The sequence below is a fragment of the Streptosporangium sp. NPDC006007 genome, assembly GCF_040614315.1.
GTDB lineage: Bacteria > Actinomycetota > Actinomycetes > Streptosporangiales > Streptosporangiaceae > Streptosporangium.
In genome coordinates this window covers 1-229,325 of the sequence record NZ_JBEXUG010000007.1, presented here as the reverse complement: position 1 = coordinate 229,325, position 229,325 = coordinate 1, and the positions used below count along the sequence as shown (strand labels likewise).

General features: G+C 69.8%; 205 protein-coding genes, 4 pseudogenes, 1 CRISPR repeat array and 1 riboswitch. Of the genes and pseudogenes, 101 read left to right on the top strand and 108 right to left on the bottom strand.

What is annotated here, in order from left to right:
- Positions 1–85 precede the first annotated feature (85 nt).
- Both ABZ194_RS08825 and ABZ194_RS08820 read right to left on the bottom strand, forming a co-directional pair.
- The gene (locus tag ABZ194_RS08825; protein WP_355593910.1) at positions 86–628 is read right to left on the bottom strand and encodes a hypothetical protein; all 543 of its coding nucleotides are present in this window, start codon (positions 626–628) and stop codon (positions 86–88) included.
- Positions 625–1,032, bottom strand: a complete 408-nt coding sequence (locus tag ABZ194_RS08820; protein WP_355593908.1) for a hypothetical protein — start codon at positions 1,030–1,032, stop codon at positions 625–627. Before ABZ194_RS08820 ends, ABZ194_RS08825 begins: the two co-directional genes overlap by 4 nt.
- Positions 1,033–1,261: 229 nt before the next feature.
- On the opposite strand from ABZ194_RS08820, the gene ABZ194_RS08815 reads away from it, so the two are divergent.
- From ABZ194_RS08815 to ABZ194_RS08795, 5 genes are all read left to right on the top strand, one after another.
- On the top strand, positions 1,262–1,450 hold the full coding sequence (locus ABZ194_RS08815) for a hypothetical protein (RefSeq protein WP_355593906.1): 189 nt from the start codon (positions 1,262–1,264) through the stop codon (positions 1,448–1,450).
- 389 nt (positions 1,451–1,839) lie between these two features.
- On the top strand, positions 1,840–2,088 hold the full coding sequence (locus ABZ194_RS08810) for a GntR family transcriptional regulator (protein ID WP_355593904.1): 249 nt from the start codon (positions 1,840–1,842) through the stop codon (positions 2,086–2,088).
- Positions 2,089–2,241: 153 nt separating this feature from the next.
- Positions 2,242–3,084, top strand: a complete 843-nt coding sequence (locus ABZ194_RS08805; protein ID WP_355593903.1) for a helix-turn-helix transcriptional regulator — start codon at positions 2,242–2,244, stop codon at positions 3,082–3,084.
- A complete protein-coding gene (locus tag ABZ194_RS08800) occupies positions 3,077–3,280 on the top strand; it encodes a DUF397 domain-containing protein (RefSeq protein ID WP_355593901.1) in 204 nt (67 codons plus the stop codon). The genes ABZ194_RS08805 and ABZ194_RS08800 overlap by 8 nt, the downstream gene beginning before the upstream one ends.
- Positions 3,281–3,426: 146 nt before the next feature.
- On the top strand, positions 3,427–3,630 hold the full coding sequence (locus ABZ194_RS08795; RefSeq protein WP_355593899.1) for a DUF397 domain-containing protein: 204 nt from the start codon (positions 3,427–3,429) through the stop codon (positions 3,628–3,630).
- Between the two features lie 292 nt (positions 3,631–3,922).
- On the opposite strand, the gene ABZ194_RS08790 is transcribed toward ABZ194_RS08795, so the two are convergent.
- From ABZ194_RS08790 to ABZ194_RS08780, 3 genes are all read right to left on the bottom strand, one after another.
- Positions 3,923–5,005 (bottom strand): methyltransferase, encoded by a 1,083-nt coding sequence (locus ABZ194_RS08790; protein ID WP_355593897.1) that lies wholly within the window; start codon positions 5,003–5,005, stop codon positions 3,923–3,925.
- Positions 5,002–6,003, bottom strand: a complete 1,002-nt coding sequence (locus tag ABZ194_RS08785; protein WP_355593895.1) for an ABC transporter substrate-binding protein — start codon at positions 6,001–6,003, stop codon at positions 5,002–5,004. Before ABZ194_RS08785 ends, ABZ194_RS08790 begins: the two co-directional genes overlap by 4 nt.
- A 73-nt stretch (positions 6,004–6,076) precedes the next feature.
- A complete protein-coding gene (locus ABZ194_RS08780) occupies positions 6,077–6,445 on the bottom strand; it encodes a hypothetical protein (RefSeq protein ID WP_355593893.1) in 369 nt (122 codons plus the stop codon).
- Between the two features lie 170 nt (positions 6,446–6,615).
- Here ABZ194_RS08780 and ABZ194_RS08775 point away from each other — a divergent pair.
- A pseudogene (locus ABZ194_RS08775) lies at positions 6,616–6,834 on the top strand (helix-turn-helix transcriptional regulator); the annotation flags it as partial.
- A 123-nt stretch (positions 6,835–6,957) separates the two neighbouring features.
- Positions 6,958–7,974, top strand: coding sequence for a hypothetical protein (locus ABZ194_RS08770; protein ID WP_355593935.1), 1,017 nt, complete (start codon positions 6,958–6,960; stop codon positions 7,972–7,974).
- A 64-nt stretch (positions 7,975–8,038) separates the two neighbouring features.
- Here the strand turns inward: ABZ194_RS08770 and ABZ194_RS08765 are convergent, their stop codons facing one another.
- From ABZ194_RS08765 to ABZ194_RS08755, 3 genes are all read right to left on the bottom strand, one after another.
- Positions 8,039–8,467 carry a PIN domain-containing protein gene (locus ABZ194_RS08765; protein WP_355593891.1) on the bottom strand — a complete coding sequence of 143 codons (429 nt, stop codon included), beginning with the start codon at positions 8,465–8,467 and terminating at the stop codon, positions 8,039–8,041.
- Positions 8,464–8,703 (bottom strand): hypothetical protein, encoded by a 240-nt coding sequence (locus ABZ194_RS08760; RefSeq protein ID WP_355593889.1) that lies wholly within the window; start codon positions 8,701–8,703, stop codon positions 8,464–8,466. Before ABZ194_RS08760 ends, ABZ194_RS08765 begins: the two co-directional genes overlap by 4 nt.
- A gap of 170 nt (positions 8,704–8,873) precedes the next feature.
- Positions 8,874–9,845 (bottom strand): SAM-dependent methyltransferase, encoded by a 972-nt coding sequence (locus ABZ194_RS08755; protein ID WP_355593887.1) that lies wholly within the window; start codon positions 9,843–9,845, stop codon positions 8,874–8,876.
- 263 nt (positions 9,846–10,108) lie between these two features.
- On the opposite strand from ABZ194_RS08755, the gene ABZ194_RS08750 reads away from it, so the two are divergent.
- From ABZ194_RS08750 to ABZ194_RS08720, 7 genes are all read left to right on the top strand, one after another.
- On the top strand, positions 10,109–10,999 hold the full coding sequence (locus ABZ194_RS08750) for a DUF2520 domain-containing protein (protein ID WP_355593885.1): 891 nt from the start codon (positions 10,109–10,111) through the stop codon (positions 10,997–10,999).
- Positions 10,990–11,844, top strand: coding sequence for a pantoate--beta-alanine ligase (gene panC / locus ABZ194_RS08745; RefSeq protein ID WP_355593883.1), 855 nt, complete (start codon positions 10,990–10,992; stop codon positions 11,842–11,844). The genes ABZ194_RS08750 and panC overlap by 10 nt, the downstream gene beginning before the upstream one ends.
- Before the next feature lie 81 nt (positions 11,845–11,925).
- On the top strand, positions 11,926–12,354 hold the full coding sequence (gene panD, locus ABZ194_RS08740) for an aspartate 1-decarboxylase (protein WP_355593881.1): 429 nt from the start codon (positions 11,926–11,928) through the stop codon (positions 12,352–12,354).
- 355 nt (positions 12,355–12,709) lie between these two features.
- The gene (locus tag ABZ194_RS08735; protein ID WP_355593879.1) at positions 12,710–15,241 is read left to right on the top strand and encodes an L-aspartate oxidase; all 2,532 of its coding nucleotides are present in this window, start codon (positions 12,710–12,712) and stop codon (positions 15,239–15,241) included.
- Positions 15,241–16,023 carry a type III pantothenate kinase gene (locus tag ABZ194_RS08730; RefSeq protein ID WP_355593877.1) on the top strand — a complete coding sequence of 261 codons (783 nt, stop codon included), beginning with the start codon at positions 15,241–15,243 and terminating at the stop codon, positions 16,021–16,023. The genes ABZ194_RS08735 and ABZ194_RS08730 overlap by 1 nt, the downstream gene beginning before the upstream one ends.
- A 23-nt stretch (positions 16,024–16,046) precedes the next feature.
- Entirely contained in the window at positions 16,047–17,549 is a 1,503-nt protein-coding gene (lysX, locus tag ABZ194_RS08725) for a bifunctional lysylphosphatidylglycerol synthetase/lysine--tRNA ligase LysX (protein WP_355593874.1), read from the top strand.
- A 781-nt stretch (positions 17,550–18,330) separates the two neighbouring features.
- Positions 18,331–18,531, top strand: a complete 201-nt coding sequence (locus tag ABZ194_RS08720) for a LuxR C-terminal-related transcriptional regulator (RefSeq protein ID WP_031157992.1) — start codon at positions 18,331–18,333, stop codon at positions 18,529–18,531.
- Between the two features lie 249 nt (positions 18,532–18,780).
- Here ABZ194_RS08720 and ABZ194_RS08715 read toward each other — a convergent pair whose 3' ends face one another.
- Positions 18,781–19,821, bottom strand: a complete 1,041-nt coding sequence (locus ABZ194_RS08715) for an NlpC/P60 family protein (protein ID WP_355593931.1) — start codon at positions 19,819–19,821, stop codon at positions 18,781–18,783.
- Positions 19,822–19,835: 14 nt separating this feature from the next.
- A riboswitch (cyclic di-AMP (ydaO/yuaA leader) is annotated at positions 19,836–19,986 on the bottom strand.
- A 473-nt stretch (positions 19,987–20,459) separates the two neighbouring features.
- Between ABZ194_RS08715 and ABZ194_RS08710 the strand changes: the two genes are divergently transcribed.
- The 6 genes from ABZ194_RS08710 to ABZ194_RS08685 all read left to right on the top strand — a co-directional run bounded on the left by ABZ194_RS08710 (position 20,460) and on the right by ABZ194_RS08685 (position 28,192).
- Positions 20,460–20,975: an amino-acid N-acetyltransferase gene (locus tag ABZ194_RS08710; RefSeq protein WP_355593929.1), complete on the top strand. Its 516-nt coding sequence runs from the start codon at positions 20,460–20,462 to the stop codon at positions 20,973–20,975.
- Positions 20,976–21,214: 239 nt separating this feature from the next.
- Entirely contained in the window at positions 21,215–22,321 is a 1,107-nt protein-coding gene (locus ABZ194_RS08705) for an RDD family protein (protein ID WP_355593872.1), read from the top strand.
- A 435-nt stretch (positions 22,322–22,756) separates the two neighbouring features.
- Complete coding sequence (locus ABZ194_RS08700) at positions 22,757–22,933, top strand: hypothetical protein (protein ID WP_355593870.1); 177 nt, start codon at positions 22,757–22,759, stop codon at positions 22,931–22,933.
- A 768-nt stretch (positions 22,934–23,701) separates the two neighbouring features.
- A complete protein-coding gene (locus ABZ194_RS08695) occupies positions 23,702–24,034 on the top strand; it encodes an Lsr2 family protein (RefSeq protein WP_355593868.1) in 333 nt (110 codons plus the stop codon).
- A 265-nt stretch (positions 24,035–24,299) separates the two neighbouring features.
- Entirely contained in the window at positions 24,300–26,807 is a 2,508-nt protein-coding gene (locus tag ABZ194_RS08690) for an ATP-dependent Clp protease ATP-binding subunit (protein WP_355593866.1), read from the top strand.
- A gap of 434 nt (positions 26,808–27,241) precedes the next feature.
- Positions 27,242–28,192: a TIM barrel protein gene (locus ABZ194_RS08685; RefSeq protein ID WP_355593864.1), complete on the top strand. Its 951-nt coding sequence runs from the start codon at positions 27,242–27,244 to the stop codon at positions 28,190–28,192.
- A gap of 132 nt (positions 28,193–28,324) precedes the next feature.
- Here the strand turns inward: ABZ194_RS08685 and ABZ194_RS08680 are convergent, their stop codons facing one another.
- On the bottom strand, positions 28,325–29,200 hold the full coding sequence (locus ABZ194_RS08680; RefSeq protein ID WP_355593862.1) for an A/G-specific adenine glycosylase: 876 nt from the start codon (positions 29,198–29,200) through the stop codon (positions 28,325–28,327).
- 123 nt (positions 29,201–29,323) lie between these two features.
- On the opposite strand from ABZ194_RS08680, the gene ABZ194_RS08675 reads away from it, so the two are divergent.
- A complete protein-coding gene (locus tag ABZ194_RS08675; RefSeq protein ID WP_355593860.1) occupies positions 29,324–30,031 on the top strand; it encodes a hypothetical protein in 708 nt (235 codons plus the stop codon).
- 24 nt (positions 30,032–30,055) lie between these two features.
- Here ABZ194_RS08675 and disA read toward each other — a convergent pair whose 3' ends face one another.
- The 5 genes from disA to ABZ194_RS08650 all read right to left on the bottom strand — a co-directional run bounded on the left by disA (position 30,056) and on the right by ABZ194_RS08650 (position 34,294).
- The gene (disA, locus tag ABZ194_RS08670) at positions 30,056–31,156 is read right to left on the bottom strand and encodes a DNA integrity scanning diadenylate cyclase DisA (RefSeq protein WP_355593858.1); all 1,101 of its coding nucleotides are present in this window, start codon (positions 31,154–31,156) and stop codon (positions 30,056–30,058) included.
- 79 nt (positions 31,157–31,235) lie between these two features.
- The gene (gene radA, locus ABZ194_RS08665) at positions 31,236–32,636 is read right to left on the bottom strand and encodes a DNA repair protein RadA (RefSeq protein WP_355593856.1); all 1,401 of its coding nucleotides are present in this window, start codon (positions 32,634–32,636) and stop codon (positions 31,236–31,238) included.
- Between the two features lie 151 nt (positions 32,637–32,787).
- Entirely contained in the window at positions 32,788–33,102 is a 315-nt protein-coding gene (gene trxA, locus ABZ194_RS08660; RefSeq protein ID WP_355593854.1) for a thioredoxin, read from the bottom strand.
- Positions 33,099–33,479 (bottom strand): MerR family transcriptional regulator, encoded by a 381-nt coding sequence (locus tag ABZ194_RS08655; RefSeq protein WP_355593852.1) that lies wholly within the window; start codon positions 33,477–33,479, stop codon positions 33,099–33,101. Before ABZ194_RS08655 ends, trxA begins: the two co-directional genes overlap by 4 nt.
- A gap of 116 nt (positions 33,480–33,595) precedes the next feature.
- The gene (locus tag ABZ194_RS08650; protein ID WP_355593850.1) at positions 33,596–34,294 is read right to left on the bottom strand and encodes a class I SAM-dependent methyltransferase; all 699 of its coding nucleotides are present in this window, start codon (positions 34,292–34,294) and stop codon (positions 33,596–33,598) included.
- 218 nt (positions 34,295–34,512) lie between these two features.
- Here ABZ194_RS08650 and ABZ194_RS08645 point away from each other — a divergent pair, with 218 nt between their 5' ends.
- The 6 genes from ABZ194_RS08645 to ABZ194_RS08620 all read left to right on the top strand — a co-directional run bounded on the left by ABZ194_RS08645 (position 34,513) and on the right by ABZ194_RS08620 (position 40,646).
- Positions 34,513–35,325 carry a sugar phosphate isomerase/epimerase gene (locus ABZ194_RS08645; protein ID WP_355593848.1) on the top strand — a complete coding sequence of 271 codons (813 nt, stop codon included), beginning with the start codon at positions 34,513–34,515 and terminating at the stop codon, positions 35,323–35,325.
- Positions 35,322–35,957 (top strand): TetR family transcriptional regulator, encoded by a 636-nt coding sequence (locus tag ABZ194_RS08640; RefSeq protein WP_355593846.1) that lies wholly within the window; start codon positions 35,322–35,324, stop codon positions 35,955–35,957. The genes ABZ194_RS08645 and ABZ194_RS08640 overlap by 4 nt, the downstream gene beginning before the upstream one ends.
- A gap of 190 nt (positions 35,958–36,147) precedes the next feature.
- Positions 36,148–38,310, top strand: a complete 2,163-nt coding sequence (locus tag ABZ194_RS08635; protein WP_355593844.1) for a (Fe-S)-binding protein — start codon at positions 36,148–36,150, stop codon at positions 38,308–38,310.
- Between the two features lie 168 nt (positions 38,311–38,478).
- Positions 38,479–39,273: a hypothetical protein gene (locus ABZ194_RS08630; RefSeq protein ID WP_355593842.1), complete on the top strand. Its 795-nt coding sequence runs from the start codon at positions 38,479–38,481 to the stop codon at positions 39,271–39,273.
- Positions 39,270–40,346: a glycosyltransferase gene (locus ABZ194_RS08625; protein WP_355593840.1), complete on the top strand. Its 1,077-nt coding sequence runs from the start codon at positions 39,270–39,272 to the stop codon at positions 40,344–40,346. The genes ABZ194_RS08630 and ABZ194_RS08625 overlap by 4 nt, the downstream gene beginning before the upstream one ends.
- Positions 40,347–40,364: 18 nt before the next feature.
- Positions 40,365–40,646, top strand: a complete 282-nt coding sequence (locus ABZ194_RS08620; RefSeq protein WP_355593838.1) for a metal-sensitive transcriptional regulator — start codon at positions 40,365–40,367, stop codon at positions 40,644–40,646.
- Positions 40,647–40,734: 88 nt separating this feature from the next.
- On the opposite strand, the gene ABZ194_RS08615 is transcribed toward ABZ194_RS08620, so the two are convergent.
- The 3 genes from ABZ194_RS08615 to ABZ194_RS08605 form a co-directional block, all read right to left on the bottom strand.
- Positions 40,735–40,923 carry a hypothetical protein gene (locus tag ABZ194_RS08615; RefSeq protein ID WP_184756678.1) on the bottom strand — a complete coding sequence of 63 codons (189 nt, stop codon included), beginning with the start codon at positions 40,921–40,923 and terminating at the stop codon, positions 40,735–40,737.
- 205 nt (positions 40,924–41,128) lie between these two features.
- Positions 41,129–42,472, bottom strand: a complete 1,344-nt coding sequence (locus tag ABZ194_RS08610; protein ID WP_355593835.1) for a hypothetical protein — start codon at positions 42,470–42,472, stop codon at positions 41,129–41,131.
- A gap of 61 nt (positions 42,473–42,533) precedes the next feature.
- Positions 42,534–43,076 carry a gamma carbonic anhydrase family protein gene (locus ABZ194_RS08605; protein WP_355593833.1) on the bottom strand — a complete coding sequence of 181 codons (543 nt, stop codon included), beginning with the start codon at positions 43,074–43,076 and terminating at the stop codon, positions 42,534–42,536.
- Positions 43,077–43,215: 139 nt separating this feature from the next.
- Between ABZ194_RS08605 and ABZ194_RS08600 the strand changes: the two genes are divergently transcribed.
- On the top strand, positions 43,216–44,319 hold the full coding sequence (locus ABZ194_RS08600) for a DivIVA domain-containing protein (RefSeq protein ID WP_355593831.1): 1,104 nt from the start codon (positions 43,216–43,218) through the stop codon (positions 44,317–44,319).
- Positions 44,320–44,541: 222 nt separating this feature from the next.
- Here ABZ194_RS08600 and ABZ194_RS08595 read toward each other — a convergent pair whose 3' ends face one another.
- The 5 genes from ABZ194_RS08595 to ABZ194_RS08575 all read right to left on the bottom strand — a co-directional run bounded on the left by ABZ194_RS08595 (position 44,542) and on the right by ABZ194_RS08575 (position 48,052).
- Positions 44,542–44,760, bottom strand: coding sequence for a hypothetical protein (locus tag ABZ194_RS08595; RefSeq protein ID WP_355593829.1), 219 nt, complete (start codon positions 44,758–44,760; stop codon positions 44,542–44,544).
- Between the two features lie 122 nt (positions 44,761–44,882).
- Entirely contained in the window at positions 44,883–45,635 is a 753-nt protein-coding gene (locus tag ABZ194_RS08590; RefSeq protein WP_355593826.1) for a GntR family transcriptional regulator, read from the bottom strand.
- Positions 45,636–45,785: 150 nt separating this feature from the next.
- Positions 45,786–46,328, bottom strand: coding sequence for a VanZ family protein (locus ABZ194_RS08585; RefSeq protein ID WP_355593824.1), 543 nt, complete (start codon positions 46,326–46,328; stop codon positions 45,786–45,788).
- Positions 46,329–46,531: 203 nt separating this feature from the next.
- Positions 46,532–47,230 carry a dienelactone hydrolase family protein gene (locus tag ABZ194_RS08580; protein ID WP_355593822.1) on the bottom strand — a complete coding sequence of 233 codons (699 nt, stop codon included), beginning with the start codon at positions 47,228–47,230 and terminating at the stop codon, positions 46,532–46,534.
- A gap of 63 nt (positions 47,231–47,293) precedes the next feature.
- Positions 47,294–48,052 carry an IclR family transcriptional regulator gene (locus ABZ194_RS08575; RefSeq protein ID WP_355593820.1) on the bottom strand — a complete coding sequence of 253 codons (759 nt, stop codon included), beginning with the start codon at positions 48,050–48,052 and terminating at the stop codon, positions 47,294–47,296.
- A 73-nt stretch (positions 48,053–48,125) separates the two neighbouring features.
- On the opposite strand from ABZ194_RS08575, the gene ABZ194_RS08570 reads away from it, so the two are divergent.
- The 9 genes from ABZ194_RS08570 to kynU all read left to right on the top strand — a co-directional run bounded on the left by ABZ194_RS08570 (position 48,126) and on the right by kynU (position 56,565).
- Entirely contained in the window at positions 48,126–49,580 is a 1,455-nt protein-coding gene (locus ABZ194_RS08570; RefSeq protein WP_355593818.1) for a 2-hydroxymuconic semialdehyde dehydrogenase, read from the top strand.
- Complete coding sequence (locus tag ABZ194_RS08565) at positions 49,573–50,370, top strand: fumarylacetoacetate hydrolase family protein (RefSeq protein WP_355593816.1); 798 nt, start codon at positions 49,573–49,575, stop codon at positions 50,368–50,370. Before ABZ194_RS08570 ends, ABZ194_RS08565 begins: the two co-directional genes overlap by 8 nt.
- A gap of 126 nt (positions 50,371–50,496) precedes the next feature.
- The gene (locus ABZ194_RS08560) at positions 50,497–51,402 is read left to right on the top strand and encodes an acetaldehyde dehydrogenase (acetylating) (RefSeq protein ID WP_355593927.1); all 906 of its coding nucleotides are present in this window, start codon (positions 50,497–50,499) and stop codon (positions 51,400–51,402) included.
- A complete protein-coding gene (dmpG, locus tag ABZ194_RS08555; RefSeq protein WP_355593813.1) occupies positions 51,399–52,412 on the top strand; it encodes a 4-hydroxy-2-oxovalerate aldolase in 1,014 nt (337 codons plus the stop codon). Before ABZ194_RS08560 ends, dmpG begins: the two co-directional genes overlap by 4 nt.
- Entirely contained in the window at positions 52,409–53,317 is a 909-nt protein-coding gene (locus tag ABZ194_RS08550) for a fumarylacetoacetate hydrolase family protein (RefSeq protein WP_355593811.1), read from the top strand. The genes dmpG and ABZ194_RS08550 overlap by 4 nt, the downstream gene beginning before the upstream one ends.
- Entirely contained in the window at positions 53,314–53,736 is a 423-nt protein-coding gene (locus ABZ194_RS08545) for a RidA family protein (protein WP_355593809.1), read from the top strand. The genes ABZ194_RS08550 and ABZ194_RS08545 overlap by 4 nt, the downstream gene beginning before the upstream one ends.
- Positions 53,733–54,248, top strand: coding sequence for a 3-hydroxyanthranilate 3,4-dioxygenase (locus ABZ194_RS08540; protein ID WP_355593807.1), 516 nt, complete (start codon positions 53,733–53,735; stop codon positions 54,246–54,248). Before ABZ194_RS08545 ends, ABZ194_RS08540 begins: the two co-directional genes overlap by 4 nt.
- Positions 54,249–54,251: 3 nt before the next feature.
- Positions 54,252–55,223, top strand: coding sequence for an amidohydrolase family protein (locus tag ABZ194_RS08535; RefSeq protein ID WP_355593805.1), 972 nt, complete (start codon positions 54,252–54,254; stop codon positions 55,221–55,223).
- A gap of 124 nt (positions 55,224–55,347) precedes the next feature.
- Entirely contained in the window at positions 55,348–56,565 is a 1,218-nt protein-coding gene (kynU, locus tag ABZ194_RS08530; protein WP_355593803.1) for a kynureninase, read from the top strand.
- A 64-nt stretch (positions 56,566–56,629) separates the two neighbouring features.
- On the opposite strand, the gene ABZ194_RS08525 is transcribed toward kynU, so the two are convergent.
- The 5 genes from ABZ194_RS08525 to ABZ194_RS08505 form a co-directional block, all read right to left on the bottom strand.
- Positions 56,630–57,121: a hypothetical protein gene (locus ABZ194_RS08525; RefSeq protein WP_355593801.1), complete on the bottom strand. Its 492-nt coding sequence runs from the start codon at positions 57,119–57,121 to the stop codon at positions 56,630–56,632.
- Positions 57,122–57,541: 420 nt separating this feature from the next.
- Positions 57,542–57,955 carry an MmcQ/YjbR family DNA-binding protein gene (locus ABZ194_RS08520; protein WP_355593799.1) on the bottom strand — a complete coding sequence of 138 codons (414 nt, stop codon included), beginning with the start codon at positions 57,953–57,955 and terminating at the stop codon, positions 57,542–57,544.
- Complete coding sequence (locus ABZ194_RS08515; protein WP_355593925.1) at positions 57,897–59,009, bottom strand: DUF2293 domain-containing protein; 1,113 nt, start codon at positions 59,007–59,009, stop codon at positions 57,897–57,899. Before ABZ194_RS08515 ends, ABZ194_RS08520 begins: the two co-directional genes overlap by 59 nt.
- A gap of 146 nt (positions 59,010–59,155) precedes the next feature.
- A complete protein-coding gene (locus tag ABZ194_RS08510) occupies positions 59,156–59,476 on the bottom strand; it encodes a 4a-hydroxytetrahydrobiopterin dehydratase (RefSeq protein ID WP_355593797.1) in 321 nt (106 codons plus the stop codon).
- Between the two features lie 10 nt (positions 59,477–59,486).
- Complete coding sequence (locus ABZ194_RS08505; protein ID WP_355593795.1) at positions 59,487–60,698, bottom strand: hypothetical protein; 1,212 nt, start codon at positions 60,696–60,698, stop codon at positions 59,487–59,489.
- A gap of 296 nt (positions 60,699–60,994) precedes the next feature.
- Between ABZ194_RS08505 and ABZ194_RS08500 the strand changes: the two genes are divergently transcribed.
- The 3 genes from ABZ194_RS08500 to ABZ194_RS08490 all read left to right on the top strand — a co-directional run bounded on the left by ABZ194_RS08500 (position 60,995) and on the right by ABZ194_RS08490 (position 62,108).
- Complete coding sequence (locus tag ABZ194_RS08500; protein ID WP_355593793.1) at positions 60,995–61,222, top strand: hypothetical protein; 228 nt, start codon at positions 60,995–60,997, stop codon at positions 61,220–61,222.
- Positions 61,219–61,647, top strand: coding sequence for a hypothetical protein (locus ABZ194_RS08495; RefSeq protein WP_355593791.1), 429 nt, complete (start codon positions 61,219–61,221; stop codon positions 61,645–61,647). Before ABZ194_RS08500 ends, ABZ194_RS08495 begins: the two co-directional genes overlap by 4 nt.
- Positions 61,648–61,799: 152 nt before the next feature.
- Positions 61,800–62,108 carry a hypothetical protein gene (locus tag ABZ194_RS08490; RefSeq protein WP_355593789.1) on the top strand — a complete coding sequence of 103 codons (309 nt, stop codon included), beginning with the start codon at positions 61,800–61,802 and terminating at the stop codon, positions 62,106–62,108.
- Positions 62,109–62,275: 167 nt separating this feature from the next.
- Here the strand turns inward: ABZ194_RS08490 and ABZ194_RS08485 are convergent, their stop codons facing one another.
- Entirely contained in the window at positions 62,276–62,692 is a 417-nt protein-coding gene (locus ABZ194_RS08485; protein WP_355593788.1) for a PIN domain-containing protein, read from the bottom strand.
- Positions 62,689–62,895, bottom strand: coding sequence for a hypothetical protein (locus ABZ194_RS08480; RefSeq protein WP_355593786.1), 207 nt, complete (start codon positions 62,893–62,895; stop codon positions 62,689–62,691). The genes ABZ194_RS08485 and ABZ194_RS08480 overlap by 4 nt, the downstream gene beginning before the upstream one ends.
- A gap of 20 nt (positions 62,896–62,915) precedes the next feature.
- On the opposite strand from ABZ194_RS08480, the gene ABZ194_RS08475 reads away from it, so the two are divergent.
- Entirely contained in the window at positions 62,916–63,191 is a 276-nt protein-coding gene (locus tag ABZ194_RS08475; RefSeq protein WP_355593784.1) for a hypothetical protein, read from the top strand.
- Here ABZ194_RS08475 and ABZ194_RS08470 read toward each other — a convergent pair.
- The 6 genes from ABZ194_RS08470 to ABZ194_RS08445 all read right to left on the bottom strand — a co-directional run bounded on the left by ABZ194_RS08470 (position 63,188) and on the right by ABZ194_RS08445 (position 66,046).
- Complete coding sequence (locus ABZ194_RS08470) at positions 63,188–63,742, bottom strand: PIN domain-containing protein (RefSeq protein ID WP_355593782.1); 555 nt, start codon at positions 63,740–63,742, stop codon at positions 63,188–63,190. The two genes, ABZ194_RS08475 and ABZ194_RS08470, sit on opposite strands and share 4 nt — an antisense overlap.
- Before the next feature lie 2 nt (positions 63,743–63,744).
- Positions 63,745–64,200, bottom strand: coding sequence for a helix-turn-helix domain-containing protein (locus ABZ194_RS08465; protein WP_355593781.1), 456 nt, complete (start codon positions 64,198–64,200; stop codon positions 63,745–63,747).
- Between the two features lie 356 nt (positions 64,201–64,556).
- Positions 64,557–64,973, bottom strand: coding sequence for a PIN domain-containing protein (locus ABZ194_RS08460; protein WP_355593779.1), 417 nt, complete (start codon positions 64,971–64,973; stop codon positions 64,557–64,559).
- Entirely contained in the window at positions 64,949–65,260 is a 312-nt protein-coding gene (locus ABZ194_RS08455) for a hypothetical protein (RefSeq protein ID WP_355593777.1), read from the bottom strand. The genes ABZ194_RS08460 and ABZ194_RS08455 overlap by 25 nt, the downstream gene beginning before the upstream one ends.
- A gap of 211 nt (positions 65,261–65,471) precedes the next feature.
- A complete protein-coding gene (locus ABZ194_RS08450; protein WP_355593775.1) occupies positions 65,472–65,846 on the bottom strand; it encodes a type II toxin-antitoxin system death-on-curing family toxin in 375 nt (124 codons plus the stop codon).
- Positions 65,843–66,046 carry an Arc family DNA-binding protein gene (locus tag ABZ194_RS08445; RefSeq protein WP_355593772.1) on the bottom strand — a complete coding sequence of 68 codons (204 nt, stop codon included), beginning with the start codon at positions 66,044–66,046 and terminating at the stop codon, positions 65,843–65,845. The genes ABZ194_RS08450 and ABZ194_RS08445 overlap by 4 nt, the downstream gene beginning before the upstream one ends.
- Before the next feature lie 506 nt (positions 66,047–66,552).
- Here ABZ194_RS08445 and ABZ194_RS08440 point away from each other — a divergent pair.
- Positions 66,553–67,062 (top strand): type II toxin-antitoxin system PemK/MazF family toxin, encoded by a 510-nt coding sequence (locus ABZ194_RS08440; RefSeq protein WP_355593770.1) that lies wholly within the window; start codon positions 66,553–66,555, stop codon positions 67,060–67,062.
- Between the two features lie 732 nt (positions 67,063–67,794).
- Here ABZ194_RS08440 and ABZ194_RS08435 read toward each other — a convergent pair.
- A complete protein-coding gene (locus tag ABZ194_RS08435) occupies positions 67,795–68,280 on the bottom strand; it encodes a hypothetical protein (RefSeq protein WP_355593768.1) in 486 nt (161 codons plus the stop codon).
- Between the two features lie 222 nt (positions 68,281–68,502).
- Between ABZ194_RS08435 and ABZ194_RS08430 the strand changes: the two genes are divergently transcribed.
- The 5 genes from ABZ194_RS08430 to ABZ194_RS08410 all read left to right on the top strand — a co-directional run bounded on the left by ABZ194_RS08430 (position 68,503) and on the right by ABZ194_RS08410 (position 71,931).
- Entirely contained in the window at positions 68,503–68,715 is a 213-nt protein-coding gene (locus ABZ194_RS08430; RefSeq protein ID WP_355593766.1) for a hypothetical protein, read from the top strand.
- 79 nt (positions 68,716–68,794) lie between these two features.
- Positions 68,795–69,478, top strand: a complete 684-nt coding sequence (locus ABZ194_RS08425; protein ID WP_355593764.1) for a GntR family transcriptional regulator — start codon at positions 68,795–68,797, stop codon at positions 69,476–69,478.
- 528 nt (positions 69,479–70,006) lie between these two features.
- Positions 70,007–70,294: a hypothetical protein gene (locus ABZ194_RS08420; protein WP_355593762.1), complete on the top strand. Its 288-nt coding sequence runs from the start codon at positions 70,007–70,009 to the stop codon at positions 70,292–70,294.
- Positions 70,291–70,635, top strand: coding sequence for a hypothetical protein (locus ABZ194_RS08415; protein ID WP_355593760.1), 345 nt, complete (start codon positions 70,291–70,293; stop codon positions 70,633–70,635). The genes ABZ194_RS08420 and ABZ194_RS08415 overlap by 4 nt, the downstream gene beginning before the upstream one ends.
- Before the next feature lie 141 nt (positions 70,636–70,776).
- Positions 70,777–71,931, top strand: a complete 1,155-nt coding sequence (locus tag ABZ194_RS08410; RefSeq protein WP_355593758.1) for an ABC transporter substrate-binding protein — start codon at positions 70,777–70,779, stop codon at positions 71,929–71,931.
- Positions 71,932–72,119: 188 nt separating this feature from the next.
- On the opposite strand, the gene ABZ194_RS08405 is transcribed toward ABZ194_RS08410, so the two are convergent.
- Positions 72,120–74,072, bottom strand: a complete 1,953-nt coding sequence (locus ABZ194_RS08405; protein WP_355593756.1) for an excinuclease ABC subunit UvrA — start codon at positions 74,070–74,072, stop codon at positions 72,120–72,122.
- A 10-nt stretch (positions 74,073–74,082) separates the two neighbouring features.
- On the opposite strand from ABZ194_RS08405, the gene ABZ194_RS08400 reads away from it, so the two are divergent.
- Positions 74,083–74,373: a hypothetical protein gene (locus ABZ194_RS08400; protein ID WP_355593754.1), complete on the top strand. Its 291-nt coding sequence runs from the start codon at positions 74,083–74,085 to the stop codon at positions 74,371–74,373.
- Positions 74,374–74,433: 60 nt separating this feature from the next.
- Here the strand turns inward: ABZ194_RS08400 and ABZ194_RS08395 are convergent, their stop codons facing one another.
- The 4 genes from ABZ194_RS08395 to ABZ194_RS08380 all read right to left on the bottom strand — a co-directional run bounded on the left by ABZ194_RS08395 (position 74,434) and on the right by ABZ194_RS08380 (position 77,784).
- On the bottom strand, positions 74,434–75,276 hold the full coding sequence (locus tag ABZ194_RS08395) for an ABC transporter permease (RefSeq protein ID WP_355593752.1): 843 nt from the start codon (positions 75,274–75,276) through the stop codon (positions 74,434–74,436).
- On the bottom strand, positions 75,273–76,286 hold the full coding sequence (locus ABZ194_RS08390; RefSeq protein ID WP_355593750.1) for an ATP-binding cassette domain-containing protein: 1,014 nt from the start codon (positions 76,284–76,286) through the stop codon (positions 75,273–75,275). Before ABZ194_RS08390 ends, ABZ194_RS08395 begins: the two co-directional genes overlap by 4 nt.
- A 327-nt stretch (positions 76,287–76,613) precedes the next feature.
- Positions 76,614–77,549 (bottom strand): CorA family divalent cation transporter, encoded by a 936-nt coding sequence (locus tag ABZ194_RS08385; protein ID WP_355593748.1) that lies wholly within the window; start codon positions 77,547–77,549, stop codon positions 76,614–76,616.
- A 37-nt stretch (positions 77,550–77,586) separates the two neighbouring features.
- Positions 77,587–77,784, bottom strand: a complete 198-nt coding sequence (locus ABZ194_RS08380) for a hypothetical protein (RefSeq protein ID WP_355593746.1) — start codon at positions 77,782–77,784, stop codon at positions 77,587–77,589.
- A gap of 992 nt (positions 77,785–78,776) precedes the next feature.
- Between ABZ194_RS08380 and ABZ194_RS08375 the strand changes: the two genes are divergently transcribed.
- Positions 78,777–79,544 carry a TetR/AcrR family transcriptional regulator gene (locus ABZ194_RS08375; RefSeq protein ID WP_355593744.1) on the top strand — a complete coding sequence of 256 codons (768 nt, stop codon included), beginning with the start codon at positions 78,777–78,779 and terminating at the stop codon, positions 79,542–79,544.
- Between the two features lie 41 nt (positions 79,545–79,585).
- Here the strand turns inward: ABZ194_RS08375 and ABZ194_RS08370 are convergent, their stop codons facing one another.
- Complete coding sequence (locus ABZ194_RS08370) at positions 79,586–79,792, bottom strand: ferredoxin (protein WP_355593742.1); 207 nt, start codon at positions 79,790–79,792, stop codon at positions 79,586–79,588.
- 60 nt (positions 79,793–79,852) lie between these two features.
- Positions 79,853–81,052: a cytochrome P450 gene (locus tag ABZ194_RS08365; protein WP_355593923.1), complete on the bottom strand. Its 1,200-nt coding sequence runs from the start codon at positions 81,050–81,052 to the stop codon at positions 79,853–79,855.
- Positions 81,053–81,156: 104 nt separating this feature from the next.
- Between ABZ194_RS08365 and ABZ194_RS08360 the strand changes: the two genes are divergently transcribed.
- Entirely contained in the window at positions 81,157–81,780 is a 624-nt protein-coding gene (locus ABZ194_RS08360; protein ID WP_355593740.1) for a helix-turn-helix domain-containing protein, read from the top strand.
- 110 nt (positions 81,781–81,890) lie between these two features.
- On the opposite strand, the gene ABZ194_RS08355 is transcribed toward ABZ194_RS08360, so the two are convergent.
- Positions 81,891–82,706 carry an SAM-dependent methyltransferase gene (locus tag ABZ194_RS08355; protein WP_355593738.1) on the bottom strand — a complete coding sequence of 272 codons (816 nt, stop codon included), beginning with the start codon at positions 82,704–82,706 and terminating at the stop codon, positions 81,891–81,893.
- 289 nt (positions 82,707–82,995) lie between these two features.
- On the opposite strand from ABZ194_RS08355, the gene ABZ194_RS08350 reads away from it, so the two are divergent.
- A complete protein-coding gene (locus ABZ194_RS08350) occupies positions 82,996–83,820 on the top strand; it encodes a helix-turn-helix transcriptional regulator (RefSeq protein ID WP_355593920.1) in 825 nt (274 codons plus the stop codon).
- Positions 83,821–83,841: 21 nt separating this feature from the next.
- On the opposite strand, the gene ABZ194_RS08345 is transcribed toward ABZ194_RS08350, so the two are convergent.
- The 3 genes from ABZ194_RS08345 to ABZ194_RS08335 form a co-directional block, all read right to left on the bottom strand.
- The gene (locus ABZ194_RS08345) at positions 83,842–85,128 is read right to left on the bottom strand and encodes an ArsB/NhaD family transporter (protein WP_355593736.1); all 1,287 of its coding nucleotides are present in this window, start codon (positions 85,126–85,128) and stop codon (positions 83,842–83,844) included.
- 272 nt (positions 85,129–85,400) lie between these two features.
- Complete coding sequence (locus ABZ194_RS08340) at positions 85,401–85,859, bottom strand: CBS domain-containing protein (protein WP_355593734.1); 459 nt, start codon at positions 85,857–85,859, stop codon at positions 85,401–85,403.
- Positions 85,860–85,996: 137 nt separating this feature from the next.
- A complete protein-coding gene (locus ABZ194_RS08335) occupies positions 85,997–86,269 on the bottom strand; it encodes a hypothetical protein (protein ID WP_355593732.1) in 273 nt (90 codons plus the stop codon).
- Positions 86,270–86,589: 320 nt separating this feature from the next.
- Here ABZ194_RS08335 and ABZ194_RS08330 point away from each other — a divergent pair, with 320 nt between their 5' ends.
- The 4 genes and pseudogenes from ABZ194_RS08330 to ABZ194_RS08315 form a co-directional block, all read left to right on the top strand.
- A complete protein-coding gene (locus ABZ194_RS08330) occupies positions 86,590–87,696 on the top strand; it encodes a histidine kinase (RefSeq protein ID WP_355593730.1) in 1,107 nt (368 codons plus the stop codon).
- Positions 87,697–87,701: 5 nt separating this feature from the next.
- Complete coding sequence (locus tag ABZ194_RS08325) at positions 87,702–88,358, top strand: response regulator transcription factor (protein WP_355593728.1); 657 nt, start codon at positions 87,702–87,704, stop codon at positions 88,356–88,358.
- A gap of 922 nt (positions 88,359–89,280) precedes the next feature.
- The gene (locus ABZ194_RS08320; protein ID WP_355593726.1) at positions 89,281–91,152 is read left to right on the top strand and encodes a SulP family inorganic anion transporter; all 1,872 of its coding nucleotides are present in this window, start codon (positions 89,281–89,283) and stop codon (positions 91,150–91,152) included.
- A gap of 180 nt (positions 91,153–91,332) precedes the next feature.
- A pseudogene (locus tag ABZ194_RS08315) lies at positions 91,333–91,458 on the top strand (daunorubicin/doxorubicin resistance ABC transporter ATP-binding protein DrrA); the annotation flags it as partial.
- A 68-nt stretch (positions 91,459–91,526) separates the two neighbouring features.
- Here the strand turns inward: ABZ194_RS08315 and ABZ194_RS08310 are convergent.
- Both ABZ194_RS08310 and ABZ194_RS08305 read right to left on the bottom strand, forming a co-directional pair.
- A complete protein-coding gene (locus ABZ194_RS08310; protein ID WP_355593724.1) occupies positions 91,527–91,742 on the bottom strand; it encodes a DUF397 domain-containing protein in 216 nt (71 codons plus the stop codon).
- Entirely contained in the window at positions 91,729–92,214 is a 486-nt protein-coding gene (locus ABZ194_RS08305) for a Scr1 family TA system antitoxin-like transcriptional regulator (RefSeq protein WP_355593722.1), read from the bottom strand. Before ABZ194_RS08305 ends, ABZ194_RS08310 begins: the two co-directional genes overlap by 14 nt.
- Positions 92,215–92,321: 107 nt before the next feature.
- Between ABZ194_RS08305 and ABZ194_RS08300 the strand changes: the two genes are divergently transcribed.
- A complete protein-coding gene (locus ABZ194_RS08300) occupies positions 92,322–92,510 on the top strand; it encodes a hypothetical protein (protein ID WP_355593720.1) in 189 nt (62 codons plus the stop codon).
- A gap of 112 nt (positions 92,511–92,622) precedes the next feature.
- On the opposite strand, the gene ABZ194_RS08295 is transcribed toward ABZ194_RS08300, so the two are convergent.
- Positions 92,623–93,441, bottom strand: a complete 819-nt coding sequence (locus tag ABZ194_RS08295; protein ID WP_355593718.1) for an SAM-dependent methyltransferase — start codon at positions 93,439–93,441, stop codon at positions 92,623–92,625.
- 959 nt (positions 93,442–94,400) lie between these two features.
- Between ABZ194_RS08295 and ABZ194_RS08290 the strand changes: the two genes are divergently transcribed.
- On the top strand, positions 94,401–97,793 hold the full coding sequence (locus tag ABZ194_RS08290) for a M28 family peptidase (RefSeq protein WP_355593716.1): 3,393 nt from the start codon (positions 94,401–94,403) through the stop codon (positions 97,791–97,793).
- Between the two features lie 166 nt (positions 97,794–97,959).
- On the opposite strand, the gene ABZ194_RS08285 is transcribed toward ABZ194_RS08290, so the two are convergent.
- Complete coding sequence (locus tag ABZ194_RS08285) at positions 97,960–100,776, bottom strand: AAA family ATPase (RefSeq protein ID WP_355593714.1); 2,817 nt, start codon at positions 100,774–100,776, stop codon at positions 97,960–97,962.
- A 304-nt stretch (positions 100,777–101,080) separates the two neighbouring features.
- Positions 101,081–102,304 carry an MFS transporter gene (locus ABZ194_RS08280; protein ID WP_355593712.1) on the bottom strand — a complete coding sequence of 408 codons (1,224 nt, stop codon included), beginning with the start codon at positions 102,302–102,304 and terminating at the stop codon, positions 101,081–101,083.
- A gap of 101 nt (positions 102,305–102,405) precedes the next feature.
- On the opposite strand from ABZ194_RS08280, the gene ABZ194_RS08275 reads away from it, so the two are divergent.
- The 15 genes from ABZ194_RS08275 to ABZ194_RS08205 all read left to right on the top strand — a co-directional run bounded on the left by ABZ194_RS08275 (position 102,406) and on the right by ABZ194_RS08205 (position 122,837).
- Positions 102,406–103,194, top strand: a complete 789-nt coding sequence (locus tag ABZ194_RS08275) for a DUF6202 family protein (protein WP_355593710.1) — start codon at positions 102,406–102,408, stop codon at positions 103,192–103,194.
- Between the two features lie 105 nt (positions 103,195–103,299).
- Positions 103,300–104,436, top strand: coding sequence for a DUF6421 family protein (locus tag ABZ194_RS08270; protein WP_355593708.1), 1,137 nt, complete (start codon positions 103,300–103,302; stop codon positions 104,434–104,436).
- A gap of 16 nt (positions 104,437–104,452) precedes the next feature.
- The gene (locus tag ABZ194_RS08265) at positions 104,453–105,340 is read left to right on the top strand and encodes a PhzF family phenazine biosynthesis protein (RefSeq protein ID WP_355593706.1); all 888 of its coding nucleotides are present in this window, start codon (positions 104,453–104,455) and stop codon (positions 105,338–105,340) included.
- 27 nt (positions 105,341–105,367) lie between these two features.
- Positions 105,368–106,369, top strand: a complete 1,002-nt coding sequence (locus ABZ194_RS08260; RefSeq protein WP_355593704.1) for a proline racemase family protein — start codon at positions 105,368–105,370, stop codon at positions 106,367–106,369.
- 31 nt (positions 106,370–106,400) lie between these two features.
- On the top strand, positions 106,401–107,270 hold the full coding sequence (locus tag ABZ194_RS08255; RefSeq protein ID WP_355593702.1) for an aspartyl/asparaginyl beta-hydroxylase domain-containing protein: 870 nt from the start codon (positions 106,401–106,403) through the stop codon (positions 107,268–107,270).
- A gap of 4 nt (positions 107,271–107,274) precedes the next feature.
- Positions 107,275–109,044, top strand: coding sequence for a condensation domain-containing protein (locus ABZ194_RS08250; RefSeq protein WP_355593700.1), 1,770 nt, complete (start codon positions 107,275–107,277; stop codon positions 109,042–109,044).
- Between the two features lie 7 nt (positions 109,045–109,051).
- A complete protein-coding gene (locus ABZ194_RS08245; protein WP_355593698.1) occupies positions 109,052–110,947 on the top strand; it encodes a hypothetical protein in 1,896 nt (631 codons plus the stop codon).
- A 10-nt stretch (positions 110,948–110,957) separates the two neighbouring features.
- On the top strand, positions 110,958–112,511 hold the full coding sequence (locus ABZ194_RS08240) for an amino acid adenylation domain-containing protein (RefSeq protein ID WP_355593696.1): 1,554 nt from the start codon (positions 110,958–110,960) through the stop codon (positions 112,509–112,511).
- A 295-nt stretch (positions 112,512–112,806) separates the two neighbouring features.
- Positions 112,807–114,495, top strand: coding sequence for an ABC transporter substrate-binding protein (locus ABZ194_RS08235; RefSeq protein WP_355593694.1), 1,689 nt, complete (start codon positions 112,807–112,809; stop codon positions 114,493–114,495).
- A gap of 64 nt (positions 114,496–114,559) precedes the next feature.
- Positions 114,560–115,504 (top strand): ABC transporter permease, encoded by a 945-nt coding sequence (locus ABZ194_RS08230; RefSeq protein WP_355593692.1) that lies wholly within the window; start codon positions 114,560–114,562, stop codon positions 115,502–115,504.
- 64 nt (positions 115,505–115,568) lie between these two features.
- Positions 115,569–116,549 carry an ABC transporter permease gene (locus tag ABZ194_RS08225; protein ID WP_355593690.1) on the top strand — a complete coding sequence of 327 codons (981 nt, stop codon included), beginning with the start codon at positions 115,569–115,571 and terminating at the stop codon, positions 116,547–116,549.
- A 23-nt stretch (positions 116,550–116,572) separates the two neighbouring features.
- The gene (locus tag ABZ194_RS08220) at positions 116,573–117,607 is read left to right on the top strand and encodes an ABC transporter ATP-binding protein (RefSeq protein WP_355593688.1); all 1,035 of its coding nucleotides are present in this window, start codon (positions 116,573–116,575) and stop codon (positions 117,605–117,607) included.
- Positions 117,604–118,572 (top strand): ABC transporter ATP-binding protein, encoded by a 969-nt coding sequence (locus ABZ194_RS08215; RefSeq protein ID WP_355593686.1) that lies wholly within the window; start codon positions 117,604–117,606, stop codon positions 118,570–118,572. The genes ABZ194_RS08220 and ABZ194_RS08215 overlap by 4 nt, the downstream gene beginning before the upstream one ends.
- Positions 118,573–118,961: 389 nt before the next feature.
- Positions 118,962–121,223: a Xaa-Pro dipeptidyl-peptidase gene (locus ABZ194_RS08210; RefSeq protein WP_355593684.1), complete on the top strand. Its 2,262-nt coding sequence runs from the start codon at positions 118,962–118,964 to the stop codon at positions 121,221–121,223.
- A 219-nt stretch (positions 121,224–121,442) separates the two neighbouring features.
- Positions 121,443–122,837 (top strand): helix-turn-helix transcriptional regulator, encoded by a 1,395-nt coding sequence (locus tag ABZ194_RS08205; RefSeq protein WP_355593682.1) that lies wholly within the window; start codon positions 121,443–121,445, stop codon positions 122,835–122,837.
- A gap of 170 nt (positions 122,838–123,007) precedes the next feature.
- On the opposite strand, the gene ABZ194_RS08200 is transcribed toward ABZ194_RS08205, so the two are convergent.
- The 8 genes from ABZ194_RS08200 to ABZ194_RS08165 form a co-directional block, all read right to left on the bottom strand.
- On the bottom strand, positions 123,008–126,394 hold the full coding sequence (locus tag ABZ194_RS08200; protein WP_355593680.1) for a DUF87 domain-containing protein: 3,387 nt from the start codon (positions 126,392–126,394) through the stop codon (positions 123,008–123,010).
- The gene (locus ABZ194_RS08195; RefSeq protein ID WP_355593678.1) at positions 126,391–127,365 is read right to left on the bottom strand and encodes a hypothetical protein; all 975 of its coding nucleotides are present in this window, start codon (positions 127,363–127,365) and stop codon (positions 126,391–126,393) included. The genes ABZ194_RS08200 and ABZ194_RS08195 overlap by 4 nt, the downstream gene beginning before the upstream one ends.
- A gap of 3 nt (positions 127,366–127,368) precedes the next feature.
- A complete protein-coding gene (locus tag ABZ194_RS08190) occupies positions 127,369–128,403 on the bottom strand; it encodes a DUF559 domain-containing protein (protein WP_355593676.1) in 1,035 nt (344 codons plus the stop codon).
- Positions 128,404–128,732: 329 nt separating this feature from the next.
- A complete protein-coding gene (locus ABZ194_RS08185) occupies positions 128,733–131,075 on the bottom strand; it encodes a hypothetical protein (protein WP_355593674.1) in 2,343 nt (780 codons plus the stop codon).
- A 16-nt stretch (positions 131,076–131,091) separates the two neighbouring features.
- Positions 131,092–131,907, bottom strand: a complete 816-nt coding sequence (locus ABZ194_RS08180) for an alpha/beta fold hydrolase (protein WP_355593672.1) — start codon at positions 131,905–131,907, stop codon at positions 131,092–131,094.
- Between the two features lies 1 nt (position 131,908).
- The gene (locus ABZ194_RS08175; RefSeq protein WP_355593670.1) at positions 131,909–132,613 is read right to left on the bottom strand and encodes a hypothetical protein; all 705 of its coding nucleotides are present in this window, start codon (positions 132,611–132,613) and stop codon (positions 131,909–131,911) included.
- Positions 132,614–133,027: 414 nt separating this feature from the next.
- Positions 133,028–134,353, bottom strand: a complete 1,326-nt coding sequence (locus ABZ194_RS08170; protein ID WP_355593668.1) for a hypothetical protein — start codon at positions 134,351–134,353, stop codon at positions 133,028–133,030.
- Entirely contained in the window at positions 134,350–134,601 is a 252-nt protein-coding gene (locus tag ABZ194_RS08165; RefSeq protein WP_355593666.1) for a hypothetical protein, read from the bottom strand. The genes ABZ194_RS08170 and ABZ194_RS08165 overlap by 4 nt, the downstream gene beginning before the upstream one ends.
- Before the next feature lie 1,235 nt (positions 134,602–135,836).
- Between ABZ194_RS08165 and ABZ194_RS08160 the strand changes: the two genes are divergently transcribed.
- The 5 genes from ABZ194_RS08160 to cutA all read left to right on the top strand — a co-directional run bounded on the left by ABZ194_RS08160 (position 135,837) and on the right by cutA (position 150,076).
- A complete protein-coding gene (locus tag ABZ194_RS08160; protein ID WP_355593664.1) occupies positions 135,837–136,745 on the top strand; it encodes a sterol desaturase family protein in 909 nt (302 codons plus the stop codon).
- A gap of 92 nt (positions 136,746–136,837) precedes the next feature.
- Positions 136,838–146,257, top strand: coding sequence for an amino acid adenylation domain-containing protein (locus ABZ194_RS08155; protein WP_355593662.1), 9,420 nt, complete (start codon positions 136,838–136,840; stop codon positions 146,255–146,257).
- A complete protein-coding gene (locus tag ABZ194_RS08150) occupies positions 146,247–147,929 on the top strand; it encodes an NAD(P)/FAD-dependent oxidoreductase (RefSeq protein WP_355593660.1) in 1,683 nt (560 codons plus the stop codon). Before ABZ194_RS08155 ends, ABZ194_RS08150 begins: the two co-directional genes overlap by 11 nt.
- The gene (locus tag ABZ194_RS08145; protein ID WP_355593658.1) at positions 147,926–149,683 is read left to right on the top strand and encodes an NAD(P)/FAD-dependent oxidoreductase; all 1,758 of its coding nucleotides are present in this window, start codon (positions 147,926–147,928) and stop codon (positions 149,681–149,683) included. The genes ABZ194_RS08150 and ABZ194_RS08145 overlap by 4 nt, the downstream gene beginning before the upstream one ends.
- 174 nt (positions 149,684–149,857) lie before the next feature.
- Positions 149,858–150,076, top strand: coding sequence for a divalent cation tolerance protein CutA (gene cutA, locus ABZ194_RS08140; RefSeq protein ID WP_355593656.1), 219 nt, complete (start codon positions 149,858–149,860; stop codon positions 150,074–150,076).
- A gap of 58 nt (positions 150,077–150,134) precedes the next feature.
- Here cutA and ABZ194_RS08135 read toward each other — a convergent pair whose 3' ends face one another.
- Entirely contained in the window at positions 150,135–150,941 is an 807-nt protein-coding gene (locus ABZ194_RS08135; RefSeq protein ID WP_355593918.1) for an SAM-dependent methyltransferase, read from the bottom strand.
- 586 nt (positions 150,942–151,527) lie between these two features.
- On the opposite strand from ABZ194_RS08135, the gene ABZ194_RS08130 reads away from it, so the two are divergent.
- Complete coding sequence (locus tag ABZ194_RS08130; protein WP_355593654.1) at positions 151,528–152,574, top strand: CapA family protein; 1,047 nt, start codon at positions 151,528–151,530, stop codon at positions 152,572–152,574.
- Here ABZ194_RS08130 and ABZ194_RS08125 read toward each other — a convergent pair.
- The 8 genes from ABZ194_RS08125 to egtA form a co-directional block, all read right to left on the bottom strand.
- The gene (locus tag ABZ194_RS08125; protein WP_355593652.1) at positions 152,549–153,007 is read right to left on the bottom strand and encodes an HIT family protein; all 459 of its coding nucleotides are present in this window, start codon (positions 153,005–153,007) and stop codon (positions 152,549–152,551) included. The two genes, ABZ194_RS08130 and ABZ194_RS08125, sit on opposite strands and share 26 nt — an antisense overlap.
- Positions 153,008–153,219: 212 nt before the next feature.
- Complete coding sequence (locus ABZ194_RS08120; protein WP_355593650.1) at positions 153,220–154,095, bottom strand: SRPBCC domain-containing protein; 876 nt, start codon at positions 154,093–154,095, stop codon at positions 153,220–153,222.
- Positions 154,088–154,645, bottom strand: coding sequence for a helix-turn-helix domain-containing protein (locus tag ABZ194_RS08115; protein ID WP_355593648.1), 558 nt, complete (start codon positions 154,643–154,645; stop codon positions 154,088–154,090). Before ABZ194_RS08115 ends, ABZ194_RS08120 begins: the two co-directional genes overlap by 8 nt.
- Positions 154,646–154,787: 142 nt before the next feature.
- Complete coding sequence (gene egtE, locus ABZ194_RS08110; protein WP_355593646.1) at positions 154,788–156,047, bottom strand: ergothioneine biosynthesis PLP-dependent enzyme EgtE; 1,260 nt, start codon at positions 156,045–156,047, stop codon at positions 154,788–154,790.
- A gap of 200 nt (positions 156,048–156,247) precedes the next feature.
- Positions 156,248–157,228, bottom strand: coding sequence for an L-histidine N(alpha)-methyltransferase (egtD, locus tag ABZ194_RS08105; protein WP_355593644.1), 981 nt, complete (start codon positions 157,226–157,228; stop codon positions 156,248–156,250).
- A 197-nt stretch (positions 157,229–157,425) separates the two neighbouring features.
- Positions 157,426–158,145 carry an ergothioneine biosynthesis protein EgtC gene (gene egtC / locus ABZ194_RS08100; RefSeq protein ID WP_355593642.1) on the bottom strand — a complete coding sequence of 240 codons (720 nt, stop codon included), beginning with the start codon at positions 158,143–158,145 and terminating at the stop codon, positions 157,426–157,428.
- On the bottom strand, positions 158,146–159,486 hold the full coding sequence (egtB, locus tag ABZ194_RS08095; protein WP_355593640.1) for an ergothioneine biosynthesis protein EgtB: 1,341 nt from the start codon (positions 159,484–159,486) through the stop codon (positions 158,146–158,148).
- Positions 159,483–160,721 carry an ergothioneine biosynthesis glutamate--cysteine ligase EgtA gene (egtA, locus tag ABZ194_RS08090; protein ID WP_355593638.1) on the bottom strand — a complete coding sequence of 413 codons (1,239 nt, stop codon included), beginning with the start codon at positions 160,719–160,721 and terminating at the stop codon, positions 159,483–159,485. Before egtA ends, egtB begins: the two co-directional genes overlap by 4 nt.
- 191 nt (positions 160,722–160,912) lie before the next feature.
- Between egtA and ABZ194_RS08085 the strand changes: the two genes are divergently transcribed.
- Positions 160,913–161,197, top strand: coding sequence for a zf-HC2 domain-containing protein (locus tag ABZ194_RS08085; protein WP_355593636.1), 285 nt, complete (start codon positions 160,913–160,915; stop codon positions 161,195–161,197).
- Here the strand turns inward: ABZ194_RS08085 and ABZ194_RS08080 are convergent.
- The 4 genes from ABZ194_RS08080 to ABZ194_RS08065 form a co-directional block, all read right to left on the bottom strand.
- Positions 161,162–161,401: a zf-HC2 domain-containing protein gene (locus ABZ194_RS08080; protein WP_355593634.1), complete on the bottom strand. Its 240-nt coding sequence runs from the start codon at positions 161,399–161,401 to the stop codon at positions 161,162–161,164. The two genes, ABZ194_RS08085 and ABZ194_RS08080, sit on opposite strands and share 36 nt — an antisense overlap.
- Positions 161,402–161,442: 41 nt before the next feature.
- Positions 161,443–162,096 carry a sigma-70 family RNA polymerase sigma factor gene (locus tag ABZ194_RS08075; protein ID WP_355593632.1) on the bottom strand — a complete coding sequence of 218 codons (654 nt, stop codon included), beginning with the start codon at positions 162,094–162,096 and terminating at the stop codon, positions 161,443–161,445.
- Positions 162,097–162,631: 535 nt separating this feature from the next.
- Entirely contained in the window at positions 162,632–163,261 is a 630-nt protein-coding gene (locus ABZ194_RS08070) for a TetR/AcrR family transcriptional regulator (protein WP_355593630.1), read from the bottom strand.
- A gap of 489 nt (positions 163,262–163,750) precedes the next feature.
- Positions 163,751–163,879: a hypothetical protein gene (locus tag ABZ194_RS08065; protein ID WP_355593628.1), complete on the bottom strand. Its 129-nt coding sequence runs from the start codon at positions 163,877–163,879 to the stop codon at positions 163,751–163,753.
- A 418-nt stretch (positions 163,880–164,297) separates the two neighbouring features.
- On the opposite strand from ABZ194_RS08065, the gene ABZ194_RS08060 reads away from it, so the two are divergent.
- The 4 genes from ABZ194_RS08060 (at position 164,298) to ABZ194_RS08045 (ending at position 168,119) form a co-directional block, all read left to right on the top strand.
- Positions 164,298–164,948, top strand: coding sequence for a DUF998 domain-containing protein (locus ABZ194_RS08060; protein ID WP_355593626.1), 651 nt, complete (start codon positions 164,298–164,300; stop codon positions 164,946–164,948).
- Between the two features lie 143 nt (positions 164,949–165,091).
- Positions 165,092–167,263 (top strand): nitrate- and nitrite sensing domain-containing protein, encoded by a 2,172-nt coding sequence (locus tag ABZ194_RS08055; RefSeq protein ID WP_355593624.1) that lies wholly within the window; start codon positions 165,092–165,094, stop codon positions 167,261–167,263.
- Positions 167,264–167,361: 98 nt separating this feature from the next.
- Positions 167,362–167,751, top strand: a complete 390-nt coding sequence (locus ABZ194_RS08050; protein ID WP_355593622.1) for a roadblock/LC7 domain-containing protein — start codon at positions 167,362–167,364, stop codon at positions 167,749–167,751.
- The gene (locus ABZ194_RS08045) at positions 167,748–168,119 is read left to right on the top strand and encodes a DUF742 domain-containing protein (protein WP_355593620.1); all 372 of its coding nucleotides are present in this window, start codon (positions 167,748–167,750) and stop codon (positions 168,117–168,119) included. The genes ABZ194_RS08050 and ABZ194_RS08045 overlap by 4 nt, the downstream gene beginning before the upstream one ends.
- An 81-nt stretch (positions 168,120–168,200) precedes the next feature.
- Here ABZ194_RS08045 and ABZ194_RS08040 read toward each other — a convergent pair whose 3' ends face one another.
- From ABZ194_RS08040 to ABZ194_RS08020, 5 genes are all read right to left on the bottom strand, one after another.
- Positions 168,201–168,776 carry an ATP/GTP-binding protein gene (locus tag ABZ194_RS08040; protein ID WP_355593618.1) on the bottom strand — a complete coding sequence of 192 codons (576 nt, stop codon included), beginning with the start codon at positions 168,774–168,776 and terminating at the stop codon, positions 168,201–168,203.
- A complete protein-coding gene (locus tag ABZ194_RS08035; RefSeq protein ID WP_355593616.1) occupies positions 168,757–169,104 on the bottom strand; it encodes a DUF742 domain-containing protein in 348 nt (115 codons plus the stop codon). The genes ABZ194_RS08040 and ABZ194_RS08035 overlap by 20 nt, the downstream gene beginning before the upstream one ends.
- Before the next feature lie 67 nt (positions 169,105–169,171).
- Positions 169,172–169,579: a roadblock/LC7 domain-containing protein gene (locus tag ABZ194_RS08030; RefSeq protein ID WP_355593614.1), complete on the bottom strand. Its 408-nt coding sequence runs from the start codon at positions 169,577–169,579 to the stop codon at positions 169,172–169,174.
- Complete coding sequence (locus ABZ194_RS08025) at positions 169,579–172,038, bottom strand: nitrate- and nitrite sensing domain-containing protein (protein ID WP_355593612.1); 2,460 nt, start codon at positions 172,036–172,038, stop codon at positions 169,579–169,581. Before ABZ194_RS08025 ends, ABZ194_RS08030 begins: the two co-directional genes overlap by 1 nt.
- Before the next feature lie 559 nt (positions 172,039–172,597).
- Complete coding sequence (locus ABZ194_RS08020; RefSeq protein ID WP_355593610.1) at positions 172,598–174,598, bottom strand: NAD(P)-binding protein; 2,001 nt, start codon at positions 174,596–174,598, stop codon at positions 172,598–172,600.
- 332 nt (positions 174,599–174,930) lie between these two features.
- Here ABZ194_RS08020 and ABZ194_RS08015 point away from each other — a divergent pair, with 332 nt between their 5' ends.
- Both ABZ194_RS08015 and ABZ194_RS08010 read left to right on the top strand, forming a co-directional pair.
- A complete protein-coding gene (locus ABZ194_RS08015; RefSeq protein ID WP_355593608.1) occupies positions 174,931–175,131 on the top strand; it encodes a hypothetical protein in 201 nt (66 codons plus the stop codon).
- A 30-nt stretch (positions 175,132–175,161) separates the two neighbouring features.
- The gene (locus ABZ194_RS08010; protein WP_355593606.1) at positions 175,162–176,649 is read left to right on the top strand and encodes an SPFH domain-containing protein; all 1,488 of its coding nucleotides are present in this window, start codon (positions 175,162–175,164) and stop codon (positions 176,647–176,649) included.
- A 51-nt stretch (positions 176,650–176,700) separates the two neighbouring features.
- Here the strand turns inward: ABZ194_RS08010 and ABZ194_RS08005 are convergent, their stop codons facing one another.
- The 6 genes from ABZ194_RS08005 to ABZ194_RS07980 form a co-directional block, all read right to left on the bottom strand.
- Complete coding sequence (locus ABZ194_RS08005) at positions 176,701–177,216, bottom strand: MaoC family dehydratase (protein ID WP_355593604.1); 516 nt, start codon at positions 177,214–177,216, stop codon at positions 176,701–176,703.
- Positions 177,213–177,965: a 3-oxoacyl-ACP reductase FabG gene (gene fabG / locus ABZ194_RS08000; protein ID WP_355593602.1), complete on the bottom strand. Its 753-nt coding sequence runs from the start codon at positions 177,963–177,965 to the stop codon at positions 177,213–177,215. The genes ABZ194_RS08005 and fabG overlap by 4 nt, the downstream gene beginning before the upstream one ends.
- A gap of 71 nt (positions 177,966–178,036) precedes the next feature.
- Positions 178,037–178,999, bottom strand: a complete 963-nt coding sequence (locus ABZ194_RS07995; protein WP_355593600.1) for a MurR/RpiR family transcriptional regulator — start codon at positions 178,997–178,999, stop codon at positions 178,037–178,039.
- Positions 178,996–181,293: an acetate--CoA ligase family protein gene (locus ABZ194_RS07990; RefSeq protein ID WP_355593598.1), complete on the bottom strand. Its 2,298-nt coding sequence runs from the start codon at positions 181,291–181,293 to the stop codon at positions 178,996–178,998. The genes ABZ194_RS07995 and ABZ194_RS07990 overlap by 4 nt, the downstream gene beginning before the upstream one ends.
- Positions 181,290–181,691: an OB-fold domain-containing protein gene (locus ABZ194_RS07985; protein ID WP_355593596.1), complete on the bottom strand. Its 402-nt coding sequence runs from the start codon at positions 181,689–181,691 to the stop codon at positions 181,290–181,292. Before ABZ194_RS07985 ends, ABZ194_RS07990 begins: the two co-directional genes overlap by 4 nt.
- Entirely contained in the window at positions 181,691–182,830 is a 1,140-nt protein-coding gene (locus ABZ194_RS07980) for an acetyl-CoA acetyltransferase (RefSeq protein WP_355593594.1), read from the bottom strand. The genes ABZ194_RS07985 and ABZ194_RS07980 overlap by 1 nt, the downstream gene beginning before the upstream one ends.
- A gap of 187 nt (positions 182,831–183,017) precedes the next feature.
- Here ABZ194_RS07980 and ABZ194_RS07975 point away from each other — a divergent pair, with 187 nt between their 5' ends.
- Complete coding sequence (locus tag ABZ194_RS07975; RefSeq protein ID WP_355593592.1) at positions 183,018–184,298, top strand: FAD-binding oxidoreductase; 1,281 nt, start codon at positions 183,018–183,020, stop codon at positions 184,296–184,298.
- A 39-nt stretch (positions 184,299–184,337) separates the two neighbouring features.
- On the opposite strand, the gene ABZ194_RS07970 is transcribed toward ABZ194_RS07975, so the two are convergent.
- Positions 184,338–185,273, bottom strand: coding sequence for a transposase (locus ABZ194_RS07970; RefSeq protein WP_355593590.1), 936 nt, complete (start codon positions 185,271–185,273; stop codon positions 184,338–184,340).
- A 110-nt stretch (positions 185,274–185,383) separates the two neighbouring features.
- Between ABZ194_RS07970 and ABZ194_RS07965 the strand changes: the two genes are divergently transcribed.
- Positions 185,384–186,550 (top strand): acyl-CoA dehydrogenase family protein, encoded by a 1,167-nt coding sequence (locus tag ABZ194_RS07965; RefSeq protein WP_355593588.1) that lies wholly within the window; start codon positions 185,384–185,386, stop codon positions 186,548–186,550.
- A gap of 4 nt (positions 186,551–186,554) precedes the next feature.
- A complete protein-coding gene (locus ABZ194_RS07960) occupies positions 186,555–187,715 on the top strand; it encodes an acyl-CoA dehydrogenase family protein (protein ID WP_355593586.1) in 1,161 nt (386 codons plus the stop codon).
- A 182-nt stretch (positions 187,716–187,897) separates the two neighbouring features.
- Here the strand turns inward: ABZ194_RS07960 and ABZ194_RS07955 are convergent, their stop codons facing one another.
- The 3 genes and pseudogenes from ABZ194_RS07955 to ABZ194_RS07945 form a co-directional block, all read right to left on the bottom strand.
- Positions 187,898–189,358: an ATP-binding protein gene (locus ABZ194_RS07955; RefSeq protein WP_355593584.1), complete on the bottom strand. Its 1,461-nt coding sequence runs from the start codon at positions 189,356–189,358 to the stop codon at positions 187,898–187,900.
- A gap of 171 nt (positions 189,359–189,529) precedes the next feature.
- Entirely contained in the window at positions 189,530–190,537 is a 1,008-nt protein-coding gene (locus ABZ194_RS07950) for a hypothetical protein (protein ID WP_355593933.1), read from the bottom strand.
- 102 nt (positions 190,538–190,639) lie between these two features.
- Positions 190,640–190,789: pseudogene (locus ABZ194_RS07945) on the bottom strand (helix-turn-helix transcriptional regulator); the annotation flags it as partial.
- A 245-nt stretch (positions 190,790–191,034) separates the two neighbouring features.
- On the opposite strand from ABZ194_RS07945, the gene ABZ194_RS07940 reads away from it, so the two are divergent.
- The 4 genes from ABZ194_RS07940 to ABZ194_RS07925 all read left to right on the top strand — a co-directional run bounded on the left by ABZ194_RS07940 (position 191,035) and on the right by ABZ194_RS07925 (position 192,565).
- Positions 191,035–191,256 (top strand): hypothetical protein, encoded by a 222-nt coding sequence (locus ABZ194_RS07940; protein WP_355593582.1) that lies wholly within the window; start codon positions 191,035–191,037, stop codon positions 191,254–191,256.
- Positions 191,253–191,771: a hypothetical protein gene (locus ABZ194_RS07935; RefSeq protein WP_355593580.1), complete on the top strand. Its 519-nt coding sequence runs from the start codon at positions 191,253–191,255 to the stop codon at positions 191,769–191,771. The genes ABZ194_RS07940 and ABZ194_RS07935 overlap by 4 nt, the downstream gene beginning before the upstream one ends.
- A gap of 310 nt (positions 191,772–192,081) precedes the next feature.
- Positions 192,082–192,294, top strand: a complete 213-nt coding sequence (locus ABZ194_RS07930) for a BldC family transcriptional regulator (protein ID WP_355593916.1) — start codon at positions 192,082–192,084, stop codon at positions 192,292–192,294.
- Between the two features lie 139 nt (positions 192,295–192,433).
- Positions 192,434–192,565, top strand: coding sequence for a hypothetical protein (locus tag ABZ194_RS07925; RefSeq protein ID WP_355593578.1), 132 nt, complete (start codon positions 192,434–192,436; stop codon positions 192,563–192,565).
- Between the two features lie 182 nt (positions 192,566–192,747).
- A CRISPR array of direct repeats spans positions 192,748–193,876; the repeat unit is 29 nt; unit sequence GTGCTCCCCGCGCACGCGGGGATGGTCCC.
- Between the two features lie 84 nt (positions 193,877–193,960).
- Here ABZ194_RS07925 and ABZ194_RS07920 read toward each other — a convergent pair.
- Positions 193,961–194,092, bottom strand: coding sequence for an FxLD family lanthipeptide (locus tag ABZ194_RS07920; RefSeq protein WP_355593576.1), 132 nt, complete (start codon positions 194,090–194,092; stop codon positions 193,961–193,963).
- Complete coding sequence (gene fxlM, locus ABZ194_RS07915) at positions 194,092–195,339, bottom strand: methyltransferase, FxLD system (RefSeq protein WP_355593574.1); 1,248 nt, start codon at positions 195,337–195,339, stop codon at positions 194,092–194,094. The genes ABZ194_RS07920 and fxlM overlap by 1 nt, the downstream gene beginning before the upstream one ends.
- Positions 195,340–195,651: 312 nt before the next feature.
- On the opposite strand from fxlM, the gene ABZ194_RS07910 reads away from it, so the two are divergent.
- The gene (locus ABZ194_RS07910) at positions 195,652–195,825 is read left to right on the top strand and encodes a BldC family transcriptional regulator (protein ID WP_355593914.1); all 174 of its coding nucleotides are present in this window, start codon (positions 195,652–195,654) and stop codon (positions 195,823–195,825) included.
- Between the two features lie 634 nt (positions 195,826–196,459).
- On the opposite strand, the gene ABZ194_RS07905 is transcribed toward ABZ194_RS07910, so the two are convergent.
- The 3 genes and pseudogenes from ABZ194_RS07905 to ABZ194_RS07895 form a co-directional block, all read right to left on the bottom strand.
- A complete protein-coding gene (locus ABZ194_RS07905; RefSeq protein WP_355593573.1) occupies positions 196,460–197,800 on the bottom strand; it encodes a Fic family protein in 1,341 nt (446 codons plus the stop codon).
- Positions 197,801–197,999: 199 nt separating this feature from the next.
- Positions 198,000–198,344, bottom strand: a complete 345-nt coding sequence (locus ABZ194_RS07900; RefSeq protein ID WP_355593571.1) for an aldehyde dehydrogenase family protein — start codon at positions 198,342–198,344, stop codon at positions 198,000–198,002.
- Positions 198,231–198,940 (bottom strand): annotated as a pseudogene (locus ABZ194_RS07895) (aldehyde dehydrogenase family protein); the annotation flags it as partial. The gene ABZ194_RS07900 and the pseudogene ABZ194_RS07895, both read right to left, overlap by 114 nt.
- 963 nt (positions 198,941–199,903) lie before the next feature.
- Between ABZ194_RS07895 and ABZ194_RS07890 the strand changes: the two are divergent.
- Positions 199,904–200,320, top strand: a complete 417-nt coding sequence (locus ABZ194_RS07890; protein WP_355593569.1) for a hypothetical protein — start codon at positions 199,904–199,906, stop codon at positions 200,318–200,320.
- An 8-nt stretch (positions 200,321–200,328) separates the two neighbouring features.
- Positions 200,329–201,048 carry a hypothetical protein gene (locus ABZ194_RS07885; protein WP_355593567.1) on the top strand — a complete coding sequence of 240 codons (720 nt, stop codon included), beginning with the start codon at positions 200,329–200,331 and terminating at the stop codon, positions 201,046–201,048.
- Positions 201,049–201,285: 237 nt separating this feature from the next.
- Here the strand turns inward: ABZ194_RS07885 and ABZ194_RS07880 are convergent, their stop codons facing one another.
- The 9 genes from ABZ194_RS07880 to wecB form a co-directional block, all read right to left on the bottom strand.
- Positions 201,286–202,707 carry an aldehyde dehydrogenase family protein gene (locus ABZ194_RS07880; RefSeq protein WP_355593565.1) on the bottom strand — a complete coding sequence of 474 codons (1,422 nt, stop codon included), beginning with the start codon at positions 202,705–202,707 and terminating at the stop codon, positions 201,286–201,288.
- Positions 202,704–204,452, bottom strand: coding sequence for a thiamine pyrophosphate-binding protein (locus ABZ194_RS07875; protein ID WP_355593563.1), 1,749 nt, complete (start codon positions 204,450–204,452; stop codon positions 202,704–202,706). The genes ABZ194_RS07880 and ABZ194_RS07875 overlap by 4 nt, the downstream gene beginning before the upstream one ends.
- Before the next feature lies 1 nt (position 204,453).
- Entirely contained in the window at positions 204,454–205,302 is an 849-nt protein-coding gene (locus tag ABZ194_RS07870) for an NmrA family NAD(P)-binding protein (protein ID WP_355593561.1), read from the bottom strand.
- Positions 205,299–206,366 (bottom strand): Glu/Leu/Phe/Val dehydrogenase dimerization domain-containing protein, encoded by a 1,068-nt coding sequence (locus ABZ194_RS07865; protein WP_355593559.1) that lies wholly within the window; start codon positions 206,364–206,366, stop codon positions 205,299–205,301. Before ABZ194_RS07865 ends, ABZ194_RS07870 begins: the two co-directional genes overlap by 4 nt.
- A gap of 87 nt (positions 206,367–206,453) precedes the next feature.
- Positions 206,454–207,215 carry an amino acid ABC transporter ATP-binding protein gene (locus ABZ194_RS07860; RefSeq protein ID WP_355593557.1) on the bottom strand — a complete coding sequence of 254 codons (762 nt, stop codon included), beginning with the start codon at positions 207,213–207,215 and terminating at the stop codon, positions 206,454–206,456.
- 4 nt (positions 207,216–207,219) lie between these two features.
- Entirely contained in the window at positions 207,220–208,245 is a 1,026-nt protein-coding gene (locus ABZ194_RS07855) for an amino acid ABC transporter permease (RefSeq protein WP_355593555.1), read from the bottom strand.
- On the bottom strand, positions 208,245–209,108 hold the full coding sequence (locus ABZ194_RS07850) for a transporter substrate-binding domain-containing protein (protein WP_355593553.1): 864 nt from the start codon (positions 209,106–209,108) through the stop codon (positions 208,245–208,247). Before ABZ194_RS07850 ends, ABZ194_RS07855 begins: the two co-directional genes overlap by 1 nt.
- Positions 209,109–209,832: 724 nt before the next feature.
- Entirely contained in the window at positions 209,833–211,890 is a 2,058-nt protein-coding gene (locus ABZ194_RS07845; RefSeq protein WP_355593551.1) for a glycosyltransferase, read from the bottom strand.
- A 63-nt stretch (positions 211,891–211,953) separates the two neighbouring features.
- A complete protein-coding gene (gene wecB / locus ABZ194_RS07840) occupies positions 211,954–213,123 on the bottom strand; it encodes a UDP-N-acetylglucosamine 2-epimerase (non-hydrolyzing) (RefSeq protein WP_355593549.1) in 1,170 nt (389 codons plus the stop codon).
- Between the two features lie 119 nt (positions 213,124–213,242).
- Between wecB and ABZ194_RS07835 the strand changes: the two genes are divergently transcribed.
- The 5 genes from ABZ194_RS07835 to ABZ194_RS07815 all read left to right on the top strand — a co-directional run bounded on the left by ABZ194_RS07835 (position 213,243) and on the right by ABZ194_RS07815 (position 220,049).
- Positions 213,243–214,850 (top strand): glycosyltransferase family 4 protein, encoded by a 1,608-nt coding sequence (locus ABZ194_RS07835; RefSeq protein WP_355593547.1) that lies wholly within the window; start codon positions 213,243–213,245, stop codon positions 214,848–214,850.
- A gap of 198 nt (positions 214,851–215,048) precedes the next feature.
- The gene (locus ABZ194_RS07830) at positions 215,049–216,311 is read left to right on the top strand and encodes a nucleotide sugar dehydrogenase (RefSeq protein WP_355593912.1); all 1,263 of its coding nucleotides are present in this window, start codon (positions 215,049–215,051) and stop codon (positions 216,309–216,311) included.
- Positions 216,312–216,330: 19 nt separating this feature from the next.
- Positions 216,331–217,419, top strand: a complete 1,089-nt coding sequence (locus tag ABZ194_RS07825) for a glycosyltransferase (protein ID WP_355593911.1) — start codon at positions 216,331–216,333, stop codon at positions 217,417–217,419.
- A 69-nt stretch (positions 217,420–217,488) separates the two neighbouring features.
- Positions 217,489–219,309, top strand: a complete 1,821-nt coding sequence (locus ABZ194_RS07820) for a DUF4434 domain-containing protein (protein ID WP_355593545.1) — start codon at positions 217,489–217,491, stop codon at positions 219,307–219,309.
- Positions 219,310–219,368: 59 nt separating this feature from the next.
- Positions 219,369–220,049, top strand: a complete 681-nt coding sequence (locus ABZ194_RS07815) for an NUDIX domain-containing protein (RefSeq protein ID WP_355593543.1) — start codon at positions 219,369–219,371, stop codon at positions 220,047–220,049.
- A 125-nt stretch (positions 220,050–220,174) separates the two neighbouring features.
- On the opposite strand, the gene ABZ194_RS07810 is transcribed toward ABZ194_RS07815, so the two are convergent.
- Genes ABZ194_RS07810 through ABZ194_RS07790 form a run of 5 tightly spaced genes read right to left on the bottom strand, consistent with a single transcriptional unit; the run spans position 220,175 to position 228,913 of the window.
- Positions 220,175–221,443: a TIGR02679 family protein gene (locus ABZ194_RS07810; protein WP_355593541.1), complete on the bottom strand. Its 1,269-nt coding sequence runs from the start codon at positions 221,441–221,443 to the stop codon at positions 220,175–220,177.
- Complete coding sequence (locus ABZ194_RS07805) at positions 221,440–225,663, bottom strand: TIGR02680 family protein (RefSeq protein WP_355593539.1); 4,224 nt, start codon at positions 225,661–225,663, stop codon at positions 221,440–221,442. Before ABZ194_RS07805 ends, ABZ194_RS07810 begins: the two co-directional genes overlap by 4 nt.
- Positions 225,660–226,988, bottom strand: a complete 1,329-nt coding sequence (locus ABZ194_RS07800) for a TIGR02678 family protein (protein WP_355593537.1) — start codon at positions 226,986–226,988, stop codon at positions 225,660–225,662. The genes ABZ194_RS07805 and ABZ194_RS07800 overlap by 4 nt, the downstream gene beginning before the upstream one ends.
- Positions 226,985–228,610, bottom strand: a complete 1,626-nt coding sequence (locus ABZ194_RS07795) for a TIGR02677 family protein (RefSeq protein WP_355593535.1) — start codon at positions 228,608–228,610, stop codon at positions 226,985–226,987. The genes ABZ194_RS07800 and ABZ194_RS07795 overlap by 4 nt, the downstream gene beginning before the upstream one ends.
- 42 nt (positions 228,611–228,652) lie before the next feature.
- Positions 228,653–228,913 (bottom strand): hypothetical protein, encoded by a 261-nt coding sequence (locus ABZ194_RS07790; protein WP_355593533.1) that lies wholly within the window; start codon positions 228,911–228,913, stop codon positions 228,653–228,655.
- Positions 228,914–229,075: 162 nt separating this feature from the next.
- On the opposite strand from ABZ194_RS07790, the gene ABZ194_RS07785 reads away from it, so the two are divergent.
- Complete coding sequence (locus ABZ194_RS07785) at positions 229,076–229,234, top strand: hypothetical protein (protein ID WP_355593531.1); 159 nt, start codon at positions 229,076–229,078, stop codon at positions 229,232–229,234.
- The last annotated feature ends 91 nt before the right edge of the window (positions 229,235–229,325 follow it).

Genomic DNA, 229,325 nt, shown 5'->3' with positions numbered 1-229,325 from the left:
GTGCGGCCCGGGTCCCCTCCGGCCCGGGCCGCACGGCGGTGGGTGCGGCGCCCCCTTGGGAGGCGGTGACCGCCGCACCGGCTTTTTAGGCCGCGTCCCGGTAGGGGCGGCGGGGGTGGTGCGGCGCGGCGGCTGCTGCCGGGGAAGGAACGCCGCCGCGCCTGCTCGGGGAAGGTGAGGACGCCAAGGGGGCCGGAGGTATCGGGGGTGCCGACGCAATCGGGGCGGCCGGAGGGGCCGAAGCGGTCGGGGCGGCTGGGGGTGCCGACCTGGTCGGAGGGGCCGGGGGTGCCGGGGCGGCCGGGTTGGCCGGGGGTGCCGACGTGGTCGAGGCGGTGAGGGGGGTCTCGCGGCGGGTGGTCACGGCCATGACCGCCTCATACATCCGCCTCTCCAACTCCTCGGACGTGGCGGCCTCGACCATCAGCGGTTCGGACGTCGCCCAGGCGGCCAGGGCGTAGAAGCGGCGGCTGCCCACGCCGTACAGGACGGTCCAGCTCGGCCAGGCCTGGGCGAGTCGTTCGGCCTCGGCGCGGGCGCGCACGTCCCAGAGGTGGTGGGGGACGGTGGTGCGGGCCTGGCCGGTGCGGTGGCGTCCGGGGGTGGGGGAGTCGCGGCGCCACATCACGACATCACCTGCCCGGCCGTCGTCCCCGCCGTCCCCGCCGTCCCCGCCGTCCCCGCCGTCCCCGCCGTCCCCGCCGTCCCCGCCGTCGCGGCCGGTTCGGCCGGTTCGGTCGGTCCGGTTGTCACGGCCGGTCTCGGCGTCTTCCTGACCTGCCCGGACCGCCCGTCCTGCCTGCTCTGTCCGGTCTGTTCGGTGGCCTGCCGAGCGGCGGCCTCCTGCTGGTCGACCTCGGCCCTCAGCTGGTCGAAGGTGTCGGCGTCCACCGTGCGGAACGGCGGGGCGTACCACTCCGAGTCGTTGGGGAAGGGGAGCACGCGGCTGGCCCAGAAGCGCCCGGCGTCGCTGAGGATCACCCGCCAGCCGGGGATCACGGGATCGGGGGCGGCGGATCTAAGGTGTTCCATGGATCGGACCTCCGTTGTCCGGTTGAGGGTCCGGCCGGCGCTCGTGACGTCCGGCCGGACCCGGTCTGTGAGATGTGGGAGAAATGTCTGGGTCGCGCCGTATGAGACGGGCGATCGGCGCGTGAGCCGAGGGAACGGTGTGGTTCCGGCATTACGAGAGCTGCGGACGACCCCTCGGGGGCGGTACGGCGTGGGCAGCCGTCCGTCATCGCGTCGAGGTGGTGCGCCGGTGGCGGGCCGGGATGTGGACGCCGGGCGCCGGATGGGGCGGGGCGTCCGTCTGGGCAGCGGCGGTGGTACGGCGGGAAGGGCGGTCGGGGTGGGCGCGGTCGTGGTGACCGGAGACGGTTCCGGGCGGCGCTGGGCGGGCACCAGTGGGATCACCTCATCGGGGGTCACGACGGCGGGCGGTCCGTAGGCGGGCAGTGCCCGGCCCAGGCCGAGTCGGTGGCGTGCTTCCAGGCGTTCGGCCATTAGCGCGCCGGACGGCTGTGCGTAGTCATGGCCGGGTGTGGCCTGGTCGCAGCCGTGGGCGTAGGGCGGATGGCCGCAGGCGGCGCAACCCATGGGCATCGGCGGAGTGGTGACAAAGCAGCCGCAGCCATCTTTGCTTGCCGTCTGCCGATCGAGGATCGGAGCACTAGAGTTGGTCACGGTCAGGAGTGCCTTCCTGGTCAAGGGCCCGTCCGGTCGTTCCAAGCGCCGGGCGGGTCCGGCTTTTGTCGGACATGCGCTATGGTTCACCATGGCGAACCCGAGTTAACCCTGGGTATCTTCGGTTCGTTGCGGGGATCTACGGTGATCTGCGTGGCGATCGAATGGCGCGCTAACCAGCCGCGATGGGTTCAGATTGCGGCCATCATCAAACAGCGCATCAACCAGGGTGTCTACGCTCTTGACGAGCAAGTCCCGAGCGAGCACCAGATCGTCCAGGAGTTCGGTGTCGCTCGCGGTACGGCTCGCAAGGTGCTGGTGCGTCTGCGTGAAGAAGGAGTCGTCTACGCCGTCCGGGGGCTGGGTAATTTCGTGGCGAACCCGGCCATAGATGATCAATGATGACTGCGGTGCTGCTCGCGCACCTTCGTCTCATCGTCACCCCCTGTGAGTGGTGGAATACTCTCACAGTGTGACGTGCAAGTTACATGATCACAAGTACCTTGCATATCTTTACTCGACGTGCTGCGCTGTTGATCGGGCAGACTTGGCGGCATGGCTTCTACAGGTCCTACTGTGCGACATCGCCGTCTCGGTCGTGAGCTGCGGCGACTTCGTGAGAACGTGAGTCTCACGCTGGATGACGTGGCCACGCAGCTCCGCTGGTCCACCGCCAAGGTGAGCCGCATCGAGAATGCCCGGACCATGCCCAGCGGTACGGATATCGCCAACGCCTGTGATCTGTACGGAGTGGACTCGTCCACGAAGGCGGAACTGATCCAACTTGGCCGCGATGCCGGCCAACGCGGTTGGTGGACCGCTTACAACGACGTCTTCGCCAGCGCCTATGTCGGCTTGGAGGCGGAAGCGTCGATCATCCGTACTTGGGAGCCGCTTCTGATCCCTGGTCTGCTCCAGAGTGAGGATTACGCCCGCGAAATTATCCAAGCGGGGCGCCCTGATCTGACCGATGCGGAGCTGGAGCGGCGAGTAGACGCCCGGATGTCACGCAAGATCAACCTTCTCGGTGCTCACGCTCCCATACTCCACGCCATCCTCGATGAATGCGCCTTGCACCGGGTGGTTGGCTCCTTTGGGGTCATGGCACGTCAGCTGGATAACATCCTCCAGGTTGTGGACTGGCCCAACATCACGGTCCAGGTTCTACAGCTTCGGGTCGGTGCTCATGCCGGTTTGGAGGGCGCGTTCTCTGTGCTCAGCTTTGATGACGAGGATCCGGATGTGGGCTACATCGGTTGCCCAGGCGGGGACATCTACGTGGAGGCGACCGATCAGGTGCGGCACTTTAAACTGACATTTGAGCGTCTTGCCAGCGCGTCCCTGCCCCCCGACGAGTCCGCAGCGTTCATCGCCGCGGCAAGGAGCGAGCATGACTGACTTCCCCGACCTTTCCAGCGCCGAATTCCACAAGTCCAGCCTCAGCGGCAGCGGTGACAACTGCGTGGAGGTGGCCACAAACCTTCCCGGTGTCGTTGCTGTCCGTGACAGTAAGGATCCGTCTGGTTCGGTGTTGGTTTTCGCTCCGGCTGTCTGGCGTGATTTCCTCAGGGGTGTCCGCGCCGGAGATCTCTGAGCCGCGATCTCACGTGACAGGCGGGGCCAGGGGTTGCCAGGCGACGAACCACGTACAGAACCTTATGCTGGCGTCTGAGTGCCTTGTCGGCGCATGCCCGTCCCCCGAGGAGTCCGCAGTGCTCGCAGCTGCGGTGAGGAGTGAGCGTGATTTCCCCTGACCTGTCCGGCGCCAAGTTCCGCAAGTCCAGCTTCAGCGGTGGCACCACGGACAACTGCGTGGAGGTGGCGACGAACCTTCCGGGTGTCGTTGCTGTCCGTGACAGTAAGGATCCGTCTGGTTCGGTGTTGGTTTTCGCTCCGGCTGTCTGGCGTGATTTCCTCAGGGGTGTCCGCGCCGGAGATCTCTGAGCCGCGATCGCGTGGTAGACGTATGGGCCGCCGTCGGTCGTTCGGAGGCGCCCCCGGTCTGCCCCCAGGCGTGCAGTACATGATCGGCGGCTTTCGCCTGCCCTGACGGGGCGCGGGCGCCGAGGTGAGACTCACACGTGGTTGGCATGCTTGTCCGGCGGAGGTCTGGCTGCGCGTCGAGGCGCAGCCAGATTGGCTCCTGGCCAGGTGCTCCGTTCCTTTTCGCCGTGTTTCCAGGGGTTCTGCGGCCACCTGGCTCACGGCGATGCGGACTCGACCCGGCTCGCGGGCATTACGTCGCGAGGCCCGCGACCATCAGGTGCATGTCGTTGGGGAACTGTTCCAACCAGGTGATCTCCAGGCCGTTGCGGACCATCAGGCTCTCGTACTCGGCCCTGGTGCGCTCATGGCCGCCACTGAAGAGGCTGAGCATGCGCACGTCCAGAACCGTGGCCATGTGGGGCGGGCCGAACCGTGCCGGGGAGGTCGGGCGGAGCAGGTCGACACACCACACCTGGGCCGGTCCGTCGGTGGCCTCCATGGCTTTCCGCACGTTCTGCAGGATCAGCCCGGCGTCGTCGTCGGACCAGTTGTGCACGACGCCGGCCAGCAGATACAGGTCCGCACCGGGGGGAACGTAGTCGAGGAAGTCGTCGCCGACGACCTCACACCGGTCCCGCAGGCCGAGCGCGGCGAGGTGCTCGGCGGCTGTCTCCACGAGGTCCGGGCGGTCCAGCAGGATGCCCGTGCAGTGCGGATGGGTCTGGAGGATCTTCGCCAGGATGGTGCCGTGGCCGCCGCCGATGTCCACCACGGTGTGCACCCGCTCAAAGTCCAGGTCGGCGATCGCCGCCGCGACGGGCGCGGTGCGGGTCCGCATGAACCGGTGGAACAGGGCGCGGGTGCCGGGATTGTCCGCCAGATACTCGTAGGTGGGCTGCGGCAGGGCGGGTCGGCCGGTGCGGACGGTTTCCGGCAGGACACGGATCGCCTCCAGCCACCGTGGCTCGGCGGCCATCATTACCGCCGGCAGCATGGAGTCCGCCAGATCGCCGCGCAGTGTCCGCCCCTCCTGGGTGAGGGCGTAGGTATCGGGCTGGTCGGTGGCGCGCAGCAGTCCGAGTGAGGTCGCGGCGCGCAGGATCCGGTGGAGGGGGTCCGCGTCCGCCTCGCACAGGCGGGCCAGCTCCGCCACATCGCGCGGCCCGTCCGCCAGGTGGTCGGCGACGCCGAGGTCGGTCAGGCTGAGCAGGACGCCGAAGGAGACCACACCGTTGACGATCTGCTGGACGTGCGCGCCGGGACGTTCGCCTGAGAAGGGGGGGAGGGACCGTTCCCGGGATGCTCGCTGCGGAGATGAGTGGGTGCCGGTCACGACGCCCCGTTCGTCGGGGTGGTTGTGGCGGGGGGCAGCAGGAGCGGTGCGACGTTCAGGGGCTGGTCGAGGTAGTGGAATTCGAGCATCTGATCGGTGACCCGCTGCAACCTGGTCGCGCTGAGGGTGAGGGGGAACTGGCCGAGGGTGATGACCTTCGCGATGTTCGGCGCGATCTGCGTGTAGGACGGGATGGTGGTCACGACCGCCGCGCGGTCGGAGGCCGCGATCTGCTGGCCGGCGGCCATCGCGCGCTGGAAGGCGCTGACGGTCCTCGGGTTCTTCTTCGCGAATTCGGAGGTGACGGCCCATCCGGCGATGGGGAAGCCCGCGGTTGGGCCGCTGGCCATGTCCGCCAGGGTTTTGGCGCCGTCGGTGGTCTTGGCCGCGGTGATGAACGGTTCGGTCATCCACGCAGCCTGTACGGTTCCGGCGGCGAGGGCTCCGGGCATGTTCGGCAGCGGCATCTCGACCAGGCGAACGTCTTTGGCGGTCATGCCGTGGATGCGCAGCGCGACTTCCAGGGTGAGGGTGCAGATGCTGTGGAGGGTGGCCACCGCGATCGTCTTGTCTCGCAGGTCGGCGAGGGTTTTCGCCGTGCTGGCCGCGGGGGTCATCAGCAGGAAGGTGTTGGCGTCGGCCTGGTAGGAGTCGGCGACGATTCGCAGGTCCACCACTCCTTTGCCTTGGGCGGTGAACGCGGACACGTAGTTGATGAGGGCGACGTCCAGCTGGCCGTTCTTGAGCAGGGGGAGGGCCGGGCCGGTGCCCTGGATGGTCTCCGTGCGCACCGAGTGGAATCCCTCGCGGGCGAAGAACCCCCGGGATTTGGCGATGTGGAAGGCCACGGCGTCGGGGATGGGCAGAGTGCCGAGAACGAGGTCGGGTTTTTCCGGCCCGTTCTTCGTGGAGGACGATGATTGGCCACCGCTACACGCTGTACTTATCACCGTGGATAACAGAATAAGTGCTGCGAGTAACTGAACGCGGGATCGCATAAGACGGCTCCGAGGGGGGTTGGGCGCGGCACGCACAGGCCGGGCACACGGATGTGGGGAGTGCGGAAAGGTGTCAGGTGCGGTGGGTTGCGGGCGGCCGAGGATCCGGGCCGGTCGGCCGGTCCTGCCGAAGGCGGGTCAGGTCCACGGCCGTGGCCGGATCCCACGCCGGGCCCTGAAGCCGCTCGTAGGCGGAGTCATCCACGCGGATCTTCAGCGCCTGGGCGGCGTCGGGCGATAGATCGATCATCCACGGGGGGCGGTCATCGGCCTGGGAGTGGTCGGGGAAGGGGCTCACCCGGGGGTGGCTGTCCGGCGTGTCGTCGAGCTCGATCGCGGCCGGCACGGTCGGGGCGGGGTGGGTTGCGCGGTCGCCGTGGTGGGTACGCGTCTGCCGGAGATCCGATTGGGCGGGGCCGGCGCTGCGAGCTTCGATCGACACACAGACTCCCTCCGGCCGAAAACGCAGGGCCACGTACTTGTCTCGGGCGGATAAACCCGACCGTGTCATAATCGGTGCAACTCCTGGGAGCGCACAGCACGTTATTCACACCAAGTCATTTGGTTTGAATGGTGTGAACTAATCGGAACATCGAAGTTGGGAGGGTTCTTATGGCTCGTCCCCCCGGCGAGGTTGACCCTTCTGCGTCACTTAGCCACTTGTTTGGTGCGAACCTCCGCCACTGGCGTCTTTTGAGGGAAATGTCCCTTGAAACAGCTGGTGAGCGTATTCGGACCGCCGGTGCGGTGATCGGTCGGTGGGAACGTGGAGAGCGCCTGCCACCTCGTGACGCGGTTGGCCGGCTTGACAAGGCGTACAGGGCCGAGGGTGTTCTTATCGCGCTGTACGGTTTTCTGCGGAAGGGCGACAGTGGAAGAAATGCTGACTCAGAGCAGCGGGTTAGGAGTACTCTCGTAAGTGCCGCGTTGCCTCAGAATGGCGGAGATAACGACATGGAGCGCCGTACTATCATGCAGCTCCTCGCCGCACTTGGTACCGGAGCCACCCTTCCGTTGGATGCTCTGGAAACGCTGCGCGCCACCTTCGACCGGGCGGTTGATTCGGCTGGAGAGCACGCGCTGGAGGACTGGGAGCAGATTGCCCATCAGCATGCCTACGACATCCGGGTGGAGCCGCCGACCGCGCTGATCGGCAAGCTCGCCGTCGATGTGGCCGACGTGCGCCAGGCACTGGAAACCCGTCCCGACATCGACCGTAACGGGCTGCAGCGCGTCGGCGCCCAGCTCGCCGCCATCATGGCGATGGCCCTGGCCGAGACCGGCGAGTTCTGGGAGTCGCGCCGCTGGTGGCGTACGGCCCGCATCGCCGCCGACGCCTCCGGTGACCTTGACCTGCGGGTGTGGGTGCGGGGACGGAACGCCCTCATCGAGACGGGGGCGCCTCGGCCGGCCATCGTGAGTGTGCTGCGACTGGCCTCGGAGGCCGAGCATCTGGCCGGGGATCGGCCGAGCGTCGGAGTCGCGGAGGCGTGGTTCGGCAGATCCGTGGCGCTGGCGGTGACGCCCGCCTCCGCTGGGGGCAACCCTGCCCCGGGCGATGTGCTGGGGCGCTACGACGACATCGCATCGAGGCTGCCCGCCGAGGTGACCGGTGAACACACCGCCATCTGGGGATGGCCCGCGGAACGTCACACGAGCTCGCGCGCCACGCTGGCCGTCCTCCTGGGAGTGCCCACGGCGCACGACGAGGTGGCCCGCCAGATAGCGGCGGACGGGCCCGGCGCCGACCCCCGCTCGGTGGCGACCGGGGTGATGAAGAAAAGTGTGTGCCTGATCAACGCGAGCGAGGCCCCGCAAGGACTCACCGATGCCGTCAACGCGTACACGAGGCTGCCGTCCGAGCATCGCACCACGTCCATCACCTGGTGGGCCCGGCAGGTGATGCTCACGGCCCCCGAGCAGACCCGATCACTGCCCGCCGCCGAGGAACTCCGCGCGCTCACCGCCTGAAACACCCCAGATCTCATGCCGGCCCTACTCGCGGAGGTGTTCGCCGATGCTCGCCCGGAGCCTTTCAGGCTTCGGGGTCTTGGATCTCGATGATGTGCAGCGGTTCGTCCAGCGCCTGGGAGGGCCGATTCCATTTGGCCGAGTCGAGGGTGAGGATCGGGCAGATCGCGACATCGGCGATGGCGGCGACGTGTGCGTCGTACGGATCGAGGCCCGTCCTGGAGATGACGTCGGCCAGGGCGATGCTCTGCTCGACGCCGTTGAGCGGTGCCACGGTGACGGACTCCATGAGCTCCAGGCCCGCGAGGAGGTCGGCGGCCTCTTCGGTGCGAGCGTCGAGGGACGCCCCCACCATGGCGAGTGCCGGAACGACCATGGGTCGGTTGCGAGCGTCGTATGCCTGGACGAGGCCGATGATGTCGCCGTCACCACGGGCGACTTCGGTCAGAACGCTGGTGTCGAGGATGAGGGGAGCGGGGGTGTGGTCGTTCACTGGGCGAGTTGTCCTTCGATGTGCTCCATCATGCGGGCGACGCGGTCAGGGTTGGCCTGGGCGGCTCGGGCCTTCCAGGCGGCGCGGACCCGGCGGTCACGGCGAATCCGCTCGGTGAGGGCATCGTTGAAGACGGCGGAGACGGACGGGGCTTCGCCTGCCTCGACGAGCTGTTCGGCGTAGGCGCTGAGGTGAGGGTCCACGGTGATTGTGATCCGTGTCTTCTTCTCGCTCATACTCAGATCATACTTGTGAGGGCGTCCGCCGAACCTCCTCTGCGGCAAAGACCTCAGCTATCCTCGTACGGCTGCGCGGGGTGGTGTGGACCTGGACCACATGGCCGAGAGTCGCTCAGCCGGAGGGCAGACCCTCCACAATCGGAGAGGTGGCCGGGGTGGTGGGTTTTTCAGGGGCGGGTCTGGGATAGCCAGGTGAAGGCGCCCAGGCCGTCGGGGGTGATGAGTTCGGCCTCCTCCGAGGCCCGGACCAGGGCCTGGAGGTAGCCTCGCGGGTCGGTGTGGGCGCGTTCGACGGGTGGGCGGGTTCCGGTGACGCCGAGGGCGCGGAGGGCTTCCCGCTGGGTGGTCAGGGTCGTGTTCACGGCGCCGGCGCGTTCTCCGGCCGCCGCGCAGGAGTCCAGGGCGACGTGGGCGGTGATGTCGCACGATCCGTCCGGCACGGGGGCGACGATTCCGCCGTCGCGGTAGCCGGTCAGCGTGCCGTACGGCGGGCGGCCGTCCAGCCGGTGGGCGTAGTCGATCGCTATCGCGCGGCCCCGGACCAGCCGTACGATCACCGATGCCCACGCCTCGTCACGCGGTCTGCCGATCTCGGCCCGCTCGCCTGCCGCCCGCATCGGCCACCAGCGGTCCAGCCAGGCCAGGTCGGCCTCCTGGGGCCTGTCGCCGAGCTTTTCCCTGCCGTCGGACGGGTCGGCCAGGACCAGCCGGGGGCCGTCGGCGGTCTGTTCGGCGACGTCCGCCGGCACGTTGTCCAGCCACTCGTTGGCGATCACGAGTCCGTGGATCCCGTCCGGTACGACCGAGGCCCAGGCGATCTCCTCGGGCAGCCCGGCGGGCCGGGGGGCGAGGTCCACCGCGGTCACCCGCAGGCGCGTGCGGAGGCCGGGCGGCGCGGCGGCGAGCACTCCGGCCGCCAGGCCGCCCTCGCCCGCGCCGACGTCCACCAGGTCGATCCTCGGGGGGCCGCCCAGCTCGGCGTCCACCGCGGCGAGTTCGCGCGCCACGGCCCCGGCGAGGACGGTGGAGGCGCCGATCGAGGTCCGGAAGTGACCTGAGGGCCGCTCTCGCAGATAGAAGCCGTTCTTGCCGTAGAGCGCCCGCTCTGTCGCGGCGCGCCAGGTGAGCCACACGTCCACAGACGTTACCGGTGGCGCCGCCGGGCCGTTGCCGGGGAGAGGGTTTTCCGCTTTCGGGCGGGAGAGGAGGCCCGTGGTAACGACCTTGTGGCCTCGCGGGGACGTCCCGGAGGCCCCGGGGGCGGCTGTCATTACTGACAGGTTGCTCAGCCGGTCGGATGCCGCCGCTTTCGGACACCTGCCTTGACGCAGTCGGGAGGGTCAGGCCCGTTACGCTGGTCAACTGGGCACGGAGCCCCCATGTGGTCGAAGGACGGGACGTCATGGACGCAGTCGATCGCCCGGCACGGCTGGCCGTCGGAGTGGTTGGGGCAGGCCGGGTGGGTTCGGCGCTCGGGGTCGCGCTCACGCGGGCGGGCCATCGGGTGGTCGCCGCGAGCGGGGTCTCCGACTCCTCCAGGGAGCGGGCGATCGAACGGCTCGGCCTGACGCCGACCGGTCCGCAGGACGTGGTGGCCAAGTCGGATCTCATCCTTTTGACGGTCCCCGACGACGTGCTGCCCGACCTGGTCTCGGGTCTGGTCGGCACCGGTGCCGACCTGCGGGGCAAGCTGGTGGCCCACACCAGCGGCGCGTACGGTCTGGCGGTGCTGAACCCGGCGATCAAGGAGGGCGCGCTGCCCCTGGCGCTGCATCCGGTGATGACCTTCACCGGCAGGGATGACGACCTGCGCCGTCTGGTCGGCATCTCCTACGGTGTCACCGCGCCCGATCCCCTCCGCCCGGTGGCCGAGGCCCTGGTCATCGAGATGGAGGGCGAGCCGGTCTGGATCGAGGACGACGACCGGCCGCTCTATCACGCGGCTCTGGCGGGTGCGGCGAACCACATGGTGACGCTGGTCGCCGAGTCGTCCGAGCTGCTGGGGCGGATCGGCGTGGATCAGCCGGGCCGGATGCTCGGCCCGCTGCTCGGCGCGGCCCTGGAGAACGTGCTGCGGCTCGGGATCGCCGGGCTGACCGGCCCGGTGGTCCGTGGTGACGCCGGTACGGTCCGCAAGCACGTGGACGCGCTGATCTTGGCGGCACCCGAGGCGGCGGACGCCTACGTGGCCCTCGCTAGGCTCACGGCGGACCGGGCGCTGGCGGCCGGGCTGCTCAAGCCCGAGGCCGCCGAGCGCCTCCTGGACGCCCTGGGAGGAAACATATGGACGTGATCGTGGCGGCCGACCGGATCGGGCTGGTCAAGGCGAGGCGGACTCTGGGAGTCGGCGGTTTCCCCAAAGACGCCACGCTGGCGCTGGTGCCGACCATGGGCGCGTTGCACGAGGGGCACCGGTCGCTGATCCGGCTGGCCCGTGAGCGGGCCGACCATGTGGTCGTGAGTGTCTTCGTGAACCCCCTGCAGTTCGGTCCGGACGAGGACTTCTCCCGCTATCCCCGGACGTTCGAGGTCGACCTGGAGATCTGCGCGGCCGAGGGGGTGAGCCTGGTGTTCGCCCCCTCCGCCGGGGACATGTACCCTCCGGACCGGCAGGTCGGCGTGTCGGCGGGGAAGATGGGCACGATCGTCGAGGGGGCGTTCCGTCCCGGGCATCTCGACGGTGTGCTGACCGTGGTGCTCAAGCTGTTCAACCTGGTCCAGCCGGATGTGGCGGTCTTCGGGCAGAAGGACGCCCAGCAGCTGGCGATGATCCGCCGGATGGTCGCCGACCTCGATCTGCCGGTCTCCATCGTGGGGGCGCCCACGATCCGCGAGGCGGACGGCCTGGCGTTGTCCAGCCGGAACCGCTATCTGTCCACGCACGACCGGCACATGGCCCTGGCCCTGTCACGGGCACTGTTCACCGGGGCCGGTCGGCGGACGCCGGAGGAGATCCGCCGGGCGGCGCGCGCCGTACTGGAGGGTGAGCCGGAGATCGCTCTCGACTACCTGGTCCTGGTGGACCCGGCGACCTTCGCCGAGGTCGGTGAGGACTATCGGGGTGAGGCGGTCCTGGCCGTGGCCGCACGGGTGGGGTCCACCAGACTGATCGACAATGTGACGGTCGACCTGCGGTGAGAACGGCTGGAACGTCGGATATATTTTCGCCCAGGCGTGTACGCCACAGGGCGGCGCGACCGTGCGAAAGGTGATTGAAGCGTGCTCCGCACCATGCTCACATCCAAGATCCATCGCGCCACCGTCACCCAGGCCGACCTGCACTATGTGGGGTCGCTGACGATCGACGAGGATCTGCTGGACGCGGCGGATCTACTCCCCGGCGAACAGGTCCACGTGGTGGACATCGACAACGGTTCCAGGCTGGTGACCTACACGATCGCGGGCCCGCGAGGCTCCGGGATCATCGGTGTCAACGGCGCCGCGGCCAAGCTCGTCCAGCCGGGCGACCTGGTGATCATCATCGCGTACGGCCAGCTCGACGACGCCGAGGCCCGGACCTTCCAGCCCCGGATCGTCCACGTCGACGCCGGCAACCGGATCGCCGACCTCGGCCATGACCCCGCCGCGGCCCTTCCCGGCCTTCTCCGTGGCGACGAGCTCCGCCGGGTGCCGGACTGTCAGAGGTAGGACGGGCCTCGCCCGGCGCCGGGTGCTCCCGGAGCCCGGCGGATCCGGCCGGGTGGTGGACACCCGCCGGCCGGCCGATGTCATGTGCCGCTCCCGTGGGCCGACCGGCGTCGCGTTCCGGTCCCGCTCACCGGCCGGCGCCGTGCGCCGCTCCCGTGGACCGACCGGGGTCGTGCGCCGCTCCCGCTCACCGGCCGGCGTCGCGTGGTCCCGTGGGGCGGCCGGACGGAGGTGGGCGCCCTCTCACCGGTCGGTCCGTGCGCGGCCCACCCCGGGGAACAGTCCTTCCGGAGCGCACGTTATCGTCACATTGACGAGATAAAGAGCCTCTAACCATCCCCACAAGGAGGCGGCAATGACGATTCCAGCCATCCCCCTGAGGCTGACCGCCCCACCTCCGGGCTGGACGGTCGACGCGGACGTCGTCGTGGTCGGCTCCGGTGTCGCGGGATTGACCACGGCGCTGCGCCATGCCCGCCTCGACCCCGGGGCCAGGGTCCTGGTCGTCACCAAGGACGTGCTCTCCTCGGGTTCCACCCGCTGGGCGCAGGGCGGCATCGCCGCCGTGCTCGACCCCCGGGACACCCCTGCCGAGCACCTGTCCGACACCCTCGTCGCGGGGGCCGGTCTCTGCGACGAGGAGGCCGTCCGGGTCCTGGTCACCGAGGGGCCGGGGGCGCTGCGCGAGCTGATGGCGACGGGGGCCAGGTTCGACACCGACGCCTCGGGTGAGCTCCAGCTCACCAGGGAGGGCGGTCACCGGCGCAACCGCATCGTGCACGCCGGCGGCGACGCCACCGGGGCCGAGGTGCAGCGGGCGCTCATCCAGGCCGTCCGGGAGTCGGCGATCCAGGTGATCGAGCACGCGCTCGTGCTCGATCTGCTCAAGGACGCCGAGGGCCGGGCCGCCGGAGTGACCCTGCACGTCATGGGCGAGGGCGAACGCGACGGGGTGGGCGCGGTCAGGGCCGGGGCCGTGGTGCTGGCCACCGGCGGCATGGGCCAGGTCTACGCCGCCACCACCAACCCGGCCGTCTCCACCGGCGACGGCGTGGCGCTCGCGCTGCGGGCCGGCGCCGTCGTCAGGGACCTGGAGTTCGTCCAGTTCCACCCGACCGTGTTCTGGCTCGGTGAGGACTCCGTCGGCCAGCAGCCGCTGATCTCCGAGGCGGTCAGGGGCGAGGGCGCGGTGCTCGTCGACGCCGAGGGTGTCCGCTTCATGCGGGACGTCCACGAGCTCGCCGACCTCGCGCCCCGCGACGTGGTGGCCAAGGCGATCATGCGGCGGATGCGTGAGACCGGAGCCGACCACGTGTATCTCGACGCCCGCCACTTCGGCGCGGAGAAGTGGCGCACCCGGTTCCCGACGATTCACGCCGTCTGCCGGGAGCACGGCGTCGACCCGGTCACCGCGCTCATCCCGGTCGTCCCCGCCGCCCACTACGCCAGCGGCGGCGTCCGGACCGACCTGCGTGGCCGTACCAGCGTGCCGGGCCTGTACGCCTGCGGTGAGGTGGCCTGCACCGGTGTGCACGGCGCCAACCGGCTGGCCTCGAACTCGCTGCTCGAAGGTCTGGTCTTCGCCGAGCGGATCGCCGCCGACATCCACGCCGAGCGGCGGGGCTCCGGCGCACCGGTGGCCGACGAGCGGCCGAGTGGCCTGGTGGACCCCAGGGCGCGACCCAGGATCCAGGGGCACATGAGCCGGGGCGCGAGCGTGCTGCGCAACCGGAAGTCCCTGACCGAGGTGGCCAGGGCGCTGCTGGACGTCCGGTGGACCCCGGTGGCGGTCCAGCCGTGCACCGAGTCGTGGGAGACCACGAACCTGCTGACGATCGCCTCGGCGCTGGTGGCCGTGGCCCGCACCCGCGAGGAGACCCGCGGGTCACACTGGCGCGAGGACTTCTCCGAGCGAAACGATGCCTGGTGGCTGGGCCACCTCGACCTGACCCTGACGGCGGAGGGAACAACCATGACATACGTCCCGCACGCGAGCGGCGCGGACGGCCTGCCGTCCCGGGTGCAGGCGGACCTGGTCGAGGCCGGTCTCGACCCGGCCGCGGTGACGGCGCTCTTCGCGACCGCGGTGGCCGAGGACGTCCAGGAGGCGGGCGACGTCACCAGCGTCTCCACCATCCCGGCGGGCCGGACCGACACCGCCGACGTGGTGGCCCGCGCCGACGGGGTGGTCGCCGGGCTGGCCCTCGCCGAGGGCCTCTTCTCCTACGTCAGTGAGGGCCGCCTGGCCGTCGAGCGCCGGGCCAAGGACGGCGAGCGCGTCGCGAGGGGCGACGTGCTGATGACCGTCACCGGTCCCACCAGGGACCTGCTGACCGCCGAGCGGACGGCGCTCAACCTGCTCACCCACCTGTCCGGCATCGCCACCCTCACCGGCCGCTGGGTGCGGGCCGTGGCGGGCACCGGGGCACGGGTCAGGGACAGCCGGAAGACGCTGCCCGGCCTGCGGGCCCTGGAGAAGTACGCCGTGCGCTGCGGCGGCGGGGTCAACCACCGCATGTCCCTCTCGGACGCCGCGTTGATCAAGGACAACCACGTGGTGGCCGCCGGCGGGGTGGCGGAGGCGTTCCGCGCGGTCCGGGACGCCCACCCCGGCCTGCCGATCGAGGTCGAGGTCGACCGGATCGACCAGATCGAGCCGGTGCTCGCCGAGGGCGCCGAGGAGATCCTGCTGGACAACTTCACCGTGGAGGAGCTGACGCTGGCCGTACGGCTGGTGAGCGGCAGGGCGCGGCTGGAGTCCAGCGGGGGGTTGACCCTGGAGTCGGCTCGTGATGTAGCTGAAACAGGCGTTGACTATCTTGCCGTTGGTGCGCTCACGCACTCGGCACCCGCTCTTGACATCGCGCTGGACCTTCGGGGGAATTGATGCTGCTTGCCATCGATGTCGGTAACACCCACACCGTTCTCGGCCTGTTCGAGGGCGAGGACGTCATCGAGCACTGGCGCATCGCCACCGACGCCCGGCGCACGGCGGACGAGATCGCCGTCGTGCTGCAGGGGCTGCTCGGGCAGTCGCCGCTGCTCAAGGGGGCTGACGTCGGCGGTATCGCGCTCTGCTCCACGGTGCCGTCGGTGCTCAACGAGATGCGCGAGATGTGCCGCCGCTACTACGGCGACGTCACCGCGGTGATCGTCGAGCCCGGCGTCCGCACCGGGGTCCCGGTCAGGATGGACAACCCCAAGGAGGTCGGCAGCGATCGGATCGTCAACGCGCTGGCCGCCATCCAGCTGTACGGCGGGCCGTGCGTCATCGTCGACTTCGGCACCGCGACCTCCTTCGACGCGGTCTCCACCAAGGGGGAGTACATCGGCGCGGTGACCGCCCCCGGCATCGAGATCTCGGTGGACGCCCTGGCCGCGGCCGGGGCGCAGCTCCACAAGGTGGAGCTGATCCGGCCCCGCTCGGTGATCGCCAAGAACACGGTCGAGGCGCTCCAGGCGGGCATCATCTACGGTTTCGCCGGTCAGGTGGACGGGATCGTCGACCGCATGGCGGCCGAGCTGGCCGACGACCCGGACGACGTCACCGTGGTCGCCACCGGCAGCGCGGCGCCGCTGGTGGTCGGCGAGGCGCGCTCGATCGACGTGCACGAGCCGTGGCTCACGCTGATCGGCCTTCGGCTGATCTATCAGCGCAACACCCCTTAGCCGGACATCGGTAACCTTGCTCTGTGACCGATGAAGTGACCAACCCCGCCGAGGATCTGCCCGAGCAGATGCGCGTGCGCCGGGAGAAGCTCGACCGCCTCCGCTCCGAGGGCGTCGACCCCTACCCGGTGAACTTTCCGCGTACCGCGACCAACGATGAGATCCGCGAAAAATACGCGGATCTCGCCGCTGACACCGCGACCGGCGACAGAGTGGGTGTCACCGGACGGGTCATGCTGTCGCGGACCGGGGGCAAGCTCTGCTTCGCCACCATCCGCGACGGCTCGGCCGACCTGCAGGTCATGATCTCCCTGGACCGGGTGGGCGAGGAGTCCCTGGCCGCCTGGAAGCGCGACGTGGACCTCGGCGACCACGTCGGCATCGAGGGAGAGGTCATCACCTCCCGCAGGGGGGAGCTGTCCATCCTCGCCGACCGCTGGGCGATCACCTCCAAGTGCCTGCGCCCGCTGCCGGAGAAGCACGCCGGCCTGACCGACCCCGAGGCGCGGGTCCGCCTGCGCTACGTGGACCTCATCGTCAACGACGAGGCGCGCAAGATGGCCCACACCCGCAGCGCGGTGGTGCGGGCGATCCGTGACTTCTGGCACGGTGAGGGCTATCTGGAGGTCGAGACGCCGATGCTCCAGCCGGTCCACGGCGGTGCGACGGCCCGGCCGTTCAAGACCCACATCAACGCCTACGACATGGATCTCTACCTCCGGATCGCGATCGAGCTCTACCTCAAGCGGCTCGTGGTGGGCGGCATCGAGAAGGTTTTCGAGATCAACCGCAACTTCCGCAACGAGGGCGCGGACGCCACCCACAACCCCGAGTTCACGATGCTTGAGGCGTATGGGACGTATCTCGACTACAACGACATGGCCGACCTGACCCAGCGCATGATCCAGAACGCGGTCGTGGCCGCGCTCGGCCACTCCGTGGTGACCCATCAGGGCCACCAGATCGACCTGGGGCCGGCCGAGTGGCCGAGGATCACCCTGTACGGGTCGGTCTCGGAGGCGCTGGGCGAGGAGGTCACCACCGAGACGCCGCTGGAGAAGGTCCGCAAGCTCGCGGACGCGCGGGAGATCCGCTGGGACCCCAAGTGGGGCCAGGGCAAGCTCGTCCAGGAGATCTTCGAGGCGCTCGTCGAGCACACCCTCATCCAGCCCACGTTCGTCATGGACTACCCGCTGGAGACCTCACCGCTGACCCGCCAGCACCGGGACAACCCGCTCCTCACCGAGAAGTGGGACCTGATCGGCTTCGGCACCGAGCTGGGCACCGCCTACTCGGAGCTGGTCGACCCGGTCGAGCAGCGCCGCCGCCTCACCGAGCAGTCCCTGCTGGCCGCGGGCGGCGACGCCGAGGCCATGCAGCTCGACGAGGACTTCCTCGCCGCCCTGGAGTACGCCATGCCACCCACGGGGGGTATGGGGCTCGGCGTGGACCGCCTGGTCATGGCCTTCACCGGCAAGAACATCCGCGAGACCATCCTGTTCCCGTTGGTCAAGCCCGCGGGCTGAGCGGCCCAAGGACGTGTCGGCCCGCGGGGGTGTGTTTTCGGACATGCCCCCGCGGGCCCTGCTTTCGGCTGTCCGTTTTCAGATACGCCCTTCCCCTCGGTACGGAGGTCGCCGGTGAGCGGCGGCCGTGCCGCCCGTCGGTGGACGGCGATTGCGCGGAGGGGCGTCGGCGGCCGGTCAGAGGGTCGGATAATTCCAGTCGAGGCGGCGTATGGCATGGAAACGCCATTTCGCTGGTGTTCCCGTCTTGTACTGATTGGCTAGTTTCGCCAGATATGTGCCGGATGCCGTAAAAATCGACTCACTTCTCTCTCATTGCGAGCCGATTCCCCCGGATCTGTCAAGGGGGTGGGTCAGGCCTCTGTGAGAGGGTGCGCCAGGTGAGGTCGTTCTTTCTGGTGGAATGTGAGAGGAGGGCGGTGGCCGTGTGACCGCCGGTGGAGGCGGTCCCGCCGCGGGGGGCCCTGGCGAAACCTTGTTCTGCGAAGACTCCGTCTGTCAGGGGACGGCGGGGCGCCCGGGGGAGCCGGCCTTGGCGCGGCCATGACTTAACCGTAAAGGCGCCGACATATCATGAGTACTTCACGTAGCACACGCTATGTCAACAGCGCGTACTACCTCTATGAAGAGTGGAACTTGACGACCTTTGAACAAGCCGTTTACCGTTCCTGACGGGCGGCATTGATTCCAGACGACTCACGCCTGAGTTCCAGCGCGGGGGGAGCGACTCCAGATGGCATATCCAGAGGTGGACTCCCGCCGCGGCGACGGTCTTCTGGGCATGGGTGAGATCGGTCTGAGCGACGAGGATCTCGTGCTGCTGGCAGAGCTCGCCAAGGGCGTCACCGTGGACCGGGTGGGGCGCCGACTCGACATCAGCGGCCGGACGGTCCGGCGCAGGCTCCGCGGGATCTGCGACCGCATCGGGGTGGCCACGGCGATCGAGGCCGTGGCCTGGGCCGCCCGCCGGCGACTGATCTGAACCCCGCCTCCCGGCCCGCTCCGGCCTTGGAGGCGACACCCCTACACCATGCCCCGTTTTGTCCCCGCGGTCGCCCCAGGGGCTCTCTCAGCCCGCCCCAGGGTGGTTCTCAGCCCGCGCTCGGCGCGCGACCGGTCCCGCACCCGACCCGCGTCCGGGTGTTCGCGGCCGGTCCACGCCGGGTTCGCGCCCGGTCCGCGGCGGGGTGTTCGCGCCCGGTCCGCGCCGTGGTCCGCGCCGGGTTCGCGCTCAGTCCGCGATACGCACACCACCTGCGAAGGGGCGGTTGTCGATCGTCGCGATGTGGATGACGTCACCGGTCTGGGGGGCGTGGACCATCAGGCCCGCGCCGATGTAGATCCCCACGTGGTGCAGGTCGCTGTAGAAGAAGACCAGGTCCCCGGGGCGCAGGTCGTCCCTGGAGACGTGGGTGCCCGCCGTCCACTGGTTGCCCGTGTAGTGCGGCAGGCTGATGCCGACCTTCTGGTAGGCCCACATCACCAGGCCCGAGCAGTCGAAGGAGTTCGGTCCCTCGGCGCCCCACACATACGGCTTGAGCTGCTGGGTGAGGGCCCACCGGGCGGCCTCGGCGGCCTTGCCGTCGCCCGCGATCGGCACGTCGATCTTCACCCGGTTGCCCCGGGTGCTGCTCGCCCGGGACCGCACCTGCCGGAACAGGCTGCTCTCGACCTTGGCGACCAGGCGCTCGATCGTGGTGCGCCTGTCGCCGATCTGGTTGAGCAGGTCCTTGACCTCGCTGGTCCGGGCCTTGGCGCTCACCTGCGCGCTCTCCGCGGCCTTGATCGCCCGGCCGACCTGGGCGACCTCCTCGCTCTGCTGCTGCTGGAGCGCGTAGTTCGTGGTGGCCTGGTCGAGGAAGGCGTCGGGGTCGGAGGACTGGCTGAAGGTGAGCCCCGGGCCCAGCCCCCCCGCCATGTAGCTGCTCTGCGCGAGCAGGGTGGCCTTGGTACGCCGCGACTCCAGCTCCGACTCGCTGACGGCGAGGGTCTTCTCGGCGCTCTCGGCGGCGCGCTGGGCCTGCTTGAGCTTGACCCGCTCGCCGTTGTACTGCTCGGTGAGCGTCTCGATCTCGGTGTGCAGCTTCTCGGCCTGCTTGGCGAGCTGGCGGAGGCTGGGCTGCGGGTCGGCGGTGGCCGCCACGAGAGGGGTGCCGAGGGTGAGGGAGGCGAACGCCGTCCCGATGACCGCGAACCGGAACGACAGTCCGCGCGCCGCCTGTTCTCGGCCGCGGGCGTGCCTGCCCGCACGTCGTGCCCCACGGTCGCGCATGCGCTTCACCAACAGGCTCCTCTCTTGGCCGCCTACCGGGTTAGCTGACGGGTTCGGGCCGGAGGCAGCCCTACCGGATGCCGGTGGCACCTCGGATTCACCCCGGGGGACGTCGGGAGGGTGGGTCCCCGGTTCCCCAGTCGGGGGATTCGGCGGGTCAGCTCTTTACGTTGCTGACATCGAGGACGGACATTAGTGCAATTGGAGGTTCATGCTCAACCAGAACTGCAAAGTTGGTAGAGCTTTCACAACTGAAATGTCACGGTCGGGTCACATCATTGCATGATCGATGTGCGTGCCACGTCGGCCCCGCGTCCCTTCTGGCGGAGGTGACAGGGGTCTTCGCAGGTCCGTGCCTGTGAGACGGGGGGATTCGGTCCGTCGGCGGAGATCTCGGCTCACCGTGGTAAGCGGGCTACGGTGCGCCATCCAACGGCTCCTGGACAGGGGTTAAGGCTGAGCCGTAAATAGGTGGTGACGAGGACGTACGCTGATCGGTCATGGAGCAGGTTGCGGAGCGGTCCCCGACGCGGGCCGTACGCCACACCGGAGACGCGGGACGACGGGCGGGGGCCGTGGACGGGGGAGTGGACGCGGATCGGGGGTCGCCGAGCCGGCGGGAGGCCGGGGCGGACGCCATCGCGATCACGGTCCGGCGTGCCCGCACCCCGGACGTGCGCGGCATCCGGCGGCTTGTCGACACCTACGCCGGGGCCGGTCCTCGCCTGCTGGAGAAGGCCACGGTCACCCTGTACGAGGACGTCCAGGAGTTCTGGGTGGCCGACAGGGACGGGGTCGTGGTGGGTTGCGGGGCGCTCCACGTCCTGTGGGAGGACCTCGCCGAGATCCGCACGGTCGCCGTCGATCCCGGCTGCCGGGGCCTGGGCGTCGGCCACCGGATCGTCTCCGAGCTCGTCCGCGCCGCCGGCGAGCTGGGCCTGCGCCGGGTCTTCTGTCTCACCTTCGAGGTTGATTTCTTCGCCCGGCACGGATTTCAGGAGATCCAGGGCACCCCCATCTCGCCGGAGGTCTACGCCGAACTTCTCGCCTCCTATGACGAGGGGGTCGCCGAGTTCCTTGAGTTGGAGCACGTCAAGCCCAATACCCTGGGCAACACCCGAATGCTGCTGTACCTGACACCACGGACCGGCTAGCTTTCCTCGGGTATTGGCTGATGCAAAAGGTGACTGTTGATACCTATCTCGATACCTTGTGCTCCAGAAGCATGTGAGTCGGCCATGTGCCACATGCGCAGTCGAAGTGAGGTGACGCGGTGAGCACCGGACAGCCACCGTATCCGCAGGATGATCCCGACCGCTCACCGTCGGGGCATCCGCAATACGGACACAATGGAGGTCGACCCCCTGGTGAACCCGATCCCGATGTGACAGTTGTGGGATATCGATCGGAGGCCTCACCGTCGAACACGGGACCGGGGCAGACCCAGCCGGGTTACGGCCAGGCGGCCTACGGCCAGCAGCCGGGGACCGGCGCCTACGGTCAGCAGCCCGGTTATGGTCAGCAGTCTGATTACGGGCAACAGTCTGATTACGGTCAGCAGGCCTCCCAGCCCGGTTACGGCCAGCAGGCGGCCTACGGCCAGCAGCCCGGCTACGGTCAGCAGGCCCCGCAGGAGCAGCCGGGTTACGGCCAGGCGGCCTACGGCCAGCAGCCGGGGACCGGCGCCTATGGACAGCAGCCCGGTTACGGTCAGCAGCCTGATTACGGGCAACAGTCTGATTACGGTCAGCAGGCCTCCCAGCCCGGTTACGGTCAGCAGCCCGGGTACGGCCAGCAGCCGGGGACCGGCGCCTACGGTCAGCAGCCCGGTTACGGCCAGCAGCCCGACTACGGTCAGCAGGCCTCCCAGCCCGGTTACGGTCAGCAGCCCGGGTACGGCCAGCAGCCGGGCTATGGCCAGCAGCCCGGTTACGGTCAGGCCGCCCCCTACTCCCAGGGGTACGGACCTCAGGGGGAGATGCCCCCCGGCGCCCCGGCACCGCTCGCGGAGTGGTGGCAGCGTCTGGTGGCCCGTCTCATCGACTTCATCATCCTGGCGATCCCGACATTCATTGTCTCCAAGGTGATGACCGCGATCCTGGTCACCCAGCCGGACTTCGACCTCGAAACCGGCAAGTTCACCGCCGGGGGCGGATTCGTCCTCGCGGCCGTGCTCACCGGGATCGTCGGCGGCCTGATCTACACCGCCTACGAGTTCCTGATGGTCCGGCAGAGTGGCCAGACCGTCGGCAAGATGGTCATGGGTATCAAGGTCGTGGCGGTCGGCGGCGCGCCGCAGCCGGGCGGGCTCTCCCCCGACCTCGCGCTCAAGCGGGCAGGTGTGCTCTTCGGTCCGATCATGGTGAACGGGATCCCGGTCATCGGGTGGATCGCCTTCATCTTCTTCCTGGTGAACGTGCTCTGGCAGCTGTGGGACCAGCCGCTGCGGCAGTGTCTGCACGACAAGGTCGCCACGACGGTGGTCGTCAAGACCAAGTAGTCGCCTGAATATCGGGGCCGGCGGATGAACCGCCGGCCCCGTTTTCATACGTGGGCGGGTTCATACGCGGGCGGGAAACCCGGCCCGGTAACGGTGCCCCCTCCAGGCGCGATGGAAGCGCAAACCCATTCGCGGCGGGGAGAGGAGCGTTATGGCCGTCCACCGGCCTCCCCTGGCGACAATCCCCCTGGATCTGCGGTGTCGTGGCCCGGTGAGCCGTACGCCGCGCCGGCTCTCCTGCCCCGCGGAACCCATCCGCCCGGCCATATGGGACCGTCGGCCGTCTCGCTCTATGGGATGCCAATGGGAGGGCACTCGCCGCGCGGAGTTCCCGTCTCACTCGCCGAATGGGCGCCGCCTTGCGGACGCCCGCGCCGTCGTCGGCGTCATCTTGGCGCGGTCCGCCGGAAACTTCGTGCGGTCCGCCGGATTGTCGTGCCGGACTTCTCCTTCCACTTCCGGGCGGCACGTGAAGACCTTCTTGCCGATCCCGGCTCCACCCCCATGGCGTTGCCAAGGTTGTTGCGCGGCCCGATCCTGTTTGGTGGTTATACGGTCTACGACTATGTCCTGGATGCGGAGAGGGAAGTACTCTTGGGAAGAAAACGATGAAGGTCTGCCTTGTTCCGTCCGGCGGTGCTGTACCGCCACCCCCTGTCCGATGAACCGGGCAGCTCTCTATCCGGACGTTCTTCACGCCGGAGGCATTACCGCGGCGAACCCGCCGGTGATGATCTTCAGCTCTGCGGCAGACCTGTCCCGCCTCCCCCGCAACCACCCCTCACCAGGGGTTTCTCGGCCCAGGGGAGGGTAGTCTGGTGGTCATCAGGCCGGAGTGAGATTGATTTTTCGGCGGAGCGATCACCACGATGATCGCCCTGTCGGTTTTTTCCCTGCGGCTTTACGGAGTGCAACCGGTAAGACGGCTGGAGAGAAGCATTAAGGTAGTCAGCGGTCGACATGGCCGCCCCAGTGACACCTCTGGCCCGCAGGTGACGCTATGGTCATCTGTGGACGGATCCGGACTGATCGAGCGAGCGCCGTGCGCGGCCCGGGATGCCGCCGCCAGAAATTCCATGGTCCCCGGAAAGTTGCCCACGGTGCGGAGCGAGGACGAATGAGCGACGTATTGTCCGCGTTGATACCCCCGGTGGTCGTCGGCGGGGCCTTCATCTACGGAGTTGTCAAGCTTCTTCGCAGTGAAGCCGCAGGCCGCCGCCCGACAAAACGGCGGGATCCGTCTGAGTCGCAGAACAGCTGATCCACTCCCCCCCTCCGGAGGTCGGCAAGAATCGCCGGGCTCCCGGAATTGCCGCTCTCCGATTGCGGGTATATGTTTAGCTAGCGAATGAAACAATACTCCGCGAAAGGATTGCGTAGATGGCCAAGCAGATCCAGGAGATTCTCATCGACGACCTCGATGGGGGCGAGGCCAATGAGACTGTCGCCTTCGCGATTGACGGCACGAGCTATGAGATTGATCTCAGTGAAGTAAACGCGAAGAAGCTCCGCGACTCCCTGTCGCCTTTCGTGCAGAGCGCTCGCCGTTCGGGTGCGCTCGCCCCTCGTCGTCGCCGTGCAGGTGGCGCGCGGGCACTCACGAGAGAGAAGAGCGCCGACATCCGGGCGTGGGCCAAGTCCCACGGTCTTAATGTCAGCGAGCGCGGTCGAATCGCCTCCAAGATCGTCGAGCAGTACGAAGCGGCTCACTAGATCGTTGAATCATGCGGTTATGGCGGCCACGGTGGGGTCCGGTGGCGGCCATGACCGCATGACGCGTTTGGGTGGTCGATAAACGTCGTTCGCTTGCGGCGTATCGGGAACACCGCACCCCCCGCAGGTAGTTGGATGGAGGGTGAACGCCCTGCTCTCGGGGAACGTCTACTGCATAGAGCGGTCGCCGGGGCGGGGCTACCATGCGGGATGACAGGGCCCGGATATCCCGGACCTGCCTGACCGCTCTGTGAGGAGCGACGAGATGTTCGAGAGGTTCACCGACCGCGCGCGGCGGGTTGTCGTCCTGGCCCAAGAAGAGGCCCGGATGCTCAACCACAACTACATCGGTACGGAGCACATTCTTCTTGGCTTGATCCATGAAGGTGAAGGCGTTGCCGCCAAGGCTCTGGAGAGCCTCGGCATCAGTCTTGAGGGTGTGCGTCAGCAGGTCGAGGAGATCATCGGCCAAGGACAGTCTGCGCCGTCGGGGCACATTCCCTTCACCCCACGCGCCAAGAAGGTCCTTGAGCTGTCGCTCCGCGAGGCCTTGCAACTGGGGCACAACTACATCGGCACCGAGCACATCCTGCTCGGCCTCATCCGTGAGGGCGAGGGCGTCGCCGCCCAGGTGCTGGTGAAGCTGGGCGCGGATCTCAACCGCGTACGGCAGCAGGTCATCCAGTTGCTCCACGGCTACCAGGGCAAGGAGCCGGCCGCCTCGGGCGGCCCGCAGGAGGCCGCGCCGTCGACCTCCCTTGTGCTGGACCAGTTCGGCCGCAACCTGACCCAGGCCGCCCGTGAGGGCAAGCTCGACCCGGTCATCGGCCGGGAGAAGGAGATCGAGCGGGTCATGCAGGTCCTCTCCCGGAGGACCAAGAACAACCCCGTCCTGGTGGGCGAGCCCGGCGTCGGCAAGACCGCCGTCGTCGAGGGTCTCTCCCAGAAGATCGTCAAGGGCGAGGTCCCGGAGACGCTCAAGGACAAGCAGCTCTACACCCTGGATCTGGGCGCGCTGGTGGCGGGCTCCCGCTACCGGGGTGACTTCGAGGAGCGCCTGAAGAAGGTCCTCAAGGAGATCCGCACCCGCGGCGACATCATCCTGTTCATCGACGAGCTGCACACGCTCGTCGGCGCGGGCGCCGCCGAGGGCGCCATCGACGCCGCCAGCATCCTCAAGCCGATGCTGGCCCGCGGCGAGCTGCAGACCATCGGAGCCACCACGCTCGACGAGTACCGCAAGCACCTGGAGAAGGACGCCGCGCTGGAGCGCCGCTTCCAGCCGATCCAGGTGGCCGAGCCCAGCCTCAGCCACACGATCGAGATCCTCAAGGGCCTGCGCGACCGTTACGAGGCCCACCACCGGGTCTCCATCACCGACGGCGCCCTCGTGGCCGCCGCTCAGCTCGCCGACCGTTACATCAGCGACCGGTTCCTGCCGGACAAGGCGATCGACCTCATCGACGAGGCCGGCTCGCGCATGCGCATCCGCCGGATGACCGCGCCGCCGGACCTGCGCGAGTACGACGAGAAGATCGCCAACGTGCGGCGCGACAAGGAGTCCGCGATCGATGCGCAGGACTTCGAGAAGGCCGCGGCCCTGCGCGACCAGGAGAAGCAGCTCCAGCTCAAGCGGGAACGCCGCGAGAAGGAGTGGAAGGCCGGCGACATGGACGTCGTGGCCGAGGTCACCGAGGAGCTCATCGCCGAGGTCCTGGCCACCGCCACCGGCATCCCGGTCTTCAAGCTCACCGAGGAGGAGTCCCAGCGGCTGCTCCGCATGGAGGACGAGCTGCACAAGCGGATCATCGGCCAGGACGACGCCATCAAGGGGCTGTCCCGCTCGATCCGCCGTACCCGCGCCGGTCTGAAGGACCCGCGCCGCCCGGGTGGCTCGTTCATCTTCGCCGGCCCGTCCGGTGTCGGTAAGACCGAGCTGTCCAAGGCGCTGGCCGAGTTCCTGTTCGGGGACGAGGACGCGCTGATCATGCTGGACATGTCCGAGTTCATGGAGAAGCACACCGTCTCCCGGCTCTTCGGCTCTCCTCCCGGCTACGTCGGATACGAGGAGGGTGGCCAGCTGACCGAGAAGGTGCGGCGCAAGCCGTTCTCCGTGGTCCTCTTCGACGAGATCGAGAAGGCCCACCCGGACATCTTCAACTCCCTGCTGCAGATCCTGGAGGACGGTCGCCTGACCGACGCCCAGGGCCGGGTGGTGGACTTCAAGAACACCGTCATCATCATGACGACCAACCTCGGCACCCGGGACATCTCCAAGGGCATCGGGGTGGGCTTCGCGAAGGCCAACGACGCCGAGTCGAACTACGACCGGATGAAGGCCAAGGTCCAGGAGGAGCTCAAGCAGCACTTCCGGCCCGAGTTCCTCAACCGTGTCGACGACATCGTGGTCTTCCACCAGCTCACGCCGAAGGAGATCATCCAGATCGTGGACCTGATGCTCGCCCAGGTGGCGCTGCGTCTGAAGGACCGCGACATGGGCATGGAGCTCACCCAGGAGGCCAAGCAGCTGCTGGCCGACCGGGGCTACGACCCGGTGATGGGTGCCCGGCCGCTCCGCCGGACGATCCAGCGCGAGCTGGAGGACATGCTGTCGGAGAAGATCCTGTACGGCGAGATCCGTCCCGGCCAGATCGTCAAGATCGCGGTCGAGGGGGAGGGCGACGACGCGAAGTTCACCTTCGCCGGTGAGCCCGCGCCCTCCGACCAGGTCCCGGACTCGGCCGCCGCCATCGCGGAGCCGATCCAGAACTAGGTCACACGTCAGCACCGGAGCAGACCCCGCCGTGAGCACGTCACGGCGGGGTCTGCCCGTCTGTTCCCGCTGTTGTCCCGGAGAGCCGGGGTTGACCCCGAAGAAGGCGTCACGCCACTTTGTTCGTCAAGAAGGTGCCTCGCCACCAAAGGTAGTACTACACTCTGTAGAGTGAGTCTGCCCAACAGCTCACCCAAGCGATCCACACGTTGTACCGATTGCGGTGAGATCGGTCTGGAAGTCAGCCCAGCGGCGTAGCGAGGAATCAGCTCCGGGAGTGACGCGGAGAGCGGCGCCACGCGGGATGCTCGGCGGACCGAGCCGGATCCCCGGCCAGAGATCCGTCACCCACGACACCACGACACCACGGCCGTCGGCGCAGAGCAGTCAGGGTCGCTTGCACCGAAGTACCCACCTGCCCTTGGAGGAATCGGATGCGTTTGCGACACCAGGACGGGACCCTCGTTCACCTGTCCTACAACGCCGGCGTCCACCCCGCCGAGGATCTGGAGAACCTGATCGCGCATCTGACCCGGTACGCCGTCCCGGTGCGCAAACGTCTCGGAGTGGCGCGGATGGGTGTCGGCCTCTGGCTCTCCCCGAGTGTCGCCGACCACCTCACCGCCGACCGGATAGAGCTGGTGCGGCTGCGCCGCTCCCTGGAGGAGCGCGGCCTGGAGGTCGTCGGCCTCAACGGCGCGGGCGGGCGCAACCAGGAGACCCCCGGCCCCGACTGGGCCAAGCCCGAGCGTTACCGCTACACGATGGCGCTGGCCAGGATCCTGGCCTTCCTGCTGCCGGACGACGTCCGGTTCGGCAGCATCTCCACCATCCCGATCGGCTGGCGCCGAGACTGGCCCGCCGACCTGCACGACATAGCCTCCCGCAGGTTGGAGCGTCTCTCCCGCGAACTGCGCGGCCTCCACAGCGTCACCGGCAAGACGATCAGGGTCGGCTTCGAGCCCTGGCCCGGGTGCGTGCTGGAGACCACGAAGCAGGCGCTGGAGCGGGTCGGCGGCATCGACTCCGAGCACCTCGGGGTCTGCCTCGACGCCTGCCACCTCTCGGACGGTACGGAGGAGCCGGGGGCGGCCCTGCGCGGCCTGGCGGCGGCCGGTGCCCCCGTCGTCAAGCTCGGCCGTGTCCACAACCACCTCGACGACGGCCGCCGGGAACTCCCCAGCACCCGTTCGGTGCTGGAGGACACCCTCACGGCCATGTTCTCCGGCGCGGTGAACGGCACCGCCCACGTCGAGGTCGAGGCACATGAGCTGGCCGTACCGGCCAGGGCCAAGGGGCCGGGCGCACTGGTCAACATGATCGCCGAGGAGCTCGACTGGGCCCGGACCAACCTCACCGCGCTCGGCCTGCGCCTGGCCGCCTGAGCGTCCGCCCGACCCTCCGCCTCTCCGGCTACCCGGTCACCTGACCGTTTCGCCTGCCGGGCCGCCTGGCCGCCCACCGGCCGTTTTCCCGCCTGATCATTTACCCGGCCGCCCGGACTGCCGGGCGGAGGGTCAGGCGGGCAGGCGGTAGGTGCCGTCGTCGAGGACCTCGGCCAGGCCGTCGGCGACGAGGCCGTCGAGCGCGCGCTCCCGCTGCGGGGCGCTGTCCCAGACCACGTCGAGGGCCTCCTTCGGGACCGGGCCGTGGGCCTGGCGCAGGACGGCCAGGAGACGGCCACGGCACTGACGGTCGGTACCCGCGTAGGACTGGCCCCTGCGGGCCGGGCCCTCATGGGCGGGGCTGCCGGCCAGGCGCCAGGCGCACAGCTCGCCGATCGGGCAGCCGGCGCAGCGGGGGGCTCGGGCCGTACAGACCAGGGCGCCCAGCTCCATGACGGCGACCGCCCAGACGGGGGCGTCGTCGGCGCCGGGCAGCAGCGAGGCGGCGAGCCCGCGCTCGGCGGGTGTGGTGGCCTTCGGGGGATACTCCTCGCCCCGTACGGCCCGCGCCAGCACCCGGCGGACGTTGGTGTCCAGAACGGCGTGGCGTCCCCGGAAGGCGAAACTGGCCACCGCGGCCGCGGTGTACTCGCCGACGCCGGGCAACGTCAGCAGGACGGCGTGATCGCCGGGAACCTCGCCGTCGTGCTCGTCGGTGATCGTCCGGGCGCAGGCGTGCAGGTTGAGGGCGCGGCGAGGATAGCCGAGCCGGCCCCAGTGGCGTACGGCCTCGCCGGGGGACTCCTTGGCGAGGGCGGCGGGCGTCGGCCAGCGCTCCAGCCACTCGGTCCAGACGGGCAGCACCCGGACCACCGGGGTCTGCTGCAGCATGATCTCGCTGACCAGGATCGACCAGGGGGAGGCGTCGGGAGTGCGCCACGGGAGATCGCGGGCATTCTCGGCATACCACTTGAGAATGGGGTCCAGTAGGCGGTTCGACTCGGGCACCTTCCGACGATAGTGCCGCTCCGGCCCCGCCTCGGCTTCTTCCCCCGACCTCGTCCGTTGAAACGGGCCCCGACAGCGGCGGGTCGCCCCTCACGGCCCGAGGGAAATCCTCATACTGTCCGTATGGATCCGGACACTTTCCGTAGCGATATAGGGGTGGACGTCTACTGGCGGCGTCGGATGGCCGCGCTCGTCGGTGTGCTCGTAGTGGTCGCCGTCGTCGCCTGGGCCTGTTCGGCGAGCGGGCCGGGGAGCGAGTCGAAGGGGGAGAGCCTGGCCGGCAGGTCGCCCACGCCGGATCCGATCCTGGCCCTCCTGCCTGCGGCGACGCCCACCCCCTCGCCCGCCCCGACGGCCCCCACGGCTCCGGCTGCCCCCGGTTCCGCCCCCTCGGCCATGCCCTCCGTGACGGCCAAACCGGTGGTACGGCCCAGGCGTCCCGGCGACGCCTGCCTCCCGTCCGACCTCGTGCTGGACATGCAGGGGCTCGGAGAGGTCTACGCCGGAGGCGATCGGCCCCGGTTCGTTCTCACCCTGGTGAACGTCGGCAAGGTGATGTGCACGACCGACGTCGGCTCGCGGGCGCTGGAGGTCCGCATCACCTCCGGCGCGGATCGCGTCTGGTCGTCCGCCGACTGCGTCAGTGGTGAGACCGAGGACATCCGCAGGCTTGACCAGGGCATCCCGTACGTGCGGCAGATCGAGTGGGACCGGCGCCGCTCCGGCGGCGACTGCGCGGCCAAGCGCGCCGCCGCCAAGACCGGCACCTACGTGGCCGCGGTCCACACCTCCCGGCTCAAGAGCCGCAAGGCCGTCTTCCACCTCCGTTAGGGGTGGGGGACGGGGGTGTCCCGGTCAGACGTAGCGTTCAAGAATGGAGGACTCGGCCAGCCGGGAGAGGCCCTCGCGGATGTGACGCGCCCTGGCCTCGCCGACCCCGCCGACCTCCTGGAGGTCGCCGATGCTGGCGGCCAGGAGTTTCTGCAGGCTGCCGAACTGGTCGACCAGGCGGTCGACCACCGTGCCCGGCAGGCGCGGGACCTTGGCCAGCAGGCGGTAACCCCGTGGGCTCACGGGGTTCTCCAGGGCCTCGCCGCCCGACTGGCCCAGGACCCGGGCGACCACCGACAGGTCGAGCAGGTCGTCGGAGGAGAGCTGGTCGAGGTCGTGCAGCGCCCCGGCGGATCCGCGCGGGCGACGGCCCCCGGCCGGGAGGTAGTCGCGGACGATCAGCTCGCGGTCGCTCTCGGTGCCGGCCACCAGCTCGTTGAGCTGGAGGGAGAGGAGCCGGCCGTCGGTGCCGAGCTCCACCACGTATCCGGCGATCTCATCGGAGATGCGGCGCACCATCTCCAGCCGCTGGGCGACCACCGCGACGTCGCGGACGGTCACCAGATCCTCGATCTCCAGCGCCGACAGCGTGCCGGACACCTCGTCCAGCCGCAGCTTGTAGCGCTCCAGCGTGGCCAGGGCCTGGTTGGCCTTGGAGAGGATCACCGCCGACTCCTCCAGCACATAGCGGATGCCGTCCAGGTAGAGGGCGATTATCCGCATGGACTTGCTCAGGGAGATGACGGGGAAGGCCGTTTGCACGGCCACGCGCTGGGCGGTGCGGTGCCGGGTGCCGGACTCGTCGGTGGGGATGGACGGATCGGGCATCAGGTGCACCGCCGCCCGCACGATCTTGAGATCGTGCGAGTTCAGCACGATGGCGCCGTCCATCTTGGCCAGCTCGCGCAGCCGTGTCGCGGAGAACTCGACGTCCAGCTCGAACCCGCCGCTGCAGATCTCCTCGACCACGTCGTCGTAACCCAGCACGATCAGGCCGCCGGTGTGACCGCGCAGGATGCGCTCCAAGCCGTCGCGGAGCGCGGTGCCCGGGGCGACCGCGGCCAGGACGCCTCTGCGGCGTTCGTCGAGCCCTTGCTCGTCAAGGCCTCTGTAGGTTGCTGCCACATGACCCCCGTGGTCTGCGTCTCACACTCAGCTTACCGGTGAAAGCGCTGCGGAGTCTGGAATCGTCCGATGGTCAAACCTATGTGACATGGGTGAGCGCGTCCCAGACGTTTTCCGCTTCGACGACGTCGAATCCCGGCATGAAGTTGGCGTTCCGGCCGCCGACGGGGACCAGGGAGCGGTCGGCGCCGCGTTTCTTCCCGGAGTCGAGGGAGCCCGACGGGACCAGGGCCCGGGTGAAGCCCAGCCGCGCGGCCTCCGACAGGCGGCGGCGCACGTCGCGCACCGGGCGCAGCTCACCGGCGAGGCCGACCTCGCCCAGAACCACCAGCCCCCGGGGCAGCGGCTTGTCCCCGGCCGCGCTGGCCACCGCCAGCATCACCGACAGGTCCACCGCCGGATCGCTGAGCTTGATGCCGCCCACGGTCGCGGTGAAAACGTCGCATCCGCCGAGCTTGGCGTTGAGCCGCCGCTCCAGCACGGCCAGCACCATCGTCACCCGGTAGGTGTCGAGCCCGGACGAGGAGCGGCGTGGCTGCTGGGCCTCGGTCCGCGCGACCAGGGCCTGAACCTCGGCCGGCAGTGGACGGGTGCCCTCCAGCGTGACGGTGACGCAGGTGCCGGGCACGGGCTCGGCGCGGTGCGAGACGAACAGGCCGCTGGCGTCGGCGATGCCCTCGATGCCCCCCTCGTGCAGGTCGAAGCAGCCGACCTCGTCGACGGGACCGTACCGGTTCTTGATCGCTCGGACCATGCGGAGCCGGGAGTGCCGGTCGCCCTCGAAGTGGAGCACGACGTCCACCAGGTGCTCAAGCGTCCGGGGGCCGGCGATCGAGCCGTCCTTGGTGACGTGGCCGACCAGCACCGTGGACATGCCGCGCTCCTTGGCCAGCCGGATCAGGTTTCCGGCGACCTCCCTGACCTGGGTGACGCCGCCGGGCACGCCGGTCGCCTGGGCGGAGCCGATCGTCTGCACCGAGTCGACGATCAGCAACTCCGGCTGGACCTTCTCGACGTGGGCCACCAGCGCGCTCAGATCGGTCTCGGCCGCGAGGTAGAGGCGGTCCTGGATCGCGCCGATCCGGTCGGCCCTGACCCGCACCTGGGCCGCCGACTCCTCGCCGGTGATGTAGAGAACGGTCCGCTGCCGTGCGATCTTGGCCGCGGCCTCCAGCAGGAGTGTGGACTTGCCGATGCCGGGCTCGCCGGCCAGCAGCACCACCGCGCCGGGGACCAGGCCGCCCCCGAGCACGCGGTCGAGCTCGCCCACCCCGGTGCCGCGCGCGTGCGCCACCTCGGCCTTGACCTCGCCGATCGGGACGGCCGGAGCCGACACCGGCCCGGCGGAGGTCACCGTGACGCCGCCGCGCGCGCTCTCCTCCTCGACCGTGCCCCAGGTCTGGCACTCGCCGCAGCGCCCCACCCATTTGGCGGTCTGCCAACCGCACTCACCACAGCGATAGCCGACCTTCTTAGCCATGGCCGCACGTTACAGGTGTTGACCGACAGGTTTCACCCCGGTACGGCGCGCGCCGCACCGGGATGAGGCCCGCGCGGGGCTTCGAGCGGGCCTTGAGCGGGCTTCGAGGGGGCTTCGAGCGGGTTTTGAGTGGAACGGGACAGGGGGCGGCTCAGATGTGGCCTTCGAGGTCGGCCAGGAGCAGGCGCTTCGGCTTGGCGCCCCTGACCTGCCCGACCACCTCGCCGCCCTTGTAGAGGTTGAGCGTCGGCAGGCCTAGGATCCCGTACCTGGCGGAGATCTCGGGGTGGTCGTCGGCGTTGAGCCTGGCGATCGTGACGCGGTCGCCGTACTCGGCCTCGATCTCCTCCAGGACCGGCGTGATCATCCGGCAGGGCCCGCACCACTCGGCCCAGAATTCGACCAGGACCGGCCTGTCGTTGCCGAGCACCTGCTCGGCGAAGTTCTCGGTGGTCAAAGTGATCATGAATCTTCCCTTCTCCGCAGTACGCATCCGGGGCAGGCGGCGGACAGCTGCCCCGCCACCTCGGCTCTGCGGGCCAGCAGCGTGCGGATCTCGTCGTCGATCTCGGCCAGCTTGCGCCGGTAGACCGCCACCGAATCCGGGCAGGACCCGCCCGACTCGTGCCCGGCTCGCAGGCACGCCACGAACGGCCGCGCGTCCTCCAGGGTGAAGCCGACGGCGAGCAGCGCCCTGACCTCGATGACGAGCCTGAGGTCCGCCTCGCCGTACTCCCGATAGCCGTTCGCCGCCCGCCGGGCCACGATCAGCCCCTGCTGCTCGTAGTAACGCAGCGCCCTGGGGCTGACCCCGGCCCGCCTGGCGAGTTCCCCGATCCGCATCCGGTCCTCCTTGTGACAGCACGGTAGGCGTTGACACCGGCGTCAAGGTCAAGCCCGAGAATCATCGGAGCCGCGGTCCGGTGTTCCGGCGGGCCACCGCGGGGCGGGGCGCCGGGTCAGAATCGCCTCCACCGCAGCACGTTGGGGTAGGCGATCTCCAGGCCGGGGGTCTCGGCGATGGCCCGCTCGGCGATCGCCGGGGTGAACTCGATACGCAGCACCGCCTCCAGGTCGGCCCGGCGTTCGAAGGCCATGCGCAGGTCGAGGGGCTGGGTCTGCCAGCCCTGGCGGGTCCAGAAGGTCTCCACCGACCTGGCCGAGTAGGACGGGACGGACTGGCTGAACCAGCGGCCGAACGCGCCGCGGGTGGCGTCCAGGTCGATCACGAAGGCCGCGCCGCCGCGCCGTACCACCCGGGACAGCTCGGCCAGCCCCGGCTCGCATCCGGGGCCGAAGAAGTAGGCCCAGCGGGCGACGGCCAGGTCCACCGAGGAGTCGCCGACCGGCAGGGCCTGGGCGGTGGCCCGGCGCACCTCGACGTTGGGCAGGGCGTGGCAGCGGCGCCTGGCCAGCCGGACGAGGTCGTCGTGCGGCTCGACGCCGATCACCCTGGCGGCCGTGGCGGACACGGGCGGCAGGTGGTAGCCCGTGCCGCAGCCGATGTCCAGGACGGTCGCGGCGGTCCACGGCCTGACGGCGGCGATCGCCGCCTCCACCCGGCCCTCGGGGTCCACCGCCCGGTTCTCCAGCTCGTAGATCTGGGGGGTGTGCCAGATGTTGGGGCTGGGGATGGCGCCTTGCGCGAACCGCGACATGCCCCAACGGTAGCGACACGTCCGTGCCGCCCTCACGCGATGGTCCGTGTGACGTCCGGGTGAGGGATCGCGCGATGATCCGTGTGATGTCCGACGCATCAGCGGGCCGGACGCCACCGCGGGCCGGGCGCGCTTAGGCTGGGCAACGTGAGCGAGTTGGTCAACGGCATCGGCGGCACCCGCTCACGCGAACTCCGGGGCGGAGGCGAGGAAGCCGTATGAGCGTTACCCGAGTGCCCAGCGCGAAGATCGCACTGTCCACCGCTTCGGTGTATCCGGAGCGCACACCGGACGCGTTCGAGCTGGCCGCGCGCCTGGGATACGACGGTGTGGAGATCATGGTCGGCGCCGACCCGGTGAGCCAGGACATCGACGTGCTGGAGCGGCTGTCGGATCACTATCAGCTGCCGGTGCTGGCCATCCACGCGCCGTGCCTGCTGGTCACCCAGCGGGTCTGGGGCAAGGACCCGTGGGCCAAGCTCCAGCGGGCCCAGCGGGCCGCCGAGCGGCTCGGGGCCAGGACGGTCGTGGTGCATCCGCCGTTCCGCTGGCAGCGCGAGTACGCGCGCGAGTTCGAGATCGGCCTGTCCAGGATGCGCGAGGAGACCGACGTGATCTTCGCGGTGGAGAACATGTTCCCGCTGAGGGCGCGGGGCAACGAGGTGGTGCCGTACTCCCCGGACTGGAACCCGGTCGACCACGACTTCCCCCATGTGACGCTGGACCTGTCGCACACGGCCGTGTCCGGTTCCGACGCGCTGGAGATGTTCGGCAAGCTCGGCGACCGGCTGGCCCACCTGCACCTGGCCGACGGCGTCGGGATAGCGAACAAGGACGAGCACCTGGTCCCCGGCCGGGGCAACCAGCCGTGCGCGCCCATTCTGGAGCGCCTGGCGGGCAGCGGTTACGGCGGGCTGGTCGTGCTGGAGATCAACACGCGTAAGGCCGCCGGCCGTACCGAGCGGATCGACGATCTCGCCGAGGCGCTGGCCTTCGCGCGTCTGTACCTCGCCACCTCCTCAAGAGCGTGATCGGGCAGTCGGTGACGGGCGAGAGCGGGCCGGTGACGGAGGGCGCGGAGGGCAGGAGGCGTCCCGGGCGCAGGCCGGGGACGGCGGACACCCGCGGTGAGATCCTCGCGGCGGCGCGGGAGACCTTCTCCGCCAAGGGGTTCGACCGGGCGACCGTCCGGGGCATCGCCAGGCTGGCGGGGGTGGACCCGGCGCTGGTCCACCACTACTTCGCGAGCAAGGAGGGCATGTTCGTCGCGGCGATGGAGCTGCCGGTCGACCCCGGCGAGGTCGTCTCCGAGCTTCTCTCCGGGCCGCGTGAGGAGGTCGGTGAGCGGCTGGCCAGGCTCATCTTGACGATGACCTCGCGGGCCGAGGCCCGTCAGCCGGTGCTGGCGCTGATCCGCACCGCGATGACCAACGAGCGGATGGTCGCGGTGATCCGGGAGTTCATGACGCACGCGCTGCTGAACCGGGTCGCCGAGGCGCTCGGGGTCTCACCGGTCCGGATGGAGCTGGCCTTCGCGCAGATGTTCGGCGTGGTCCTGGTCCGCTACGTGCTCGAACTGGAGCCGCTCGCCTCGCTCGACGTGGAGGATCTGGTCGTGCTGCTCGCGCCCACGATCCAGCGTTATCTCGACGGGACGCCGTGACGCGGAAGCGGGCGCCCCGGGGAGTATGGAGCATTGTTCTGGGCACTGTGATGACCGTATGGTGACACCGGTCACCACGGCTCGCTGACCGAAATTATGTTACTAGCGGGTAAGGTCTGTGGGGACCCGCCGTCACCGTGGTCGAGGCGCGGTCGTACGCTGTCAGCCAACGCCGTCTGTGGGAGGACACGTGCTCTGGGTAGCGGTCATCGGGCTGGTCATGACAGTCGTCGCGCTCGCGCTCGCCGCGCGCCGCGTGCTGTTTCTCTACAAGCTCGCCACTGTCGGGCCATCCGCGCCCGAGCGGATCGAATATGCCAGAGACAACATGGGCGCCGAGATCAAAGCCCAGCTGGTCGAGGTTTTCGGTCAGCGGAAACTGCTCAAATGGACGCCTTCCGGCACCGCGCACTTCTTCGTCATGTGGGCCTTCTTCATCCTGGCGACGGTCTACCTGGAGGCGTACGGCGCGCTGATCCAGGGCGCGATCACCGGCACGCCCGACTTCCACCTCCCGATCGTCGGGACCTGGGCGATTCTGGGCTTCCTGCAGGACTTCATCGCGGTCGCGGCCCTGCTCGGCCTGGTCGCGTTCGCGGTCATCAGGATCAAGAACTCGCCGGCCAGGCTGGGCCGGGGCTCCCGCTTCTCCGGATCGCACCTGGGCGGCGCCTGGCTCGTCCTCTTCATGATCTTCAATGTGATCTGGACGATGTTCCTCTTCCGGGGCGCGGCGTTCAACACCGGCAACCTCCCCTACCGCTCGGGGGCGTTCGCGTCCGAGGCCGTCGCCGCCGCGCTGCGGCCCCTGGGGACCTCGGGCAACGAGATCCTGGAGCACGTCGGGCTGCTGCTGCACATCGGCGTCATGCTGGTGTTCCTCGTGATCGTGGTGAACTCCAAGCACCTGCACATCTTCACCGCGCCGCTGAACGTGCTGTTCTCCCGCCGCCCCGACGGCAACGGCGCCGCCCAGCCGATGCGCATCGACGGCAAGGTCGTCGACTTCGAGGACGAGGACCTCGACGGCGACAGGCTGGGCCGCGGCAAGATCGAGGAGACCACCTGGAAGGGCTTCCTCGACTTCTACACCTGCACCGAGTGCGGTCGCTGCCAGTCGCAGTGCCCCGCCTGGAACACCGACAAGCCGCTGTCGCCGAAGATGCTGATCCTGGACCAGCGCGACCACGCCTTCAAGATCGCGCCGTATCTGGCGGCCACCACCGAGCAGCGCGCGGACCTGCACGAGGACGTGCTGGCCCTGCTGGACAAGCCACTGGTCGGCGAGGACGGCGTCATCCACCCGGACGTGCTCTGGTCCTGCACCAACTGCGGTGCCTGCGTCGAGCAGTGCCCGGTGGACATCGAGCACATCGACCACATCCTCGACATGCGCCGCTACCAGGTGATGGTGGAGTCGAACTTCCCGTCCGAGGCCGGCGTCATGGTCAAGAACCTGGAGAACAAGGGCAACCCGTGGGGCATGTCCGAGATGAAGCGGGCCGACTGGATCGAGGAGCTCGCCGGCCGCGCCGACGACCCCATCGAGATCCCGCTCGTCGACGAGAAGATGCCCGAGGACACCGAGTACCTCTTCTGGGTCGGCTGCGCCGGGGCCCTGGAGGACCGGGCGAAGAAGACCACCAAGGCCGTCGCCGAGCTGCTGCACATCGCGGGCGTGAAGTTCGCGGTGCTCGGCCCGATGGAGGCGTGCACCGGTGACCCGGCCCGCCGCCTGGGCATGGAGTTCCTCTTCGAGATGCTGGCCAGGCAGAACATCGAGACGCTGAACGAGGCCGGGGTCAAGAAGATCGTCGCGACCTGCCCGCACTGCTTCAACACCCTGGCCAACGAGTATCCGCAGCTCGGCGGCGCCTACGAGGTCATCCACCACACCCAGTTGCTGGCCAAGCTGGTGGAGGAGGACAGGCTGATCCCGGTCACCCCGATCGAGGAGAAGATCACCTACCACGACCCGTGTTTCCTCGGGCGCCACAACAAGGTGTACTCCCAGCCGCGCGACATCATGGCCAAGGTGCCCGGTGTGCGGACCCAGGAGATGCACCGTCACAAGGACCGGGGCTTCTGCTGCGGCGCCGGCGGCGCCCGGATGTGGATGGAGGAACGGCTCGGCAAGCGCATCAACACCGAGCGGGTGGACGAGGCGCTGACCACCGATCCCGACACCATCTCCACCGCGTGCCCGTTCTGTCTGGTCATGCTGGGCGACTCGATCAGCGAGAAGAAGAACGCGGGAGAGGCCAAGGAGACGCTGGAGGTCGTGGACGTCTCCCAGCTTCTGATCAAGTCCGTCAAGGGCCGGCTCGCCGAGTCCTCCGGCTCCCCGGTCTGACCCCGGATTTCCCCCCCGTCGGGTACGGCCCGCGCCCGCAGGCCGTACCTGACACTCGGTCAAGTTTCCGCGAAAAGGACAGAAGGTCCGAAACTCTTCCTTCTGATTACGGAAAAATCACGGTAACCTCAACGTCGCGTAGCTCATTTGACGGGGAGGGGGGCTGCGGTGCATGTCGTCGTAACCGATGCCGAGGTCACTCTGGCCGATGTACTGTCCCTCCGCCTGGCCATCGGCGAGCCGCTCACCACCGGCACCGAGCTGGTTCTGCGCCAGCGGGGGACGTCCGTGGAGCACCGCGTTCCGCTGGGGGCCACCGGGACGGAGGCGCGGGACGCGACACTGGCGGTCTCACTCTCCCCGCTGACGCTCAGTCCCGGCCGCTGGGACGCCTACCTGAGACGCGACGGGGCCCGCGCCCGGCTGCGCAGCGTCGACCCGGGCTTCTCCCTCGACCACCTCGACGCCTACGCGCTGAGCCGGCGCGTACTCGCCTACCGGGCCTACCGGACCCGCAACGGTTTCCTGGCCCTCAAGGTCGACCAGGCCGAGCCGGTCGCCGAGGTCCGCGCGGTCTGGTTCCGTGAGGGCCGCTTCGAGGTCACCGGGCTGCTGGCCTTCACCGGCCTGGACGACGACGAGTCCCGGCACCGGGCACGGCTCGCGCTCCGCCGCAGAGGCCCGGACGCCGAGCTGCGCTCGGCCGCCACGGTCCAGGGGGTGCGCTTCCACGCCGCCCTCTCCCTGTGCGACGTGCTCGCCGCGGCGCCCGAGCAGCCGGGAACCTGGGAGCCGACGCTGGAGGTGGACGGCCTGGCGGCGCCTCTCCGCCTGGGCTCCCGGCTGGACGACGTGAACGGCAAGCGGCGCCGCCTGCAGTATCCGGCGGCGCGGATCGACGGGGTGCCGATCCGGCCCTGCTACACCGCCGACGACGAGCTCAGGATCGAGGTCGGAGGATGAGGATCTGCCTGCTCGTCCCCTCGATCTACGGCATGCGCGGCGACGTCAGGTCGGTCGTCAACCTCGCGGGGGAGCTGGCGGAACGTCACGACGTGGAGATCCTCAGTGTCCGCCGCCACCGGGAGAGGCCGTTCTTCCCGGTGGCGCCCCAGGTGACGCTCTCCTGGGTGATCGACGCGCTGCCCGGGGTACGGCACCTGTTCCCGCAGGGCCAGATGCGCACCGAGGTCGCCCTCTGGCGGCGGCTGCGCGCGCTCAGGGCCGACGTGGTCATCGGCACCAGGCCGGGCCTGAGCGTCCAGGTGGCCAGGCACGCGCCGCGCGAGATCGTGCGGATCGCCCGGGAGTGGGGCCGCCCGCCGATGCCGGGGCCGATCGTGAAGTTCTACCCCCGGCTGGACGCGGTGGTCGCCGCGACGGAGCGGAGCCGGCGTGAGTGGGGCCTTCTCCTGGACGGCGGGGCCGACGTCAGCCTGATCCCGGACGCGCTGCCCGCCGGGCCGTGGCCGCGCTCGCGGATGGACAACCGCATCGTCGCCGCGGGCGGGCGCCTGGTGTCGGCGAGGGCCTACGACCGCCTGATCCGCGCCTTCGCCGTGGTGGCCGGCAAGCGGCCCGACTGGCGGCTGCGCCTGTACGGCGGAGGCCCGGAGGAGAGGCGCCTGCGCGGCCTGGTCCAGGAGCTCGACCTGCACAACCACGTCTACTTCATGGGCACCACCTCCGATCTGACCGGCGAGTTCGCCAAGGCGTCGATCGTGGCGGTGACCTCCAGGGCCGAGACGTCGGGGACGGCGGTGATCGAGGCGATGGCCAGCGGGGTGCCGGTGATCGGGTTCGACAGCCCGTGCGGTCCCGGCGAGTTCGTGACCGACGGCCGCAGCGGGGTCCTGGTCGCCGAGGGGGACGGCGAGATCGAGGCGTACGCCTCCGCGCTGCTCGCGCTGATCGGCGACGAGCGGCGGCGCAGGGCGCTGGCGGCCGGCGCGCTGAGGGCCGCGGCGGCCCACCGGGCGTCGGCGGTGGCCGACCGGTGGGAGAAACTGATCGTGACCACGTCCCGCTGCGTCTGACCCGGGTACCGTTGGGACATGCATGGGTACAGCGGGGACAAGCAGGCTTATCTGACGCGGTTGCGGCGGGTTGAGGGGCAGATCAGGGGCCTGCAGCGGATGGTTGACGAGGATGCCTACTGCATCGACGTGCTGACACAGGTGTCGGCCGCCACCCGGGCGCTTCAGGCGGTGGCGCTCGGCCTCCTGGAGGACCACATCGCGCACTGTGTCGCGGACGCCGTCTCCTCCGGCGGCCCGGAGGCGCAGGAGAAGATCAAGGAAGCCTCGGCGGCGATCGCTCGCCTTGTCCGGTCGTGACTAGTCACCGGACTATCTTTCCGAGCCACGTCCCGGACCCCGCCGAGGAGTCCGGGACTAGGCGGTTCAGTCGGTTTTTTCAACGGCCTCAGCAGATCGCCGAAGCACTTAACCCGAGCGCGTTGTCGAGCTCCGCCAAGGTGAGCGGCCGTTCGCTGATGGCGACGGCGGTAAGCACCTCGGCATAGAGTGCGATCTCGTCCAACGCGACACGGTCGTGGACCCTGGAGTCCAGATCGTCGTGCCCCACCGCGTCGTCCTTCCTTCCGCAGCCCACACCCACTTCGAGGTTACGGCGGAAGGTCTTTGCTGCCCATGGCCCATCGGGACCATTCCTTCCGAGCACCCCCCTGACCTCGTAGGGACCCTTTCCCGCACCCGAGATCACAATTCGGAAAATTGTCTGATGCATATGAGGTTGGAGCGGTATAAGAGCCCGAAGGAAAATAACTGAATTTGTGGTTTGTTTGTGCTGATGTTGGTCAGAAGTGGCGGGGGAAGGTGCCCGACACACCGGGCACCGGATCGTCTCGCTCGTGGGTCAGCCGGTGCACCACCGCCGAGGCGGTGGTGAAGCCCCGCTCCGGCACCGCGGTCCCGGTGAGGCGGCACCACGCCAGCCCCGTGGCGTAGGCGGCGCCCAGCAGGGCCGCGGCGCCGGCCCGGTCCGGCGGGTGCAGCGCCGAGGGCAGCCTGCCGGAGCGCGGCCAGCACCCCCGGAGCGGGTGGGACGACTCGGCGAGCACCACGTGCAGGATGTGGCGCAGCTCGGGGTCCAGCCACGGGTAGAGCGGGTGGGCCGTCCCGGCGCCGAACGGCGACAGGTCGGCGGCGAGCAGCGAGGCCGCCACCGCCCGGGGGTCGGCGCCCTTCGGGACGAGGAACCCCAGCGTCTCGACCAGGTCGTAGACCGCGTGCTGGAAGTGCTCCCCCGGAGAGGAGTCCGGCAGCGTCACGTGCGGCGGGCGGCGTGACAGCCACGCCTGCCGTACCGCGTCGTCGCCGAGGTGGGCGACGGAGGAGTCGGGGCCGGTCCGGCGGAGCAACGGCTCCACCATGCTCACCAGGGCGTCGGCCCGGGGACGGAACCGCGGATCGCCCCTGATCACCCCCGCGGTGTCGGCCATCAGCGCGACCAGCCGCAGACCCGCCTCGGGGTGCCCGGCCCTGACCCGCTCGCCGTACAGCGCGGCCAGGTCCTCCAGCGAGGCCGGGGGCAGCCAGCGGACCCACTCGTCACCGGGGAGCGGGCGGGCCAGGAACTCGCCGAACATCGACAGCAGGACCTCGTTGCCGTCGAAGGCCGGCGCGTAGGCGCACCACATGAGCGTGCCCCAGATCGCGGCGACCGGGCTGGCCACCTCCCCGGCGAAGGTCTCGGTGAACGGGCCGGTGAGCGGGAAGTCCTCCCTGCGCCTGCCGCGCTGGGAGGCGATCAGCTCGCGGACCCGCTCGGTGATCGTGAGGGGCACGTCCGGGCCGACGAACCCCTGGACCGACCCCCGGTCGGAGGTGAAGTCGTGCACGCCGGGGACCAGGTGCTGCGGGACCATCGAGGTGACCTGGACGACGTGCGCGGCCGCACGCGTCCCGGGATCGGCCGGTGGGGCCGTCAGGTGCCAGCGGCCGTCGGCCGGGTCCTGGCGGTACCACCGCGCGTGCGTGCCGAACAGCCAGCGTCCGCCGTCGGGGGTGACCAGGGTGCGCAGCGCGACGGCCTGAGCGCGCGCGGGCAGCGGGAGCGCCGCCCACCGGGGGTCGGCGACCATGACACGCGCATCCCTCTCGATGGCGTCGAACCCGTCCCACTGCCGCACGGCGGTCATGTTACCCACGGCTCCGCCGCGCGTCAGCGGCCCGGGGGATCACAGCGGGGGGCGCGGGTCCTCACCCCCGGGTGACGACGGCCGCGGCCCGGTGCCGCTCGGCCTTGGCCGTGTAACCGTCGGGGGTACGGGCGAAGGAGGCGCGGTCGTCGTCGGTGAGCTCGCGGACGACCTTTCCCGGGACGCCCGTGACGAGCACCCCGGCCGGGATCTTCTTGCCGGGACCGACCAGGGCGCCCGCCGCGATCAGTGAGCCCGCGCCGATCCTGGCCCCGCCGAGCACGATCGCGCCGATGCCGATCAGCGCGCCGGTCTCCACGTGCGCGCCGTGCACCATGGCCTTGTGACCGAGGCTGACCCGCTCCTCAAGGACGGCGGGCTCGCCGGGGTCGGCGTGCAGGCAGCACAGATCCTGGATGTTGCACTCCTCGCCGACCTCGATGAGCTCGTCGTCACCCCGCAGGACCGACCCGTACCAGACGTTCGCGGCCCGGCCCAGCCGTACTTTGCCGACGACCACGGCGCCCGGGGCGATGTAGGCGGTCGGATGGATGCGGGGGATCGCGTCACCGTCGAGGGAGGCGATGTACGGTACGGCGTTCATGGATTGATGGTACGGGGCGGTCATCTGTCCGATATTTCGGCAAGCCCCTGGCGCGTTCCGGTTGCGGTCTTGGGCGGTAAGCAGGAAAGTCGTCTCCTGACGTCTCCTTTCCCGCCACACAACCTCCACGGGCAGTGCCATGACAAACCAGCACGAGAGCTTTCCCGATCTGATGCATGAGGACTCGTTCGAGGTCGTCATGCGCGGCTACAGCCGTCGCCAGGTCCACGACTACATGAACCGTACCCGCAACCAGGTCCGCGATCTGGAGGAACGGCTCACGCGGGCCATCGACCAGGTCGAGCAGAGTCGTATGGAGTTGTCCGAGGCCCGGCGGCGGCTCTCCGACGCTCCGCAAGACTACGACGAACTCGGTCAGCGGCTCAGCCAGATTCTGAAGCTGGGTGAGGAGGAGGCCGCGGCCAAGCGGCAGGTCGCCGACGACGAGGCGACCAAACTCCGCGACGACGCCGGGGCCGAGGCCGAGCGGCTGGTGACCTCGGCGCAGGAGCGGGCCGAGGGCATACTGACCGCGGCGCAGCAGGAGGCCGAGCGCAGGGTCGCCGAGGCCACCGAGTCGGCCGAGCAGATGCTCTCCCAGGCCGGCGGGGACGCGGAGGAGACCCTCAACGCCGCCCGCACCGAGTCCGAGGAGACCCTGCGCGCCGCCAGGACCGAGGCCGACCGGGTGCTCACCTCCGCCAGGAACGAGGCGGAGCGGACGGTCGAGGGCGCTCGGGCCGAGGCCGATTCCACCCTGGGCAGTGCCCGCGCCGAGGCGCACGCCATGCTGACGTCGGCCCAGCAGCGCTCCTCGACCCTGGACGAGACGACCGGCCGCCGGGTCTCCTATCTCACCGACACCCACCACGAGGTCATGCGCCGCCTCAACGAGATGAGCGCGGTGCTGGGCGACCTGCTCCACCGGGAGGGCTCCGCCGGGCCGCTGATCGACGAGAACGCCGTGCTTCCCCCGGCCCCGGCCCCCGTCCAGCCGGCGCCCACCGCCTCCGAGGGCGAGCCGGAGACCGAGGCCGAGGCCGGAACCGGGGAGGCGACCGACATTCACGCCGGTGCCACGGTCGACGTCGAGCCCGACGTCGAGGCCGTCCGAGTGATCGTGGACGAGGACGAGCCCCGCGACGGCGACTTCGCCGGTGGTCGCCGAGCCGAGGGCTTCGATGACATCGAGGCGGCGGGCCCGGCGGTCAAGGGGAACGAGGAGTACGCGGGCCGTAAGTGATCTCTGGGTTGTCCCCGGTCCCGTAGGCGATCGGGGCCGGGGACACCCTCGGGCCCCGTCCGGGGCACTCGCCCGCCGGCCGTGTTCCGGTTATATGCCACGGCCTCGTGATGTCGGAGATCAAGCGGAAGCCTCCGCCCCCGATCGGGTCGGAGGCTTCCGCGATTGGGTGCCCAGTGCCGGAGCCGCGAGATTCGCTGACCCGGGCACCGGGCGGTTCTCTCAGGGATCCTCTCGGCCGGAGAGGTCCTGTTGATCGTGTAACTGCTCCCGCAGTCTTTTCGGGTCGTCCGCGTCGATGGTCATGGCGCAGCCGAGGTCGCGCTGGGCGGAGCTCAGCGGGTGGTGGCGAGTGGCCCACCACCGACCCGCGTCGCTCCGCCAGATCGTCCAGTCGGGAAACTCCCGGGCGATTTCCGCTAGATGCCGGTCAAATGACATCCCTGCACCTTCCCCGCGCCCAGGCCCTTGCGACGTTCCATCTCTGACGGTGAGCCACTTCTCTAGAGAAATCAATGATCGTGAAGGACAGGTCAACCTATCGCTTGACGGACAGGCTTGATCTATGAGTCGAAGTCGTAGTGGAGTACGTAGGCGGCGGCGTCGAGGATCATCTCGTTGACCTCGACCGGGACCCAGTCCTCGGTGTAGGCGATCCGGCAGATCACCATGACCGGGGTGCCCGCCGGCAGATCCAGCTGAACGGTCTCATGGGGGTGCGGCATGCGGGCCCGCACCTCCTCGGTGAAGTGCGCCGGTGTGTGGCCGAGATCGCCCAGGCGCGCGTAGACGCCCCCGGGGCCGGTGTCCTCCCCGATGATCGGGGTGTCCTCCACCAGAGCCGCGGGAAAGTGGGAGACGGCCAGCTGGACCGGCCTGCCGTCCACCGAGTAGCGCCGTCGCCGCACCCACACCTCCACGCTGTTCAGGACCCGCGCCACGGCCTCCTCCGCGGCCTCCCTGTCGATGGTGATCTCGTCCACGGTGTAGGGGCGGCCTGTGGTGTCGGAGTCCCAGATCGCCTGCCCCCGTCCCCACTGCTGCCGTGAGAGTCGCCGCGAGCCGTGCCGCCTGATCGGCCGGAACTGCCGGACGTAGACTCCCGAGCCACGCCTGGGCACGGCCAGGCCTTCGTTGATGAGCACGGACAGGGCCTGTCTGGCGGTCGCACGGGCTATGCCGTACTCGGCCATCAGGGCGTTCTCGCCCGGAAGCCGGTCCCCGTCTCGCAGTTCACCGGACAGAATCGCTTCGCGGAGTCCGTCGGCGATGCGTCGATAGATCGGGGGCTCGGGAGGAACCGGGGATTGCTGCACGTTTTATCACCCTCTGTCACCAACCGGGTTTGGCGTCTCCAGAGAACTTGCCCCGTCTTGTCCACGATCGCACAGATGCAGGGGTTGGTCCCGTGCTTCTTTTGAGAGGATCGTGCCCGTGTGGCGAGCTGCGGGAGGTTTCCCGATCCGTTAACGGCGCACGGTCGCCGCCGGGGCGCGCCCGGCCCACCACCTCCGCGTGACCGCCGCGGCCAGGACGGCACCCGCCGTGTTCACCAGTACGTCGTCGACGGAGCTCACCCGGCCGAGACTCAGGCCGTACTGGAGGAGCTCGACGGTGAGCGACGCGCCGGCGGCCACGCCCGCGATCCCGGCGAACGAGGCGAGGCGCGCCGAGCGCACCGGGAGCATGGCGCCGAGCGCGGCGAAGACCAGGAGATTGCCGCCGATCTGCACGAACGCCGTCTCGGCGGACCCGCGCAGCAGCGTGGACAGGTCTCCGAACGGGATGAGGCTGACGGTGCCGAAGACCGTTCCCGGGGTGAGGGTCATCCAGATCCAGGGAGCGGTCCCGGCCACCATGACGACATCGGCGACGGCCGTACGGACCGGGAGGGGGTGGCCGTCGCGGGCGCGGCGGCGGGCGAGAAGACGGGCGGCGACGACGGCCGCCGGGACCGCCAGTACGGCCATCACGATGACATATCCCCATATCCGCCACACCTGTTGCATGGGGCCATGATGCCGGGGCGGGAGGGCTTCCGGGGGTACGGGAAGATCACCTTCAGGCAAGGGCCGTCCGCGCCCCGGATCCCTCCGCGTGACCCGTCCGCGCCCCGGATTCGTCCCCCCAGGGGCGCCCGTGTCCCCGGGCCCCTCCCCGCCCCAGGGGCGCCTGTTCCAAGGGGCGCCGGTGTTCGGGGTCCGGCGGAGGCTCAGCGGACGTGCTGCCTGAGGAACTCCACGGTCCGCCGCCAGGCCATCGGCGCGGCCTGGGGGTCGTGGAACCGCGGGGCCTCGTGGTTGAGGAAGGCGTGGCCGGCCCGCTCGGCGACGTACACCTCCACGTTCGGCCGTCCGGCCGCGGCCCGCTCCACCCGGGCGACCTGATCGCGCGGGATGAAGGGGTCCGAGCCGCCGAACACCAGCAGCAGCGGACAGGTGATCTCGTCCATCAGGCCCGTGGCCCCGGGGACGGCGGAGCCGTAGAACGACAGCACCGCGTCCGCCTCGACGGTGGCCGCCAGGAGGTAGCCGATCGAGCCGCCCAGGCAGAACCCGACCACCCCGGCTCCGCCGCGCGCCTCGGGCAGCGCGCGCAGGCGGGCCAGCGCCATGGCCGAGTCGGCGACCCCCTGGGGGAGGTCGAACGCGGCGGCGGTCCTCATCGACGCGGCCACCCCGTCCTCGTCGTGGCCGGACACCCAGTTGGGCTGGATCCGCCAGAACAGGTCCGGCGCGCCGACCACGTATCCGAGCCCCGCCAGGTCCTCGGCGACGCTCCTGATGTACGCCCCGACGCCGAAGATCTCCTGAATCAGCAGCACGACCGGGCCGCCGCCGCTCTCGGGCAGCCAAAGGTGCAGGTCGAACGAGCCGTCGGCGACGGTGACCGTATCGGTACGGGCTTTCATGGGAACTCTCCTGCCGGCTGACCGGGTCGAACGAACAGTGAACCGCATACCCACCCCGCCGGGTCAGATGCCTCGGGTGAGGGCTCGGGAGATGCCCAGGGCCGCGGCCTTGACCGCAGGGGCCAGGCGGGTGGGCTGGAAGCGGGCCAGGGGGACGGAGACCGACAGGGCGCCGACCGCGACGCCGTTGCCGAAGACCGGGGCCGCGATGCAGGCGCCGCCCAGCTGGGCCTCCTCACGCTCGTAGGCCAGGCCCGAGGCCTGGATCTGGCCGATGGCCTCCTCAAGGCGCTGCGGGTCCACGATCGAGTGGGGGGTCAGCCGGCGCAGGGGGCGGCCGAGCACCTCGTCGATCAGCTCGGGCCCCGAGTAGGCCAGCATGGCCTTGCCGAGCCCCGTGCAGGACAGCGGGAGGCGACCGCCGACCCGGGAGGGCAGGGCGAACGCCTCCTGACCACGGATCTTCTCCACGTAGACCACGTCCAGGCCGTCGCGCACACCCAGATGCACGGTTTCGTGGGTGGCTTCGTAGAGATCGTGCATGAAGGGCAGCGCCGCGTGTCTCAGGTCGCGTTCCAGGGGCACGATGGAACCGAGTTCGAACAGCCGGCGGCCGAGATAGTAGCCGTCCTCGCGGCGGGTGATCGCGCCGATCTCGGTGAGCTCGGTGAGGAGCCGGAAGGCGGTGGTCTTGGGCAGATGGCATCGCCCGGCGACCTGGGTCAGCCGGAGGGGGCCTCCCGTGGGGCGGAACGCGTCCAGGACCAGCCAGGATTTCTCCAGCATCGAGAGGCGATCGGGGTTCCGTGTCACGGAACACATTGTTGCCGACAATCGTCTTGACCTCTATACCCGTAGACAGTGACCCAGCGGGGGTCTTTTCCGAGGAGAAGTCTTGTCTGACCAGGTGACCCACTTCATCGGTGGGGTACCGGCCGCCGAGGGGGCGACGTTCGCCGTCCACGATCCGGTGACCGGACGGCCGGTCCGCCTGGTCCACGAGGCGGACCGCTCCGTCGTCGACCGGGCGGTCGACGCGGCCCGCGCCGCCCTGCCGGGCTGGGCGGCGCTGCCGGTGGCCGAGCGGGCCGGCTGGATGCGCCGGCTCGCCGACGCGATCGAGGAGCGGTTCGAGGACCTGGTGGCCGCGGAGATCGCGGACACCGGCAAGTCGATCACGCAGACCCGGACGCTCGACATCCCGCGCGGCGCGGCCAACTTCCGGTCCTTCGCCGAGATCGCCGCCCAGCGTCCGGAGAGCGCGTTCCATCTGACAGACGTGCTGAGCTACACCGTGCGCAAGCCGCTCGGCGTGGTCGCGGTGATCGTGCCGTGGAACCTGCCGTTCCTGCTGGCCACCTGGAAGATCGGCCCCGCGCTCGTCGCGGGCAACACCGTCGTGGTCAAACCCTCCGAGCACACGCCGGGCTCGGTCGCCGTGCTGGCGGACATCGCCGCCGCGATCGGCCTGCCACCGGGCGTCCTCAACGTGGTGCACGGGTTCGGCGGCGGCTCCACCGGTCAGTTCCTGGTCGAGCACCCGGGGGTGGACGCGGTCACCTTCACCGGCGAGAGCCGTACCGGATCGACGATCATGAAGAGCGTGGCCGACCGGGTCAAGCCGGTCTCGTTCGAGCTGGGCGGCAAGAACGCGGGGCTGGTCTTCGCCGACGCCGACCTGGACGCGGCCGTCGAGGGGAGCGTCCGGTCGGTCTTCACCAACGGCGGCCAGGTCTGCCTGTGCACCGAGCGGCTCTACGCGCAGCGGCCGGTCTTCGAGGAGTTCGTCACCCGGCTGGCCGAGCGGGCCGGGGAGCTGAGGTTCGGCCGCCCCGCCGACGAGGACACCACGATGATGCCGATGATCTCCGCGGAGCACCGGGACAAGGTGCTCTCCTACTACCGGCTGGCCGCCGAGGAGGGGGCGGAGATCAGGGCCGGGGGCGGCGTGCCGAGCTTCGGCGACGACCGGGACGGCGGTTACTACGTCGAGCCGACCGTGCTGACCGGGCTGCCGCGGACCTCCAGGGTGAACCGGGAGGAGATCTTCGGGCCGATCTGCCACGTGGCCCCGTTCGACACCGAGGCCGAGGCCGTCGAGCTGGCCAACGACAGCGAGTACGGCCTGGCGGCGACGGTGTGGACCTCGCGGCTCAGCAGGGCCCACCGGGTCGCCCAGTCGCTCCAGGCTGGCCTGGTCTGGGTGAACACCTGGTACCTGAGGGACCTGCGCACCCCGTTCGGCGGAGTGAAACTGTCGGGCATCGGCCGGGAGGGCGGCACCCACTCGCTGGACTTCTACTCCGAACCCACCACGATCACGATCAGGCTGGAGCCGGAACATGACTGAGCGGAGCGAGACGGCCGACGCGCTCGTCGAGGCGGCCGACCGGCTGCTGGAGGCGGCGCGCGACGGCAAGCCCTGCGCGCCGGTGAGGGAGATGCTGCCGCTCGGGACCGCCGAGACCGGCTACGCCGTACAGGAGATCAACACCAGGCGGGCGCTGCACGACGGGCGGCGGCTGGTGGGGCGGAAGATAGGCCTGACCTCCCCGGCGGTCCAGCGCCAGCTCGGCGTGGACCAGCCGGACTTCGGCATGCTCTTCGCGGACATGGCCCACCCCGACGGCCTGCCCATCCCGGCCGGCGGCCTCCTGCAGCCCAAGGCCGAGGCGGAGATCGCCCTGGTCCTCAAGGCGGACCTGGTGGGAGGGCCGTTCACGGTGGCCGACGTCATCCGGGCGGTCGACTTCGTGCTGCCGGCGATCGAGATCGTGGACAGCCGGATCGCCGGGTGGGACATCACGCTGCTGGACACCGTCGCCGACAACGCCTCCAGCGGGGCGTTCGTGCTCGGCAACACCCCGGTCGGGCTGCGCGGCCTGGACCTGCGCCTGGCCGGGATGACCATGAACCGGGGCGGCCGGGAGGTCTCCACCGGGGCGGGCGCGGCCTGCCTGGGCCATCCGCTCAACGCCGCCGTCTGGCTGGCCAACGCGCTGGGCGGCAGGGACTTCCCGCTGCTGGCCGGCGACGTCGTGCTGACCGGGGCGCTCGGGCCGATGGTCCCCGTCGAACCCGGTGACGTCTTCGAGGCCCACATCGACGGCGTCGGCTCGGTAAGGGCGGTCTTCTCATGACCTCGGCAAAGGTGGTCTTCTCATGACCCTGGTAGGGGTGGTCCTCGCATGACGGTGAACGAGGCCGGCGCGGCCGGCGAACGGACGGATCCGCCCGCGGAGCGGGCGCGGAGCGGCGGACGGCCGATGAGGATCGCCATCATCGGCTCCGGGAACATCGGCACCGACCTGATGTTCAAGGCCCTGCTCTCCAAGCGGGTGGAGGTCGTCGCCCTGGCGGGCATCGACCCCGACTCCGACGGTCTGGCCCGCGCCCGGCGGCGCGGGGTGGCGACCACCCACGAGGGGGTCGAGGGCCTGGTGGCGCTGCCCGGCTTCGCCGAGGTGGACGTCGTCCTCGACGCGACCTCCGCCAAGGCGCACCCGCACAACGACCGGGTGCTCCGGGCGCACGGCAAGCGGGTCATCGACCTGACCCCCGCCGCCGTCGGTCCCTACGTGGTGCCCCCGGTGAACCTGGACGCCCACCTCGGCGAGCCGAACCTCAACATGGTCACCTGCGGCGGGCAGGCGACGATCCCGATCGTGGCGGCCGTGGCCTCCCGGACCCCCGTCAGGTACGCCGAGATCGTCGCCTCGATCGCCTCCAGATCCGCGGGCCCCGGCACCCGCGCCAACATCGACGAGTTCACCGAGACGACCTCCCGGGCCATCGAGAAGGTCGGCGGGGCCGCGCTGGGCAAGGCGATCATCGTGCTCAACCCGGCCGAGCCGCCGTTGATCATGCGGGACACGGTCTACTGCCTCGTCGACGAGTGCGACGAGGCCGAGGTGGCGCGGGCCGTACGGTCCATGGTGGACAGGGTCCGCGACTACGTGCCCGGTTACCGGCTCAAGCAGGACGTGCAGTTCGACCGGATCCCGGTGGGGGAGCCGCTGCCCACCGGCGAGCGGAACGGGGGGACCAAGGTGAGCGTCTTCCTGGAGGTCGAGGGCGCCGCCCACTATCTGCCCGCGTACGCGGGAAACCTGGACATCATGACCTCGGCCGCGCTGCGCACCGCCGAGCGGCTGGCGGAGGTGAACGCGTGAGACTCTACGTCCAGGATGTGACGTTGCGGGACGGCATGCACGCCATCCGGCACCGCTACACCACGGCCCAGGCCGCCCAGATCGCCGCGGCGCTGGACGCCGCGGGTGTGGCGGCCATCGAGATCGCCCACGGTGACGGCCTCGCCGGGGGCAGCTTCAACTACGGCCCGGGCGCGCACACCGACGACGAATGGATCGAGGCGGTCGCCGGGGCCGTACGGCGGGCGAGGCTGACGACCCTGCTGCTCCCCGGGATCGGCACCATCCACGACCTCAGGCGTGCCCACGCGCTCGGCGTGAGCTCGGTCCGGATCGCCACGCACTGCACCGAGGCCGACATCTCGGCCCAGCACATCGCCACCGCCCGCGAGCTGGGCATGGACGTGGCCGGGTTCCTGATGATGTCCCACATGGCCCCCGCCGGGGAACTGGCGCGGCAGGCCAAGCTCATGGAGTCGTACGGCGCGCACTGCGTCTACGTGACCGACTCCGGCGGCAGGCTGACCATGGACGGGATGCGGGACCGGGTCAGAGCCTACCGATCGGTGCTCGACGAGGACACGGAGATCGGCGTCCACGCCCACCACAACCTGGGTCTGGGCGTGGCCAACTCGGTCGTGGCGGTGGAGAACGGCACCTACCGGGTGGACGCCTCCCTCGCCGGGATGGGCGCGGGGGCGGGCAACTGCCCGATCGAGGTGTTCGTCGCGGTGGCCGACCTGATGGGCTGGGAGCACGGCTGCGACCTGCACGCCCTGATGGACGCGGCCGACGACCTGGTCCGGCCGCTGCAGGACCGTCCGGTCCGGGTGGACAGGGAGACTCTGACGCTCGGCTACGCCGGGGTCTACTCCAGCTTCCTGCGCCACGCCGAGGCGGCGTCGGCGCGCTACGGCGTCGACACCCGGACCATCCTGACCGAGGTGGGCCGCCGCCGGATGGTCGGCGGCCAGGAGGACATGATCGTGGACATCGCGCTGGACCTCCTCCGCGCGGAGGAGGGGTCGTGACCGACGTTCGCCGTCTCGCCGCGGTGCTCGACGAGGCCGCGCGTACGGCCCGCGCGGTGCCGCAGCCGCAGCCGGAGCCGGGCTACGACGTGGCCGCCGCCTACCGGGTTCAGGACGAGCTGCTCCGGCTCCGCCTGGACCGGGGGGACCGGCTGGCCGGGGTGAAGCTGGGCCTCACCAGCGAGGGCAAGCGCCGTCAGATGGGCGTGCACGACGTGATCTTCGGCCGGGTGCCGGAGTCGTCGGCCGTGCTCGACGGCTCACACGCCGACGTCTCGGGATACATCCACCCCCGGGTCGAGCCGGAGGTCGTCTACCTGATCGGCCGCCGCGTCGAGAGCGTCGCCGACGCCCTGGCGCCCGGCGCCGTCGCGGCGGTGGCCCCCGGCATCGAGATCATCGACTCCCGCTACCGGGACTTCCGGTTCTCGCTGCCGGACGTGATCGCCGACAACACCTCGGCCGCCGGATACGCGATCGGTCCCTGGCGGTCCTACGATTCCGCCCGGTGGAACCTCGGCGTCGTCTTCGAGATCGACGGCCGCCCCGTCCAGGTCGGCTCGACCGCCGCGATCCTGGGCGATCCGCGCCGGGCCGTGGTGGAGGCCGCGCGGCTGGCCGTACAGGTGGGGGTGGTTTTGGAGCCCGGGTGGATCCTGCTCGCAGGTGCCGCCACGCCCGCCGAGCCGCTCAGCCCCGGGGCCCATGTCCGGGTGGAGATCCAGCATCTGGGCTCGGTCTCGTTCACCGCCAAGGGCGTCGGCGGGGACACCGCCGCGGAAGCGGGGGACGCCGGGAAAGCGGGGAAGGCCGGGAAAGCGGGAAAGGCCGGGAAGACCGGCGCAGGCACGACCGGGGGCGCCGGGACGGGCGTCGCCGCGGGGACATCGGGGAGGACATCATGACCGGGGGGCTCGTCGTCACGGGCAAGGCCACACCGCGCGGGAGATTTCCGCACGTCAAGCGGGCCGGAGACTTCATCTACGTGTCCGGCACCAGCTCCCGCCGGCCGGACAACACGATCATCGGCGCCGAGGCCGACGAGTTCGGCACGGTCAAACTCGACATCGCCCAGCAGACCCGGGCCGTGATCGAGAACATCGCCGACATCCTTCGGGCGGCGGGGGCCGAGCTGAGCGACCTCGTGCAGCTCACCACCTACCTGGTCACCATGAACGACTTCGGTGGCTACAACGCGGTCTACGCGGAGTACTTCGACGAGACGGGCCCGACCAGGACCACCGTCGCCGTTCACCAACTGCCCCATCCACACCTGCTCATCGAGATCCAGGCCGTGGCCTGCAGACCGGAGGAGCGCCAGTGATACCCCCCATCGACTTCACCAAGTGGATCGACGAGCACGCCCACCTGCTCAAGCCCCCGGTGGGTAACAAGGTCATCTTCGAGGACTCCAACGACCTCATCGTGATGGTGGTCGGCGGGCCGAACGCGCGGACCGACTTCCACGTCGACCCGTACGAGGAGCTCTTCTACCAGGTCCGCGGCAACATGCACGTCAACGTCATGACCACGGAGGGACCGGAGACCGTCCACATCCGCGAGGGGGAGATGTGGCTGCTCCCGCCGAACCTGCCGCACTCGCCGCAGCGTCCCGAGGAGGGTTCGGTCGGCTTCCTGGTGGAGCGGATCAGGCGGGAGGGCGTGCTGGAGAAGTTCCGGTGGTACTGCCAGGAGTGCGACGCGGTGGTCCACGAGGTGGAACTCCAGGTCCGTGACATCGTGGCCGACCTGCCGCCGATCTTCCAGTCCTTCTACGACGACGAGAAGGCCCGCACCTGCGACAACTGCGGGGCGTTCCACCCAGGCAAGGGATAACCATTGATCATCGACGCCCACACCCACTACGTCCCGAAGGGCTGGCCGGACCTCGGCTGGGCGCAGGCGCCGAGGCTCCGGGTGGAGTCCGAGCGGGAGGCCATGATCCTGCTCGGTGACCGGGAGTTCCGCCGGATCGCCGACGACTGCTGGAACCCGTCGGTCCGCCTCGACCAGATGGACGCCGACGGGGTGGACGTCCAGGTCGTCTCGCCGACGCCGGTGTTCTTCTCCTACCAGCGCCCGGCGGCGCAGGCGGTCGGGGTCGCCAGGATCCTCAACGACCTGGCCCTGGAGATCTGCGCGTCCGAGCGGCTGGTGCCGTTCTGCCAGGTGCCGCTCCAGGACCCGGACCTGGCCTGCGCCGAGCTGGACCGGTGCCTGGCGGCGGGGCACGCGGGCGTCGAGATCGGCAACCACGTCGGGGACCGCGACCTCGACGACGAGGGGATCGTCCAGTTCCTCCAGCACTGCGCGGCCGTGGGCGCGCCCGTCTTCGTCCACCCGTGGGACATGCCGGAGAGCCCCCGCCTGCAGCGCTGGATGGCCCAGTGGCTGGTCGGCATGCCCGCCGAGACCCACCTGTCGGTGCTCGCCCTGATCCTGGGCGGCGTCTTCGACCGGATCTCCGACGACCTGCGCGTCTGCTTCGCCCACGGCGGCGGCTCGTTCGCCTTCTGGCTCGGCCGCTTCGAGAACGCCTGGCACCGCCGCAACGACGTGGTCGGGACCTCGGAGTTCCCGCCCTCGGCCTACCTGGAGCGGTTCAGCGTGGACTCGATCGTGTTCGACGAGCGGGCGCTGCGGCTGCTGGTGGACACCATGGGGGAGGACCGGGTCATGCTCGGCTCGGACTTCCCCTACCCGCTGGGTGAGTCGCCGGTCGGCTCCCTGATCGGAAACGCCGGGTTCCTGTCCGACACCGCCCGCGCCAAGCTGCTCGGCGGGAACGCCGCCCGATTCCTCGGCCGGTGACCCGTGCCGCCGTCCGGTACGGCGGGGCGGCACCGGGTTCCGTGTCCCGGAACCTCTGATGTCCCGACCTCCGCCGATGCCCGATGATGGAGAGGTCGGTAAGGCCCTAACCCGGAGATGATTCGTGACCCTCAGCCGTGCGGACTGCGTCGCCCTCGACGACGCCGATCCCCTGAAGCGTTTCAGGGACGAGTTCGTCCTCCCCGACGGAACGATCTACCTGGTCGGCAACTCGCTCGGCGCGCCGCCCAGAACCGCCGCGGCGGCGACGGCGGACGTCGTCCGGGAGTGGGAGCGGCGGCTGGTCGGCGGCTGGAACTCCGGCTGGTTCGACCTGCCGCTGACCGTCGGTGACCGCCTGGCCCCGCTGATCGGTGTCGGTCCCGGCCAGGTCGCGGTGGGGGAGAGCACCTCGATCACCGTCGTCAAGGCCGTCTCGGCGGCCCTGAGCCTGCGCCCGGAACGCCGGGTGGTCGTCTCCGATCCGACCAACTTCCCGACCGACCGCTACATGGTCGAGGGCCTGGTCAAGGCGCTGGGCGGCTACCAGGTCCGCGACATCGGGGACCTCGGCGACGCGCTCTCCGACGACGTGGCGTGCGTGCTGCTGTCGGAGGTGGACTACCGGACCGGGGACCGCTACGACACCGCCGAGGTGACCGCTCGGGTCCAGGCGGCGGGCGCGCTGATGATCTGGGACCTCTGCCACAGCGTGGGCGCCTTCCCGGTGGACATGTCGGCGGCCGACTTCGCGATCGGATGCACCTACAAGTATCTCAACGGCGGCCCCGGGTCCCCCGCGTTCGTCTACGTCCACCCCCGGCACCAGGCCGGCGCCGAGCAACTGCTGACCGGCTGGTACAGCCACGCGGCGCCGTTCGCCTTCGAGCCCGGCTACCGGCCGGCCGAGGGCATCCAGCGCTTCACCGTGAGCACCCCGCACGTGCTTTCATACGCCCCGCTCAACGCCGCGCTGGACATGTGGGAGCAGGTGGACATGACCCAGGTCCGGGCCAAGAGCGTGGCGCTGACCTCGCTCTTCATCGACCTGGTGGAGGAGCTCTGCGCGCCCCACGGCCTCACCCTCGTCTCCTCCCGCGATCCGGAGCGCCGGGGCAGCCAGGTCAGTTTCTCCCACCCCGACGGCTACCCGATCGTGCGTGCCCTGACCGACCGGGGTGTCCACGGCGACTTCCGGGCCCCGGACATCCTGCGTTTCGGCTTCGCCCCGCTCTACATCGGCTTCGCCGACGTCCACGACGCGGCCGTCACCCTGGCGGAGGTCCTGGAGAAGGAGCACTGGCGCGACGAGCGCTACCGGCGGCGCCTGGCCGTCACCTGACGGCAGGCGGTCCGCGGGACGCCTGCCGCACCGGCTTTCGCCCCGCGGACCGGACCGCGTCAGGTCAGTGCTGCCACTTGCTGTATCTGCGCACGAGAACCGCGGTCCTGGCCCGGCTGATCACTTCGATCTTCCTGCTGCGGGTCTCCTTGTCCACGTCGATCTTTATGCACTTCATCCAGACCCGGCGGGGCCCCAGCGGCGCGTCGAACCCGACATCCTCGGTGTCGTGTCCGTACTTGTCCTCGTTGAGACCGATGCCCAGCGCCGTACTGTGCCGCCTCACGCCCGCGTCGTTGAGGACCTTGGAGAAGACGACCGCGTCGGTCGCCTTCTTGGGACAGCGCACGATCAGCCGGACGTCACTGTCCTGGCGGGGGCGTCCCGGGGAGATCCGGAGCGAGGTGAAGAACTGGTCGTCCTTGATCTTGCCGGCGTTGACCGGCTCGACGGCCACGGCCAGCGGGTCTTCCGGGTCGGGGGCGGCCGCCACGGCGGTACCGCCCGTCCCCAGAATGAGAAGGGCGAGTGCCCCCGACCCCATAAGCAAACGCATGTACTCCTCCTGCCGGGCGGCTGCCCGATCGTTGGCGACGTGCCGTCATCGGGCGACGGGCACGCAGATGACGTCGGAGGGTTGGCGAGCGAAGGTGACCCGTACGCAATCAACCCACCGCGTCCAGGGGGGAGTCGTCTTAGTATGCGCACTACGTCACAGCAGAAGAGCGGACGCCACGCCGACTTGGTGCTCATCCCGTTCAGTGGTGTTCGCAGGTTTCGTTCCTGAAAGTCCCCCGGCTCGGCCGGAATCCTCGGCGGGTGGTTCCGACGTCACGGCGGTGCCGGTGGCCGGCCGCGCTGGACGAGCCGCCTCCGGCCCGCCCGTGCGGAGTCGATGACGGCCGGTCCTTCGGCGGCGAGCCGGCGGGGCGTTGCACGGGCCGCCTCCGGCCCGCCCGTGCGGAGGAACACGGCGCTAGCCGGGAGCGTCGAGCAGGGCGACCAGCCTCCTGGGCGCGACGGCCCGATAGCTCTCCTCGACCCAGTCGAGGAGCACCTCCGTCTCCGGGAGCTCGCCCAGCAGCGGGATCGTCACCCACCCCGCCTTGCCGAGCCCGTATCCCGAGGGCCTGATCCCCTCCAGGGCCAGCGCGTGGCCGTTCGACCGGGGCAGCTTGACCCCGACGTTCGGGCTCCACTTCTCCGTCGGTCGCTCGACACCGAGGAAGAGGAAGATCTTCTTGTTGACCTTGACCACCGTCTCGCCCCACGGATGGTCCTCATACGTCTCCGGCAGACGCAGCGCGAACTCAAGCAGCGTCTGCCGGACCTCATGCCACTTCTCCGGGCTTCCCGCGTTCCCCGGGCTCTCCGCGTTCACGTTCTCCACGAGGCCCATTGTGCGCCGGGGCACCGACAGTCACGGCACGCCAGCGGCCGAGCACCCGGTCGACGGCCGTCCGGATCCGGTCCCTGGCCTCGGCCCTGGGCACCCCCGACATCAGCAGCCGGTCGTAGTCGGTGTCGAGATGGCGCACCGAGGCGACCACGGCCAGGGTGATCGCCTCGGTGCCGAACACCCTGGCCGCGGCGGTACGGCCCACCCGGCCGCTGCCCCGCTGCCCGGCGTGCCGGGCGATCTCCTCGGCCCGCTCGGGCGGGCAGCCGGGAAACAGCCGGACGATCTCCCGGGCCATCCCCGCCTGGAACTCCACATCCTCCCCGGCCCGCCGTTCCCGGTCACGCTCCCTGCGGCGCAGCCGTACCTCCTCGTCGGCCAGGCACCGCTCCTCGGCCAGCGCCAGCGCGGTCTCCTCGACCAGGATGCCCAGCCGCTCATAGCGTTTGCGCCGTGAGTTGAACCTGACCACCACGGCGGCCAGCCCGCTCTCCTTCTTGGCGCGGCGGCTGAGCGCCGCGTCGCCCGCTGGCAGGAAGACCAGATGGTCCAGGTCCGCGCAGGTCAGGCAGTACGGCCCGGCGTTCTCCATGATCAGATAGGGGCCCGAGTCGCCGCAGCCCGCGCACTCCCAGGGCTGCTGCGGCTCCACCGCCACCAGGTCGGGTGCCTTGCTCTGCCGTTCGGCCAGCTGCCGCCGCCGCGCCTCGCTCATGTCGGGTGAGATCCAGTGGACCCGGAAGGCGCCGTCGTCCCCGTCGGTGAGGAAGCGCAGCTCCCCCCGGTCCCGGCCGCCGGAGACGTAGGCGGTCTCGCCCGGCGTCAACCCCTTGGCCAGAGCCCAGCCCCGGAGCACGGCCACCGCGGCGGCCATCTTGGCGCCGTCCACCGCCGCGAGCTCCTCCAGCGTGGCGGCCCGGCCCTGCCGCCAGGTGTCCACATGCCTGGCGTGCAGCCAGCGGACCCCGGTCAGCACGTCGAGCGCGGTGACGAACTTACGCTGCGCGAGCGCGGCCTCCGCCGCCTCCACGATCCGCCGCTCCATTTTGCTCACCCCGCCAGCCTGCCGTACTGGAGCCTCTTCAGGGGGGGACGTTCCGCGCTTCCGTCCCGGCCAGGTCGATCACGGGCCTCACGCGGCGCCCAAAGGCCGGCACCGGGCCGGACGGAGCCTTTGATCCGGCCGCGTGTTCAGGCGGCTTCGGCACCGTGGCCGGTGGCGATCGTGTCAATGTGGCGCGCGAGTTCGAAATCCTTGGCCGTGAGGCGGTTTCCGGCGTCGTGAGTGGTGATCGCGAAGCGGATCCGCTGCCAGGTGATGTGAATGTCAGGATGGTGGCCGATCTCACGGGCCTTGGCCGCGACGTACATCGCCATGTGCACACACTCGTGGTATGAGTGGGCGAATGTCCGGGTAATGGCCTGACCCTCGCGCTCCCATCCCGGTAGCCCGGCCAGATGGGCCACGATCTGTTCCTCGGACAGCGGCTGAGGGGTCATCGGCACCTCCATATCAATGGGGTCAGACGAATTGAGAGAGGATCTCATCCAACTCCCGGCCGGGCGCAGTACCTGCCCAGGCAGTCGCGCGGCGGGGAATGGCTCGGAGCTCCTGACGCAGCCTCGCCGACCCGGTGCCCTCGACGATCGCCGCCGTGGCTGACGCGATCTGGACAACCCGTTCCGGTTCGGGGATCGAGGCAAGAGCACCGGCCTGGCGCGCCCAGAACACTCCATTGTCGCGCCGTGCCGCCTCCGGCACCGTGCCGAGAATCCGGTCCCAGAGCGCGACCGCCTCCCGGTAGGCGCCCAGCCGGAGATAGGCGGTCGCTCGCTGGACATCGATATATCCGGGGGTACGGCGGCAGGCGTTGCCCCAGGGGTGTTCGTCGTCGACCTGATCCACAAGCTCGGCCGCCTGGTCCAGCAACCGGTCCACCAGGTCCTTGTTCTTGACCGGCAGCATCGAGTTGCCGTGCGCTTGGTGGACCAGCGCAAGTATTCGAACTTTCGGGCACAGCTTGCCCTTGTCGTTCGAGGCAGCCTCTGCGTAGTCGACAACGGTGCGCCCCTCGCCCACATCGATCGCGAGCATCGCTTTGTTGGTGAGGGCGTAGCTGATGAGCTGCGGATCCTGAGACCGATGAGCCATGTCCAGGGTCAGTGCCCGCCAGAACCCGGACCGGTTGAGGTCACCAGCGTCCTGGTACAGCCAGCCGAGCAGTGCCGCGTATGCGACACCAGCGCCCAGTAGGCCACGACGCACCGGCGTGTCGGCCGCATGGGCGAGTTCCTTGATGAGCTTCGCCTGGGTCGTGACGGTTGGAATGAGATGGCGAGGACCGAGCCACATGTCAGCTCTGTAGTGGCCGGGAAGCTGTTCGAGAAAGTACATGACGAGCTCCGGAGCTACAGGGCCCTGGTGAGGCGGGTAGGGAATGAGGTCGATCGTAGTCAGACCCGTCTCCAGAATGTCACGGCACTTCGGCTTGGCCGTACCGAAGAGCTCGTCCTTGGGAATGCCGAAAGCTGTGGCGTAGGCGATGGTCCAGTCGCGAGGAAAGTGCTTACCTCTCTCCCAGTCGCGAATCTGCCGCGCCAGGGATTCGACGGACCCGTGGTCGTGGCCGGCGGCGCGGATGAGCTGGCGTGCCATTTCACATTTGTTCCAGTGGCGCGCCTCGCGCTGAGCCTGCAACCGCATTGCCCACGGCGGACGCTGTTGTCGGGTCATCGCTGCACCAATCGCCTGGCCAGGGTGCCCGGAGACTTCAAGTCTCCGGGTGGTTCTCCGCCATTCTCCGCCTCCCGCTACGGAGTGCGCACGACTTCACTAACAGTGTGACCGAAAGACACGGAGAGCGGCGGTGCCCTGACAGATCGCAAAGCCCTTCGGACAGCCTCGCCCCGAACTGGCGAGGTGGCGCGGCTCACCAGACGTCGCGTCGTCGAATCCCCGAATGAAAGCGAACCCGCCCGGCGCTTGCGACGACCGGGCGGGTCCTCGACCGGACATTGGAGGTCCGATCCATGCACGATGGTAGATACGCGATGCCCGAGTCCGCGACGTCGGTGATCCCCGGTTGGCGGGTGATCCGCAGCGATGCCGGACGCTACTGGGCCAGCCGTGTGCGGCCCTTCACCACCGAGCAGCTGAACCGTACCGACGCCTACCGCACGGTGGACGCCGACACCTTCGACGGCCTCCGGGCCGAGGCCGCCCGCCAGGAGGAGGCGGCCGAGGCGGTGACGTCATGATGTGGCGCCGCGACCCTCGCGACTCCCACACCTCCGGCCGTCACCGCGCCGGGCAGGCCCGCACCTCCGTGGTGCATCGCCGGTTGTGGGACGGCCCGGCCCGAGCCCAGGCCGAACGGCTGGCGCAGGCGTGGCCGAGCTGGACCGTGCTGTACGGCGTGGGCAGTCGCCGCTTCTACGCCCTGGCCGCCTGGGCGACCTCCGAGCCGCTGATGGTCGACGCCACCACGTCCGAGGAACTGGAGGCTCGGATGTACGAGGCGGTCATGGCCGTGGCCACCCGCCGGGAGACCCCTCTCACCGCCCCGATATCTCCGGCGCTCCCGGCACTCCCGGTGCCCCAGAGCAGGCGCGGCGGCGCTCCTTCCCCGGCATCCGCCGCCGCGCCGCACCACCTCCGGCGTCCCCACCGGAGAGCCGCATGACCAACCCGCGAGCAATAGCAGACCCTCGTCGGAGCCCACCGGACACTCCCGTGCTCATCCGCTGAAAGCCTGGCCGGGGAACCGGCCAGGATACGGGCCCTCCAGGTCAGGCCGGTGCACACCGTGCGCCTGATCTTCCCCCCCATGAGCCGGTGCGGCGGCGTCACATCCCAGGGGGCCGCCGCACCCACCGTCGTACGGCCCGGCTTGAGGGGGGCCGGGCCGTACAGACGCTGGGTTTCACGTGCAACAACACCGCATACCGGCCGGTGATGGACGCGATGAAGCTGCTGGAGCAGTACGCCGAGGTCGACGGCAAAAGCCGCTTTCGCGGCGAGGCCGACACGGTGCCGATGGACGGCGTCGTACGCAAGGACTGGCACGAGGCCCTCGTCGACGACAGGGGAAGGCCGAGCGGATCGCGGACGAGCCGTGCGTGCTGGTGGCGCTGCGGGACGTGATCCGGCGCTGTGAGACGTACGTCCAGGGCGGATGCGGTGGCGCAACCCGGAGGACGACCTGCCCGGCGACCTCGGGGCACCTCACACCGGGCAGACGACCCCGGTACCCCCGATGCCGCAATAACCACTACGTGCACATGACATGAGACGCGTCCTCGATCTCGTGTTCAGAGCCGTTCGGGCAGGAGAGTGAACGCGTCTACATGCCGGGGGCGCACGACAGTGAAATGACGGCGATCGAGTGTGACCACCTCGGTCAGGCCAAGCCGCTCAGCCACCGCGATCACGGAGGCGTCAACAGCGCCCAGGGGAAGGTTGGCGTACACCTCCACAAGCTCGCTCATCCGGTCCAGATCCTCGGTGGTGACCTCGACCAGAACGAGCCCGGCCCGAAAGGAGCTGAGAAACGCCGCCTCCGCCTTGCTTCCCTGCCGTCTCTCTATGAGCTGGCAGACTTCCGTAACGACCGTCGTGGGAACGAGAAGCGGACCGGGGTGGCTCCGCAGCAGCCTGGCGCAGGGTTCGTGATACCGGTCCCGGATGTTGACCGCTGCAACCAAAGGCCCCGAATCAATGACGATCACAAAGAGTGATTGTCCTCCGAGCACAAGATCTCTTCAGAGCGTTCCGCGAAATCCGGCTCGGCCTCAAGCATCCCGATGAACGGCAGGTCACGGACGACAGGCCGCTCGTCGAGCTGGTCACGCACGAGGCGAAGCAGAGGTGCCACCTTCTCCTCGGGCAGGCGGTCCACCAGGTGGTGAAGTTCCTCACGCATCACACTCATGCATCGAGTGTAACCAGGCGATGCTCAACACACGGGGTCTCACCGCGATGCGGGCCGAGCGATGGAACGACCTGCATGCGAGAACCGGCGGCGCTGGAGGGCTACTCCCCGGCCGGGAGCAGGCCCATCTGGCAGGCACCCCACTGGGATGGGTCACCCAGCTTCACGTTGGTGCCGCCGACACCGCAGTAGCCGTTGGGCACCTGAACAAGTACTACTGGTTACTACTGGTGACAGCGGTTTGCTTCAGCCGGCAAATCATTCTCACCGTCACCCCGGCCTCGGCGGCCCGCTAACCAGCTCGGAGGGCGGCGACCGACTCGACCAGACCCGCTTTCTCCAAAGCATCAAGCACATCGTCCACAGCCTCCGGCGGGCTGACCCGCGAGTCCGCGATCTGCTGAACACAGGCCCAGACCACTCGTCCATCCAGATCGATCTGGTCCAACACGAAGTCATCGGGAGACTTGGCCTCGATCTCCCAGGGCGCCAAGTGTTCCGAAGGAAAGTCCCTGAGATTCGACGTGACGATGACCTGTGCTCCTCCCTTGATCGCCGCAGCAAGCACATGCCGGTCATCCGGGTCAGGTAGCTTCAGTCCCTCGATAAGGGGTTCGTACCCCTCGACCAGGCAGTCTCGGACCGCAGAGTTCATGAGCAGGCGAAGCTTGCCCAGTTTCTCCTCTGGAATGTCTGGACGATCTGCGGCGAGGTTACGCTGCATTTCGTCGAGGATCCTGCTGGTCCACTTGGCTTGGAGCCGTCCCGTCATGGCTAGGCGGATGAGCAGGTCGCGAAGCGTGTTGCCATAGAGCACGTTCGCGTCATAGACCACCACAAAGCTCATGATCAGATGCCCAACTCCTGGCCTAGCGCGGCAAGTTGATCGGCAGCCGTGCGGCGCTTTGCGTCATCGCGGCGTTTGTACTCCTGAAGGTCCTCATATGTGATACGCCTGTGCTTGCCGACCAAGCGGAAGGGAATCTTTCCCTCCTCCAGAAGCTTGATCAGGTGGGGGCGCGAAACGTTCAGCATGTCCGCTGCCTGCTGGGTTGTCAGCTCGGCGTGAGAGGGGATGACCGTCACCCCTCGCCCTTCAGCCGCCTGGGCAAGGATGAAGGCCAGCAGGCTCACAGCTTCCCGAGGCAAGATCAATGGGTCCTCAGTACCGTGTTCCCCGACAACACGGATGGTCGGCTGCTCGTGAGATCGCATGAGGTAATCCTTGATACGGCGTACAGCACGGCCGGCCATCTCAGGATCGATACTTCCGGGGCGTACTCGCTTGGCCTGCACGTCTGTCATCGCCATACCTCCTTCTCACAGTATCCGCAACAAACGAAATAAACGCAAGCAGTGACGGCAAGCATCTGGATTGCCGACTGATCCGCACCGCATCCACATCTGGATCAGGTGCCATAGTCACCGATGAGCGGCACCGGCATGGCCGCGCTGCTGCACGTCCTCACCGAGCCGTAGGCAAGGGCTGGAGTCCGGACAGCCGATACGACGGACGACCTCAGATCAACTATGGCCGGACAGCAGAGCACCGTGAAACTACTCCTCGGTGGGATCAAGCCCGTCTGGCAGGCCCCACCCCGACGGGTCGTCCAGCTTGACGTTGGTGCCGCCCATCATGCATCGCCAGGTGGCCTTGGCCTTCAAAGCCCGACGACCTTGACGGTTTTCCCACAGAGCCTGCTCATGTCGTCTTCGTCGGAGGTGAGGATGAGAACCGGTCTCACCGCACGGAGCGCCGTAGCGGCCACGACGGCGTCGATGGCGTACTTATGGCCGTGAAACCGGTTGCTACGCAGCAACTCGATCGCACGCGAACAGATCTCCTCGGTCACCGGCTCGATCCTCAGCCGCGACAGGTGCCATGCGAGGCGATCCCTTTTCACACGCACGTCTTGGGCCTCGATCGGCGTCATCGCACTGACGACGACCCGAAAGTCGTTGTCCTGCGCCTCCCGTACGATGGCGGTCACCCGCCGGTCGGCCTCACACCACTTGACGAGCCCCTCGCAGTCCAGGACGACGGTGCCCGCACTCAGCCTGCTTCGTGCGCGCGCCACCCGTCCTCCTCCAGGAACTCGGGCGCGGACTTCACACTGCGGAACAACTCGGCCGCCTCATCACGAAACGCCTGCGGAATCGGCCCCGAGGCTGCCTCGTTCGCCTGCAGTGCCTCCTCCAGAAGATCACGCTCAATCTGACGCTCCACTGCCGCGTCCACGTACGCGGAGAATCCACGCGCTCCGACACGTTCCCTGACCGCCTGGATGTTCCCCGAGCGCAGGGAGACGCTCACCTTGGCCGCCGGACCATCCCCTGGCCCAAAGTCCCGCTCAGGCATGCTCATACAACTAGTTTACTACTCAAAGTAGCAATTCATCTTGATGTTGAGCCCACTTCTCCGTGATCGTTGGCCCTGTCGGACAGGACCACCCCGATGGGTCACCTAACTTGACGTTGGTGCCGCCGATGCCGCAGTAGCCATTCGACTCTTTGGACAGGTACTGCTGGCGGTAGCGGTGCGCTTCGGGCACCAGATGGTGATCGGGAGTCGATCTTTACTCACGAAGTTTGCGGAGTCGCCGCGCCAGGTCGGGGATGTCCTCCAACTCGCCCGTCGCCACGGCGATGACGAGCCTTTCGGCTTCGTCCACGTCCCGGTACTCCAGGATCTCCCCGTTGTCCTTCAGAAAGGCGACAGCCGCCGCCCAAGCGAGCCGCTTGTTACCGTCCACCAGCGGGTGCCCGATCAGAACGCTCTGCATCAGAGCCGCCGCCTTCTCCCACAGGTCCGGATAGGCGTCATCGCCGAAGACGGTGGTCTGCGGGCGCAGCACCGCCGCGTGCAGTTGGCCGCCATCGCGGAGAAGGACCTCCGGCAGCACCACCTCAGCCAAGGCAAGGAGGTCTGAGGTGGTCGGATAGAGCGTCATCGAGCGAGCCGCTCAAGCAACTCCCGGTCCCGTTCAGCGATCTTCCGGCCCATCGCCTGGTAGCGTTCCCGCCTCCGTCGGGCGATGTACTCCTCGATGGCCACCACCATCGCCGAGTTGACGCTCTGCGCGTCACCGCCGGCGATCTGCTTGATCTGCTCGTACACCTCATCCGGCAGCCGGAGCCGTGTCTCAGCCATACGATCGACGGTACCACTTTTTGGTACCACCTCTCGGTGACATGAGGCCTGCAAGCCCCGTTCCTGCGAACCGGTCTTGCTTCAACAGGAGCACCCATGGTGCAGCGTGGCAGGCGGGGCCGCCTCAGGCTGGGCATGAGCCCCGGCGAGCACAAACCGAACGGAGCGCCTCCGCCAGCCCGCACGGGCGCCGGTGCCCCGGCCGACTCGCCTCCGCCTGGATCGCTTGAGGGCGATGACAAAGTTACCCGGGCAGATATCGTCCACGCCCCGAAGGCGCGCGAGTCGCACCGGGAAAGTCGGCACCACTCCTCTGTCGGCACCAGACCCGTCTGACAGGCGTTCCACTCAGACGGGTCACCTAGTTTGACGTTGGTGCCCCCGATGCCGCAGTAGCCGTTCGGGATCTCGAACAAGCCTTACCAGCGTTTCTCATATTCTCGACAATGAGAGTGAAATGTCCAGTTAGGTGTCAGTTTTGACGCTTGCCAAGTATGGTGCTGGCCATGACTGAAGCCGTTGAAGCGATCGGGCGATTATTGACCGGCCTGCTGGCCCTTGGGTTTTGGGTCGCGCTTGCGTATGGATTTGTTCGCTTTGTTCTCTGGGTCCTGAATTTCCGCCCCTCCCAACCTCAAGTACATGACGCGCCACCAGATCCGACCTGGCAGTCGCGCCCACATCCTGGGGATATCTGGTGGGCCGACGTGCCGTTCTCCGATGGCACGGGCGGAAAAGTCAGGCCGTGCTTAGTGATTCGCACCCATCTTCAGGGCATAGAGGTTCTGAAGATTACGAGTCAGGACAAATCGCATCGAGCCAGCTGTGTCACCATCCCCACCGCTCACTGGGATCGACGGGCACGAAAGGACAGCTGGCTCGATCTCGGTGCCTCGTACTTCATCAATGATCACGACTTTCGGCGACACGCCGGCACGTGCGACGACTGGACCTGGTCGCTTGTGAGACGCCGGCACCGGACAGGTTGGGTTTACTCTCTCGACCTTGAGCAGTGATCCTGTCCGGTGGGGCTTTGGATCCTCGTCGGTCATGCGCCGGAACGGCCGGGTCTGGAGCACGGTACGACTGCCCTGGGATAGCCGTGCCCGTAGGCATTCCCCGCCGGAGGTCAGGTTCACCTATCAGGCGGCACCGTGCCACCAATGCCGCAATCGCACCTTTCGGGGCTGCCCCGTACGCACACGAGGCCGCAGACGATAGCAACACGGTAGGAGGCGGATGGCGTCCAACACGTGCGTCGCCGGAGACGGGAGGCGGCGACACCAAGCGTCCCCGCTGGGATGGGTCACTCAGCTTGACGTTGGTGCCTCCGCTACCGCAGTGGCCATCGAGGTTCGGAAAGCTACCGCGGTCTGGACGAGAGATCACTTGGTTGGATTCCCGCCTCCGGTTTCAGCCGTGGGTGTCTTTCGGGTGACGGGGAGGCGTGGACGATCCAGACAGTGCGAGTGGCGTCATCGATGACATGGCGGACACGCCCGCCACTGGTGACCTCGAACTCCCACTGCTCCAGATCCCTGCCGTTGTGACGATGAGTCGCGAGGTCGCCGCGTAGGCGATGTTGCCGCTCGTGGTCCGCTCGTGAGCGGGGATCGGCGCGCGGTGCCTCGAAACATCGGCGTGTGTTGCCCAGGGCGTGACGGCACAACTCCTCCCACCCCCTGACCGCGTCGCGGGCACCGAACCGGATGTCCCATTCGTCATCCGGGGGCGGGACCGTGACCCGGTCACCGCGCTTCGGGCTCACGCTGAACCTCTACCGGCCCGTAGTCGCCGCTTGTGGCCTTGCGGGCCTGCGCGTAATGGGCGGGGTCGGCCTTGATCCGGGCGGTCGCCCGCCAGCCCGCGATGACTTCCCGCGTGGTGACGTCGACGTCGAGTTCCGCGGCGTCGGAGAGCGCCTCCACCAGTTCGAGGGTGAAGGCGCGCAGTTCGGTGGAGGTGAGGTGGCGCACCCAGGGGAAGACTTCGGGCATGGCGATGACCAGCGTGCGGGCGGTCGGATCGTGCTTGATGAGCGCGAGGAACAGGCGGGATGCCGTAGCCAGCGTCTGCTCGCGCCGATCCTCACGGTCGGCGGCGGTCAGGTAGAAGTCCGGGGCATCGCGGTGGGTGACGCGTACTCGTCCGAGGCGCGCGGCGCGTTCGGCGACGGCTCGGGGGTTTCTCGACAGGTCCGAGAAGGTGACGGCGTCGGCGTTGCTGGTGCTCACCTCGCCATCGTAAGTCAGAACACGTTCTGAAGTTGGTGAACCGCGGGAGGAGTGTCACTTAACCATTCGGACGGCCTGCCACCCGTGCTGTCGCACGAGACTCGCCGTGGGTCGTGCCGACGGGGGCCGCTTCCGGGCTGACGTCCTCGTCCTGATCGGCATCGGGCGGACGGTCGTCGCGGGTCCGGTCGGCTCCGGGGGTGGGAACGGGGTGCCGTGCCGGTGCCGGGCGCCGAGGATCAGGTGAGCACGCCGTTCGCGCCGGAATCGCGGACCGGTAAGAAGCCGCTGGTCTTTATGGTCAGAGGAGACGGCATGATGACGCGCGAAATCCGGCGTATCGTCGATCTGGCGAGCGGAGCGGAAGCGGTGTCCCCCTCCTTGGTGACCATTTTCACCTACTCGCCGGTGTCGAGTTCCGCGGCACCGCCGTGAGGATTCTGGGGGCAGTGATCGTTATGGGGGCGGCCGTCGGTCAGGACACCGGCCGATGGCCAGAAGTGAGGGGAAACCGGTGAGAGCCGTCAAAAAGCCTGCGAAGGCCAAGGAGTCGAAGGCGGAACTCAGCTACGAACTGCTGCGTTCGCGAATCCTCGACGGCACCTACGGGCCTGGTTACCGCCTGGTCATGGACCAGCTCGCCAGGGAGACCGGGGTCAGCACGATCCCGCTGCGCGAGGCGGTGCGCAGGCTGCAGTCCGAGGGACTCGTCGAGGTCGTGCGCAACATCGGTGCCCGGGTGGCCGTCTTCGACTCCACGCAGGTGGAGCACTCCCTGCATGTCCTGGCCCGGCTGGAGGGCTACGCCACCGCGATCTCCGCCCCGTTCATGACGCCGGAGCGGATCGAGGCGGCCAGGGAGATCAACGCCCGGATGGTCGAGGCGCTTGAGGAGTTCGACCCGGCGTCGTTCACCACGCTCAACCGGAGGTTCCACTTCTCGATCTATCAGCACTGCCCGGACGAGCACCTGTGTGTCCTGCTGGAGCTGGAGTGGGCGCGGCTGGACCACATGCGCCGCTCGACCCTCACCTACGTGCCGGGGCGGGCCCGCCGTTCTGTGGTGGAGCACGAGCACATGCTGGATCTCATCGCGATGGGTGCCGAGCCGTCGGAGATCGAGCGGGTGGCCTGCGCCCACAAGATCGCCACCGCTGACGCGCTGCGCGGCGCGCACGTCGCGCCCCAGACGGTCTAAGCCGGTCGACCCCGGAGGTCGGCCCGGGCGCAGGTCCCAAGGCGCGGTCCCGGCCACGGTTCCCGGGGCGGTGGAGGCGTCCGTCTTCGGCGGCCCGCCCCTGGTCACCCGCCTCTGACCGTCTCTCCCCGGCGGGCCGGCCTCTAACCGGATGGAAGCCGGATGGAAGCCGGATGGGGCGAATGGGTTAGGCGGGTGCGAGGGGGTTCGGGCAGGTCTGGACAATGGGGTTGGTGGGTTTCTCGCCCGCCGTACGAGAACGAGGCCCGGCGTACCGTGGGGGTGCGCCGGGCCTCGCCGTCTCAAGGATCACACCGGCGGCGCGATCGTCTCCGCCGAACCTGTGGGGTACGTTTTGCCGCCGGTCATGACCGTATCCCCGGATACGGAGTCACGGCGGGGTTCATCGGGCACCATTTCAGCATCGCACTGGACACCTCATTTCACCCCGCATAACGTACATGGAATCGGATATGATTTGCGGGTGTCTGTCCCTCGGAGAGGGCGCCCGTGCCACCGGAGGTAACGATGCCCCCGCATCCCGCGGTGCAGAGAATGGTCGACGACGTCAGGGTTCAGGATCGGAGTGCGGCCCTCCGGCCTGACGCGGCGGCGATGCGCGAGGGATTCCGTGACGCGGGGGAGGGCTACGCCGACGCGCTCGCCGAGGACGGCGGCCGGGTCGAGGTCGTCCGTCACCACCGCCTGATCAACGGCTTCTTCGGGCCGTCCGTCATCGAGCCTGGGGAGGCGCGCGACGCGCATGACCAGGTCGTCGCGGCTCCGCGGTCCGCCTCCGCGATACGCCGTCGATGAGCGGCGAGGTCCTCGTCCCGAGGAAGGTCCGCGCCACCCGCGACGAGATCCCGGCCGTTCACGATGTCTCGCCCGGCGCGGTCGCCGCAACCCTGAGGGCGGACGGCCACGATGTCTCGCCCGGCGCGGTCACCGCGGCCCTGAGGGCGACCGGCGCGGGTGAGACGGCCCCGTTGTACGGCCCCGCCGCCCTGACCTCGGCCGCTGTGGGAACGGTCCATAAGGGCCTCGCGGGCACGAACTCGCTCATCGGGCGGTGCGCGAACCCGGCTCCGGAGAACGGCGCCGACGCCCATGTGCCAAGCAGACGCGACTCGTCCGGACGGCCCGCGCGGCGGTGACCGTTCTGGACTTCGGACACACCGTCGCCTCCGGACCCCTGGGACGTCCTCGACGGTCCGGCGACCGTGGCGGCGTATCCCGGGACGGCCGACGCCTTCATCCCCCATCGCCTGACCCCTCCCAGCCAAGGAAGTGCAGAAATGAAGTGTTCCCTCACCAATGTCGTCGCGGTCACCACCCTGGCCCTGGCCGGTACCGCCTGCACCGGCGACGGTGGCTCGGCCGATGACCCGATCAAGGTTGGTTCGATCAACGGCCTCACCGGCCCGTTTCAGGCGCCCGAGGTCCCTCAGGCGGTCAGGGCCGTCTTCGAGGAGGTCAACAAGACCGGCGGCATCGGTGGTCGCAGACTTGAGCTCGTCAGCAAGGACGACGCGATGAACCCCCAGCGGTCCACCGAGGTCGCCCTGGAGCTTCTGGAGACCGAGAACGTCGTGGCGTTGGTCGGCTCCTCCAGCGGGGTCGACTGCGGGCTCAACCGCACGACCTACAGCAACGCCGGGGTCGTCTCCGTCCCGGCCGTCGGCGTGGACACCGCATGCTTCACCAGTCCGAACATCGCCCCGGTCAACCCCGGCCCGTCCAAGCTGATGACGACGATGCTCTACTACGCCTCGGAGACGCTCAAGAACGACAATGTCTGCCTGTACTACACGGTGGTGCCGGGCAGCCGCGGCGACATCGACGCCGCCGTCAAGGAGTGGACCGACATCACCGGCAAGGAGCTCACCGTCAAGGACATCTCCGTCGGCGAGGGCGACCCGACCCCCTACCTGGCAGCCGCCAAGGCCGCCGGCTGCCAGGCCATCCTCTACAACGCCGCGGCCGGCCCGTGGCTCGCCCAGGCCCAGGCGCAGGGCATGCGGGACGTCGACTTCATCATGGGCGCCGGCGGTTACACCGACGCCAACGCCAAAGTCGTCCCCGAGGGCGTCAACGTCTACGCGGGGGCCGAGTGGCAGCCGTACACCGACGAGACGCTGCCGGGCAACAAGCGCTGGGCGAAGATCGTCAACAGCAACAAGATCCGGAAGACGGCGTTCAGCCAGGGGGCCGTGATGTCGGCCGATCTGTTCGTCCAGGTGCTCAAGACGATCAAGGGCGACATCACCCGCGAGTCGGTGACCGAGGCGTTCAAGAGCATGAGGCCGATCCGATACCCGATGGTGGGCACCCCGTGGATCTTCGGCCCCGGCGACGCGCACAGCCCGATCCAGGGCAGCCGGTTCGTCAAGGCTGAGAACCGCAGGTGGCGGGTCCTTTCCGAGGGCTTCGTCGTCCCGGGCAAGAACTGAGCCCATCGGGGCTCCGGGATCAGCCCGCCGACCATCCTCCCGGTGGCCGGTGGCCGGTGGCCGGTGACCGGTGGCTCGTTTTCGCGCGCCCCCGAGCCGGGGACCGGCCCGCGAGGGCCGGGCGGTTCGGGGGCCGTTGCCTCCGGACGCCGTCGTCACAGGGGGGGGCGCCGGGGCGGGAGCGGCTGTCAGGGAAGGCGTCGGGCCAGGTAGCGGCCGGTGACGGAGCGGCCGTCGGCGGTCAGGTCCATCGGGGGGCCCTCGAAGACCACGGTGCCCCCGTCGTGGCCCGCGCCGGGCCCGATGTCGATGACCCAGTCGGCGCGCGAGACGACGTCGAGGTTGTGCTCGATCACGATCACCGTGCTGCCGCCGTCCACGAGACGGTCGAGCAGGCCGATGAGGGTGTCCACGTCGTTCATGTGCAGGCCGGTCGTCGGCTCGTCGAGGATGTAGATCTGCGAGGTGCTCCCCAGTTCACCGGCGAGCTTCAGCCTCTGCCGCTCGCCGCCGGACAGGGTGCTCAGCGGCTGGCCGAGGGTGACGTAGCCCAGGCCGACGTCGTCGAGGGCCCGCAGGGTCCGGCGGATCGCGCTCTCGGTGAAGAACTCGGCGGCCTCGACGATCGAGAGGCGGAGCACGTCGGCGATGTTCCTGCCGCGGAGCGTGTAGCCCAGCACCTCGTCGGTGAACCGTCTCCCCTCGCAGGACTCGCAGACCGTGGTCACCGTGTCCAGGTGCGCCAGATCGGTGTAGATCAGCCCCAGCCCCTTGCAGTCGGGGCAGGCCCCCTTGGAGTTGGCGCTGAACAGGGCGGCGCTCACCTTGCTGGCTGAGGCGAACGCCTTGCGGATCGGGTCGAGAATGCCGGTGTAGGTGGCCGTGTTGGACCGCCTGGACCCGCGGCCGAGACTCTGGTCGATCACCACGGCCTCCGGATGGCTCTCCGGCAGGCAGCCCTGGATGAGCGAGCTCTTGCCAGAGCCCGCCACCCCGGTCACCACGGTCAGGACGCCCCGCGGGATCGTCACGCGCACGTCTCGCAGGTTGTGCAGGTTCGCGTGCTCGACGGTCAGCTCGCCGGTCGGCCGGCGGGGCTCGGTCTTGACCGGCTGATGACGGCTCATGTGGTTGCCGGTCAGCGTGCCCGAGGTCAGCAGCCCGGCCAGGTCGCCCTGGTAGACGATCTCTCCGCCGTCGCGACCGGCGTACGGCCCCATGTCGACGACGTGGTCGGCGATGGCGATGATCTCCGGTTTGTGCTCGACGACGAGGACCGTGTTGCCCTTGTCACGCAGCTGCCGGAGCAACTCGTTGAGCCGGTGCACGTCGTGGGGGTGCAGGCCGACGCTGGGCTCGTCGAAGACGTAGGTCATGTCGGTCAGGCTGGACCCGAGGTGGCGGACCATCTTCACGCGCTGCGACTCGCCGCCCGACAGCGTGGAGCTCTCCCGGTTCAGGCTGAGATAGCCGAGACCGATGTGGGTGAGGCTGTCCAGCCGGGCGGCCAGTGCGGAGAGCAGCGGGGCCACGGTGGGCTCGTCGATGGTCCGGACGAACTCCGCCAGGTCGCTCACCTCCATCGCCGCGCAGTCGGCGATGTTCCTGCCGTCGATCAGGCAGTCGAGGGCCGTCTTGTTCAGCCGGGTGCCGCCGCACGTCTGGCAGGCGGCGCGGGTGACGATCCGGTCCAGGGCGTTCCGCAGGTGCGTGGCCATCTGGTCGGTGTCCTTGGCCAGGTAGAGGCGTTTGAACTTCGGGACCAGTCCCTCGTAGGTGGACTTGATCGTGCCGCCCAGGCTGCTGAGTTTGATCTTCTCGTCGGGCGCGTGGAGCAGCCGGTCCCACTCCTCGGCGGTGTAGTCGCGGAGCTTCCTGTCGTTGTCGAAGAACCCCGAGTGGGCGAAGATGTTCCAGAACCAGGAGTCCACCGCGAAGGTCGGGAACAGGATCGCGCCCTCGTTGAGCGATCTGTCCCGGTCGACCAGCGCCTCGATGTCGATCGCGGAGACCCGGCCCAGTCCTTCGCAGTCGGCGCACATGCCCTGGGGGTCGTTGAAGGAGAAGACGCTGGAGTGGCCGGCGTGTGGCCGGCCGAGGCGGGAGTAGAGGTTGCGCAGCATCGTGTAGGTGTCGGTCACCGTCCCGACCGTGGAGCGGGAGTTCCCGCCCAGCCGTCGCTGGTCGACGATGATCGCCGCCGACAGGTTGGCCAGTGAGTCGGCCTCGGGCTGGCCGTATCGGGGCAGCAGCGACTGGATGAAGGCGGTGAAGGTCTCGTTGATCAGGCGCTGTGACTCGGCGGCGATGGTGCCGAAGACCAGCGAGGACTTGCCCGACCCCGAGACCCCGGTGAAAACGGTGATCTTCCGCTTGGGGATGTCGAGAGAGACGTTCCTGAGGTTGTTCTCTCTCGCGCCTCGGATTTCGATGGATCCGTAAATAGTGCTGCTCTCCTCGGTGCGCGGGTTTCTGTAGATCTTCGGTGGGGGGCGGAACGGTTTATCTTCCTAGCTTTATAAACGTCCGCACCGACAACGGGAGGAAGACGGCGGCGAGCAGCGCGGGCCACACGACCGCCATGAGCGTCGCGTGCTGCGCGGTCCAGGACTCGCCGCCGAACCCCGGATTGCCGAAGAGCCCGCGGGTCGCCGAGGCGGTGGCCGACAGCGGATTCCACTCGGCGATCGCGCCGAGCCACCCGGGCATCGTGCCGGGGTCGACGAAGACGTTGGACAGGAATCCGATCGGCCAGACCAGGATCTGGACGGCCGCCACCGACTCGGGCCCCCTGGCGACCAGGCCGGCGAAGATGCCCACCCACAGCAGGGCGAACCTCAGCAGGAGCAGCAGCCCGACGGCGGCGAGGGCCGAGCCCGGCCCGCCGTGCCAGCGCCAGCCCAGCAGCAGCCCGGCGCCGACCATGATCGACAGTCCGGCGGCCGAGTTGAGCATGTCGGCGACGCAGCGGCCGGACACGACCGCGGAGGAGCTCATCGGCATCGAGCGGAACCTGTCGGTCACCCCTCTCGCGGCGTCGGTGGTCACCGCCGTCATGGTGGTCTCCAGGCCGAAGAGCACGCTCATGGCGAACATGCCCGGCATCAGGAACTCGAAGTATTCGCCCCCGTCCGGCACGCTGATCGCCCCGCCGAACAGGCTGCCGAACATCAGCACGATCATGACGGGGAAGAGCCAGCCGAGGGCGACCGTGCCGGGGCGCAGGGCCCAGTGGTTCAGGTCGCGCCTGGTGATCGTCCAGGTGTCGGCCAGGGCCCAGCCGAGCCGGGAGAGGACGGAGTCGCCGGAAGGGCCGGCGGGGCGGGGATGGGCGGCGGTGGTCATGCCGTCACCTTTCTGGTCGCCGTCGAACCGGCCGTGCCGGTGCCGCCGCGGGCACCGGCGCCGTCCCCCGTGAGCAGGAGGAAGGCCTCCTCCAGGGTCGGACGGCGCACGGTGATGTCCCGGGGTTCGACGCCCGCCTCGTTCAGCGCGGTCACGAGCTCGACCAGGGCTCTGGCGCGTTCCGCGACGGGGACGCCGACCCGGTGGGCCGGGCCGTCGACGCGGGGTTCACCGCGGGCGATCCGGGCGGCGACGACCGCGGTGGTCTCGGTGTCCGCCGCGCCGGAGAGCACTACGTCGATCCAGTCGCCGCCCACCGCCGACTTGAGCTCGTCCGGGGTGCCCTCGGCGACGATCCGGCCCGCGCTGAGCAGCGAGACGTGGTCGGCCAGCCGGTCGGCCTCCTCCAGATACTGGGTGGTCAGCAGCACGGTGGTGCCGGATTCCACCAGGTCGTGGATGGCCGCCCACACCTCCTGCCTGACCGAGGGGTCCAGCCCCGTCGTCGGCTCGTCCACGAACAGCACCGGCGGCGCCACGATCAGGCTCGCGGCGAGGTCCAGGCGGCGGCGCATGCCTCCCGAGTACGTTCCGACGGGTTTGCCGCCGCTGCCGGAGAGGGAGAACCGTTCCAGGAGCTCGGCCGCCCGTCTCCCGGCCACCGCGCCGGGCAGGTGGTTCAGCCGCCCGAACATCACGAGGTTCTGCCGCCCGGTCAGGATCTCGTCGACCGCGGCGTACTGTCCCACCAGGCCGATGTGCCGGCGGACCTGCCGTGGCTGAGTCCGCACGTCGAACCCGGCCACACTCGCCCGCCCGGCGTCCGGTTCGAGCAGCGTGGAGAGGATCCGCAGCACCGTCGTCTTCCCGGCCCCGTTGGGCCCCAGCAGCCCTCGGACGGAACCGGCGGGCACCTGGAGATCGAACCCGTTCAGCCCCGCCCCCTCGGGGGCCTTCGGGTAGCTCTTGCGCACACCTTCCGCGCTGATCGCGGCCGTGGTTGCCGTCATGTTCACCCCTTTCGCACACGTCATCCCGGTACGGCCCGGCCCCGCGAGACGCCCATGCGGGACCGCGCTCTTCCGTATGATGTACCGTACACCGTACTGAATAGCTCTGGCGGGGTCAACGCGGCAGGGGTGCGGTCTGTTCCCGCGAACTCGGGGACGCGAGGAGAGCCGTCCGGGCCGGCGGCGGGGTTCGGGCTCTGCCGGCCCGGCTGGACTGTGGAGGCAGGTGGCTCGGAGGCCCGCCTCCGGCCGGTGCCGGGATTCGTCGCGGGTCTGAGGAACCGTGGGCCGCCCTGCTCCCGATCGTGGCCGGGAGGAGGGCAGGGGTCAGCGAAGCCAGCCTTTGTGCCTGATGTACCAGAGCGGGATCAAGGCGGCGATCAGCGTCATCAGGGTTGTGATCAGGAAGCCGTGTTCCCAGGACAGTTCGGGCATGACGGTGAAGTTCATGCCGTAGAACGTGGCGATCAACGTGGGCGGCAGGAAGACCGCGGTGATGATGGTGAACACCTTGACGATCTGGTTCTGCTTGATGTCCAGCGACGTCAGGATCGACTGCTGTAGATAGCGCACCTTGTCATGCTCGTAGCTGGCGTGCTCCTTCACCCCGTCGATGTCCGCGATGAGGATGTCGAGCAGCCCGGCCAGCTGCACCTGGTCGACATCCAGTTCCGCGCGCAGGTGGCGGGCCGCGCGGGCCAGCAGCAGCTGGGTCTCCTGCGAGCGCGAGACGATCTCCTCGGCCTCGTTCATCCGGGCGATGGCGTCCTGCATGTCTCTGACGCCGATCTCCCTGCCGCGCTCGGTGTAGCCGCTGGTCGCCATGGCGATCTCGTCGTTCATGGCCTCCAGGGCGTCGCTGGCGTGGTCGATGACCCACTCGGACGCCTCGTTGAGCGCGTACAGCAGCGCGTACATGACGCCGTGGGGGCTGTCGGCCAGGTGGGGCGTGCGGCGCATCCGGGTGAGCGCCTTGTCGAACGGGGGGAAGTGGATGCTGGGCTGGAGCGTGACGAGCAGGTGACAGCCGAGGGCGAACGCCACGGCCTCCCGCTTGAGTGTGTCGCCGTCACGCACGTTGAGCACGACGGGCAGATAGACGAACTCGTCGGTCTCCCACACCCGGCCCGCGCCGGTGGTGAAGTCGACGCCCGTGGCCTCGCAGATCCTGGCCGCCTCCACGGCGTCGTCCGCGGGCACCTGGGCCCAGAGGCGTCTCAGGTCGGCCGGGTTGTAACCGACGGCGGCTGTCCGGTTCCGCATGCTGATGTCTCCTTAGTGTCTCCTTGGCGGATGCGGTTCAGTGCCTGGGGTTGAACGGGGAGACGGATGAGCTGCCGGTGTCCTTCGCGGGCGTCCTGGGCGCTCCGTAGTGCACGATGAGCAGCCCGGTGCAGATGAACAGGTAAAGGCCGATGGTGAACAGGATCGCCTGGCGCTCCAGGTTGGGGCGCTTCAACCGGGACTTCCGTGCGGCGTTCGGGGTGAGCGTGGTCATAGCGGCTCCTTGGGGTGGTTATACGGCCGTCTTCGGTAGCCGGGCGGTGATTCCCCGCAGGGGTGTGTCACCGGCGGGCGTGCGCGCGCCCGGCCGCCGAATCGGCCCGGCCCGCGCCTGTGGCGCCGGTGGGCCGGCGGCCTCACAGGCCGCCGGGTGCCGGGTGGAGTTGAGGCGCCTGCTAGAGCGGCGGGGCCGGCTGTCTGGAGGGCGCGCGGTGCCGGCGGGTGCCCGGGGGCGGAAACCATGAGGAGGGCATGGCGAGACTTCCTTGATCGGGAGGAGGACACCGGGCGGCCCGCGGTTGCGGAGAGGACCTCAGCCCGATATGGCGGGCGTCATCGGCCTCCGCGAGAGGGTGATGTGCGCGGGTGCGTGGCTCCGCACGCGAAAGCGGCGTCGCGGTGTTACGGCGTGCGGAAGGGAAGCAAGATCAATCGGATGTGGGGCCGACTGCGGCCCGGACTACTGCAGTCCATCTCTCGCCTCCTCGTTTAATGGCGCCCTGAGGGAATGCTCCTCCTGGAGCCCCCCGAGCTTAACCTTTACTCGCATATTTACACAACTATATGGGTTATTGACCTCCCCCTCGTGGTCGCCCCCACGCCGGCCCGCTGAGCTGCGGTCGGAGCCGCCGGGCGCCGGGAAGTCACCCTATCCGCAGCCGGATCGTTTAAGTCGGAAATTTTGATGATCTCTTATCTTTGGCAATGTCCAGGTGTGGTCGACGAATGCCCGGGTGTTGATTGGCTGATCGGTTATATCGGTGATGAACTGGGAGTTCGGTCAGCATTCCAGAGTGGAAAATCGGTGCCCGGTGGGCGCCCCCGAGCCGGCTGGGCCGATCGCGAACGCCGTCGATCGGCTCGCGGAGTAGGCGGCGGCCCGGGTGGTTCCGGTCACTTTCGTATGCTGTACCGTACGATGTACGGAATGACTATGATGGGGGCGACACCACAAGGTCTGGAGGCTGGTCCCGTGGGTGGAGGAACATGAGCGGACGGAAGGGCGCCGCCGATCCGGCTCGGAGCCTGGCGCTGCTGTGGGGCTCGCACGGCAAGCCCGGCAGGTCGGGGCTGACCATTCGGTCGATCGTCGCCACCGCCATCGAGCTGGCCGACGCCGAGGGCCTGGAGGCCGTCTCCATGCGCCGGGTCGCCGAGCGGCTGAGAGTGGGCACCATGTCGCTCTACACCCACGTGCCGGGCAAGGCCGAGCTGGTCGATCTCATGGTCGACACCGCGTACGGGCAGCTCTACGACGACGTGGACGCGCCGTCCTCGCGGCCCGGCGGCTGGCGGGAGGCGCTGGAGTTCGTCGCCGCGCGCAACTGGGAGCTCTACCGGCGACACCCCTGGCTGCTGCACGTCGTCGGCGCCCGGCCGGTCCTGGGGCCGAACGCCTCGCTCAAGTACGAGGCCGAGCTACGCCCTCTGGACGGCGTCGGGCTCTCCGACGTGGAGATGGACTCCGTCCTCACGCTGATCCTGACCCACGTCGAGGGGGCGGCCAGGGCCAGGGCGAGCGTGGAGCACAATCAGCGCGAGACCGGGATGACCGACGCCGAGTGGTGGACGATCAACGCGCCGCTGCTCGACAAGGTCATGGACGCCGTGCGGTTCCCCGTCTCCAGCCGTGTCGGGCAGGCGGCCGGTCAGGAGTACGACGCGGCCTCCGACCCCGAGCGGGCCTTCGCCTTCGGCCTGGAGCGCATCCTGGACGGCATCGCGGGCCTGATCACGAGAAGGCGGCAGCCGTAGGCGTCCCGTTCAGGAGAACCGGGAGAACGGCGAGGTGCCGATCACGGCCCGGCCGGGCGCAGAATCGAGACGGCGCCCGAGGGGCAGAGCCGTTCGGCCTGCCGAGCCGCCGCGTGCCGCTCGGGCGGCGGCTCGGCGTCGAGGAGGACGACGGTGCCGTCCTCCTCGCTCTGGTCGAACACCTCGGGCGCCGTGAGCGCGCACATGCCCGCGCCGACGCACCGCTCCGTGTCGGTCTGGATTCTCATTCGATCCCTCCGGACGGGAAACTCGGACCCTTGATCACCACGTCTCCTCCCGGCCGCCTCCTACCAGCCGACCGGGAGCGCGTGCACGCCGTAGATGGACATGGTGTCTCGCATCGGCACCTCCTCGGCCGGTACGGCGAGGCGCAGCCCGGGAAACCGATCGAACAGCATGGGGAAGGCGAGGCGCATCTCCGCCCGGGCGAGCTGCTGCCCGAGGCACTGGTGCACCCCGTGCCCAAAGCTCAGGTGGCCGCCGGCCGGGCGGGTGATGTCGAGGCGCTCGGGGTCGGGGAGGTGTCCGGGGTCGCGGTTGGCCGCGGGGAGGGAGACGGTCACCACGTCACCGGCCCTGATCAGCTCCCCCTCCAGCTCGACGTCCTCCAGGGCGGCGCGTATCGGGCCGACGTGGACGATGCTGAGATAGCGCATCAGCTCTTCGACCGCGTTGTCGATCAGGGAGGGGTCCGCGCGCAGCGCGGCGAGCTGCGCGGGGTGCCGCAGCAGGGCGAACGTGCCGAAGCCGAGCATGTTCGCGGTCGTCTCGTGCCCGGCGGCGAGCAGGATGAACCCGATGTTGGTCAGCTCCTCGTCGTTCAGCTCGCCGTCTGTGATCAACCCGGTGAACAGGTCGTCGGTCGGCTCGGCCCGCTTGCGGGCGATGAGCCCGGCGAAGAACCCGGTCACCCCGTCGAGCGCCGCCCGTATCTCCTCCACGGAGGACTCCCGGTTGAGGAACACCGCGGTGGCGTGCTGGAACTCCTCACGGTCGGCATAGGGGACGCCGAGCAGCTCGCATATGACCAGCGAGGGGATGGGCAGCGCGAACTCCCGTACCAGGTCCTGGGGAGGACCGGCCTTCGCCATCGCCGCCAGCCGCTCACCGGTGATCTCCTGGATCCTGGGCTCCAGCTGTTTCATCCGGCGCACCGTGAACTGCGCGGTGAGCAGCTTCCGGTAATGGGTGTGCTCCGGCGGGTCCATGCGGACGAACTGGCCGGGGTCGGCCGGGTGGCGCGCCTCATGCGCCGCCGGATAGTCGATCGGAGGGCACAGCAGTTCGCGCCGGGAGCTGAAACGCGGGTCGGTCAGGACGGACCGCGCCGCCGAGTAGCCGGTCACCAGCCACCCCACGCGACCGTCGGGGTAGGCCATGGGCGCGACGGGCCGCTCCCGCCGCAGCGAACGCAGCCGCTCAGGCGGGTCGAACGGGTCGGAACGGTCGACGGGAAAGGTGATCGGCCAGGTCCGGAACTCTGACATCTCATGCTCCTCGGCGGCGATGTGCTCCGTCACCGCCCAGAAGACTACATGAAATGCAAACTTGCAACAGGTGCATAGTTAAATCCTTGCACTAAGCTGCCCGCATGGGTGAGGTTCCGGGACTGCGCGAACGCAAGAAGCTTCGCACCCGTCGTGCCCTGACCGCGGCGGCACTACGCCTCTTCATGGAGAAGGGGTACGAGCAGACGACCGTCTCGGAGATCGCCATGACGGCCGACGTCTCGACCCGGACGTTCTTCAGTTACTTCGCCAGCAAGGAGGAGGTCCTCCTTTTCAACTCCCGGGAGAACCTCGGCCGTGTGCTGCGCACGGTCGCCGAGCGCCGGAGCGGTGAGAGCGCGGCGGACCTCCTGGCCCGGGCGGTCGGCGCCGTCTTCGACGTCGTCTCGGCGGACGCCGAGATCGAGTGGGAGATCGCGTCGGTCAACCATCTGATCATGACCGTCCCCTCGCTCCGGGCGCACGCGCTGCTGCTCCTCTTCGATACCCAGCGGGAGATGGCCGAAGCCCTGCACCGGGCGTGTCCCGACGAACTGGATCTCGTCGAGGCGGCGGCGGCCGTGGGCGGGGTGGTCGGCGCGGTCAAACTGGCCGGGTTCATCCGGCTGAACCGCGGCGCCCCGCCCGCGGAGGTGATGGCGGCCTGCCGCCGGGCGGCGGAGATGGCCCTGGCGGGACTGCGCGCGATCAGCACGCCGCCGGCCTGAACCGGTCGTCCGAGCCGTCCGGAGCGCTCGAAGCCGTCCGGAGCACTCCAACGCCCACCTGGGCCGCCCGGACTCGTCCGGGCACCCCGGGCGCCGTTCTCAGTTCCGCGTCACGGCTTGCGCGCGACCGCGCCGAACTGGGCCACCTCCGCGGGCGCCTCACCGATGTCGGCGAACTCGGGCCGCCAGCGCGAACACGACACGATCCCCGGCTCCAGCAGCTCCAAACCGTCGAAGAAACCGGTGACCTCCTCGCGGTTGCGGGCGGTGATCGGGGGAGTGGCGTGCTCGTTCCAGAACCGCATCGCCTCGACGTTCGCCTCACCGCCGAGTTCCAGGGTGGGATGGGTGAGCGCCAGATGGCTGCCGGAGGGCACGGCCTCCATCAGCCGCCTCACGATCTCCCGAGCCTCCTCGGTGTCGAGGACGAAGTTCAGGATGCCCAGCAGCATGACCGCCACGGGCCGATCAAGGTCCAGCGTCTCCGCGGCGGTTCGCAGGACCTTGTCCACGTCGCGGGCGTCGGAGTCGATGTAGTCGGTGGCTCCCTCGGGTGTGCTGGTGAGCAGGGCGCGGGCGTGCACCAGCACGAGGGGGTCGTTGTCGACGTAGACGATCCGCGCCTGGGGGGCCACCCGCTGGGCGACCTCGTGGGTGTTGTCCACGCTGGGCAGGCCGGTGCCGATGTCCAGGAACTGCCGGATCCCCGCCTCGTCCGCGAGATAGCGGACCGTGCGGCCCAGGAACGCGCGGTCGGCGCGGGCCACGTGGACGATGTTCGGGAACATTCCGAAAATCCGCTTACCGATCTCGCGGTCGATGGGATAGTGGTCCTTACCTCCAAGCCAGTAGTTCCAGACCCTGGCATTGTGCGCGACATCGGAGTTCACCCTGCTCGACTCGGGAGGGTTCGGCGTGCCGTCCACGGGCTCTCCTCGGTCTCCGTACCTGCTGCTCGCCGGGTTTCACCGTCTCGGTACGGTTACGTCTCCGGTGAGATCCACCGAAATGATAATGAACTCATCGTCATACCTCCCTATCCCGTCGCGCAGGACCCTGCTGACCTGTAAGGGTTGAATCCCGACACACTTTGGTGGTTTGCTGGGTCGGTTTGCTGCATAGGGAGCGAGCTTGCGTACTGTTCGGACGACCGTAGGCGGACTGGACGAGTCCCTCACCCTGGATCATCGGTACGCGGGCCCCACGGTGTCGCGGATGCTGGTGGGCGCGGAACTGCGCCGGCTCCGTGAGGCCAGGGGCATCACCCGGGAGGACGCCGGGAATTCGATCCGGGCCTCGCACTCCAAGATCAGTAGATTGGAGCTGGGCCGTACCGGCTTCAAACGGCGTGACGTCGCCGATCTCCTCACCCTGTACGGCGTCACCGACGACGGCGAGCGCGCCACCCTGCTCTCGCTGGCCGAGCAGGCGGGGATGCCGGGCTGGTGGCACACCTACGGCGACGTGGTGCCCGCCTGGTTCGACGCCTACCTCGGGCTCGAACAGGCCGCCTGCGTCATCCGCGGCTACGAGGTCCAGTTCGTTCCAGGTCTGCTGCAGACCGAGGACTACGCCCGCGCCGTCATCCGGCTCGGCCCCGGCGACTCCACCGAGGAGCAGGTCGAGCGCCGGGTCGCGCTGCGCATGCGGCGTCAGCGGCTGCTCCACCAGGCCGATCCCCCCAAGCTGTGGATCGTGATCGACGAGGCCGCGCTGCGCCGTCTCATCGGTGGTGTCGCGACGATGCGCGCCCAGATCGAGCATCTCATCGAGCTCGCCGAGCTTCCCCACGTCACCATTCAGATCATGCCGTTCTGCGCCGGTGGCCACCCGGGTGCCGCCGGGCCCATCACCATCCTGCGCTTTCCCCAGGGAGAGCTCCCCGACGTGGTCTATCTCGAACAGCTCGCCAGTTCGCTCTACCTCGACAAGACCACCGAGACCGAGCGCTACTGGCATGTCATGAACCGCCTCTACATCGAGGCCGAGCAGCCGCGCGCGACGGCCGAGACGCTCCGCCGGATCCTCGCGGAGACCTGAGCCGCGAAGGACCGTTCCTCCTCACATGAAGTAGCGCAGCCACACGTAGATCCAGGCCATCAGCGAGCTGAGGGCCGTGACGAGGATGCCGTACCTGGTGAACTGCCAGAAGGAGATGGGGTGGCCGGAGCGGGCGGCGATGCCTATGGCCACGACGTTGGCGCTGGCGGCGACCGCGGTGCCGTTGCCTCCGAAGTCGGCTCCCAGCGCGAAGGCCCACCACAGCGCCTGTCCGGTGGCCGGGTCGGGGGCCTGGGCCACGAGCCCCTCGACGATGGGCGTCATGGTGGCGACGTAGGGGATGTTGTCGAAGAAGGCGCCCAGCGCGGCGGAGCCGAACAGCAGCGCGGTCGCCGCGCCGAAGAAGTCGTCGCCCACCGCGCCGATCGCCCAGTCGCCCACGGTGGAGATGACACCGGTGTGCACCAGCCCGGCGACCATGACGAACAGTCCGATGAAGAACACCAGGGTCGGCCACTCGACCTCGCGCAGGGTCTCGGAGACGTCGGTGCCCGACACCAGGACCATCACCCCGGCGCCGACCAGCGCGACGATCGACGGTTCGACGTGGAGGACGGCGTGCAGCCCGAAACCGACGACGACAAGACCGAGTACGGCCAGGCAGCGGGCCAGCAGGCGCGGGTCGGTGATGGCGCGCCGTTCCTGGAGTGCCATCACCGCGGCCACACGGTCGGGGTTGTAGCGGAACGACTTGCGGAACAGCACGCGGGTCAGCAGCACGAACGCCGCGAAGGTCACCACGGCGATCGGCGCCATGTGGATGAGGAAGTCGTTGAACGTCAGCCCGGCCCGGCTGCCGATGATGATGTTGGGCGGGTCGCCGATGAGCGTGGCCGCGCCGCCGATGTTGGAGGCCAGGACCTCGGCGATGAGGTAGGGCTGGGCGGGGATGCCCAGCCGGTTGCACACGACGACGGTGACCGGGGCGACGAGCATGATCGTGGTGACGTTGTCCAGGAACGGGGAGGCGATGGCGGTGATGACCATCAGCATCACCATCAGCCGGTACGGCCGGCCCCGGGACTTCTTGGCGGCCCAGATGGCGAGGTAGTCGAAGACTCCCGTCTGCTTGAGGACCCCAACAATGATCATCATGCCGAGCAGCAGGAAGATCACATTCCAGTCGACGCCCTCGTGTTCGGAGAAGAACACCTCGGAGCCGGGGATCAAACCGAGCACCGCCATGGCTCCGGCGGCGATGAGCACCACCTTGACCTTGTTCGCCTTCTCGGTGGCGATGTAGAAGAACGCCACCACGAAAACGGCGAGCGCGATGACGGCACTCATCGGGTACGCCCCGGCGGTCCGGCCTGGATCCCGGCCGAGGCGCCGGGCAGAACCCGGCGAGATGGTGTCGAGAGCAGGGGCATGCCCGCGAGACGTCGCCGGAAGTCGTGCGTGGCGTGCATGGGAAAGCCTCCGAACGGTGTGCGCGCGTGCTGAGTCTCAAGGCGCGCGAAACAGGACCGGGGTGGTGTACGGCGGGCGGGACGCGGAAGGTCCCGGCCAGGGCGAGGCGGGACGCCCAGGACTGAGGGCGCCGAGGGCGCCCGTCCGGGTCAGTCGCCGGAGCCGGAGAGGGCCAGGCTGGTGAGCAGGCGCTCCAGGGTGATCGTCCCGATCAGGACCCCCGTGCGGTCGACCACCGCCACCAGGGGGCTGCGCAGCCGTGCCATGAGGGCCGCCACCTCCAGCAGCGTCGCGTCGAGGGCCACCGTGGCGGGCTTGACGGGCTGGCGCGGCAGGCAGTCGCCCACCGTCAGGTCGCCCTGCTCCTGCCAGAAGAGGTCGGCATGCGCCTCGTCGACGGTCCGGGTGAGCGCCGGGTCCTCCTGGTAGGCGGTGGGGACCGTCATGCGGAGCACCTGGGTGCCGGGCAACACCATCCTGGGCCGGGAGTCGTCGTCGACGACGATCAGTCCCGGCAGACGGGCCAGCGTCATCACTCGCACCGCTCTGGTGACCGGGTCGTGGACCGTCACCGTCGGCAGCTTCACGGCGATATCGCGTGCCTGCATGACACCGTCCCTCTGGGTCTTGCGAGTGCGGCCCGATTCCGGGCAGTGGCGTTTCATGTCCGGAAAGTGCGCCGACGGCACACGGACGTATCGTTCCCGCGTCCTCCGAAAAAGGTGTTCGTCTCTGTCTATTCTGCTCATGGCGTCCCTTCGGTGAGTGCGGCGAGTCGGTGTTCGAGGTCGGCGACCCGGTCGGCGAGGGGCCGCGCCTGGAGGAACCCGGCGACCTGGTCGGCCTCGTCACGCTCCATGACGACGCACTGCGCGGGCACGTCGGGGTCGGCGGAGCCGTAGACCAGCAGGGAGAGGCGGTCGGCGTCGCCCACCAGCACGCAGAACCGGTGCCCGCTACGGGTCTTGAAGTGGTGCAGGGTGCCGGTACCGGGGACGGTGGTGTGGGTGATGTCCACGTCGATCCTCCGTTCGCATGGGTCGGACGGGCGGTACGGACAACTCCGCCAGGTCGCGCCCGGCGACGTGGCGGCGGGCCACGGCCTCCGCCGCGGCGGTCGTGGCGGGCGGCGGAGAGTCCTCGGCCGGCGGTGGCGGGCCGGATCGCGTAACCGTGCTTCCAAGTCTGGGGGGCGCCGGGCGGTCAGACCATCGGGGCCGACACCCATCTACGGCCGGGGACGACATGTAGAAGGGCCAGGTGGGAATGGGAGGAGGTGTGGCTTTATGGGGGGCACCGCGCATGGACAGACGGCCCGGCCGCGGTGAGGCTGGAGACATGAGCGACCGTGCTGAGCACCAACCGGGCAGGTCCGGCGCGTCCGGTACGGCACCGGACGCGTCCTCCACGCCGCCGGACGCGCCGCCGTCCGTGACATCGTCCGTGACACCGTCCACGCCGCCGGACGCCTCCCACTCCCGCGGGACACCCGCGCGGGCGCTGTTCAGGAGGCTGTTCGCGATCAACGGCCTGGTCTTCACAGTCGGCACGCTCGTCCTCGCGATCTCACCCGCCACAGTGTCCTCACCGGTCCTGCTCACCGAGGTGCCGGTCCTGGCAGTCGGGCTGGCGCTGATCCTCACCGCCAACGCGCTGCTGCTGCGCACCAGCCTGGCCCCGTTGGAGGCGCTCACCGCGCTCATGCAGCGGGTGGACCTGCTGGGGCCGAGCGATCGCCTCACCGACGACGGCAACGGCGACCTCACCCACCTCATCGACGCCTTCAACGCGATGCTCGACCGGCTGGAGGCCGAACGCGCCACGGCCACCGCGCACGCGCTGGCCGCCCAGGAGGGCGAGCGGCAGCGCATCGCCCGCGAACTGCACGACGAGATCGGCCAGAGCCTCACCGTGGTGCTGCTCGGCCTGAAACGAGCCACCGACCGCGCGCCGGCCGAGCTGCGCGGGGAACTCCACACCATCTCCGAGACCGTTCGCTCCAGCCTGGACGAGGTGCGTCAGGTCGCCCGGAGGCTCCGTCCCGGCGTACTGGAGGACCTCGGCCTGATCAGCGCCATGAACGCCCTGGTCACCGACTTCTCCCAGATCAGCGACGTGCCGGTGACACGCCGCCTCGACCCGCGGTTGCCGAGGTTGAGCGGCGACGCCGAACTCGTGCTGTACCGCATCGCCCAGGAGGGCCTGACCAACATCACCCGGCACGCCGACGCCTCACGCGTCGAACTGTCCTTGACGGGGAAACCCGATGCCGTGGTGCTGTCCATCACCGACGACGGCCGGGGCGGCCCGATCCGCGAGGGCGCCGGCATCCGCGGCATGCGCGAACGCGCCCTGCTCATCGGCGCCCGCCTGACCATCGACCACCCGCCGGCGGGTGGGACCCGGATAGGCCTGACCATACCGGTCCGGCACGAACAGGAGTGATCAGGATGCAAGCGCCTCCGACCCGGATCCTGCTCGCCGACGACCACGCGCTGGTCCGCCACGGGCTCAGGCTGATCCTGGACGCCGAGCCCGACCTGACCGTCGTCGCCGAGGCGGCCAACGGCGCCGAGGCCGTCGATCTGGCCGTCGGCCACGACATCGACCTCGCCATCCTCGACATCGCCATGCCTCGCATGACCGGCATCCAGGCCGCGCGGGAGATCTCCCGGCGCGCGCCCGAGATCCGCCTGCTGATGCTGTCGATGTACGACAACGAGCAGTACCTGTTCGAATCCCTCAGAGCCGGCGCCTGCGGGTACGTCCTCAAGTCCGTCGCCGACCGGGATCTGCTGGAGGCGTGCCGGGCGGCCATGCGCGGCGAGCCCTTCCTGTATCCCGGCGCGGTCACCGCGCTCATCCGCGACCACCTGCAACGCGACGATCCCGCCGAGCACCTGCCCGCCAGCCTCCTCACCCCGCGCGAGGAGGAGATCGTCAAGCTCATCGCCGAAGGGCACTCCTCCAAGGACATCGCCGACCTGCTGTTCATCAGTGTCAAGACCGTGGAGCGGCACCGCGCCAACATCCTGAGCAAACTCGGCATGCGCGACCGGCTGGAGCTGACCCGCTACGCCATCCGTGCCGGGCTGGTCGAACCCTGACCTTGCGGCGGCTCGGTGAGCCGCGCGGGCCGGCCGGGCTCAGACGGCCACGAGCCGGCCAGGCTTGTTCCGCCTGTCATCAACAGGGCCAAAGCCTCATCGGTGCGATCGGTGGGGCGTGTGAAAAGCGGAGAACTCTCCGGTGAGATTGAGATGTCGCCCTCGCTGAATTCGTTGTCCGGTCTGGAGGGAATTCCCTGCCGGTCTGCTGTGCCGGAGCGGCGACTTTTGTCGGCCAAGAGACGAGTTCATTACCGAAAAGGAAGCGGGAATATCCTTTTCGCCACTCGATGAATTTGGCGGACTGGTGTTTAATTGGTGCATTATTAACATATAACTATAAGTGGGAAGAGGTTTGGGCCCCCGGGGCCTCAATCGTCTTCTCGCGGCTTCCCATCACGGGTCCCGCGGCTGTTGACCTCCAGCTCAACGCGGAACCGGGAAGAGCGTTCAGCGAAGTCCGTCATGTAGTTGGCGGACTTTCTCGTGTCATGACAAGGGTCACGACCAGGTGGGAGGTGAACGTCGGCCTGCCCTTTTTCCAACTGCGACCGATGAGGTCATCGTAACAGATTTCGCATGCGGGGGAACATCTTCTCGCCGTAGAGAAGAATTTTCTGGGCGACATCAACATCTGGGCCGGTGATTGAGGCCGGAGTTTACCGATGCAGCCCTCTCCCGTTTTCTTGTCGACCCGTCTTTCGGCGGGTGCGGCAATATCGCTCGCAAGCGCCTCGTCCGGCCTCTTCGACGTTGGTGCTTTCGCGCCGCCCGGTGGGGGCGGAGTAGTCGAGTCGACGACTTCCGTCATCAGTCGGACACCGGACCGGCGCAGCGCGTGGATCGCATGGAGCTCTGGCTGAACCCCCCCCGGCTGGATCGGCCGGGGCGGACCCTCCCCGCCCCTGTGAGGACTGTAACGATGTCCGAACTGCCCCACCCGCAGACCGGTAACAACTCACCGGCCCCTCGCCGACACCCCCTCCCCTCCTCTCCCTCCTCCCCGCCCTCGCGTTCGTTCTTCTCCTCGCTGTTTCCGCGGGCGGACGTGAAGTCCGGTTTCCTGGTCTTCCTCATCGCTCTGCCGCTCTGCCTGGGCATCGCGCTGGCCAGTGGATTCCCGCCGGTGGCCGGTGTGCTGACCGCGATCATCGGCGGCGTGCTGGTCAGCCCGCTCGGCAGCGCACCCCTGACCATCAAGGGTCCGGCCGCCGGCCTGATCGTGATCGCACTGGGCGCCGTCCACGAGCTCGGCGCCGGTGACCCCCTCGCCGGCTACCGGCGCACCCTGGCCGTCGGCGCCCTCGCCGCGATCGTCCAGATCGTCTTCGCCCTCTGCCGCACCGCCACCGCCGGTGTGGCCATGTCCCCCTCGGTCGTGCACGGCATGCTCGCCGCGATCGGCGTCATCATCATCGCCAAACAGGTCCACGTCGTGCTGGGTGTCACCCCGCACGCCCACGAGCCCCTGGGACTACTCGCCGAGATCCCGAACAGCCTCCTGAACGCCAACCCCCACATCCTGCTTCTGGGCATCCCCGCCCTGCTGCTCATGTTCGGCCTGCCGATGATCCGCGCCCGGTGGGCCCGCGCCGTACCCGCCCCGCTGGTCGTGCTCGCCGTGACCGTGCCCGCCGGCCTGTGGCTCGGCCTGAACACCCCGCACGACTACCGATTCCTGTCCACGCTCCACCACGTGGGCCCGGAATACCTCGTCCGCCTGCCCGGCACCCTGCTCGACGCCGTCGCCTTCCCCGACTTCTCGATGATCCTCACCGCCGCCTCGCTGAAGTACGTGGTGATGTTCGCGCTGATCGGCACCGTGGAGTCCACCCTCACCGTCCTCGCGGTCGACGCGATGGCCCCGCGAAGACGCCCCTCCGACCTCAACCGCGACCTGCTCGCCCTCGGCGGCGGCAACCTCGTCTCCTCCCTGCTCGGCGGCCTGCCGATGATCTCCGAGATCGTCCGCAGCAAGGCCAACATCGACGCCGGCGCCACCTCCCGCCGGTCCAATCTCTTCCACGGCGCCTTCCTGCTGCTCTTCGTCGCCCTGGCCCCCGGCCTGCTACAGGCCATTCCCCTGGCGGTGCTGGCCGCCATGCTCGTCTACACCGGCGCCCGGCTGGCCTCTCCCAGCCAGCTCATCCACGCCAGGAAGGTCGGCCCCGACCAGCTCGCCCTGTTCCTGACCACTCTGATTCTCACCCTGGCCACGGATCTGCTCATCGGCGTCGCCGCCGGACTCGTCCTCAAAGTCGTCCTGCACCTGCTGCGCGGAGTCCCCATCCTCGCCCTCCTCCGTCCCCGTACCGAGGTCACCCGGACCGGGCACGTCCTGTACGTCCGCATCCCCCGCGCCGCGATCTTCACCGCCCTGCTCCCCCTGCGACGGGCAATCAACGGCGCCCACGGCAACGGTGTCAATGCCAACGGTGTCAACGGCAACGGCAACGGCGCCAACGGCAACGGCGGCGGCATCGGTAACGGCGGCCTTATCAGCATCGGCACCGCCGGCAACGGCGGCGCGGGCCCCGGCACCGTCCACCCCACGAACGGCCAGGCCGGCAACGGCACCGGCGTCGGCCACGACAACGGAGACGATCACGGTGGCGTGGAGATCACCGAGGTCGTCGTCGACGTCAAGGACGCCGCCGTGGTCGACCACACCTTCCTGGCCGGACTGGCCACCATGTCACAGGAATGCTCCACTCCCCTCACCCTCAGCGGGCTCGACGACCTGCGCCCCGTCTCATCCCACCCCCAGGCCACCCGGCTCAGGAGACGGACATGAGCCCCTCACCCCGCTCCGCCGGACGCGGAACCCGCTGAACCGCATCCCCGTCCCGGCGACCCCCGTCCCGGCGACGCGGACGACCCTGAGCGGTGGCTGACAGCGGTCTGTGCTGAGTCCGGCAGCGGGCCGGACCAGAGTGCACGGCGTCACCGCTCATAGCTCAACGGAGGAAACGCCATGCCCCTCGCCTTCGAGGCCGGGGGACCGGTCAAACGATTCGGGAAGACCCTCGCGCTCGCGGGGGTCGACCTGGCCGCCCGGCGGAGCACCGTTCTCGGTGTGCTCGGGCCGAACGGGGCGGGTAGGCCGCGCCCTACGATCACAGCCGCTCTTGGCAGGCTCCGGGAGCCTCGGACGATTGGGCGGCGAGGTCATACGCTGGGAGGATCGAACTCCCCACGCTGGATGCCGCTGGTGAAGGCTTTCCATCCGCTGGGTGTGAAGGTTAGTACTGGGCCGGTGCGATCCTTGCTATCCCGTACGGCCACGACTTCAGGGAGGTTGGTGGCAACTTCCACACACTGTCCATTGCCCTGGCTGCGAGTGCTTGTACGCCATTCGGTGTTGGACAGGTCAAGATCCGTCATGTCCGTCCTCCTTCCAATTCCGTTGGGCCACGGCCAATAGAGCGCGTGTCGCATCCGGACCGGCAGCTACGGCCCGTAGATGCTCAAATAGCATGCTATAGCGCGCGATGTCCGCATCGCTCTCCAGGAACAGGTCGCTCGCGCTGCCTTCCATGTAGACAACGTCGTGGCCTTCATCGGGGAACTCCAGCAGCACGAACGCGCCATGCATGCCCGGATAGGCCCCGACACTCCGAGGGATCACCTGAATGGTGACGTTGAGTAGCGCGGCCAGCTCGGCGCGATCCTTCTCTGAAGCGCTGTACGCATCGAGCAGCGCGCGGAGGCTTCGCTCTTGAGGTTTGACTTTCGCCCCTTCGATTCGGAACAGCGTCGCCCGGTCGAGTCCGGTTAGGTCTGCCGCTTCCACGTGTGAGAGGTCGAGACCTCCTGTGGTGATCGGCTCCGGGTCCGGGCCGTGCGGCGTGCTCACGGCCGGCTGTTCACCTGGCGGCCGTGGTGGTCGGTGCTGTGGCGGCGAGATGAGTGGGTCTGGGCCGCTGACCCGTACGCGGCCGAGACCGTCGCGGGGGCGGCGTCATGACTGACCACGACCTACCGGCGTGGATGGTGGTACTCGGGCGTCTGGCCGTCGCGCTGCGTGAGAGCGGCTGTTACCGCGCCTCGGCTCCGCCGTTCTCCGCTCCCGTGGCCGACGCATGGAGTTCTGAGCACAGCCCGACGCGCGGCGTCGTGTGGTTTCAGGTCGGCTGTTCGCCGGCCTCCTGACCGAGCCTCCCGGCTCGCTTCGGCTCCTTACCCCTTCGGCGGGGCGGCGGTCCCCTGACCGGTCGCCTCTGTTGAGCGCGCCCTGCCGAAGGTCCCGGTGAGGGGCGAGGGGTCAGTCCTTGCGGCCGACTCCGCCGACGACCCACACCGCGTCGGGCTGGGGGAGCATGGTCCCGTCGGGCCGCCAGTACGGGATGTAGACGAAGCCGGGCTCGACGAGGGTGAGCCCGTCGAAGAAGGGCTCGACCTCGGCCTTGCACCGCAGGTTCTCCCGGCGGGGACCGATGATCGCGCCCGCGTCCTGGTAGACCATGGAGAGTTTCGCGGTCCGCTCGGGGCAGAGGTCGCAGACCGGGTGGGAGATGGCCATGTGGCTGCCGGGCACGATCTCCTTGCGCAGGTGGTCCATGACCTGGGTGGCCACCGCGTCGTCGGTCAGGTCCTGCAGGAGTGCGAGGACCAGGATCGCCACGGGCCGTTCGAGGTCGATCATCTCGGTGAGCCCGGGGTGGGAGAGCAGTTTCTCCGGCTCGCGCACGTCGGCTTCGATGACCACGGTCCGCTCGTCGTCCTGGAGCATGGCCTGGCCGCGGACCACGACCATCGGATCGTTGTCGACGTAGACCACCCGCGCCTCGGGGGCCACCGATTGGGCGATGTCGTGCACGTTGCCGTAGGTGGGCAGGCCGCAGCCGAGGTCGATGAACTGCCGGATGCCCGCCTCCTCGGCGAGGAAGCGGACCGTCCTGCTGAGGAAGCGGCGGCCCTCGCGCCAGAGCATGGGCAACTCGGGGGCGATGGCCAGCACGGTCTCCGCGGTTTCCCGGTCGGCGGCGAAGTTGTCCTTGCCGCCGAGGAGGTAGTCGGTTATCCGCCCCGCGCTCGGGACCGTGGTGTCAAGCCTCGGACGCCCCGGCTTCGACGGTGACACCGTGTTCTCCATCCAGCAGATCTACGTTTCTGCGGAGAGTATCCTCTTTCCGCCATCCGGAGCGACACGTTCGGATAATCGGTCATTGTGTCGAATTAGGGCGAGAATTAGGGCGTTAGCCGAAAATCATCCGATGAGCCCCAGGCGACGCCGGACCTGGGTGTAGGCGCGGACCTCGCCTCCCGGGGTCCGGGTGGGCGGGCTCTTCCGTTCCACACCCGCTGGTTTTCGGTGGAGTGCTCCCGGCTTTAGCCCCTCGCTCTGGTTAAGGACCGTTCCAGTGATCGAGGCCGGTGAACGGCTGTTTTCTCCGGCGGCGGCGGGGCGCATCATCTTCCTGAAAAATCCCTTCTTATGCCGGGTTTTCGCAGGTCAGCGGATATAAGATTTTTTTGCGATACGTATACGGATGCCGCTACGGATGTGCGGAAGTTGCCGGTGGACCTAGCGTCACGACAGAGGTCGGTCCCCCTCCGGCCGCTCACCCCGGGAGAGCGGCATGGGATCAATGCCGCCCCCGGGCGGGATACGGAGGGGATCCACCACGGCCGGCGGCCCGGAGACTCCCGCCCGTTCGCAGAGTAATAAGGAGCACCATGAAGCGCCTCCCTCCCTCTCCGCCTCGGCTGCCGTGGCGGCGGTGTCGCCGTTCACTCCGCCGGTCGTGACCGCGGCGGCGGCCGGAGACGCGCTCCGGCCGCCGTTCATGCGTTTTCGGCTGCGCCCGCCAAGGGCTCCCAGCGGGCGGACGGCCGGAGCGCGCCCCCCGCGACGGTGATCGTTTCCGCCGGATGACGGCGGCCGGCCCCTCCCCGGCTGATCACTTCATTCGGCGAAAACCCGCCATTCCCTCTCTTTCACCCCCCTAACTCCCACCGTTCCCGCTGTCGCGGATTCCCGGCAGTGCGGCCGTCACTGCTCGCATCGCGGTGTGGGAGACCAAAGAAAGGAACACGCGCGTGAGACGCAGAGCTCTACTCGCGGCCACCGTGGGCTTGGCCGCGGTGGCCGCGACGGTACCCTCGCTGCCCGCGGCCGCGGCACCCTCCCTCGGGACCGCCGGCCGCACCCAGCTCCTCGGTGACCCGCCCGCGCTCGCCGCCGCCGCGGCGGACAAGGCCGTCGCCAGCGGCTTCGACGACCTGGAGAAGGGGCCGGACGAGACCTACCGGCGCACCGCGGTCACCCCGGGCGTCGGGAACATGTATTACGTCACCTACCAGCGCACCTACAAGGGGCTGCCCATGGTGGGCGGTGACGCGGTCGTGGTCACCGACGCCAAGGGACACGTGCGCGACACCACCGCGGCGGCCGACCCCACGGGGCGGGTGGCGACCTCGCCGAAGGTGACCGCCACGGCCGCCCTGGCGAAGGCGAAGACCAAGCTGTCCCGGGTCGACGACACCGCGGCCCCCCGCCTGGTGGTCCTGGCCTGGGGCGAGAAGCCGATCCTGGCCTGGGAGACGCTGGTCGCCGGCATCGCCGCGGGCAAGCCCAGCAAACAGCACGTGTTCGTGGACGCGGCCACCGGCCAGATCGCCGACTCCTACGACGAGGTGCGGGCGGGCAGCGGCACCGGCTACTACAACGGCAAGGTCACCATCGGCACGAGCGGCTCGTACTCGATGACCGACTCGACCCGCAACGGTCTTGGCTGCGGCGGGCAGAACGGCTCCGCCTACACCGGCAACGACGACGTCTGGGGCAACGGTTCCGGGACCGACCTGGAGACCGCCTGCGTGGACGCGCTCTACGCGGCCCAGCAGGAGTGGGACATGCTGCGCGACTGGCTCGGTCGCAACGGCGTCAACGGCAACGGCGGCGGCTTCCCGGCCCGGGTGGGCCTGGCCGACGTCAACGCCTACTGGAACGGCAGCTACACCAACTTCGGCCGTTCCCAGGACGGCAGCCGCCAGGCGACGCCGATCGACGTGGTGGCCCACGAGTTCGGTCACGCCGTCTTCCAGAACACCCCCGGCGGCGCCGGCTCCGGCAACGAGAACGGTGGCATGAACGAGGCCGTCGGCGACGTCTTCGGCGCGCTCACCGAGGCCTTCGCCAACAACCCCGGCGACCCGCCGGACTACGAGGTCGGCGAGGAGGTGAACCTGGTCGGCAACGGGCCGATCCGCTACATGTACGACCCGTCGAAGGCCGGCGACCCCAACTGCTACTCCTCCTCGATCCCCAGCACCGAGGTGCACTCGGCGGCCGGTCCGTTCAACCACTGGTTCTACCTGCTGGCCGAGGGCTCCGCGCCCGGCGGCGGCAAGCCGAACAGCCCGATCTGCTCCGGCGGCCCCTCCTCGGTGACCGGTATCGGCATCCAGAAGGCCGGCAAGATCTTCATGGGCGCGCTGATGCGCAAGACCTCCAACTGGAGGTACGTCAACGCCAGGACGGCCTCGCTGGCCGCGGCGGTGGAACTGTACGGCGCGGGCAGCACCGAGTGCGCCACCACCAAGGCGGCCTGGAACGCGATCAGCGTCCCCGCCCAGTCCGGTGAGCCGAACTGCGCCGCGGCCGCCGATGACTTCTCCATGTCGCTCAACCCCGCCTCCGGCTCGGTCAAGGCCGGTGAGACGGCCACCTTCACCGTCGGCACGCAGACCACCTCGGGTAGCGCGCAGACGGTCAAGCTCACCGCCTCCGGGCTGCCGACCGGCGCCACCGCCGCCTTCGCCCCGGCCTCGGTGACCTCCGGTGGCTCCTCCACCATGACGGTCAGCACCTCAGCCTCCACGCCGGAGGGGTCCTACACCGTCACGATCACCGGTACCGGTACGGCCGGCACCCACACCGCGACCTACAGCCTGAAGGTCGGCGGCGGCACCGGCCCGAACCCGGCGGCCCCGCCGAACATCAACGTCGACAACATCAAGGCGCACCTGCAGGAGTTCCAGTCGATCGCCAACGCCAACGGCGGCACCCGTAAGTCCACGGGCGCCGGCTACACCGCGTCGGTGTCCTACGTCGAGCAGAAGCTCCGCGCCGCCGGTTACACCGTGGTGCGCCAGGCGTGCACCTCGGGCTGCGTCAGCGGTGCCGGGCCGAACCTGATCGCCGACTGGCCCGGCGGCGACGCCGACCAGGTCGTCATGGCCGGTTCCCACCTGGACAGCGTCTCGGCCGGTCCCGGCATCAACGACAACGGCTCGGGCTCGGCCTCCATGCTGGAGGTCGCGCTGACCCTGGCCGCGACCAACCCGTCGCTCGCCAAGCACGTGCGCTTCGGCTGGTGGACCGACGAGGAGCAGGGCCTGAACGGCTCCGACTTCTACGTCCGGTCGCTCAGCGCCGCCGAGCGGAGCAAGATCAAGGTCTACCACAACTACGACATGGTGGGCTCCACCAACGGCGGCTACTTCATCAACAACATCACCACCGAGGCCGCCAGGTACCTCAAGGAGTACTACGACGGCCTGAACCTCCAGCCCGAGGAGAACACCGAGGGCGCCAACCGCTCCGACGACGCCTCGTTCCGCGCCGCTGGCATCCCCACCTCGGGTGTGGCCGCGGGTGCCAGCGCCGTCATGACGTCGGCCCAGGCCGCCAAGTGGGGCGGTACGGCCGGCAAGGCGTACGACTCCTGCTACCACCGCGCCTGCGACACCACCGCCAACATCAACACCATCGTGCTGGACCGGGCCGCCGACGCCGCCGCGTACGCGATCTGGAAGCTCGCGGTGGGCACCGCCACCGGCCGTGACTTCTCCGTCTCCACCACCCCCGCCTCGGGGTCGGTCCAGCCGGGCCAGTCCGCCACCGTCACGGTCGCCACCGCCACCGTCGGCGGCACCGCCCAGACGGTGAACCTGTCCGCCTCGGGCCTGCCGACCGGCGCCACCGCCGCCTTCAACCCGGCCTCGGTCACCTCGGGCGGCTCGTCCACGATGACCGTCGCCACCTCGGCCTCGACCCCCGCCGGTAACTACACCGTCACCGTCACCGGCACCGGTGAGACCGCGACCCACACCGCGACCTACTCGCTGACCGTGCAGAACGGCTCGTCCGAGCGGACGTTCCGCAACGACACCGACTATCCCGTCAGGGACAGGTCCACCACCCGGAGCGCGGTCACCTCCACCGCGACCGGTTCGGCGACCTCGCCCGTCAAGGTCACGGTCACCATGAAGCACACCTGCGCCGAGGACCTCTCGATCCGGCTCCGCGGCCCGAACAGCGTCTCGTACCTGATCGACTCCCACGGCAGCACCAGCTGCACCTCGTACGGCACCCGGGACTACTCGGTGCCGGTCAGGCAGCAGGCGTCCGGCCGGTGGGTCCTGGAGGTCACCGACATGTACACCGGTGACACCGGCACCCTCGACTGGTGGAGCATCACCCTCTGAGTAACGGCTGACCGGCAGACGGCTTAACCGGCGAAACGCCCCCGGGACCCCCAGGTCCCGGGGGTTCGCCTTTCTCCCGACTCCCCACTCGGATCCGGGCGCGACCGTTTCGCTGGAACGGCGGGATCGGCACCTGCCGCTCCGGGGGAGGGCGCCGTCTCGCGGGTCAGGACGGCGGGGCTATCTCGGTCCGGGAGCGTATGCCGAGTTTGCGCAGCACGGTGGCGACATGGGTCTCGACCGTGCGGGTCGAAAGGAAGAGCACGTCGGCGATCTCCCGGTTGGTCCGGCCGAGCGCGACGAGCCGGGCCACCTCCTTCTCCCTGGGGGACAGCGCGCCGGAGTTGCCCTTCCGGCCCCGGGGAAGCTGGAACTCGACCCCGACGTCACGCAGTGCGCGCCGGCAGCGGGCCGCGTCGTGGGTGGCGCCGAGCGCGGCGAACCGCTCGGCCAGTTCGGCGAAGGCCGAGGTGGCCGCGTGATCACCGAGGGCGAGCCGGGCGCGGGCCTCGCCCTCGCCGGCCCGCGCCGCCGCGTACGGCTGGGGCAGGGCGGTGTACGCCTCGCGGGCGCGGGCGAAGAAACCCGCGGCGTCGGCGTGCCGCCGGTCCGCGGCGGCCAGTGCCCCCCGGGCGGCGTCGAGGGCGGCGTGCGCGACCGGTGCCAGCCGGCCTGTGATCCCCTCGGCGAACTCGGACACCAGGCAGGCCGCCTCCTTCATCCGGCCTGCCTGGGCGATCGCGGTGACGGCGGGCTGGATCATGGAGGCGCCCCACACCCACACGCCCTTGCGGCGCAGCCGGGCCACCGCGTTCTCCGCCTCCGTCACCGCGCTCTCCAGCATGCCGCGGGCGAGGTAGAGCTCGATCAGACCGCCCGAGGCGGCCAGCACGACCGGGTGGTAGCGGCCGTCCGGCGCGTCCAGTCCCGCGTCGCGAAAGTGCCTGACGGCCTCGTCCCACTCACCGGTGGACAGGGCGAGCAACCCCAGCACCAGCCAGACGTCCATCATGATCATCGGTGTCTCGGTGGCCGGCTCCGCCAGGGTGGTCGCCCGGTCGCGGAGTCCGTCCCACCGTCCGACCAGCCATTCCCAGCGGATCGTCGAGATGTCGACGAGGTGGGCGGGGTACAGCGCGCCGGTCTCCGCGGCCAGCTGCCTGACCTTCCGTCCGAACTCCTCGGCCTCGGAGTAGAGGCCCAGCACGGTCGCCGAGTCGTGAAGGTTGGAGTAGGCGCGGGCGGCCTGCCGCCGGACCGCCGCGCACGGGTCGTTGACCGGCAGCGTGGCGATGGCCGCCGGCGCGCCGGGGGAGCCGATCGCCATCTCGAACGAGACCCGGTTGGCCAGGACGGTGGCCGCCAGCTCCGGGTTGTCGGTGGTCGCGACCAGCGATTCGGCGCGGGCCATCCACTCCTTGTGCGTCGCCAGTGACTCGGTGCCCCACCACGGCATCGCGAGGCAGGCCCAGCCTCGGGCGGCCAGCGTCGGCCGGTCGTGCAGCTCGGCGACGGCGGCCATGATCTCCAGGCGTCCACCGGCGCTGTCGCCGATCTGGTTGCACAGGACCACGCCGAGGTTGAGCCGCGCCTCACCGCGCACCTCGCGGGAGAGGAAGTCGTCCCTCAGCAGGTGGCGCAGGAACCGCACCACCCGCTGGTGCGACAGGCCGGTGGCCGCGACGCGGCTCAGCGCCAGCGCGAGCGGGCCGCGATCCGCCCTCGGCAGGTCGGGGTCGGCGAGCATGCCCTCAAGCACCTCGACCGCCAGCGGGGTGTCGCCGAGCGCGGCGGCGTGGTCGGCGGCCGCCATGCCGTGCTGGAGCCAGGACTCCATGTTCCCGGCCTGCTTGGCGTGGAAGGCGAGCTGGACCAGCGGCGGGGGGTCCACCGCGCCGAGCGCGGTCATCGCGTGCTCGTGCGCCAGCCGCCGGTCAGGTCCGGGGATCGCGTCGTAGACGGCCTGCTGGGCCAGGGCGTGGCGGAAGCCGTACCGGCCGCCGGGATGTTCGTGGAGCACGCCGGAGCGTAGCGCCTCGCCCAGTCCGGCGGAGTCGCCGCCGACCGCGGTGATCGTCTTCTCTCCCATGGGCAGCCGGAGCACCGCGGCCGCTTGTACGGCGCCCACCGCGGTCTCGGACAGCCCGGCCATCTGCTCGGCCATCGCCTCGCGGAGCAGCAGCGGCACCCCGGCGCGGTCCACCGCCTCGGGCCCCTCCGCGTCGGGAAGGGATCTGACGACCTCCTCCACCACGAACGGGATGCCCGCCGTGCGCTCGTGCAGCCGGGTGACGAAGGTGGGCGACAGGTCGGACCGGTTGAGCAGCGCGCAGGCCAGGTTGTGCACGCCCGGCACGTCCAGGGGGGTCAGTGGTATGACCACGCTGGTCGTGCCCGGCGGGCGCCGGTAGGTGTGGCCCAACGGCAGTCTGGCGGAGCCCAGCTCCTCCCGCCGGTAGGTCACCACCACCGTCAGGCCGGCGGGTGGCTGATCGGCCAGGAAGCGCAGCAGGTCCCGAGTCCCGTCATCGGCCCAGTGCAGGTCCTCGATCACGAGCACGGCCGGTCCGACCGCGGCGAGCAGGGCGCGCATCGCGCGAAACAGCCGGTGCCGTTCGGCGTGCGGGTCGTCCAGCGGCGGCGGTGCGGGCGGCAGCACGCCGGCCAACTCGGGCAGGTAGCCGCGGAGCGCGCCGGTGACCGGGTTGAGGGTCTCGGTCGACGGCAGCCGGCCCGCGACCTCCCGCAGCGCCTCGACCACGGGCCCGTAGGGGAAGGGCTCGCGGATCTGATGGCAGTAGCCGAGCAGGACGATCCGGTCGCCGGAGGCGAGGCGGCCGAGCGCGGCGTGGACCAGCCGTGTCTTCCCTACGCCCGCCTCTCCCTCCACCAGCACCACGGCGGGCGGATGGGTCATCGCGTCGATCAGAACCTGGAGTTCCGCGGCGCGTCCGACGAGTACCGGCGAGGCGACGCTGCTCATTGACGGCTCCGAGGGATACAGGGTGCGGACCCTCGGGGAAAGTTACCCACATACCTCTGTTTAAGGTCAACCCTTGGGCATAACAGGCTTATTGTGACTCCACGTCAAATTTCATGTCAGGATCCGCGATGGAGCGGACACGGCACCGTAGGGTATCGGTGCCGTCCGAGGTCCGGACCTCGCGGGTTCGGTGCCCGCGAGAGGCGGTCTCGCGGCGACGCCGGTCTTCCGGTGAACGCCGGTCTCGCGGAAGGGCCGTGGGGAGCCTACCGTCTCCTCACCCGCCGCGCACCGCCCGAACGGCTCAGGACAGCCCACTTCGCGCGGTCTCCTCGATCCTCGCGCGGCGGCGTACCGCGGGGGCCAGCGCCAGCTGGCCGAGGGCGGCGAGCAGTCCCAGGGTTCCGGTGGTGAGCCAGAGCAGGCGGGGGTCGGCGGCGAGCAGGCGGGTGCCGATCAGCGGGGCCAGCAGCGAGCCGGCCGACCAGGCCGAGCCGTACAGGCCCGCGTATCTGCCGCGCAGGTGGGCGGGGGCGAGCGAGGCGACGATGGTGCTCGCCATGCCCGCCGCGACGATCTCGCCCACCGTCCACACGGCGACCGTCACGGTGTAGCCCGGCGCGGAGGAGGCACAGGCCGTCAGGGCGAACCCGGCGCCTATGACGGCGAAGCCGGTCGCCAGGACGCGGCTGGGGTCAAGGCGCGAGAGCCGGCCCAGGGTCAGCGGCTGGAACACGACGATCAGCAGGCCGTTGATCGACATGGCGATGCCGTACGCGCTGGTGGGCAGGCCCCGGTCGGCCATCGCGAGCGGCAACGTGGTGTACGCCTGCAGGTAGACGAACATGTAGACCAGGTTGACCAGCACGCAGCCGACCATCAGCCGGTCGCGCAGTACGTCGCGGAAGCCGCCGCGTTCGGCGTCGGCGGCCTGCCGTACCTCGGGGATCGCCCGCCAGACCAGTGTGCCGAACACCGCGCAGGTGAGCGCGTTGATCCAGAACAGCCAGCTGAAGCCGGCCTCGGCGAGCCAGCCGCCCGCGACCATGGAACCCGAGAAGCCGAGGTTGACCGCCCAGAACAGCAGTCCGTACGCCCGGGGCCGGTCCAGCGGGTCGACGAGGTCGGCGACGAGCGCCTGCGAGGCCGGCCGGTAGGCGTCCACCGCGACGCCGAGCACGAACATCGCGCAGACGAGGGCCGGGACGGTGGTGCTGTATCCGAGCAGGACCATGGTGACGGCGGTGGTGAGCATGCCGCCGGTCAGGGTGGCCCGCCGCCCGATACGGTCGGCCAGCCAGCCCGCGAGCGGCTGTGACAGCAGCGACCCGGCTCCGAACACCGCCATCACCAGTCCGGCCGCTGTGATCGACATGCCGTGCGCCCGGGTCAGGTAGACGCCGATGAACGGCTCGACCATGGTGCCGAGGCGATTCACCACGGTGCCGCCGAACAGCACCCAGAAAGGGCGGGGCAGGCCACCCAGCTTTAGCCGGATGGCCTGCTGTTTCGCCCCCGGGTGATCCATATGTGTCCGTTTCGCTATGCCAGAAAGAGCGTTGACGATCCTTCAACGGCATCCTAATGTGTGGCATGTGAAATATCACGTAATAGTGGACGGGGGGCGCTGTGACCGATATCGACCTTGATGGGCGAGTGTCCGACCTGGTACGTGAAGTGGGGCTCCGCCGCCCGGAGAATCGGTTTTTCCAGCGGGCGCGGCTGCTGGACTCTGTGGAACCGGATGCCGCCCTGGCGATCGCCCACCAGTGGCAGGCCATGACGAAGGCATTCATGTTTACCACCATCTCCGGCCTCGGGGTTATGGCGCGGGAGTTCAATTCACATCCGGCGCCGGACCGCGAAGTGCTGGGGGCCTTTCAGACCGCCTTCCGGGTCATCGGTGACGACCTGGATAACTTCGCCCCGGAATTCAGCTCGGTCTCCCCGAAAGGTGTGGCCGGAATTCACTACCTGTGGTGGCAGGACACGATCGTGACACCGCTGGTGGCGGCGTTGCCCGACTCCGGGGCCCGGTCGGCCGACACACTGCCGGAGGGGATAAAGGGCCTATTGGAGAACATGGAACGGTTGGCCGAATCCAGGCTGGGGGCGGCGGTTCAGCTCCGGGTGGTGGAGACCATCGCGCTGGACATCGCGGTGGCGTTCCGGCGGGTGTTCTCCAAGGTCGCCGTGGACGGCCGGAAGGTGTTCACGTCGGCGGAGTCGCTGGCGTGGATCGATTCACACATCAAGGCGGAGACGGGACACGCCGAGTCGGTGAGCGATCACGAGACCGGCATGACGGTGATCGCGGAAAGCGCGTCCGACCAGGCGGAACTGCTGAAGCTGGCGGAGGAGTACGCGCGGAACTGGGCGCGGGCGCTGGACGACTTCGCGAGCGCGCTGGCCGGGTGACCGGCGGCGCGGAGCACCCGGGGCCCGGGGAGCGGGGGAGGCGGTACGGGGAGCACGGGGAGCGGTACGGGGAGCACGGGGAGCACGGGGAAGGGAGCGCGAGGCGTGGTAAACGGTTCACCCACCGAGGCCATGAACCTCACCGAGGTCATAGACGAGATCAATCGAATACGCGGGACACTGGGGCCGCGCGAGACGTTCCGGAAGCCTGACTTTCTCCACAGGCTGGCCGACAGGCTCATGGGCTCGCCGGTGCTGCGGAGTCAACCGGCGGTGCGGGCGTTCGCCGAGGACGCCAGGACGTTCGACGACGATCCGCGGCTGAGCCGCACGAAACTTCATATCAACGGCGAGGTCGACAACCATGTCTTCTCCCTGTTCGACGCCTCGTATTTTCCCGCACTGTCCCTCGACTACCTGACATACAGGAAACTGCCCGCCGACGAGCATCTCACCCGGCGTTACGCGAGCAACACGATGCCGGTGACGATCGAGCGGATGACAGCCGGTTTCGAGTCGCGAGTGGTCGTGGCCCTGTTCCCGGAGAACCATCTCGACGGGTCGCAGAACCCCGACGACCTGATTTTCTACTTCATCGACAAGTTCGTCGAGCGGCATCTCCGCCTGACCCGCCGCCTGGTGTCGGCCGTAATGGCGGAAGGCAGTTTTCCGCTGGTCCTGGCGGCCGGCCCCGCCGAGGTGGAGCGGGCCTCCTCGTGGTGGGTGCGGTTGCATGAATATCACCACAGGCAGGGCGACATGCCGATCCCCGATTTCCTTCCGATAAAGCGTCTGAAACCGCTGGCGGGACTGGAGGAGCTGCGCGTGGACGTCTCGTCGATGCTGGCCTGCCTGCATGACGACGCGCTGCCCGCGCGGGATGCGCTCCTGGCCTACGAATACATTCTCTCGGAGCGCCTGCTGCGCTACTCGGTGGAGGGAATACCCCGGCCCAACTACGACGCGGTGGCCTCGCAGGTGCTTTTCAACTACCTGATCGAGGCGGACGGCATCCGCCTGCGCGACGGGGTCATCCACCTGGACCCCGGCCTGCCCGGGGTGCTGGCCGCCTTTCTGGCGGAGATCGAGACGATCGAGCGGCGAATCCACTCCGAGTCCGCCGAGCGGGTCCAGCGGCGGTTGCTCGATTTCGCCAACCGGTACGCCGACTTCGACGAGACCACGAAGGACTACCGCCACATCGCCTACTTTGCGGAGATCAAGCAGAGGCTGGGCGTCTGACGAAAGGCCGATGCGGATGAGTTTCAGCGACGATGCGAAAGACAACGCGAAAGACGGCGGGGCGGACGGTGTGACGGTGGAACTCCCCCTCTACCAGGTGGACGCCTTCACCGACCGGGTCTTCTGGGGAAACCCCGCCGCGGTCTGCCCGCTGGAGGACTGGCTGCCCGACGCGGTGATGCAGGCGATCGCTTTGGAGAACAACCTCCCGGAGACGGCCTTCATCGTCCCCGTGGGGGACGCCTACGACCTCCGCTGGTTCACCCCGGCCACCGAGGTCGAGCTGTGCGGGCACGCCACACTGGGGGCGGCCCACGTCGTCCTCACCCACCTGCGACCGGAGTGGGACCAGGTCACCTTCAGGTCCGCCAGCGGTCCTCTCGTCGTCTCCCGGGACGGCGGGCGGATGAGCCTCTCCTTTCCCGTCCTCGACTACGAACAGGTCGATCCGCCGCGGGCGCTCCTCGAAGGACTGGGGCCGGCCCGGCCCGTCGCCGTCCACCGGTCCATGGACTACCTCGTCGTCTTCGAGAACGAGGAGCAGTTGCGGTCGGTCAGGCCGGGCCAGGCACTCCTGGCCACACTCGACCTGCGCGGTGTGGTCATCACCGCCCCCGGATCGGCGACGGACTTCTCCTCGCGGTTCTTCGGTCCCAAGCTCTCCATCCCCGAGGACCCGATCACCGGGTCGGCGCACTGCGCCCTCGTGCCCTACTGGGCACAGCGCCTGGGCAGGACGTCGCTGCGGGCCCGCCAGTTCTCCCCGCGGCTGGGGAGCACGCTCGCCATCGACCTCGAATGTGAACTCCGCGGCGATCGGGTCGTGCTGCGCGGTTCCGCCAAGGAATATATGTCAGGCACCATCCATCTCACCGCCTCGGACCTCGTCCAGGCGGAAGCGTGACCCCCCTTTAACGATGTTGGAGAACCAATGCGCACCAAGCGGATCTTCCATGCGGTCGACTCCCACACCGAAGGCATGCCGACCCGCGTGATCACCGGTGGCGTCGGGGTGATCCCCGGCGCCACCATGGCGGAACGCCGCGTCTACTTCAGGGAGAACCTCGACCACCTCCGCACCCTGCTGATGTACGAACCGCGCGGGCACGCCTCGATGAGCGGCGCGATCCTCCAGCCGCCGACCCGCCCCGACGCGGACTGGGGGGTGCTGTTCATCGAGGTCTCCGGCTACCTGCCGATGTGCGGGCACGGCACGATCGGCGTGTCGACCGTGCTGGTGGAGACGGGCATGGTGCCGGTCTCCGAACCGGTCACCACGGTGCGCCTGGACACCCCCGCCGGGCTGGTCACCGTGGACGTGGCCGTCGAGGACGGCGTGGCCAAGGCGGTGACCCTGCGCAACGTCCCGGCCTACAGCGACCGGCTCGACGCCGAGGTCGAGGTGCCGGGCTTCGGGTGGATCCGCTACGACCTCGCCTACGGCGGCAACTTCTACGCCATCGTCGAACTCGACGACTACGGCCTGCCGTTCAGCCGTACGGCCAAGAACGAGATCGTGGCCGCGGGCCTGGCCACGATGGAGGCGATCAACAAGGCCGACGAGCCGGTGCATCCGGAGGACTCCCGGATCCGCGGCGTCGGCCACGTGTACTTCACGGCTCCCGGCTCCGACGCCAAGCGGTCGCGGCACGCCATGGCGATCTACCCCGGCTGGTTCGACCGCTCACCCTGCGGCACGGGCACCAGCGCCCGGATGGCGCAGCTGCACGCGCGGGGCGAGCTGGAGATCGGAGCCGACTTCCTCAACGAGTCCTTCATCGGCTCGAAGTTCACCGGCCGGCTGGTCGAGCCGGCGACGGTGGCCGGCAGGCCCGCGGTGATCCCGACGGTCACCGGACGCGCCTGGATCACCGGCACCGCCCAGTACTTCCTCGCGCCCGACGACCCCTTCCCCGCCGGATTCCTGCTGTAGCCGAACCGTCAGGAAGGACGGACACCAGCTCATGGCCTCACGAATCCTTGGCCGCATCCCTCTCGACGACGAGCGGCTGGCGGCCGACATCGCCACGCTCACCCGGGTGCCCGCGCCGCAGGAACCCTACGAGGTGTTCACCACCGGCAGGTGGGTGAACTTCAACCTCTGGAACGCCTCCGGGCAGCACGACGACGGGTTCTTCTACGGCCACAAGCAGGTCGCCGGGCGTGCGACGGAGATCCTCGACGGGCTCCCCTACCTGGGGGAGCTCCTGACCACCTGGTTCAACACCGACCTGCTCACCATGGTGCGGGCCCGCAACGTGGTCGAATGGTCCATCATCCCGCACCGGGACTTCCTGGAGTCCGGTCCCGCCAAGAACTTCTTCCGGGTGCTGATCTTCCTGGAGGACAACGAGCACGCCGTCAACTCCGACGAGGACATGGTCTTCCACATGCGCAGGGGCGAGGTGTGGTTCCTCGACTCGGCCCAGATCCACGCCGGGATGAACATCTCCTCCCGCAGCCGGTGGTCGCTCTGCCTCGACTTCAAGGCCGGGGAGGACTTCTCCCCGCGTGACGTCTTCGCCCGCGCCGACGACTACGACCCGACCATCCAGCCCGCGCTGGTGAAGCGGGAGCCGGCCTCCGCCGACCTGCCGGACCGCCTGCTCGCGCTGAGCTCCGTGGTGTCCAGGGACAACCTCAAGGACATCGCGTTCATGCTGGGCAAGCTGCACCTCACCCAGGAGATACCGATCGACGCCTCCTGGGAGTGGCTGATCGAGATCACCCGGGCGTCGGGCGATCCGGAACTGCTCGACATCGCCGAGCGGGGCCGGACGTTCTTCCTGCACTCCCGCGAAGTGGGCGAGAACTTCGCCTTCGTCCCGGCGTAACCGCATGTCCGAGCAGCAGGCAGCGGGCTTCGCGCTGTCCATGGGGCAGCGCCGGCTCTGGTCGCCGGACCACGCGGCCGTCGGCGGCCCGGCGTTCACCCTGCGGCGGGCCTACCGGCTGCGCGGCCCGCTCGACCGCGCCGCGCTGGCCACGGCCCTGCGCGCCGTGGTGGCCGGGCACGAGGCGCTGCGCACCCGGTACGGCCTGGCGGGCGGCGAGCCGTACCAGGTCGTCGACGCCCCCGGGAGGTCCCCGTTCGCGTGGACCGACCTGACCGGTGAGACCGATCCGGAGCGGAGCGCGGCGGAGTTCGTCGAGCCGCCGTTCGACCTGATCGCGGGCCCGTTGTTCAGGGCCCGTCTGATCGGGCTCTCCGCGGACGACCACGTGCTCCTGCTCACCGCCCACGAGGGCGTCGCGGACAACTGGTCGATGCTGCTGGTGGAACGAGACCTCCGCGCCGCCTACACCGGCGGACCGGCCGCCGTGCCGCGCCCGCCGGCACGGTACGGGGACTTCGCCGACCGGCAGCGGGACCACGTCGCCGGTCTCACCGAGCATCTTGGGTACTGGCGGCGGCAGCTGGCCGGAGCCCCGCCCGTGCTGGAACTCCCGGGGCGCCGACGGACGCCGCCGACCTACCGGGGCGGGAGGATCCCCTTCACCCTTCCGGCCGACCTCGCCCGGCGATTACGCCGGTGGGACGAGGACGAGGACTCCAATGACGTCCTGCCCGCGATGGTCGCCGTGCTCGCCGGTTTCCAGGCGGTGCTGGCACGCCGCGCCGGGGTGAACGACCTGGTGGTGGGCGTGCCGGTCCCGGGACGGCCTTGGGCGGAGTACGACGGTGTCGTCGGGCCCTTCGCCGGCCGCGTGATGCTCCGCGGCGACCTGTCCGGCGACCCGGCCTTCGCGGAGCTGGTCGACCGCGTCCGCGACACCGTGCTGGACGCGCACACCTATCAGGACCTGCCGTTCGAAGCCCTGCTGGACGATCCGCCCCCGTACGGCGCGGGCGGTTCCGGCGGTCCCGGTGCCCCAGGCGGTTCCGGGGGGTCCGGCGGTCCCGGCACTCCGGGCGATTCCGGCCGGCAGCCGATCGCCCAGGTCTGGTTCGAGGTTGCCGAGGCCGGACCGGGGCTGGACCTTCCCGGTCTGGAGGTGTCGCCCTTCCCCACCGCGCCGATCACCACGCGGTTCGACATCGAGCTCCGGCTCACCGGCGACGGCTCCGGGGAGCTGGTCTACGCCGTCGACCTGTTCGACCGGTCCAGCATGGCCGGCCTCGCCGACGACCTGCTCGCCCTCCTCTCCGCGGCCGCCGCCGACCCCCGGATCCGGGTCGCCGAGGCCGGACCGTCTCCCGGCACCCGGCGGCCGGACCCGCCGCCCGGCGCCGAGCCGTACGGAGAGGGGGCCGGAGACGGCACCGCTGTGGAGCACGACGGCCGTGAGCGGACCGACACGCAGGAACGGGCCGACGACCGGGAAGAGGCCGACGGGTGTGAGCGGGCCGACGGCCGGGAGGAGGCCGACGGGTGTGAGCGGGTCATCGCGCGGATATGGCGGGACGCCCTGTGTGTCGACCGGGTCGGGAGGCACGACGACTTCTTCGAGCTGGGCGGCCACTCACGGCTGGCCATCAAGGTGGCGGACCGGTTACGGGACGCCTTCCACGCCGACCTGCCGCTACGGGTGATCTTCGACCACCGTACGGTCGCGGAACTCGCCACAGTGATCACGGCCCGTACGCGACCGGCCCCCACCCCGTGAGGCGCAGATGAGAGAGTCGAACCGTCAAGAGGGCCGGTCCGGCTGGACGATCTTCCAGCCGGTGGGCACGCTCGTCGAGTTCGCGGCCATGGCCGAGGAGTTCCGGGCGGCGCTGGACCGGGACGGGCCGCGGCCGGCGGCGAACGGGGGCGGCGGGGAGTGGACGGGGCCGCCGGTGCCGGTGTGGACCGGCCCGAGGCGGGACCTCCTCGACGGCGTCGCGCTCGCCGCCGATCTCTACCCGGGCGTCCGCCGCCCGCCCGTCTGCGACCTCGGGATGGTCGTCGGCGACGACGTGCCCCAGGAGTTGCGCCGGTTCGCCCGTCCCTTCGCCGGGGAGTGGCTCGCGGACCGGAGGTCACCGGCCGGGACCGAGGGCTCGCTGCTCATCGTGGGATGCCATGCCGAGCTGCGGGCCGCCGTGCTGCGGCCGGTGCTGGAGGAGGCGTACCCGCGAGGCCGGGACGTCTTCCTCCTCACCGGCCGCGACCCGCACTCCCTCGCCTGGGCGATGGCCAAGCAGTACGGCGACGCGGGCACCGAGGGCGCCACCGGCCTGTTCACCGAACTCGACGAGCTGCCCCTGCCCACCCGGGCGCGCTACTTCCACGCCGGGCACATGGAGACGGCCGACATCCAGGCCGTCGTGCTGGGGCAGACCTGGAACCGGGTCCTGTTCAACGGCCACGGCACCGACGACAGCATCAACCTGGGCCGGTTCACCGTCTGCGGCCTGAGCCCGGTCGCCGCCGGCCGCACACCGGTGTCCGCGCCGAGGTGCGCCTACGGGCGGGGCTGTTACAAACCGGAGGACAAGCTCATCGCCGCGCACCGGATCCGGGCGGCCGAGATCGTGCTCAGCGGCTGCGACAGCGGGCCGCTGGTGGATCTGGCCGCCTACGACCCGGCCTACCAGCTGCTGATGAACGCGATCGACGGCCCGGCCCAGGCCCTGGTCGCCTCGCTCTCGATGCACCAGTCGGGCCGCGTGGAGAACGCGGTCTGGCTGGATTCGGCCGCGCGGGGAGGCAGTACCGCGCGGGTGCTGAACGACAGCCTCCGCGCCATCCACCCGTATCCGACGTTCGTCCAGGTCGGTCTGCCGAGTTCGGGCTACACCCGCGACGGCGGGGACCCGGCGCCCTCGGCGGACGGGGCCGAGGCGCGCGCCCTGGTCCGTACGGCCAGCGCCCGCCTGCAGGGCCTGCTGACCACCACGCTGCTCTCGCCGGACCATCCGCTGCGGGGGAGGCTGGAGCGGCTGGCCGAGAGGATCGAGGCGAGCTCCACCCGGCTGGTCATGGGGCTGGACACCGAGCGGCGGTCGCTGCTGCGGTCGCTCGACCCCGACCTGCAGTCGCTGGACCGCGCCCTGGCGGAGCGGATCTCGGCCGACCCCGAGGACGACGTCATGGAGTTCCCGCGCTTCTTCGGTCACCGGAGTTCGGTGGCCGACGAGGATGTGACGGGTACCACGTGCCTGTGCGGGCGTCCCGCGTGGCGCTACCTCCGGCGGGGGTTCACCGCCCGGATCCCGGACACTGTCGCGCTGGGCTGCCTGCGGTGCGGCCCCATCGGATACTCGTTCGCCGGCGGGGTCACCCTCGGCTCGTCGGCGCCGGCCACGGTGACCGTCAGCGGGACGCTGCGGGTCGAGGTCGAGGTCGAGGCGCCCAGGCGGGGGGTGGCGCAGGTGGGGGTCTCGGTCCCCGGGGAGCTGCGCGCCCGGATCCACCCCGGGCTTCACCGGGTCCGGCTGCGCGCCGGTGAGCGGCGGCGCGTGGACTTCGACATCGCGCCGGATCCGGCCGCGGCCCCGCAGGAGTATCACTACACGGTCTTCGGCGTTCAGGACCTGGGGATCTCCCTGCTCCGTCGCCACTTTGGCGTCCTGCCGGAATGAGATGACGACGATGACCCTTTATGAGTGGTTCGCCACCAGTGTCGAGCGCCACCCGAACGAGACCGCCCTTGAGGTTCAGGGCTGTTCCTTCACCTACCGGGGGCTCGACGCCCTTGTCGGCCGTCTCGCCCGCGATCTCCTCGACGTCCACGGCGGCCGGCCGGGGGCGGTCGGGCTCCTGGCCTCCCGCAGCGTGACGACCTACGCGGGCTATCTGGCGATCCTGCGTACGGGGGCCGCGGTGGTTCCGCTCAACCCGGCGTTCCCCGCCGCCAGGAACCTCGCCATGTGTGAGGGCGCGGGAGCCCACCTCGTCGTCCTCGACGAGGAGGGCGCCGCCCAGCGGGAGGCGATGGAGGCCGGCGGACGCCGTACCGTCGTCCCTCTGGCTCCGGACGGCCTCGACCGCCTCCGGGTCGCCACCGGGCCCGGTCCGTATCGGGGCGTGGCGGACGACGTGGCCTACATCCTGTTCACCTCGGGGTCGACCGGCACCCCGAAGGGGGTCCCGATCCCGCACCGGAACCTCGACGCGTACCTGGCCAGGAATATCGCCTGGTACGAGGCGGGGCCCGGGTGCCGCTTCTCCCAGACCTTCGACTTGACCTTCGACCCGTCGGTGTTCGACATGTTCACGGCCTGGGGGTCCGGCTCCGCGCTGGTGGTGCCGACCAGGGACGACCTGACATCCCCGGCCGAGTACGTCGGACGTCACGGGATAACCCACTGGTTCTCGGTGCCCTCGATCGTGTCCATGGCGCGGCGGCTGGACGCCCTCCGCCCGGCGAGTATGCCCTCACTGCGGTGGAGTCTGTTCGCGGGCGAGCGGTTCACCTTCGAGCAGGCCCGCGTCTGGGCGGACGCCGCGCCGAACAGCGCGGTGGAGAACCTCTACGGTCCCACCGAGCTGACCGTCACCTGCACGCGTTACCGCCTGCCGGCCGATCGGGAGAAGTGGCCGGTCACCCGGAACGACACCGTCCCGATCGGGAGGGTTCACGACCATCTGGAGGCGGCCCTGCTGGACGGCGACGGCCGTCCGGCGGCCGACGGCGAGCTGTGCGTGCGCGGGGTCCAGCGTTTCCCCGGCTATCTGGACCCGGAGCGGAACCGGGGCAGGTTCGTCGCCTTCGACGGCGCCCTGGGGGTCGTCTACGACGGGACCGGGCCGCTCGCCGGGCACCACTGGTACCGGACGGGGGACCGGGTCGCCTCCGACGACGGGGAGCTCGTGCATCTCGGCCGGATCGACGACCAGGTGAAGATACGGGGTTACCGGATGGAACCGGGGGAGATCGAGGTGGTGCTCCGGCGCCATCCGGGCGTGCTGGACGCCGTCGTCGTCGCGGTGACCGCCGACGACGGTGAGGTGGATCTGCTGGCCGCCTACACGGGCGACCCTGTGCCCGGGAGCGAGCTGGCCGCGCTTGTCCGCGGAGCGCTCCCCGCCTACATGGCTCCGGCCGGCTTCGTCCACCTCGGTGCGCTTCCGGTGAACCCGAACGGCAAGACGGACCGGGAGCGGCTCGCCGCGCTGCTCTCGGCGGATCGGCCGGAGTGGTGAGTCGCGGTGCGCTGGGGCGGAGTACGGCCGGGCGCGCTCTGCCGCGACCGGTCCGCGTGTGGGGCCGGCGCCCGGGCGTTGAAAGTTCCGCTGGCATGAGCGGCGGTCTCTGGTGCAGACTGGCAGGAAGCTGGAACCGGTGGCTTTCAGCCCTTCCTGCGGTGGTGCGCGGGCCTTCTAATCACCTTCTGAGTCTCAGGTGGGACACACGTTGGTAACGCACCCTTGTGTGTAATATTTCACATTATTATGTTACGTGCCACCAGTTCCCCCCCTCAACACGTGGAGTGACGCGATGTCTGGAACGACCAGGATCGCCGGTGGCCTGTTGGCCGCCGCGCTGGTGATCGGACTGTCCGGCTGCGGGGGCGCGAAGGAAGCCCCTTCCGCCTCCGACGGCAAGCCCGTCTCCGATGCGCCGGCCAAGGGTGGGACGCTCACGGTCCTGTCCAACCAGGACTTTTCCCACCTGGACCCGACCCGTAACTGGACGATGCCGCAGATGGACTTCGGTATCCGTCTGCTCTACCGCACGCTGACGACCTTCAAGTCGGAGCCCGGTGCGGCAGGAGCCGAGATCGTCCCCGACCTGGCGACCGACCTGGGCACCTCCAGCGAGGAGGGCAGGGTCTGGAAGTTCACCCTGAAGGACGGCCTGAAGTACGAGGACGGCACGCCGATCGTCGCCGACGACATCAAGTACAACGTCGAGCGGTCCTTCGCCCCCGAGCTGCCCGGCGGCCCCAACTACGCCCAGGTCTACCTGGCGGACGCCGACAAGTACAAGGGCCCGCTCAAGGGCGCGCGCCTCAAGTCGATCGAGACGCCCGACGACAAGACGATCATCTTCAAGCTCAAGCGGCCCGTCGCCGAGTTCGCCTTCACCGTCACGCTTCCCACCTTCGCGCCGGTGCCCAAGGCCAAGGAGGCCGGGGCGCAGTACGACAACCGGCCGTTCTCCTCCGGTCCCTACAAGATCGAGACCTACGACCGGGGCAAGGAGCTGGTGCTGGTCCGCAACGAGCACTGGGACGCGGCCACCGACACCGTCCGCAAGGCCTACCCGGACAAGATCGTGGTCAAGCAGGGCCTCCGTCAGAGCGTCATCGACGACCGGCTCATCGACAGCCGGGGCGACGACGACACCTCGATCAGCTACTCCGACGTGACCTCCGCCAGCCTCGCCAAGATCCTCCCCAAGCCGGACACCAAGGCCCGCATGGTCAGCGAGATCTCCGGCTGCACGGACATGATCGGCTTCAACACCAGCAAGCCCCCGTTCAACGACCCGAAGATGCGCCAGGCCGTGCAGTTCGCGCTGGACAAGCAGGCGCTGCAGACCGCCGGCGGCGGCCCCGAGATGACCGAGATCGCCACCGCCTACCTGCCGCCGGCCCTGTCCGGAGGCCAGGCGCAGGACGTCTACGGCATTCCGGCCACCGGCGACGTGGAGAAGGCCAAGGCGCTGCTGGCCGGCAAGACGCTCGACGTCGGCATGACCATCTCCACCGGTGACAAGGCGATCGGCGAGGCCGCGCAGTCCGGGCTCAAGCGGGCCGGGATCAACGTCACGCTCAGCCCCGTCGACCCGTCGGTCTACTACGACACCCTCGGCGACACCGCCAAGACGCCCGACATGTTCACCTACGGCTGGTGCCCCGACTACCCGTCCGGCGCCACCTTCCTGCCGATGATCTTCGATGGCCGCACCATCGTCGAGAAGGGCAACTCGGGCAACGTCTGGCAGTTCAAGGACGAGGCGGTCCAGGCCAAGATCGACGAGATCCAGGCCATGACCGACGGCGAGGCCGCCAACAAGGCGTGGGTGGAGCTCGACAAGCAGATCATGCAGGCGACGCCCGCGATCCCCTTCGCCTGGAAGAAGAAGCCGCTCCTGGTCGGCAAGGGCGTCACCGGCGCCTTCGGCCACCCCGTCTGGGCCGGTCAGCTCGACTACGCGACGCTGGGTGTGAAGCAGAAGTGAGCGCGCTCACCGTCAGTCTCAGCGTTTTCCCGTCACGAACCGAGCCGTTGGGCAAGGAGAGGCAGTGACCACGGTCTCCACACCGGCGGCTTCCCCGGTGGCCCCCGCGGCCACCGGGCGGTCGCCCTCGCGGGTGATCTGGGATCGGATCCGCCGCGACCGAGCCGCCAAGTTCGGCATGGTGATCATCGTTCTGTTCGTGCTCATCGCGGTCACCGCACCGCTGCTGACCATGATCAACGGTTGGTCGCCCTACGACTTCGATCCCACCGCGGTCGACAAGAGAATGGCCGGGGTGCCCAAGGGCATCCTCGGCGGGATCAGCGCCGAGCACTGGCTCGGCGTCGAGCCGGTGAGCGGACGCGACATCTTCAGCCGGGTCGTGTACGGCGCGCAGATCTCGCTGCTCATCTCGGTGCTCGCGATGATCGTCTCAGTGGCGGTCGGCACCGTGCTCGGCCTGCTCGCCGGATACTTCGGCGGCTGGGTCGACGCCGGGATCAGCCGGGTGATGGACCTGCTCATGTCCTTCCCCAGCCTGATCTTCATGATCGCGCTGATCTCGGTCATGCCCGAGGGCAACCGGGTGCTGCTGCTGGTCGCCATCATGGGCGGGTTCGGCTGGCCGTACATCGGCCGGATCGTCCGCGGGCAGGCGATCACCATCAAGCACCGCGAGTACGTCGACGCCGCACGCGTCGGCGGCGCGATGGGCGCCTCGATCCTGTTCCGCGAGATGCTGCCGAACCTCACCGCGCCGATCCTCGTCTACGCGACCCTGGCGATCCCCACCAACATCGGTACCGAGGCGGCCCTGTCCTTCCTCGGTGTCGGTGTGCGCCCGCCCACCGCCTCCTGGGGACAGATGATCCAGGAGTCGATGCTCTGGTACGAGGTCGACCCGATGTACTTCCTCGTCCCCGGTACCTGCCTGTTCCTCACCGTGCTCGCCTTCACCCTCTTCGGTGACGCCCTGCGTGACGCGATCGACCCGAAGGGCAGCCGATGATCGAGCGAGGTGAGAACGTCCGCCCGCACGGTGCCGTGGCCGGGCGGCCGACCAAGGAGACCGCATGATCATCTACCTGTCCAAGAGGCTCGCGGCCGCCGCGGGAATCCTCCTGGTGATCTGCGCGGTGACCTTCGTCATCTTCTACGTCGTGCCGAGCGATCCGGCCCTGCAGGCGTGTGGCAAGACCTGCACCCCGGAACGGGTCGCCGAGGTGCGCGCCCAGATGGGACTGGACCGGCCGATCTGGGAGCAGTTCGGCGTCTACGTGGTCGGCATCTTCGCCGGCCGTACGCTCGCAGCGGGCGTCGAGTGCGGCTTCCCCTGTTTCGGCTTCTCCTACCAGAACTCCCTGCCGGTCTGGGACCTGCTGGTCGACCGGCTGGGCACCAGCGTCTCCCTCGCGATCGGCGCGGCCGTGCTCTGGCTGATCGTGGGCCTCACCGTCGGCGTGATCTCCGCGCTGCGGCAGGGCACCACGCTGGACCGGAGCCTGATGATCGCCACTCTCACGTCGGCGTCGCTGCCGGTCTACTTCGTGGCCATGCTCCTGCTGCTGTTCGTGGTCCGGGTGACCGAGATCCTTCCCTACCCGGCCTATGTCGAGCTGGCCGAAGACCCGATGGCCTGGGCGAGCAACCTGATCCTGCCCTGGGTCACGCTCGCCGCCCTGTACGCCGCGATGTACGCCAGACTCAGCCGCGCTCAGATGATCGAGACGATGGCCGAGCCGTACATCCGCACCGCCCGCGCCAAGGGACTGCCCGAGCGGACCGTCGTCGTCAAACACGGCATGCGTGCCGCGATGACCCCGATCGTCACGATCTTCGGTATGGACCTCGGCGGTCTGCTCGCCGGAGCGATGATCACTGAGACGGTGTTCGGCCTGCCGGGCATCGGACGGCTGGCCTACGACGGCATCGTCAAGTCGGACCAGCCGGTCATCCTCGGCACCACGCTGCTGGCGGCGTTCTTCATCGTGCTCGCCAACCTGGCCGTGGACCTTGTGTACGCCGTGATCGACCCCAGGGTGAGGTATTCGTGAGCGAGTCCGGCACAGTGAGCCAGATGACCGACCGGAGAACGCGATCGTCCGCGCGGCGGACGGAGGGCGGCGAGCGGGAGGCCAGTCCGATCCTCGACGTCAAGGATCTCTCGGTCTCGTTCGGCGCCGTCCAGGTGGTCGACGGGGTCTCCTTCAACGTGGACCGCGGCCGCACGCTCGGCATCGTCGGTGAGTCGGGATCGGGCAAGTCGGTGTCATCGCTGGCCATTCTCGGCCTGCACCGCAACGCCTCCGTCAGCGGCTCCATCGTGTTCGACGGTGAGGAGCTGGCCGGAGCCTCCGCCGAACGGCTGCGGAAGCTCCGGGGCAGCAGAATGGCGATGATCTTCCAGGATCCGCTGTCGTCCCTGCACCCCTTCTACACCGTCGGCGAGCAGATCGCCGAGGCGTACCGGCTGCACCGCCGTACCTCCCGCAAGGCCGCACGCGAGCGCGCGGTCGAGATGCTCGCCGAGGTGGGCATCCCCGAACCGCGCCGTCGCGCCCGGGAGCACCCGCACCAGTTCTCCGGCGGCATGCGCCAGCGCGTCATGATCGCGATGGCGCTGTCGTGCGAGCCGGACCTGCTCATCGCCGACGAGCCGACGACAGCGCTGGACGTGACGGTCCAGGCGCAGATCCTGGAGCTCATCGCGCGCATCCAGGCGGAGCGCGGGCTGGCCGTCATCATGATCACGCACGACCTGGGAGTGGTCGCGCGGATCGCCGACGACGTCCTGGTGATGTACGGCGGGCGGACCGCCGAGCACGCCGCCGCGCGGACCGTCTTCAAGTCTCCAAGCCATCCCTACACCCAGGGACTGCTGGCCTCGGTGCCCGGCGCCGGATGGGCGGCGGAGGACGGTGGCGACGGACGGCTACGGGCGATCCCCGGCAGCCCCCCGTCCCCGCTCACGCCCCCGCCCGGCTGCCGGTTCCATCCCCGCTGCGCCACGTTCGCCGCCTCGGACAACCCGGAGATCTGTACGGCGGAGCACCCCCTGCTCATCGGGACCACGCACAAGGTCGCCTGCCATTTCCCCGGAGGGGTCCAGTGAGCCTGCTCGTCGAAAGGGGCAGACCGGTCACGACCGACGCGCTGCTCGCCGTACAGGATCTGCGGATGACCTTTCCCGGTCGGCGCGGACGTGGCATTCGGGCGGTCGACGGCGTCAGCTTCGACCTGCGGCCGGGGGAGACACTCGGTCTGGTCGGCGAGTCCGGCTGCGGCAAGTCCACCACGGGGCGCATGATCGTGCGCCTGCTGGAGCCGACCTCCGGCACGGTCTCCTTCGACGGCCGGGACATCACCCACCTCGGCCCGCGTGAGATGCTGCCGCTCCGCGGCGAGATCCAGATGATCTTCCAGGATCCGTTCGCGTCGCTGAACCCCCGGCAGACCGTCCAGCAGATCATCTCGGGGCCACGCCGGCTGCTCGACCGGGCAGGCGTGATCGAGCTGCTGAAGCTGGTGGGCCTGTCGCCCGAGCATATCGACCGCTACCCGCACGAGTTCTCCGGCGGTCAGGCGCAGCGCATCGGCATCGCCCGCGCGCTCGCGCCGAAGCCCAAGCTGATCATCTGTGACGAGCCGGTGTCGGCGCTGGACGTCTCCATCCAGGCTCAGATCGTCAACCTGCTGGAGGACCTGAAGGCGGAGTTCGATCTGGCGTACCTGTTCATCGCGCACGACCTGTCGGTCGTGCGGCACATGTGCGAGCGGATCGCGGTCATGTATCTCGGCAGGATCGTCGAGGTCGGCGACCGCGAGGCGATCTACACCGATCCGGCACACCCGTACACCAAGGCGCTGCTGTCGGCGGTGCCGGTGCCGGACCCCGATGTGGAGGCCACCCGGGAGCGGATCGTGCTGCGGGGCGACCCGCCCAGCCCCGCGTCGCCGCCGCCCGGCTGCTCGTTCAACCCCCGCTGTCACAAGGCACAGGACCGCTGCCGTGTCGAGGTGCCCCTGCCGACGGTCGTGCGTGGCCGCGAGGTCGCCTGCCACTTCCCAGAGGAATGACCACCGATCGGACGCCCGGCGTCCGATCCGGCCCCGGCAGAGTGAACGGCGCCGCGACGACCTGCCGTCGCGGCGCCGTTCCGCCTTCTCCTTTCCCGTTGTTCCGAGGCTTCGCCGTTCCGCCGTTCCGCCGCGGAACCCGCGCATTGAACACGAGCCGTTCCGCGGCACGCGAGAAATAACCGAGTGAACCCAGGTCCGCTCCGGACACGCATTCATCCAGTGTTCTCACAACGACCGAACCCGCCCGGCGCCTTCGGCGGAGCTGAGCCGCGGTGTTCCCGGCCGTCGCTCACTTGACTTTTTTGACAATCGCCGCATGACTGTTCAAGATCGAACGCTCGTGCGCCACCAACGAGGGTCTCCCCTCCAATCCCCATAGGAACGACATGCGAGGCATTTCCCGAGCCGTCGTCTTACTGACCCTGACCGCCACGACCGGTGCGCACGCGCTCACCGCGCGGGCGGCGGGTGCCGAGGTCATCACCGAAGCCCCCGCTCAGCGGAGCACCGTCCAGAGCGGTACCCCGCGGAGCGGCACCGTCCAGAACGGCACCGTTCAGAACAGCACCCCGCAGAACGGCACCCCGCAGAACAGCACAGCCCGGATCGCCGCCGCTCCGATCGAGGAGCGCGTGTACGTCGAGACCACGGTGGACACCGACCACGACGGGCGGCCCGACCGGGTCGCCGTCGACATCTCCCGTCCGCCGGGCGGCGGGCTCGTACCGGTCGTCTTCGAGCAGAGCCCGTACCGCACCGGGCTCAACAACGTCGCCAACCACGGTGTCACCGTCGATCGGCTGCCCCAGGAGCGTCTGTTCGACGGGACGCGGCTCCGCCCCCAAGACACCCCCGACACGGCTGTCAACCGGCCTGTCCCCGACCTGCCCGGCTGGTACGACGACTACTTCATACCGCGCGGCTATGCCGTCGTGCTTGGCCACAGCATCGGCAGCGGCGCCTCCGAGGGGTGCCCCACCAGCGGTGACATGAACGAGGCGCTGGGAGCCACGGCCGTCGTCGACTGGCTCAACGGGCGGGCCCGAGGGTTCGACCCCTCAGGGCGGGCGGTGACCGCGACGTGGAGCACCGGCCAGGTCGGCATGATCGGCGTCTCCTACGACGGTTCGCTGGCGAACATGGCGGCGGCGACCGGCGTCGAGGGGCTGAAGGCCATCGTGCCGATCTCGGCCATCTCCAGCTGGTACGACTACTACCGGGCCAACGGACTGGTGGTCGCGCCCGGCGGCTACCAGGGGGAGGACGTCGACGTCCTGGCCCGCAGCGTGGTCGCCCGGACCGGCTGCGACGACGAGATCAACGCGTTGGAGGCCGCCCAGGACCGGGTCACCGGTGACAGGACCGCCTTCTGGCAGGACCGCGACTACGTCCAGCACGCCGCCAAGGTCAAGGCCGGCGTCTTCGTCATCCACGGCCACTCCGACTGGAACGTCAAGGGCCAGCACTACGCCCAGTGGTGGGACGCGCTGCGGCGGTACAACGTGCCGCGCAAGATCTGGTTGCACAAGGACGGCCACGGTACGGCGTCGCGGCCGGACTACCGGTCGGAGGTGGGCCGGTGGTTCGACTACTTCCTCAAGGGGGTGGACAACGGGATCCTGAACGAGCCGAAGGCCGACGTGCAGTACGCCGACGGTTCGTGGCGGCAGTACACCGACTGGCCGGACCCCTCCGCCAGGCAGATCGTGTTCCGTCTCGGCGCCACCTCGGCCACCGCGCCCGGGGAGCTGTCCACGGCCGCCACCGCCGGCGAGATCCGGCAGACCTTCGTGGACCAGGGCGCCACCTACCGTGCGGACTCCCTGGTCGCGAACCCGGACGGCGCGAACGGCAACCGCCTGGTCTACCGGTCGGCCCCGCTGACCACGGCCGTGCGGCTGTCCGGCGTCCCGAAGGTGGAGTTGCGGGCGGCGGTGGACAACCGAGGTGACGCCAACCTGACCGCGCTGCTGGTCGACTACGGCCCCGAGGGCGGCACGTCCGCACCCGTCATCGTCACCCGCGGCTGGCTCGACCCGCAGAACCGCGCCGGCGCCTCGGCCGGCGAGAAGGTGGTGCAGGGCCAGGAGTACGTCATGCGCTTCGGCATGCAGCCCAAGGACTACGTCTTCGCGGCGGGCCGCCGTATCGGGCTGGTCGTCGTCTCGACCGACTACGAGTACACCCTCCGCCCGCTCGGCGGCACCCGGCTCACGGTCGCGCCCTCCCTGAGCACCCTCACCGTGCCGCTGTCGGGTATGCCCGACGGCCCCGTCCCGAACCCCAGCCCCAACCCCACGCTCACCCCCACCCCCACCCCCACGTCCGGGCCGACCGTCTGCCCCGGTCACCGGACGTACCACACCGGAAGCCTGACGGCCGGGGCCGGCGCCTACCTGCCCGGTGAGGGCGGATACCAGTCGACGGCCTGGGGTGTCCACCGCGCCTGCCTGAGCGGCGCGGCCGGCACCGACTTCGAGCTGTACCTGCAGAGGCGGAACGGCTCGGCCTGGACGACCGTCGCCAAATCCACCTCGCCGACCTCGGACGAGATGATCAGCTACACCAGCACGGCCGGGTACTACCGCTACCGCGTGCTCTCCCGCCGCGGATCGGGAAACTTCACGCTGGGCCTGACCAGACCGTAGAGACGACCCCGGGGAAGGGCCGGGGGCGGCGCCCGGCCCTTCCCCTCCGATGGACGGACACTCTGTTCGCCGAGGTGGCCGGCACATTAATCCTCATTTTCTTTCCTGATAATTCGCCTAACTTCAAGATCTATGGTTTTTTGACGGCCGACGTTAGGCTCCCCGCACATTCGGTTGGCCGAGAGAGGACTCATGGATGTCACTTCTGAGAAAAGCCCCGTGTCCTGGACGGAGTTCGGCAGGCGGCTGAGATTCTGGCGCCGGCGCTCCGGACTGACCCAGGTCCAGCTCGGCCTGCGGCTGGGATACCACCACAGTCACATCAGCAAGCTGGAGAAGGGCTTTCGAGGACCGTCGGCGGACCTGCCGGTCCAGGTCGACGAGCTGTTCGGCACCGGAGGCGAGCTGGCCGCGATCTGGGCGCGGGCGATCGGCGACCGGGGAAGCGGGCTCGACGGCCCCTCCGGCGTCACCCTGGCCGGCGGCCGGCTGATGGTCCCCATGCCCGATACCGGCAGGGGCGGCGAAGGCGCCGGCGCCCCGATCCTCGTCGGCTGGCCGGCCCGCCTGCCGGCGAACGGGCTGCCCTGCCCGATGCACGGCACCGCCGGCTGCGCGGTGCCCCCCGCCGAGCAGATGCTCACCACCGACCTCGATCCGGCGAGGCGAGGCCGGTCCGGCCACCGTACGACCCAGCCCGACGCCGACACCGTGCACGGGCTGACCGCGCTGCTGGCGTCCTACACGCGGATGAACGTGGAGCAGACCCTCGTCGACATCGTCGTCCCGGTGGAGCGGACCCTGCACGCGATCGTGCGATGGGCCGACGACGTGCGGCCGTCACCCTGCCACGTGCTGCTGCGCCTCGCCGCCCACTACGCCCAGCTCGCCGGATGGCTGCGGGTGCTGAGAGGACAGAACGGCCTGGGCATGGCCTGGTACCACCACGGGATCACGTGGGCGGAGGTGTCCGGGGACATCACGGCACGGGTCGCGCTGCTCTGCGACATGAGCGTACTCGCGCGGATCGAACGCGACGCGCAGACCATGCGCGTGTACACCCGCGCGCTGGGCGCCGCCGACCCCACCCGCCGCTGGATCCTGACCATGGCCCGGCTGTACGAGGCGCGCAGCCACGCGCTCTCCGGCGACCTGCACGAGTTCGAGCGGCACATCACCCTCGCCAGGGAGCACCTCGTCCGCCTCGACACGCGGGACCGCGCGGAGGCTCCGTGGCTGACCGGCGGCGAGGGACTCCTGCGGGTCGAGTCGTGCGCCGCCGGCGCGCTGCGTGACATCGCGGTGCTGACCGGCGACCGCGCGGTCGCCCGGCGGGCGGTGAGCGCGGCCCGCAGCTCGCTGGCCTGCCTTCCCAGCCGGATGCACCCGACACGGGTGCTCCTGACACTGCGCCTGGCCGACACCTACGCCTGCGCCGGGCAGGTGGACGAGGCGGTCGCCACCGCCCGGAGCGTGCTGGCCGAGGCGATGCCGGCACTCCGCATCACGATCACCAAGGAGCTGCACGGCCTCCAGACCCGGCTGACGGGCCTGTGGGACGCGACGCCCGAGGTGCGCGATCTCGGTGAGCTGATCCGGGACAAGAGCGGCTGACCGGCACGATGGACCTCCCTGTTCACCGGGTCCGGCCCGCCGGGCGGTGGAGGCGGTCCGCCGCTGCCGTGGCTTTTCCTCATTCACCGGGGCCCGGCCCCGGCCGGCACCGCCCGGTGGGAAGACCCCTCCACCACCCGGAGTCCCGGCCGGCGGGCCGGGCAGCCGGTCTACGAGGAGTTTCTCGCCCTGTCCATGACCTCCTCGACGGTGAGCGGGTCCTTGGGGTGGTGGCTCAGGCACATGGGGATCCGCACCTTCACGAACGGCCTCCCCTCGACGGCCGTGTAGAACTGGCCCGAGGTCAGCCGTGAGATGTCGGAGACATCGCCGCCCTTGGCCTGCGCCATCTCCCTCGCGGCGGTGATCTGGGCCGGACTGTTCAGCAGGCCGAAGAACTGGGTCGCGGCGTTTCCCGGGATCCGGTTGTGCAGCCCCTTCGGCGCCTGGGTCGCGAACACCAGGCCGAGGCCGTACTTACGGGCCTGGGAGGCCAGCGCCAGCGTGCTCTGCGTGCAGGCGGTCATCGCGCCGGACGGCGCGAACGTCTGCGCCTCGTCCATCACGAACAGCCCGCCCAGCGGCCGGTCGCCCGCCGGATTCCTCCTGATCCAGGCGAACAGGGCCATCTGCAGCTGGTTGACGAAGCTCTGCCGCTGGTCGTCCGACTGCAGACCGGCGAGGTTGACCACCGAGATCCGCGCCCTCTTCCCCGGCGCGGGAGTCAGCAGCAGACCGGGGTCCACCGGCGCGCCGTCGCCGCCGAACAGCGGGTCGTTGACCATGGCCGCGGTCAGGATCTGGGCCAGGTCGGCGCCGATCCGCTCCGCGCCGCCCAGCTCGCTCACCCCGTCAGGCAGCGCCGACAGCAGCTCGATGAGACCCTTGAGGCCCGTCCCGCCCCGCCGCCCGTAGTGCGTGAGCGCCTCGCGGAGCACCGCCTGCCCCAGGTGGGCCTTGTTCGTCTTCGCGTCGAGCTTCGTCCTCGGCACGATGGACGCGACGGCGACCTCCACCGCCTCGCGGAACTCGTCGGCGTCGTCGACGACGCTCGCGAAGTCGGGTAACGGCTGGAAGCTGAGCGGGCGCCCCGCGCCCCGCCGGGGGGTCCAGACCACGACGTCGGTGCCGGCCAGATACTCCTCGGCCCGCGCCGCGTCGCCGGCCTCCCAGTACGGCGGCGGCGCCGGCCACGCGTCCCCCAGCCGCGCCAGGTCGTTGTTGGGGTCGAGCACGATGGCGGAGACACCCTGGAGCGCGCATTTCTCGACCAGGCTCCGGATGAGCACGGTCTTCCCCGACCCGGATCCGGCGAAGATCGTGATGTGCTTGCGGAGCGACTCCAACTCGACGCTGACGGACGTGTCGTTGGTGATCGCCCTGCCGAGCGTGATGTACGGCCCGCGCCCCGCGCCGGACTTCGCCGGAGAGGGCTGCCGAGCCGAGAGCATGCCCTGCCGGACGAGCCGGCCGGGCTGCGCCGGGGGCGCCGGGGGCGCCGGGGCCTGCTCGGGTTGTGTCGGGGGCACCGCGTCCCGGTCGGCCTGTGAGGGCACCGCGTCCTGGTCGGCCTGCGCCGGGGACATGTCCTGGCCGGCCCGTGCCGGGGGTTCGTCCTGGCCGGGCCGTCCGCGGGGAGCGCTGTGGTCACGTCGCTCGCCGGGAACGTCGCCGGGAACAACGGTACGCGCCTCGGGAACGGCGCGCTCACCCGAAGCGGCAGGCGCGGGAACGGTGCGCACGTCGCCGAGCGCCTCGCCGAGCACCTTGACGTCACCGGCCGGTCTGCGGTCGGCGAGCCACGCCCGCAGATTCGGCGGGTTCTCGGCGAGCAGGTCCCGGAGCGCCGCGAGCGTCGCGAGGTCCTCGTCGTCCACGGACAGGACCCTGCCGCCCGCCTGCTCGAACGCCTCGACGGCCTCCCGCGTGCGGGGCCCCTTCGACCAGGGCGTGTTCCGCAGCAGGAACAGCCGCCGCTTGGAGACCTCGGCGTTCAGGCCAGCCGCCACCGAGGCGCTGCGCAGCCGGTTGAGCGCGGCGTTGGCGTTCTCGGTGGTGATCGCGCGAAAACCCCAGTGCGCCTCGTCCTCGGTGGCCTCGTCCAGGCTCTGCCGCAGGCGCGCGTGCAGGGGCGGCTTCGAACTGGGCGCGGGATCCTGGCTGAACGTCCGTCCGGCCTCGCCCAGTCCGGCGATCCAGGCGGTGAGCCCCGCGGACAGCAGCGCCGGCATCACGGTGTCCTCGGTGGCGGGGGTGAGGAGCGCGGTCACGTCCGCGGCCTCCCGCAGCTCCGCGAACCGGGTGTCCAGAGCGGTGAGATCCGGCGCGGGCACCTCCGACGACCCGGTAGGGGGACCCGGCCGTGCCACCGCGGGGTTGTCCAGATGCTCCAGCTCCTCGATCTCGCCGTTGAACAGGCACGACTGGATGTGGCCGTCAATCTTGATCAGCAGCTGCCGGGGGGTGAAGTCGGGGGCGAGGTCGAACGCGGACGGTCTGACCGGCCACGTCGGATAGGGCGGCTCGAAGCCGATCTTGCGAAACCGCTCCTCGAACCGCTTCTCGATCAGGGCACGACCGGTGTCGGCGTCGGGGATCGTCTTGAGCTGGAGCGTCTGCCGGAACCGGTCGCGGACGGTGTCGGTGGCGAACTTCTCGATGAGGATCCAGCTCGCCGGGATGCACGAGACGACCGTCAGCGTCCGGCGGGTGACCTCCCGCAGCGACATCAGACCGCCCGCGATCCGCTCGATGATGAGGGACTCCCGCCAGTCCGGGACGGCGCTGTCGGCGGTGGAGATCGAGGACTGCGCGATAACCAGGTCGATCTGGTCGATCGCGACGACGGACGGCCCGGTGAGGGCGAGCAGACGTGACAGGTCCCTGACGATCTCCTGGGGCGACTTCTGGACATGCCGTATCCCCCACCGCGCCCGCTCGCCCGGCTCCTCCTCGGGCATCGAGGACAGGAAGGACTCCCCGACGTCCTGCGCGCTCAGGTCGTCGGACGCGAGCAGCACCAGGGCCCTGGCGGTGTCCTGGCTGTCCCGGCCGACCGACTTGTTGAACCGGCGCAGCGCCTCGATGAAGGTGTCGAGGGCCGGCCTCGACAGCGTCGAGTTTCCCGCCACCGCGCGCCGTACCATCCTCGGCACGTCGGTCAGCGTCGACAGGCGTTCCAGCAGGAGGGTGAGCTGGCTCTTTCCGTCGCCCTGCTCGCGGGACAGGCTGTCGAGCATGGACACCACGGTGCTCTCCCAGAAGCCCTTGGCGTCCAGCAGGCTCACCAGGAAGAAGTATCCGCCGTCCTGCTGCACCCTCTCCCGCACCCAGCCGAGCAGGTGGGTCTTGCCGGTGCCTCGCTGTCCCTGGACGACCACGCCGATCGGGCTCGCGTCCTGACTCTCTCCGGCCTCGGCCAGGCCGCCGAGGAGCACGTGCGCGGTGTGCCGGTGCAGCCCCTCCACGTGGAACCGCGCGGGGCGCCACACGTCGTCGGGCACCTGGGCGTAGTTGAGTTTGAGCGTGGCCAGCGCCTCCAGCTCCCGGCCTGTCATCGCACGCCGATCGAGAGCAGATGCTTGTCCTGGTCGCCGATGGTCACCGCCGCTTCCCGGTCCTGCTGGGTGAGAGTCTTCTGGTTCGACTCGGGGACGATGTTCACGTCCGGCATGCGGTTCATCCGCCTGAGCATGTCGTCGACCTCCGCTCTGGACACGTCGCCCAGCAGCGGGCGGAGCCTGGTGAGGCTCACCCAGGTGCCGGGTTCCCCGGCCAGTTCGCTGTAAGCGACGCGGACGCGCACCTCGATGTCCGTCTCCGTCTCCGGTCCCGGCGCGGGCCCGGCTACCGTCTCCGTCTCCGTCTCCGGCGTCGGCCCGGTCGCCATGACCGACCCCGGCTCCGATGCGGGCATGAGCGCCGCGACGGGTCCGGGCTCCGCTGTCGGCTGGGTCATCGTGATCGGCTCGCGCTCCGGCTCCGAGTTGAGCGCCGTGATCGGCTGGGACGCCGTGACAGGCTGGGACGTCGTGACAGGCTGGGACAACGTGACCGGCTCGGGCGTCGGCTCGGGCTCGGCCGCCGTGGCGGGCACCGGTGCCGGGGCCGGCTCGGGGGGCGTGACCGGCTCGGGGGTCGGGGCGGGCTCGGTCGAGGTAGGGGAGGCCGAGACGTCGCGCGGCTGGAAGACGTCGGCCAGCCGGTGGTCGGTCCGCTCCAGGAAGCCCTGAAGCCCGGTCCAGAGGGCGCGAATCATGGCTCCGGCCGAACCCGTCGGCGCGGGGACCGTTCCCGTCTGGAACTCCTCGGCCAGACGCGCCCACCCGGCGTCGGTCAACATGTGCACGTAAGCCCGTCCCTGCTTCCAGCTGTCGACCAGTTTCAGGTCGTTCATCCGCAGGCGTGCCTTTCCGTCGAGGGTCAGGCCGTAGCGTGCCTTGAGCTCGGGATTGGAAACCTCCCGCGCCTCTACCATCAACACCACAAGAGCGGAGACCTCGGGGAGTGACAGCGCTCTATCAGGCATGATTCATCCTTCCAACGTTCCAAGGCGGCGGTTCCGAAGGAGCCGCATTATCTGGTGGACCACTGTTTCGGTGTCGGTCAGGACCTGTTCATTGGTGAAACGCAGTACGGCGTAACCGTCCAGCTGGAGTTGCACGTCCCGTCGCCGGTCCGCGGCGAACATGAGCGGGGCGCGGTGCTCGGGACCGTCGATCTCGACGACGCACCGTTCGTCGTGCCAGAGCAGATCCACCCGGATGGGGTTGGTGAGCGGGTGCGACCGGTGGGTCTGGTTCCACGCCCGCCCCGCCGCCCAGTGGTATCGGGCCAGGGCCGCCTCCAGCGCCTGCTCGGCGCCGCTCGCCGGATGCGGCAGCCCGGCGACGGCCGGATAGGCGACGGCGGATGCCGTCCGGGCGTCGGACGGTGACCCCGCCGTGTCCCGGGCGAGGCTCGTCACCTCGGCGGGCAGCCGTACGGTCATCGCCTCCACCCGGTCGACGGCCGTCAGCGGGGCACCCGTGAGCCAGACTCCGAGCTCGCCACGGTGCGCCAGCCACTCGCACCCCGCGACGAGCACCTCCTCCTCCGCCGCGGACAGGCCGTCGGGCACCCGTACCAGGACCGACGTGTGCGGACGGCCGAAGCTGGCGGCGAGCACGCGGGCCAGACCGGCGGCGCGCACCTCCGGGGCGAACCCGGCGGCGCGGCTCGCCCCCTCCACCGTGAACGGCCCGGCGCCGCGGTGGGAGGGCCCGGCGTCGTGGACGGACGGTCCGACGGTGCGGCGGGGCGGCTCGGCGGTACAGAGAGACGGTCCGGTACCGCGGCGGGACGGTCCGACGGTGCGGCGGGGCGGTTCGGCGGTACGGAGGGACAGTTCGGCCAGTTCGGCGAGGAAGGGGCCGAAGTGGCCGGTCACCGACGCCATCTGCCGGGCGAGGACCCGTACGGCCCGCGCCCCTGCGCCCCCCGGTACGCCGATGTTCTCCGCGCCCGGCAGCCAGGCCGGAAACAGGCCGATGGCGGCTCTTTCCAGTTCGCCCAGTACCGAGGTCACCATTTCCCCGGCGGAGCGTGCGCCGTCCGCGAAGTATGTGACAATCGCCGGTGCGTCCTCGGGGAGCGGGTCTATCGACAGCGCAATCGTGTCCGCATTTGCGCCATAAAGGCGGATGACGCGCCCTTTCGGAAGCTCTGCCCACGACCGTGTCACGTCGCTTCCCCTGATTTCCGGATACGTCGAGTTTCGCCGAGGTTATCCGCCGGAGGCGGCGGAGTGCAGGCGCTTCGCCGGACGTTATGAAATTCACGGCACAGCCGTCGTCTCCGGCCTGTCCGCTCCGCGACGGTCACGGAGCGGCGGCGGGAGTGGGACGAGGACGTCGATCAGAAGAGCAGCACGGAGAACGCGGAGGCGGTGAGCAGCAGGAGGGACGCGGTGCAGGCGACGGGGATTCCGGCGCCCTTCGCGTCGATGGCCTGGCGGAGCAGGGCACGGCGTTCCGCCGGTGATATCGACATGGGGATGCCGCTCAGCACCTCGTCGCGCAGCAGGGACGCCTCCAGGGCCTGGGCGCAGTCCACCTCCTGCCCGGGAACGGTCCAGGCGCCGCGGACGGCGACGATCGACGCCACCGACCTGCTGACCCGTTCGTCCTGCTCCACCCCCGCGGTGGCCAGCGCCAGCAGCACCAGCGCGGTCGTGTTGACCACCGTGTTCCACTCGCCGGTCCCCCCTCGCCACATGCCGTCCACATAGGGGCCGCGAGGCGACTCGGTCAGCAGCCACCGCACCGCCTGCCGCAGCACGTTACTGGTGGCCGGGGTCTCTCCCATGTGGCACAGGCCGATGCAGATCCGGGCGGTCACCCACGGCACACGGGAGGGATAGAAAGAGCCGTCGGGCTGCTGCGACCGCGCGACCATCCTCCGCAGCGCGGTTATCCGCCGCTCGTCGGGCTCCAGCGCCGCCCCCTCGAACCCCATCAGCAGCCCCAGCACCCAGGTCCGGTGAAACCGGTCGGCGTCGACATCCTCGGCGGACATGGTGAAACCGGCCCCGGCCCCGGCCCCGGCCGCGTCCTCGACGCGCATGCGCTTGATGATCTCCACGAAGTCGACGCTCTCCGCGGTCCGGCCCCGGGTGTGCTCGGGGAGATCGGTTCCGTCCGGGAGAGTCCACCGGCCCCGCACGTAGGCGGCGACCTGCCGCCACTCATCCAGCATGCCCAGTTCGGCGAGGGCCTCGGAGGAGAAGACCGCGGACGCGACGTTGTCGCCCCAGCTCGCGTCCGCCTCGACCTGGCGGGCTATGTACCGGGCCAGGACGCGGACGCTCGACCACGCCTCGGCGAGGAACGCGTCTCCCTCGTTGACGCCCTCTCTGGCCTCCAGGGTGAGCAGGTCCAGACGGTCCAGGGTGATCTGTATCTGCTGGTCACCGGCGGCACGGAGATAGGTGACGGCCAGGGAGACCGGGGTTCCGCTGGAGGCGGCGTCGACCAGCCTGTTCTCCCGGATGTGCCGGACGACGAACCGGGCGAACGTCCGGTGGCCGAAGGAGACGTACGCGCCACGCTGACGGAGCACCCTTCCGTGCAGCAGGTTCCGTACGGTGTCCCGGGTGACGTGATCGGTGTAGGTCAGATTGAGGTCGATCTCGAACAACGCCAGGCAGGCCACCAGCCACAGGACCCTCAACTCCGTCTCCCGGAGCCGCTTTCCCCCGGTGAGGACCTCGTACATCCGGCCCGCGACCTCGGACGGCCGGGGCATGCGGCCGGAGTCGTAGAACATCGAGAGCGCGGTCTCCGCGATCAGGGCGTTCGACCGGGCGAGGCTCAGCAGTTCTCTTCTGGCGGGCTCCTCGATCCCCGGGGCGGAGGCTATCCGTTTGCACACGTCGCGCCCCTCGCAGATCAGCACCCGCCCGGCCCCCATGGTCCTCTCGATGAGGTCGCGGGCGTCGAGCCAGCCCAGAGCGAGCACATGCCTGGCCCCCGGGGACGTCGTCGCGTGCATCAGCCGCAGCAGTGCCGCCCCGGCCGCCGGATTGCTCTGGATGTCATCGCATATCACCAGGGCCGGCGCTCTGGTGGCCGGTGCCCTGTCCGGCTGGGGCCGTGACGCCCTCATCACCGTCACGACGCAGCCGAGCGGCGTCGCCTCGGGGTCCGCGAGGTCCAGCCAGACCGTCCTGCCCCCCCTGCCCTCGTACTCCTTGGCCAGAAGGTCCGCGAGCACGGTCTTCCCCGAGGCGCTCGCCCCGACGAGACCGGCGAAGTCGCCCCGGTTCAGCAGCGTACGGATCTTCGATATGGAGGGGGGCTCGACGAGGACGCGCTCGTCGAAGTCGTGAACCCGCGCCTGGGAGTTCTGCATGGCCTCGGCCGACCTGGCCAGGGCCTCGGCCGGCGGTACCTCGGTCTGCAGGCCGTCGAGGATCTCCTCCAGGGTCCGCGTGAGCAGGAGCCCGGTCAGCGACTGGCCTCTCCCGTAGGCGGCCCTGAACTCGGAGAGGCTTACCGCCCCGATGCGTGGCCAGCCGAGAATGGACAGCTCAAGAAAGGTGTCGCCGGAGTCCGCCCCCGCGCGGCCGGTGAGTTTCCACGGCAGGAGCGGCCGGCCGTCCTCGACTGATCCGAGCTCGTGATGGATCAGGTTGGAGGCGGCCGTGATTCCGGCGTCGGCATCCGCCGTCAGCAGGGCGACGACATCTTTCTCGTACACGATCCACGGACTCGATTCACGCTAGCCGGGCCAGGAAACCGCCGAGCCGGTCCTGTAGTTCGGCCTCCTGGCCGGCGAAGTTGTGCGGGGCCTCGGGGATCACGTGAGACGAGACGCCGGGGAGGTCCTTGAGCCCGTCGACGACCTGGATCGCGTCGGGAAACGCGGCGAAGTCGTCTCCGCCGACGGCCACGAACGTCCGGACCCCGCATCCGGCGACCCACCGGCTGTGCTCGTCGCCGTTCCGCGAGGGGAAAACGTCCCACCTCCCGCCGGGTTCGGTGATGTCAAGGTAGGTCCTCGCAGACAGGGGCCAGTGCGGGAAGATCATCTTCGGAACGAGCGTGTCCGTCTCGGACACCACCAGGTCGCGCACGGCCGCCCGGTTGTTCTCCACGTCGAGCCGGGTGGAACCGCCGTTGAACGCCACGATGTCGAACGGGGCCAGGAGCACGGCCGCCGCGACCGTGACGGGGGCGCCCCGCAGGGCTCTGTCGTGCAGGGCGCGGATCACCTTCAGCGCCCCCAGGCTGTGCCCCTGGAGGATCACCCTCGATCCGGGCCTGCCCAGCCGGTCGATCCAGGCCCGGAGCGCCTCGATGGAGTCGTCGAGGGTCTCGTCGATGGATCCGCCGTCATGGCTGGGCAGGTTCACCGAGGCGTACCGCCATCCGGCGGCCGTGTAGGTGTCCGCGAGGGCGACGACGAACGGATTCTCGTAGAAATTGCCCCAGGTGCCGTGCAGGTGAACGGCGAGATCGTCACCCTCGCCGATCTCCATTCCGTGCAGGCGCCCGCCGGGCACGGCCTCGTTAAGGAATGTGAAGTTCACGCTATTCTCTCTTTCTCATGACCACGCGCAGGTACTGCGTCGGGCGTAGTGGGTCGGGGACGTCGGCGACTTCCAGGTGACGTATGGAGAACGTGGTCCGCAGGAGGTCGGCCACATCTTGGGCGGGCCCGAGCGGGGTGCTTATCACCCGTTTGGCATAGATGTCCAATCTCCGGCTCAGCTCCGCAAAGGCCGATGCCGATCCGGCATGCGTCTTCCGCCACCGCTCGTGGGCACTGTTTATGAGCTTTTCGGCGTATATTTGGCGGCCCATCCCACCCAATTCGATCTCGGCGAGCCTTGCCGTCGTGATGACATGCCCGTGGTCGTCGAGGAGATCCTCCCAGGCGGAGAGAACTTCGGCCGTCTCGTCTTTTTCGAATCGAGTGAGAAAAGCGTCGGTGCAAATAAGGTCGAACCTTGCGGGGCCGCCGAGATCGACCGACCGCACGTCACCCCTGACCAGCCGGAAGTCGTGTGACAGCCGTTTGGACAGCCATCCGCAGGAGAAGAGCGGGGTGGGGCAGAGGTCGACCACGGTGATCTCGACGAGGCGGGGGACGGCCTCCGCGATCATGACGACATAGAGCGGCATTGAATAGTCGGCGGCTCCCGAGATTAAGATTCTGGCCGGCTCCCGGCTTCGCTTCAGGACTCGTTCGATGGCGAATCTGTAGAACTCGTCGCGCCAGGTTGGGGAGGACACCAGGTCAAGGATCCGAAGGTATTGCCACGTGCCGTGATACCAGTCGCAATCGCGGGACCCCGGAAGGCCGCCACGGCATAGAATCCCCGCCTTACGGGCAACAAGATCGGCGCTTCGAGGAAGAAGATCTTTTTCCAGGGACCGGATAATGCTGCCAGACGCCATCGCATCACCTCTCGGGTGCGACCCCCATACTCGATACCTGGAGACCACTTTGCCGCAGAATTAGGTTTCTGTCAGGTGCTTCTTCTGAATCGAGCGGACAGATGCCGGATGCCATAGGCCGTGACCGTGCCTGGTATTCGCGGGAAAACAGTGGTAAGAATCCCGGGTGCCCGGCCTTTTCCGTCCGGCGGGCCCGCCCCCGGCGGCCGATCCGGCGGCCGGTCTGTCCGGCGAGGGCGGGCCCGCCGGTCACGATCCCGCCCCGTAGACGACCCGCCCGGGGCGCCGGTCGTCGTTGACCTTGACGTACACCCGCAGGCAGTGCAGCACGATCCCGCCCGCGCCGGTCACCCGGATGTTGTCCCTGGTCAGCCTGCCGACCTCGGCGAGCTGCAGCCCGGTCAGCTCCATCCGCCGCAGGGAGGCGCCCGGCACCCGCTCCCTGGCCCGGGTGAGCAGCCGCCACGAGGAGTCCCACAGCCCGTGCCACCAGCTGTCGGAGGCCGGGATCGGCAGGTGCACGGTCGAGCGGAGGTCCTCGTCCACGTCGATCAGGCGGAAGAGCCGGGCGTCGTCGGATCCGGCGCGGGCGTACTCCCGCAGCCGGCGCCGCAGGAAAAGCCGCAACTGCCGCCGCGGTTCACGGTCGGCGAGGCGCGGGGTGGAGTCGGTCACCAGAGCGCGCCAGTAGAGGAGCTCGCCGTCCAGCTCCGCGAGGCGCAGCAGCAGGGTGCAGAGCGTACCGAGTTCCCTCGCGCCCGGCGCGTCTCCCAGGGCGTCGGTCACCTCCGGGTCCAGTGGGGCTCCGCGCAGCAGCCTGAGCCCGGCCACCCCGGCGGCGGGCCAGGGGGGGATCAGGACCGCCTCCGTTCCCGAGGCCGGCAGGTCGATCCAGTCGCCGCCGGCCCCGCCGTACGCGCAGAGCGCGGACTGCCAGCGGTGGGCGACGGAGGCGGGCAGACGCAGCAGGTCCAGGCAGAAACGGCGCCAGGTCTCGCCGGGTTCGCCCGCCTCGCTCCGGTGGGTGCCCGTCCACACGGCCGCCTCCGGCGACTCGTTGAACGCCTCGGCCAGCTCCAGCCGGGGAACTCGCGCGTGGCGCGTCGGCCCGCTCACGGCGCCGGGCCCTTCCGCGGAGAATCCCTCGTCCCGGGGCCGGTCCGCGGAGAACCTCCCGTCGCCGGGCCGGCTCGCGGAGAACTCCTCGCCGTCCGGGCGGCTCGTGGAGAACCCTCCGCCCGTCCCGCCCCCGGTGGGGGAGACCCCCGCCGGGGCGTCGGCGCGCCTGCGCGGAACCTGAAAAACGGGAGAAACCAGGGAGACGGGAGAGACAGCGGGGGCGGGGGGAACGGCGAACGGCCCCCTGGCCGGGGGCCACGCCTGCGGACGACCGGGGGCGAGGAGCCCGCGGAGGTGGTCGCGGACCTCCGGGTAGACGTCCGCGCCGGGATCGCCGGCCGGCGCGGTGCGGGCCGCGTCGCGGAGAGCGGCCTCGACCAGTTCAAGGCCGGCGCGCAGGCGGCGTGCCAGCTCCGATCCGGGGACGGCCAGCAGGCGTTCGAAGGGGTCGCTCATCGGCGCCCGCCGAAGGGGTGACGCCGTTGTTCCCGGGAGGAGCCGCGGTGCTCGGCGCGCCGTACCGGTTCCCGGGCGGGGGAGTTCGGCCTGGCGCGGGCCTTTCCCGGGGGCCGGAACGGGTCACCGGCGCCCGGCGGGATGCCGGTTCCGCGGATCCGGTCGAGAACGTCTCGCCGATCGGCCGCCGTCTCGCCGGCCTGGGCGTATCCGTGGTTCCGGTAGGTCCGGTCTGGTGCGCTGCGCATCATGTGTCCCGCGTCTCGGCCACTGAGTCGATTGGAACGATATATCTCGTGATACTTCTGGATCTATGTCATTTGTCAATCCCGGAACATCGGGCCTGCCGTACGCGCCAATGGTTCTCTGAGGTGCGTCGATCCTTTTAGGTGTGAATAAAATACGATTTATAGTCAACCTGGAGGGCGGAGGGTGGACGCCGTCCCGGCCTGACCGCGTTCACCGGCCGCCGGATCCCCCGAGTGGTCCCGCCGGCCTCGCGGGGGAGGCTCTCGGCCGGGGGCCGGTGCCCCCGGCGTGTGCCGCTCGAAATATCGGGATCGCTTCAACAAGCCTTCAACAAACCTTCAACAGACGTTCGGCAAGCGCCGCCCGCACTGATTTCCGGTCGATACGGTGCCTCTGGCAACTATTTCCGACCTTGTCAAGATCGAGGTTAAGGCCGTCTTCCCGGGCCGTCCGGGGTTCCCGGTTCGTCGACCCGATATGTGATAGATCACAGGCTCCGATGGGCGGACGGGCTTTCTGGCGCCCGTAAGCCTTCGATTTGAGTTGTAAACATTTACGAAAGCGGTGAGATCGGGAAGTGATTGCGATCTCTCTACTTGTCAAATGTTCTACCGGCTTGTATTCGTGCTTGTAGCGATGTGTCCTTCGTTCCCCCACCTCTGGGCGGTGTGCCTGACGGCAGGTCGACGGGCCTCTCCTGTGAGCTGCGGTCTTCGAGCGAAGGATCTTGAGGAGCCCCCTGTGCCGCGCCCGCCTCCGGGCGGGGCCGCGGTTCGGCGGCGGCCGGACGATCCCTGTTGACGGCCGCGCCGGTCGCGGGGGAATGCGCCGACGCCGCTCCGGGGCTCTTATTGCCTGTCCGAGGTGCCTCGTATGTACAGAGATTTCGCATTGTCAAGTGAATCTTCGTTGAACGGAATGCCGGACATCGTGAGAATCTGAAGCGGGTCCTTGCTGTGCATAGTCAAATAATGTAATACTCCACTTACAAGGGATGCGTCGGGGCCCATTTGCCGCCGATCTTATCGGGGGCGCCTGGGGAAGCTCTCCTTGCTTTTATCGGTCCGTTCGGTGTAGCGCCGGATCAACCTGCGGGGGAGGGGGAGTGCTGTGATGGTGTGCTCGTTCCGGGCGTCGCCATCGGTCTGCTGCCGGCCGCCGCCGCGGTTGCCGCGTCCACGATTGTCCTGGCAGGCGTGCACCTGCTTGAGATCTCCCTAGATGGATGCGTGGCATGGATATTCCGCCCGAAATCGATTCCGATGCGCCGCGGCCGCGGCAAGGAATGGATGCTGCTCCGACGTTTCCGTCCCGTCCCGTCCTGTGCCGTGCCGCCTATCCGATCCTGCTTCTGGCGGTGGTCTCGGCGACCGTGGTGACATTGCGGTACCACTTGGACTTCGGCCAGATCAGCGCCTTTTTCCTGATCGGTACGGTCATCTACCTGGCAGCCCTGGAACGATTGATCCCCTATGACCGCGGCTGGCACCCCAGCCGCGACGAATGGGGCTGGTACGGCGTCTACTTCCTGCTGACCCTGCTCGGCGGCGGCCTGGCGCAGCTGTCGGTGATAGCCGTCGTCGGCGCGGTGTCGCCACCCGATCCGGTGCTCGTGCTCTGGGCCGAGATTCCGCTGGCCCTGCTCCTGCGCTCGCTGGCCTGCTATCTGGTGCACCGGTTCGGGCACACCAGCCGGTGGCTGTGGCGCCTGCACGGCGTGCACCACGTGCCGGAGAAGGTCAACGTGGCCAACAACGGCGTCAACCACATCTTCGACGTCGCGCTCGGGAAGGGCGTGGCGCAGCTGGCTCTGGCGGTGGCCGGGTTCTCGCAGGAGTCCGTGTTCGCCGTGGGCCTCTTCACCATCGCGCAGGGCTATTTCGTCCACGCCAACATCGATGTCCGCATAGGCCGGCTCAACTACGTTCTCGCGAGCCCCCAGCAACATCGCCTGCATCACAGCACCGACCTGTCCGAAGCGGGCCACTACGGCTCCGACCTGTCGATCTGGGACCTGACGTTCCGGAGCTTCACCTGGTACCCCGGCCGCGAGCCGGCCGCGGTCGGACTGCAGGACCCCACGTCATTTCCGAGGACCGGCGCCGTTGTCGCCGGCCTTCTTCATCCCTGGCGTCGCCCGTAGAGGCCGACGGGCCGTCCGCCTGATCGACCCAGACAGCGCATATCGCCATCCATGTTCGCGCCGCAGCGCCATGACCACTCAAGGATTCGACGGTGACTGACTTAAGCAACACCGCCTCCCGTGACAAAATAGCGATCATCGGTATCGGCTGCCGGCTGCCCGGCGGCGCGTCCGACCACCGGGCGTTCTGGCGGAACCTGATCGACGGCAAGGACTGCATCACCCGGACTCCGGCCGACCGGTATGACGTCACGACGCTCGGCAGCCGGGACAAGTCCAAACCGGGACGCCTGGTCGGTGGCCGAGGTGGTTACATCGACGGCTTCGACGAGTTCGATCCGGCCTTCTTCGGCATCAGCCCGCGTGAGGCCGAGCACATGGATCCGCAGCAGCGCAAACTGCTGGAGGTGGCCTGGGAGGCGCTGGAGGACGGCGGGCAGCGGCCCGCGACCCTGGCGGGGCGTGACGTCGGCGTGTTCGTCGGCGCGTTCACCCTGGACTACAAGATCGTGCAGTTCGCCGACCTGAGCTTCGAGACGCTGGCCGCGCACACCGCGACCGGCACCATGATGACGATGGTGTCGAACCGCATCTCGTACTGTTTCGACTTCCGCGGTCCCAGCGTCTCGATCGACACCGCGTGCAGCTCGTCACTGGTGGCCGTGCACCTGGCATGTCAGAGCCTGCTCCGTGGTGAGACCGGTCTCGCGCTCGCCGGAGGCACGCTGCTGCACATGACGCCGCAGTACACCATCGCCGAGACGAAGGGCGGCTTCCTGTCCCCCGAGGGCCGGTCGCGCACGTTCGACGCCTCGGCCGACGGCTACGTGCGCGCCGAGGGCGTCGGCGTGGTCGCGCTCAAGCGCCTGGAGGACAGCCTGCGCGACGGTGACCCGATCCACGCGGTGATCGTCGGCAGCGGGGTCAACCAGGACGGCCGCACCAACGGCATCACCGTGCCGAACCCGGACGCCCAGGTCAGCCTCATCGAGCGAGTCTGCGCCGAGGCGGGCATCGAGCCCGGCGGCCTGCAGTACATGGAGGCGCACGGCACGTCGACGCCGGTCGGCGACCCGATCGAGGCCAACGCGCTCGGCCGCGCGCTCGCCATCGGGCGGCGACCCGGCGCCAAGTGCTACGTCGGCTCGGTCAAGACGAACATCGGGCACACCGAGTCGGCCGCGGGCATCGCCGGGTTGATCAAGACCGCGCTCTGCCTCAAGCACCGGAAGATCCCACCCCACATCAACCTGGAAAAGATCAACCCCGATATCGACCTGGCGTCGCTGCCGTATGAGATCCCGACCCGGCCGACCGACTGGCCCGAGCACGAGGGGCCGGCGCGCGCCGGGGTGAACTCGTTCGGCTTCGGCGGCACCAACGCGCACGTCCTGCTGGAGGAGGCGCCGGTCCGCGACAACGGCGACCGGCCAGCGGCGGCGGCGAAACCGGGCTACAACATCCTGCCGTTGACCGCGCGCGATCCCGCGGCCCTCCCCGAACTGGTCAGGGGCATCCGGCAGGAGCTCGCCGGCGCCGGTGGCTCCCCCGTGTCGCTGACCGACCTCGGTCACACACTCGCCCACCGACGCCAGCACCTTGAGTCACGCCTGTCGGTCGTCTACTCCTCCCGAGAGTCGCTGGACGAACGCCTCGCCGAGTACCTCAGGGGCGAGACACATCCGCACCTGCTCCTCGACCAGCAACGCGACGGACGGCGGCGGCGCCTGGTCTGGGTCTTCACCGGTATGGGGCCGCAGTGGTGGGCGATGGGAAGAGGGCTCTTCGAGAGCGAACCCGTCTACCGCGAGATGATCGAGCGCTGTGACCGTGAGATCGGCGAGCTCACCGGCTGGTCGCTGATCGAGGAGCTCCACGCCGACGAGGCCGACTCGAAGATGAGCGAGACCTGGCTGGCGCAGCCGGCCAACTTCGCCGTGCAGCTCGGCCTGTCGGCGCTCTGGCGTTCGTACGGCGTGCACCCGGACGCCGTGGTCGGGCACAGCACCGGCGAGGTCGCGGCGTTCCACGAAGCCGGGGTCTACACCCTCAAGGACGCGGTCACGGTGGTCGTGCACCGCAGCCGCCTGCAGCAGAAGCTGGCCGGCACCGGCACCATGCTCGCGGTGAGCCTGCCGGAGGCCGAGGCGGTGCGTCGCGTGCGGCCCTACGGCGACCGCGTGTCGGTGGCCGCGATGAACAGCCCGACCGCGCTCACCCTGGCCGGGGACGAGGACGCGCTCGCCCAGCTCGCCGGCGAACTGCAGGCCGAGCAGATCTTCGCGAAGTTCCTCACCGTGCGGGTGCCGTACCACAGCGCCCGGATGGATCTGATCAAGGATGAGCTGCTCTCCTCACTGGCCGGGCTGGAACCGCGCGCCGCGCGGGTGCCGCTCTACCTGACCGGACAGGAGGGCGTCGCGCACGGCAACGAGCTGGACGCGGGCTACTGGTGGAAGAACGTCCGCGACAGCGTCCACTTCCGCGCGGCGGTCGACCGCCTGGCCGGCGACGGCTACGGCCTGTTCCTGGAGATCGGCCCGCACCCCGTGCTCGGTCATTCGATCAAGGAGTGCCTCGACGCCGTGAACGCCGAGGGACGGACGATCCCCTCGATCCGCCGCCAGGAGGACGAGGCGGCGCGCTTCACCATGTCACTGGCCACGCTGCACAACCTGGGCGTCGACATCGCCTGGGACGCGCTGCACCCCGCGGGGCGGCCGGTGACGCTGCCGCGCTACCCCTGGAAACGCGACCGATACTGGGTGGCTCCCAGAGCCGTCGAGCAGATCAGGCTCGGCCGGCTCGACCATCCGCTGCTGGGCCGTCGCATGGCCACCGCCGAACCCACCTGGGAGGCGAAGCTCGACGCCGAGACGATGCCGTACCTGAACGATCACCGTATCCAGGGCAGCGTGCTGTTCCCGGCGGCGGGCTACCTGGAGATGGCGGCGCAGGCGGTGCGGGTCATGACCGGCGGCACCGAGGCGACACTGGCCGACATCGAGCTGCGCAGGGCGCTGTTCCTGTCCGACGGCGAGGCCGGCACGGTGCAGCTCTCCTTCTCCTCCGAGGGCGCCGCGTTCACCGTCGCGACGGTGCAGGAGGGCGACCAGGAGCGGACCGTGCACGCGAGCGGTGTCGTGCGCGCCGGGCAGCGCCGCCGGACCGTCTCGGCGCTTGACATTGGAACGATCCAGGAACGGAGCGAACGCCACCTCGACGGCGCCGGCTGTTACTCGGCGCTGGCGGCCCTGGGCTACCACTACGGCCCGGCGTTCCAGGGCATCCAGGAGGTGTGGATCGGCCCGGGCGAGGCGCTCGCCCGGATCCGCCCGACCGAGACGCTCGGTGACGACGCCGCCGGCCACCATTTCCATCCGGTGCTGCTCGACGCCTGCTTCCAGTCCCTGCTGACGCCGCAGATCCTCACCAAGCGCGCGGACCCGGCGGACACCGGCATCCGTCTGCCGCTCTCGATCGAGGAGGTGCGCGTCGACCCCGTCGGCGACCAGCCGCTCTGGGCGCACGCGACCGTCTCGCGGTGCGACGGCGACGAGCTGATCGGCGACATCGCCGTCTACTCCGAGAGCGGCGCGCCGCTCGGCCGGATCGGCGGTTTCCGCGCGGCCGACATCGAGAAGGCGTCGACGACGGTCGGCCGGGGCACGATCGACAACTGGCTGGCCGACATGGCCTGGATCGAGCGGCCGCTCGACACGGACCGGGACGGCGCCACCGGTGATCCGGCCGCCGCCGATCCGGCCGCGCACGGCTGGCTGATCCTCGCCGACGCCCAGGGGGTCGGCGACGAGCTCGCGGCGCTGGTCACCGCGGGCGGCGGACGCTGCCATCTGGTCCGTCCCGGCCGGGGTTACCGGATGCGGAGAGAACATCGGGAGACCACGGTCGTGCCGGGTTCCGCGGCCGACCTTGAGCGCCTCCTCGCCGAGCTGGGCCAGGACGGCGGCGCGCCGTTCGGCACCGTCGTGCACCTGTGGAACCTCGACCTGCCGTCGATCGACGCGACGGCCCGGCACGAGTTCGACCGGCACAACAGCGCCGGCGCCTACTCGCTGATCGCGCTCGCCCAGTCGCTGCCGGCCGGGCCGGACGGCGGCAGGCTGCACATCGTCACGCGCGGGACGCAGGCGGTGGCCGCCGGTGACCCGATCGAGCCGCTGGGAGCGCCGGCCTGGGGCATCGGCCGCGTGCTCTGGTACCAGGAGCTGGTCGCCAACCGGGGCAAGCTGATCGACCTCGACCCCGCCTCGGGCGACGACGCCACGGCGCGCCGTGCCGAGGCCGAGGCGCTGCTGCGCGAGGTGACGGCCCGCGACGAGGACGAGATCGCGCTGCGCGGCGACCGCCGCTACACCAGCCGGCTCAAGCCGGCCGCCGACCTCACCCGCCCGCTGCCGCTCAGGCTCCGCGCCGACGGCGGCTATCTGGTGACCGGCGCGTTCGGCGCGCTCGGCCGGCTGCTCTGCCGCACGCTCGTCACACGGGGCGCGCGCCGGCTGATCCTGGTGGGCCGCACCAGGATGCCCGAGCGCGACCGGTGGCGCGAGATCGACCCCGGCACCCCGGCCGGCCGCAACGTGCGTTTCCTGAAGGAGCTGGAGGCGCTCGGAGCCCAGACCGTCCTGGTGCCGCTCGACATCACCGACGAGGCGAGCCTGACCGCGTGGCTGGCCGACTACCGGCGGAGCGAGTCACCGCCGATCCGCGGCGTGTTCCACCTCGCGGGTCACGTCCGTGACACGCTCCTCCCGGAGATGGACCGGCAGGTCTTCGACGCCGTGCACGACCCCAAGGTCATCGGCGCCTACCTGCTCCACCGCCATCTGAGCGACGAGCCGCTCGACCACTTCGTGCTGTTCGCCTCGATCGCCTCGCTGCTCACCACCGCGGGCCAGACCAACTACGCGGCCGGCAACGCCTTCCTGGACGCGCTGGCCCACCACCGCCGGGCCCGCGGCCTGCCGGCGCTGAGCATCGACTGGGGTCCGTGGGCGACGGGCATGATCGAGGAACTCGGGCTGATCGACCACTACCGCAACAGCCGGGGGATGAGCTCGCTGTCGCCGGACGCCGGCATGGCCGTGCTGGAGCGTGTCATCGGCCAGGACCGGGCCCAGCTGCTGGTCGCGACGGTCGTCGACTGGCAGATCTTCCTGGCCTGGTACGCCTCGCCGCCGCCGCTGGTGGCCGAGCTGGCAGCCGCCGCCGGTGGTGCTCCCCCGCCCACCGGGACCAGTAGCTTCCTCGACGCGTTCCGCGACGCCGACGAGGAGAAACGCCTGCTGCTGCTGACCGAGCGTTTCACCGCGCTCGTCGCCGGTGTGCTGCGGGTGCGGACGGAACAGGTCGACCCGGCGGTCAGCCTCAACACGCTGGGCCTCGACTCGCTGCTCGCGATGGAGCTGCGCGCCCGGGTCCACACCGAGCTCAGGATCGCGCTGCCGGTGGTCGCCCTGCTGAGCAGCGCCCCGGTCGGCGGGCTCATCACGCAGCTGCACGACGGCCTGGCCGACCTGGTGGCGACGGGCCCCGGTGAGAGCGCCGACGCCTCGGCGATCGAGGTGTTCGGCGACGGGCAGAAGTACCCCCTGACCCAGAACCAGAAGGCGCTCTGGTTCCTCAAGCAGCTCAACCCCGACGGGTTCGCCTACAACATCGGCGGTGCGGTCGAGGTGCGCGTCGAGCTCGATCCCGAGCTCATGTTCGACGCCGTCCGCGCCCTGATCGAGCGTCACCCCAGCCTGCGCGCCAACTTCGTGCTGGAGAAGGGGCAGGCGACGCAGAAGATCTCCTCCGAGGCCAGGCATGACATCGCCCTCTTCGACGTCGAGGACATGGAGTGGGATGACATCTACCAGATGATCATCCGTGAGTACCGCAAACCCTACGATCTCGAACGCGATCCGCTGATCCGCTTCCGCCTGTTCAGGCGGGGCGGGGACCGGTGGGTGATCATGAAGGCCGTCCACCACATCATCTCCGACGCGATCTCGACGTTCACCTTCATCGAGGAACTGCTCTCGATCTACGAGGGGCTGCGCCAGGGCCACAGGGTGGAGCTGCCGCCGATATCCGCGACCTACCTCGACTTCCTCAACTGGCAGAACCGGTTCCTGGCCGGCCGTGACGCGGAGAGGATGCTCGACTACTGGCGGGGCCACCTTCCGGACGAGGTGCCGGTCCTCAACCTGCCCACCGACAAGCCCCGGCCGGCCGTGCAGACCCACAACGGCGCCTCCGAGTTCTTCACGCTCGACCCCGAGCTCAGCGCGCGCGTCCACACCTTGGCGCGCGAGCACAACGTGACCGTCTTCATGGTGCTGCTGAGCGCCTACTACATCCTGCTGCACCGCTACTCCGGGCAGGACGACATCATCGTCGGCAGCCCGGTGACTGGCCGTACCCAAAAGGAGTTCGCCTCGGTCTACGGGTACTTCGTCAACCCGCTGCCGCTGCACGTGAACCTGGCGGGGGAGCCGTCGATCGCCGAGATGCTGGCGCAGGTCCGCGCGACCGTGCTCAACGGCCTGGACAACCAGGAGTACCCGTTCGTGCTGCTGGTCGAGAAGCTGGGACTGCAGCACGACCCGAGCCGCTCGGCGGTCTTCCAGGCGATGTTCATCCTGCTCGCCCACAAGGTCGCGACCGAGAAGTACGGCTACCGGCTGGAGTACATCGAGCTGCCCGAGGAGGAGGGACAGTTCGACCTCACGCTCTCGGCCTACGAGGACGAGGCCGACCGGCGCTTCCACTGCGTGTTCAAGTACAACACCGACCTGTTCCTGCCGGAGACCATGCGGTGGCTGGCGTCGCGCTACGTCAACCTGCTCGACGCGCTCACCCGTGAGGCCCCGGCCCAGCCGATCACCCGGCTGGAGCTGCTCGGTTCCGCAGAGCGGGAGCACATCCTCGGCACGTGGAGCGGGGCGGAGCGCCGCGTCGGCTACCACGAGCCGGTGCACCGGCTGATCAGCGGGGTCGCAGCCCGGCGTCCCGACACGATCGCCGTGTCGATGCCGTCGGAGACGGGCGAGACGGAGCGGCTGACCTACGCCGAGGTCGAGAGCCGCTCCCGTCGGCTGGCCCACCGGCTCCGCGGGCTGGGCGTCCGCGACGGCGCGGTGGTGGCGCTCTGCCTGGAGAAGTCACCCGAGCTGATCGTCACCCTGCTGGCGGTGCTCAAGGCCGGCGGCACCTACCTGCCGCTCGACCCCGACCACCCGGCCGACCGGCTGACCTACATGGTGCGCGACGCCGGGGCCGCGCTCGTCGTCGTCGACCGGGCCAACCGGGAGCGGCTGGCCGGCCTGCTGGACGAGGTGCTGACCCTGGAGGACCTGCACCCCGCCGCCGACCCGCACCGGGGCGCCGATCCGGCGGCGGCCGGCACCGATGTCGATGTCGATGTCGATGTCGCGATCGACATGGACGCCCCCGCCTACGTCATCTACACCTCCGGCTCGACCGGCCGGCCCAAGGCCGTACAGGTCAGCCACCGGAGCCTCGCCTCCGCCTACAGCGCCTGGCGCGAGGAGTACCGCCTCGACCACGACGTCCACACGCACCTGCAGATGGCGAGCTTCTCGTTCGACGTCTTCACCGGTGACCTGGTCCGGGCGCTCTGCTCCGGCGGCAACCTGGTGCTGGTCACCCGGGAACTGCTCTTCGACACCGCCCGGCTGTACGAGACCATGTTGAGGGAGCGGGTTGACTGCGGTGAGTTCGTCCCCGCGGTGGTGCGCGGCCTGATGAGCCACTGCGAGCGGGAGGGCGGGCGCCTGGACTTCATGCGCCTGCTGATCGTCGGCTCGGACGCCTGGAAGGTCGAGGAGTACCGCCGGCTGCACGACCTGTGCGGCCCGTGGACCCGCCTGGTCAACTCCTACGGGCTCAGCGAGGCGACCATCGACAGCACCTACTTCGAAGGCCCGGCCGACGGGCTGGAGCCGAGCCAGATGGTGCCGATCGGGCGCCCGTTCCCCAACAGCACGCTCTACATCCTCGACGAGCACCGTGAGCCGGTGCCGGCGGGCGTGCCGGGCGAGCTCTGGGTCGGCGGCGACGGCGTCGCGATCGGCTACGCCGGCGATCCCGAACAGACCGCGCGGCGCTTCGTCACCCTGACGCTCGGCCGCGAGCCCGGCGCCGAGCCGGTGCGCCTGTACCGCACCGGCGACCTCGCCCGCTGGGACGCCGAAGGCGGTGTGCAACTGCTCGGACGGGTCGACACGCAGATCAAGGTACGCGGCCACCGCATCGAGATCGGCGAGATCGAGTCGCGGCTGGCGGCCTGGCCGGCGCTGGCGCAGGCGGTGGTCACCGTACGGCCGGACGCGCGCGGCGACACCGCGCTCTGCGCCTACTGCGTCCCGGCCGCCGGGGCGGTCCTGGACCGGCGCGAGCTCCGCCGGCACCTCGCCGGATACCTGCCCACATTCATGATCCCGTCGTACTTCGTCGAACTGCCCGAACTGCCGCTGACCTCCAACGGCAAGGTGGATCCGGCCGCGCTGCCGGCACCGAGGGCCGACGCGGACGAGCAGGCGTACGAGGCGCCGGTGACGCTCTACGAGACGCGCATGGCCGAGCACTGGGAGTCGCTGCTCGACCTGGAACAGGTCGGCCTGCGGCACGACTTCTTCGAGGTCGGCGGTAGTTCGATCAAGCTGATCGAACTGATCTACAACCTGCAGGCCGAGTTCAACATCACCATCCCGGTCAGCCGGTTGTTCAAGGTCACCACCCTGCACGGCATGGCCAAGACGGTGGAGCACATCATCACCGGCCACATCGCCGGTGCCCAGCCCTACCTGTGGTTCAACGCCGACCGGGAGCAGACGGTCTTCTGCTTCCCGCCGGCCGGCGGCCACGGCCTGGTCTACCGCCAGTTCGCCGCCCACCTGCCGGAGTACCGGTTCGTCGCCTTCAACTACCTGGCCGGCGACGACAAGGTGGCCCGGTACGCCGACCTGATCGAGTCCATCCAGCCCGAAGGCCCCTGCGCCCTGTTCGGCTACTCACTCGGCGGCAACCTCGCGTTCGAGGTGGCCAAGGAGCTTGAGCGCCGGGGACGCGAGGTGCCGAACGTGGTCATCATGGACTCCTACCGCATCTCCGAGGCCTTCGAGCTGGGCAGCGAGCACTTCCGGGCCTTCGAACGGGAGCTCGGCGACCACCTGCGCATGCACACCGGCTCGGAGGTCGTCGCCCAGGAGACCCTCGAACAGGCCAGGGAGTACATCCACTTCTGCAGCCACACGCCGAACCTCGGGGTGATCACCGCCCAGGTCAGCGTGATCTCCGACGAGGAGAAGGTCGCGTTCTACGCCGCGGACGAGAGCGGCACCTGGCACGGCAGCTCGACCACGCACACCGCGGTGCTGCGCGGCTTCGGCACGCACGCCGAAATGCTCGACCAGGAGTACATCGCGCTCAACGCCAGCCTGGCGCGCGGCATTCTGACGGAAGGCAGGACGCATGTCGCGTGAGACCGGTTCCGACTGGAGCGACCGCGACCGTGCTCCAGGAGGTAAGCCCCGGGTCATCGTCATCGGCGCCGGCGTCGGCGGCATGTCCACCGGCTGCTACGCGCAGATGAGCGGCATGGAGACCCGCATCTTCGAAAAGCACGTACTGCCCGGAGGCTGCTGCACGGCCTGGTCGCGTGAGGGCTACATCTTCGACTACTGCATCGAATGGCTGATCGGCACCGGCGCGGGCAACGACGCCAACCAGGTGTGGCGCGAGCTCGGCGCGCTCGACGGAAAAACGATCACGAACTTCGAGATGTTCAACAAGGTCGTCGACCAGAGCGGCCGGTCGGTGACGTTCTACAACGACCCCGACCGGCTGGAGCGGCACCTGCTGGAGATCTCGCCGGCCGACGCGCGGCTGATCCGGTCGTTCTGCCGTGACCTGCGGCGGTTCGCCGACATCAACCTGTACCCGTTCCTGAAACCGCCGCCGCTGCAGTCGGTGCGCGAGAGACTCCGCACTCTGCGCACGATTCTCCCGGCGTTCCGCCTGTTCTGGCGGACCGCCGCGACCCAGATGCACACCTTCGCCGACAGGTTCCAGGACCCGCTGCTGCGCCACGCGTTCCGCAACATCTTCTTCCAGGACCCCGAGAACTTCCCACTGCTGCCGTTCCTGTTCAACATGGCCGGCGCCTACCACGGCAACGCGGGCTTCCCGCAGGGCGGATCACTGGGACTGTCGCGCTCGATCGAGGAGCGCTACACCTCGCTGGGCGGTGTGATCACCTACCGCGCCCGCGTCAACAGGATCCTGATCGAGGACGGCCGCGCGGTCGGAGTGGAGCTGCGGAGCGGGGCGCGGTACTACGCCGACCACGTCATCTCGGCCTGTGACGGCTACACCACGATCTACGGCCTGCTGGACGGGCGGTACACCAGCCCGAGAATCGACAGGCTCTACGACGACATGCTGAACAGGCCGGGCATCCTGTTCCCCGCCGTGGTCTCGGCCTTCGTCGGCGTCGAAGGCGACCTCGACCCCGACGACGCGCACAGCACGACCTACCTGCTGCCCGAGCGGGAGGGCGCCGAACTGCCGGGCGCGCTGCAGAGCAGCCTGGTGGTGCAGCTGCGCTCACGATATTCGGACGGCTTCGCGCCACCGGGAAAATCAGTGATCCACTGCACCTACTTCAGCGACTTCACCTACTGGCAGACGCTGCGGAGCGACGACCGCAAGGAGTACTGGGCGCAGAAGCGCAAGGTCGCCGACTTCGTGCGAGGCTTCCTGGAGCGGCGATATCCGGGCATCGGCCCGCGCATCGAGCTGGTCGACGTGGCCTCGCCGGCGACGACCAGACGCTACACCGGCAACTTCAACGGCAGCATCCTCGCCTGGAAGGCGTTCTCCGACGCCGACGATCTGGCGACCAAGCTGATCAACAAGGATCGTATGCGGCTGCCCGGCCTGAGTGGCTTCTCCATGGCCGGCCAGTGGGTCGGGATGGGCGGCCTGATCCGTGCCGCGTCAACCGGCCGCTTCGTCACCCAGTACCTCTGCGAGGAACTGGGCCTGGAGTTCAAGGCGTGGGAGAGCTCAGGCCGGGAACCCTGGCACCGCGGCAAGCTGGGCCACCTGCCCCAGCTCGACAAGCGGCCCCTGCGGCAGAGGACCGCCGGATGAACATCAAGGAGGCCAGGGACATGTCACGGTTGAAACAGGACAGAGAAACGATGATCATCATCGGTGCCGGCCTCGGTGGTCTGTCCACCGGCTGCTACGCGCAGATGAACGGGTACAAGACCCGGATCTTCGAGATGCACGAGATCCCGGGCGGCTGCTGTACGGCCTGGGACCGAGGCGACTTCATGTTCGACTGCTGCATCAGCTGGCTGCTCGGCAACGGGCCCGGCAACGAGATGCACCAGATCTGGCTCGAACTCGGCGCGCTCCAGGGCAAGCAGATGCGCCACTTCGACGTGTTCAACATCGTGCGTGGCCGCGACGGCCGCGCCGTCTACTTCTACTCCGATCCGGATCGGCTCCAGGCGCACCTGCTCGACATCTCGCCCGCCGACGCTAAGCTGATCAGGAACTTCTGCGACGGCCTGCGGAAGTTCAGGAAGTGCCTGGCCGTCTACCCCTTCCTCAAACCGGTCGGCCTGATGGGGCGGCTGGAGCGCTGGCGGATGATGGCCTCCTTCGTCCCCTACTTCAACGTCATCCGCAAGTCGATCACCGTGCTGATGACGGACTACTCGGCGAAGTTCAAGGATCCGCTGCTGCGCGAGGCGTTCAACTTCATCCTCTACGAGAAGCACTCCGCCTTCCCGGTGCTGCCGTTCTACTTCCAGCTGGCCTCGCACGCGAACCTGTCGGCCGGGGTGCCCGAGGGCGGCTCACTCGGGCTGGCGAAGTCCATCGAGCGGCGCTACACCTCGCTCGGCGGCGAGGTGACCTACAACGCCAAGGTCGAGGAGGTGCTGGTCGAGAACGACCGCGCGGTCGGCGTACGGCTCAGCGACGGGAGCGAGTTCCGCTCCGACATCGTGGTCTCGGCCTGCGACGGCCCCACCACGATGATGAGGTTCCTCAAGGGCCGCTACCTCAACGAGACGTACCGGAACCTCTACACCCAGACCATCAAGGAACCTGGCATGGTGTTCCCGGGCTACTTCATCCTGTTCCTCGGCCTGAAGAGGCCCTTCCCCGAAGGGGAGCCCTGCACCACCCACCTGCTCGACGACGCCGAGGCGGCCGAACTGCTCGGCATCCGCCACCCGAGCATCAACGTGCAGTTCCGCAGCATGCACTACCCCGAGCTGTCGCCGGAGGGCACCACCGTCGTCTACGCCACCTACTTCTGCGACATAGCCCCCTGGCGCGCCCTGAACGAAGGCCCGGAACAGGCCAGCCGGGTCCACAAGGGCGAGGAACTGCACACCCTGCCGGTGCGGCGCGGACGCGAGTACTACACCGCCAAGTACCGGGTGCGGAACGCGCTGCTGAACTTCCTGGAGCAGCGCTACCCCGGCATAAAGGACGCCATCGCGGTACGCGACATCTCGACCCCGCTCACCCAGGTCCGCTACACCGGCAACCACGACGGGACCGTGCTCGGCTGGCAGCCGTTCGTGGAGAGCGGCGAGACCCTGGAGGAACTGGTCAAGGAGCACGGCCCCGGGCTGCCCGGACTGGAGAACTTCTACATGTCGGGGGTGTGGGCGACGACGGGCGGCCTGATCCGCGCCGCCGCCGCCGGCCGGCACGTCATGCAGTTCGTCTGCCGTGACGACCGCAAGGAGTTCACCGCCCACATCGACGAGACGGAACCGCCGCCCACGCACGTCGTCATCCCCGTGGGGACACGGCCCGCCTCCTTCGACGTCGACGCGGAGTTCCCGTCGACCGTCGGCTCGACGAGCGGCGGGAGGTGAGCGCCGGGAAGCGGGCCGCCCGCTGACCGGTGGCCGTTCCCGCCCCCGAGAGCTGCCGATCCACCGGCCGTACCGGGGCGGGTACGGCCCCGCACATGCCGGACGGGGATGGTCCTGGTGATTCGCCACCCGATGAGGCTGACCGGGATGGCGACGAGCAGCCACAGTCCGAACGTGAGCAGGGCGAGCCACCAGTGCAGGAACACCCGCAGGCGGCCGTGGACGATGCACGTGACGAAGACCACCGTCGAGCGGCTGGAGGATCCCGCCCGGCGGGTGCGGGAGCCGCACCCCTGCGAGGTGCCGCGGATCGTCGCGGTCGCGCCGGCGGCCGGTACCGCCGACCACCTGGACTGGATCAGGCAGGAGACGGCACCGCGGCCCGGCGCGTAGCGCCGCCGCGGACGACCGTCGGCGGCGGGTTTCCCCGGAGAGGGCGGTGGGAGAGGCGTCAGGGCTTGCGGCCGATGCCGCAGATCGCGTCGACCTCCTCGGGACCGTTCCCGATATCCGCGACATCCGGCCGCCACCTGGAGGTGGTGACCACGCCGGGCTCCACCAGCTCCAGGCCGTTGAAGAAGCCGGCGATCCGCTCGGGGTCGCGGAGATGGTAGGAACTGGCCGAGTTGTCGTTGTAGACCCGGAGGGCCGCGTTCAACGCCTCGTTGGTGTTGGTGCCGTCGCTGAGCGCCAGGTGGCTGCCGGACGGCAGGGAGTCCAGGAACCGGCTCACCATCGAGGACGGGTCCTCTGAGTCGGGGATCTGCCCCACGATTCCCAGCATGATGAGCGCGACGGGCCGGGTGAGGTCCAGCGTCCTGGCCGCCTCACGGAGGATCCTGCCGGGGTCGCGCACGTCGGCTTCGACGTAGTCGGTGGCTCCCTCGGGTGTGCTGGTGAGCAGGGCCTGGGCGTGCACCAGCACCAGAGGGTCGTTGTCGACGTAGACGATCCGCGATTCCGGGGCCAGGCGCTGGGCGACCTGGTGGGTGTTGTCGGCGGTCGGCAGACCGGTGCCGACGTCCAGGAACTGGCGGATGCCGACCTCGCCGGTCAGGTACTGGACCGCTCGGGCGAGGAAGCGCCGCTGCAGGCGGGCGATGTGGGCGATGCCCGGGAACATCCGCAGAATCAGGTCGCCGGCCTCGCGGTCCGCGGCGTAGTTGTCCTTGCCGCCCAGCAGGTGGTTCCAGACGCGGGCCGAGTGTGAGACGCCGGTGTTGATCGAGGTGGGTGGTCGCCGATCGGGATCATCGATCAAGAGTCACTTCTCCGGTCTGTTCCGGGGTGCGCGGGCGATGCGACAAGCGTAGTCCTCACCTCCACCAAGATCCATAGACCCGGATGGGCCTCGTGCCCGAATCGGTGGCGACGCACCTCGCCGATCGGACGCACGCAAAGCGAGCGAGGAGAACCGGCGCGGATGCGGGTCCCGCGGACTGAGGCGTTGCGGATCCGCCGTCGTTCATGGATCAGTCCTCCATCGCCCGGTTCAGGGACCCGTCCGGCGTGAGCGCGCCTGTGGGTCCCGCCTGTTTAGGCGGCCGTCTCATGAGAGCGCGGCAAAAGCACGCGCGAGGACCATAGGGGAAAGAGTCCTTTCCCCTTCCTCGGAAGAGGTGTGCCCGTGAACGGCGAGGTTTCCCGCCGGGCTGTACGGCTACCGGGGCGGGGGCCAGTGCTCCGGCCTTCAGGCCGGGGGTGAAGGCCCGCGCCCCGGTAGCCCCGTCCGGCCGAACTGAAGATCGTCGCCAAGGCAGGGCTGAAGGTCCTCCCCCGGCATGGGCTTTGGTCCCTGCACGGGGCCTGGACGCGGTGGTTGGCTGGGAACAGGGGTGAGTTCGATGTCCATCACCGTGGCCCTGGCCGGTGACACGATGCTCGGTCGTGGCGTGGCCGAGCGCGTCAGCCGCTCCGCGGACCTGAACGACTTCTTCTCCGGCGAGATGCGCGACCGCCTGGCCGGGGCGGACTTCTTCCTGCTCAATCTGGAGTGCTGCGTCTCCGCGCGCGGCGTGCTCTGGGACGCGCCGGGCAAGCCGTTCCACTTCCGGGCTCCGCCGCAGGCCGCCGAGTTGCTGGCCGGTCTGGGGGTCGGCTGCGTCACCCTCGCCAACAATCACGCCCTGGACTTCGGTTACGACGCCCTGCGGGACACCCGAAGGCACCTCGACCGCGTGGGGATCCGGTGTGTGGGCGCGGGGGACGGCCTGGCCGAGGCGCGTCGGCCGGTCGAGGTCACGGCCGGTGGCCTGCGACTGGGAATCGTCGCCTGTGGTGACCATCCGCGAGACTTCGCCGCGGCCCCGCACCGGCCGGGCATCGCCCACGCGGCCCTGACCGACGGCGTCCCGCCCTGGCTGCCGGCCGTCATCGGAGAGCTGCGGACCCGGGTCGATGCGGTGCTGGTCACCCCGCACTGGGGCCCCAACATGGTCGGTGAGCCGCTGCCGTACGTGCGCGCCGCGGCCGGCGCACTCGTCGAGGCCGGAGCCACACTCGTGGCCGGGCACTCCGCCCATGTCTTCCACGGCGTCGCCGGGAGGGTCCTCTACGATCTCGGTGACTTCATCGACGACTACGCCGTGCATCCGGTGCTCCGCAACGACCTCGGGCTGCTCTGGCTGGTCACCCTCGACCAGCACGGCCCCGTACGGCTGCGGGCCCTGCCGCTCAAGCTGGACTACGGCCGTACCCGGCTCGCCGAGGGGGCGGATTGGTGCTGGGTCCGTGACCGCCTCACCCTCGCCTGCGCGCGCATGGGCACCTCCGTGAGCGAGGACGGACGCGAGATCGTGGTGGAGGTCGGCACGGGGCACGGCTCCGGCCCCGCCCAAGACCGTGGGGTGAGCGGTCGACCAGGTTTTAGGGCTGGTGGAGGAGTCGGCTGAGCCTGGTGGCTGTCTCATCCATCTGGTCGGCGTGGACGCGGTCGGCTCCGGTGCGCCCCAGGAGCCCGAACACCTTGGGGCCCCGAAGGTCGTCCGGAAGGTCGCGCATGCGCGGCACGATGTGGAAGTGCAGGTGACTGAAGCCCTCCTGTTCGGCGAACTGCGCCACGTACGTCTTCACGCAGCCGGTCGTCTCCTGGAGTGCCCGCGACAGCCGGACCTGCCAGAGACCAAGCGCGGCCGCCTCGGCGTCGGTCAGGGACGCGATGGTCGTGACATGCCGGCGGGGGACGAGCACCAGCCATCCCGGCAGTGCCGTGTTGATGGCGTGAGCCGTCCGCCAGTGATCGTCGGCCGCGATCCTCTCCCGAGGCGGCAGCGCGTCGAACTGCGCCTCCTGGTCGCAGGTATAGCAACCTGAAAAGGCCGTCATGCCGTCCGATGCTATGAGGTCGGCGCACCGTATCGGGCGGAAGGCCGGTAAGAGCCCTGCTTCACGGCTTCTTGCTCCACCCGGTCGGGCCCGACCGGGGGCGTTTGAGGGCGGGCGGAGCGCGGGCGGGTGGGGGCCGGGTGGTCCGTAAGCTCGGACGGTCTTGATGGGGTGCTCCACCCGCCTGCGGGATGTCCGATCCGTGTGGTCGGTCAGTCGGCTGCCGGGACCCCCTCGGGCAGGCCCGGGATCTCGTATTCCAGCCATATCGGGCACCAGTCGCTCAGCTCGTGGAAGCGGCGCAGCTCGGCGATGCCGCTGAGCCAGCCCATCCAGGCGGCGTGGGGCGGACGGCGGGTGTCGAAGCCGCTCTGCACGAAGGTGAGCCGCGTCTTGCCGTCGGAGTCTTCCAGCTCCCAGGTGCTGACGCCGGTCTCGTCCCAGTCGATGGACATGGTGTGGCCGGGGTCCAGGTCGATGATCTTCGCCGCGGGGCCCGCGTCGAAGCCGCCCATGGCGAAGCGCCCGCCGACGTACGGCTCGATTCCGATGGGGTAGCCGAACCACTGGCCGGCCTTCTCTGAGTTTGTGAGCGAGTCGTACACCTCATCGCGGGGGGCGTCGATGACGATCTCTTCCCGCAGGTGCGAGGAGGTGAAGTCGTTTTTGGGGGTGAGGTCGCGGCCCTCAAGGTGGTCGACCAGGTTCGCGATCGACAGCGACCAGAACGTCTGGAGCACGCCCCGGATGCTGTTGCCGGTGATCACATCCTGGAAGTCGAAGTGAGTCTGGGAGAGCGTCAGGACGGTCGTGTCGGGGCTCTCCGCCTCCAGGTGGATCTCGACCGTGGTGTCCTCGCCGTCCAGCAGCCAGGAGAGACGGAGCGTGTGATCGTCGACGTGCAGCAGTCGCTGGTGGGGCGCGTCCCCCTCCGGGGTGTGGCGGCCCCAGAACTCATACCGGTGTGGCAGGTCGACCTCGGCGTGCTCGGCCAGCCAGGTGCGCAGCGCCTCGGCGTCGGTCAGGGCGTGACGGACCTCCTTGATCGACGCGGCCACGCGCGCTCGGAGCCTCATCGGTTCACTCACGGGGTTCTCCCTTGGGGTAACAGGCCACGGCGAGCTTGAAGGCGTCGCCTTCGGCGCCGCCGTAGCGGGTGAAGAGGTCTTGCAACAAGGTCTGGAGGTCGTCCAGGAACTCCTGACGCTGCTCCGGCCGCACCCGGATCTCGCCGGACACGCCGACCGACGGCAGCTCGGGCGCGGCCCGGTCGAGCGCGGCGACGTCGGCCTGGACCTCCTCCATGAGGTCGAGCAGGTAGCCGAGGCTCAGCTCGTCCTGCGCCTTGCGCAGGCCGATCCGGCCGACCAGACGGGGCGAGAGCCAGTAGGAACGGGCACTCGCCTGGTAGACGCCCTCGTGGATGCCGCGCACCCGGCGCTCCGACACCTGGGTCACCAGGCCGGCGTCCACCAGACGTTTCACGTGGTAGTAAACCCGCTGCGGGGTCTGGCCGAGCCGGGCCGCCACCTCGGTGCACGAGTGCGGCTCGGCGAGTTGCCGCAGCACCTCGATGCGCTGCGGCTTGAGCAGGGCTTCCGCCTGCTCGATCTGCTCCAGGTACAGGACGTCTCTCATCGCAAAATTGATTTTGTACGTACAGATTAAATTTGTCAATGGGTCCGCCGGCCTTCTCCGAGATCTTGACGATCTTGAGAAGCCGCAGGGAGGCGCGGCCGGAAAGGGGAGGGCGGCCGGAAACGGGGAGGAGGTGGCGGGGTCAGTGGTCGAGGACGCGGGCCAGGGTCCGCAGGTCCTCCTCGGAGGCGCCGGGGGGCGGGGAGACCCGCAGGACCGGAGTGGGCAGGTCCTCGGGCGCCCGCGCGACCGGTACGACGCCGACGGTCAGGGACGCCTCCACGGCTCGCGCCCCGGCCTTCTCGACGGCCGCCCCGGCGTCCGATCCGGGCGGCGGTCTGAGGGTCACGATGGCCGACGGCTCGTCCAGCGGCTCGACCACCCGCCAGCCGCCGACCCCGTCGAGGAGACGTCGCGCCGTGACGCCGAGCTCCGCCAGGCGGGCGTGGACCGCGGCGGGACCGAGCGCCTGGTGCTCCAGTACGGCGACGCAGAATCCGACCCGCGCGGCGATCGGCCCCTCGTGGGTCTCGTAGCGGGCCGCCCCCGCCAGCGGTGACGCCTCCCCGTCCACCCAGGTGTGCCCGCTGATCGCGGGGACGGCGGCGTCCATGTCGCCTCCGCCGTCCCCCTCTCCGCGGACACGCCCGCCCCCGTTCCCGCCCTCGTGCCCGGCCCCGGTGAGGCCGGGCACGATCAGGAAACCGACCCCGCGTGGCCCGGCGAGCCATTTGCGTGAGGTCCCGACGTAGGCGGTGGCGCCGACGCCGCCGGTGTCCACGTGCCCGAGGGACTGGCAGACGTCGAGGACCAGTGGCACCCCGGCGTCACGGCAGAGCCGCCCGACCTCGGCGGCGGGCTGTACCACGCCTCGCTGGGAGGGGATGTGCGGGAGGGTGACCAGGTCCAGTCCGGTGGCGAGCAGGGAGCGCAGGCCGTCCAGGTCGAGCCGGGAGTCGTCGTCCACGGGCAGTTCGACGAGCCGCCAGCCGTACAGCCGCGCCAGACGGCGTAGCAGCATGAGCGTGCTGCCGAACTCGGTGCGCGTGACGGCGACGCGGCTGCCCTCCGGCAGCCGCCAGCCGCCGAGCAGCGCCGCCATCGCCGCGGTCCCGCTCTCCAGGAAGGCGACGTCGCCCGCCTCGGCGCCGACGAGCGAGGCCAGCACGGCCTTGGGCGGGTGGAAGTCCGGGACCGCCGGGTAGCCGCCCACCTGGCGTTCGCGCCGGAGGTGCTGGACGACGGCGTCGAACACCCGGTCGCTGGGCACGTTGCATCCGGCGGCGTCCAGGTGGCCCGGGGCCGTGGAGGGGCGGGCCGCCCGCCAGCTCTCGGCGACGGCACGCGGGCCCGCCGAACTCCCGGGGGCCGTGTGGGGGAGGGAGAAACTCTCGAAGGTCATCTGGGGCTCTCCACGGTCGGGTGCGGAACGGGATCGTCGCGATCGTCGGGGACCTGGTGGAGGGGCTCTCCACGGCCGGGTGCGGCACAGGGGCTCCCGGGGCGTCTGACGCGGCCCGGACGGGCTCTCGGCGGTCATATGGGGTAAGTCGCGGGGTTGTCCTCTCGGCGGCCCTGGAGACGCGGCAGGGCTCTTTGAGCCTATGTGTGGACCAGGACGAGACTGAAGTCACCGGTCGGATCGGTGTAGTGGCGGCCCGGGGTGAAACCGGCCGCGACGAGCTCCCTCCGGAGTCCTTCCGGGTGGAACTTGGCGCTGATCTCGGTGCGCATCTCCTCACCGGCGGCGAAGGACGCCGACAGGTCGAGTCCGCCGATCCGCACCTCCATGGCGCGGGTCGCGCGCAGCCGCATCTCGATCCAGTCCCGCCGTACGTCGTAGAGCGCGACGTGCTCGAAGGCGTCCGGTTCGAAGTCGGCGTCCAGCTCCCGGTTGATCACGTGCAGGACGTTCCGGTTGAAGGCCGCGGTCACCCCGGCCGCGTCGTCGTAGGCGGCGATCAGCCGTCCGGTGTCCTTGACCAGGTCGGCTCCGAGAAGGAGGGAGTCGCCGGGGAGGAGGGTGGCGCGCAGTTCCTTCAGGAACACCTCGCGCGCCGCCGGATCGAGGTTGCCGACGGTGCCGCCGAGGAAGGCGACCATGCGCCGCCCCTGGCGGGGGAGCAGCGCCAGGTGGCGTTCGAAGTCGGCGCAGACGGCGTGTACGGCCAGGCCGGGGTAGCGCGCGGTGAGCCGCCGCGCGGCGTCACCGAGGGTGACCGCGTCGACGTCCACCGGTGTGTAGGCGCGCAGCGTCCCGGCCGAGGCGAGGGCGTCGAGCAGCAGGACGGTCTTCTCGCTGGTCCCCGAACCGAGCTCGACCAGCGTGTCCGCGCCGCTGCGCCTGGCGATGTCGGCGGCCCGCCGGCGCAGGATGGCCAGCTCGCGGCGGGTGGGATAGTACTCGGGCAGCCGTGTGATCTGTGAGAACAGGTCGCTGCCCACCGCGTCGTAGAACCATTTGGGCGGCAGCCACCGGGGTGTCGACGCCAGTCCGCAGCGGACGTCGTGTTCGAGCGCCTGGCGCAGGTAGTCGTGGCCGAGATGGCTGGTCAGCCGGACGGCCGACTGGCTGACGGGCATGGGATCTCCTTCAGGGCTACAGGTGACAGGTGTACGGGCGACAACGGGGTCACAGGTTGTAAGGGTGATGACGAGGCTGGGAGCGGCGGGGGAGCCGGTTGTGAGGGTGACGGCGGGACTCGGGCGGCAAAGGGGCCACGGGTTGTGAGGGTGACGGCGGGGCCGGCGGCGGGGTCACGGGGTCCGGCGGGGCCGCGTCACAACGGCTGGACGCGCACACCACCGGGGGAGGCGAGGATCAGGCTCCGATCCGGTACGGCCTGCCACCCGGGCCGGTCGTCCAGTGGTTCGCTCGCCACGAGCACGCCGTCGTCGGGGTTGTCGAGGTTGAGGAAGAGCGTCTCCCCCCAGGCGGTCGCGGCGAGCGAGGTGCCGTCACAGGCGAGCAGGTTCAGCCGGCCTTCGGGATCCTTCGTCCCGGCGTGCGTGACCACCTCGGCCAGCGTGTCGCCGAGGGGGCGGCCGGCGCGGAGCCGTGCGAACACCGCGGCGGCGACCCACGCGGAGTCGCAGGTGCTCTCCACGTCGCCGGGGTCGGCGAGTTCCCGGACGGCCTGCCGCGCGACGCGGCCGTTATGGCTGAGCAGCCACGGCCCGTCGGTGAAGGGCGCGGTCGCGGTCTCCTCGATCGGCATGCCGGCGCTGGCGGACCGTACGGCGGCCAGCAGGCAGCCCGAGCGGGCGGTCTGGGCGAGGGCCGGCAGGTTGGCGTCCGCCCAGACGGGCACCGTCCGGCGGTAGCGGACGGGTTCCGCGCGGGCCGGGTCGTACCAGCCGGCGCCGAAGCCGTCGGCGTTGACCATGCCGTGGCGTTGCAGGCGCGGGACGTAGGACTGCCGCAGCAGGCCGTGGCCGGGCTCGTGGATCAGCGAGGCGAGGGCGCGGGGGACGCCCAGCCAGGCGGCGTGGCGGCACATCTATCCGTGCTCCGGTGAGTACCCGCGCTCCGGTGGACGCCCTCCTTGTTCGGGGGAGGCCGGGCGGGCGCAGCGGAAGCCGGAGAAGATCTGCCGGCGGATCGGGTGGTCCCAGTTCCGGAACGTCGTGCGGACCGCGGCCGGGTCGGTCGCCCAGGATCCGCCGCGCAGCACCCGGTAGTCCTGGCCGAAGAAGACCTCGCTGTACTCGCGGTAGGGGAAGCTGCGGAAGCCGGGGTAGGGCAGGAACCGCGAGGCGGTCCACTCCCACACCTCCCCGATCATCTGTTCGGTGCCGTAGGGGCCGGCCCCGGCGGGGAAGGCGCCGAGCGGCGCGGGCCTGGCCGCCCGGTGCCCGAGGTTCGCCCGGTCCGGTGCCGGGTCGTCGTCTCCCCACGGGTACTTCCTGGTCCGCCCGGCCGAGGGGTCCCAGCCGCAGGCCTTCTCCCATTCGGCCTCGGTGGGCAGCCTCTTCCCGGCCCAGCGGGCGTAGGCGTCGGCCTCGTACCAGCACACGTGCTGGACGGGTTCCTCCATGGGCACGGGCTCGTGCCGGCCGAAGCGGGCCCGCCACCAGACGCCGCCGTCCCTGGTCCAGAAGAGCGGGGCGAAGACGTGGTTCTCCTGCCGCCACCGCAGGCCCTCCGGGGTCCACCAGCGCGGGTCCTCGTAGCCGCCGTCCTCGATGAAGTCGGCGTAGGCGCGGTTGCCGACCGGGAGCCTGTCGATCCAGTAGGCGGGCAGGTCCACGCGGTGGGCGGGCCGCTCGTTGTCGTAGGCCCACGGCTGGGTGCCGGTCCCCATCAGGAACGCGCCCGCGGGGACGAACACCTCCTCGGGCCCGGCGGGACGGCCGGGCGGCAGGTCGCCGTCGCGGACCAGGCCCGGCCTCCTCGACAGCTGCAGGGTGGCGAGCATCGTCTCGTCGTGCTGGTGCTCGTGCTGGATCACCAGGCCGAAGACGAAGGCGTCCCGGTGCAGCGGGGCCGGGTCGCGCGGATCGAGGGCGTCCAGGACGTCCAGCACCCGGCCGCGGACGCCGTCGATGTAGCGGCGGGTCTCCGCCGGTCCCAGGATGGGCAGGCTCGGGCGGTCCTCGCGCGGGTGCTTGAACGCGTCGTACAGATCGTCGATCTCGGGGCGGAGCGGGGTGATCCCGGCGGCCTCCCTGAGCACCCACAGCTCCTCGTAGTTGCCCACGTGCGCCAGATCCCACACCAGCGGTGACATCAGCGGTGAGTGCTGGCCGACCAGCAGGTCGTCCTCGATGTCGGTGTAGGCCAGTGATCGGTCGCGCACCGCGATCAGCTCGCCGGCGATCCGTTCCTTGAAGTCGTTCACGCCGGTTCCTCCTCCGTCAACCAGGCCGGCCGGGGCCGTCCCGATCCTCTCGCCGGATCCAGCAGGTCCACTGCCGGGGATCGGCCGGTCGTCACGTGGTGGTCGGCGAACGCGGCCACCTCGCCGATCAGGTCCGCGGACGCGCCCAGGCGGGGCAGCGCGGCCAGGGCGGCCTGGAAGCAGGTGTCGGCGGCCCTCCTCAGCTGCGGCTCCGTGAGGCCGCAGCGCGCCGCCTCCGGCCACATCCCCGCGCACGGTTCGGCCGCGGCCAGCGCGGTGTCCGCCGCGCGGTCGTCCATCAGCAGGGCGTGGGTCACCGCCACGCACACCGGCCAGCGCGCCGGGTGCTGGGCGTCGAGGTAGCGGATCTCCAGCCAGCCGCGGGGCCGTACCGGGGGGAAGACCGTCGTCGCGTGGTAGGCGAGGTCGGCCAGGGTCGGCGGGGGCTCGGGCGCGGCCAGCCAGTCGCGGAAGGTCGAGCCGTCGCGGATCGGGCGGTAGTGCTCGCTGCTCTCGCGGACCAGCATGAGCCGGGCGTCGAGGAGATACTCCGTCCAGGCGTCGGCCGGATCGCCGTCCCGCTCGCCGGGGAGTGTGACGGGAGCCGTCCGGGTGCGGTCGAGATGCTCCCACACCGCCTGGCGGCCCGACATCCATCCGCACGGCAGGCTCTCGTGGAGCGGGGAGTTCGCGAAGGCCGCCACCAGGACGGGGCCCAGGAGGTGCGCGCGGTTCCAGCGCACCGAGGGGTTCTCGCCCAGGTCCAGGTTGACCTGGACCGACGCCGTCGAGCACATCATCAGCGATCCGTACGGCTTGTCGAAGAACTCCGACATCGCCTCGTACCGGGGCAGGCGCAGCTGTCGCCGGGCCGGCCGGATCGGGTCGAGGCCCACCGCGCCCAGGACCAGCCCCGCCCGCCGCAGCGCCTCGCGGGTCAGGCGCACATCGGCGGAGAGGCGGGCGATCGCCTCCGGCAGAGGTCCCGCCGGACCGGAGAGTTCGAGCTGGCCTCCCGGCTCGAAGGTCACCCGGCTTCCGCCCGGCAGCGGTGGCAGGACGTCGGCGATCCTGGCCAGCGGGACCTGGACGGCGGGGGCCGTACGGTCGAAGACCAGGAACTCCAGTTCGACACCCACCTGGTTTCCGGTGGCGCCCCTGAAGCAGCTCCGCGCGAAGGCCCTCACATCCGAGGCGTCCCGGATCGGTGTGTCCTCGGCCGCAGGACCGGTCATCGTCTCCCCTTCCGCCCGACGTGTACGGATCTATAGATCCGCGAGGCGGGCGGGCGTTACAGCGGGGACCGGACAGGGGGCGGCGGGGGCCGCGGTGTGGCGGAACGGCGGGGGCGGTGTGGCGGAACAGAGGGTGGGGTGTAACGGATTGATCCTTGTGCGGTACTACTCCACATGGAGCGGGGGCGGGAATGACGCGAGGGGGGCCCAGGTTCGGGCGCTCGGCCGGCTGCCGTGAGGTTCTGGGGTTGGTCACCGACTATCTCGACGGGGCGCTGCCCGCCGGGCGGCGGCGGCGTCTTGAGGCCCATCTGACCGGGTGCGCCGACTGTCTCGCCTACCTGGAGCAGTTCCGGGTGACGATCGGGATTCTCGGCTGTCTCCGTACGGGGGAGGTTCCCCAGGGGCTGCTCGGCAGGTTGTGCGGGATCTTTTTCGGCTCAGGAGCCCCGCAGGTCCCGGAAGGCCGACAGTAGCCGGTCGCGCATCCCGCCGGGCAGGGGCTCGGGGCGCAGCCCGCCCAGGGTGTCGACGGTGACGTGGAACTGGGCGAGATAGCGCTCGCACCCCTCACAGCCGGCCAGGTGCTCCTCGAACAGGTATCGGGTGGGCTCGTCGAGCTCGTTCTCCATGTAGGCGGTGACGAGTGTCCCACACTGGTCGCAGCTGAACCGCTTCACGAGGTGGACCGCCTTACCGTCTCGAAACTGAACCGTTTTCACTACGCCGACCGCCTCACCGTCTCGAAATACTCCTCCAGTCGCCCGCGCACCGCGACGCGGGCGCGGTGTAGCAGGACCCGCTGGTTGGCCGCGGAGACGTCCAGGATCTCGCAGACCTCCTCGGAGGTGCACCCCTCGACGTCGCGGAGTGTGATCACGGCCCGCTGTCTGGCCGGGAGTTCGGCCAGGGCCGCCGCGATCTGGTCGCGCACCTCCGCGGCGAGCACCTCGCCCTCCGGGGTCGGCCAGGCCGCGGGGATGTTCTTCCACTGTCCGGGAAAGGGGTCGTCCGCGCCCTGGAAACACGAGCGGTCGACGGCCGGTTTCTCCTTCGGGGAGAAGGCGCTGCTCCACGGGACCGTGCGGTTCTCGCGCACCCCGCGCTTCCTGGCGGTGTTGACCAGGATCCGGTAGACCCAGGTCTTGACCGACGAGCGCCCCTCGAAGCCGTCGATCCCCCTGATCACCGCCAGCCAGGTGTCCTGCACGACCTCCTCCGCCGAGTCGTTGGTGGACACGTGCGAACGGGCCAGCCAGAGCATTCCCCGCGACCAGGTGTCCAGCAGTGCCGCGAACATCGTCTCGTCTCCGGCGCGCAGGGCCGCGACGACGACCTCGTCCGGAGGCAGCCTATTGCCGGTGAAGGACTCCAATATCGCCTCCTCCCGGTCGGTTGTTCGGGGCATGCGTCAGGTCGGGGCGGTTGTGCGGGGCGTGTGCCGCGCCGAGACGGGTGCGCGGGGCACACGTCGCGTCGAGACGGCCGCTCGGCCGTCCGCGGCCCAGGGGGGTCTCGGCGTCGACGGGTGAGATCGCCCCCGCGGGGGCTCGGGGGCCGGGAGCCGGGGCTCGGGGGCTGGGGGCTCGGGGTCCGCGAGCCGGGGGGTGACGCGGCGCCACGTGCGGCGTCTCGGTCATCGTGGCGCGTCCTCTCCGTTGAAGCGCTCCCACAGCGCGACCTCTCCGGGGATGAAGGTTCCCGCCCTGACCTGCGATGACACCTTCTCCGCCCCGGCTCATCCCGGGGTCTGCCCTGGCCGGCCCCGGCCGGGGCGCGTGGGCGTCCGCCACCTCCTCCCCGTACGGTTCCCGGACCGTGCCCGTTCGTTACACGGACTTTGCCCGGCGTTCGGTCGTGGATCCCGGCCCGGGGGGGTTTTCCGCCGTTCCGTGCCCGGAGCGGCGCGGTCAGGCGCCGGGGAGTTTCAGCATGCGATCGACCAGCTGGTGGAGGTGGGCGCGGTAGCGGCGCAGGGTCTCGGGGTCGGCGGAGGGGGACTCCTCCGGCTGGGTGACCGCCTCGCCGTACAGGAGGCCGTAGATGCTCCAGATCAGGGTCCGCACCATCAGGTCCAAATCGACGTGGTTGTCGATGATGCCGGCCCGCGCCGCCGAGAGCAGCGCCTCACGGGTGCGTTCGATGAGCGGGGCCGCGTACTTCTCCTCCACGTCGGGGATGTCGGCGGCGTCGCCGAGCCAGCGGTGCACCCACAGCGCGGGGACCTGAGGATGCGCCAGGCAGAACTCCAGGTAGCGGTCCACGAGCGCGTACATGGCCGAGGCGATCTCGGCGGGGTCGCCGGTGGGGAACACCGCGAGCGCGTCCTCCGCGACGGCCCGTTCGGCCTGGGCGGCGCGTTCGAGGACGGCGAGGTAGAGGTTGCGTTTGTCGCCGAACGTGTCGTGCATCCACGCGAGGTCGTGCCCGGTCGCCTCGGCTATCCCCTGAAGGTAGGTGCCGTCGTAACCGAACGCGGCGAAGAGTCTCGCCGCGAATTCTATGACCGCCTCACTCTGCCGGCCGTCCGCAGAAGCCATGACTCGATTTAAGCCCTTTGTGTAGATCGCAGTAGCTAAGCGGTGGTGTTGACGCGGTCAAACCTGCGTGCGCAATGCCTTGGCCGAAGGCGGCCCGGCCGGTCCGCGCTCTTCTCCACAGGGACCGGACGGCTCTGCGCGGGGGCGCCCGGCCTGGCCGTCCGCACCGTCACGGTCCTGCCGGCCGGTGCGCGCCGGGTGCGCGGCCTCTTCCGCTCCCGGATCACCGTCCGGGGTGGACAGCCATGCTGCATTCCACGCGTATATGCATTTGTTGCAATTATGCTTTTGGTGAGGTTTTGTGAAGGGGAACATGCGCGCCTACCTCAAGGAGCACGCCGTGAACGATGTTCCACCAGGCCCGGTAACGCTTCGCACGGTCCGGGAGAACACCTTCGATCCGCCGCATGAGCTGGGACGCCTGCGCGAGGAGACGCCGGTCCGCCGCATGACCTACGCCGACGGCCATCTCGGCTGGCTGGTGACCGGCTACCCGGCGGTCCGGGCCGTGCTGGGCGACAGCCGGTTCAGCACCCGGCCGGACCTCCAGCACCCGATCACCCCCCAGGCCGCCCAGTTGCGGGGACTGCCGCTGCCCGCCGGATTCTTCCTGCGCACGGATCCGCCCGAGCACACCCGCTACCGGCGGCTGCTGACCGGCCATCCCCGCGCTGCTGGCGCGTCTGCCGCGCCTGCGTCTGGCCGTACCGCCCGAGCGGGTTCCGATGCGCTCCGACATGGCGGTCTACGGCGTGCACGAGCTGCCGGTCGCTTGGTAGAGGGCCACGTCCCGCGCGGGATCGAGACGGTCCGCGAGGTCTTCGGGCGGGCTTTATCCACAGCCTGCCGAGAAGGTTTCCGCGGGCGGGCCAGGTTTTCCACAGGTTGGGCGGCCGGGTTGTCCACAGCCTGTGCACAGCGGGGTCCGAGCGCGCCCGCTCCGCGGTGTCCGCGGCCGGGTCTCAGGGGCGGATCAGGGACGGGTCAGGGGCGCCGCCGGATGTGTGAGGGGGCCTCCGGCGGACAGTGTTGGGCCATGCTCGCGTTGAAGAGGCTCTATCCGCTGGTCTCCTGTGCCGGGATCGCGGTGGCCGTCGTGGCCATGATCGTCGGCCGGCTCGACCCCGACCCGTACCTGAACCCGCTCGATCTGACGATCGGCGAGTACGCGGCCATGGAGCGCGGCGGAACCACCGAGTTCGCCATGGCGTCGCTGGGGGTCGCGTCCCTCGCGCTGGTCGCCGGGTTGCGCGCGGCCGGGACGCCGATGGGGGCGGCGGCGGAGCGGCTGATGCTGGTGTGGAGCGGGGCGCTGATCGTGCTGGCCGTCGCGCCGGGCGCCGTCCCCGGCGCGCTGTCCGACCTGACCGTCCAGTTGCACGGTTACGCCTCGGTCGCGGCCTTCCTCGCCGTGCCGGTGGCCGGTGCGCTGATGGTGCCGCGGCTCGGCGAGGACGAGCGGTGGAGGGGGGTGGCCAGGCCGGTGGAGTGGCTGGCGCTGGCCGGTGGCTTCGGGCTGCTGGCGGTCACCTACGTGGCGCTTCCCGGCGACCAGGTGTTGATCGGCCTGGTGGAGTGGGTGCTGCTGGGCGCCGAGGTCGCCCTGGTCGCGGTGCTGGCCGTACGGCTGACGCAGCTGGAATGGAACCGGGAGACCGCTCGCGCCTCACGTGCCGCTCTCGGCTGACTTGTCACTTTGCTTTACTACTTCATGACATGTCACAAATAGGATAAGAATAATAGGGTCAGTCAGTGCTATCCTCATCGGCGATCTAGAGATCGTCCGGAGGTCTCCGTTCCGGCGCTCCGAGAACGAGCCGATGAGGTGACATGGCATCGAGCAAACCCATCCGGTTCAAGATCTCGGCCCTTCTGGCGATCCCCTTGGTCTCACTGATCGCCCTGTGGGGGTTCGCGGCCACCGTCACGGTCGGCGACTCAATGCGTCTGCTGACCATCGACACCCTGTACGACACGATCGGCAAGCCGGGTGACGAGCTGAGCGACGCCCTCCAGCGCGAGCACCTCCTGTCGGCCGAGTACGTGGCCACCCGGTCGAGTCCCGACCAGGCCACCCTCGCCCTGCAGCGCACCGTCACCAACCAGGCGCGCCAGCGCTTCCGCGAGCAGACGAGCACCGAGGCGGCCCAGTCCGCGATGACCGCGGACATGAAGATCCGGTTCAACGAGGTGATGAACCGCGTCAACGCGCTCGACGCGCTCCGAGCCAAGATCGACAGTGGCCGGATCGGGCCGGTCGGCCTCTCCCGGGACTTCTCCCTGGTGCCCGACGCGCTGAACCGGCTCTTCAACAGCATGAGCCTCAACAACGACCTGCCGCTCTACCAGCAGTCGCGCAGCCTCAACATGATCAACTACGCCAAGGATCTCATCAGCCGCGAGCGGGCGCTCGCCGCGGGGGCACTGGCGACCGACCGCGCGCTGTCGCCGAGCGAGCTGCGGCTCTTCACCCAGCTGGCCGTCAACCGGACCTTCCTGCTGGAGCAGGCGCTGCCGGAGCTGGAGCCGAGGCTGCGCCAGCCCTTCGCCGGCATGATGACCTCGACCATCTACACCCGGTTCGGCACCCTGGAGGAGAACCTCCAGACGGGGGAGGCCGTGTCCTCCGCCGAGTGGCGAGCCGCCGGCAACGACGTGGAGGCCATCTACCAGCGGGCGCTGATAGCGGTCAGCCTCGCCCTGGCGGACCGGGCGGCCCCCTCGGCCGCCGCGACCTTCATCAAGGCCGGGGTCGCCGGAGTGCTCGGGCTCGTGGCGGTCGTCGCCTCGCTGCTGATCTCCTACCGCGTGGGCAGCGGGCTCACCCGCGAGCTCGCCGGGGTACGGCGGACCGCCATGGAGGTGGCCGAGGTGCGGCTGCCACGGGTCATGGAGAAGCTGCGCAGGGGCGAGAGCGTGGACGTGGCGGCCGAGGCGCCCCCACTGGAACCGCTGGGCAGCACGGCCGAGGTGCACGACGTCGCCGCCGCCTTCGACAGCGTTCAGCGCAGCGCCGTCCAGTCCGCGGTGGAGCAGGCCAAGCTCCGCGAGGGGGTGGCCCAGTCCTTCCGCAACCTCGCCCGGCGGAGCCAGTCCCTGCTCCAGCGCCAGCTCAAACTGCTCGACGCGATGCAGAAGCAGGCCGAGGATCCCGCCGCGCTGGAGAACCTGTTCCGGCTCGACCACCTCACCACCCGGATGCGCCGGCACGCCGAGGGCCTGGTGATCCTCTCCGGTGGGGCCGCGGGCCGCAAGTGGCGCTCGTCGGTCCTGATGGAGGACGTGCTGCGCGGTGCCGCCGCCCAGGTGGAGGAGTACGCCCGGGTGCGGGTCTACCCGATGGACGGCAGCACCCTGGTCGGCAGCTCGGTGGCGGACATGATGCACCTGTTCGCCGAGATCATCGAGAACGCCACCGTCTTCTCCCCGCCCGGAGGCGAGGTGTCGATCCGGGGTGAGCTCGTGGGCCGGGGCTTCGCGATCGAGATCGAGGACAGGGGCCTGGGCATGACCGCGGAGAAGCGCACCGCGATCAACGAGCGCCTGGCCAGCCCGCCGGAGTTCGACCCGGCCGAGACCGACCGGCTGGGCTTCGCCGTGGTCGGCCTGCTGGCCGCCCGTTACGGGATCAGCGTGACGCTGCGGCCCTCGCCGTACGGCGGGACCGGGGTGGTCATGCTGCTCCCCGAGATCCTGCTCGGGGATCCCGAGCCGGTGGAGCCGGTCGGCGCGGTGGAGTCCACGCTGCCGGATCCCGTCGAGTCCGCGCTGTCGGCCCCCACGGACCTGTGGAAGACGCCGGTGCGGCGCGGAGGCGGCCTGCCGCGCCGGGTCCGCCAGGTGAACCTCTCGCCCGGCCTGCGGCAGGACGGCCTGCCGCCCGAGCCGGCGCCCAGGGCCGAGGAGCGGTCGCCGGAGGAGGCTCGGGCGCTGCTGAACTCGTTCCGGTCCGGATGGCAGCGCGGCCGGGCGGAGAGCGAGGACGGCGGCGCGGAGCCGTGATCCGGGTCCTCGGACACCAGCGGGGCCGTGACGCCGCATTCGCGGCCGGCCGCGCCCCACAGTGAGCTTGACCATTAGAGGGGAAGGGGTTTTACCACGTGCCAGGTGAGCTGCATTGGCTTCTGGATGACTTCGTCACGAGTGTGGCGGACGTCTCGCACGCGCTGATCCTGTCCAACGACGGACTGATGATGGCCTCCTCCAGGGGCCTCAGCAAGGAGGACGCCGACCACCTGTCGGCGGTCGCCTCCGGGTTTCAGAGCCTGGCGAAGGGAACCAGCCTCCACTTCGGTGGCGGGGCCGTACGCCAGACCATGGTGGAGATGGACTCCGCCTTCCTCTTCGTCACCTCGGCCGGTCAGGGAAGCTGCCTGTCGGTCATGAGCAGCGGAGCCGCCGACGTCGGCCTGATCGCCTATGAGATGGCCCGGTTGGTGACCCGTGTCGGCCAGCACCTGGCCACCGCGCCCCGGGTGGCCGGCCCATGAGTGACGAGGTCGAGTGGGTCGACGAGGAGGCGGGACCGGTCGTCCGCCCCTACGCGCTGACCGGTGGGCGGACCACGACGTCCTCCGCCACGTTCGACATGCTGTCCATGGTGGTGGCGACCGGCTCGACGGTCTCGACCAGCTCCCACCTGGGTTCCGAGCACCGGCGCCTGCTCGGTCTGACACGGCGGACCCGGCCGATCGTGGAGCTCGCCGCCGAGGTCGGGCTGCCGATCGGAGTGATCAAGGTTCTGCTGGGGGACCTGCTCGACCAGGGCCTGGTCCTGGTGCGCTCGCCGATTCCGGCGAACACCTCTCCCGCCGAGGGGCTGCTGCGAGAAGTGATCAGCGGCTTGCGGGCGCTGTGAACGCCCCGTACCTTCTCGGGCACGGGGAAGTCGCGGCAGAGCGGTAGTTCCGCGGGGTGGGGCGCGGGCTACCGGCTCCGCTCACGACTGGCTGGCCGTCAGCACCCTCAACGAGTGCTCCACCAGCGTTACCAGCACCGTCTTGGCCGATGCGCGACGCCGTACGTCACAGAGCAGTATGGGCACATCCGGGTCCAGGTCCAGGGCGATCCGTATCTCCTCCTCGCCGTACCGGTCGGCCCCGTCGAAGCAGTTGACCGCCACGACGAACGGTGTGCCGCGCTGCTCGAAGTAGTCGATCGACGGGAAGCAGTCCGTCAGCCGGCGGGTGTCGGCGAGTACGACGGCGCCCAGCGCGCCATAGGACAGTTCGTCCCACATGAACCAGAAGCGTTCCTGTCCCGGGGTGCCGAACAGGTATACGACCAGGCCGTCCCGGATGGTGATGCGACCGAAGTCCATCGCCACCGTGGTGGTGGTCTTGCTCTCCACGCCCTCGACGTCGTCGATGCCGATGCCGCGGTCGGAGAGCACCTCCTCGGTGCGGAGCGGACGGATCTCACTGATCGCACCGACGAACGTGGTCTTGCCCACCCCGAAGCCGCCCGCGATGAGAATCTTGAGCGCGACGGGTTCGTCAGAGGGCCCGAAGTCCATTGATCACTTCCTTGAGAAGATGCTCACTCGCCGGGGCGTGCCCGATCGAGATGAGCTTGTGGTCCTGCAGGTCGCCGAGAAGGACGCGGACCACGCCGAGTGGCAGGTCGAGCTCGGACGCCACGTCGGCGACCGAGGCGATCCCGGAGACGAGGGAAAGGATGCGTTCCTGCTCCGGTCCTGGGACGAATCCGTTGGATGGGGCGACTCCGGTCGCGGTGATCATCGCGATCAGGTCCAGTGTGTCGCCGGAGGACCGGGTACGACCTCCGATCAGCGCGTACGGCCGGACTATGGGGCCGGCCTCCTCGTCCATCCACAGCGTCATCCGGCCCCCTTGCCAGAGGCCCGGGGGCCGGGCGACCCGTGGTCTGCGCGCCGTGGGCCCCGCTCGTTCATGAGATGCCCTGGCGCGGATGGGTGGTGATGTGCTGACCGACCCGCTTGACCAGCATCGCCATCTCGTAGGCGACGTGGCCGACGTCGGCGTCGGCACCGCTCAGCACGGCCAGGCAGGTTCCCTGCCCGGAGGCCGTGACGAAGAGGAAGGCCGTCTCCATCTCCACGATGGTCTGGCGCACGTCGCCGCCGCCGAAGTGGCGCCCGGCCCCGCGTGCCAGGCTCTGGAATCCGGCGGCGACCGCGGACAGATGTTCGGCGTCCTCCCGGCTGAGACCCTGGGAGAACCCGACGGCGAGTCCGTCGGTGGACAGGAGTACCGCCTGGCGTACCGCGCCCACCCTGCTGGTCAGGTCGTCGAGGAGCCAGTTCAGCTCGCCGGTGCTACTAACTTTTCCGGTCATTAGTCCCCCTTGTCGCCTGTCGTCTGGTGTGCGGAATCATTTCCGTGTTCCTCGCGCCCGCGCCGTACTCCAGCCTGGAAGGCGGAGAACAGTGCCCTGGCCTCGTCGGGCGAGCGTTCGGCGGCCTTGGGCTCCGGGGCGGGGGCGGCGGTCTCGGACTCCTGGCGGAGCTGTGGCATCAGGTTGGCCTGCCGTACACGGCGGGGCAGGCTCTTCGGCCCGGGAGGTCCGGCGGGTCCGGCTGGGCCGGCGTTCTCGCGGGCGGGTTCACGGAACGGTTCGCGAGCGGGCTCATGGACCGGCTGACGGGCGGGTTCACGGAACGGTTCGCGAACGGGTTCACGGACCGGCTGACGGGCGGGTTCACGGACCGTCTCGCGAGTGGGCTCATGGACCGGCTGACGGACCGGCTCGCGGGCCGGTTCGCCGGCGGCCTTGTCCACCGGTCCGCGCGGCGGCAGGTCGGCCACCACGGACAGGGCCGGGGTGACCGGAGGCTGGGAAGCCGGGGGCCCGGCGTGGGAGGCCGCCCTCGACCGGCGGGGCAGACCGCCACCGGAGGCGGGAACGGAGGCGGAGGCGGCGGCGCTGGAGGCGGGAGCGGCGGCCAGCGCGCTCGGCACGCCGGGCTCGAAGAGCTCCGAGGGCCGCTCGACGACCCGTTCCGCGGTGAGGGTGAGCGTCGTCGGATTCTCGGCGAGCAGGGCGCGGGGAATGAGCACGATGGCCGTGGTTCCGCCGAACGGCGAGCCTCGCAGCACCACCTGGATGCCGTGCCTGGCGGCGAGCTGACCCACCACGAACAGGCCGAGCTGGTCGCTGTCGGCCGGGTCGAAGTCCGGTGGGCCCTCCAGCCGCCGGTTGATCGCCTCGTACTCCTCGGCGCTCAGGCCCAGGCCCCGGTCCTCCACCTCGACGGCGAATCCGTTGGCCACGATGTCGCCGCGCACGGTCACGGTGGTCTGCGGCGGCGAGTAGATCGTGGCGTTCTCGACGAGCTCGGCCAGCAGGTGAGTGATGTCGGCGACCGCCGCCCCGTCGAGCGCGGCGTCGGGCAGCAGCGCCACGCTGACCCGGGTGTAGTCCTCGACCTCGGCGATCGCCGCCCTGACGATGTCGACCACCGCCACCGGATTGCGCCAGGCCCTGCCGGGCGCGGCACCGGACAGAATGATCAGGCCCTCCGCGTGCCGTCGCATCCGGGTGGTCAGGTGGTCCAGCCGGAACAGGTCGTCCAGGCTGTCGGAGTCGGTCGCCCGTCGCTGCATGTTGTCCAGCAGCATGAGCTGGCGCTGGAGCAGGCTCTGCTTGCGCCGGGCCAGGTTCACGAAGACCTGGCTGACGCCGCGGCGCAGCCTGGCCTGGCCCACGGCGGCCTCGACGGCGGTGCGCTGCACCGAGTCGAACGCCTGGGCGACGTCGTGGATCTCGGCCGACCCGTCCGCGCTGATCGGCGGCGCCTCGGCCCGTACGTCCACCTCCTCGCCACGCCTGAGCCGTTCCACGACCTCCGGGAGCCGCACGTCCGCCAGGTCCAGCGCGGCCGAGCGGAGCCCGGCCAGCTCACCGGCCAGGCGGCGGCCGAAGCGGACCGAGATGATGATCGACGCGATCACCGCGACCAGTCCCATGCCGCCGGCGACCGCGATCCTCACCATGATCCAGGTGGCCACCGACTGGGACCGCTCGGCCAGCGCCTTGGAGGAGGCGGCGCCGAGCTCGTCGAGCCAGACGGCCAGCCCGTTGGTGGTCTGCCGCCACTGCGTGGCCTCCGGGGGCAGCCGGCGGCCGCTTCCGGAGACGATGGCCTTCTCCAGCGCGGTGAACTTGTCGAACGCGGTGGAGTTGAACGTGTCGCGGTACGGCTTGCCCAGCGTGGTGTCCAGCGCGGACAGGCCGCGGGCCTGCAGGTAGTGCCTGGTGGCGGCGTATCCGGCGAAGGCGTCGCGCTCCCCGGCGGAGAGCCGGGAGTCGATCAACGCCCCGCTGATCAGCGCGTTCTCCCTGGCGATCATCTCGCGGGCGCCGGCCATCGACTGCATGGCCGCGGCCTGCTGGTAGATCGACAGGTCGGGGACCGCGACCATCTGGTCGTAGAGGAGGAAGACCGCGTCGAGGATCTCGTTGTAGTTCGACAGCACGTCCAGCCGGCTGTGGCGGCCGCTGTCGATGCCGACCCTGACATCCTGGAGTCGGTCGAGCTGACGCATGAGTGTGTTCAGCGATGCCCGTAGTTCCGGACTGCCGGAATCATCGGCGAACGCCGCTTGCCGAAACTTCTCCACTGCCCGGTCCGTGCGGTCGCGCTGCTGACCGATCCCACTGGTGAGGATCCGTGAGCTGATCGCCATTGAGGACTGCGTCCGTTCGGCCTGAAGTTGGAGTCCCAGGTCGGTGGAGGTCATACCAACGGTCTGGTAGAGGGTGTTCGATCGCAGCAGAGCTGCTCCGTCGCCCACGGTCAGGTTAAGAACGAAGCCCCACAAGGCGCTTAGCGAGAGCAGGGGTAAGAGCAGCAGCAAAAAGATCTTGAACCGAATTGACCGGTTTCCAGAGCCCATGCCCACTCGTCCCAACTTCTGAGTGTGTGGAGGCCCGCGCTGCTTTAGGGATGAAATGCGCCTCCGGAAGATCGCACAGGAGACTAGCACCGATAAGGCCCCCGGCGCAGGGGAGGATCTGATGATTAATGTGATTACCTGAGTCGGTGCCGGGATTGGTGAGACGTCCTCCGGGTAGCCCGCGAGATGCGGACGGTGCGCTGTTCTGGTCATCCGGAATCGGCGGCTGACTCGTGCGGGCGGTCGGGTCAAGGCTGTGCGCGGAGGTTTCGGACGGCCCCTGAGACGCTGATCTGCGGCCACACTTCCCCCGGAGGGCCGGTGCGCCCGCCGTGGGATCACCCCCTGTTACCGGCTGACGGGTGTCCCTGTCAACACGCGCGCCCCCGCGCCCCCGGTCGTGCCCCGGCCGGGGGCGGCGTCGCCGCCCCCGGATAGGTGTTTTCCGGATGTCCGGTCAAGCCCGCAACTCCAGGACGGCGCGGTAGGCGGCGGTGATCGCCGCGTCGGCGTAGGCGGCCGGCACCGAGTCGGAGTTGGCGATCGCGATCCGGCCGAACCGGCGGCGGGCCAGGGTGGCGGGCAGCGGCCCGTGGGGGTAGAAGTCGAGGTTCCACGGGGTGGCGTACTCCGGCGCGTAGCCGTGGCCCCACCGGTTGATCGTGATCGCCTGGATGTCGCGGGTCGCGTCGAAACCGCCCGGCCCGAGCAGGCGGGTGAGCTGGTCGCGGATGCTGTACTCCAGGTGACTGTAGGGCGTCGCGAGCAGCTCGTAGCGCCCGGCGACCGCGCCGTCGGAGGGTGACATGCCCCGTACGGCCGGCGTGCGGACCATGTGCACGTTGATCGGCTCGTGGGGCCTCCTCGGGCACCGGTAGTCCCCGATGCCGACCGGGTGGTCCAGTTCGGCCACGCACCAGTAGGCGCCGGTGAAGCGGGTGCGGTGGACGCCCACCCTCCTCCAGGACTCCCAGCCGCGGAGCTGGACCGTCGCGTACAGCAGCGGCACCTTGACGGCGCCGCGGAGCGCCCGATCCTGGTCGGGGGGGAGCCCGGCGACCAGATGGGGGATCATCATGTTCCAGCAGGCCATGATCACGTTGGCGGCCTGGACGGTCCGCACCCTCTCGCCGTCGAAGTAGCCGACCGTGGCGGTGGCGGCCGTGTCGGGATCGCCGTCGTTGGCCGCCGAGACCACCGGGCTGGACAGGCGGACGCGGACCCCGTTGCCCGGCAGGTCGAGCCTGTCGTAGTCGAACCCCGCGGTGGTGACGCCCTCCATGTCGCCGGCCGTGGCGAAGCCCGGGACCATCCGGGCGATCATCATCCGGACCAGCGCCTGGTTGCCCTCGGGGAAGTGGTGGACGCGCGGGTCGCCGGCGCCCCAATTTTTGATCATGCTCGGCGAGTTGTACTCCGACGGCTTGGCGCGGTCGAGCCCCAGCCCGCCGAACCCCGGATAGCCGTGGCCGCCGGCGCTGCCCCAGGCGTCGATCGCGCCGAAGGCGTCGGAGCCGTAGCCCCACTCGTCGTTCGGCATGGTCTGGACGAACCCCAGCACGTCCGGGTGGACCTTGCAGACGTCCCTGAGGAAGCCCGCGTAGGTCAGCCTGGACAGCCGCTCCTTCTTCTCGCCGTCCGACAGGCCGGGGAACCAGTCGGGCGGGTCTGCGTACAGCATGAGCAGGTCCCTCCTGGCCTGCTCGGCGACGGGTAACTCCGCGACCCACCGGGAGGTCCCCTTGCCCGGGGCGAGGACCACCAGCCTGTCGGCCGAGAAGGTCTCCCGGTCGCAGAAGACGCTGTCGTACATCTTGAGCCCGGGGTAGAGCCCGTGGTCGAAGCAGTCACCCAGCCTCTGGAGCCCCACCCCGAGCTTGCCGAGCAGGTCCCTGCCCTCGGGGGTCCACGCCGAGGGCGCCTCGATCGACGGGGATCCGCCGTACCCGACCAGCGGTCCCCGGCGGCCCCGGGGGTTGAACTCGTTGCGCCGGGCGTGGCCGCCGAAATCGTCGTGGTTGTCCAGGATCAGGATCCGGGCGCCGGGGTCGCCCTCCAGCCACCGGTGGGCCGCGCTCACCCCGCTGATCCCGCCACCCACCACGATCAGGTCGTAGCGCTCGCCGGTGGGCTTGGGGGTGCCCGCGTGTCTCCAGAACCTGTTGTCGCGCAGGGCGTGTGGCACGCTGAGGGCCTCGGGAGTGTCGCCCTGGAGTCCGGTGAGGGTGGGGGGGTAATAGGACCCCTGAGAGCCTCTCGGGGCTCGCGTGGCGCCGCCCGTCCCCGTCGCGCCGGCCCCTGCCGCCGTCCGGGCTTCCCGGGGCCGGGGGGCGGCCGGACCCAGCGCGGCCACCCCGGCGACCGCGGCCACGCCGTCGAAGAAGTCACGGCGGGAGATATGCCGGTCCATGCCCAGATCTCGGGCCCTGCGGGAAGTGATCTCCTGGGGATCGGTCATGGGGTGATCATCACGATCCGGCCGGCCGGCCACGGCCGCCTCGCGGTGGTCCCGGGAACTTTTTACCCGCCGTATTGAAACGCTATTCGCGATATCGGCAGGACGGGCGTCATGACACGTCCGCCGGAAACGCGGCCAATAGGCATGCGGTTCCGCGCTCCTCGGGGGAACCCCGCCGCCACGGTGATCGTTGTCGGTTCGAAGACGGAGGGCGCGGGTGCGCGGTGACGGCCCGGCGGGCCGATGCCCCACCACGGCGGGTGGTGGAACGAGGCATGCCGGAGTAGCGTCCGCGGACGTGGATCTGTTTCACGATGGGACGGGGGCCTCGCGTGGTGGGTAAGCAGGGCAGGGTCACCGGCAGGATCGGCCCCGGCCTCGTCGGGGAGGTGATGGTGGAGGTCCGCGGCGGTGTCGAGGCCTTCTACGCGCACTCCACGATCCCCGACGAGGTGATCTCCACCGGCTCGATCGTCGTCGTCGTGGAGTACTTCCCGCCCCGCACGGTCTACGTCGCCCGCGCGCTCGTCTGATCCCCCTCATCTCCCACCGCGGAGGCTGCATTGCCCACCGAGCCCTACCTCGTCGCCGGCGTCGTCCTCGCCGCCCTTGTCATCCTCATCCTGCTGTTCAAGGCCGTCTGGCGGGTGGCCGAACCCAACGAGGCGCTGATCATCTCCGGTCTCGGCGCCCGCGGCAGGACCGAGCTGACCGACAGCCTCGGCTTCAAGATCATCACTGGCAAGGGCACCTCCGTGCTCCCCGGCTTCCAGACCGCCCGCCGCCTGCGCCTGGACAGCCGCGCGGCCAACCTCCAGGTCTCCTGTGTCACCCAGCAGGGCATCCCGGTGGTCGTGCGGGGTGTGGTGATCTACAAGGTCGGCGACGACCTGCACTCCATCGCCAACGCCGCCCGCCGCTTCCTCGACCAGCAGGACTCGATGAACGGCGCCATCCACGAGCTGTTCACCGGCCACCTGCGCTCGATCATCGGCAACCTGACCGTCGAGGACCTCATCCTCAACCGCGAGCGGCTCACCGGGGAGACCCGCGCCTCCGCCGCCGACGAGATGATCAAACTTGGCCTGATCGTCGACTCCCTGCAGATCCAGGAGATCGACGACGAGACCGGCTACATCACCAACCTGGGCAAGCCGCACGCCGCCAGGATCGCCGCCTCCGCCCGCATCGCCGAGGCCCAGCGCGACCAGGAGGCCACCGAGGCCGAGCAGGTCGCCGCGGCCAACAAGGCGGCCGCCTGGCGCGACGCCCAGATCAAGCAGGCCGCCTACCAGGCGGAGATCGACGAGGCGCAGGCCAGGTCCCGCCAGGCGGGCCCGCTCTCGGAGGCGTCCGCCCGTCAGGAGGTCGTGGTCCAGGAGACCCGCGCCGCCGAACTGGAGGCGGCGCTGGCCGAGCAGCGGCTCCAGGCCCAGGTCCGCAAGCCCGCCGACGCCAGGGCGTACGAGACCGTGACGCTCTCCCAGGCCGAGCGCGACGCCCGCATCGCCCAGGCCGAGGCCGAGGCCCGCGAGACCGAGCTCCGCGCCGTGGCGCAGGCGTCCCAGGTCAAGCAGGCCGCCGCGGCCGAGGCGGAGTCGGTACGGCTGCGCGGCCTCGCGGCGGCCGAGGCGACCAAGGCCACCGGTCTCGGTGAGGCGGAGGCCGCCAAGGCCCGGGGGCTGGCCGCGGCCGAGGCCGCCAAGGCGCAGGGACTCGCGGAGGCCGAGGCGGCCAGGGCGAAGGGCCTGGCCGAGGCGGACGCGATCCGCGCCCGGTCCGAGGCCCTCGCCGAGAACCAGGAGGCGGTCATCGCCCAGCAGCTCGCCGAGAACTGGCCGCGGATCGTGGAGGCGGGGGCGCGGGCCTTCGGCAACGTCGACCACATGGTGGTCCTCAACGGGGCCCAGGGGATCGAGGAGATGCTGGCCAAGGCGCTCACCCTCGGCGGCACCGGCCTCGGCCTCGCCCGCTCCCTGCTGAACGGCGCCGCCCCCGCCTCGGGGGGCGGTCCCGAGGCCAACGGCAAGGCCGTCGACCCCGCCCCCTGAGGCGGGGGCGCCCGCCCGTCCCCACCCGTACGGCCCCGAGGCGGGGACGCCTCAGGGCCGGTAGCGGCTCAGCATGGTGGCGACGCACGACGGGCGGGCGGCGCCCTCCACCGTGATCTCGACGATCCAGGCCGCGTCGACGTCACCGCCCCGATCCGTCACCGCGTCGAGCCGGACCGTGCCGCCGACCCGGGCCCCGGCCGGGACGGCGGCGGGGAAGCGGACCCGGTCCAGACCGTAGTTGATCGCGTACGAGACGCCGGTCGTGGTCTGCAGCTCGTCCAAAACCCACGAGCACAGCGCCAGGGTGAGGAACCCGTGCGCGATCGTCCGGCCGAACGGCCCCCGCCGGGCCCGCTCGACGTCGGTGTGGATCCACTGCTCGTCGCCGGTGATCCGGCCGAACGCGGTGACGTCGTCCTGGGTGACCGTACGCCACCCGGTCGGGCCGAGCCGGATCCCCACGGACCCGGCGAGGTCGCCGAGTCCGTGGAAGACGTGCCGTTCCGGTGCCGGGCGCGCGGCGGTGTCCGGGCCGGGCGCGGCGGCGTCTTTGGTGCCGGTCACGGCGATCCGCGGGTGAGCAGGACCTGGCCGGTCATGATGGCCGAGTCGTCGGAGGCGAGAAAGGCGATCACCCTCGCGATGTCCTCGGGGGTGGCGACCCGGCCCAGTGCCGCCTTGGCGGCCGAGTTCGCCTTGAACTCCTCGTAGTCGAGGCCGATCCGCTGCGCGGTCGCGCGGGTCATCTCGGTCTCGACGAATCCGGGGGCGACGGCGTTGACGTTGACGCCGAACTTGCCGAGCTCGATGGCGAGGGTCTTGGCGAGGCCCTCGATTCCCGCCTTGGCGGCCGAGTAGTTCGCCTGTCCCCGGCTGCCGCCCGCGGAGTCCGACGACAGGAACACCATCTTCCCGTGGCGCTGGGCGACCATCGGGCGCTGCACGGCCCGCGCGCAGTTGAAGGTGCCGGTCAGGTGGGTGTCGATGACCGATCTCCAGTCGTCGTCACTCATCTTGAACAGCAGGTTGTCACGGAGCACGCCCGCGCAGGTGACCAGGATGTCCACCCGGCCGTGGTCCTGGCAGAGCCGCTCGACGGTCGCGTCGACACTCCGCGCGTCGCTCACGTCGCACGCGTAGGACGTCGCCTCGCCGCCCAGCCCCCGTAGCCGGGTGGCGACCTTCTCGGCCGCCGCGTGGTTGAGGTCGACGACACCGACCACGGCGCCCTCGGCGGCCAGCAGTTCGGCGACGGAGGCGCCGATGCCCCCGGCCGCGCCGGTGACAAGGGCCACGCGCCTGGCGAATCTCATCGGGTTTCCTCTCCGGGGGATGAGCCGGTGGATCTCATGCCGCTCCGTTCCTCTACTGGTCTTCTCTTCTTCTACCGGTCTTCCGGATCCGTGGCCGCGAGGGGCGCGGCGGATCCGGGGGGCTGTTCGGAAGGGGCCGGTCGTAGCAGGCCCTCCGCCCAGGTGGAGCCGCTGAGGCGGTCGTAGACGGCGCGGATGCGCTTCTGCGCGGCCGTGCCCATGGCGGTGGTGACCGAGGCCACGAGCGCCTCGATGAGGGCCACGACCCCGGCACGCGAGTCGAAGGGGCCGACCCCCGCGGTGTCGCAGACGAACACGTAGCGGGCGTGGTCGGCCGCCGGGGAGATCCACTTGTCGGTGAAGAGCACGACCGTGGCGTGCTGACCGGCCGCCTGCCTGACGTAGTCGATGGTTCCGCGCTGGTAGCGACGGAAGTCGAAGGCCACGATGACGTGCCGCCGGGTGACGTCGAGAAGCTCGACGGAGAAGCCGCTGGGGTTGGCGCGGACGTGACGGACGTCGCCGCGGAGCTGGCTCAGCAGGCTCAGCAGGTGGAGGCTGCAGACGTCGCTCTCGAACCCGCCGAGGGTGAGAACGGGTCTTTTGACGTCCGACAGCAGCGCCACGACCTCGTCGAACTCGGAGCGCTCGACGTGTTCGGCGGTCTCGGCCACGTTCTCCGAGAGGCGGCTGAGGACGGCGCCGAGATCGTCGTCCTTCCCGTCCCGCTGCCCCTCACCTCCGGCTCTGGTGGAGGGCTCGCTCATCCGGGCGTAGACCTCGTCGAGCAGCGCCCGCTGGAAGTCCGCGTACGCGTTGTAGCCGAGCTTGGCCAGCAGCCGCAGCACGGTCGGCGCGCTGACCTGGGCGCGCTCGGACAGCTTGGGGAGGGATTCGAGGCCGGCGATGGGATACTGCGAGATCAGTATTCGTACGACTTTGCGCTCCGCGGCGGTGAGCTGCGGCCCGCGCAGGCGGAGCAGCTCGCTCACCGTACGGCCCGCGGCCGGCGCCTGGTCGTCACTCTGCGTCATGGCGCCATCTGTTCGGGGATCTGTTCATGATCACTCTCAGTGGATGGGAGGGGTACGGCGGCTGGGGTGGTCCGGCCGCGCTCCGGGTGTGCCGGTCGCGGGATCACCAGTGCATCACCGACGAGCACGTCTGTCTCGCGAACAAACAGGGGATTGACGTCGATCGCCGCCACCTGTTCCCGCAGGGCGACGGCCACGTCGCCGAGCCGGACCAGGAAGGAGGCGACGGCGGAGAGATCCACCGCCGGACGCCCCCGGGCACCCCGCAGGATCTTCACGCCTCGAAGATTCTCCACCATCGCGAGCGCGCCCGCGTGGTCCAGCGGGGGAATTCCCAGACTGGTGTCGTCGAGGACCTCGGCGAACACGCCGCCCATGCCGACCATGACGGCGGGCCCCCACCGAGGGTCGACCACGACGCCCGCGATCAGTTCGGCGACCGGCCTGATGTGCCGCGCGACGAGGACGCCGTCGATGGGCAGATCGCCCGCGACGCGGGCCAGGGTGTCGTACGCCGCGCCCACCTGGCCGGCGTCCCGGAGGTCGAGCAGCACCCCGCCGAGCTCTGACTTGTGCGGGATGTCCGCCGACTGGATCTTCGCCACCACGGGGTAGCCGAGGGCCTCGGCCGCGGCGACGGCCCCCTCGCGGTCGGTGGCCAGCCGCCCCTCGTTCACGGGCAGGCCGTACCGTCCGAGCAGGCCGATGCTCTCGTGCTCGTTGAGCGCCTGGGCGGCGGTCTCCAGGACGGGGTCCACGGTGTCCACCGGTCTCACCGGGGCTGCCGCGTTCAGCGCCCCCCCGGCCTCCCCGGTGAGACCGGTGTCCGGCGCCGGTCGCCCGGAGACGGACGGCCCGGACACCTCGGACGGCCCGGCATGGGCGGCGGCCCGGGTGGCGTGCGCGGCGTTCTCGCCGTACTCGGCGAGGTGGCCGAGGGTTCTGACGGCCTGGGCGAGGCCGTCGCAGACGTGCAGGCCGCGCCCGTGGAAGTAGGCCTGGCGGGAGGTGTCCACGTCTCCGGCGAGGGTGCCGGCGAGCAGAATCGGAATCGACGGCGCGGCGATCGCGTCGGCGATGCCGCGCATCCGCTCGGCGATGTCGTCGAGCTCCCCCTCCGAGGCGGGGGGAAGGTCCAGGTTGACGATCATGGCGTCGTAGACGCCGGCCTGGGCGAGCTCGCCCACGCACGCCCGCAGCAGGCCCGGATCGTCGACGATGGCGCCGGTCGTGTCCAGCGGGTTCTGCGGCGTGCCGAACGAGGGGAGGACCGAGGTCAGGCGGTCCCGCACCCCGGGCGGGATCTCCGGCAGGGTGAGCGAGGTCTCCTGGACCAGGTCGGCGGCCATGCCGCAGGCCCCGCCCGAGGCGCTGACCACGGCCACCCGGCGTCCCCGGGGCCAGCCGGCCGTCGCGAACGCCGCCGCCGTCTCGACGAGGTCCTCCGGGGTGGAGACCCTGGTCACCCCGAGGTCGCCGAAGACCGCGTCCACCAGCCGGTCGTCGCCGGTCAGGGCGCCCGTGTGCGCCAGCGCCGCCCGCGCGGCGATCTCCGAACGGCCCGCCTTGACGGCGACGATGGGCTTGCCCAGCTCCCGGGCCCGCTCCGCGACCCGCCTGAAGTGCTCGGGCTCCCGGATGCCCTCCAGATACATGGCGATCACCCGCACCGCCGGATGCTCGATGAGCTCCTCGGCGATCGACGCCGAGGTGAACATCGCCTCGTTCCCGACCGAGACGAGGTGGGACAGGCCGAGGGAACGGCGCTGGGCGGCCCGGTGGATCAGCTGGAGCAGGGCGCCGCTCTGGCTGATCACCGCGACGGCTCCCGGCTCCATCGGCGGGCTGACCCGGTCGGCGAACGCGGCCAGCCCGGAGTGGTAGTCGATGAGGCCGAGGCAGTTGGGTCCGAGAAGCGCGATTCCGAGCTCCTCGCAGCGGCGCAGCAGCGCCGCCTGGTGCGCGGCACCCTCCGCCCCCTTCTCGCCGAGCCCGGAGGTGAGCGCGACGATCGAGGTGACCCTCTTCTTCCCGCACTGCTCGACGATGTCGTCGAGCCGCGCGCTGGAGGTCATCACGAAGGCCAGGTCCACCGGGCCCGGCACCGCGTCCAGATCGGGGTGGCAGGGCCGCCCGAACTGCCGGCTCCTGGTGGGGTTGACCAGGTGGACGTCACCGTCGAAGCCGAAGGCCGCGAGGTTCCGGACGAGGTGCCGGGACCAGAAGGACTGCTCGCTCACCCCGACGAGGGCGACGGATCTGGCCCGCAGCAGCCGGCCGAACCGAGGCGTCATCCGTCCTCACCCGGCCCGGATCCGGCGAGGCGGAAGAACGGGCGGGCGGGGTCGCCGGTGACGACGAGGACCACCTCGTCGCCGATGGCGACCTCCCCGGCTCGCTCGCCGATGATCTCTGTGATCATTCTGGGCCCCTCCGCGAGGTCGACGAGGGCGATCACGTAGGTTCCGCCGCCGCGTTCGTGGATCGTGGTGAAGCTGTGCACCGTCGCCCGTCCCCGGGCGGTGACCCAGGTCAGACGCTCGCCGCCGCAGCCCGTGCAGACCGCGCGCGGGTAGAAGAGGTGCCGTCCGCAGTCGTCGCACCTCGGCATGTCCAGCCGGCCCTCGCCGAGCGCGGCCCAGAACGGCCGGGAGTCGGCGTCCTCGTAGGCCGATGGGTAGACCCTGGTCATCAGTCTCTCCCGAGTATGAGCGTCGATGTCGCGCTGAGTTCGCCACCCGTGCCGTGGGCCAGGGCGAGCTCGGCGCCGGGCACCTGACGGTCCCCGCACGCCCCCCTGAGCTGCCGGACCGCCTCGATGATGGTGAAGATTCCGTACTCTCCGGGGTGGCAGTAGGAGAGCCCGCCGCCGTTGGTGTTGGTCGGCAGGTCGCCGCCGGGCGCGGTCCGTCCCTCGGCGACGAGGGCGCCCGCCTCACCGGGGCCGCAGAGGCCGAGCGACTCCATGGTCAGCAGCACGGTGACGGTGAAGGAGTCGTAGATCTGGAAGACGTCGATGTCGCCGATGCCGGCACCGGCCTCACGGAGGGCCCGCGCGCCGCTGGAGGCGGCGGCGGTCCGGGTCAGCTCGGGCATCGACGAGACGTTCATGTGGGTGGAGGCGTCGCCGTGGCCGAGGATGAACACCGGGCGTTCCGGCAGGTCGCGGGCGCGGGCCTCGCCCACCAGGACGATCGCCCCGCCGCCGTCGGTCACCAGGCAGCAGTCCAGCGCGTGCAGCGGATCGGCGATCATGCGGGAGTTCAGCACGTCGTCGACGGTGAGCGGGTCCCGCCGGTAGGCGGCGGGGTTGAGCCCGGCCCACTGCCGGGCGGCGACGGCGACCGCGGCGAGCTGTTCGGAGGTCGCCCCGTGCTCGTGGAGGTAACGCCGCGCGGCGAGCGCGTACGCGGTGATGGGGAACGGGGCGCCCCACATGCGCTCGTACTGGCCGGGACCGTACACCGGCGCCGAGGGCGCGCCCGGCGGGTTCCAGCTCCGGGGGGCTCGCGCGTAGCCCACCACGACGACCTCGGCCCGGCCGTCCCTGATCGCCTGGGCGGCGTGCGCGGCCTGTGACAGGAAGGACGCCCCGCCCAGGGCGGTGGTGTCGTGGTAGGTCGGCCGGATGCCGAGATATTCGGCCATGCGGACGCTGGGGGCGTACTCCCCGGCGAGGTCCGAGGTGCAGTAGCCGTCCACGTCGGCCAGGCTCAGCCCGGCCTCCCCGAGCGCCCGGGTCACCGCCTGCGCCTGAAGCGCCATCGGCGTCCTCCCCGTGATGCCGAGATCCGACTCCGCGACCCCCGCGATGGCCACCCGACCGCTCATCCGTGCCCTCACCAGCCTCTCCACCCGGCGGCCCGTCTTGTCCCGGCCACGCCGAGACTGTAGCACAACATTACATCTTGTACCGAATATGGCAATCCTGTAATGTTCGTGACGTGCCCGAGGGTGGCATCGAGTCATCGCGCCCCCGGTCGGCGAGGCCAGGGGCGCAGTATGCAGGGAGTCATTCATGACAGGCCGCTATGACGTCATCGTGGTGGGCGCGGGGATTACCGGTTGCGTGACGGCCGCCGAGCTGGCCGCACGCGGCTTCGAGGTGCTGGTCGTCGACAAGGACGACGTCGCCTACGAGGCCTCCGGCCGGAACATGGGTGCCATCGGGATCCTCGGAAAGTACGCCTCCGACATCGCCGGCGCCAGCGTGGAGAAGTGGGACAGGGCCGTGAGCGAGCTGCCCACGCCCTTCGAGTACCAGAAGATGGGGCGGCTCTGCCCCGCGCACTCGGCCGAGGACATGCTGATCCTTGAGGAGATGCGCGAAACGGCCAAGGACAACGGCATCAAGATCGAGATGCTCTCCGCCTCGGACGTGCGAGAGCGCTTTCCCGAACTCTCCAAGGACATCATCGGCGCCGCCTACAGCGCCGAGGACGCCCTCGTCGACTCGGTGGCCGCGACCAAGGCCTACGCCGCGCTGGCCCGCGGGCGGGGGGTCCACTTCCGGATGGGCGAGACGGTCAGCCGGGTGCGCACACGTCAGGGGGCCGTCGCCGGCGTCGAGCTGCTGTCCGGAGAGGTCGTCACCGCCAAGAAGGTGCTCCTGGCCGCCGGGGTCTGGACGACCAGGCTCCTCGACCGGCTCCGCATCCGCCTCCCCATGCAGCTGGTCTGCATCTACCACGGGGAGACCCAGCCGATCGAGCGGAGCTTCGACTACTTCCTGCGCGGCCCGGACTACGGCGCCCGGCAGATGTCCGACGGGGTGATCCGGGTCACCGGCGGATACCGGACGCTCGGCGCCGGCCACTACCTGAGCTTTCACGACTTCCGCGACATGCTCATCTGGATCCCCAGGCTCATCGACCGCCGCAAGGAGGTCCAGTTCCGATTCGACCCGCGCATCCTCAAGTCCGAGATCCAGGCATCCCTGGGCGCGGCCCCGGCGCCGAGCGGCTTCGACCCGCTGGTGCCCCAGAAGTTCCCGAGGCGGAAGCTCGCGGCGCTCCAGGGCGTTCTCCCCGGTGTCGGTCACGCGCGGATCGTGCGGACCATCGCCGGACTGGTCGACATGACCGCCGACGCGCTGCCCGTCCTCGGGCCGATCGAGCGCCTCGACGGCCTCTACGTGGCGACCGGCTTCAGCGGGCAGGGCTTCGGGCTCGGCCCGGTGGTGGGCGAGCTGCTCGCCCAGTCCATGTCGGGTGAGCCGACCTCGCTCCCCCTGCACCCCTACCGCTGGTCGCGTTTCCAGGACCGCAAGCAGATCCCCGTGCCTCACCGGCTCGTTTGACATCCTCCCCCGCCTGAAGACGGGGGATTCCAACCGTTCCTACACCGTTAAGAGGAGGTCGGGTTGAGGTTCGCGGTTCGTCGGCCCGCCCAACGGCGGGCCTCCCCGCGCAGCGACCGCGTGCCCCGCGGCCGTATCCCGGAGGTTGCGGGCCGCGTTGACGTCGGCGTTGTCCCGGTGCCCGCAGGCCACACACAAGAAGAGGGCTTGGCCCTCGCGGCTCTCCCCGGCGATGTGCCCGCAGGCGTTGCAGGTCCGCGACGTGTAACGCGGGTTGATCTTCCGGACCCGGCCCGGAGCCTTGTGTTCCAGCCGGGTCACGAGCCGGCCCCACCCGGCGGCGAGGATGCCCCGGTTCAGCCCGGCCTTCTGCCGGACGTTCCGGCCGGGCGCGGCGAGGGTGCCGCGTGCGGACCGGGTCATGTTGCGGATCTTCAGGTTCTCGACCGCCATGACGTCGAAGCGGCGGGCCAGACCGGTGCTGGCCTTCTCCACCCAGTCCTTGCGCCGGTCGGCTTCGCGGGCCTTGAGCCGGGCGATCGCGGCCTTTACCTTGGCGCGCGACCAGCGAAACCGCACCCAGCCGACCTTGGGAACCCTTACCTCACCGACATGGCGCGACAAGCGGCGCACATCGCCCGGCTTGACCGCGACGACGCGGAACCCCTCGCCCCGGCCACGCTTACGGAAGGCCGGGCGGCGGTGGGTGCCGCCGAAGAAGTTCGCCATGGCCTGGGCGAAATCCTTGAGCGCCTGCTGCTGCACGATGATCGACCCGCCGCGCAGCCACCCAAACTCCGCCCGCGCCTCGGTGAGCTGACGGCACTGCTCGGCGAAACCGGGCGCGCCCTTGCGGCCCGGCTTCCAATGAGCGTGCTGCTCGACGGCGAGATTCCACACATATCGGGCGTGCCCGCAGTGCCCGGCCAACGCCGCCTCCTGGGCGGGGGTGGGCCGAAGCCGGAAGCGGGACACGCCGATCAACCTACCGAGCCCTGCCGACAAAACCAGGAGACCACCGTGCCTGACCGTGCCGCGTTTCCTCCCCGCCCCGAAGGACGGGGCATCCACGCTGGAGGTAGCTGGTGAACCCCGATGAGGAACGCCGCCTGACCGAGTTCAGGGCCACCGTACGCCGATGGGTGGCCGAGAACCGGGTGGACGGGCTGCCCAAGGACGGCGACGTCTGGACCAGGGACGTCGGCCCGGAGATGGCCGAATGGCTGGAGCGCCTGCGGCGGCGCGGCTGGCTCTGCCTGCACTGGCCGGTCGAGTACGGCGGCGCCGGCATGGGCCCGCTGGAGCTGGCCGTCCTGGACGAGGAGTTCGCCGTGGCGGGCGTGCCCCGGCCCATGCTGGGCTTCGGTGAGGCGCTGGTCGGCCCGGCCATCATCGCGCACGGCACCGAGGAGCAGCGCAGGCGGCTGCTGCCCCGCATCGTCAGCCGCCAGGACGTGTACTGCCAGGGGTTCTCCGAACCCGACGCGGGCTCCGACCTGGCCGGCGTGCGGACCCGGGGGATCGTGGACGGCGACACCCTGTCGATCACCGGGCAGAAGACCTGGACCTCGGAGGCGCACGGCGCCGACATGTGCTTCGTGCTGTGCAGGACCGACCCCGAGGCGCAGAAACACCAGGGGCTGACCTTCGTCCTGGTCCCCATGACCGGCAACAACGTGGAGGTCCGCCCCATCCGGCAGATGGACGGCCGCCTGGACTACAGCGAGGTGTACTTCGACGACTCGAAGGCCTCGATCGCCGACGTCATCGGCGGACTCGGCAACGGCTGGCGTGTCACCATGACCACGCTCGGCGCCGAGCGCTCCATGGGCTACGCCTTCCGGCACTTCGAGTTCCTCGACGAGTTCAGGGACGTGCTGGCGGTCGTGCGCGAGGACGGCAGGGCCGACGATCCGCTGGTCCGCCAGGGCATGGCGGAGGCGTACACGCTGCTGGAGGTCGTGCGCTTCCTCGGCCGCAGCCGGCTCGACCGGCTCGCCGAGGCCGAGCCCGAGGGCCCCGAGATGATCATGTACAAGCTGCTCTGGTCCGAGGCGCACCGCCGGATGGGCGAGATCTACATGGACGTCGTCGGCCCCCGCGCCGCCCTGCGCCCGGCCGGGGACGACTACTCGGTGGACACCTGGCACGACGTCCTCTTCAAGGGCCAGGCGGAGACCATCTACGCCGGCACCAGCGAGATCCAGCGCAACATCATCGCCGAGCGACTGCTCGGCCTCCCGAGGCGGTGACCTTGTGACCCTTGCCGGATACACGGACGAGCAGAAGGAGTTCCAGCGACTCGTCCGTCAGATAGTGAACGATCGGGACACCCTCGCCGCGGCCCGGGAGGTGGACTCCGCCGGATGCTACGGAGACTCCTGGCGCGGCCTGGCCGAGGAGACCGGGCTCGCGGGAGTCGCCGTCGCCGAGGAGCACGGCGGCGCGGGGCTCCCCGCCGGGATGATGTTCGTCATCGCCGAGGAACTCGGCCGGGGACTCTTCACCGGCCCCTACCTCACCAGCTGCGTGATGGCCTCCTCCCTCCTGCGGTCCTACAGCGACGGCCCCGGCCGCGCGGCGCTCCTTGAGTCGATCGCCTCCGGGGCGGTCACCGCGACCCTGGCGTGGGTGGAGAACCCGGTGAGCTGGCTGGTGAGCGACACCGTCGCCACCCGCGCGGTGTCCACCGGCTCCGGCGGCCACCGCCTGGACGGCGTCAAGCGCCTCGTGGTCGACGGCGTCACCGCGGACGTGGTTCTCGTCCTGGCCGCGAAGGAGGACGGCGACCTCGGCCTGTTCGCGGTGGGGACGTCCGCCCCCTCGGTCACGGTCACGCCGTCCGAGACGCTCGACCTCACGCTGCGCCTGGCCGAGCTGCGCTTCGAGAACGCCCCCGCCACCGAGATCCCGCTCACCGCCGGGGCCGTCGAGGCGCTGGAGAGGACCCTCGACCTGGCCCGGCTGGCCGTCGCGGCGGCCCAGGTCGGCGCGGCCCGCCGCTGCCTGGAGCTCTCCGTCGACTACGCCAAGACCCGGCACCAGTTCGACAAGCCGATCGGCACCTTCCAGGCCGTCAAGCACATGTGCGCGGACATGGCCGTGGCCGTCGAGTCCGCCTGGGCCTCGGTCGCGTTCGCGGTCCGCTCCCTGGAGTCCGAGCCCGAACGGCTGCGCACCCTGTCACCGCTGGTCTCCGCCTACGTCTGCGACGTCTACCGCGCCGTCACCCGCGACACCGTCCACGTCCACGGCGGCATCGGCTTCACCTGGGAGCACGACGCCCACCTGTACTTCAAGCACGCCCAGTCGACGGCCGCCCTCTTCGGCACCCCCGCCGAGCTGAGAGAACTCCTCGCCACGAGGGTGGGTCTCGCCGGCGCCTTCACCCCGATCGGCTTCGGCGACCCGGCCTGACCACCCGGCCGGTACCCCTCGCCCCCTGGGGAACGAGGAGTACCGGCCGCTTCAGACGGCGGGCCCGGTGCGGCGACGCGCCCCCGCACCGGGCCCGCTCATACAACTCCGGACAGGGCACCTCCCCGGCCGTCGAGAGCACCGTCGAACCGGCCCGCGTGAGAGGGCGCCACGATCGCGGATCAGCCGTACAGGTCGCCGAGCCCGATCAGGTCGACCTCGCCCTGCCGGCCCAGCCGGAGGAGCTCCTCGGTGAAGCCCGATCCCGAGTAGCACACCAGGCGGGTCCGCGAGGTGTCGTATCTGCCGTTGTGGGCGATGAGATCGCGGATACGCCGGAGGCGGTCGAGATGCCCGATCCCCATGGTCTCCCCCCACTTGGCCTCGCCGATCGCGAGCAGCGGAGGCTTGCCGTCGTCGGCGTGCCCCACGGCCGCCACGTCCACCTCGTGGGTCGTTTTGTTCGCCGGGTCGTTGACGGTGCCCGCCGTCACCTGGGAGGGCCAGCCTCCGAAACGGTCTTCCGCGAAATGGAGCGTCCAGTCGCGGCACAGTCTCTCGAAGTGCGGCCCCAGCACGTTTCCGGCGAATCTCTGCTTGGCGCGCTGCCAGATCCGGTCGGTGGCTCCGGCACGCATGAGCTGCGGCCAGAAGGGGCGCATCATCACGTGATAGAAGGTGAGCAGCGGCTCCCTGATCCGGAAGTCGGTGCGGTTGCCGCGGAAGGCGTCGGTCTCGCGGGCGATGAGCCCAGCGTCCTCCAGAACCGTCAGCGGGTGGGACAGTTCGTTGCTTTTACGGCCGACGTATCCGGCGATCCCGCCGCGTCCGCTGTTGCCCTCGGCGATGGCGCCGAGCACCGAGTGATAAAGGGCGCCGTCTCGCAGGTCGGGCTCCTCCGCCAGGAGGTATCTCGCCTCTAGGAACATCGGACTTCCCGGGGACAGGATGGCCCGCACGACCCAGTCGTCGAAGTCGTCCAGACCTCGGGGGGCGTCATAACGGATCATCTCGGTACGGTAGGCGGGCGTACCGCCGACGACGGCGTGGACCATCAGCGCGAGCCGGGGATCTGTCAGTTCCCAGAACCGGGCGGCGAGCCGATAGTCCAGGGTGTTCACAGGTAGGTCCAGCGAGGCCCGCCCGCGCAGCGGCGCGTTGCCCGACAGCAGCCCTCCCATGAAGGACATGGCCGAACCGCACAGCAGTAGCCGGGTCCGCGAGGCCGTGCGCTCGATCCTGCGCGGCGCGTAAGCGGCTTGGATGGCCGAAGGCAGGGAGGGATTGGCGCGGGCGAGGTAGGGAAACTCGTCGATCACGATGGGAACCGGGTGATCTCGGCCGATGCGCAGCAGAACGTCGATCACCGTAGGCCAGTTCGACGGTGTGAACGGGATCGCCGGGTCGAGATGGCGGGTCAGCGCCTCCCCGATGAGGGCGAGCGACTCGGCGTCGGTCGCCTCCTGAGCTGAGAAGTAGAACCCGCCCAGCTCCTGGCAGAGCGACTCCAGCAGGAAGCTCTTCCCTTGACGGCGGCGCCCTGAGACCACACCCAGGGTGGCACCCGGCTGCTCGTCGGCCGCGAACCTCACCAGCGCCGACCACTCACGATCACGGTCGAACATGTCAACGGGCTTCTGCACTCGACCCCCACTATGAGAAGCACAGTTGTGATAACTGTACATCTCTTAACCGGAACCCTCTTGGGAACGCGGACCACACCGGTGCCGCCTCCCGGATCGGGGACGTGCCCGGGGCTTCCGCGAGGCGCTCGTCGGCGGGGCAGGGCACTCTTCGTGGTTTCCGATGGGCGCTCAGGGCCGGTCGGCTATCACCAGGGCGTGGAGGTCGCGGGCGGCGGGCAGTGCGCGGGCCCTGTCGGGAAGGGCGCTCAGGATCTCTCCCACGAGTTTGCGCCGGGCGGCCGTGACGGGGAGGGCGGTCGTGATGTCGAGGGCGTGGCCGAGCCCTTCGGTCACCTCGCGATCCCGGACCATCCCCCATGCCCGGATGAGACCGATGTTCGCCCGCCCTCCCGCCTTCTCCTGCGGGCACGCCGCGAGGGCCTGCTCCACCAGGGGGGTGGCCGCTGTGGTGTCTCCCAGCTTGGTGAGCGCGAAGGCCTCAGTGAATTGGATGCTCTCCAGCGGCACGCCCCATACGGAGATGTGGTCGTCGGTCACCGTGGCCGGTAGCCGCTCGTAGGCGCCTTTGAGCTCGCCGAGGACTTCGCGGGTGAGGTCGGCCCGTCCCTGCGCGGCGAAAATACAGGCGCGGGTCTTCAACGCCGTGTTCAGACCGGGGCACGGCTTGCCGTTGGCGAGACGCACGGCCTCATCCAGCAAGGTGTCCGTGACCGGTCCAGGACGGCCCAGATAGAACGAATCCGACGCTTCGCGGGCTCGTACCCAGACGCTCAACTCACGATCTCCCGAAGCGTCCGCGACCGAGCGGGCCACCCGCCACGAACGCCAGCACGCGCGGGGGCGGGAGGTTTCAGACAGGTCGAGTGCCATGAACGCCGTCAGCTGGGCGTAGACACGCAACAGGGTGGCGTGCTCCGCCGGGGCCTGGGCGCGGGCCAGCACCTGGTCCAGGGCGCGGATGTCGCCCGCCAGATCGGCGACCCTTGAGCCAGGCGGTTCGGTCCACACACCCTGTGCGTAATCCCAGGCGGTCTGCTCCCAGTCGTCCGCGCCGTTCTCGGAGGCGTGACCCGTGATCTGCCGCAGGCCCGCGTGAAGGGCGTCCACCGCGGAGGCGGGAACGCCGGCACCGGCACCCAGCACCGTCAGGATTTGAAGAAGGGCACGACGTTCCACATCATCCTCCTCACGTACCGGGGGATTTATATCCATTTTGCTTCTGCGTAACCGGTCAAGTTCGGCGATAAATATATGGAGCGCCGTAATCTGCCCGTCGGCTCCCAGGGCCTCATCAATCGCCCGGACACTGCTGATATCCGGACGCGATGTGGCACGTTCCCATGCGGAGATCATCGTGTGGTCCACGTGGACGACCCCGGCGATATCGCGCTGTGACAGCTGCCGGACGTCGTCACGCCAGTGACGCATGACGGCCCCGAGCAGGTGCCAGGGGGAGGCGGCGGGATTAACCGGTTGAGGCGTACGCGGCATTCCGTACTCCAAGGCTGGGGAAGGTTGGGGGAGACGCGCCGTCCCCCGGTAAACCTCTTGGATATCTCGTCTGGTCAATTCCACTATTGCACGGACACCGCGGAAAGCCCCGTGAAATGGCGGACCCGCCCGGCGCTGCGAACGTCCGGGCGGGTCCTTGATCAGGAAGGGACTCCTGACCCATGGAAGATGTTAGATCCACAATGCCCACATCCACCATTCCCGGCTGGCAGGTGTTCCTCAGCGACAGGGGCCGCTTCTGGGCCAGCCGCCGGGAGCCGTTCTCCGCCCAGGCCGCCTATGCCGGGGCCGAGCGGACGGTGGACGCCGACACCTTCGAGGAGTTGCGGGCCGAGACCGCCCGCCAGGAGGAGACGGCGACGGCCGGGGTGGTGACGTCATGATGTGGCGCCGCGACCCCCGCGACCCCCGCGACTCCCACCCCTCCGGCACCTCGGGCCGTCACCGCGCCGGGCAGATCCACACCGCCGTGGTGCACCGCCGCCTGTGGGACGGCCCGGCCCGCGCCCAGGCCGAACACCTGGCCCAGGCGTGGCCGAGCTGGACCGTGCTGTACGGCGTGGGCAGCCGCCGCTTCTACGCCATCGCCGCCTGGGTGACGACCGAACCGCTGATGGTCGAGGCCGCCGGCGCCGAGGAGCTGGAGAGGCGGATGTATGAGGCGGTCATGGCCATGACCGCCCGCCGCGAGACCCCCCTCACCGCCCCGGCCACCCCGACCGCTTCGGTGCCCCCGGCCCCTCCGACCGCCTCGACCACGTCGGCGCCCCCGGCCGCCCCGGCACCCCCGAGACCTCCGGCGTCCTCACCTTCCCCGAGCAGGCGCGGCGGCGTTCCTTCCCCGGCATCCGCCGCCGCGCCGCACCATCCCCGCCACCCCTACCGGGACGCGGCCTAACAAGCCGGTGCGGCGGTATCACCTCCCAGGGGACGCCGCACCCCTCACTGTGCGACCCGGGCCGGAGGGGACCCGGGCCGCACCTCGCGGCCCTCTCCTGGAGGGGGAAGAGGGCCGCCCGCACCGGCCGGACCGCACCCCCGGTCCGGCCGGTGCACCCCCGAACACCCGGCCGGCCGCGCCCGCCGTACACGCCGAACTCCTCGACCACGCCCGCCCCCAGCCCCCGCCCCAGCCCCCGCCCCAGATCCCTACCAGGAGATTCCCCATGCAAGGCATCAAGGTCATCGGTGGCGACGGCTCCGCCCTCATCACTTCTTTCCCCGTCCTCCCGCCCCGGTTCGAGGCGCTGCTCACCCCGACCGAGGTCGCCCTGATGTTCCGCGTCGACCCTAAGACCGTCACCCGCTGGGCCCAGGCAGGAAGACTCACCAGCATCCGCACCCTGGGCGGGCACCGCCGCTACCGCAGAGCCGAAGTCCTCGCACTCCTGGCAGACAGCACCCAGAAACGCGACGAGTGACGAACCGCCTGCCGGGGCGGCCCTTCCACCTGCGGGCGGCTCGTGATGACGCGCTCCACGAGCCGTCCGGGCACCACCGGCCGTCCGGGCGCCGCCCCCTGTCTGAGCGGTTCTCGCTCATGCCGTCCGGGTCGCGGTCGTGCTCCCCACGCACGCGGAGGTGGTCCACAGAGACGCCCCGAGGACCGTGGACTACCCGATGGTGGCCGTCCACTGGCCGCGCCGCAGATGGATCGTCCTGTCCGGGGTGATCCGTACCGTGGCGCCGTAGATGGGCAGGCCGCCGTACTGGAGTCAGTAGGCGCGGGCTGCGTCGAGCACGTCCCGCAACAGGCGTGGACTACTCTGCTGTGGGACGTGGAGACAACAAATCCGGTGGCGCCCGAAATGTCCGATCCTTCGAAAGTGCTCGAATTTCACACTCACCGCCGACAACGCCGCAGGTCAGGCAGAGTGCTCCCCGCGCACGCGGGGATGGTCCCCACCTGGGGTTTCCTCACCTACAGGAGGGGCTGTGCTCCCCGCGCACGCGGGGATGGTCCCGGTCCTTTCTGCGGGGCTGGTGGCGGAGGCGGGTGCTCCCCGCGCACGCGGGGATGGTCCCGAAGTTCCGTTGCCGTCCCCTCGTCCACTGAAGTGCTCCCCGCGCACGCGGGGATGGTCCCACACTCCCACTGACACATCCGATCCGTCGAATGTGCTCCCCGCGCACGCGGGGATGGTCCCCTGGCATGGTCCCTGGCATCTAAGGGAAGAGCCGGTGCTCCCCGCGCACGCGGGGATGGTCCCCAGTGCGGCACCGATGCCAAACGCGAGGACTTGTGCTCCCCGCGCACGCGGGGATGGTCCCGGCATCACGGCCTGCGTCGAGGTCGCCGGGCTGTGCTCCCCGCGCACGCGGGGATGGTCCCTCCGCGCCCGCCTTGAACTTCGGCGTCCGGGAGTGCTCCCCGCGCACGCGGGGATGGTCCCGCGCCGACGCCGACCGCTCCATCGCCGACACCGTGCTCCCCGCGCACGCGGGGATGGTCCCGGCGCCGGGACAGCGCGCCGAATGAACGTTCCGTGCTCCCCGCGCACGCGGGGATGGTCCCTCATGGGTCACGTACTCCGTGCCCACTCGTTCGTGCTCCCCGCGCACGCGGGGATGGTCCCAAACCCGGCCACCGGCGCGCGGCTCTCCATACGTGCTCCCCGCGCACGCGGGGATGGTCCCCTAGGCGGACACCTAGGAAATTCCTAGGTGTGGTGCTCCCCGCGCACGCGGGGATGGTCCCCACCCGGCCTTCACCGCCACCCGGCGGGTGGCGTGCTCCCCGCGCACGCGGGGATGGTCCCTACGAGCGTCGAGGGATGGTGGCCGGAGAGGAGTGCTCCCCGCGCACGCGGGGATGGTCCCGGCAAGCGCACGAGACGACGAGGCAGGCGCACGTGCTCCCCGCGCACGCGGGGATGGTCCCCATGCTCGGCATGAGCGCCGGGATGCTCGGCTGTGCTCCCCGCGCACGCGGGGATGGTCCCCTGCCAAATGGGGTCGCGCGGGTCGTCCACCTATGCTCCTCGCGCACGCGGGGATGGTCCCATCTCTCGCTCCGCGTTCCGGGGCTTGGCGGAAGGAAGGGGAGGGCCCGGCCCCTGCAGGCCGGGCCCGATGGGTGGGCGGGGTTCAGCGGGAGTCGCCGTCCGAGCAGGCGTCCGAGCCGGTGTTGCCCGAGCCGCAGTTGTCGTCGGTGCTGGTGGCGTGACCGCTCGCGGCGGGCCCGGCATCGACCAGACGGAGGTTCAGTTCGTACTCCATCAGAGGATTCCCTTCTCATCGGGGGTGAAGTCGAGGACGAGGCGGCTGTGCCGCTTGTCCACAACCGCCCCGTCCGGCAAGTCGCCGTCGGGGGCATGCGCGGGAAGGACGTGCAGCACCGGAGACGGGCTGCCCGCGTCCACCCACGCGCGCATGTGCTCGACCATCCGACCAGCCGCCGCAACGGCCTCGTTCCCGTGCGCGTATGCGCCGAGATCGAAAAGCCTGCCGGTCCAGCGCAGAGCCGACCGATAGGCGAACGTGCCGTCGTGGACGGTGGCAGGGGTGCCGAACCGCCAAGAGGGCGCGACGATGCCGGACGCGACGGCGGCCTCCTGGGCCGACAGCACCACGAACTCCTGCACCTCGCGTATGAGGTAAGCCGCCAGCCACAGGTCCAGGTCGGACAGGACGGTGCGGGGCGGCAGGCTCATCCCGGCCCACGCCTCCTCACGAGGCTTGGTGAGGAGGCCGGCGACAACGGCGGGGTCGATCTGCTGGCCCTCATCCAGCCGCAGGTGGACACCGTCGGCGATGTCGAAGTACCGCATGTCGTGGGCTCCGGCGCCCTGCATGGAGACGAACCCGCACTGGCGGTGGCTATGGCTGACCAGGCGCTGACCGGAACGTCGCAGCGCCCACGATCGGGTCATTCCGAACGTACGCAGCGGTACGACGAGGACACCGTCTTCGGTGAGCTGGTCGCGCCACGCGGGCGCGACGTCCCACGCCCCGGCCGTGACAATGATCAGGTCGTAGCAGCGGCCCGGCTCGATCGGCTGCTCGGCGTCCGCACACACCACGATGACGTCGTTGTAGCCCGCCGCTTCCAGGCAGGCGGCGGCTCGGTCGGTCACCTCGGGGTCGATGTCGACGGTCGTGACCGATCCAGCCGGGCCGACGAGTTCACGCAACAGCGACGCGTTGTAACCGCCGCTGCCAACCTCCAGCACGTGTCGGCCCTCCATGCGGCCAAGCGCGTCCGCCGCCTGACCGAGCATCTCCGCGATCAGGAACGGAGCCGACACCGAGCTGATGTTCTCTTCACCGACCCGCTTTGTGATGATCGCGGTGTTCTCGTACGCCTCCTCCAGAGGGATACCCGGCGTGTACAGCTCGCGGGGGACGGTCCGCATCGCGGCCTCCACCTCGGGACGCAGGGTCAGACCCTTCGCATGATGATCGGCTGCCAGGCGGTCGACCATCTTGTCGCGGAGACTCTCGCTGTCTATCGTGCCGACGCTCATGCCGGTGCCCTCTCCCGATCGTGCGGGCCGCCGCGGCGCGGGGCGGCAGGGCGGCCTCCGGATGTCCCCGGAGGTGATCCCGGTGGTGGACTCTCATACTGTCCGACCAGCGAACCGCTTTCAGTCGAACGACTCGACCTGTCTCCACGATGAGCCGGCTGGTCGCGCGAGCAGGGATTCGAGCATGGGGCTTTCCTGACGGTGGATGCGTGTTGCGGGGAGGCGGTGCCCGGCCAGGTCGGATCCGGCCGGGCACCGGGCACCGGGCGCCGGTCGCGGGGGCGAAGACCGGCGCGTGAGCCGTTCGAGGCGCTGCTCACCCCGACCGAGGTCGCGATCATGTTCCGCGTCGACCCCGAAACCGTCACCCGCTGGGCCCAGGCAGGGAGACTCACCAGCATCCGCACCCTTGGCGGCCACCGCCGCCACCGCCAAGCAGAAGTCCTCGCACTCCTGGCGGACAGCACACAGAAACGCGGCGAGTAACGAACCGCCACTCGGAACGGCCCCTCCACCTGCGGACGGCTCGTGATGATCCGCTCCGCGAGCCGCCCGGGAACCACCCCCGTCCGGGCACCACCCCGCCGTCTGAGCGGTTCCCGCTCACGCCGTCCGGGTCGCGGTCGTGCTCCCCCCGCACGCGCGGATGGCTCCCCGCGCACGCGGGGGTGGTTTGTGCGTCACGACGATGATGACCGTGAACCGGTTCCTATGCTCCCCGCGCACGCGGGGGGTGGTCCCGCGCCACAACCGAGGATCTTCCGGTGATCGCAGTGCTTCCCGCGCACGCGGGGATGGTCTCCCACTGCCTGGGAGGGGTGCTGCCAGTTGCTGCTAGTTGGTGCCAGGCTGGTAGATCGTTTCGCGGGATCCCTCCCGGCCACCGCCGCGATCTGCGTCGCGACGGCCGGGGCCGGAGCGACACGCGCCGGCGAATGTCCTGCCACAGACGTATCATGGCTTTTTATGAAGGAGGGGATGTTCCGCTCCGCTATGGAAACTCATCGTACGTAAGAAGCGCATCTAGGGCGGCCGCACAGTGCGGATCCGTCAGCCATGCGCCCCAGGCGGTCTGGCTTGCCTCGTGATTTCATATACGCGACATCCGGGCGGAGCATGATTATTGACTTCCGAGTTTTGTGATTAAGTCGACCTGTGGGGTCCAGGCGTACTCTCTGCCGGTTTTCCTTCTTATGAGAAGGCCGCGCTCCTGTAGTTGGACGAGATCTTTTCGTGCTGTCTCTCGTGCTACATCATGGCTTGTTCCGTGTGATACGACGGTGTATCGGGCGCCGGGATTCTTGATCGCGTTTTCGAGGATCGCCAGTTGGCGATGGTTGAACTCTCCCGGCATGCTCGCCAGAGATCGCTGAAGATCGCGAAGCTCGAATATCTTTCGTTTTAGGTATTCATGCAGATCGTTGATCGCTCTTTGGGTGACGGAGAGCTGATGCGTCAAGAAGTAGGTGAGATCGTTTTCGTCTTGCTCGCTGTACAGGAAGCTTCTCCCATACTGTGCCGGGGCGTTTTTAATGATTCGGGATATGGATATGAACTCTGCGAGCCAGTATCCCTGGTTGAGCATCGACCAATAGAAGAGCGCCCTGGCGGTTCTGCCGTTGCCGTCTTCGAACGGGTGCTCATATGCGAGCATGAAGTGCACGATGAGGGCGCGTAGTACCGATGGAACGTAGGTGTCGTCCAGTATGCCGTTGGCAAAGTCGCACAGCCGCTGAACTCTTTGAGGTAGCTGTTCGGCCGAAGGTGGTTCGTGAAGCAGCTCGTCGGTCTGTTCGCTGTATACGCCGATTCTTTCTTCATCGGGGCGTTGAAACCTGCCCGAGGCGTCCGGATTGTCTATGGCGTTCTCGGTGAGGATCCAATGTATCTCCAGAATGAGATCTATTGTTAGGGGTTGTGACTGAACTTCACGTATTCGCTGCATCGCGCGATAGTTGTTCAGGATCATCTGCTCGCCGCGGGTTCTCGGCTTGCGTCCGGTCCTGATCATTTCTTTCGCGTCTCTTCGGGTCGTCGTAGCCCCTTCGAGTTGGCTCGATGTGATGGCCTCTTCCATTAGTGAATTGACGATGTGCCGGTCTCGGGTCGAAGGGTTGGTGACCTGCTCGCTGATGCTTATTTGGCCGCTGGCGTTCCGGTTCACCTCCTCGATGCCCTTGAGAATTTCATCGGTCACCGCGTAGGTGAATGAAATCTCCCGCTTGTCGACCAGCGGAAGCCTGCGCTGCATTCCAATTCGAGATACCTTTATCGCGGCCCACCATTCGTGGTGCGTCAAACCTTCCGGTGGGGTGAGGCGGCGTAGTTTATCCCATGGATAATAGGGTTGTGCGCCTATGTTTGAGGCATAGGTGGTGAATATCTGTATCATCCTGTGCGGATCTTTTTGTAGCCCCGCGAGGATTTTGTCGACCGGCGGGGGCGGCGTGGGCATCTTCATGACGTGACCTCCAACTGCCAATGCTAGCTGGACTGGTAGTTGGAGGTCGGATGAAGCGCGCGCTGGGCCAGAGCCGCGTGATCTTCGGGTAGTCCGCCGTGAAGAGGTGGGGCTGCTGCCAGTTGCTGCTAGTTGGTGCCAGGCTGGTAGATCGTTTCGCGGGATCTCTTCTCCGTGCGGGAGGCGGGCGTTCGCCACCCTAGAGCTGGATGGATTTGATCTCGCAGAAGTCGGCGATGCCGTGTGGGCCGAGTTCGCGGCCCGTCCCGGACTGCTTGTAGCCGCCGAACGGGGCGGAGAAGTTCCATTGGGCTCCGTTGACGTCGACCTGGCCGGTCCGCAACCGTCTGGCGAACGTCGTGGCGCGGCCCGTTCGACGAATCCGAGGATGGTCTCTCGCTGGCGGGCGGAGACGACGGGTCCGAGGTCGGTGGCGGTGTCCAGCGGGTCGCCGACGCGGAGTCCGGCGGCCAGTTCGCCGGCGTGGGCCACCACGTCGGCGTGGTTCGACCGGGGCACGATCAGCCGGGTGCAGGCGCTGCACGTCTGGCCGCTGTTCACCGTGGCGGAGCGGACGGTCCATCTGGTCGCCGCCTCGAAGTCGGCGTCGGGGAGCGCCACCGAGGCGGACTTGCCGCCGAGTTCCAGCAGGCACCGCCGTACGTCTCCGGCCGCGACCTCGGCCACCGAGGTGCCCACCGCGGTCGACCCGGTCCACATCGACAGCCAGTTGTCGGCGCACGCGGGGTTTCTGCTGGCGGCGGTGTGCTTCGCCGGTCCCGAAGCCGACCCGAACATCGTCACCATGATGAAAAGGCCTTGGCTTGTCGTCGCTGCGATGGCTGGTACGCCGGCTCCGCGCTCGATAGGCCGGCCGACAGCGCCTACTGCCGGTTGCTGCTGGTTGGTGCCAGGCTTGTAGATCGTTTCGTGGGACTCCTCGGCCCGCAGCCGCTCCAGCCGCTGCTCATTCAGCCGGCATTTCTCCCCACCCGGCCCCTTGGAGGCCGGTGCCTCCGGTCCACCGGCCTGCCAGGAGCGGTACCAGTGATTGGCCGACACGCGGCTTACCCGAAACCGCCGCGCCATCTCCGGCGCCGCTACTCCTTGTGCGAACAGTTCAGCGGCTGCGAACCTCAGCTGCTCTCGCCGGGCGTGTTCTGCGGTGGTCAGGCCGTTCTCACATCGGCGAGACGGTTGCCAGTGGCATCCAGGATAACGAGAGGGGCTTGTGTAGTTCGCCGGACCGGAGGTGTACTGCAGCAGCCTGGCAAATAGGGAAGATGCCCTATGTCCAAAAAGGACACCCTAATCATGCGGCAAAAGACAAAGACTGTCTGTCGAGGGTTGATTTATTTGAAAAATAAATCAAGAATTGCAAGATGATGTCACTGCGGAATGTCACTTACTGTATGCAAAGTGTATTTGGATTATCGTGTGATGTAGATCACATCATTCTTGTCAATCTTGATTTTTCGCAGCGAGGTGACACAATTTATCTTGTTGGAAAATTCCGATAAACCCATCAAGTGTCATGGGGGGCGCGAATGAAAACGGATAAGATCCTCCTTTTGGCTGCCGTCACTGCAGCCGGCTTTTCGGTGTTACCGACAGGCATTGCATCTGCCGACTCGCAGATGCCCGATGCCCCCGCTGTAACAATCGAACCTCAGCCGTCGACACCTAACAACATTCGGGTTGCCTCTTTTGGGGGCTGCGGCCAAACGTTCGACCCCATTCTCCCGGGAGCGGGACAGGCTCACTGGGCGCTAGCTTGCAAGAACGGAAACATCACAGTTGACGGCTGGGTCCAGGACAATTACGACGACGGCGAATGTGTCGCGGTCAAGGCACACTTCCCCGGCGGGATATGGGAATATAGCGACAGCGTATGCACAAAAGGTCTGCGAATAAAATTCAAATGGACGCACCCAGGAGACATGGTAGACGTCTATCTCTATGAGCATGTCGCGTAAGTTGGAAACTCGACAAGTGTCGTCACAGGATCGGTCCGCTCGGTGCATACCGCCGCCTCCCTTCCGGAAGGGGTGGCGACGGCCATCTCCTACATATAAAAGTAGCCGAATAGGATACGTAACCAACATGACAGCAAGTAGGCTGATCTTAAAAATCTCGACTGCCGTCGCGATCTGCATTGCAGCGGCCGGGACCGGAGCGGCATCTGCCGGCGAACGTCCTGCCACGGACGTATTCATGACTTTTTACGAAGGAGGGGATATTCCGCTCCGATATGGAAACTCATCGTACGGCAAGAAGCACATCGAGGAGGGCCACAAAGCGCAGATCAACAGGGTGGGCGGATGGGATAACATGGCTCTAGACATCTCTCACACCCTGAACGGCGGGAAGTGTGGCGCCTCGGCTGGAAAGACCACCTGCAACCTTACTTCCCCCGATTTTCACGGGGGGTTCGGAAAAATGAGGGTCGTCTATGTGGAGAGCGCGAACGGCATGCCCGACGGCCGCCCCAAGGGAATCATCACCGCCTTCTACCCCTAAAGTGATTTATGAACCAGTTCGAGCGATATATCGAAGAGTTCTGCTCAGTCTCACGAAGACAACTGGGCGAAGAACTACAGGAATACGATGCGTCTCTATTAGACCTCTTTGTTTCGGAGGAAGAGGGCGGTGTGTGGGCGTCCGCGACCGTGTCCTTGCCAGGAGTGGAGAGGCCGTGGACATTCCGTAGCCATGTCGTTGAGCGAACAGGCGCAGAAGGTTCCGACGTCCTGGATCGCGGAAGCGACGACGCCTCGATTTTCACGACTCATCTGACCGAACTCCTGGCCACCCGGCCTTGGCCTCCACCAGAGTCCTGGCCCACGGCAAAGGATCTGGACGGTGTGAAGGAGGAGCCGCCCGGTTCCGTAGAAGCCTGGCCAGGGGGGCCGCATGTCAAAGATGTCGACCCACAGAGCCTTCGCGCAAGGAATTCCGACTACATCAAGGGTATATATCTCGCCACATGGCGGTCGCTGTTCGAATCCATCTGCAAGGATCCGTGGCGCACTCTGAAGCCGGAATTCACCGAAGACTCCGCAGGCATATGGCTCGAAGTTTCCATGCACTGCAAAGTCGGTGAAGACCAGCGGCGATGGAGCTATAAAGGGCTGGTTCTCGACGCCGTCGGCCGGCGTGAACCTTCAGAAGTCGTCGGCAGACGTTTCGTCACGCAGGCCGTCCAGGACTTCGAACGTGAATCCCGGCGCAGGCCCTTGGCCGGTTGATCAGTGCGCTTCCCTGTACCGACCCCCAAGAACCATGTGATCATTTACCACGTAGTGCGGCGAGTAGCAGGGGCTTTCACATCGTAGCCGTGTGAAAGCCCCTGCTCGCTTCCGTGCTGTGCCCCGGCGTCGGGGTGTCGGTGCCGGCCTATATGGGCTCTTCGAGCTTGAGGAGGACAGGCTGGTAGATCGTTTCGCGGGATCCCTTCTCCGTGCGGGAGGCGGGCGTTCGCCACCCTAGAGCTGGATGGATTTGATCTCGCAGAAGTCGGCGATGCCGTGTGGGCCGAGTTCGCGGCCGGTGCCGGACTGCTTGTAGCCGCCGAACGGGGCGGAGAAGTTCCATTGGCCTCCGTTGACGTCGACCTGGCCGGTCCGCAACCGTCTGGCGAACGTCGTGGCGCGGCCCGCGTCGGCGGACCACACGGCGCCGCTCAGGCCGTACCTGGTGGAGTTCGCGATGGCGGCGGCCTCGTCCTCGTCGTCGTAGGCGAGCACGACGAGCACCGGGCCGAAGACCTCCTCCTGGGCGATCTCGGAGAAGGGGTGGGTGCCCGAGACCACGGCCGGCCGGACGTAGTGGCCGCGGTCCGGCAGATCGCCGGTCCCGGCCGGTTCCACCCGGGCGCCGTTCGCGACGGCCCGTTCGACGAATCCGAGGATGGTCTCTCGCTGGCGGGCGGAGACGACGGGCCCGAGGTCGGTGGTGGCGTCCAGCGGGTCGCCGACGCGGAGTCCGGCGGCCAGCTCACCGGCGTAGGCGACCACGTCGGCGTGGTTCGACCGGGGCACGATCAGCCGGGTGCAGGCGCTGCACGTCTGGCCGCTGTTCACCGTGGCCGAGCGGACGGTCCATCTGGTCGCCGCCTCGAAGTCGGCGTCGGGGAGCGCCACCGAGGCGGACTTGCCGCCGAGTTCCAGCAGGCACCGCCGTACGTCTCCGGCCGCGACCTCGGCCACCGAGGTGCCCACCGCGGTCGACCCGGTGAAGGAGACCACGTCGACACCCGGGCTCCGGGTCAGCGCGTCCCCGACGACGCGCCCGCTGCCGAACACCACGTTGAACACGCCGGGCGGCAGCCCCGCGTCACACGCGGCCTCGGCGAGGGCGTAGGCGGCCAGCGGGGTGAGCTCGGCGGGCTTGAGGACCACCGTGCAGCCGGCCGCGAGCGCGGCGCCCACCTTGGCGGCCATCTGGTGGAGCGGATAGTTCCACGGGGTGACGCATCCGGCGACCCCGGCGGACTCCTTGAGCACCAGGGAGTTGCCGATCCGCTCCTCGAACGGGAAGTCGCGTACGTCCCGGGTGAAGGCGTCCAGGTCGCCGAGGGCCAGGGGCACGTGCACGTTCTCGGCGAAGGTGACCGGAACCCCGAGCTCGGCCACCGTGAGGTCGACCAGCTCCTTGCTCCGCGCGCCCAGGGCGTCGCGCAGCGCGCCCAAAGCCTCCGCCCGCTGCGCGGGGGAGGTCGCCGACCAGCCGGGCCAGGCGCGGGTGGCCGCCTCGACCGCGAGGTCGACCTCCTCCCGGCCGCCTCTCGCCGCCGTGCCGATCGACTCCCCGGTGGCGGGGTTCTCGATCGCGAGCAGTTCACCGGCGGCCGGGGTGTACCAGTCGCCGTCGATGAAGTGCTCGCTCCGCTTCCACGATCCGCTCATCGAGTCTCCTCCGCGGCCTCGGCCTCCGGGACCACGATCACTGTCGGGCGGTCCGCCTTGAGGGCCTCGCCCAGCAGCCGGGTCAGTTCGGGCACGGACACCTCCGGTACGGCGTGCGCGTGGCAGCCCATGCTCCCGGCCAGTCCGAGCAGGTCGACGGGGGGCAGGTCCACGGCCTGCACCCGGTCGCCGCGGACCTTCATCTGGCGGCGGATCTCGCCGTACCCGCCGTTCTCCACCACGATCACCGGGAGCGGCAGGCCGAGCGCCGAGGCGGCGGCGAGTTCGGTCGCGGTGAACATGAACCCGCCGTCGCCCTCCAGCACCACCACGGGCCGGTCCGGCGCCGCGATCACGGCTCCGATGCCGGCGGGCAGCCCGTAGCCGAGGGTGCCGAACCCCGTCGGGTAGAGGTAGCCGCGCGGGGTGTGGCTCCGCAGGTTGCCGAGCGCCCCGTAGTAGCAGGCCATCGTGCTGTCACCGGCGAGCACGCCGTTCCGGCCCAGGGCGCTCTCCAGCGCCTCGACGATCCAGAGCCAGGGGCCGCCGCGCGTGCGGGCGTCCGCCCGCAGCAGGTCGCGCCAGTGGGCAGCCCTGCGGTGGCCGTCCCGCGCGTCGCCGGTGTCACCCGGGCCGTCCTCCAGGGCCCCGCCGACGGAACTCACGGTGTCCCCGGCCCCGGCATCCCCGACTCCGGTGTTCCTGGCCCCGGTGTCCCCGGTGTCCCCGGTGTTTCGGGTGTTTCGGGTGTTCTCAGGGGGGCCAAGCCGGTCGAGCAGCCCGGTCAGCGCCTCGCCCGCGTCGCCGAGTACGGCCACCGCCGGCCGGCCGTTGGTGACGACCTGCACGGGGTCGACGTCGATCCGGACCAGCGGGACGTCCCCGGGCACGCCGCCGTACCACATGTCGGAGGGGGCCAGCTCGGTCCCGACGGCGAGTAGCAGGTCGCAGGAGGCGAGGAAGTCCTTGACCGGCGCGGCGGCCAGGCCGGCGCCGAGGGCCAGCGGATGGTCGTCGGACAGCACGCCCTTGCCGTTCATGGAGGTGACGACGGGGGCGCCCAGCCGTTCGGCCACCGCGCGGAGCGCCGGGGCCGCGTCCGGGCGCACCCCGCCGCCGGCCAGGATGCCCGGGGCCCGCGCGCTCCGCAGCAGGTCGGCGGCGCGGTCCAGTTCGGCGGCGGGCGGGGTCAGGGGGCGGACCGCGACCGGCGCGCGGGCCGGTGGGTCGCCGCTCGCGTCCAGCAGGTCGAACGGGATCTCGATGTGTACCGGGCGGGGCCGTCCCGAGCACATCGTGGCGAAGGCGCGGGCGACGGCGACGGGGATCTCGGCGATGCTCTCGACCCGGTGGCTGTGGGCGACGATCGAGTTCAGGGCCGCCGACTGGTTCCTCATCTCGTGCAGCTCGCCGTTTCCCGTGGCGGGGTGCCCGGTCGGCATGCCCGGTGAGACGACCAGCACGGGGACGGAGTCGGAGTACGCCTGGGCGAGGGCGGTGGCCGCGTTGAGCAGTCCGGGCCCGGTCGTGGTCACGCAGACGCCCGGCCGTCCGGCGACGCGGGCGTAGCCGTCGGCCGCGAAGCCGACGCCCTGTTCGTGCCGGAGCAGGATGTGCCGGAGGCCGGTCTCGGCCAGCGCCGCGTAGATCGCCAGGTTGTGCGTGCCCGGGATGCCGAAGACCGTGTCGACGCCGTGCGCGGCCAGTGCCTCGACGAGAACCTGTCCGCCGGTGCGTTCGGCCATGTCAGGCGTTCCTCGGCGCGAACTCGTCGGCCGCGAAGGCGGCCAGGCTGATCGGGGGGCGGCCGAGGAGTTCCTCGACGTCGCCGGTCAGTTCCCCGGCCACGTCCGCCTTGATCCTCTCGAAGTGGTTCAGCAGGGCCGAGACGTGCGCCGGGGGCAGGCCGAGCCCGCTGAGATACTCCGACATGACCTCCTCGGAGACGTCGACGTAGCGGATGGGCCCTCTGCCGGCCCGCGACAGCGTCTCCGCCACCTCGGTGAAGGTGAGGGACTCCCCGCCGGTCAGCGTGTAGGAACGGCGGGCCGGCGGCGGGCCGGAGATGGTCCGTGTCACGCAGGCGGCGATGTCCCTGGCGTCGATGAACCCGATCCGGCCGTCGCCGCCGGGCGCCCAGATCTCGCCCTCCTTCACGATCGAGCGGGCGAACATGCCCACGGTGAAGTTCTGGAAGAACCAGCCGGGCCGGAGCGAGAACCAGGTGAACCCGAGCCGGTCCAGCGCGTGCTCGAGGCGCAGCGCGGGGAGGTCGGCGTTGAGCTGCTCGGCGTTCTTCACCGACAGCAGGCCGATCCGCTCGATGGAGCCCTTGTCGGCCGCGAGCTTGAGAAAGTCGACGACCTCCGCCGACACGTCGTATCGGCCCTTGGCCTGAGGAACGATCCACATCCTGGTGACGCCGTCCAGGGCCGCCCGCCATGTGCGGCTGTCCAGCCAGTCGAAGGCGACGGTGTCGGCGGCGACGCCGGAGGGGTTGCGGCACGCGGCGCGGAACGGCTCCCCGGTCTCGGTCAGCCCCGCCACGACGTGCCGTCCCACCTTGCCGGTCGCTCCGGTGATCAGAGTGGTCATGCCCCCGCCTCGTCCTTCATTCGCCGTTCCGCCAGATCCACCGCGACCTCGGTCGCGGACCGTCCCTCCTCCGCCGCCGTGCGGAGGATCGTCTTCACGGTGTCCCGGCACGTCGCCACGGCGGCGCGGGCCCGGTCGACGTCGAATCCCAGCCGTTCCTCCAGGCAGTGGACCACCCCGCCGCCGTTGGCCGCGAACTCCGGCACGTAGGCGATGCCGCGTTCGCCGAACGCCGCCTCCACGCCGGGGTCGGCGAGCTGGCCGTTGGCCGCGCCGCAGACCACCCGGGTGCGGGCGGTGGCGGCGAACCCCTCGGTCAGCGTGCCGGAACCGGCGCACGGGCAGTAGGCGTCCAGCTCGGTCTCCTGGAGCCGGGCGAGGGAGTCGACCACGCCGACCTCGGGGAACCGCCGGGTGATCTCCTGGCGCAACGCCTCGGACGGGTCCATCGCGGTGACGACCGCGCCCTCCCGCACCAGCAGTTCGATCAGGTGGGGGCCCGACATGGCCAGGCCCTCGACGCCGACGCGCACGCCGGTCAGGTCGCCGCTGCCCGCGACCGCCTCGAAGGCGCCGCGCAGGCCCTCAAGCACGCCGTACGCGACCAGCGGCTCGGGGCTTCCCGCGCCGCCCCGGTCGGCCGGGAGGCCGGTAACGAACTCGCACTCCTCGGCCACCACCACCAGGTCGGCCGAGCTCATCCCCCAGTCGGGGGTGAGGATGTAGCGGCCGTTGAGCGACTGGACGAACCTGCCGAAGGCGTGCAGCAGTTCCTTGCTCTTGACGGTGGCGGGGTCGCCGATGATCGCGCCCTTGCCTCCGCCGCACCGGGCCCCGGACAGGGCGCTCTTCAGGCTCACGGCACGGGAGAACTCCGTCATGTCCATGATCGCCGCGCCGATGGAGGGATAGTTCTGCATCCGGGTACCGCCGAGGGATCGCCCGTATCTCGTGGAGTCGATCGACAGGACCCCGCGCAGACCGGATGCCCTGTCGGAGAAGACGATGGTCTCCTCCGACGAGCCCAGGGCCCGTTCCAGCGCGTCAGTGGATATCTCTTTCACGGGGACGACCTCCCACCGGCCGCGTGCGCGACCGGCTATCGCGTTCTTACCTTGGTCTGCGGTGGTGTGCGGCGCCCGGCCGCCCGCCTACGGGCCGGCCGGTACGACACCCGGCCTGGCGGTGAGGACCCGGCGCAGGAACTGCCTGGTCCGCTCGTCCTCGGGGGCGGAGAGGATTCGCTCGGGAGCGCCCTGCTCGACGATGTTCCCCTCGGAGAGGAAGACGATCCGGTCGGCGACCTCGCGCGCGAAGCTCATCTCGTGCGTCGCGAGGGCGAGCGTCATGCCGTCCGCCGCGAGTTCGCCGATGAGTTCGAGCACCTCGCCGACGATCTCGGGGTCGAGTGCCGAGGTCACCTCGTCCAGGAGCAGCACGCGAGGCTGCATCGCCAGCGCGCGGGCGATGGCGATGCGCTGCTGCTGGCCGCCGGAGAGCCGGTCGGGGTGTTCGGTGGCCTTGTCCTCCAGGCGGACTCTGGCGAGCAGTTCCCTGGCGACGTTCTCGGCCTCGCGGCGGCGCATCCCGAGCACCCGCCGGGGCGCGAGGGTGATGTTGTCCAGCACGTTCATGTGCGGGAACAGGTTGTACTGCTGGAAGACGATGCCCACCCGCATGCGGAGCTGGTCGGCGTCGCCGTCGTCGGCCCAGATGTCCTGGCCCTCGACGAGGATGTGGCCGCCGTCGATCGGCTCCAGGGCGTTGAGGCAGCGGAGCAGGGTCGACTTCCCGCAGCCGGAGGGCCCGATCAGGCAGACGACCTCGTGCTCGTCGATGTCGAGCGACAGGCCGGACAGCACGGGGGTGCCGCCGTAGGACTTGTACAGGTCGCGGATCTCCACGTACGCCATCAGGTCACCCCCGCGCCAGTTCCCGGCGGCGGCGCCGGGTGCTGAGATAGTCGGCCAGCCGCGTCAGCGGAATCGTGATCGCGAGGAAGCAGAGCGCCGCGCCGGTGAAGGCGCTCAGGCTCGACTGGTTGATGGCCTGGATGTTCGCCTGGTTGACGGCGTCGAGAAGGCCGATGACGGTGACCAAGGACGTGTCCTTCTGCAGGCCGATGAAGTAGTTCAGCAGCGGGGCGAACATGTTGCGCATCGCCTGGGGGAGGATGACGAACCGCATCGTCTGCCCGTGGGACAGGCCGAGCGAACGGGACGCCGCGGTCTGGCTCCAGTGGATGCCCTCGGTCCCGCCCTTGATCACCTCGGCGGTGTAGGCGCTGTAGTGCAGGGTCAGCGCGATGACCACGTACCAGAAGTCGGACAGGTCGTTGAGCAGGGGCAGGTTGGTCCGCTTCAGGCCGTAGACCACGATCAGGATGACCACGATGGACGGCAGCCCGCGGAACACGTCGATGTAGGCCGCCGTCAGCCAGCGGATGAGGGCGGCGGGCCGTCCCGGCAGGGTACGCAGGATCGCCAGCAACGTCCCGAAGAGGAGGATGAAGACCTCCGCGGTCAGGAAGAGCTGGATGTTGAGGACGAACCCCTCCAGGACCATCGGCAGGGTGTCCCTGAGGACCTCAAGGTCCAGGAACGCCCGGGAGACCGCGTAGTTGTTCGTCGCGAGAAGCGCGTAGACGAAAAGGAGGGCGTAGATCGTCGCGCCGATCCCGAAGGTGTGCGTGACCAGGCGTGACGCCTTGTTGCGCAACTTGATCGCCGTCGAGGGGTCGGTCTTGCCGAGCCGGTGGGCCCGCACGAGTCCCCAGGCCGCCACGAGGCCGAGGGGCGGGAAGGCCACCACCGCGACGATCGCCGCGACCATCTGCGCCGGCTTGACACGGACCGCGAGCCGCGGGCGCTCCTCGGCGCCCGCGGGGTTGCGTGTCGACCGTTCGGTGAGCGTCATGTCGCTCTGCTCCTCCACAGGGCTCATCAGAAGGTGATGGAGGGCAGCGTCTTGAGATCGAGCCCGTTGTAGAGCGGGGTCACGTACTGGCCGACCCACGTGTCGATGGCACCCGAGTCAACGATCTTGTTGAGGGCGGTGTTCACGAACGGCGTGTTCTTGGAGCCCTTGGGCAGCTGTACGGCGCTGCACAGGCCGAGGCTCTTGGCGTTCTCCGGGTTCAGCAGGACGATCTTGCTCTTGCCCTTGAGCGGCTCGGTCAGCGCGTCGGCGGAGACCCGCTGCAGGCTGATGTACTCGGCGTCGATCGCCCCGTCCTGGAGTCCCGCGGTCAGCGCCACCGGCGAGGTGTAGCTACGGGGGTCCTCGGCGGGCTTGATGCTGTTCAGCATGAACGACTCGTTCACCGAGCCGGTGAGCAGCCCCCACTTGAGTGCCTTGGCGTCCTCGATGGTCTCCAGCTTCTTGCCGTCGCGGACCAGGGCCGCGTTCACCGGGGAGTAGTAGCAGTCGGTGTAGTCGTTCACACTCTTGCGCTTCTCCAGGGTGATGATGTTCGCCACCGCGATGTCGTACTTGGTGACCTGCCCGGACATCAGCGCGGCGAAGTTCGTGTTCACGAACTCGACCTTGCCCATGCCGAGCTCCTTGGCGAGCTGGTTGGCCAGGGCCCAGTCGACGCCCCCCTTGAGGGTCTGGGGCGTGTCTCCCTCCATGACCCCGGGAGCCGGGAAGACCGTGGCCACCGTGAGCGTGCCGGCCGTGACGGGGGTGAAGGCCGACGCCTCGGCGGAACCGTCGGACTCGGTGTTCGTGGTTGACGACGAACAGCCGGTGAGAACGACGAGCGCGATGCCGGCCAGGAGCAATCCGGGTGGCTTGAGGTTCATAGGGGGCTCCTCGACAGACGAGTACTGGAGAGTCGTTTCTCTGGCGGCCGCGCTGCGGAGCGCCGGGCCGCGGGGGTGCGCACGCGTAATTCGCGGGCGAACGAGGAAGGAAGAGGGAAGGAGGTCCAGCTAGGGAGGGGTTTTGGGGCTCCCTTGTTGGAGTCAGACGATACGGATGAGCGCGCGGCAAGTCAAGAACATTCCATCAAAGGCCTTATAGCCATTTGAAGTAATGAATGATCCAGCCCCGCCGGCGCTCCCCGCCCATGCGGCAGACGCCCCGGACACCGTCCTCCACCAGGCAAACGGCACCGCCCGCCCCCTCCGCCGAGCACCCCCGCACCCCTTTCCCGCACCACGTCCCGGCCACGGCGAGCGCCCCGCGCTCTTTTTCCCTGGCACGTTCCCGCTACGGCGAGCGCCCCTGCGCTCCTTTCCCAGGGAGAGGCTTCAGCTACGGCGGTACCTTCGAGCGGGCCGTCAACGGATTGCTTCAGCCTCCAGGCGTTCACTGGGCGGCCGGAGCGAGAGCGGCTACGGCGCGTACACCGTACGGCCCGCAGCACGGCGCGGAGGGGGACGGAGGTCCGGCCGGCGTATAAAAGGACAGGGACCACCGCGCCCGCCGGACCGGAGGTCCGACCCCACCGGAGCGCGACCGGCGACGGCCGGCCGGACCTCCGTCCACCGCAGCGCGATGGGGGAGGGGACGGGACGGAGAAGGTCAGATCATCACGTGCGCGGTGGGATACCCCACGAAGGAGAACTGGGCGTTGCGGGTGAGCTTGATGTCGTCCGCCTGCCAGGTGTGCATGGCGGCGTCACCGCTGCGCCAGTAGACGAAGTTGAACCGGTCGGTGGAGTAGATCTTCACCTGGTCCTCCTTCAGCCGCCGGACCAGCCGGGTGTCCTCGCCGCGGGTGACGTCCTCGAAGCCGTAGTGACGGAACATCCCGGCCTTGCCGAGGAACGTGCCCCCCTGCACCAGCCAGCTGTAGCGGTGCTCCAGCCCCGGCAGGCGCAGCATCGTGGTGTTGCTGCCCTCGAAGTAGGCGTAGTGCGCGCCCTTGCCGACCAGTTCGGCGTCGGAGTAGTCGAAGGCGCGGACCAGGTCGGACAGGTAGTGCTCGCCGTAGAGGTTGTCGTCGTCCATTTTGGCGATCAGCTCGCCCTCGGCCGCCGCGATGCCCATGTTCATGCAGGCGCCCAGCGAGAGCGACGGGTCGGCGGGGAGCACCACGACGTCGGAGATCCCGGCGACCCGGGCCTTGTCGGCGACCACGATCGGGTCGATGTCGAGGCCGTGCAGGACCATGACGAGCTGGATCGGCCGGTGGATCTGCCTGGCGACCGAGGAGATCGCGTGCTCGATCTGCGCGGACCGGTTGGTCGGCAGCACCACCGAGACGGACCGGGACCTCGGTGCGACGGGCCTGCCCAGCATCTGGAGGATCTGGTCCACCCGGTGGGTGAACAGGTGCTTGTCGAAGACCTCGCGCATGGCCAGGTGGCCCTGGCGGGCGCGCAGCTCGGGGCTGTTGATCAGGTGCAGGACCTGGTTGTAGGACTCCAGCTGGTCGCGGGCGATCGGGATGAGCGTTCCGAAGGTCTCCTCGATGGCCCGGGACCAGCCGGAGACGACCGACGTCGAGCAGGCCGACAGCTCGAAGACGCGGCGGGCGCACATGGTCGGCGAGTCCAGCACCGAGTTCACGTTCAGGAAGACCTTGTACATCTTGTACGCGGCCAGCATCCGGTCGTAGGGCAGCTCGCCCGCGATGTGCGGGACGTACTCCGGCGGCCAGGCGTACTTCTCGTCCACGGTGCCGTTGCGGGCGAAGATGTGCAGGCCCAGCTCGCGGATGGGGGCCAGGACGGTCTCCATCTGCTCGCGGCGCTCGGGGTGCTTGTCCCGGAAGTACATCCCGGCGAAGACCACGTCGTGCAGCCGGCCCTGCCGCTCCTGGATGGGGTTGTGCACCCGGGGCTGGGCGGCGAACTGCAGCACGTCGACCCGGTCGTGCCCGAGCACCTCCCGATAGCGGGACACCATGTCGCCGTCGCAGGTGAAGACGTGGTCGAACAGCTTGGCCGTGTCGATGAAGAAGTCGAAGTTCGGCGGGTCCTCCTTGTTCCAGAAGACCGTGGGGATCCCCTCGGACCGGCACCAGTCGATCAGGGCGCGCAGCTCCGGTTTCGGGGCGTTGGACCCGGTCATCTGGTAGCGCCAGCGGCCCTGGTTGCCGTGCCAGGCGGACTCGGCGAACAGCAGCTCCGGCCTGCGCTCGGCGAAGATCTCCGGCCAGTCGCGCAGCCCGAACTCGATCTGGTCCCACTCGTAGGTGAACGCCATCCGGGAGAAGTCGTCCAGGATGACCGCGACCTTCATGTCGGGCCGGGCGATCGGCCCGGTGGGCCACTTCACCTGCGGCACGTCCACGGCGGGGCCCCGGCGGTCCAGCTCCTCCACGACCTCGGCCACCGGCGGGGGCGCCTTGGGGCCCTTGCGGGCCGTCATCGCCGCCCGCAGCCGGCGCGGCAGCCGTACCACCCCCGCCCCCTTGGCCTCGGTCAGCGCCTCCGCCACCCGGTAGGGCCGCTGGACCTTGGTGGACTCCAGCTTCCACTGCGCGTACCGCGCGCGAGCCTCGGCGATGGCCAGCCGCCGCTCCAAATCCCGGACCCGGTCCTCGAAGCGCTCGATGACCTTGCGCTCCTCGGGCAACCAGTTGATCGGTCCGAGACGCTGGTATTTCGGCTCTTCGGGGGTCTGCTCACTCATGGGGGATCGCCTTTATCCGGGGTCGTGCCAGCGTACGACGTTCGCTGTCGCGAAATGGCCGTTTTACAGGGATTTGGGCGGTACGGCCTGCCCCGCCGGGGACAGGTTGCCGCCCCGGAGCCAGGCCGCGATCACCCGGGCGATCCGGGGGCCGGCCTGGCCGTCCCAGAGCGGGGGCAGCTCCCCCGAGGGCGTCCGAGCCCCCGAGGCCAGGGCGTCGTCGGCGGCGGCGGCCAGCAGCGCCGGGGTGACCAGGCGGTTGGTGCCGTGGGTGATGGTGATCGGCCGCTCGGTGTTGGGCCGGACGGTCAGGCAGGGGACGCCGAGCATGGTCGTCTCCTCCTGCACGCCGCCGGAGTCGGTGACGACCAGGGCAGCGCCCCGGACCAGCGAGAGGAAGTCCACATAGCCCAGCGGGTCGACGATGAGCAGGTTCCCGCCGGTCACCAGCCCTGCCTGGGCCAGCCGTTCGCGGCCCCTCGGGTGGATCGGCACCACGATCGGCAGACGCCGGCTCACCTCCAGCACCGCGTCCACCAGCTCCTTGGCCGACGCGGGGTCGTCCACGTTGCCGGGACGGTGCAGGGTGGCCACGCCGTACCTGGCGGGAAGTTCGAGCCGGGCGCGGACCGGAGCCGGATCCAGCCGGTCCAGCGCCGAGAACAGACTGTCGATCATCGGGTTGCCGACGAGGTGGACGCGCGCCGGGTCCACACCCTCGTCGGCCAGGTGGGAGAGCGCGTCGGGCGAGGTGGCGAAGAGGATGTCGGAGAGCGCGTCGGTGACGACCCGGTTGACCTCCTCGGGCATCTCGCGGTCGAAGGAGCGCAGGCCCGCCTCCACGTGCGCGGTCGGGACGTGCAGCTTGGCGCAGACCAGGATCGCGGCCAGCGTCGAGTTCACGTCGCCGTAGACGACGACCAGCGCGGGCCGGTGCGCGAGCACCACGTCCTCCAGCCCGACGAGCAGGGCGGCGGTCTGGCGGGCGTGGGATCCGGAGCCGACCCCCAGGTTGGCGACCGGCTCGGGCAGCCCGAGATCGGCGAAGAAGACGTCCGACATCAGCGTGTCGTAGTGCTGACCGGTGTGCACGATGCCCTGCCGCACCCCCAGCTCGGCGAGCCCGTGCACCACCGGGGCCGCCTTCACGAAGTTGGGTCGCGCGCCCAGCACATGCAGGACGAGGGGATTTTCGGGGCCCGGGGTCGTCGCCGTGGGGGCGTAGTCCCTCATTGACCTCGCCTTTCATGCGGGAGTGTGGCAAACGTTGCCTATGGTACGGTCACCGCGTGGTATCCGATGCCAGCGCGCCAGACTCCCCCAAGGTTTCAGCGAAGTCGGCCCGTGCCGGGTTGAGCGGACTTCTCAAGGGATTCGTCAAGCATCCGGTGATCGTCTCCCGGGTTGTGGCGACCAAGGTCAAGTCCGATCCGGTCCGGGTGGCGCGGGCCGCCGCGGAGACCCTGCCGCCGCGGATGCGCCCCGTCGTGGGCCGGTTCGCCTGGCCTGTGGCGCGCCGCGCCAGGATCGCCGTCCGCAAGTTCGGCATGCGCCTGATCAGGGGGCCGTGGGACGAGGCCAAGGAGCACTTCGACGCCGGCCGGATGACCGAGGCCGTCGCCGTGCTCCAGGCGCACACCAGGTATCCCTTCGTCAAGCGCCGGGCCGCCTACTACGCCGGTGAGCTGGCCGCCATCCAGCCGAGCCCGATCCCGCCCAAGGCCAAGGTGATCGTGGGCGAGCGGGTCGAGGGCCGCGTGCTGCACTGCGTGACCAACGCCCTGCCGTACACGCAGGCCGGATACACCGTGCGCACCCACCGGATCGTCACCGCGCAGCGGGCCGCCGGGCTGGACCCGCACGTGGTGACCAGCTGGGGCTGGCCGATGATGCAGGGGCACGCCGACGCCACGCCGTACGAGGAGATCGACAAAACCCCCTACCACCGGCTGATCCCGAGCGGCGGAGAGGTGCCGTTCGAGAGCCACGGCCGGATGATCCGGGGGGCCGGTGAGGTGACCGAGCTGGTCAGGACCCTCCGGCCGAGGGTGCTGCACGCCGCGACCGACCACCGCAACGGCTCGGTGGCGCTGGCCGTGCGGGAGCGCACCGGGACGCCGATGGTCTACGAGGTCCGCGGCTTCCTGGAGGAGACCTGGGCCTCCCGCGATCCCAAGCGCGTCGGCAGTCAGCGGCACCTGCTCCAGCGCGACCGCGAGGCGTTCATCATGCGCTCCGCCGACGCCGTGGTCACCCTGGCGGAGACCATGGCCTCCGAGATCGCCGACCGGGGCGTGCCGAGGGAGAAGATCTTCCTCGCGCCCAACGCGGTGGACGACACGCTGCTGACCGCCGAGTACGACGGGGCGGCGTTCCGCTCCGCCTACGGCATCGAGCCCGGCGAGATCATCATGGGGTCGGTGTCGAGCATCGTGGCCTACGAGGGGTTCGCCACCATGATCGCCGCCGCCGCGCTGCTGCGGGACGGGGGCGCCCCGATCAAGGTCCTTCTCGTCGGCGACGGCGCCGAGCGGCCGGCGCTGCTGGAGCAGGTCGAGGAGCTCGGCCTGGCGGACGTCGTGATCCTGCCCGGCAGGGTCGGCCCCGACGAGGCGCTGCAGGCGCAGTCGGCCATCGACATCTTCGTCTGCCCCCGTGAGGACCTGCGGGTGTGCCGGCTCGTTACCCCATTGAAACCCGTCGAGGCGATGGCGCTCGGCAAGCCGGTCGTGCTGAGCGACCTGCCCGCCCTGTCGGAGCTCGTGGGCACCGGCGGCGCCGGGCTTCTGGTCCCTCCCGGCGACCCGGAGGCGCTCGCCGGGGCACTCGCCGGGCTCCGCGACGATCCGGAGCGGAGGGCCGCGATGGGGGAGGCCGGCCGGGCCGAGGTGGCGGCGAAGCGCACGTGGAGCCGCGTCGCGGAAACGTACCGTGACCTTTACCAATCGCTTACCGGTTGATGACCTTGTGCAGGGGGTGGGGCAACTTACAGTTTGCCGTACGTTCAATCGCATTAGACGTGGCTTGTGCGGACTTGAGATAGCCTTTGCGACCATGAAGTGTTGTTTCCGGCATCCCAAGGTCACCCGGTGAGCGAGCGCGGCCAGTCGGCCGACGGCCACGGCGCCACCGCGGGCGACCCCGGGGAAGGAGGCCGTGTGAGCACCTACGACCTGGCTGTCATCGGCCTTGGATACGTCGGTATGCCCCTGGCCAAGGAGGCCGCGGCGGCCGGACTGCGCGTCATCGGCTTCGAGGTCGACTCCCGCAAGGTGGAGGCGCTCAACGCCGGCCGGTCCTACATCGACGACCTGACCGACGCCGACCTCGAACACATGCTGACCGGCGGATTCCGCGCCACCCTGGACGAGTCGGTGCTGGCCGCGAGCCGGACCGTCGTCATCTGCGTGCCGACCCCGCTGGACGAGGACCACCGCCCCGACCTGTCCGCCGTGGAGGGCGCGACCGCCACGGTCGCCAGGAACCTGTCCGCGGGCACCCTGGTGGTCCTGGAGTCCACCACCTGGCCGGGAACCACCGACGAGATCGCCCGCCCGATCCTGGAGACCTCGGGTCTGGTCGCGGGCACCGACTTCCACCTCGCCTTCTCGCCCGAGCGCATCGACCCGGGCAACGCCAAATACGGCATGCGCAACACCCCGAAGGTCGTCGGCGGCTACACGGCGGCCTGCAAGGACCGCGCGGTCGACTTCTACTCCCGGTTCGTCGAGCAGGTCGTCCCCGTCAGCGGCACCCGCGAGGCCGAGATGGCCAAACTCCTGGAGAACACCTACCGGCACGTCAACATCGCCCTCGTCAACGAGATGGCGATCTTCTGCGACGAGCTCGGGGTCGACCTCTGGGAGGCCATAGAGGCGGCGGCCACCAAGCCGTTCGGCTTCCAGAAGTTCCTGCCGGGTCCCGGCGTCGGCGGCCACTGCATCCCCGTCGACCCGTCCTACCTGTCCTACACGGTGCGCAAGCTGGGCTACCCGTTCCGGTTCGTGGAACTGGCCCAGGAGATCAACGAGCGGATGCCGTCCTACGTGGTGGCCCGCGTCCAGCGGCTGCTCAACCGGCACCGCAAGGCCGTCAACGGCGCCCGGGTGCTCCTGCTCGGCGTCACCTACAAACCCGACATCGCCGACGAGCGCGAGACCCCGGCCGTGCCGGTCGCGCGGGCGCTGCTCGACCTCGGCGCCGACCTGGTCTTCGCCGACCCCTATGTCAGGCAGTGGAGTGTGGACGGCACCCCGGTGCCGCGGGAGGAAGACCTCGCGAAGGCGGTCGCCGAGGCGGATGTGACGCTGCTGTTGCAGCAGCACGCCGCCTTCGACCTGTCGATCGTCGAGGACCACGGCAAGCTCGTGCTCGACACCCGAGGCGTGCTCGCCGAGGGTGAACGCGTCGAGCGGCTCTAGCGACGAAGGGCTGCGCGCAGTGCACGTGCTCGTCATGACGGTGGTGCATCACCCCGAGGACGCCCGGATCCTGCACCGGCAGATCCGCGCGCTCGTGGACGCCGGTCATGAGGTCACGTACGCCGCGCCGTACACCGCGCGGGGCGTCATGGCCCGCTCCTGGGTGAACGGCGTCGACCTTCCCCGGGCGGCCGAGCGCAAGCGGCTGTCCGCCGTGCGCGCCGCCCGCAAGGTGTTCAAGCGGATGCGCGACCAGGTCGACCTGGTGATCATCCACGATCCCGAGCTGCTGCTCGCGGTGGTGGGGGTGCGCAAGCGGCCCCCGGTGGTCTGGGACGTCCACGAGGACACCCCCGCGACCCTGTCGCTGAAGCCCTGGCTGCCCGCGTTCCTCCGCCCGCCGGCGCGTTTCGTGGCCCGGACGCTGGAGGGCGCGGCCGAGCGCCGCCTGCACCTGCTCCTGGCCGAGAGCGCCTACGCCGGCCGGTTCCACCGGACCCACCTGGTGGTGCCGAACGAGACCTGGGTGCCCGACGAGGTGACCGAGCCGGGAGACGACCGCGTCGTCTACCTCGGCTGGCTGTCGGAGGCGCGCGGCGTGCACGAGGCCATCGAGGTGGCCCGGCTGCTCCAGCCGTACCGGGTGGCGGTCGAGCTGATCGGCTACGCCGACTCGCGGTCGCGCCCGACGCTGAACGAGGCGGTGACCGAGGGAGTGCTGGAGTGGCGCGACTTCATGCCGAACGACGAGGCGCTCAAGCGGCTCGACGGCGCGCTGGCCGGGCTGTCGCTCCTGCACGACGAGCCCAACTACCGGCACTCCATGCCCACGAAGATCGTGGAGTACATGGCCCACGGGATCCCGGTGATCACCACTCCGTCGCCACGCGCGGTGGAACTGGTGGAACGCTACGGCAGCGGCACGGTCGTGCCCTGGCGAGACCCCAAGGCGGTGGCACAGGCCGTGCTCTCCCTGCGGGACGACGCCCGGGAACGGCACGCGCAGGGCGCCCGGGGCTATGCGGCGGCCCGTGCGAACCACCACTGGCCGAACTCGGCCCGCCGTTTCGTCTCCCAGCTTGAGGCCTGGGCAGGGGTCAAAAGCTGACCCCCCGCACGGCGTGCGCGGCGAAGCTGTTTATGTCCGCCTGATCGCGAGAACGGTAGTGTCCTGAACGTGCGCTGGCTCACCACTATTCTCGGCGTGGCGATCCTCGCGGCGGCGGTGGCGGCGATCGTGATGGTTCTCCCCCGAGACCGGGACGCCCCGCCGGAGAGCGGTTCGCCGACCGCGTCGCCGACCTCCGCCGCGCATCCCCCGGCCTCGCCGGCCGCCGGGGAGGGGGCCTTCACCGACCCCTGCGGAACCTTCGACACCACCGTGCGCGCGCCGTACGCGCTGACCGGCTACTGGCTCATCCCCACCACCGACCACTGCACCTGGCGCCGGCAGCTCGCCGCCATCCACGAGGTGGGCGGGGACACCGTGATCCGCATCGGGTGGGGGCTGCAGGGCCGCAGGACCGATGAGGACGGCCGCGTCCTCGACAAGGAGGGCAGGGCGGCCGACCCCCGCTACACGTCCTGCGTCGAGGACGGGCTGTCCTGCGTGGCGGCGGCGGAGAAGGACCTCGAAGCGGCCAATCCCGGCAACAGGGTCAGCTGGACGTTCGTCTACCGGACCGACGAGGCATTCGGCGACCGGTTGTTCCGCTGCCCCGAGTTCGAGCGGCGGATCCCCGTCGGCGACACCGTCTTCTACCGGATCGTCGCGCCGGACGACGGGACCGACGACGCCGGCTGCGAGAACATCAGAAACAAGGGGCGCGGCTACCACCTGATCCTGATCGCGGGCGCCGCGCGGGACAGCCTCACCGAGCTGCTGGACCTGGGCGACCGGTTCGGCGTACGGGTCTTCCCCGCGCTGCCGCTCTCCCCGCGCGACCCCGCGCAGAGCACCCGCGCCTCCGAGCGGGGCACGGACACCCTCACCACGCTCACCCGGCGCGTCCTGCAGGACTACGGTGCCCGGTTCAAGGACAGGCCCTCGCTCGGCGGCTTCTACCAGCCGTTCGAGCTGCAACTGCGGGAGATGAAACCGGACCACCCCACGCTCGCGGTCTACGCCTCGCAGCACGGGATCGTCGAACAGGAGATGCCCGGCAAGCCCATCCTGGTCAGCCCCTACCTGGACGCGCGTAAACGGCTGCCCTTCAGCGCCACACCCCGGCAGGTGGCCGCCGGCTTCGAGGCACTCGCCAGGGCCGGGGTCGGCATCATCGCGCCCCAGGACAGCCGGGGCACCGGCAAGGTCGGGTTGTTCTGGCCCGACCAGCGCGAGGAGCGGGTGGACGACCGGCTGCGCCCGGTCGTGGGGGAGACGACCAACGGCGCCGCCTACCACGGCTCGACCCGCGACTACTACCGGGAGATGGCCGCGGCGCGGGCCAGGATGGTCGCCCAGGGCCACGACGTGCAGCTCTGGGCCAACGTGGAGGCGTTCGAGCCGTCCGGCGACGAGCCCTGCGCGCCGAGGACCGGCACCCGGGGGCACACCGACAAGAAGCGGCTCGACGCGGCCGTGACCCAGGTCGGCCGGTACGTCTCCAAGGTCGTCTCCTACATGTGGAGCGACTTCTTCACCTGCGGCACGCCGTCCCTGGCCGAGCAGATCGCCCGCGACTCCGACCGGCCGATCCCGGTGGACGCGGTCCGCCTGAGGCGTGACATCCAGGACGGTGTGGAGATCCGGGGCTACAACCTTCCGCTGGGCGGCACGGTGACCGTCACCTGGGACGGCGCGCCGTCCCCCAAGGCCGTCGAGGTGACCGGTGTGGACCTGACGGAGCCGCCGCCCGGCCTGCCCGCCGGGATCAGGACGGCGTGGATCCCGTTCGACTGGAGCCGGGTGCCGTCCGGCGGCTGGGTCAAAATCGAGGTCGCGGCCCCGGACGGGCGGGCGGCGGCCGAGCCGTTGCACGTCCGCCTGCAGTCCTGATCGGTGTGCTGAGCCGTTGCGCGTCCGCGCGGAGCCCTGACCGGTGTAACGTGCCTGGCATGGTTCCGCGCATTCCCGTCAGCGTGGATCTGGTTGTCCTCACGGTGCGCTGCCAGGCGCTGAGCGCGCTCGTCTGGCGGCGGGACAGGCCACCCTATGAGGGACACTGGGCCCTGTCCGGCGGCTTCATCCACCTCGACGAGGATCTGCCGGCCGCCGCCGCCCGCGTCCTGGCCGAACGGGCCGGCCTGCCGGGGGCCGCCGTCCACCTGGAGCAGCTGCGGACCTACGGCTACCCCGACCGCGACCCGCGCCAGCGCGTCCTGAGCGTCGCCTACCTGGGCCTCGCCCCCGACCTGCCGGCCTCCACCGAGGCCCACATGAGCTGGCAGCCGGTCTCCTCCCTGCCGGGGATGGCCTTCGACCACCGGCGCATCATGGTCGACGGCGTCGAGCGCGCCCGGGACAAGCTTGAGTACACCTCGCTGGGCGCGGCCTTCTGCCCGCCGGAGTTCACCGTCGCCGACCTGCGCCGGGTCTACGAGATCGTCTGGGGGCGGACGCTGGACCCGCGTAACTTCCACCGGAAGGTCACCAGCGCGGAGGGCTTCCTGGTGCCGACCGGCCGCACCACCACCCGCGACGGGGGCCGCCCCGCCAAGCTCTACCGCCGGGGCCCCGCCGTACTGCTCCACCCCCCGATGCCCCGCTCCCCGAAGGAGACCCCGCCGGCGGACTGATCGCCGCGTATCTCCGCAGGGGAGTTTGCAGCCCTGCTCGATCCAGGACCGCAGCGCGTGGATCCGCGCGACCTGGGCCTTTCCGTCCCCTCCGTCTGATCACGGTCCGGGTGTCCGGCCGGACGTCAGCGCAGGTCCCGCACGAGGAGGTCGAGGGTGGCCTCCTCGTGGAGGGCGATGCCCAGGGCCGCCATCGCCGGGGCCAGGTCCGGATCCCAGTCCGCCGTGACCGGCCGGCCCGCGAGCGGTAGCCGGGGAACCCCCTCGGCGCGGGCGGCGAGCCGTTCGTAGTCGTCGGTGTGCAGCCGCCAGGGACGGGCGTCGTACCGGCGGATGATCCGGTTGGCCAGGGCGAGTCCCGGCCAGTCGAAGTCGCCGTGGTAGGCGAAGTGGCAGCCGGTGGCGGCCATGGCGTCGAGGAGCGTGAGGACCACGGTGGCCGCGCTGCCGGAGGTGCAGACGAGAGGCTGTGAGCAGGCGGAGTCGGCCGCGGCCTCCACGACTCGCGGGTTCTCGCAGATGCGCACCAGCGTGCCCGGCGGCAGCGTCAGCCGCAGGGCGCGCAGGTCGCGCAGGGTGAGCTGGGTCTCCGCGTGGTGTGTGGCCCGTTCGCGCAGGGCCCGTTCGCGCCAGCCGTCGCCCCTCGGGCGCAGGCCGTAGGCGAGTACGGTGCTGGAGACCTCGTCCGGGGTCACATCCGCCAGCCTCCACAGCGCGCGTCGTCCGGCCGCGTCGTCGGGAGGCTCCCTGCCGTGTGCCAGGGCGATGCCGCGCTGGACGAGACGGGCGAGCCATGTCCCGTCGTCCAGGCCGTGCGCGGACCCCGTCGCCTCGGCGGCGAGCTCACCTCGCCCCCGTGGCCCCCGCCGCTCCGCTCCGAGGAGTACGGCGAGCACCTGAACCGCCTGCCGGAGGGTCCGGACCGCCGTCTCCGGCGGCACGTCCCGGGGCACGCCCACGCGGCGCAGGGAGTCGTACCACTGCCGGGTCCACGGCTCACCGGCCATGGATGACGCGTCCAGGGCCGAGGCGACCGACGACCACACCTGTTCGCGCCGTGTCTCGGCATCCGCCCGGACGGCCCGGCGGTCGGTGAGCGGCGGGCCCAGCGCGTTCAGGGTCTCCACCAGCCCGACGCCGGCCGCCGAGGTACGCAACCGGGCGTCGAGCGCGTCCAGCCGCACGGTCACGGCGGTGCCGGTGACAATCCTGCCCAGCAGCTGGGAGAGCGCGGTTCTCTCCTGTGCCTCCAACCCGGTCAGCCGCAGTGAACCCGCGGTGCGCAGGCCGTTGCCCTCCAGGCGTCTGCGCGCCGCCTCCCACAGGCGGCCGAGGCCCGGCCCGGCCAGCCACTCCCCGGTCTCGGCGGGCAGCGCCGGCGGCCGGGTACTCACACGGACACCAGGCGCCGATGGTGGCCGTTCCACGTGTAGTGCAGGGTGGCGACCCCGCGTACGTGGGGGTCGCGGAGGCATTCGTAGATCTCCAGGGCGGGCACCTCGGACCAGTTGCCGATGAGCCGCTCGCTGGTGAGGACGAAGTCGAGATCGAGATCGACGAGAATGCGGCCGAGTCTCCCGTGGGTGGGTTCGTCGACCTTGGCGAACGCGTCGTCCAGGAGGATCAGCCGCGGCGCCTGTGGTGCGGACTCGCCCACGGTGGTGAAGTGGGCGGCGGCCGCGGCGAAGAGCACGAGGTAGGAGAGCACGCGCTGTTCGCCCTGGCTGAGGCCGGTCCGGCCGGTGAGCCTGCGCCTGCGGCCGGGGGCGGCGTCCTCGACCACGAAGGTGTGAAAGCGGAACCAGTCCCGGTAGTCCAGCGCGGTGCGCAGGTGGGCGGCGTAGCCGGCCGAGGGGTCGGCCCTGCGCGCGTCTTCGATCCGGCGCCGCAGTACCTCGCGAAGCTGCTCGGTCTGCTCGCGGGTCCGCAGCCGCGAAGGGCTGCGCAGCAGGTCGGCGGCGGCTCGTACGTCGGCGTCGGCGTCGGCGTCCAGTTTCCACTCCAGTTCCACGCCGAGGCCGTGCGAGGTCCGTACGGTACGCAGGGTGTCGTTCAGCGCGGCGACCAGGTTGGCCGCGGCGATCACCTGCGTCGACAGGTGGTCGCCGAGCTCGCCGGTGAGAAAGCGCTGGAAGACTTCGCGTTCGCGGTCGGTGAGCCGCCCCCTGGCCTCGGCGGCCTGGGCGGCTATCCGCTCTCCGACGAGCGCCACGTCGTGCGGTCCATGGTCGTCGACCAACCGGCAGACCTTGATGCCGTCGTACTCCTCAAGCTGCGCGTCGTAGCCGCCGGCCAACTGGTCACGAAGCTCGGTGTGCCGGTTGAGCAGGGCGCTGTCCGAAACCTCTTTTCTCGGCTGGTCGAGCCGGTTCCGCACCGCGTCGGCCAGTTCGCGGAGCGCGCGGATACGGGTGCGGGTGTCCGCGTCCGGCTCGTCGGCCCACTGTTGCGGCACGGCGGCCGGGGTCAGCCCGGCGCCGCGGACCACCTCCGGCCGGTCGAGGGCTCCGCGGAGCGCTCCGCCCGTGTGAATGACCGCCACCTCCTGGTCCGCCAGCGCCCCGAGACGCCTCCTCTCGCCCTCCTCCGCGCGGATCCTCATCTCACGCAGGTCGTCGAATGTCCGCTGAACTCCCCACGACATACGGGCGACACCGTCGATCCGTTCCTGGGCCGCCTTCTCCCGGGCCAGGATCTCGGCCTCGGCCGATCCCACGGTCTCTTCGAGTGTGTGGAGGATGCCCTCCTCCGGACGCAGCTCACCGAGGCGGGTCTCGTACTCGCCCTCCGCTTCACGGCGCGCTTCGCCGGCGTTCTCGTACGCCGTGTACTCGTCGCGGTTACCGCCGAGCCCGGCGGCCGTGCCGCCGATGGCCCTGCGCAGGCGTTCGAGACCGTCGAGGAGGGTTCTCAGCGCGGTGTGCACATCCGACAGAGCCTCGGGATCGACGGGAAGATCGTGGGCCGACGCGGTCGCCTCCGCCGCGCGCCGAGCGGCCACGGCGCGGGTCCGGGCGTCGGCCGCTTCGCGGGCGGCGCGCGCGGCCCTGCCGGCCGTCTCCGCGGCGGTCTTCTCCCTGATCGCGGCTTCGGTCCAGGCGCCGGCCAGTGCGCGGGCCCGAGGGAACCCCTGCCACGCGGTGGCGAGTGCCCGGCGCCAGGACCTGACCTCGCCGAGCCGCTCGCGCTCATGGTCGAGCAGCTCCCTTACCGTTGTGATCCGCTCGGTCAGTTCGGTCAGCCGCCGCCGGCGGGTCTCGGCGCGTACGGCGGCGCCCACGTACTCGGCGCCGTCCTTGGTGTGCCTGCCGCGCAGGGCGGCCAGCCGCCAGCTGCCGTCGTAGTGCACGGCGCTCTCGGCCTCGGTTGTCTCGGCCGTCTCCAGCGCGACGGCGGACAGTACCCGCTTGACCTGCTCGGCCGTGACACCGCTCTCCGGCGGCGGGACCGGCCGCAGCGCGGCGGCCAAGGTCGGTCCGGCCGGTTCCGTCCCGCCCGGACGGAACAGGGTGTCGCGGGTGAGCGGGTCGAGGAGCACGCCGTCCGCGCCGATCCAGGCGTCGAGCAGCCCGCTCGCCTCCAGAGCCGCCTCCAGACCTGCCCGGTCCGCGTCCGGCAGCCGGTCGTCGAAGTCCACCAGCCGGTAGAGAGGCGCTCCGGTGCCCGTTGCCCGCTCCGCGGCGCGGTGATACGGCATGGGCGGCTCCGGATCGGCGCGCCGCTCCCACTCCGTCTTCTCCGCGGTCAGCCGTTCGTGCTCATCGGCGAGCCGGGCGACGTTCAGCGCGTGCCCCTCCTGCCGGTCGGCGAGTTCCGCGTCGTACGGTTCCAGGGTCTCGCGGGCGGCCTGTTCCGCCTGCGCGTCGGCGTCCGGAGGCAGCGTCCGTTCGGCGAAGGACCCGTCCGGGGGCGCCGCGTGGCCGACCGTGCTCCGGACACCGCGCAGCGTGGGGCGGTCCGGACCGACGGCGGCGGATGTGCGCTCAGTCCACCGCGTCACCGCGTCGGCGTAGGCGCCGCTCTCCGTGACGACCTTCTCCCTGCTGCCGGCGAGGTGGTCCGCGGCCTTCTCGGCCTCGCCCTCCAGCCGCTCGCGGGCGGTGTCCGCGACGTCGGCCTCCGTCCGGGCGATACGGGCTTCGCCGACCAGTTTGTTCACCTCCCGGACCGTCCGGACGCGGTTCTTCATCAGCGGCCCGGCCTTTTCCAGCTGCTCCCGCCACGCTGTCAGGGCGGCCTCGACGGCCGCCGTGTCCACGGCGGCCACCCGCCGGTGCCGCACCGTGTGCCGCTCACCTGAGGGATCGGTGAGCTCCTCCTCGGTGTGCCCGCCCTGTCCGCCGCGCGGCAGGGTGACCACGGCGCCGAGATGGCCGACGGGAACCCCCGCCCGTTCGGCGCGGGCGCACAGCTCCCGGTGCTCCTCGGTCAACTCGCTGAGGCGGCTCCGTAGCCGTACGCCGCCGTCGGCCAGCCGGTCGGCCGCGGACTCCCCGGCGGTGTGCGCCCCCAGGAGGGACCTGAAGGCCGTATCGGCCGCGGCGCGGAGGGCCTTGACCTTGTCGCGGCGTTCCGACAGCTCCGCCAGGCTGCGGTAACCGTCGCTCGCGCGCACGGCGTCGAGTTCGGCCCGTGCGGCTTGCTGCTCCTCTCGGAGGGCGAGCAGCCGCTCACCCGCCTCCTGCTCCTGTCCCCGCAGCCTGCCCGTCTTCTTCACCGCGTCACCGGCTTCCCTGCGGCGCAGCCCGAGCAGGTCCAGCTCCCGGCCCACCTCCTCCGAGGCCCGGCGCAGCACTCCGATCAGGTAGCCGCGGTAATCGGTGAGGAAGGCGCTTAGCGCCGAATCGGTCCGTTCCAGGCGCCCCAGCTCGTCCCGCACCGTGTCCAGGTCGTGGAGGTTACGGGCCACCTGGTCCACCACCTCCTCCTCCAGCCCTGGCAGGGTCTCGCTCAGCAGAGAGGCCAGCCCGCCGGACTCGATCCGGTCTCCGACGGTCGGGCGCCGCAGCCGGTGCAGGAGCTGGGTGAGGTTGCGGTAGCGGGCGGCGTCGGTGATGCCGAACAGTTCGCGGGCCACCCGGGCGCGGTGCTCGACGGCACGGTCCGTCACGTTCTCCGGGCCGACCTTCTCCCTGAGCCGGTCCACGGGCAGGGGTGTCCTCTCCTCGACCAGCCGGAGCTCCTCGCCGACCCGGAGCGGGGTGACGAAAAACGATGGAACGGCCTTCTTCGTCGACTTCGAGGCCCGGACAGCGGCGCCGAGAGTGAGGTAGCGGTCGCCGTCCGGTCGTTCCATGCGGAACTCGACCCAGAGGTAACCGAGGCGGTTGGTCTGCTCGAACCCCTCCAGCATCAGCCAGGCCAGCGTGGTCCGGCCCGTGCCCGTGGCATCCAGAGCCCGGGCGTCGCCGTCCAGCAGGTACGGCAGCAGCATCTCCATCGCCTTGGACTTGCCCGCGCCGTTCTTGCCGCGTAACAGCAGCCGACCGTCACCGAACGCGAACTCCTGCTCGTCGTACTGCCAGACGTTGCCGATACCCGCGCGGTGCAGCCGGAAGCGGGGTCCGTCCGACGCCGGGAGGCGCCGTACGGGGGCGTTCGTGTCTCGGATCACAGCGGCAGCTCCTGCTGTACGTCGTCGGCGTCCCGTCCCGCCCCGGTGGTCCCGCCCACGGTGACGTGCGTGGCGTAACGGGCGGCTGCGGCGAGCAGCGCCCAGCCGCCCGTGCCGGCGCGCGCGCCGGCGACATCGGTGACCGGGCGGCCCTCCGCCGCGGTCTCCCGGTATCCCGCGGGCAGGCCGTGCCCCTGCGCGCGGAGCGGGCCTGCCCGAGCCACCAGCCGCATACGGGTCAGCAGGTCCAGTACGGCGTTCCGCAGTGCGGGCGGATCGTCCAGGTAGTCCCGCTGCCAGCCGCTCCGCCGCCCGTACTCCGCCACGATCCCGGTGAGCACCTCGTCCACCAGGTCGTCGGGTATGGCGACCCCGACGACCAGCCGGCCCCCCGTCGCCGGGTGCCCGGAACTCTCGGGCCTCAGCCGGTCCACCAGACGCCCGACCAGGAGAAGAGCCGCCTGGGCGACGGTTCCGGTGCCGGGCAGACGCAGGTCGGTCAGTTCGTCGTCGGGGTCCACCAGCGCCACGCCTTCGGCCCGGATCTCGGTCTCCAGGCCGAGGATCTCGGAGAACGCCTGCGCTTCGCGGCGCTGCCGGGTCCGCAACCAGTCGCGTTCGGCGTCGGTCAACTCGTCGAGGTAGACGGCCGGTGTCTCCACCAGCATCCGGCGCACGTAGGTACGGGGGCCGCCGAACCCGGGGTCCGCCGCGCGCCGTACCAGGTCCGCGCCGTCGAGGCTCTGCGTGAGCGGCCCGGCGACGACGGCACGGGCTATCTCCCGGTCCACCGTGATCAGAGCCTCGCCGCCGTCGTCCCGCGCGGCTGCGCCGACGCTCCCCTCGGTCTCGGTGAGCACACCCCAGTCGACCAGCCGGCGCAGGGCGGCGACCAGGCTCCGTTTCTCCGACGCCCGGCCCGTGCCCTCCAGCTCCACTCCGGCGTCGGCCGCGGCGGCCTTGATGTCGGCGACCAGCCGGGAGAGCAGCAGCTGTTCGGGCGCCGTCACCAGCACCGACAGCGCCAGCGCGAGGCAGGCGTAGGCGCGAGGGGTGAACGGGGCGCCGGTGGAGCGTTCGAGCCGATGCCCCGCGCCGGCGCCCAGACCGGCCTTGAAAAGCCTGGCGTAGGAGGTGTCGACGAGCAGCCGGTAGCCGAGCACCTGCTGGAACCGCCTTCCCAGCCAGTCGGCGTGTCTGCGGACCAGGGGGAACAGGTCGGCGTGCGGGCCGTCCGAGGTCACGAGCGGGTGGGCGAGCAGCAGCCGGGCGGCGCTGCGGCGCTCGGCGCCGAGGGCGGCGTCGTGGGCCGAGGGGATGGTCATGAGGCGCTCACGTTCGTCTCCTCGCCCATCGTGCGGGCGAAGCCCTCGACGGTCAGTTCCAGGTCTTCCAGCACCAGCTCGCCGTCGACCGAGTTCAGCGCCGTCCGCGTGCCGGGGACGCGGCGCACCGTGAGCCGGATGCCGAGTTCCGCCTCCTCGCTCCGCGCGCCGTCGAGGGTGAAGTCCCGCTTCCGCTCCGCGGTCAGGCCGGCGGCCCGCCGCAGCTGCGCGTTTCCCAGGGCCGTCGCCAGCAGTTCCAGCAGCAGCGAGAGCGCGGCCGAGGTGAGCCGTACCTGGGCGAAGCGCCCCGAGGCGCTCCGCAGCTCGTCCGCGGCGGCACGCCTGGCCGCGGCCTGGTCCCGCGCGGCCTGCTGGAGCCGCCGTTTCTGCGCCGAGTGGTCCTCCACCGAGGAGGTCCGGCCCCGCTGGGCGCGGCTGCCCCGCTCGCGCAGCGCGACCGGCACCTCGGCCACGGGGCCGGTCCACCAGCTGGTGTAGGCGGGTACCACCTGGTCGGGGTCGGGCGGAACGCCCAGGTGCCGGGCACCGTACAGACCGAAGGCGGCGACCGCGATGTCGTGCGCGTCGTCGGGGGCCGCCTCGTCGAACCACTTGGCGAGCCGCAGCAGGTCCTTGCGCCGTGACATCTCACCCGAGGCCGAGCGGAGCATCCGCTTGGCGTTGGCGAGGAGCGACTGCAGCGCGCTCAGGGTGGCGTCACGCAGCTGGTCGACCTGACTGCCGCGTCCCTCGGTGTCGGTGAACCAGTCGCGCAGCCCTTCCCAGTCCGCCGGCTCACGACCCCGGCTGCGCTGTACTCGGGTCTCAGGCTGTCCGGCCGCGCCGGCGGGCACTCCCGGGAGCCCCCGGACATGTGCGTCGAGACGGTCCAGCAAGGCGGGGAGCAGCGGCCACAGCCGATCCAGCGCCGACGCGATCCGGGGCGCCCGGAAGGCCACGTCCTCGGTGATCGCCTCGACGTAGTCGAGCAGAAGCTCCTTGAACCCCTGGTACTCGGCGCCGTCCAGGTCGTACCGTGCCAGCACCTGGCCCAGGTAGGCGTAGAAGTCCCGTACGGAGTCGGCGAACTCGGTGAACTGCACGAAGATCGTGCTGATCCGCTCCAGCGCGTCCTGCGGCTCCGCGCCGCCCGGCTGCTGGACCAGCTCGGCCAGCTCGCGCAGCCCCCTGTCGACCAGTGCCAGCAGCTCGCTGCTCACCTCGCGCGCCGCGTCTGCTCCCGCCAGCACCTCGTCGGCGTTCCGCTGGATCCGTTCGCCCAGCTTGGACAGCTGGTAGCGGGACCGGGAACGCTGGTAGTCGGTGATGCTGGACGCCTTCACCGTGCGGCTGCCGCGCAGCAGGTTTCCCCATCGCACCAGCTGTTCCATCCGGCCGGTGAGCGTCTCGGCGTTCAGCCGGGCCCCCGGGCCGCCGGAGGCCGCCAGTTTCGTCAGCACATCCGGCACGGCCAGGTCCGCCAGGAGCGTTCCGCAGAAGACCCGCATGACGGCGAGATACTCAAGCCGTTCCGGCGCGCTCAGGTACGCGTACGCGCTGAGCCGCTGCCACGAATCGCCGGCGTCGTCCTTCGCCGATGGGACCCGTGCCGGCTCCTCCATGGCAACGATCATATGCACCCCCGCCGGTGACGGGTCCTTGATTCACCCCGTCGGTTTGTGGATGTTCGGGCCGTTGAGGATTTTCGCCGATGCGGGAAAGGCCGCCCGCGGTGAATCCGGGTGGTCGTCGCCGGGCTGGAGCGGGTCGGGATTGGCGGCCGCGCATGACCCCGTATCGCTGTTCACGTCATGGGGAGACCGCGCCGTGGCGTCCAGGCGCTGGAACGCGATATCCGTGCGTGGATCCCCGATGGGAACGATGGTCGGCACGGACAACCAGCCAAATATCGACTTTTCGGACACCTTCCGTCCACTTCACCGATCCGGCCGGGGAGCCGATGACCCCCCGTGGGTGAGCGGCTTCCCTCCGCTGGACGCCAGTGATCTGTACAAGCTCTGGTCCGGGTCGGGCACCCTGCCCCGGACCGTCGACTGCGACGGGGACACCAATACGAACGAGGTCGCGTGGCGGTTCGAGTTCGAGCCGACGGAGGTCGCCTTCGACACCGAGGGCGTGACTGGCGGGTGGCCTCCTACACCGCGCGGTTCTCCATGGAACAGCAGGACACCGAGGACTGCCCGGGGCTGACCGGCACCTGGCTGGCCGTCAGCCAGCCCGCCTAGTGCTGTGACCGGAAACGATCACCGGGTTGACGTGTAGAGCGCTGCTGCCAGTTGGATGGTGCTGATCACGTTCGATCAGCGCTCGGGAGGC

Bases quoted from the DNA above. Each gene is read 5' to 3' on its own strand.
- ABZ194_RS08115 (WP_355593648.1), bottom strand. From the start codon at position 154,645: ATGAGAGACGTCCTGTACCTGGAGCAGATCGAGCAGGCGGAAGCCCTG.
- ABZ194_RS08055 (WP_355593624.1), top strand. From the start codon at position 165,092: ATGGCATCGAGCAAACCCATCCGGTTCAAGATCTCGGCCCTTCTGGCG.
- ABZ194_RS08045 (WP_355593620.1), top strand. From the start codon at position 167,748: ATGAGTGACGAGGTCGAGTGGGTCGACGAGGAGGCGGGACCGGTCGTC.
- ABZ194_RS08470 (WP_355593782.1), bottom strand. From the start codon at position 63,742: ATGAGCTTTGTGGTGGTCTATGACGCGAACGTGCTCTATGGCAACACG.
- ABZ194_RS08325 (WP_355593728.1), top strand. From the start codon at position 87,702: ATGCAAGCGCCTCCGACCCGGATCCTGCTCGCCGACGACCACGCGCTG.
- ABZ194_RS07920 (WP_355593576.1), bottom strand. From the start codon at position 194,092: ATGGAGTACGAACTGAACCTCCGTCTGGTCGATGCCGGGCCCGCCGCG.
- ABZ194_RS08575 (WP_355593820.1), bottom strand. From the start codon at position 48,052: ATGTGTTCCGTGACACGGAACCCCGATCGCCTCTCGATGCTGGAGAAA.
- ABZ194_RS08300 (WP_355593720.1), top strand. From the start codon at position 92,322: ATGACTGACCACGACCTACCGGCGTGGATGGTGGTACTCGGGCGTCTG.
- ABZ194_RS08720 (WP_031157992.1), top strand. From the start codon at position 18,331: ATGGGTGAGATCGGTCTGAGCGACGAGGATCTCGTGCTGCTGGCAGAG.
- ABZ194_RS08380 (WP_355593746.1), bottom strand. From the start codon at position 77,784: ATGACCACGCTCACCCCGAACGCCGCACGGAAGTCCCGGTTGAAGCGC.
- ABZ194_RS08715 (WP_355593931.1), bottom strand. From the start codon at position 19,821: ATGCGCGACCGTGGGGCACGACGTGCGGGCAGGCACGCCCGCGGCCGA.
- ABZ194_RS08600 (WP_355593831.1), top strand. From the start codon at position 43,216: ATGACAAACCAGCACGAGAGCTTTCCCGATCTGATGCATGAGGACTCG.
- ABZ194_RS07980 (WP_355593594.1), bottom strand. From the start codon at position 182,830: ATGAGCGGTCGGGTGGCCATCGCGGGGGTCGCGGAGTCGGATCTCGGC.
- ABZ194_RS08350 (WP_355593920.1), top strand. From the start codon at position 82,996: ATGCTGGTGGGCGCGGAACTGCGCCGGCTCCGTGAGGCCAGGGGCATC.
- panC (WP_355593883.1), top strand. From the start codon at position 10,990: ATGGACGTGATCGTGGCGGCCGACCGGATCGGGCTGGTCAAGGCGAGG.
- ABZ194_RS08085 (WP_355593636.1), top strand. From the start codon at position 160,913: ATGACGCGAGGGGGGCCCAGGTTCGGGCGCTCGGCCGGCTGCCGTGAG.
- ABZ194_RS08020 (WP_355593610.1), bottom strand. From the start codon at position 174,598: ATGACCGATCCCCAGGAGATCACTTCCCGCAGGGCCCGAGATCTGGGC.
- ABZ194_RS08500 (WP_355593793.1), top strand. From the start codon at position 60,995: ATGCACGATGGTAGATACGCGATGCCCGAGTCCGCGACGTCGGTGATC.
- ABZ194_RS08145 (WP_355593658.1), top strand. From the start codon at position 147,926: ATGAACATCAAGGAGGCCAGGGACATGTCACGGTTGAAACAGGACAGA.
- ABZ194_RS07875 (WP_355593563.1), bottom strand. From the start codon at position 204,452: ATGGCCGAACGCACCGGCGGACAGGTTCTCGTCGAGGCACTGGCCGCG.
- ABZ194_RS08565 (WP_355593816.1), top strand. From the start codon at position 49,573: ATGACTGAGCGGAGCGAGACGGCCGACGCGCTCGTCGAGGCGGCCGAC.
- trxA (WP_355593854.1), bottom strand. From the start codon at position 33,102: ATGATCACTTTGACCACCGAGAACTTCGCCGAGCAGGTGCTCGGCAAC.
- ABZ194_RS08320 (WP_355593726.1), top strand. From the start codon at position 89,281: ATGTCCGAACTGCCCCACCCGCAGACCGGTAACAACTCACCGGCCCCT.
- ABZ194_RS08390 (WP_355593750.1), bottom strand. From the start codon at position 76,286: ATGACGGCAACCACGGCCGCGATCAGCGCGGAAGGTGTGCGCAAGAGC.
- ABZ194_RS08450 (WP_355593775.1), bottom strand. From the start codon at position 65,846: ATGACGCTCTATCCGACCACCTCAGACCTCCTTGCCTTGGCTGAGGTG.
- ABZ194_RS08340 (WP_355593734.1), bottom strand. From the start codon at position 85,859: ATGCAGGCACGCGATATCGCCGTGAAGCTGCCGACGGTGACGGTCCAC.
- ABZ194_RS08650 (WP_355593850.1), bottom strand. From the start codon at position 34,294: ATGTCGCGGTTCGCGCAAGGCGCCATCCCCAGCCCCAACATCTGGCAC.
- ABZ194_RS08195 (WP_355593678.1), bottom strand. From the start codon at position 127,365: ATGCCTGATAGAGCGCTGTCACTCCCCGAGGTCTCCGCTCTTGTGGTG.
- ABZ194_RS08750 (WP_355593885.1), top strand. From the start codon at position 10,109: ATGGACGCAGTCGATCGCCCGGCACGGCTGGCCGTCGGAGTGGTTGGG.
- ABZ194_RS08240 (WP_355593696.1), top strand. From the start codon at position 110,958: ATGACCCTTTATGAGTGGTTCGCCACCAGTGTCGAGCGCCACCCGAAC.
- ABZ194_RS08475 (WP_355593784.1), top strand. From the start codon at position 62,916: ATGCTCAACACACGGGGTCTCACCGCGATGCGGGCCGAGCGATGGAAC.
- ABZ194_RS08365 (WP_355593923.1), bottom strand. From the start codon at position 81,052: ATGTCAGAGTTCCGGACCTGGCCGATCACCTTTCCCGTCGACCGTTCC.
- ABZ194_RS07870 (WP_355593561.1), bottom strand. From the start codon at position 205,302: ATGACCACTCTGATCACCGGAGCGACCGGCAAGGTGGGACGGCACGTC.
- ABZ194_RS08280 (WP_355593712.1), bottom strand. From the start codon at position 102,304: ATGGATCACCCGGGGGCGAAACAGCAGGCCATCCGGCTAAAGCTGGGT.
- egtA (WP_355593638.1), bottom strand. From the start codon at position 160,721: ATGACCGGTCCTGCGGCCGAGGACACACCGATCCGGGACGCCTCGGAT.
- ABZ194_RS08420 (WP_355593762.1), top strand. From the start codon at position 70,007: ATGCCCCCGCATCCCGCGGTGCAGAGAATGGTCGACGACGTCAGGGTT.
- ABZ194_RS08605 (WP_355593833.1), bottom strand. From the start codon at position 43,076: ATGAACGCCGTACCGTACATCGCCTCCCTCGACGGTGACGCGATCCCC.
- ABZ194_RS08760 (WP_355593889.1), bottom strand. From the start codon at position 8,703: ATGAGCGAGAAGAAGACACGGATCACAATCACCGTGGACCCTCACCTC.
- ABZ194_RS08735 (WP_355593879.1), top strand. From the start codon at position 12,710: ATGACGATTCCAGCCATCCCCCTGAGGCTGACCGCCCCACCTCCGGGC.
- ABZ194_RS08170 (WP_355593668.1), bottom strand. From the start codon at position 134,353: ATGAGCGACCCCTTCGAACGCCTGCTGGCCGTCCCCGGATCGGAGCTG.
- ABZ194_RS08345 (WP_355593736.1), bottom strand. From the start codon at position 85,128: ATGAGTGCCGTCATCGCGCTCGCCGTTTTCGTGGTGGCGTTCTTCTAC.
- ABZ194_RS08370 (WP_355593742.1), bottom strand. From the start codon at position 79,792: ATGAGAATCCAGACCGACACGGAGCGGTGCGTCGGCGCGGGCATGTGC.
- ABZ194_RS08070 (WP_355593630.1), bottom strand. From the start codon at position 163,261: ATGGCTTCTGCGGACGGCCGGCAGAGTGAGGCGGTCATAGAATTCGCG.
- ABZ194_RS08260 (WP_355593704.1), top strand. From the start codon at position 105,368: ATGCGCACCAAGCGGATCTTCCATGCGGTCGACTCCCACACCGAAGGC.
- ABZ194_RS08595 (WP_355593829.1), bottom strand. From the start codon at position 44,760: ATGTCATTTGACCGGCATCTAGCGGAAATCGCCCGGGAGTTTCCCGAC.
- ABZ194_RS07855 (WP_355593555.1), bottom strand. From the start codon at position 208,245: ATGAGCCCTGTGGAGGAGCAGAGCGACATGACGCTCACCGAACGGTCG.
- ABZ194_RS08225 (WP_355593690.1), top strand. From the start codon at position 115,569: ATGATCATCTACCTGTCCAAGAGGCTCGCGGCCGCCGCGGGAATCCTC.
- ABZ194_RS07940 (WP_355593582.1), top strand. From the start codon at position 191,035: ATGGAAGATGTTAGATCCACAATGCCCACATCCACCATTCCCGGCTGG.
- ABZ194_RS07985 (WP_355593596.1), bottom strand. From the start codon at position 181,691: ATGACCAGGGTCTACCCATCGGCCTACGAGGACGCCGACTCCCGGCCG.
- ABZ194_RS08130 (WP_355593654.1), top strand. From the start codon at position 151,528: ATGTCCATCACCGTGGCCCTGGCCGGTGACACGATGCTCGGTCGTGGC.
- ABZ194_RS08235 (WP_355593694.1), top strand. From the start codon at position 112,807: ATGTCTGGAACGACCAGGATCGCCGGTGGCCTGTTGGCCGCCGCGCTG.
- ABZ194_RS08805 (WP_355593903.1), top strand. From the start codon at position 2,242: ATGGCTTCTACAGGTCCTACTGTGCGACATCGCCGTCTCGGTCGTGAG.
- ABZ194_RS08265 (WP_355593706.1), top strand. From the start codon at position 104,453: ATGAGTTTCAGCGACGATGCGAAAGACAACGCGAAAGACGGCGGGGCG.
- ABZ194_RS08040 (WP_355593618.1), bottom strand. From the start codon at position 168,776: ATGGACTTCGGGCCCTCTGACGAACCCGTCGCGCTCAAGATTCTCATC.
- ABZ194_RS08210 (WP_355593684.1), top strand. From the start codon at position 118,962: ATGCGAGGCATTTCCCGAGCCGTCGTCTTACTGACCCTGACCGCCACG.
- ABZ194_RS08255 (WP_355593702.1), top strand. From the start codon at position 106,401: ATGGCCTCACGAATCCTTGGCCGCATCCCTCTCGACGACGAGCGGCTG.
- radA (WP_355593856.1), bottom strand. From the start codon at position 32,636: ATGGCTAAGAAGGTCGGCTATCGCTGTGGTGAGTGCGGTTGGCAGACC.
- ABZ194_RS07860 (WP_355593557.1), bottom strand. From the start codon at position 207,215: ATGGCGTACGTGGAGATCCGCGACCTGTACAAGTCCTACGGCGGCACC.
- fxlM (WP_355593574.1), bottom strand. From the start codon at position 195,339: ATGAGCGTCGGCACGATAGACAGCGAGAGTCTCCGCGACAAGATGGTC.
- ABZ194_RS08560 (WP_355593927.1), top strand. From the start codon at position 50,497: ATGAGGATCGCCATCATCGGCTCCGGGAACATCGGCACCGACCTGATG.
- ABZ194_RS07850 (WP_355593553.1), bottom strand. From the start codon at position 209,108: ATGAACCTCAAGCCACCCGGATTGCTCCTGGCCGGCATCGCGCTCGTC.
- ABZ194_RS08375 (WP_355593744.1), top strand. From the start codon at position 78,777: ATGAGCGGACGGAAGGGCGCCGCCGATCCGGCTCGGAGCCTGGCGCTG.
- ABZ194_RS08545 (WP_355593809.1), top strand. From the start codon at position 53,314: ATGACCGGGGGGCTCGTCGTCACGGGCAAGGCCACACCGCGCGGGAGA.
- ABZ194_RS08730 (WP_355593877.1), top strand. From the start codon at position 15,241: ATGCTGCTTGCCATCGATGTCGGTAACACCCACACCGTTCTCGGCCTG.
- ABZ194_RS08620 (WP_355593838.1), top strand. From the start codon at position 40,365: ATGCATGGGTACAGCGGGGACAAGCAGGCTTATCTGACGCGGTTGCGG.
- ABZ194_RS08800 (WP_355593901.1), top strand. From the start codon at position 3,077: ATGACTGACTTCCCCGACCTTTCCAGCGCCGAATTCCACAAGTCCAGC.
- ABZ194_RS07890 (WP_355593569.1), top strand. From the start codon at position 199,904: ATGACAGCAAGTAGGCTGATCTTAAAAATCTCGACTGCCGTCGCGATC.
- ABZ194_RS08125 (WP_355593652.1), bottom strand. From the start codon at position 153,007: ATGACGGCCTTTTCAGGTTGCTATACCTGCGACCAGGAGGCGCAGTTC.
- ABZ194_RS07905 (WP_355593573.1), bottom strand. From the start codon at position 197,800: ATGAAGATGCCCACGCCGCCCCCGCCGGTCGACAAAATCCTCGCGGGG.
- ABZ194_RS08585 (WP_355593824.1), bottom strand. From the start codon at position 46,328: ATGCAACAGGTGTGGCGGATATGGGGATATGTCATCGTGATGGCCGTA.
- ABZ194_RS08610 (WP_355593835.1), bottom strand. From the start codon at position 42,472: ATGACCGCCGTGCGGCAGTGGGACGGGTTCGACGCCATCGAGAGGGAT.
- ABZ194_RS08150 (WP_355593660.1), top strand. From the start codon at position 146,247: ATGTCGCGTGAGACCGGTTCCGACTGGAGCGACCGCGACCGTGCTCCA.
- ABZ194_RS08625 (WP_355593840.1), top strand. From the start codon at position 39,270: ATGAGGATCTGCCTGCTCGTCCCCTCGATCTACGGCATGCGCGGCGAC.
- ABZ194_RS07990 (WP_355593598.1), bottom strand. From the start codon at position 181,293: ATGACGCCTCGGTTCGGCCGGCTGCTGCGGGCCAGATCCGTCGCCCTC.
- ABZ194_RS08480 (WP_355593786.1), bottom strand. From the start codon at position 62,895: ATGAGTGTGATGCGTGAGGAACTTCACCACCTGGTGGACCGCCTGCCC.
- ABZ194_RS08455 (WP_355593777.1), bottom strand. From the start codon at position 65,260: ATGAGCATGCCTGAGCGGGACTTTGGGCCAGGGGATGGTCCGGCGGCC.
- ABZ194_RS08385 (WP_355593748.1), bottom strand. From the start codon at position 77,549: ATGCGGAACCGGACAGCCGCCGTCGGTTACAACCCGGCCGACCTGAGA.
- ABZ194_RS07815 (WP_355593543.1), top strand. From the start codon at position 219,369: ATGGTTCCGCGCATTCCCGTCAGCGTGGATCTGGTTGTCCTCACGGTG.
- ABZ194_RS08245 (WP_355593698.1), top strand. From the start codon at position 109,052: ATGAGAGAGTCGAACCGTCAAGAGGGCCGGTCCGGCTGGACGATCTTC.
- ABZ194_RS07935 (WP_355593580.1), top strand. From the start codon at position 191,253: ATGATGTGGCGCCGCGACCCCCGCGACCCCCGCGACTCCCACCCCTCC.
- ABZ194_RS08515 (WP_355593925.1), bottom strand. From the start codon at position 59,009: ATGGAGCGGCGGATCGTGGAGGCGGCGGAGGCCGCGCTCGCGCAGCGT.
- ABZ194_RS08160 (WP_355593664.1), top strand. From the start codon at position 135,837: ATGGATATTCCGCCCGAAATCGATTCCGATGCGCCGCGGCCGCGGCAA.
- ABZ194_RS08445 (WP_355593772.1), bottom strand. From the start codon at position 66,046: ATGGCTGAGACACGGCTCCGGCTGCCGGATGAGGTGTACGAGCAGATC.
- ABZ194_RS07800 (WP_355593537.1), bottom strand. From the start codon at position 226,988: ATGACCATCCCCTCGGCCCACGACGCCGCCCTCGGCGCCGAGCGCCGC.
- wecB (WP_355593549.1), bottom strand. From the start codon at position 213,123: ATGAGGGACTACGCCCCCACGGCGACGACCCCGGGCCCCGAAAATCCC.
- ABZ194_RS08510 (WP_355593797.1), bottom strand. From the start codon at position 59,476: ATGGAGGTGCCGATGACCCCTCAGCCGCTGTCCGAGGAACAGATCGTG.
- ABZ194_RS07975 (WP_355593592.1), top strand. From the start codon at position 183,018: ATGACAGGCCGCTATGACGTCATCGTGGTGGGCGCGGGGATTACCGGT.
- ABZ194_RS07795 (WP_355593535.1), bottom strand. From the start codon at position 228,610: ATGGAGGAGCCGGCACGGGTCCCATCGGCGAAGGACGACGCCGGCGAT.
- ABZ194_RS08220 (WP_355593688.1), top strand. From the start codon at position 116,573: ATGACCGACCGGAGAACGCGATCGTCCGCGCGGCGGACGGAGGGCGGC.
- ABZ194_RS08410 (WP_355593758.1), top strand. From the start codon at position 70,777: ATGAAGTGTTCCCTCACCAATGTCGTCGCGGTCACCACCCTGGCCCTG.
- ABZ194_RS08060 (WP_355593626.1), top strand. From the start codon at position 164,298: ATGCTCGCGTTGAAGAGGCTCTATCCGCTGGTCTCCTGTGCCGGGATC.
- ABZ194_RS08655 (WP_355593852.1), bottom strand. From the start codon at position 33,479: ATGCGGATCGGGGAACTCGCCAGGCGGGCCGGGGTCAGCCCCAGGGCG.
- ABZ194_RS08495 (WP_355593791.1), top strand. From the start codon at position 61,219: ATGATGTGGCGCCGCGACCCTCGCGACTCCCACACCTCCGGCCGTCAC.
- ABZ194_RS08465 (WP_355593781.1), bottom strand. From the start codon at position 64,200: ATGACAGACGTGCAGGCCAAGCGAGTACGCCCCGGAAGTATCGATCCT.
- ABZ194_RS08785 (WP_355593895.1), bottom strand. From the start codon at position 6,003: ATGCGATCCCGCGTTCAGTTACTCGCAGCACTTATTCTGTTATCCACG.
- ABZ194_RS08685 (WP_355593864.1), top strand. From the start codon at position 27,242: ATGCGTTTGCGACACCAGGACGGGACCCTCGTTCACCTGTCCTACAAC.
- ABZ194_RS07845 (WP_355593551.1), bottom strand. From the start codon at position 211,890: ATGAGTGAGCAGACCCCCGAAGAGCCGAAATACCAGCGTCTCGGACCG.
- ABZ194_RS08505 (WP_355593795.1), bottom strand. From the start codon at position 60,698: ATGACCCGACAACAGCGTCCGCCGTGGGCAATGCGGTTGCAGGCTCAG.
- ABZ194_RS08250 (WP_355593700.1), top strand. From the start codon at position 107,275: ATGTCCGAGCAGCAGGCAGCGGGCTTCGCGCTGTCCATGGGGCAGCGC.
- ABZ194_RS08395 (WP_355593752.1), bottom strand. From the start codon at position 75,276: ATGACCACCGCCGCCCATCCCCGCCCCGCCGGCCCTTCCGGCGACTCC.
- ABZ194_RS08580 (WP_355593822.1), bottom strand. From the start codon at position 47,230: ATGAAAGCCCGTACCGATACGGTCACCGTCGCCGACGGCTCGTTCGAC.
- ABZ194_RS08030 (WP_355593614.1), bottom strand. From the start codon at position 169,579: ATGACCGGAAAAGTTAGTAGCACCGGCGAGCTGAACTGGCTCCTCGAC.
- ABZ194_RS08770 (WP_355593935.1), top strand. From the start codon at position 6,958: ATGGAGCGCCGTACTATCATGCAGCTCCTCGCCGCACTTGGTACCGGA.
- ABZ194_RS07885 (WP_355593567.1), top strand. From the start codon at position 200,329: ATGAACCAGTTCGAGCGATATATCGAAGAGTTCTGCTCAGTCTCACGA.
- ABZ194_RS08440 (WP_355593770.1), top strand. From the start codon at position 66,553: ATGACTGAAGCCGTTGAAGCGATCGGGCGATTATTGACCGGCCTGCTG.
- ABZ194_RS08035 (WP_355593616.1), bottom strand. From the start codon at position 169,104: ATGACGCTGTGGATGGACGAGGAGGCCGGCCCCATAGTCCGGCCGTAC.
- ABZ194_RS07880 (WP_355593565.1), bottom strand. From the start codon at position 202,707: ATGAGCGGATCGTGGAAGCGGAGCGAGCACTTCATCGACGGCGACTGG.
- ABZ194_RS08285 (WP_355593714.1), bottom strand. From the start codon at position 100,776: ATGAGCAGCGTCGCCTCGCCGGTACTCGTCGGACGCGCCGCGGAACTC.
- ABZ194_RS07995 (WP_355593600.1), bottom strand. From the start codon at position 178,999: ATGACGCAGAGTGACGACCAGGCGCCGGCCGCGGGCCGTACGGTGAGC.
- ABZ194_RS08415 (WP_355593760.1), top strand. From the start codon at position 70,291: ATGAGCGGCGAGGTCCTCGTCCCGAGGAAGGTCCGCGCCACCCGCGAC.
- ABZ194_RS08675 (WP_355593860.1), top strand. From the start codon at position 29,324: ATGGATCCGGACACTTTCCGTAGCGATATAGGGGTGGACGTCTACTGG.
- ABZ194_RS08330 (WP_355593730.1), top strand. From the start codon at position 86,590: ATGAGCGACCGTGCTGAGCACCAACCGGGCAGGTCCGGCGCGTCCGGT.
- ABZ194_RS08165 (WP_355593666.1), bottom strand. From the start codon at position 134,601: ATGCGCAGCGCACCAGACCGGACCTACCGGAACCACGGATACGCCCAG.
- egtD (WP_355593644.1), bottom strand. From the start codon at position 157,228: ATGCCCGTCAGCCAGTCGGCCGTCCGGCTGACCAGCCATCTCGGCCAC.
- egtE (WP_355593646.1), bottom strand. From the start codon at position 156,047: ATGACCTTCGAGAGTTTCTCCCTCCCCCACACGGCCCCCGGGAGTTCG.
- fabG (WP_355593602.1), bottom strand. From the start codon at position 177,965: ATGAGATTCGCCAGGCGCGTGGCCCTTGTCACCGGCGCGGCCGGGGGC.
- ABZ194_RS08525 (WP_355593801.1), bottom strand. From the start codon at position 57,121: ATGCGTTTGCTTATGGGGTCGGGGGCACTCGCCCTTCTCATTCTGGGG.
- ABZ194_RS08200 (WP_355593680.1), bottom strand. From the start codon at position 126,394: ATGACAGGCCGGGAGCTGGAGGCGCTGGCCACGCTCAAACTCAACTAC.
- ABZ194_RS08360 (WP_355593740.1), top strand. From the start codon at position 81,157: ATGGGTGAGGTTCCGGGACTGCGCGAACGCAAGAAGCTTCGCACCCGT.
- ABZ194_RS08695 (WP_355593868.1), top strand. From the start codon at position 23,702: ATGGCCAAGCAGATCCAGGAGATTCTCATCGACGACCTCGATGGGGGC.
- ABZ194_RS08820 (WP_355593908.1), bottom strand. From the start codon at position 1,032: ATGGAACACCTTAGATCCGCCGCCCCCGATCCCGTGATCCCCGGCTGG.
- ABZ194_RS08645 (WP_355593848.1), top strand. From the start codon at position 34,513: ATGAGCGTTACCCGAGTGCCCAGCGCGAAGATCGCACTGTCCACCGCT.
- ABZ194_RS08690 (WP_355593866.1), top strand. From the start codon at position 24,300: ATGTTCGAGAGGTTCACCGACCGCGCGCGGCGGGTTGTCGTCCTGGCC.
- egtC (WP_355593642.1), bottom strand. From the start codon at position 158,145: ATGTGCCGCCACGCCGCCTGGCTGGGCGTCCCCCGCGCCCTCGCCTCG.
- ABZ194_RS08310 (WP_355593724.1), bottom strand. From the start codon at position 91,742: ATGACGGATCTTGACCTGTCCAACACCGAATGGCGTACAAGCACTCGC.